The organism is Austwickia chelonae NBRC 105200 (assembly GCF_000298175.1).
GTDB classification, from domain to species: Bacteria; Actinomycetota; Actinomycetes; order Actinomycetales; family Dermatophilaceae; genus Austwickia; species Austwickia chelonae.
Map to the genome: position 1 here is coordinate 1 of NZ_BAGZ01000001.1, position 230,686 is coordinate 230,686.

A 230,686-nucleotide genomic window follows, 5' to 3' on the forward strand; every position below is an offset into this window, starting at 1 on the left:
AACAAACAATTGGCATCGATTTCGGCACGCTGTTGAGTTCTCAAGAATCGGTTACTTACTTGCGAGCTAGAACATCTTAGCAGATCCTCTAGCAGTGCTGCTATCGCCCTGAAGCTCAATTTCATCTTCCTCAGGAGCAGGCTCTCTACCTTACCAGAGACAATCTGGAACTTCAAACTCACCCTGAGTGAGATGAAGTTACACCTAGAACAGAAGGTGTTTGCTTCTAGTGAGAACCTGTCAGCCCGGGGATCTTTGGGGCTTTCGGCCCCGCTTCGCCCCCTGCGGGCTGACAGGAAATACACTAGCTAGTGAACCTTCAAGGGCACAAATCTGCAGGTCAGAGGCATTTAGCTTCAGAACGCAAGTCCGCTAGCCCTTCTCAGTTCACGCTCGACGGACCGCAGCCATGGCCTTGCGCCCACGTTTGAGGATGCAAACCTCATCCCCAAGAAAATCGCTCGCCCGAAGGGTCATCTCCGGATCACCTACCTTGACGTTGTTGACGGAGACGCCGCCTTCTGCCAGGACCCGCCGAGCGGCGTTCCTCGAATCGACCAACCCTGAGGAGACCAACGCATCCACCAACGAATCGCCAGGACAAGCCACTCCCCCCGGAAGCTCCGCCGTCGCGTCTCTCAAGGTAGCCGCATCCAACCCCTGGAGTTCACCCTTACCGAACAAAGCCGCTGAAGCTGCCTGCACCGCATCGGACGCGGTGGCACCGTGAACCAGCTCGGTCACATCTGCAGCCAACTGTTTCTGGGCAGCTCGAAGGAAAGGTTCTTCCTTTACCTGACGCTCGAGCTCAGCAATTTCTTCGCGCGTACGATCTGTGAAGACCTTGAGGAGCATGATGACCGAAGCGTCCTCCACATTGAGCCAGTACTGGTAGAAGGCGTAAGGGCTGGTCATCTCTCGATCAAGCCAGACCGCATTCCCTGCAGACTTGCCGAACTTCTCTCCTGAGCTGTCAGTAAGCAAGGGAGTGGTCAAGACATGGACCGACGCGCCTTCTGCGCGTCCGATAAGGTCTGCCCCAGCAGTGAGATTACCCCACTGGTCCTGGCCGCCAGTCTGCAGTGTGCATCCAAAATTTCGGTACAGATGCAAATAATCAAGGGCTTGCAAGATCTGATAGCTGAACTCGGTGTAGCTAATTCCCTGCTCAGAATTGAGACGAGCTGCCACCGCGTCCTTCTTGATCATCTGATTGACCCTGAAATATTTCCCGTAATCACGAAGGAAATCGATAGCAGAGATCGGAGCGGTCCAGTCCAGGTTATTAACAAAAACCGGAGGGTTATTACTGTCGGCAGACAGGATCTTGCGCACCTGGGCGGCAATCCGGTCCACATCCGCTGCAGTCTGCTCCTTCGATTTCAAAGTCCGCTCACTCGTCGGACGAGGATCTCCGATGAGACCGGTCGACCCCCCCACCAGTCCGATGACCCGATGACCGGCCCGCTGAAGGTGCCGAAGAAGGATCAACTGCACAAGGTTTCCGAAGTGCAAAGACGGAGCTGTGGGATCGAAACCGCAATAGACCGTAAGTGGTTTCTCGAGCGCTTCACGCAGCGAAGCCTCATCAGTGGTCTGCGCCACCAAGCCACGCCACATCAACTCGTCGAGCACATTGCTCACGATCCCACTACCTTTCCTCTGTCGAGGCGCCCCGCGGCACCTCACTGCTAGCCATCCTCCCCTACCCTCGACGTCGCCGGGAAACCGCCGGCCGATACACCGATACGGTTCGCTCCCCTCCGATCCACAGACGCCACGGAAACCTGTCAGGATCACCACCAGGACCTGACACCCCGACCCGCGGACCGACAGACACCCTCGTATCATCCACCGGATCACCTCGGACTACGCGCACCGGCGCCCCAGGGTCAGTAGTAAGGAGACCGTTCTGTTCTCGGCCCAAGGCAAGACAGGTCGCCAGACGGGCAGGACCACGCGCAAGATCCCGGGAAGCGATTACCCAATCCGCCCCCGTGTCAGCAGAGGACGCCAGCGTTTTCCGACGAAGCCTACGACGTGCGATCGCCACGTCCTCGCCCACCACCACTTCACCAGCGCGCAACAGAACTGCAGCAGCTCGCCCCTCAGAGCGACAAACTAGATTCGCGCAGAAGTGCATGCCATAAGTGAAGTAGACGTAAAGGCCACCCGGAGGCCCGAACATCACCTCCGTCCGCGGTGTACATCCGCGGAAGGCATGCGACCCAGGATCACGCTCACCGTCGTACGCCTCAACTTCCGTGAGCCGCACCGACACTCCTTCGTGAGACACCACGCACCCCAAAAGGTCACGCGCCACATCAAGGACCGGGCGGTCATAGAAACAACCCGACAGCGGATCGTCAGTCACGGATCACGACCGACGCTGACGCCCAGGAACGGGCCTGAGCAGACGCCCCACGAGCTCTCTCCAACTGTTCAACGACCCGGACCGGAGCCGTACCACCCTTAGCATCCCGAGAAGCCAACGAACCGGACACAGACAACACCGAACGCACCTCCGGAGCAAGATGCGCTGAGATCTCGAACAGATCGGAATCAGAAAGATCCCACAACTCGATACCACGCTTCTCGCACACCCGCACACAACCGCCGGCCACCTCATGCGCGACGCGGAAAGAAACCCCTTCACGGACCAACCACTCCGCGACATCAGTAGCTAAAGAAAAACCCTGAGGCGCCAAGTCAGCGAGTCTGTCGCCGTCGAAGACCAAGGTCGCCGTCATCCCCGCCACCGCAGGCAGCAACACCTCCAAGGTGTCCACCGCATCGAAGACTGGTTCCTTGTCCTCCTGAAGATCGCGGTTGTAAGCCAACGGCAAAGCCTTCAATGTCGCGAGAAGACCCGCCAGGTCCCCGATCAGACGGCCCGCTTTACCCCGCGCCAACTCCGCAACATCCGGATTCTTCTTCTGAGGCATGATGCTCGAACCAGTCGAATAGGCGTCATCCAAGGTGACGAAGCCGAACTCCTTCGTCGCCCATAGACAGATCTCCTCCGCGAAACGCGACACATCAACGGCCGCCATCGCCGACACAAAAGCGAACTCAGCGACAAAATCACGACTTGCCGTGCCATCGATCGAGTTCTCACACGCCGAGACAAACCCCAAGTCGGAAGCTACCGACTCCGGATCCAGCCCGAGAGAAGAACCTGCCAGCGCTCCCGACCCATACGGCGACACCGCTGCCCGGACATCCCAATCACGCCAACGCTCCACGTCACGGAGCAAAGCCCAGGCATGAGCCAACAGATGATGGGCCAACAACACCGGCTGTGCATGCTGCAGATGCGTCCGGCCAGGCATTGGCACACCTGGATGAGCAGCAGCCTGCTCCACCAAAGCGTCCACGACGTCCAAGAGCAGCCCCGAACAGACCCGGGCGTGATCCCTCAAATACATCCGGAAAAGCGTCGCCACCTGGTCGTTCCGAGATCTCCCAGCCCGTAGTCTGCCGCCCACCTCCGCGCCGACACGCTCAATGAGCCCCCGCTCCAGAGCGGTATGCACATCCTCGTCTGCCTGAACCGGCAGAAAAACTCCGCTAGCTACATCCGCACCGAGCGAACGTAATCCCTCGAGCATCACCGCGAAGGACTGTTCGTCGAGCAGGCCCGCAGCACGAAGGACCCGCGCATGCGCGCGGGACCCAGCCAGATCGTAGGGCGCAAGACGCCAATCAAAGTGAGTCGACCGACTCAACTCGGCCAAGGCATCAGCCGGCCCACCGGCGAACCGCCCTCCCCACAAAGACACAGGACCATTCGACTTCACAGGTTCCGACATCGATCATCCCTCACCGTGATACGTAATCTCATGACACGCCCGAAGCCAAAGACAACAGCCGATCCGCGACCTCCTGACCGCCCTGCGCAGACACCGTAACGATCAAGACGGTGTCATCCCCCGCTATCGTGCCGATGATGTCGTCCGGATCAGCACGGTCAATGGCAGAAGCCAAATAATTCGCCGCACCCGGAGGGGTACGGAGGACCACCAAGTTCGCCGAAGCGGTAGCCGTCACCAGCAGGTCCTCGCAAAGCCGCTTCAAACGGACATCGATCTCATCCGCCTCCACCGCGGGCCGAGGAGTACGGTCCCCTCCTTCGCCCGGAACCGCATAAACCAACGACTTACCGCGACGCACCTTCACCGCGCCGATCTCCACCAGATCCCGGGACAACGTCGCCTGAGTCACCTCATACCCGTCACGAGACAGAAGCTCCAGTAGTTCTCCTTGGCTCCGCACCGCATTTCGCATCAGGATCTCCACGATCCGTGCGTGTCGTGCCATACGGGACTGGGCGACGGTCAACAGAAATCTCTCCTCATCGAACGGTGAAAGCTACACAGGTGAAGTTCGCGGATACCTCCTACACAGACTCCCGACCAGGAGTCGAAAGGAATCCAGCAGATCAACGATCACACGAAAGCTCCGACACAGAACCATCGACTCCCCCGAACTCCCCGTCACAGCCCCAGCTCCCCTTCCGCCAAGAGACCCGGTACTCACCGGAACACGTCCTGCCGAAGAACTCGACCGAACACCTCGACGAAGAGATCTGCCTCATCGCGCTTCAAGAGAAGCGAAGGTACGATCCGCAAGGTGTAAGGGTTCGGCGCGTTGACGATGATCCCCTCCGCCAGCAACGCGTCCGCCAACTCACGTGCCTCGGGATCACGAAGACCTATGCCCAACAGCAACCCTTGCCCACGTACCTCGACCACCCGTGACGAGGCGACTGCGATCAACTGCTTCCTCAGCTCGTCGCCGAGAAGGCGAACCCGCTCCAATACGCCTTCCTGTTCCAAGAACTCGATCACAGCAGCGCCTGCGGCACAAGCCAGCGGGTTCCCCCCGAAAGTAGTGCCGTGCTGTCCCTGAGAAAGCAGATCGGTCACCGAACGACCGAAGGTCAACATCGCCCCGATCGGCACCCCACCGCCCAATCCCTTGGCCAGAGTCATGACATCCGGAACGACCTCGGCCCACTGGTGCGCGAACCAACGGCCGGTCCGGCCTATTCCTGACTGCACCTCGTCGAAAACGAGAAGAGCGCCGTGGCGGGTACACAACTCCCGTGCCAGACGGAGATAGCTGTGTGAGGCCGGTATCACACCGGCCTCACCCTGAATCGGCTCCAGGAACAACGCAGCGACCGGAGCCGAATCATCGGCGAAAACAGCCCGAAGAGCCTGAGCATCGTCGAAGGGAACATGACATACCTCGCCCAGCAGCGGCTCGAACGGTTCCCGGTAATCTCGTCGATGGGTCAAACTCAAAGCCCCTGTGGAACGACCATGAAAAGCGCCTTCCGCTGCCACCATCCGTATACGACCCGTGCGTCGGGAAAGCTTGATCGCAGCCTCCACCGACTCCGTCCCCGAATTGGTGAAGAAAACTGCAGAACCCTCCGGCGCTTCAGCGACCCGGAGGATTTTCTCAGCCAGTTCCACCTGCGCAGGAGACGTGAAGTAGTTACTGACATGAATCACCTTCGACGCTTGTTCAGAAAGTGCACGAACCAACGCAGGGTGGGAATGGCCCAGAGCATTAACCGCTATACCAGCCAAAAGATCCAGGTATTCCCTACCATCGACATCCCAGAGTCGGCTACCGATGCCATGGGAGACCACCAGCTGTGGTTGGCCGAACACCGGAAGCAACGACTGCCCGTACCGTCGGAGAAATTCCTCCCGGATTCCCTGCTCCATGGTCACATCCTCATGTCTCATCAGGAACGATCATCGTTCCGGCACCCTCACCTGTGAAAATCTCCACCAACAGCGAATGCGGCCGGCGACCGTCGATCACATGCGCCTTACCGACACCTCCACGTACTGCTCGCACACAAGCCTCCAGTTTGGGAAGCATCCCTGCCCCCACAGAGCTCATCAGTTCCTCCGCCGAACTGACATCCAGACGTGACAACAGCGAAGTCTTGTCCGGCCACCTGGCATAAACCCCTTCGACATCTGTCAACACCACCAGCTTGCGTGCGGACAGAGCCACAGCCAACGCCGCAGCAGCTGTGTCCGCGTTGACATTCAGAACACCGCCCCGTTCGACATCAGGAGCGATGCTCGAAACAACCGGCACCCGGCCTGCCTCGATGATGTCCAACACAGCCGAAGGATTCACCCTGACCACATCCCCCACCAGACCGATGTCCTCTTCCGACCCAGCCACCGTGATCGAACGCCGCCGACCTTCGAAAAGTCCCGCGTCCTCACCGGACAGCCCCACCGAGATCGGGCCGTGCTCGTTGAGGAGCCCCACCAGCTCACGTCCGACCTGCCCCATGAGAACCATGCGCACCACATCCATCACCTCAGGCGTGGTCACCCTCAGACCTGCTCTGAACTCACAAGGCAGGCTGAGGCGGTCAAGCATCACCCCGATCTGAGGTCCCCCTCCGTGGACCACGACCGGACGAAGACCTGCATAACGCAGGAAAGCAACATCCTGCGCGAAAGCCTCCTTCAACGAGTCCGAAGTCATGGCGTTCCCGCCGTACTTCACCACGACCAAAGCCCCATGAAAACGCTCCAGCCAGGGCAATGCGCCGACCAGAACCCGAGCGTTCTCAGAGGCTCGACTCAAGGACGCCTGATCACGCAGCGTCCGTAGATGATGGGAAGCAGCGTCCAAGCGCTCCTCCGCAGACCACCCTTTTCCTGTGTTCGCTCCGCCATTATCGTTCATGTGCTGTACGCCGAATTCTCGTGGATGTAATCGTGGGTGAGATCGTTGGTCCACACCGTCGCCTCCTCCGTACCGGCTCCCAAGCCGATGAGGACGCGGGTCTCCCGAGGAGACATGTCGACTTCTGAACGGTCTTCTCCCGGCGCACAGCCCCTGCACACCCGGACCCCGTTGACGGTCACATCCAGATCGGCCGGATCGAAGGAAGCTCGTGTCGTTCCCACCTCGGCGACGATTCGACCCCAATTGGGATCTCCTCCGAACACCGCGCACTTGAACAGGTTGCTACGAGCCACCGCCCTGGCTACCTCAACTGCGTCCTCTTCCGAAACCGCCCCCGCGACCGTGATCGCGATGTCATGTCGAGCCCCCTCCGCGTCTGCGATCAACTGGCGAGCTAGATCTGAGCAGACCTCGGACACCATCCCACGCAGTTCCGACTCTGAAGGCACAACCCCTGAGGCACCCGAAGCGAGCAAGACCACGGTGTCATTGGTCGACATGCATCCATCCGAGTCGATCCGCTCAAAAGTCCGGCGAGTCGCCTCGCGAAGCACCCGGGAGAGCTCCTCAGGGCCCACCACAGCGTCGGTGGTGAGAACCACCAGCATGGTAGCCAACCCAGGCGCCAACATCCCCGCGCCTTTGGCCATTCCCCCGACAGACCATCCGCCCCTTACTCGATAAGCCTGTTTGGGCACCGTATCTGTCGTCATGATGGCCTCTGCAGCAGAGTCTCCCCCCTCGACACCCAGCGATCTCACCGCGTTGTCGACGCCTCGCAACAGCGTCGGCATAGGGAGCTCCTCGCCGATCAGTCCTGTTGAGCAGACGATGACATCGTTCGTCGAACAGCCGAGCCGCTCAGACAGATGTTCAGCAGTCATCCGGGCATCACGAGCGCCTCGCGCTCCGGTACAGGCATTGGCACATCCGGAGTTCAGAACCACTGCGACCGCACGACCGTCACCTATCACCCCGCGGCTCCAGGTGACCGGGGCAGCTTCAACACGATTAGTGGTGAAGACTCCTGCCGCGGAATACAGCGGTCCGTCGTTGACGACGAGCGCCACATCAGCAGCCCCCGACAGCTTCAACCCGGCAGTGACTCCTGCTGCACGGAAGCCCGCGGGAAAGGTGACGCTCATATATCCTCCTCCACCTCGAGTGGGCCGCTCTCCCCCGCCTGCCGGAGCTGTGAAGTCCCATCGACCGTGTGACCGTTGTATCGCCAGACCGTGGCCGCCTGCTTCGACTGATCAACTGGGATCAAGATCCAGTCCGTCTCAAAGGTGGACAACGTGATGACAGCAACGCCTTCTCTGGCCAGAGGCGCCAGCAGACCTCCCAGAACACCGGTCAAGGTGAAATCGAGCGGTCCCTCGATCTCGAAGGCGTGGAATGGACCAGCTTGGACTACCCCGATCGGAACTTCGTCCGCTGCAGCGATGACCGAAGTCTCCTTGGCGTTCCAGGTGACCGATGTCAGTGGATGCCCCCCGCGGGCCCATTGTGGAACAGCGCTACCGGGTTCGAGTCGAGCGATCTTGACCGGACGTTCATGCATGGTCAGGTGCCAGAACTGGTGTGCAGTACTCACGGTGCTACTCCCGTCGTCGACAGACCGGTGGTCTCCGGAAGACCGAATGCCAGGTTGAGACATTGCACGACAGCACCTGCCGTCCCTTTGGTCAGGTTGTCCTCCACCGCCACCACCACGACCCGCTCGGCATGATCGTCATAGGCCAACTGCATCGCCACTATGTTGCTGCCCAGCACGCTTCCGGTGGAAGGCCAGATTCCTTCTGGGAGCAAACGAATGAAAGGCTCATTCTGGTAGCTGTCCTGCCATACGCTACGCAGCTCACATGATGAGACCCCTGACGACAGCCGTGCGGTACAGGTCGCGATGATCCCCCGTGGCATCGGCGCTAGAACGGGGGTGAACGAGACAGTCGCTGTTCTCCCTGCCGCCCGCGCCAAATTCTGCTCGATCTCCGGCACATGCCGGTGAGATCCTCCAACCCCGTAGGGTGACATCGATCCGATCACCGTCGAGGCCAGGAGATGGCTTCGGAGGGTTTTTCCTGCACCGGAAGTGCCAGAAGCAGCAACGACGACGATGTCAGAGGGTTCGAGGAGCCCTGCCGCCAGACCCGGCGCTAAAGCCAGACTCACGCCGGTCGGATAACACCCAGGAACTGCAATACGTCGTTGCCCGATCAATTCAGCGCGAAGGCGTCCACCATCAGCTGTCGGAAGTTCCGGAAGTCCGTAGCTCCAGGCGCCGGCATAAGGGGTGTCGTAGTACTGCGCCCAAGCCTGTTGATCGGTAAGTCGAAAATCTGCACCGCAGTCGATGACAACGAGATCCGCAGGTAGTTGAGCGGCAAGCGGCGCAGAGGCGCCGTGAGGCAGCGCCAGCACGACTGCGTCGTGCCCCTCGAAAGATTCTGGGGCGGTATCCGCGAGTACACGTTCTGCCAGCGGAAAGAGATGGGGATGGTGGTCCCGCAGTGTACTGCCGACGCTACGGGAAGCGGTGAGCGTTCCTATCTCGAATTCGGGGTGGCTCAGCAGAAGGCGGACTACTTCCCCTCCTGCATATCCGCTGGCACCGGCAACCGCTACTCTCATGCGGATGAATATACACAGTCACGCAAGTTTATGCAGCACGTCATTGCCTACATGTCATCTAACGGCCCCCTTCACCCGCGGATCGGGTCCCCCTCGCCGTAGGACGACAAAACCAGCTTGCGAGCTCCTTCGGGCACGCCGCCTGCTGCCGCCGAGAGCAACGAATCAACAGAATCCACACCCGCCCGGACAAAACACCCCGACCAGGCATCCAGACGCCCACTGGCCAGCCCCAAAGCCAGCTCACTCACCTGCTGCGGCGTCGTCCACTCACTGCGACCCTCATGAACCCTCATCGACAATGTCATATCCGTCCGGACCACCCCCGGCATCAGATCGAAAGCACACACACCCCGGCCGAGACCCGAAGCATGTGTTGACCCGGTAATCCGAGCCAATGCGGTCTTTCCCACGTTGTACGCCGAAGAAACATCGCCAGCACGCGTGCCAGCTCCAGAATTGAGATTGATGATCCGACCCGAGCCAGCCGCCAACATCCCCGGCAGGACCCTCCGAGTGAAGAGATAAGGCCCCCGGACGTTGACCTCCACCGTTCTCCACCACTGATCAGGGTCGGAATCTTCCAAGGGCAACTCATGGTCGATGACGCCAGCGTTGTTGATCAAGACATCGATTCGGCCATGCTTCCTTTCGACCGCGGACACGAAATCAGCAACTGACCGGGAATCAGTGACATCCACCGCAGCCAGCGAGAAAGACGAGCCCTCCCCTACCGGTCCGCCGCCATGCAAGGAGCAACCCTCGACCAGGTCACCCACCGCAGTGAAAGCAGCGGCCAGGTGGGCGCCGATGCCACGAGACGCACCGGTAACCACCACGACCCTAGGGGATTCACCCACGCTGGACAGCTCCTACCACCTGAGCAGCCGCCGCGATCGCCGCATCCCTGGCGCCACTCACCTCGTCGGTGGTCAACGTCCGATCCGCAGCCCTGAAGGTGAGCCGATAGGCCAAAGACTTCTGACCCCCGCCAACCTGCTCCCCCCGATAGACGTCAAACAAGTCCACCGACTCCAGATCGTGGCCAGCGCCAGCCCGCAAAGCAGACTCCACGGCAGCAGAAGGTGTGTCCTCATCGACCACGAGTGCCACATCTGTGTGAGCTACCGGATAGGTCGACAGCATTGAAGCCTGTACCGGGTCACCTCCACAGGACAACAACTCATCAAGATCCAGCTCAGCGGCACATGAACGAGGAGGAACACCCAATCGAGCGCACACCTTCGGATGCAACTCACCTGCGTACCCGATCACGCTGCCGTCGGCAGCCACCAAACGGGCACAGCGCCCAGGATGCCAAGGAGCCTGCCCCGTCTCGGATTCCGGCATCACCACGACACCGAACACCCTGGCCAGCGAGATCGCCAAACCGATCGTCTGCGGCGCCGTCCACGCCACAGCGGCTCCGTAAGGCCCCTGCGGCTCAGAAGACCCGGTCATCGCAAAAGCCACATGACGAGGTTGGGAAGGCACCGCCGACACGATGGCGTCGAGCACCTCCGGATCAGGCCGCACTCCGACGGCAGGAACAGGCGCAGAGCTCAGGTCGCCAACGCTCCGGAAGACCAATCCTGTCTCGAAGACAGCACAGTCTTTCGATCCGCGGTTGACGTTCAACCGCAAAGTGCCCAACAACGAATCGAGAATCGATGTCCGCAGAAGCGGAGCCTCATCCGACAGCGGGTTCGTGATCCGCACCGCCTGTCGGCGCGCATCGTCCGGCGTGTAGCCGAGATCGTCGAAGAGCCGTTCCGACACGAAGGGATAGGACCAGACCTCGCTCAACCCCAGCGCCGCCAATGTCGCATTGGTTGTACGAACTGCGATCTGAGCTCGAGTCAACCCCCGCCCGCCCGGCGCATCCGGCAAGATCGAAGGAATCCGGTCATAACCACGCAGCCGCGCAATCTCTTCCACCAGATCCGGGCCGTTGCGCAGGTCAGGACGCCAGGACGGAGGAGATACGCGAACGTGGCCGAAGGCATCTGCTGCAGGCTCGGTGATCTCCTCGACCTCACAGCCCAGCCCCCGCAGCTCAGCCACGACATCCTGGTGGCCCAGACCATCCGGAACGGGCGAAGTCAACGGGTTACCCGGCTCGATCAGACGCCATGCCTGAGCAGTGTCGAAAGTGATCTCGTAACGTCCCTCACGGCGGTCGATATCCGTGACCCCCGGATCGAGCTGCCCGCCCGCCAGTTCGAGCAGCATCCTCACCGTCATATCGGCGACCGCCGCCGTCACGGCAGGATCGACCCCCCGCTCGAAACGTCGGCTCGCTTCGGTGGACAGCTGATGGCGACGGGAGCTTCTTGCGATGCTGACCGGATCGAAGTGCGCAGCCTCCACCAGAATGTTGGTGGTCGAAAGAGTGACCTCACAGCTCTGCCCACCCATCACACCGGCAATCGCCAACGGAGTGTTCCCTCCGTCGGTGATCAATAGATCCTGGGGATGCAAGAGCCGCTTGACTCCGTCCAAGGTCACCAGCGACTCGCCCTCGCGAGCTCGCCGAACCTCAATAGCTCCGCCCAAAGTATCCAGGTCGAAAGCGTGCAACGGCTGCCCGGTCAACAGCATCACGTAGTTCGTGACATCGACCACCACGTTGACCGGACGCATTCCCATCTGGCGAAGGCGGCGCTTCATCCACGGCGGCGTAGGGGTAGCGACATCGATACCGCTGATCATCCTGGCGACATAACGGTCGCATCCTGCGACCCCGTGGATCCTGGTCTCATCGACAAGACGGACCTCGTAACCTTCGTCGTTGCTCCCGGGCACCCCATCGCCATCGACGACCGGATCCTGGAAAGCCACCCCCCGACCGGTCGACAAGGCGTATTCCCGTGCGATTCCCCGCATCGACAGACAGTAACCACGATCAGGGGTGACGTTGACCTCGACAACCTCCTCAGACAGACCCAGGAGGTCCAAGGCGTCCTGCCCCGGCGCCAGCGAAGAGATCAGCGACTCGTCACCGGCGAAGAACTCGGTCAGGACGATGATGCCGTCGTGGTCCTCGCCGAGACCTAGTTCCTTCTCCGAACAGATCATCCCCGCCGACATATGCCCGTAGGTCTTGCGTGCACCAATCTCGAAATCACCGAGTCGGCCACCGGGCAGAATGACGACAACCAGGTCACCCGCGTCGAAATTATGCGCACCACACACGATTTCCTGAGGAGTACCAGTGCCGATATCGACATGGCAGAAGTGGATGGTTTTACCGTTTTCCTGCGGTTCATCCGTCTTGTCCAGAACTCGTCCCACGACAAGAGGTCCCGTGACCTCGCCTACGTGGATCGCTTCCTCTTCCAAACCGACTCTCACCAGGTCAGCAGCCACCTCGATGCCAGCCGGCGCATGATCCAGACCGACCAACTCCGCAAGCCAGCTTGTAGGTGCGCGCATCAGATCTCCATCCCGAACTGCGCGGAGAACCGCACATCTCCTTCAACGAGGTCATGCATATCCCGTACGTCGTTACGCAACATGACCGTGCGGTCGATACCCATACCGAAAGCGAAGCCGGAATAGACGTCAGGGTCGACCCCGCAGGCTAAAAGCACATTACGGTTGACCATCCCGCAGCCACCCCATTCGATCCATCCCGCGCCACCGCGCTTCTGCGGAAACCACAGATCCATTTCTGCACTGGGCTCGGTAAAGGGGAAGAAGGACGGGCGAAGCCTAGTCCTGGCCTCAGCACCGAACAAAGCCTTGACAAGGTGGTCCAAGGTGCCCTGAAGGTGCGCCATCGTCAGACCTTTGTCCACGGCCAGACCTTCGACCTGATGGAACACCGGGGTATGAGTCGCGTCGAGTTCATCGGTGCGGTAAACCCGCCCCGGCACCGCGACATAGATAGGAAGATCTCGCTTCAACAGCGAGGAGTCCAAGTGCAACATCGTCCGCGCCTGCACCGGCGAAGTATGCGTACGCAGGACCAGACCGGACCCGGGCGGATCGATGAAGAAGGTGTCCTGCATCTGCCTCGCAGGATGGTCCGGAGCGAAGTTCAAGGCGTCGAAATTAAACCATTCGGCCTCGATCTCCGGACCGTCGGCAATCTCCCATCCCATGCCCACGAAGATGTCCTGGACACGCTCCGTAGCAAGGCTGATCGGGTGGCGGGCCCCCAACCGCCGATATGGCGACAACACCGAGACATCGATGCGTTCCTCCACGAGGATCCGCTCGTCCCGCTCGTCTTCGAGCTCCTGCTGGCGGGCCTTCAAAGCCGCACCCACCTTGCCACGCGCCTGACCGACCCGCTTGCCGGCCTCGGCCTTGGCGCTCGGAGGAAGAGCCGCTATCTCCCTGTTGGCCAACGCCAACGCACTTTTGTCGCTCGCGTGGGCCTGACGAGCGGCCTTGAGCTCGTCAAGATCCTGAGCGGCAGCTATCGCTTCCAAGGCGGCGGCTAGATCACTCTCGATCTGTGCGGGTGCGAGCGCGGCTACCTCGACGGGGTCATACTGCTTGTTCGGTCCTGACACGGAGTCGATCCTAGCCAGCACCGACCCCAGGACGCGACACCGAGGGCTGGAAGAGCACTCCGTGTGCATCCATCCCCTCGTCTGCAGAGGACAGCGGAATCAGGACATATGGGCTGGTTCGCGCAGAGGAAGCGTGAATCGGAAGAGTGCGCCCCCCGTCGGCGCCCGATCAACCTCAACCTGCCCGCCGTGCGCCTCGACCAGACCTTTCACCAGGTAAAGTCCCAATCCTGTGCTACCGCGTGCCGATCCGTGCCAAAACTTGTCGAAGATCAGGGGGTAGAGGCTGGGATCGATGCCCTCTCCCTCGTCGCTGACCGTCACCGCGACTGCAGAGGCCTCGCCTCCCGGATCGGGGATCACCTCGGTGGTGATCCAGACAGTCCCCGCCCCATGTCGCAAGGCGTTCTCGATGAGATTCGCCAATATCTGATCCAGACGGTCCGCATCGGCCCAGACCTCGAGCCGGCCCTGCCCTGATTCTTCCCACGAGAACCGGGTTCGATCATGTCCCCCCGCCACCATGCGCGTGATGTGTGCACCGATGACTTCTCGGACATCCAACGGGCGCAAGGAGACCCGCAGCCGACTCGCATCAAGACGTGACACGTCCAGCAGCTCGTTCAACAACCGCGACAGCCGCTGGCTGTCAGCAGCGATCGTGTCCACCATCAATCTTCGCTGGTCGTCACTAAATCTTTCCCACTGTCGGGACAACGTGCCGGAAAAGCCCTTGATACTGGACAGTGGCGATCTCAGTTCGTGTGCCACGATCGATACCAATTCCGCAGTGCCCGACTCATGTCGACGACGCTGGCTCGCGTCTCGGAGCATCACGACCACCCGATCGACCGGGCCTGCCCTCCGCGCACGGACGAAACTCATCGTGACCAGCATCTCGCCACGGCCTGGCAAGAGCAACATCCGCTCACGGTGACCTGTACGGGTCGCCAGTCCGGACCATGGGTCGAGGCAGGACCACCAGGAGCGTCCAGTCGGCTCGATGAGTGGGAGGACCTCGGTCACCGGGCGGCCGACGAGTTCCGCGCAGGTGCGACCGATCAGGCGCGCTGCCCGCGGGTTCACCACAATCACCGTTCGTTTCGCATCGGCAACGACGATGCCGTCTGGCATCTGCGCCAGGATCTCGTCCACGGGCGCGTCCGGCTGGATGACCACGTCCCGAGAATATCGTGCGGTTACGGTCGAGAGCTGCCTTCGTGTGTAGCTGCTGCAGAAGCGTACAAGCACATCGTTGCTGCCATAGCCAGGTTCAACGATTCTGCCCGACCGTAGATCGGAACCCGGACGACATCGTTGCACCTGTCTCGAATCTCGTCGGTCAGCCCCCATGCCTCATTGCCGAATATCCAGGCATGAGGCCGCTGAAGGTCCGCCTCGTGCAGCGAGGTACGCCCTCTGCCGTCAGCAGCCAGCAGAACCACTCCGGAAGCGGGCAACTTGTTGAAGAGTTCATCGGCGCGAACCCCTGTCACCACCGGGACATGGAATAGCGAACCGGCAGTTGAACGTACAACTTTTGGATTGTAAAGATCGACGCTTCCCTCAGTCAGGAGCACGGCGTCCACAGCCGTGGCATCGGCTCCTCGGAGCACCGTGCCCGCATTTCCAGGATCCCTGACATGGGTCAGAACGCAAAGAACCCGAGGAGCCCGGGCCAACACCGACTCCAAGGTCAGATCCAGCTGTCGACAAACTGCTAGCCCTCCTTGGGGCGACGGCGTATCAGCCATCGCGCCCAGGACGACGCGGTCGACCAGACGAATATCCACTCCTGCGGAACCAGCAGCTTCGACAATCGGGCACCACAACGGCCCGTCGGCCTCTTCGCGATCCACATACAGGTCGACGATCACATCCGGTCGGTGCAGCACCGCCTCCCGCACCGATTGAGGACCTTCCGCCAGGAAATATCCGGTACGCACACGCGCGGAGCGCCGGGACAACCCCCGAACCGCCTTCACCCGCTCACTGCGAGGATTGGACAGCACAGGAAGATCCCGGCGCTCCGACATCGAAGAGATCCACAAACCAGGGACGACTTCCCGTTGGATCAGGCCGCGTCAGAAGACGGGGCAGGAACGTTCTGCTTCGCGATCTGCACCAGCGCAGCGAATGCCGGCTCGTCATTCACCGCCATCTCGGCCAGCATGCGACGGTCCACCTCGATCTCAGCGGCTTTCAGCCCCTGGATGAAACGGTTGTACGTCATGCCGTGCGCACGTGCAGCAGCATTGATGCGCTGAATCCACAGACGGCGGAAGTCACCCTTGCGGGCCCGACGGTCACGGTAGGCGTAACCGAGGCTGTGCTGGACCTGCTCCTTCGCCTTGCGGTAGAGGCGAGACCGCTGCCCGCGGTATCCACTCGCTCGTTCCAGGACGACGCGACGCTTCTTCTGGGCGTTGACTGCCCGCTTCACGCGTGCCACGTGATTGCTCCTTGCATGTCGAACCGGCGATCTTCGGTGCGCAAGAACGCGCTGGCGAACACAGACCGCACAGTACAGTGGTCGGTTATGGCGGGTGGGCTTACTTGCCCAGCAGCTTCTTGATCTTCTTGGCGTCCGGCTTGGCGAGCTCGAGGTCGCCGGCGATGCTCCGCGTGTACTTGCTGGACTTGTGCTCCAGCAGGTGACGGCCGTTCGCCTGCTCGCGCATCACCTTTCCGGTTCCTGTGAGACGGAAACGCTTCTTGGCGCCGCTGTGCGTCTTGTTCTTCGGCATCGCGCCGACTCTCCTTCGTCGTACGTCCTGTCACACCGTTGCGTGACAGGGGTGAGTGGGCAGGAAAACCGTGACCTGCGTCAGTCTGGTCTCATGCCCCAGAGTTGGGGGATCCGCTGGCCGCTGCCACCGGTACGCCTTCTTCCGAGGCCTCGGCGGCCACCACAGGCTCCGGGGAACTGTGCTTCTCAGGACCACGAGCCGCATTTTTCGCAGCTTCGGCGTCGTCGCGACGTTTGCGCTGTTCCGCCTTGGCCTCGGCTTTCTTCTTCGTGGGCCCGAGCACCATGATCATGTTGCGACCGTCCTGTTTCGGAGAGCTCTCGACAAAGCCGAGCTCCGCGACATCCTGGGCCAGGCGCTGCAGCAGGCGGAAGCCCAGCTCCGGGCGGGACTGTTCACGGCCGCGGAACATGATCGTCACCTTGACCTTGTCACCGGCCGACAAGAAGCGGACGACATGCCCCTTCTTCGTCTCGTAGTCGTGAGGGTCGATCTTCGGACGAAGCTTGATCTCCTTGATGACCGTGTTGACCTGGTTCTTCCGGGCTTCACGGGCCTTCAGGGCCGCTTCGTACTTGTACTTCCCGAAGTCCATCAACTTTGCGACCGGGGGTTTGGCCATCGGTGCCACCTCGACCAGGTCCAGGTCCGCCTCTGCGGCGAGTCGCAGGGCGTCCTCCACGCGGACGATGCCGACCTGCTCCCCATTAGGCCCGACGAGCCGCACTTCCGGGACGCGGATGCGGTCGTTGATGCGCGGTTCGCTGATGGTGCGCTCCTTCTCTCAAACTGCTCAGTTGCCAAGGGCGACGCACGCAGAAAAGGCTTCTCGCGTCCGTCGTATGCGAGAAGCCATGCTCCCCTTCCGGAAAGTGCTCTCCCACTCGAATGCAGCAGAGCTGCAGAGGAGACACCCCTGCCACTCAGACAGGGAACTTCCAGATCGACCCGTCGACCCTTGAGTCGAACCGGGTGGAAGCGGCGGAGCCGGCTTCTCTTCTTCGCGTGCCGAACGCATTCAACGCGCGACACGAACTTCCGAAAAATGATATCAGCCAAAAAGGCTTTTCACCGAATCATCCCGGACGGACCGAGGTCACCGCACAAGTACGACGACGCACCCAGGCCAGTGCCAAGCCGAGCACCGCGATAGCCATACTCGTCATCGCGACCGCCATGAAACCCGCCCCGAAACCACCACCGTCGATCGCGGCACCAGCCAACGGAGCCCCTAGCGCGGAACCGACCTGCAAGAAAGAAGCATGCCACCCCATCGCTTCCCCTCGAAAACGCTCCGGAACCACCTGGCTCAACTCATCCACCATCGCCGTCGTCGTCGGCGCGCACAACAGACCCGCCACCGCGACCAACACCGTAAGCGTCACCACATCTCGAGCCCACGCCACCGGAAAAGTCACCGCGCCGAGCGCCAACAGAAGCCACAACGAGGGCACCGGCCGCGACAACAACCCGTAGGCCAGGCCACCCACCAGAGACCCCAGACACCACAGAGCCAGCACCCACCCCACCTGAGCAGTGCGATCCCATCCCCGCATCGCAGCCACCACCGCGATATCCGTCCCAGACAAGGTGATCGTCGTCGCCACACCCACCATGCAGATCACCGCCACCGTCGGCGTGAACCACGCCTTGAAGCCGCCCCCCTGCACATCCGAATCCGAGAGCGCACCACGCAGAGGGGGGTCCATCCACCACAACAGCGCCCCCGCACCCACCCCGGCCAAACCAACACCACCCAGAACCCAACCTGTATCCCAGATCGTGGCCGCCCAGACACCGACCAAGGGACCCACCATGAACGAGATCTCCACCGCCACGGAATCCATCGCCAAAGCTGTACGCCGATCACGACGTGGGACCGCAGCAATCACCGCCTGCCTGATGATGGAAAACGAAGGGATCGTGAATACCCCGGCCAACAAACACAGCGCCAGCAACGGCACATACCCCAGATAAGGAGCCGCCGACCAGCAAAACGTCAGCACCACGAGAGAAGGCCACACCGTCCTCCGCAATCCCACCCGGTCAAGCCGTCGACCACGCCACGGACCGGAAAGCGCCAATCCCACCGTCAGGATCATCATCGCCACCCCGGCCTCGGCATAAGAGCGACCCATCGCCACCACATGCAGCGTCAGGATCACCCCGCAGGCTGCCACCGGGGTCCGAACCATCAAACCCAACAACATGGTGATCCCGAGTCTGCTCTCTCGCAGAACACGAAAATACGGGGTCAGCGGCATGCCGACATCATCCCAGCCGATAGGCAGAAAAACCCGAACTCGCATCCGGCATCCGCGAACCGCCTCAGAACAAGAGTCAACCCGCCGCAGGGACAACCTTCACGGACAGATCATCGATCCGACGCCGGACATCAGGCTCCGCAGACAAGTTCTCCCCGACCGCCAACAAAGCCTCGTCGAGCGCTTCTCCCCCCAGCCCCGGAAGAACCTCCACCTCCACACGAAGAACGCCGGGTAATCCCACCCACCCCACGACCACCGACGCCGCACGCACACCCTGCACACCCTCGGCAGCTGCCCTCACCGCCTCACACACCACAGGATCACGGTCCGTCGGAACCCAGACCTCCCGCAGAGCCAATGCCCACAACTGCGACATCCGCACCACCGTCGCATGTTGATCGGCGACATCGACGACCGCAGCATGGCACCCCTCTTCTGCCAAGGCCGCCTGCGCCGCCTGGCCCGCCATCATCGGAACCGGTCTGGCCCGTGCGTCCCAACGGGCCAAGGCCTCCACACCGGTGAAGAAGGGCAAAGCCTTGGAGCCGTCAGGCGCCACCAGCAAAGCGGTTGCCATCTCTCCGAGATCCGTCCCATTCCCAGCATCCGGTAGCGCCAGCAGAGGCAGCACCACCCGAGAAGACGCCAGGATCCCCATCATCTCTGCCTCAGCCCGAGCACGCTGCGACGGATCAGCCGAGCCCACCTGCGCCAATGACCGCACCAAGCGGGGATCAGACCTCCCCTCGTCCGTAGAGAACGGAGAGGGCGACAAAGTCCGACCCGACCACGGGACACCACCCGTATCCGACAGTTGACCCGTCACGACACCTGCCTCCGGCCCACGAACCTCCGGCTGGTGAGTCACCGGGCAGTGCCCGCTGCGGACAAGGCCTCCGGCAGCGAGAAGGCACCCTTGTAGAGCGCAGAACCGACAATGGCGCCTTCCACTCCCGCCGGTACCAGCTCACGCAAGGACTCGATGTCGGACAAGGTCGACACACCCCCGGAAGCGATCACCGGGCGATCGGTCCTCTCACAGATCTCACGCAAAAGCTCCAGATTAGGACCGGCCAGCATCCCATCACGTTTCACATCGGTCACCACATACCGAGAGCATCCCTCCGCGTCCAGGCGGGCCAGCGTCTCCCACAGATCCCCGCCTTCTCTGGTCCACCCCCGTGCAGCCAGCGTTGCGCCCCTCACGTCCAGTCCGATGGCAACCCGGTCCCCATGCTCGGCAATGGCCCGAGCCGTCCATTCTGGATCTTCCAAAGCCGCGGTGCCGATATTCACCCGACGGCATCCCGTGGCCAAGGCCCGGACCAAAGTCGACTGATCCCGGATCCCACCGGAAAGCTCCACCTGGAGATCCAGCCGATCGATGATCGAAGCGATCAAGTCGTAATTACTGCCCCGCCCGAAAGCAGCATCGAGATCAACCAGATGCAACCACCTGGCGCCCTCACGCTGCCAGCGCATCGCTGCGTCATAGGGGTCGCCGAACTCGCCGCCGGTGCCTGCCACCCCCTGCACGAGTTGGACGGCCTGCCCACCGACGATGTCCACCGCAGGCAGCAGCTGGAGATCCGCGGGCGCAGGAGTGGCAGTCATCAGAGACCTTTCGTTCGACAAAGGATCAACAACTCGGACGAGCCGCTGAGGACATTTCTCGGTCTACAACATCCCCAACCAGTTACGAAGCAGATATGCACCCGCGTCCCCGGACTTCTCCGGATGGAATTGGGTAGCACACAACGGGCCGTTCTCCACCGCAGCGACAAAGGGAGCCCCATGCTCGGACCAGGTCACAGCGGGTGCGACGACGGCAAAAGGTCCCTCAGGTCGTAAGGACCACTCCAGAGCCGCATAGGAATGCACGAAATAGAACAATTCGTCCTCCACGCCGGCGAACAACCGACTGCCTTCCCCCGGACGCGTCCCGCTCCATCCCATATGGGGCACCACCGACGCAGGCAGACGCCGGACCTCGCCCGGCCACTGTCCCAAACCGGGAAGTCTCTCTTCCGATGGCTCGACCGACCCCTCGAACATCGCCTGCATCCCCACACAGATACCCAGGACCGGGCGTCCCCCGGCCAGACGCCGGTCGATCAACCCGGGTGCACCCACCCGGGAGAGCCCAGCCATACAGGCATGAAAATTCCCGACACCAGGCACCACCAGGCCATCGGCCTGAAGCACCTCGTCCGGATCGGCCGTCAAAGCAACATCGGCTCCGACACGCTCCAGCATGCGCACGGCGGAGCGGACGTTACCGCTGCCGTAGTCGAGGACCACCACCCGCCTCGTGGACGTCATCGGACAGCCTCGTCACCACGGTAGAGAGCATCCTGGCCAGGCAGAGCAACGGGATAACTCGGCCTGCCGACGAACAGAACGCGGCAACCCTTCCTCCGAACAAGACCCATCACAGAGCACCCTTGGCACTCGGAATACCTGACACCCGCGCATCCTTCGACAAGGCTGCACGCATCGCCCGAGCCACCGCCTTGAACTGCGCCTCCACGATGTGGTGCGGGTCCCGCCCTGCCAACACCCTGACGTGCAAGGCTATCTGCGCATGATGCGCCAGGGTCTCCCACACATGCCTCGTGAGCGAGCCCACGAAGTGCCCGCCGATCACGACGTACTCCTGGCCTTCGGGCTCACCCGAATGCACGCAGTAGGGCCTACCCGCCACATCGACGACAGCCTGGACCAAAGCCTCGTCGAGCGGCACCACGACATCACCGAACCTACTGATCCCACGTTTGTCCCCCGATGCCCGGCCGATGGCGTCCCCCAGACAGATCGCCACGTCCTCCACCGTGTGATGAGCATCGACATGGACGTCGCCCACCGCCTCGACCCGTAGGTCGATCAGGCTGTGCTTGGCGAAACTGATCAACATGTGGTCGTAGAAGGGAACGCCGGTAGAGACCTCCGCCGCACCCGTCCCGTCGAGGTTCACCTCAAGGACGATGCGGCTCTCGGAAGTCTCCCTGCTGATCCGCGCGACCCGCGCATCGGACACGGTCGATATGTCACTCATGGAGCCGTCCGTTCTTCATCGAGATCGCGGGGGGCCGATGCCTTCCTCGAGGACGAAAGATAGATCCGTAACGCCGTCAAGAATGCAGTGACCTCGGCTGGTGTGCCAGAGCTGACCCGAAGACAACCCGGCAGACCGACATCACGCACCAGAACCCCCTGGTCAAGGAGAGCCTGCCATGCCTGGGAGGCATCGACGAAACCGTCGATCAGAACGAAATTGGCGTCCGAGGGAACCGGGCATAGCCCCATATCGAGTGTTTCGGCCACGATCCGGTCCCGTTGTTCCTTCAACGCTTCCACCTCTGCCAGCAACAAATCGGAGTGGGCCAAAGCCGTGCGCGCTATCACCTGGGTAGGCGTCGACAGGTGGTACGGCATCCGCACCAACCGCAGAGCATCCACCAAGGAAGGATCCGCAGCGAGGTAACCAAGACGCCCCCCGGCCAGAGCGAAAGCTTTGCTCATCGTGCGACTGATCACCAACCGCGGACGCCCTGCGAGCAGTGACAACGCCGAAGGAGTCCCCTTCCTCGCGAACTCCGCATAGGCCTCGTCGACCACGACCACTGCGCGAGGCAAGGCGTCATGAACCGCTTCGACGACGCGTAGATCGACCGCAGTTCCGGTCGGATTGTTCGGGGAAGCAATCATCACGATGTCCGGGCGATGCTCCTCCACCTGCCGGACGACATCATCCACGCCAAGGTCATATCTGCCTGCGCCTGGCACGCCACGCGAGCCGTCAATCCACCTGGTGCCGGTGGCCAGAGCATAGTTGGGATACATCGAATAAGACGGCGTGAAGGCCATCAGCGACCGCCCCGGCCCTCCGAAGGCCTGAACGACGTGCAGCAGAACCTCGTTCGAACCATTACCTGCCCACACCTGCTCCGGAAGGAGCGGAATGCCACTCGTCCGGGTGAGATAGCCCGCCAGATCCTCCCGGAGAAGTGAGAACTCACGGTCCGGGTAGCGGTTCAGCCCCGAGGCGACCTGTCCGAGGTCATGGGCCATCGCCTGGGCCACCGTTTCAGGCACTGCAAAGGAATTCTCGTTGGTGTTCAACCGGACCGGGACATCGATCTGGGGCGCGCCATAAGCCGAACGACCACGCAGTTCGGCACGGAGTAGAAGTGAGATCTGTTCCTCGGAGGAGCCGCTCATTCCCCACCCCCGAACTCGATCCCCCGCAGCTCATCCACCAGGTCCGCGCCCCCGAACTCGACCCCCCGCAGCTTATCCATCGGGTCGCCGTCATCGACCGACGATGCCTGCCGCTGCCGGACCAATACCGCCTCTGCATGCCCGGGGAGGTCTTCGGCTTTCGCCAGACGGACCACGCTGTCGGTCACCTCGGCCAAGGCGTCCCTGGTGTATTCGATGAACTGCACCGACCTTAGGAAGGACTGCACAGACAGGCCCGAAGCGTAGGCGCTGGTCCCGCTCGTGGGAAGAACATGGTTGGAACCGGCCGCGTAGTCCCCGAGACTCACCGGTGTATAGGAACCGATGAAGACCGCCCCAGCGTTGGTCACGAAATGTGCGTCCTGGGCAGCATGCGCCGTCTGGATCTCCAGATGCTCAGCACCGTAGGCATTCACCACGCGCAGCCCCGCGTCCAGGTCATCGACCAGGACGATCGCCGACTGACGCCCGCTCAGCGCTTCGACGACCCGATCCCGGTGCCGCGTCAGTTCCGCCCTGCGCACCACCGCCGAGAGCACCGCGTCCGCCAAAGACTCGCTCGCCGTGACCAGGACCGAGGCAGCCAACACGTCATGCTCTGCCTGGCTGATCATGTCAGCAGCCACATGCTCGGCGTCAGCGGTGTCATCGGCGAGGATCGCGATCTCGGTCGGGCCCGCTTCGGCATCGATCCCCACCACCGACCGCAGTGCACGTTTCGCCGAAGCCACATAGACGTTCCCGGGACCGGTCACCAAGGACACCGGTGGGCAGACCTGGGATCCGTCCTCCTCACGAGCGCCATAGGCAAACATCGCCACGGCTTGGGCTCCGCCCACCGCGTAGACCTCGTCGACCCCCAGCAATGCGCAGGCTGCCAGGACCGTCGGATGAGGATATCCGGCGAACTCCCCGCTGTTCTGGCGTTGTGGAGGGCTGGCAACGGCCAAGGAACCGACTCCGGCCACCTGCGCCGGAACGACATTCATCACCACGCTGCTGGGGTAGACGGCCAGGCCACCGGGAACGTACAGACCCACACGTTCGACGGGTAACCAGCGTTGAGAGACCGTGCCACCGGGAACCACGTGTGTGGTGTGCGGGGCCCGCATCTGCTCCGCATGGACGATCCGCGCGCGCCGGATCGATTCCTGCAGGGCGGCACGGACATCGACGTCGAGTTGGTCAAGCGCAGCTGCCAGCACCTCGGGCGGCACACGAAGATGTGGTGGGGTGACGCCGTCGAATCGATGACCGTATTCCCGCACTGCCTCGGCTCCGCGGGTACGCACGGCCTCACAGATCGGAAGGACGACGTCAAGAGCGTCGTCCATGTCGTAGTCGGCGCGTGGAAGCGCCTCGCGCAGTGCGCGGGCATCAAGTTCCCGGCCGCGCAAATCAATTCGGGAGATCACGAGGGCATTCTAGGAAATGCTCCTGACAGGTCGGCTCGACGACCAGTGTCCGGAACGATCGTCCGGGCCTGGAGCATCCTCTCGAAGAGGAGAATGAGCAGATGCCCCTTTTTCCCGCTGAGGCCCTCATCCAGCTGCAGAACGGCCCGGACCATCTCCGCCTGGTCCTGGCCGTCTTCGCACTCGCTTTGTTCAGCGGACTGCTGCGCTTGTTCTGCGGGTTGGGCAACGGACGGGAGGAGATCCTGGCGATCGGTCGCGCGACGATGCAATTGGGGATCGTGGGCATCGTGGTGGCTGCGGTGCTCGGCTCGTGGCCGTTGACGGCCCTGTTCATCGTCGTGATGGTGTCGGTTGGGGCGTTCACCGCCGGGCGGCGACTCCGGATCTCCTCATGGTGGCCAGCGCTGTTGCCGGTGGCCTGCGGGGGCCTGCCGACCACCGGATTCCTCCTGGCTGTGGGGCTGCTCCCGGTGCAGACGATCTCGGTCATCCCCACGGCAGGAATCCTCATCGGGAACGCTATGACAGCGGTGACCTTGTCGGGGCAGCGGACCCTGGACGCCCTGGAAGAGCGCCGCGGGCAGGTCGAAGCTGCGCTTGCCCTGGGGTTCCTGCCTCGGGATGCCGCCCTTCTCGTGGCTCTTCGATCTGCGCGGTTGGCGCTCGTCCCGGCTTTGGACCAGACACGGACAGTGGGACTGGTGACTCTGCCCGGCGCTTTCGTCGGAACGTTGTTGGGTGGGGCTTCTCCTCAGCAGGCGGCTGCGCTGCAACTGGTCGTCCTGGCCGGAATCCTGGCCAGTCAGTCGATAGCGGTGTCCTTGACCGTGGAATTGGTGGCCCGGGGGGTGATGTCACGGTCAGAGGATGACCATCGCTCGGCCGGTCGGACCTCTCGGTCATTCCTCCGTTTTGCGGGGACGCCCTCGTCGGGGGAGCGGGGCGCTGTCCCTCGGTGACCGGCCGGCCGACTCGAGCGCTCTACGGAGCAGGGTCTCGATTTGTGCGTTGACGCTCCGCACGTCGTCTGCGGCCCATTTGGCGACAGCATCGTAAGTTTGTGGATCCAGACGCAGGAGAACCTGTTTACGCTCTGCGCGGGGGCTCACGGTCCTCCCTCGTCGACAGTAGGATTTCGTTCTCAACACTGTGTGCAGGGCCGGACGACCCTGCACACACAGCTCAGGAATACAAGCTGCCAGCATTCACGATGGGCGTGGCCTTCTGCTCGGCGCAGAGCACCACGAGCAGGTTGCTCACCATAGCGGCCTTACGCTCGTCGTCTAGTACCACGATGTCTTCTTCCTCCAGTTGCGCGAGGGCCAGTTCGACCATGCCCACAGCGCCTTCGACGATCTGGGCACGTGCGGCCACGATGGCTCCGGCCTGCTGACGCTGCAGCATGGCGCCGGCGATCTCCGGAGCATAGGCGAGGTGGCTGATACGAACCTCCACGATCTCCAGCCCGGCCACGGCGACTCGTTGAGCCACCTCGTGAGCCAGTTCTGCCGAGACCACGTCCGTACTTCCTCGCAACGAGGTACCGGCCCCTTTGGGGTCGTCGTAGGGGTGGGATGTGGCCACATGACGCAGGGCCGCTTCGGATTGCACGCGGATGAAGTTCCGGTAGTCCTCGACCGCGAAGACGGCTTTCGCCGTGTCAGCGACCTGCCAGACCACGATGGCTGCGATCTCGATCGGGTTGCCGTCGAAGTCGTTGACCTTCAGCTCTGAGGTCTCGAAGTTGTTGACTCTCACCGAGACCGTACGTCGCACGCACATCGGGATGAGCATGAACAGCCCCGCTCGGCGTTCGGTTCCGATGTACCGACCGAAGAACTGGATCACCGTGGTCTGTCCCGGTTGGATCACGGTCAGGGCGGTGATCATCATGAAGAGCGCGACACAGACCAGGAGAGCTCCGACACCGCCGAGCGCGTACTTCTCTTTCGGGAAGGACGTGGCGCTGAGAAAAGCGCCGGCAGCTGCGATGAGGAGGTTCACGAACAGCCCGAGGAAGCCGTTCAAGACCATTGCCTGGCGCTCGGCCACTTCGATACGGATGCCGGAGTGGCCTACTGGTGCGCTCGCAAGTGGCGCGGAATCCGGGCCGAGCGAGGTTGTGTCGGGCGACGCGGCAGAGGGGTTCTCGTCGGTTCGCTCTGCGTTCATGATGGCCTCCGGTAATAATTAGTGATAGCAAAGTGATATCACTTTTTTGGAGATGCCACCAGAGGTGTGGGTGACGCCGACAGCCGACATCGACATCACCCACACCTCACTCACAGAACCCGATCAGGCCGTGACCCCCACCCGACTCAACACGAAAGCAGCCTCGTAGGCATACTGCCGCCAGGCGTCATAACGCCCACTCCGACCTCCGTGACCAGCCGACATATCCGTCCGGAGCAACACCGGCGCCTGCCCCTCCACCGCCAAGGAGCGCAAACGCGCCACCCACTTCGCAGGCTCAGTACACAACACTCGGGTGTCATTCAAACTCGTCGTGGCCAACACCGCCGGATAGGAGACCTGCCGCAGGTTCTCGTACGGCGAATAGCCCTTCATGCAGGCATAGATCTCCTGATCTGCGACAGGATTGCCCCATTCCTCCCACTCCGCCACCGTCAACGGCAGAGACTCGTCCAACATCGAGGTCAGAGGATCCACGAAAGGGACATCCGCGTGGACGACGGCGAACAACTCCGGTGCAGCATTCATCGCCGCGCCCACCGTCAGCCCCCCGGCCGATCCACCCTGCAGGATGAGCCGGCCCGGCGCCACCCAACCCCGCTCTTGAAGATGCCTCGCGCAGGCCACCGTATCCGAGAAGGTCGTCGGCTTCGCAGTGAAACGACCCTGCTCATACCAGGACCTACCCATCTCACCGCCCCCGCGCACATGCGCGACAGCGAAGACCACACCACGATCGAGCATCGACAGACGCAACGCCGAGAACCACGGATCCACACTCAGCTCGTAGGCCCCGTACACCATCATGAAAGCCGGCGCGGTACCGTCCGCATCAACATCCGCTCGACGGACGATCGACAACGGCACCGCAGTACCGTCCTCCGCCGTCGCCCACTCACGAGACTGCACATAGCGTTCCGGCCGGTACCCGCCCAGAACCTCCTGCTGCTTCAGCACCGTCCAGGAGATGTCCGACACTCGGATCTCCGCCACGGTCTTCGGCGTGACAAAGGATTCGTACACGACGCGAAGCCGGTCGGTCCTCCATGACGGATTCTGCGCCAACGAGATCGAGAACAATTCCTCCTGCGGAGCCAACGGGAGCAGGTCATCCCAGGTCGCAAGACCTCCCTCCTCATGACGCGCAAGCCGTAACGAGGGAAGGCCTCCTTCCCTCAGCGAGACCACAACCTGGCCGGCGAAAGCATCCACCCCCAAGAAACGGACCCCGGCACGCGGTGCCAGCCAAGAGACCCATCGCTCCTCAGGAGCCGCCGGGTCATCAGATGAAAGCTGGCCCCCGCCCACTGCCACCCCCTGCCAGGACGTCCAGGACACCTCGAAATCCGGGCTCGTCGCATTGTGGGTGATGAACAGGCCCTCACGATCAGGTTCGATGTCGTACTCCAGCCCTTCCCTCCGCCCGGCCACCGAGACCAACTTCGGGCAGGCCAGCTCGAGATCACCCAGCCAGCATTCGCTCGTACTCTTCGACGCCGCCGAGACCACCAACCAACGTTCGTCCCTCGACTGGCCGATCCCCAGCCAGAAACGCTCGTCACGCTCGGTCAACAACAACTCGTCCTGCGTGGGATCGGTACCCACCCGGTGCAACCACACCTCGTGAGGCCGCCAAGCCTCGTCCACCCGCACATACACCAGGTAGGACGAATCAGCCGACCAGACCAGGCCGTAGCCCACTCCGGTGAGCGTCGCATCGACCACCGTGCCGTCCTCGATCCTTCGGACGACCACGTCGAAACGCTCATCACCCGCTCGGTCCACAGCGAAGGCCACCAACTCACTGTCCGGGCTGACCTCGCACGCCCCCAAAGCCAGATAATCCGACCCCGCAGCCTCCACCTCACCGTCGACCAAGACCTGTTCACCAGGCAAGGGACACCCCGGCTCCGGACGAGGCATCGGCTCACCCGGCACATCGGCCACCCTGCACTCGGCTCCGTACTGATGCCCCTCCTGAGTGCGGGAGTAGTACCACCACCCGCGGTGCGACACCGGCACCGACAGATCTGTTTCCTTCACCCTGCTCTTGATCTCACCGACAAGACGTTCGCGGAATTCCGCCAGTGGAGCGGTGATCTCATCGGCATAAGCATTCTCGGCCTCGAGATAAGCACGGAACTCGGGATCAGCGGTATCGGCAAACCATGCGAATTCGTCCTTCACCTGGTCACCGTGCTGTGTGCGGACATAGTCGCGGGTCGCGGCCCGGGGCGGCGTAAGCATGCTCCGACCCTACGTCCCGCCTCTGCGCCTCGACAGAGGATCCCCGTCTCAGACGTCCAAACAGGATGTGCCCAACAACGCCTTGAGATCCCCGAAAAGCTCCGGACTCGCGCTCACCCGCAAGGAATCGTCCAGCCGCATCAGTACCACACGACCCGGCTGGGTAAGTTTGACCTGGACCTCGGTCACCCCTGGATGTTCGCAGAGCACGTCCTTGAGCCCCTCGGCGAGACGCTGGGTCACCCGAGAAGCGGGCAAGGTGAGCACCACCGGCCCACGTGGACCTTCGGTGATATCAGGCAGTGTGAGTTCCTGGGCATAGAGACTGGTCGCATCATCCCGACGGTTCACCCGCCCCTTCACCGTGCACACCACATCGGTCGACAGCATCGTGGAGACCGTCATGTACGTCTTGGGGAAGAACAAGCACTCGACCGACCCCTGCAGGTCCTCCACCGTCACGATCGCCCACAACTCACCATTCTTCGTACGTTTCAGTTGAAGACCGGTGATCAGCCCAGCGATGGTCACGATCGCGCCGTCTCCCCGCCCACCGTCCTCGACCGGCAGGTTGAGGGAACTGATCGAGGTGTCCGCGTGCTGCGACAAGACGTGCTCGATCCCGAACAGCGGATGATCGGACACGTAGAGACCCAGCATCTCCCGTTCGAACGCCAGTTCAGTGGCCTTGTCCCATTCCAGGTCAGGAATCGAGGGAAGCCCGGACATGGCATCCATCGGGCTCTGACCTGAGTCTTCATCCGCAAACCCGAAGGAGGCGAACAGACTGTCCTGCCCGATGGCCTCCTTGCGCTTGACATCGACCAGAGCATCGACGTACTGCTCGTGGATCCGCACCAGGCCATAGCGTGGATGCCCCAACGAGTCGAAGGCCCCCGCTTTGACCAAGGACTCGATCGTCCTCTTGTTGCAGACCACAGCAGGCACCTTGTTGAGGAAGTCGGCGAAAGAAGTGAACTCCCCTTTCTCCTCCCGGGAGTGCACGATCGCCTCCACCACGTTCGCCCCGACGTTACGCACTGCTTGAAGTCCGAACCGGATGTCCTCCCCCACAGCGGCGAAGAAACCGATGGAGGAGTTCACATCTGGCGGGAGGACCTTGATCCCCATATGCCGACACTCGTTCAGATAGAGCGCCGATTTGTCCTTGTCATCACCGACCGAGGTCAACAGAGCAGCCATGTACTCGGCCGGATAGTTCGCCTTGAGATAGGCCGTCCAGTAGGACACCAGACCGTAGGCCGCAGTGTGCGCTTTGTTGAAGGCGTAGTCCGAGAAAGGAACCAGGATGTCCCACAGTGTCTTGATCGCGGTCTTCGAGTACCCGTTGTCGATCATGCCTGCTTCGAAGGGGACGAACTCCGCTTCCAGGACCTCCTTCTTCTTCTTACCCATGGCACGACGCAGCATGTCCGCCTTGCCCAGGGTGTACCCGGCAAGTTTCTGCGCGATCTGCTGGACCTGTTCCTGGTAGATGATCAGACCTTGGGTCATCGAGAGGATCTCGTCCAGTGGCTCGGCCAGCTCCGGATGGATGGGGACGATCTCCTGCCGACCGGTCTTGCGCAGCGCATAGTTGGTATGGCTGTCCGCACCCATCGGCCCAGGACGGTAAAGGGCGAGCGCTGCAGAGATGTCCTCGAAATTGTCGGGCTGCATCAGACGAAGCAAAGAGCGCATGCCGCCGCCATCGAGCTGGAAGACACCCAGGGTGTCCCCACGTTGCAGCAGCTTGTAGGCGTTGATGTCGGTGGGGTCCTTGGACAGCTGATCGAGGTCGATGTCCTCGCCCCGGTTCAGTTTCACGTTCGCCAGGGCGTCGTCGAGAATCGTCAGGTTGCGCAGCCCCAGGAAGTCCATCTTCACCAGGCCGAGGTTCTCGCAGCTCGGGTAGTCGAACTGGGTGATGATCTGGCCGTCCTGTTCCCGTTTCATGATCGGGATGACGTCGAGCAGAGGTTCGCTGGACATGATGACGCCAGCGGCATGGACTCCCCACTGGCGTTTCAGACCTTCCAGGCCCAACGCCGTCGCGACGACCTCCTGCGCGACAGGGTCCGAACTGTGCAGATCCCGGAAATCCTGCGCTTCGGCATACCTCTTGTGACCGGAGTCGAAGATGCCTGACAGGGGGATGCCCTTGCCCATCACATCCGGGGGCATCGCCTTGGTCAGTTTCTCCCCGACGGCGAAAGGATGCCCCAGCACCCGGGCCGAGTCCTTGACCGCTTGCTTGGCCTTGATGGTTCCGTATGTGACGATCTGTGCGACCCGGTCCGAGCCGTACTTGTCCGTCACGTACTTGATGACCTCACCTCGCCGACGTTCGTCGAAGTCCACGTCGAAGTCAGGCATCGACGGGCGCTCGGGGTTGAGGAAACGTTCGAAGATCAGACCGTGCGGAACCGGATCGAGATCGGTGATCCGCATGGCATAGGCGCACATCGATCCGGCACCGGAGCCTCGTCCCGGCCCGACCCGGATACCGTTGTTCTTGGCCCAGTTGATGAAGTCCGCGACGACGAGGAAGTACCCGGGATAGCCCTTCCCGATGATGACCTCTTCTTCGTATTCGGCCTGTTTACGCGCGTAGTCAGGGATCCCTTCGGGATAACGGTCGTGTAGTCCCCGCTCGACTTCCTTGATGAACCAACTGGTCTCGTCTTCACCCTCCGGGCAGGGGAACCGCGGCATGTACTTGCCGGTTTCCTCGACGAAGTCGATCTCGCACCGTTCGGCGATGAGGAGGGTGTTGTCGCAGGCCTCTGGAATCTCCCGCCACAGATGCCTCATCTGCTCGGGCGACTTCAGGTAGAACTCGTCGGCATCGAACTTGAACCTGTTGGGGTCCATGATCGTGGAACCGGACTGCACGCAGAGCAGGGCCGCATGGGACTTGGCGTCTTCGGCATTCGTGTAGTGCAGATCGTTCGTCGCGACCAGTGGCAGATCGAGTTCCCTGGCCAGACGTAGCAAATCGCGTTGCACTCGACGTTCGATGTCGAGGCCGTGATCCATCAGCTCGCAGTAGAAATTCTCCGCTCCGAAGATGTCGCGGAAATCAGAGGCTGCCTGTTTGGCCTCGGCATACTGCCCCAGTCGGAGCCTGGTCTGGACCTCTCCGGAAGGGCATCCGGTCGTCGCGATGAGACCTTTCCCGTATGTCTGCAGGAGCTCCCGGTCCATCCGAGGTTTGAAGTAGTAGCCCTCGAGGCTGGCCAGGGAGCACAACCGGAACAGGTTGTGCATCCCGGCGTTGTTCTGGGCCCACATCGTCATGTGCGTATATGAGCCGGCGCCGGAGACGTCGTCCCTGCTGCCGTCGCCCCATTTCACCCGGGTCTTGTCCGTACGGTGGGTGCCCGGTGTCAGATACCCCTCGATACCGATGATGGGCTTGACCCCGTACTTACTGGATTTCTTCCAGAACTCGTAGGCGCCGAAGATGAACCCGTGGTCGGTGGTGGCGAGCGAGGGCATCCCCATCCGGGCCGAGGCCTCGAAGAGGTCGTCGATCCGCGCGGCACCGTCCAGCATGGAGTACTCGGTGTGGTTGTGCAGGTGAACGAATCCCGACCCGATCTGATCGGATGGGGTTGCGGAGGCTGGCTGGCTTGACATCGTTGTGCGAGTCTAAGCCCCTCTCCCGAGCCAGAGGGGTCAGCTCGGATACAGCGCTCAGGAGGCGATACGGTCGAGCGCAGCTTGGAGGTCCGAAGGGTAAGTGCTTTCGAAGGTGACCCAGTCCCCAGAACCTGGGTGAGTGAGACCCAGGCCTGTCGCATGAAGCCACTGACGTTCCAGGCCTAGTCTTCTGGCCAGCACAGGGTCGCTCCCGTACAAGGGGTCCCCGCAGCAGGGATGCCGGGTGGCAGCGAAATGGACCCGGATCTGGTGGGTTCGTCCGGTCTCCAGATGGACCTGGACCAGGCTGGCGGGACCGAAAGCTTCGACGACCTCGTAGTGGGTGATAGCCCGCTTACCTGATTTCATCACAGCGTACTTGTAGTCGTAAGCGGGATGGCGTCCGATCGGAGCGTCGATGGTACCGACCACAGGATCCGGTAGCCCCTGGACGAGCGCGTGATAAGTCTTCTCGACGGTTCGATCGCGGAAAGCCCGCTTGAGCACCGAGTAGGCGTATTCGCTCTTCGCTACCACCATCAGCCCAGAAGTACCTACGTCCAACCTGCTCACGATGCCCTGGCGCTCCGAGGCACCAGAGGTCGAGATCCGGTAACCAGCGGCAGCCAATCCACCCACCACTGTCGGGCCGGACCATCCCACACTCGGATGCGCCGCCACTCCCACCGGTTTGTCCACGACCACGATGTCGTCATCGTCGTGGACCACGGTCATCCCCGGCACCGGTTCAGCGATGACTTCCAGCCCCGGAGGAGGTGCGACCGCAGGAAGTGCGACCTCCAGCATCCCCCCAGCCCGAACTCTGTCCGATTTCCCGACGGTACGACCGTCGAGAGTGACCGCACCTTCACCTGCCAATTCGGCCGCCCGAGTGCGGGAAAGACCGAAGAGCCGCGCCAGCGCAGCGTCGACCCGTTCCGCGTCGAGTCCGTCCGGCACCAGGAGGGTGCGCATGTCAACCACGATTCTTATCCCCAAATGTTCCCGAGTTCCCCTCAGCGGGGTCCTTCTTGTCCGCGATGTCGTCACCCTGCCTGGTGGTGGGTGCGGCAGCGCCCGTCTCCTCGCCGAAAGCCTCTACCCCCATCGCGGTGGCGAGAGTCACGATCAAGGCTGCCCCCACGATGGCCGAGTCCGCCACGTTGAAGATCGGCCAGTTGGGCAGTTCGAGAAAGTCGACCACGTGACCGATCCCAAAACCGGGCGAACGGAGCAACCTGTCGGTGAGATTTCCCAGCGCACCGCCCAGAGCGAGACCGGCTCCCGTTGCCCACTGCCACGTCTTCAGCCGAGGAGTAAAAAACAGGATCACGGCCGGGACGACCGCCTGAATGATGGTGAAAACCCAGGTGATATTCGACCCCAGCGAAAAAGCAGCACCGGAGTTGAAGATCAGATGGAGCTGCACCAACTCGCCGAGCCATTCCCTCCGGTTACCCGGCTCGAGATGCGTCAAAGCCCACATCTTCGTCAACTGATCTGCTGCATAGACCAGGACCGCGAGCCCCAGAACCAGAGGAGTCCACCCAGCAGCCGAGTTACCTCGTCCCGCAGACCGACCGCCCGGCACCTCAGGGAGCGGGGGTTTCGCCCCCCCACTATCAGCGCCAGCCACTGTCAGCGTCGTTCCTGTTTCTGCTTGCAGGAGACACACAAAGTGGCCCGGGGAAAAGCCTGCAGTCGGAGCTTCCCGATCGGCTGAGCGCAGTTCTCACAGACCCCGTAGGTGTGCGCGGCGAGACGGTCCAAGGCACGCTCGGTCTGCGCCAGCAGGCCTCGCGAGTTATTGGTCAGCGTCATCTCCTGCTCACGTTCCAGGACCTTCCCACCGGTATCGGCAGAATCGTCTCCTGACCCACCGCCGTAGTCCCGCATAAGGTCTTGCAGGTCCATCTCCGACTCTGCCAGGTCTGCGGTAAGACGCTCGCGCTCGCTCAGAAGCTCTGAGCGCACCTCCTCCAGATCGTCGATCGTCCAAGGTTCCTCCCCTTCACGGGTCGGAAGCCACGTCAGATCGGAATCATCGTGTCTCGCGCTCATGCTCGCCTCTGTGACACCGGCCATGGCGTACCTCGCTCGTCGTTCTCGCACCGACCGGAATGATCAGTGGTGGAAAGGATAGACCGTCGAAGGCCTAACTCGATGACAACACCCCTGGTCTACCGTCCAAAGTCACCGGATCACGGATGACTCTCTCAGGTGGGCCCGGCCTAGGTCGATCCTCGACGAACAGTGCGAATCGCCGCACGATCTTTCCCAGGTAACCAGGCCCGCACAACTCTCCCGCTCGGAAGGTCCTCCCGAGACGGTGAACCTTCACGCCCTGACCGACAGAACCTGCTCAGGTTCGTCCGACCAGACCGCGGGCATCATGTCGTCCACATGTCGAACACAAATCCAGGCACAAGAAGCTGCCCCGACGTCGCTGAACGACATCAGAGCCTCCCGGCGGTACCGTCCTGACTCCAGGATCAGCCGATAGCGCTACGAGGAGCCACTGTCTCGGCATTGGCCAGAGTGTGAAGCTGACCCTCGATGAAGGAACGCAGCCGGTTGCGGTAGTCCTGCTCGTACTGGCGGAGTTCGGCGATGCGCTGGTTCAGCTGGGACTGAGTCCGCTCCATCTCCTCCAACACGGACTGCCGCTTCTGCTGGGCCTCTGCCACCATACCGGTCGAACGCTGACGCGCCTCGGTGATCAAGCGCTCGTGGGTCTCATTCGCCTCTGCGAGAAGACGATCGTGTTCGGTCTGCGCGGTGCTCAAGAGCTCACGGTGCCGGGACTCGGCGGTGCCGATCAACTCGTTGTGGCGCGCCTGTGCCTCACCCAGCAGCTGGTCACGGCGAGTGTTCGCTTCAGCCAGCATCTGGTCGCGCTGAGTCGTGGCAGCAGCGAGCATCTGGTCACGCTGCCGAGTGGCTTCGCCCAGCAGACGATCGTGCTCCGCCTTGCCCTGGGTGACATATTCATCGTGAAGCTTCTGAGCAAGCGCGATCACACCGGCTGCGTCGCCTGCGCCACCGGTCGCGGCCGCCACCATCGGATGTGGAGCGGGCGGAGCACCTGTGGGAGGCATATCGCGACGCGCCTGATCAGCAGCCCGGGCCGCCGCTGCTGCCTGCTTCTCCGCGTTCTCGGCATCCGCACGAGCCTTGGAGATACGAGCTGCGGCATCCTTCTCAGCCTGCTCGGCGCCCGCACGGGCACGCGCGATACGGTCTTCGGACTCCCGCTGGATACGTTCAATCTCAGCCTTAGTGGAAGCCTCGCTCTGGCGAACTGCGTAGGGATCCATTCCCACACCGACAGCAGGCGAGTCCTGAAGGCCCTTGCCCTGCTGGGCGGCCTCCAGTTTCCGCCGCAACTCGGCATTCTCACCAAGCAATCGGCGCAGTTCAACAACCACTTCGTCGAGGAAGTCGTCGACTTCCTGTTCGTCGTACCCACGTCGGAACTGGGTAGCAGTGAAGTTCTTATTAAGGACATCTTCGGGCGTAAGAGCCATGTCGTCCCCTCGATCGGACCTGTAGTGGACAGGCGTCAGCCTACCCAAGTGCGTAACGTCGCTCGGGCAAACACTGGTGCGACTCGCCGTGTCGACAACTGCGCTTTAGGTCTCTGACCTGGACGATCGTTCATCCTAAAATCATCACAGCCGAGGGCACTTCATCGAAGCACGAGCACACGCAGAAGCCAGATGATGAGGACGACCACCATAAAAGATAGGTCAAGAGCGACTCCCCCGAGATTCAACGGCGGAACGACCTTGCGTACAGCCCGCAAGGGCGGGTCCGTGACCGTGTAAAGGCCCTCAGCTATCACGAGGAGCACCCCGCGCGGTCGCCAGTCTCGCGCGAACATCTGGATCCAATCCAATGCCAGCCTGGCCAAGAGTAGCAGCAGGAAGACATCCAGGATCAATATGAGCAGGAGCCGCACGGCGTTCATGATCCCAGTATCAACGACGAAGCGCGCAGATCCGGACAACACCGGACCCACGCGCTTCGACGACGGGTGTACAGCGACTCAGCTCTGGTTGAACAGACCGCGCCCATCCTTGGCGCCGTCTCCCCCCTCGGTCGTGATCTCCACGGTGGACGGAGACAACAGGAAGACCTTGTTCGTCACCCGTTCGATCGCGCCTTGCAGACCGAAGACCAGCCCGGCAGCGAAATCGACCAGACGCTTGGCATCCGCGTCGTCCAGATCCGTGAGATTCATGATCACCGGCGTGCCCTCGCGAAAGGCTTCGCCGATGTTGCGCGCGTCATTGTAGGTTTTCGGGTGAATGGTGGTGATGCGGTTCACGGCGGCGACCTCCACATCGTCGACGACCTGCGCCACCGGCGTCGTCCGCAACGGCGTTACCTCCGCGTGGTGCATCGGCTCTGGGTCGTAATCGTCATGCAGCGACACAGCATTCGCGCCATGCATGACCGGTGCCGCGCGACTCAATCTGTCCGCATGCCCTCCTCCGTTGTGTCGCGGATTGTCGTACGCCAGTTCACGCTCGTCATCACGCAAACCCAGGTAGACACTCGCATCCTTCAAGAATCCCATGGTCGTCGCTCCTTAGCTCACCCGTCGCCTGCCATGACGCCCCGGAGACGGAGACGCCAGTGCTCATTAGCGAAACTAGCCGGTCGGCGTTCTGGTTCCGAGGATTGCGCTACCGACACGCAGAAGTGTGGACCCGTGTCGTATAGCTGCTTCCAGGTCTGATGACATCCCCGCCGAGATCACTCTCGCAGAATCCTCATAAGACCGAAGAACCGTTGCCGCAGCAGCCAGTTCCGAAAATGCGCTGTCAGCATCCGCAGCTGGAGGCGCCACCGCCATCACACCGCGCAGATGCAACCGTGTGGACTGCGCCACCCGCTCGGCAATCCGCGGAAGCCCAGCCACATCGATACCGCCTCGTCCCTGCTGCCCGTCGAGAGAAACCTGGACCAACACGTCCATCGAGCGTCCAGTGCGCTCAGCCCCTCGTTCCAGCGCCTCGACCAGACGGATCCGGTCCACCGAGTGGACCACATCGGCATAACGAGCAACCGATACCGCTTTATTCGTCTGCAGCTGGCCGATGAAGTGAACGGTCAGGGCGGCACGCGCCTCAGGCGCGAGAACCTTCAGCCTGTCGAGCTTGTCCTCAGCTTCCTGACTCCGGTTCTCACCGATGTGTCGTACACCCAAAGAGGCCAGATGGACCAGGTCGTCCACCGGAAAGTATTTCGTCACGACGACCAGGGTGATCTCAGCTGGGTCACGTCCACAGGAATCACAGGCAATACCGATCCTGCTCTGCACCTTCCCCAGGGCAGCCGCCAACTCCTCACGACGGCCCATCATTCTCCCCCTTGCACTATCACTCCGGCGAATCTGCCTGTCACAGCATCGCGACGGTACGAATACAGATTCGTGGATTCACGGGTGCACCCCGGTCGCCAGGACACATCCACCCCCAATGAATTCAGTTGCTCCACCACACCAGCTGCTATATCCACCGCGGGGCTTCCGGCCCAGCTGACGGTGGCGCTGACCGGAGACACTGCAGCTACAGCCGCCTGCATCGCAGCAGGAACCTCATAACAGCGGCCGCAGACCGAAGGTCCGACTACCGCCTCAATCCGCCGCGCGCCGAGGCCACGCATCGTCCGCACTGTCTGCGGAACAACACCTGCCACGAGTCCCAGCCGCCCAGCATGTGCCACACCAATCACACCAATAGTGCGGTCGGCCAAGAGAACAGGAACGCAATCCGCCACCAGGACAGCCAAAGCCACGCCTGTGGAGTGGGTCACCATAGCATCCGCCACTGGCGTTAAACCTGAAGTTCCCTCAACAACGGCGACCTGTGCCCCATGCACCTGTTCCATGAAGTACAACCGATCCGGTTCCAGACCCAGATCAATCGCCAACGCCGCCCGGTTAGCGGCCACAGAAACCGGATCGTCGCCGACATGATCCCCAAGGTTCAGCGACCGATAAGGCAGGGAGCTGACTCCTCCCGTTGCATCGGTGAAGCCCCACCGAAGCCATCGTCCCCCGGGCAGTCCCTCACATGTTTGAGTCCATTCCCACACGTCGTAACCCTACGCTGCACAAGCTATTTCCGGAGCAAGCACTCATCTCCCGGAACAAAAGTTCCAGCAGACACCTGACAACAGGCGCCTGCTGGAACAGAACCGTGCTTCAGCAAGGAGAACCCCGGCGTGAAATCCGATTCGGACGACTGCCGCCGACCGAGATCTCGCCGACACTCACTTCAGAAAATCAGGGACGTCCAGGTCGTCGGCTTCGTCAAAAGTGACCGTCCGCGGAGGACGAGCAGGTTCCGAGGGTCGGTTCGGCCCTGGGGAAGCAGGCTCTGCAGGACGCTCCAGCTTTCGTTCCGGACGCGTCTCCCGTCCCGGCTCTGGCTGAAGTCGAGCAGGTTCCATCGGACGTCCTGGCGGAGGAGGCATGACCTGACCCAGACGGGGGTGTGCCGTCGGGGGCTGCATCGCGGGAGGAGCCGATTGCCGCGGAGCCTGCGGCGGCACCGCCGGCCGCTGCTGAGCCGAAGAAGCAGGACGCTGCTGCGAGGAACCGGCGGCCTGCCCGAGACCGCGTTCGCTGGTCCGCTGCGGGCCGCCCGAATCAAAACCCGCGGCGATCACGGTCACACGGACCTCGTCCCCCAAAGCATCGTCGATGACCGCACCGAAGATGATGTTCGCTTCCGGGTGGGCAGCTTCCTGAACCAGGCGCGCAGCCTCGTTGATCTCGAAGAGACCCAGGTCGCTCCCTCCCTGGATCGACAGAAGCACACCGTGAGCCCCATCGATACTGGCCTCCAGAAGAGGTGATGAGATCGCCAGCTCGGCCGCCTGGACCGCACGCTCATCCCCCCGCGCCGAACCGATCCCCATCAGGGCCGAACCTGCGCCCTGCATCACCGACTTCACATCGGCGAAGTCCAGGTTGATCAGGCCCGGAGTCGTGATCAGATCGGTGATGCCCTGAACACCGGAGAGCAACACCTGATCAGCGCTACGGAAAGCGTCCAACATGCTCACCGCCCGATCACTGATCGACAGCAATCTGTCGTTCGGGATCACGATCAGCGTGTCGACCTCCTCACGCAAGGTACCGATACCCGACTCGGCCTGGTTCGCCCGACGTCGCCCCTCGAAGGTGAACGGGCGGGTCACCACCCCGATAGTCAAGGCACCTAGCCCCTTGGCGATCTTGGCCACCACCGGAGCTCCGCCGGTACCTGTACCGCCGCCCTCTCCTGCCGTGACGAAAACCATATCCGCGCCCTTGAGCGCTTCCTCGATCTCTTCGGCGTGGTCCTCAGCCGCGCGTCGGCCCACCTCGGGGTCTGCGCCTGCGCCCAACCCACGGGTCAGCTCACGACCCACGTCCAGCTTCAGATCGGCATCGCTCATCAAGAGCGCTTGGGCATCGGTGTTAATCGCGATGAACTCGACACCTTTGAGGCCGACCTCAATCATGCGGTTGATCGCGTTGACACCGCCGCCACCGATGCCGACGACCTTGATCACGGCCAAGTAGTTCTGTGGTGCTGCCACGACGGGGGCCTCATTCCTGGATCGATGGTGGTGCGTGAGGGGCGCTGCCTAGGGGGACCGCGTCCAAAAAGTGCGACGGTGCGCTCCAGCTCGGCCCCATCGTACGGCACGTCGCCCGGGACTCAAGTCGCCGACATGCGGGAATCCGACTGCGCTCAATACAGCCTGACCGACGGTAGTCCGCTGGTCACGAGGCGACCGGAGAATCCGGTGCGCTGACGTTGATCGATCGGACGCCCTTCTGCTGGAGCAAGGCGGTCAGGATCAGAGCTTTTTGCCGCCCCTGTCCAGACCCGCCCCAGATCACCGCCACCCCGTCGACAACGAAACGAACATTGTCAGGAGAAGAAACCTCCAGACCCGAGACCTTAGCTCTCTGCCCCGCGTCCAAAGACTTCATCGCCGAAGCCGCAGCCACGATCTCCCGCTTGTCATCGTCATGGGCGACAGCCACCGTAGGAACGCCTTGAGGAGTAAGCGACACTGACATGTACGCAGCACCGTCCCCGTCGATGAGATCAAGGGATTGCCCCCGATCGACAGCCATCACAGGCTTACGCGGCACCACAGTGACCTTCAGACGATTCGGCCAATCACGCATGACATCGGCCCGCGCCAGCTTAGGCAGACGAGCCACATCACGTTGGAGACCAACTGTATCAACCTGGATCAACGACTCGCCTTTGTGGGGGTCCATGATGCCGTGGACCTGCTCCTGAATATCAGGATCTCCTCCGACCACCTCCACCGAAGCAACCCGCAACCAAGGGCTTCCCAGAACCACCCACAACACGGCCAGAGCCACTGCCGGCCCCAGGAGCAGCCAGGCACGAGGGCGGCCACGACGACGTTCTCGTTTTCGACCTGCCTCGCCCCTAGGACGACGTACTTTCAGACGCGGACGTCCGGAGCCCACCCCCCGATCATCCACACCGGACGTAGGTGAAGATGCTGTACCACCTACACCTTTCGTTCCGGACTGCGCCCGCGGACGTCTGACCCGTGGAGTCTTCCCTCGCGGAGAGCCGGCTCCGGAGGGCCGGTCACCGCGCGGAATGTTCATCACTTTTCTGCCCGGCCAAGAGTTGCAGAATCCGAGGACCTGCCGTCGTGACATCACCTGCACCCACTGTCACGACCAGATCCCCTGGGCGAACCACCGAGACGACATATCCCGGGACCTGTGCCAGCTGTTCGATGTACTCGACCCGAACCGCACTGCCGCGATCGATCTCAGCGACGATCGTCCTCCCGTCCACGCCCGGAATCGGATCCTCGCGAGCTCCATAGACATCAGTGACGACGACCAGATCCGCACCGGACAGCGCTCGCCCGAACTCCCGAGCGAAGTCCCGAGTCCTGCTGTACAGATGAGGCTGGAAGACCACCACCAGACGGCCGGGCCGGGCTATCCTGGCCGCTGTCTCCACGACCGCAGCGACCTTTCCCGGATTATGCGCATAGTCGTCCACAACGCGCACGCCAGCGGACTCGCCCTTGACCTCGAAACGACGCCGCGCCCCTCGGAAAGCAGACAATCCTCGAAGAACCGCCTCCGCAGGCACCCCCATCCCAATGTGCGCAGCGGCGAAAGCCGCAGCAGCATTAGCGACATTGTGTCGGCCAGGAACCGACAGGTGCAACGCATGACGACGCCCCTCGTGGACCAATGTCGCGGAGGACTCCAGACCGTCGAAGGAGACGCCCTCGATGCGGACCTCGGCGCCCTCGGCCTCACCGTAGGTCACCATGCGCGCCCTGCCATCGGTCATCCGCACCGCGAACTCCGCCGACCCGGGGTCATCCGCGCAGGCTACCAACGTGCCACCGTGCGGAACCGTCCTGCCGAAGGCTAGGTAAGCTTCCTTGACCTGCGAGAAGGTCCCGTAGAAATCCAGATGGTCCGGCTGGATGTTCGTCACCACCGCCACCTCCGGGTGGTAGACGAGGAAGGAGCCGTCGCTCTCATCGGCCTCGGCCACAAACAAGTCGCCTCCGCCCAGAGCGGCATTGGTCCCCGTAGCGACCAATTCCCCCCCGATGGCATAGGACGGATCGACGCCAGCATGCGACAAGGCTGTCGCCAACATCGAACTCGTCGTCGTTTTGCCATTCGCGCCAGCCACCGCCACCGAACGATGTCCGGACATCACCGACGCCAGCGCCTGCGAACGGTGCAGGACACGCACACCCCGGGCCCTCGCTTCGACCAACTCGACGTTGTCCTCCCTGATCGCCGAGGAGATCACCACAGTGTCAGCATCGGCGACATGAGCCGGGTCGTGACCGACGAAAGTGCGGACACCCTCACCGGACAGGCCCCGAAGAACCTCGGAATCCCTCGCATCCGACCCGGACACCTGGACGCCCGAAGCCAACAGCAAACGAGCGACGGCGGACATTCCTGCGCCGCCCACGGCCAACACATGCACCCGCCCCAACTCCTCAGGAGACGGAACCGGTGCATCCACATCGAACCTCAACCTCACCGCGTGCTCTCCCGCCATGCTTCATACACCAAATCGGCCAGCCCCTCGTCCCCGTCACGACGCCCCGAACGCGCCATCGCCTCAGCCATCCGCAGACAACGTGCTTCATCCCGAAGCAACGGGATCACCGCAGCCCGCACCCAGAAAGCATTCACATCGGCGTCGTCGAACAACAAACAGCCACCGGCCGCCTGCACGTCAGCGGCGTTGAACCGCTGTTCCCCGTTCCCGATCGGCAGAGGAACGAAGATGGCGGGAAGCCCCACCGCAGCCAACTCGCAGACCGTATTGGCGCCTGAGCGGCAGACCACCAGATCAGCTGCCGCATAGGCCAAATCCATCCGATCCACATAAGGAAGCACCACATACGGGGCGCCGTTCGCTCCCTCCGGGGTGAACTCCTTGCCCAGACCGGTGACATGAAGGACCTGCACACCGCTCTGCGAAAGATCCCCGGCCGCTTCAGCAAAAGCCGAATTCAGTTTGGCCGCCCCCAAGGACCCCCCGGTGACCAGCAGAACCGGCCCGTCCGGCTCCAGACCGAAATGCGCCCGTGCACGGACACGCTCAGCTGCCCGGTCCAGACCGGTGATCTCACCCCGCAGAGGCATCCCCACCACGCGAGCGTGCGCCAGATCCGTCCCGACGAAGGTCGTCGCCACATACGGGGTCAGACGAGCTCCCAGGCGGTTGGCCAACCCCGGGCGGGCATTCTGCTCATGGATCACGATCGGGATGCCGCGTTTCTTCGCAGCCAGATAAGCCGGGCTCGACACATAACCACCGAAACCCACCACAACCTCGGCCGCGACCTCGTCCAGGATGTCACCGGACAGATCGACGGCATCCTTCAACATGGCCGGCAGACGCAAAGCATCGACATGAGCCTTCCGCGGAAAAACCACCTTCGGAATCGACCGCAACGGATACCCTCGCTCCGGCACCAGCCGTTGTTCCAGACCGGTGCTGGTGCCCAGTGCGGTGACCGTCATCGAGGGATCACGACGACGCAGACTGTCTGCCAAGGCCAACAGTGGGGACACGTGCCCAGCCGAGCCACCCCCCGCCAACACCACCGAACGTGGGCCTCGGGGAACCCTTAACGACCCTTCACGTGAGCTCTCGGGGACATCGGGGCGAGCGGAGGTCATCGGCGCCTCTTCCTCAACGGTGACAAGATGGACAACGAACGGGCAAGAACATGCGGCCGCTCCGTCAACGCACGTTGACAGGCCGGCTCGTTACGCGCGAAGGACACGACCATACCCAGGCCGAATAATGTGGTCACCATCGCCGACCCCCCCGCGGAGACCAGGGGAAGAGGAACGCCGATCACCGGTAACAACCCGATCACCGCGCCGATATTCACCACCGACTGGACCACGAACCAGCCCATCACCCCTGCCGTCGCCAACCGGACGAACATGTCCTCGGACTGGAGGATCACCCGGTAACAAGCCACCATGATCATGCAGATCAGCAGGAGGATGGAGAAAGTCCCGAAAATGCCCAATTCCTCGCCGATGATCGCGAAGATAAAATCGTTATGTCGCTCGGGGAGCCACCCCCATTTCTCGCGACTCGCCCCCGGACCCAGCCCCCACAGACCACCGTCGGCCAAGGCGAACTGGCCGTTGATCGCCTGCCAACAAGCCCCGTCGTGATCAGTGGCCTTCTCGCAGGAGAGCCACCCTGCGATCCGACGCATCCTGTTGGCGCTGAGCAGCGCCAACAGAAGAACCAACACGGTGCAGCCCGCCACGCCCACGCCCAGGATCCGCGAGGGTATACCTGACGTCCACAGAACAGCGAACAGGATCCCGAACAGAACGATCGCCGTCCCCAGGTCTCCCCCACCCAGGACCAGCCCGAACAACAAAGTCGCCGCGGGAAAAATTACCGGGATCACCACATGTTTCCAGTCCGCGAGCCGGTGACGTTTCACCGTCAGGATCCAGGCCGCGTACAGGATCAACCCCAATTTCCCGAACTCGCTCGGTTGGAACTGCAAGCCTCCCAAACGCAACCAGTTGGTATTACCGTTCGCGGAGACCCCCAGCCCCGGGACAAAGACCAACAGCTGGAGAAGAAGCGCACCCACCAGGACCGGCGCCCCCAGCGAACGCCACACCGAGATCGGAACCCTGCTCGTCACCATCGCCAGGACGACGCCGATCAGCGCGAACTTCGCCTGGTTCAATCCGATCGTGAAGACATTGCCGTTCTCGTGCAAGGACATCACGCTCGAAGCAGAGAGAACCATGAACAGCCCGATACCCAACAGCGTCCCGATCGAAGTGATCAGGAGATAGTAGGTGGACAGCGGACTGTGCAAACCGGACAACGTCGAACGAGGGTCAGGGGATCCCCCCGGGGCATCCGCACGCGAGGCCGGGCGGATACGACGCCTCACACCCATACGTCGGCTCGTCGTGCTCACGTCGTCCCAGCCTTTCGTCCCGGCGGCAGATGATCAAGCCTCCCCGAGTCGTTCACCCCGTCATCCCTCGTCGACGGACAACAGCGACCGCACCGCTGCAGCGAAAGCATCCCCCCGGGCACCGTAATCCGTGAACATATCCATCGAAGCCGCCGCCGGTGCTAGAAGAACCACATCACCCGATGCAGCCAGCTCCGCAGCACGAGCGACCACCCGGCCCATCACACCAGTGTCCGTCTCGCTGAACTCAACCACCGGAATGTGTGGGGCGTGTCGGTCCAGGGCCTGCCTGATCCGGTCACGGTCGCGACCGATGAGCAGAACAGCCTTGAGATGATCACGAGAACGCTCAACGAGCTCGTCGACATCGGCCCCCTTCAGAAGGCCCCCAGCGATCCAGACCACCGACGGATAAGCCGACAACGAAGCAGCTGCGGCATGCGGATTGGTGGCTTTGCTGTCGTCGATCCAGCCCACGCCTCGCGCCGTCGCCACCTCAGCGATGCGATGTGCTTCGGGACGGAAAGACGCCAATCCCTCACGAACCGCCAGAGGAGAAGCCCCACAGGCTCTCGCCAACGCGGCTGCGGCCAGTGCATTGGCCACGACATGCGGGGCCGGTGCTTGAAGACCGGAACGCAGGACGTCCAGCGTTCCCAGCTCTGCAGCCGAGGTCTGCCTCTGCGCGACAAAGGCCCTATCCGCCAGCACGTCGTCGACCAGACCGAGCATCGACAATCCGGGCACGCCCAAGGTGAATCCCACCGCGCGACAACCCTCCTGCACATCTGCGTCGCGCACCATTTGCTCGGTCAACGGATCATCGACGTTGTAGACACAAGCGACTTGGGTTCTCTCGTAGACCCGCGACTTGTCCCGCGCATAGTCCTCGAAAGAGCCGTGCCAATCGACGTGATCTGCTGCCACGTTGAGACAGGCCGAAGCCAAAGGAACCAACGAACGCTGCCAGTGCAGCTGGAAACTCGACAGCTCGACCACGATCACGTCGTAGGGGGTCGGATCGAGGACCGCTTCCATGATCGGCGTACCCACATTCCCCGCGGCCACAACCCGCTTCCCCGCCGCCTCCAGTATCGACGTCACCATCTTCACGGTGGTCGTCTTACCGTTCGTCCCAGTGAGCGTCACCCAGGGCGCAGCCCCCTCCCGGGGACGCATCCGCCACGCGAGTTCGACCTCCCCCCAGATCGGGACTCCCCGAGAAGCGGCCTCGGACAGAAGCGGCTGGTTCGGGCTCCACCCCGGTGAAGTCACCACCAGGTCTACACCCTGCGGCAAAGTCTGGACGTGCTCAGACCCCAGGCGCACATCGACATCGAGCACGCGCAGAATCTGAGCACGCTCCATCAGACGATCACCGGAGTCGGACGCGTCGACCACTACGACCTGTGCGCCCTGCTCGGACAAAGCGTCAGCTGCAGCGAACCCTGAGATCCCCAGTCCGGTGACCACCACCCGTAACCCGGACCAGTCGGCCTCTCGGCAGGTCAATCCAGGCCGAGGCTCATAAGGATCGGAAAACGAGCTCGTCGTCTGCGAGGTCATACCAGGCCTCCGGTGAACCACTCGGCGTAGAAGATGCCCAGAGCCAGGGCCGCACATACTCCGGCGATGATCCAGAACCGGATCACAATGGTGATCTCGGCCCATCCCAGCAGCTCAAAATGATGCTGGAGCGGAGCCATCCGGAATACCCGACGACCGGTCAGTTTGAAGGAAGCGACCTGGATCATCACCGACAGGGTGATGATGACGAAAAGTCCGCCCAGGAGAACCACGAGCAGCTGGGTCCGAGTCATGATCGCGAAGCCGGCCAGTGCACCACCCAACGCCAACGAACCGGTGTCACCCATGAAGATCTTGGCTGGGGCAGCGTTCCACCAGAGGAAGCCGAAACAGGAACCAGCCAGAGCGGCCGCCGTGATCGCCAGATCATAGGGCGCGGCGACCTCATAGCAGTTCGGGGACATCGCGACCGGATGACAGTTCTGGTTCATCTGCCAGATCCCGATGAGCACATAGCTTCCGAACACCATGGTGGAGGCCCCGGTGGCCAAGCCGTCCAAACCGTCGGTCAGATTCACCCCGTTGCTAGTGCCTGCCACGATCAGGTTCACCCACAGAATGAAGAGACCCAAGCCGATCACCGGCCCGAAAACAGCCAGGTCGAGCCAGGAAAGGTCTCGAACAAAACTGATCTTCATCGAAGCCAGGGGATTGCCGCGCATATCTGTCATCATCACGGCGACCACGGCGAAGACGCTCCCCACCAGGATCTGCCCGAACAGTTTCTGTGCCGAGCGCAGACCCAGGCTGCGTTGCTTGCTGATCTTGATGTAGTCGTCCAGCCAACCTACGAAGCCCAGCCCCGTCATCAACCCCAAGATGAGCAGAGCGCTGGGGGTCACACCGAAGGCGATCCCGTCCGATCTGCGCATCGTCAGCAGATGAGCCACGAAATAACCGATGAGCGTGGCAGCGATGATCACGAAGCCGCCCATGGTGGGAGTGCCGCGTTTCGTCTTGTGCGTGGTCGGTCCGTCGTCCCGGACGAACTGACCGTAACCTCGACTCACCAGGAACTTGATGTAGAGAGGGGTTCCCAGCAAAGAGATGAAGAGCGCCAACGCAGCAGCGGCAAGGACAGTTTTCATGCCTGCGACTCCTCCGCAAGCCGCTCGCCGAGATGGCGAAGCCCGCTGTTCCTGCTCGACTTCAACAAGACGATGTCTCCCTGTACAAGTTCTGCTGTGAGTAATTCGTACGCTTCGTCGATATCGGCCACCGTACGACCGTATGCGCCGGCGCCCTCGGCGACGGGAAAGGCTCCCTCGCCCACGGCGATCACCCGGTCCACGCCCAAGGAAGCTGCCAAGGCGCCACTGGCGCGATGTGCGCTCTCGGATTCCTCACCCAGTTCGAGCATCTCGCCGATGACAGCCCAGGTTCTCCGACCGGAGCCCATGGCGGCCAAGGTACGCAGTGCAGCGGCCAACGAGTCCGGATTGGCGTTGTAGGCATCGTTGAGGACGGTTACCCCGTCCTGGCGGTCGTGCCGTTCCAAGCGCCATCTACTGCTCAACCGAGCCCGACCGAGAGCTCCAGCGATCTGCCGGACGTCCATTCCCACTTCTCGTGCGACCGCCGCCACCGACAGACAGTTGTCGACCATATGCTCGCCCAGGACCTTCAGGTCCACGCGCGCTTCACCTTCCGGAAAGATCAGGAGGAAGGAGGCCGTTCCTTGGTCGGACATCGAGATGTCAGCTGCCCGGACATCGGCCGACGCACAGCGACCGGTGAGCACAACTCTCGCCGATGTATGCGCCGCCATCGACGCCACCCGCGGGTCATCCGCGTTCAGGACAGCTAGACCGTCCTTGGGCAGGGACTCCACCAGTTCGCGCTTAGCCTCGGTGATGGCTCCGATTCCACCGAACTCCCCGACGTGCGCGCTACCGACGTTGAGCACGACACCGACCCGGGGCCTGGTCATGTCGGTCAGATATTTCACATGGCCGAGTCCACGCGCACCCATCTCCAGAATCAGGTGTCTGGTCTCCGGTACGGCCCGGCAGACGGTCAGCGGCACACCCACCTCGCTGTTGAGCGAGCCTATGTTGGCCACTGTCGATGCGGACTCGCCCAGGACCGCAGCGAGCAGGTCCTTCGTCGAGGTCTTCCCCGAGGATCCGGTGACACCGATGACGGTGAGTTCCGCGATGTCGTCAATGACCGCTGATGCCAACGAGGAGAAGGCTTCCTGGACATCGGGGACCAGGACGAAGGGCAGCTCGTCGACCGGCGCGGTGACCAGCGCAGCCAGAGCACCGTTCAGTGCCGCCTGGCCGACATAACGATGCCCGTCCGTCTGCTCACCGACGCGGGCGATGTAGAGGGAACCAGGACCTGCTTCCCTGCTGTCGGTCACGACCGGACCGTCGATCACGATCGAGCCGACGGCGCCCTCGGACAGGCGGCCTCCCGTGATCTCGGCGATCCGAGAAAGTGTCAACGGGATCACGGATGAGCCACCTCGCTCCAAGCCGATTCCACGGCGACACGATCGTCGAAAGGCACAAACTCACCCATGATTTCCTGTTTCTTCTCATGGCCTCGCCCCAGCACCGCGACCACGTCCTGGGGTCCGGCACATCGCAGGGCCTCGGCGATACCCTCGGCGCGCTCGGCCACATTGCGGATCGGCGCGCTGTCCTCGGCTGCGCCAGGTCTGTTCTCGACCCAGCAAGCACGCGCGCCGACGGCGATGGCCTCACGGATCACCGCAGGGTCCTCGTCGCGAGGGTTGTCATCGGTGACCACCACCAGGTCCGCGTACTCCATCGCCGCGCCTCCCATCAGAGGCCGTTTGCTGCTGTCCCGATGGCCGCCGGCCCCGATGACGGCGATCAGCCTGCCCCGGGTGTTCTTCTTCAGAGTGGCCAAGGTCGCCCGAACCGCCTCGGGAGTATGTGCGAAATCGACGTAGACCGAAGGGGCCTCCGCACCGAGGTCGACCGGCTCCATCCGGCCGGGCACACGCGCCCCGTCGGCGAGCGCAGTTTCGACCTGGGTTCTCGACAATCCGGTCGAGGAGAGCGCCACTGCCACGAAGGCCGTGTTCGACTGGTTGTAGTCCCCAGGCAGCGCACCCTTCAGGTGGAAGGTCTCGTCCGGACCGACCAGGGAGAAGGCGTCGACACCACGTTCGGGTTCAGGAACCAGGGTCCAATGCGCGTCGCCGACAGCATCAGCTCGGGTCGCGACAGTCACCACCGGGATGGATGCTTCCCGGGCCAGTCTTGCTCCCCACGCGTCGTCGACACAGACCACTCCTAGGCGGGCGCGCTCCGGAGTGAACAAAGAGGCTTTCGCCTTGAAATAGGTCTCCATGGAGCCGTGGAAGTCCAGGTGGTCCTGGGACATGTTCGTGAAGATGGCGACATCGAAGACCGCGCCGTCGACCCGATGGAGCTCCAGAGCGTGGCTGCTCACTTCCATCACGCAGGAATCGACGTCCTCCTCACGCATGAGCGCGAAGAGAGCATGGAGATCGCAGGATTCCGGCGTCGTGCGCACCGATGACACGCTGCGTTCTCCCACTCGAGTCTCGATAGTGCCGATCAAGCCGGTGCGTCGACCCATCGCGCGCAGCGCACTGTCGACGATGTACGCGGTGGTCGTCTTGCCGTTGGTGCCGGTGACCCCGACGAGTGTCAGCGCGTCGGCTGGCCGATCGTACATCAGCGCCGACAAAGCCCCTAAAAGGTCTCTCGGAGAGGGCACCACGATACGAGGGAGCTCGACGCCAGCCGCGTCCATCAGAGCCTGTCCCTCGGGATCGGTCAAGACGGCGACAGCTCCGCTCGCCGCGGCCTGACCTGCGAAAGAAGCCCCGTGCACATGCTCCCCGGGCAAGCCTGCGTAGATGTCCCCGACGGTTACCCGCCTGCTGTCCAGGACGATGCCGCAGGCTCCCACGTCCGGGGACGGAAGGCCACCCGCGAGTGTGAGCTCTGCGCCCACTTCCCTCGCGAGTCGTCGAACTGAAACCTGGGGAACCTTGGTCGGGCGGAGGGTGCTGCTCACCGGTCGAACCTATCGCGTCTTGTTCCTGGAAGCCTGTTCCCCCCAGTAGTTCGGGAAGGGTTCCAGAGCGCTTCCGGTGGGTGGGATCTTGAGTTTCTGCAGGGCGTAAGTCATCACGGACTTGAAGACCGGCGCGGTGTGGTCACTACCCAGACCCTCGTTTTTCGGATTCTGGACAATGACGGCGGTGATCAACTCAGGATCGTCCGCGGGCGCGATTCCGATGAACGAAGCGGTGGTTCCGGAATATCCTTTCTTGGCGTCGTCGTAACGATCCGACGTGCCAGTTTTCCCGGCTACCCGATATCCCGGAAGCTCGGCGGTCACTGCCGTACCTCCGACATTGGTGACATTCTCCATCATCTTCAGCAAGGTCTTGCTGACGTCCTCCGAGAGAACCCGTTCGCCTTCCGGCTCCGCAGCGGGGACATAGCGTCCCTCGGCATCGGTGGTCCCTTCCACCAGGGTGGCCGGAATACGGACCCCGCCGTTGGCCACCGTCTGGAAAACACCGATGTCCTGCATCGCAGTCAACGAGAACCCCTGGCCGAACATCATGGTGTAGCGCTGGGAAGCGCTGAGCTTGTCAGTGCGTGGCATGAGTCCGTCCGACTCTCCTGGGAAACCCACCGCCGAGGTCTTCCCCATACCGAACGCACGGTAATAGGACTCGAGTTTCTCCGCCGGCATCTTCTCCGCGATCTGGATCGTGCCGATATTGCTGGAGACCGCGAGGATCCCCGTCGAGGTCAGATTGAGAGTCGCATGATCATGGGCGTCCCGGAATTGTTGGTCCGCACGGGGAAGGCGGTTCTCCACCACGAATTGCGAGGTGGGGTTGATCAGCCCCTCGTTGAGCGCCGCGCCGATGGACATGACCTTGGCCGTCGAACCCGGCTCGAAGACATCGGTGAAGGGCAGCGCATCGAAACGAGAGCCCTTGGCCCGGGTCACCGGGTCGAAGGCCGGGTACTGCGCCGCAGCCCGGACCCGCCCCTTCTTGTCCATCACGACGGCATAGCCGGAGTCACCTTTGCTGGCCTGCACCTGGGCAGCGATCGCGTTGTAGGTGTACCACTGCAGATCGTTGTCGATCGTGAGCCGCACATTCCGTCCGGGGATTGCCGGGCGCAGCTCACGTTCTCCCATGGGGATCACCCGACCGTTGACGGAGTACTCGGCAGTCATCTGACCGGGCTTCCCGGTGAGTTTCTCATTCATCAACAGTTCGAGGCCGCCGCCGTTGCCTTTCTTGGCCTCGCCCTCGTTACCCACCCAGCCGACGAGTGGAGCTGCTGCTGAACCGCCCGGGTAGAGCCGTTCCTGGACCATCTGTGCGCTGATCCCCGGGATGGCGCGCTCGGCGATCTTCCGCCACTGCAGCGGCTCCACTCCCTTCTTGACGACCTTGTAGCACTCGTTCTCGCCACCGGACAACAAAGGTAGGAGCTGATCAGCCGACATCCCCAACAGGGGGGACAACTCCTGGGCCGCACCTTCTGGGCCGGACATCTGACGCTTCTTCGGGTCCTTGCTCTGCCCGTAGAAACGCACATCTCGGGGACAGGACGCCACGGTGTACCGTTCGATGCTCTGTGCCAGCACGACACCGTGCGCATCGGTGACCTGACCACGCACCGCTGGGAGCTTCGTCGTTCCCTGGCGTTGATCACGTCCCCCCTGGGCGATGGTCGCCGCTTCGAACCATTGCAACCGCAGGAGCTGCACCGCGAAGATGCTGAAGACGAAGAGCGTCGCGATGAACAAGGCCCGTGCCCGACGACGGTTGTTCCCCATCCTGGGCCGGTAATCAGGGACCCGGCCCGGCGCTAGCGGGGGCTCGGTGGGCCGCATCGCCCCCACCGCCCTCGCCTGAGCAGCGGAGATCGTCCGGCGGCCTGCAGCTGCGTGCGCGCGGAAAGAGGCCGAACTGCGCGGAGTCCCTTGCCCGCGCTTGGGTTCACGTCGCGTCGCCATCAGTCATCGGCCCTGTTCGGTGCCCCGCAGGGAATTCCCCTCCGGGCGGTTCTGCGCCTCGGACGCAGTTCCGGCCTGCGGCGATATCCCTCCACCGGAGGACGTCCTGCTCGGAGTCGGTCGAGGTGGGTTGTCCTCTCCCTGAGCCGGGACCGGCCGATCTCCTGCGATCCGCAGCGGATCCTTGGCCGGCTGTTTCGGCGCAACCCCCAGCACTTTCCCGTCGGGCAGGCTGAGGAAGACCGCGGACCCCGCCGGAACCATCCCCATCTTCCCCGCACGTTCGGCCAGTTTCCCGCTCGCCGACTCCGCGGCCAGATGTTCCCTCAGCGCTCCTTCCTGGTCGGAGGCCAACGAAGAACGTGACTGCAGTTCGTGCATCTCGTAAGCACCCTGGGAGAGGGAAAGGTTGAACAACAGCACGGCCAACAACCCTCCTGCCAGGATGCATGTGCACAGGAGCGCAAAAGGCAGATTGCTGCGCCGACGAGGAACCGGCTTGACCACCTGGAGCCGGGGTCGGTTCGGGGCCGGTCGCCTGGTCGGTCTCGCCGTCGTGCGGGCGGTCGCGGCAGTCTGGCTCATCGGGGTTGTCCCTTCCGTCGATTCTGGTGCCGCGACCGCGGCGAGAGGTCGGCGTAGGAGTCATCGCTCAGGCGCCCTGGAGGGGTCGGCGCGATACGTCGAACCACACGGAGTTTGGCCGACGCCGATCGGGGGTTACGGGCGACCTCGTCGTCGTCCGCCGTCTCGGCGCCGCGGGTGAGTGGCGCCAGGAAAGGAGCATGCTGAGGAAGCTGCACCGGCATATCCGGTGGAGAGGTGTCCGCCAGCCCTGCGGCGAAAGTCTTCTTCACCATCCGGTCTTCCAAGGAGTGATAGGACAACACGGCGAAACGCCCGTCCACCGCGCAGGACTCGACCGCGCGCGGAAGCACCCGGGACAAGGACTCCAGTTCCTCGTTGACCTCTATACGCAGAGCTTGGAAAGTACGCTTCGCCGGGTGGCCCCCGGTCTTCCGGGAGCCGGCGGGAATCACCCGGTAGAGCAGCTCGACGAGCCGCCCTGAGGATTCGAAGGGTTCGTGCTCACGCTCGGTGACCACGGCTCTGGCGATCCGTGAGGCGAACCTTTCCTCGCCGTAATCCCGCAGGATCCTGGTGAGTTCATCTACGGCGTAACTGTTGAGCACGTCCGCAGCTGTGCGCGGCAATCCCCTGTCCATCCGCATGTCGAGGGGCGCGTCCATGCGGTAGGCAAAACCTCTTCCGGCCTCGTCGAGTTGGAGGGAGGAGACGCCGAGGTCCAACAGGATTGCCTGGACCGGACCCACGGTCAGGTCGGACAGCACCTCATCGATCTGGTCGTAACGCGCGTGCACCCCGACGAAACGCTCGCCGAAGGGGGCCAGTCGCTCCCGAGCCTGTTCCAAGGCCTGTTCGTCCCGATCGATACCGATCGCACGGGCGCCGGGGCAGGCTGACAGAACAGCTTCGGTGTGTCCCCCCATTCCCAGGGTGCCGTCCACGTAGACGCTGCCCGGAGCATTGAGCGCCGGGGCGAGCAGCTCGGTGATGCGCGCACACATCACCGGCACATGGCGTTCGGATGCCGACAAGCTCACTGTGCTCCTTTCGATCGCGCGACCCGCGGGGGAGTCATGGTGCGGCCGGTTCTTCTGACCGGGTAGTCACTGGTGGCGACGCTGTGACGCGCCCCCGGCGTATACGACAGGCCCTGTCATCCGGTCTCCCACCGCTCGGGCCCGAGATCGGGGAAGTATCCCGGGAACATCTCGGAGCGGGGAGAGACCACAAGACAGGGCCCGCATCACTGCGGTCCGACCATCCAGACGACCGCGCAGTCACAGCAGCCCGGGGACCACCTCCTCGGCCTGGTTCGCGAAGACCTGTTCGGTGTCGGACAGATAGGACTGCCAGGCGGCGCTGTCCCAGATCTCGACACGGCTTCCCGCACCGATGACCGTGACGTCTCGGTCCAGCCCTGCGTATTCCCGCAGAGCAACCGGGATGGTGACCCTGCCCTGTTTGTCGGGGATCTCGTCGGAGGCTCCGGAGAGCAGCACGCGCAGGTAGTCCCGGACGGATTTGCTGGTGACCGGTGCCGTTCTCAAGTCCCCGGCGATGCGGCTGAACTCGTCCATGGGGAAGACGTAGAGGCAGCGTTCCTGTCCTCGTGTCATCACCAACCCGGACGCCAGTCGTTCACGGAATTTGGCCGGAAGGATCAGTCGTCCTTTGTCGTCGATCCGGGGCGTGTGCGTACCGAGGAACATCGCGACACACACCTCCCGTCCGGACGATCAGAGCAGGCCCCCCAAGAAATACTTCCGCCCACCCTGTTCCTCCACGATACTCCACTTCGCTCCACCGTCAACGCACCTGCGAGGGGAGTTCCCCCACCTATCGGATGAACTCGCAGATCAAAGCCAGTGGGGTGGACCAGGACGTAAGGCGTGAAATTCTTATTTCGGATTTTTCTTCCACCGCTCCCACCAGCGGACATCCGAGATCGCGGGCCCTCATCTCACCTTCGGACCGATCCGGTGGAGGAAAGTGGTGGGTGCGGTGGTGCCGCATTCCGTCCGCCGAGCGCAGGCTGCCTCCGGTGAGCACAATGGTCGTGAAGACCGCCGAGGAGGATCCCGTGCCCCATCAGTCACCCGATCATCCGTCAGCGCGTCCGTTGGGGGCGCCGCTTCCGCCGCTGGCCGACGAAGCCCTGGTAGCGGTGACCGCCAGGGCTCTCCATCAAGCGGTCACCACCGTGGTCACCGGCAAGGACCATGCGGTGGACATCGCGTTGACCGTCCTGTTCGCAGGAGGACATCTGCTCATCGAAGACGTTCCCGGAATGGCGAAGACCACCCTGGCGACCACGTTGGGCGCTGCGATGGGCGCATCCCCCAGTCGGATCCAGTTCACCCCGGATCTGCTGCCCTCGGACATCACCGGCATCAGCGTCCTGGCCTCCGACGAACGTCGCTTCGAGTTCAGGCCCGGCCCGATCTTCTCCCATGTGGTGATTTGCGACGAGATCAACAGGGCCTCGCCGAAGACCCAGTCCGCAGTGCTGGAATGCATGCAGGAAGGCCAGGTCAGCGTCGACGGCCACACCTATCCGCTGGATCTGCCCTTCCTCGTCGTGGCCACTCAGAATCCCGTCGAGATGGAAGGCACCTACCCCCTGCCCGAAGCACAACGGGACAGGTTCATGGCCCGGCTCTCGATGGGTTACCCCTCGAAGGAGTCCGAACGCCTCATGTTGGAGGCGCATGGCGGCACTTCTCCCATGTCCACGCTCCGAGCCGTCACCGACCCACCGACGATCCGCCGGGCTATCGAGGCGACCGGAAGGGTCCATGCCGGACACGAGATCCAGCGGTACATCGTGGAACTCGTCTCCGTCACCAGGGTCGACGAGCGACTGAGGCTAGGAGCCTCCCCCCGGGCCAGTCTCCATCTGCTCCGGGCCGCCCGCTCCCGCGCCGCGATCTGCGGACGTCACTATGTCCTGCCCGATGACGTCCAGGACATGTTCCTCCCCGTGATCGCCCATCGGGTTCTGCTCTCCGGGCAAGCACAACGCCAGCGCATCGACGCCCGGCACGTCCTGATGGACCTGCTGGAACGCACCCCGGTCGACAGCGCATGATCGCCTGGAGAGGCGCGAGGGCCTCCCCCGGATCTGCGGCACGACTCCTCTGCACGCCGCGTGGGATCGCGCTCCTCTCCGCAGGCCTTGTCATCACGTTGTGCGGCATGGCCCTCGGCCTTCGCCCGCTCACCCAGATCGGGGTCTCCTGCCTGGCACTACCGCCGCTCAGCGCTCTCGCAGTCGTCCTGCTGCGGCCTCGGGTGGCCTTGGAACGTCGGATCTGCGAAGAAAGCCCGACGGTGGGTGGACGCGGCGTGATACAGCTGCGTCTCACCACAGCCAATCTCAGCGGACGCACCCGTTTCACCGTCGTCGAACGAACCCCTTGGGTGGTCGGTGGCACGATGCGATGGTCGGCCGTCGACCTCTCCTTCAGATCCTCCACCACTCTGAGCTATGCCTTCTCCCCCACCTGCCGAGGACTGCTCGACATCGGGCCTTCGTACGTCTACCAGCACGACCCCTGCGGTCTGGTTCGTTACCGGGTACAGACGGCGGCCGCTATGCAGCTCGTCGTTCTTCCTGCTATCCATCCGTTGTCGGACGTTACCGGCCTGGAGTCGGGCCTGAGCAGGGAGGGCGATGCACCCGGAACCGTCCTCACCGGATCGGAATACGACCTTTCCCTGCGGGACTACCGCGAGGGAGACGAACTACGTCGGATCCATTGGAAGGCCAGTGCACACCGTGGACGGTTGATGGTCCGGCACGAATCGCGCCCCCATCGTCGACGCGCGCTGCTCGTTCTGGATTGTGCACCCCAACGGTGGGGTGCCTCCGCTGCCGGTAGCTCCGCTGCTTTCGAGTGGGCTGTCTCCTGGGTGGCGTCGGTGGCGGCGCATCTGGACGGTGACGGTTTCGGTCTGCATCTTCTGCTGTTCGATGCCGACAGTTCGGCGGACACCGAGGACGCGGCCCGCCCCCTACCGTTGTCCGAACTCCTCCTCACCTTGGCGACGGTGCAGCTCGATCAGGAATCCGCAGACCGGACGCAGAACCCCGCCCCGATCACTCTCTCGGCCGTTTCGGACGTCCATATGCCCGACAGCGGCGGGGTGATCGTTCTCGTCACCGGGCATCAGGGACCACCGAGCAGCCGATCTGCTTTAGAGCTTCTCCGACCTGGCCTGATCGGGTCGGCGGTCTTCCTCGATGTCGCGGCCTTCGCAGGGAATGCGGCTCCCGGGGGGCTCGGGGCGGTCGAGTCGTGGTGTGACCACGCCGCGGCAGGTGGCTGGCACACGGTGGCGGTGAGGCCGGGGATGACAGCAGCCGAGGTGTGGTCGGGTCTACGCCGCGAGCGCGGTGCGCCAGCCGCGGCCTGGGAAGGTCGCTGGTGAGAACCGTCACCTCCGGACTGTCACCGTCGACGGGCACCGCTGTGCTTGGCGCTGTGACCGTAGTGGTCGCTTCGGGGCCCTTGCGTGTTCTTTTCGTCGATACCCCGTGGAGCGTCCCGGTTCTGGTGGTGGTCACTGTGGTCGCCCTGGCCGGAGTCCTTCTCCGAAGTTTCCTGCATCGCTTGTCCGTGGTCGCTGCTGCGCAGCTCGCCGTCATGGTCGTGGCCGTCTCGGCCTTCTTCCCCGCCCCTGATGCGATGGCCGGCGGTCTCCTCCCTTCGGTTTCGACCTGGCTCACGTGGCGTGACCATCTGGTCGAGGCCTCCAGGGTGCTGGCTGATCATCCGATTCCGGCGCCTGCCCCGGTCTCGGTCTCTTTCCTTGTCGCTGCTGCGGTATGTCTCGTCGCGTGGTGGGTGGACGTCTTGGCCGCGGGGGCCCGGATGCCGGTACTCGCTGGTGTTCCCTTGCTCCTGCCGCTGCTCGCCCCTGCGATCAATGCGGTGGGCGCGGTCTCTGCATTCGACATCCTGTGGCCGTTCCTCCTGTGGACGATGATGCTCTGGGAGAGCCAGCGGAAGAGCCGTGCAGGCCGTCCCCGGTTCAGGCGGCCAGGTCCCGCGGCTTTCCCGAGGGCTGCACTCGCCGTGGTCTGTGTGTCGACGGCTGCTGCGGTGGGGATGTGCGCCTCTTCGGGTTTCCCCCACCTGCCGCCGCTGCATCTGGCGGACCGGCTTCCGGTGCCTGGTAGTTCGGGGAAGAACACGGTGGGTTTCTCCCCCTATTCGGATATGTCGAAAAGCCTGCGCAGTAGCGACCCTTCGCCTGTGCTCCGTTACCGGTCGGATGAACCGGAGCAGTCCCCGTTGCGGGTGGACGTAGCTCACGTCTATCGGGACGGGCGGTGGACCTCGGCCGTGCAGGATGTCCTGCCTTCGCGCCGACCGGTGCTCCCCGATCCGGCTGCCGACTGGACGGGTGTGGCCGTCCAGGAGTTCCGTATGAAAGTCGAGCAGACGTCCTTGCCTGCTCCTCATCTGGCTGCTCAGTCCGCATTGGTCTCGGGCACCGTCGTGGGAGCACGTTGGGCCCTGCACGGGCCGACGGAGGTCCCCGTCGTCGACGTCATCCCACGGTCGTACGAATTGCGCTATCTGAAAGCGCTGCCCAGCGATGCGCGGTTGCAGGAGTCGGCGGCGGCCCAGGATGCACCTCCTGAGACTCTGGAGCTCCCTCCGGAGGTGGACACCCTGTCGTTACGTCAGGCCCTGATCGAAGCGACCGTGTCGGCGTCCGGCGCGTACGACAAGGCAAGGCGCATCCAGGAGTGGCTGCGCAGCACCGGGGGCTTCACCTATTCCCTCGAGCTGGCCGCGCCACCGGAGGGCATGGACGAGTCTGCTGTCAGGCATACGGCGCTCGACCGCTTCCTCACCTCCCGACGAGGTTATTGCGTGCAGTTCGCTACCGCGATGGTGATGTTGGCGCGAGCCGCTGGTATCCCGGCCAGGTTGGTCTCGGGTTTCCGCCCGGGGCGAGTCGAGGGCGAGGTCCGTACGGTGCTCTCTTCGGACGCCCATGCTTGGCCCGAGCTACGGTTCGAGGGGCTTGGCTGGCTGCGTTTCGAGCCCACACCGGCCGCCCGGGATGTCTTTCCTCCCTCGTATGCCTGGGACCGGGTCGAAGAAGTCGATCCTCCGGTCTCATCGGCTGCTCCTTCACCGCCGGACCTCCAGCCCAGTTCACCGTTGCCGTCGGTTTCACCGTCTCCGGTGGAGTCCGCCAAGGCAGAAGGGGGCAGGGATGGCGAGAAGAGTTGGCGGTTGATGTGGATCGCGGGCCTGGCGGTGAGCATGGCCGGCATCGGGGCCCGACCTGTCTGGGCGGCTTGGTCGCATTGGCTCCGCCGTCGCCGGGCCGCGCCGGGAGGTGAAGTGGACGTGGAGTGGCAGATCATGTCCGAACGGCTGCAGGATCTGGGGGTTTCGGTCCCGGTATCGGCGTCCCCTCGAGTTCTCCACCGCGAGGTGATGAAGCAGGTGTCCTTGTCTGTTGCCGGGCAGGATGCGCTGGCGCGACTGGTTTCGGCGGTCGAACTCTTCAGGTATGCGCCCGCAGGTGAGAGGAACAGGCAGGACGCGACTGCGCTGCGATTCGCGCAGATGTACCGGTCCGATGCACGTCGGGTCGTGGAGGAAGCTGCGAGATGCCGCACGCCGGGCGGGCGGGTGCGGGCTGTGATGTGGCCGTCGGCCGGAGCGTCTTTTCCTGTGGGTGGGCGCGGTCGTCGGCTTTCGTGAGCCTTCAGCTGGTCTGGTGATGTCGGAGCCTGCTTGTAAATACCCCCAGGGGTATTTACAGTGGGCGCACGTTCGTCTGTCCGACTCAGACTCTCTCCCGCCGAGGTCACCTCGACGATGACCGTCTCCGGACGACGCCTCGAACGTCATCCCGTCTCTCCCCGACCTCATCGGGGCTGTCAGAAAGGGCCACATGACCGTCGCCACCGAACATCACCCTCAGATCCACCCGGTCACCGACCCGAACGCCCATGTCGACCTGCCCGCTCGGGTCGATGTCGGCACCTTGCGTTCCTGGCTCGCCGGCACCGATCGTCCCCTGCTGGTCGATGTCCGGTCAGCTGCTGAGTTCAGGGCCCTTCACATCCCGACGGCGGTCAACATCCCGTTGCCTCTCCTCAAAGAGCACAAGGAAGACCTCGCCCGAGCATTGGGGCGGCAGATCGTGTTGATCTGCCGCACGGATCGACGGGCAGGACAGGCCGAGGAGATCCTGGCTGCGTCTGGGCTGTCCCGCCTCCATGTGCTCACCGGCGGTATGACCAGTTGGTCGGCCGATAGCGCGCCGGTGGCCCAGGGGGAGGGACGGTGGGACCTGGAGCGTCAGGTCCGTCTGGTCGCAGGTGGACTCGTCGTCAGTGGCGTGCTGGTCAGCACACTGGCTCCTCGGGCCAAATGGCTCTCCGGGGCGATCGGCTGCGGATTGATGACGGCCGCGCTGACCGATTCCTGCCTGATGGGCAGCATGCTGTCCAAGCTGCCCTACAACCGCGAGTTGGAACCCGATCTGAGCGCGGTGCTCGTCCAGCTGGCGCGCTGAGCTTCGTTGCGGTCGGGGAGATCCGTCCCGACCGCAACGGTATCGAAGGTTTACGCAGAAAAAGGTCGGGTCCTCCACGATTTCCGTGGAGGACCCGACCTTTATTGGTGGAGCTGAGGGGATTCGAACCCCTGACCCCCTCCATGCCATGGAGGTACGCTACCAACTGCGCCACAGCCCCTTCATCCTCATCGCGAGGACTGCATGAGTTTATCCAGAGCCGAGCCACATGCCAAATCGAGAGGTCTGAGGACAGCGATCAGTATCCGTGACCTTCACGCAAGGGGCCGTTCGGAGCCGAGTCCTCGACATTCCAGCGCACCAGCCGCCAACGATCCGTACTCTCCACGAGCTCAGCCCAGGCACAGTTCGCCAACCCACCGAAGGACATCCAAGCGGTGCATTGGTCGACGCCGCACAGATCAGCCACCAAAGCTCGCGCGCACACCCCGTGGGTGACCACGAGTGCACATTCGCCGCCCCGGAGTACCGCGAGCAGATCGTCCACCGCCTCCCGCGCCCGCAGAACGACGTCGGAGACCCGCTCCCCGTCACCCCCGCGGGCCAGATCCTCTCCGGCGGCGAGCCTCGCCTGAACACCGGGGAAGGCCTTCTCGACAGCGACCGAGTCCATTCCCTGCCAGGAACCCACATGGATCTCCCGCAGCCTGGGGTCCTGCTCGACCTCCAGCCCGCAGACCTGGGCAACGACCTGAGCTGTTCGCAAGGCACGAGTCAGGTCACTCGAGAGGATGCGATCGAGATCATGCCGGGCCAGTGTCGAAGCCGCCAGATCGGCCTGAGCCAGCCCGGTCTCGTTCAACTCGGTATCGAGATGTCCCTGCCAGATGCCTCGTTCGTTGAAATCGGTCAGCCCGTGCCGGAGGACGACGAGGCGGCGCGGAGGCAGATCCGTCACCACGCCCAGGCTCATCGGGTCACATCGACCGATTCGGTTCCTGCAGTTTCGGCTCCCAGCACCAGGGGCACCGCCGGACAGTCCTTCCACAACCGCTCCAGCTGGTAGAAAGCCCGTTCTTCCTGGTGCATGACGTGGACGATGATGTCTCCGAAGTCGATCAGGATCCAGCGGGCTTCGCGCTCGCCCTCACGACGGACCCGCTTGATGCCCCGAGCATGCATCTTCTCTTCGATCGCATCGACGACGGCGCCGACCTGCCTTTCGTTCGGCGCCGAGGCCACCAGGAAGATGTCGGTGAGCGCCAGGTGTTCGCTGACATCCAGAGCGACGATGTCGACGGCCAGCTTGTCTTCGGCAGCGGCTGCTGCGTCCTGGGCCAGCAGTCGGGAATGCTCAGTAGCGGACACGGGCAGTTTTCCTCCTGGTATCACCGCGGTGGTCGCGGCGGCGTTCTGGGATCCCGGAGATCACCGAGAAAGATCGGACAGGTGGGTCACCGCAGGTTCCGGCGACAGATCCGTCCGATACAGACGGTACTTGCCGATGTACTGAACCACACCATCAGGCACCAAATACCAAATAGGTTCACCCTTGGCCACTCGGTCACGACAGTCCGTCGAACTGATCGCCATCGCCGGGATCTCAGTGAGGGTCAACCCCTCCTGAGGCAAACCGGATACCGACAACGGATGCCCGGGCCTGGTCACACCCACGAAATGGGAAAGATCCCAGAGCTCCTCCGCATCCTTCCAGGACAGGATCTGAGCCAAGGCGTCCGCACCGGTGATGAAGAAGAGCTCGGCGTCAGGGCGTTCCCGTCGCAGATCACGCAAGGTGTCGATGGTGTAGGTCGGACCCTCTCGATCGATATCGACCCGACTGACCGAGAAACGCGGATTGGACGCCGTCGCGATCACTGTCATGAGATACCTGTGCTCAGGAGAAGCGAGAAGATGCTTCTCCTTCTGCCAGGGCTGCCCTGTCGGGACGAAGACCACTTCGTCGAGCCCCAACAGATGCTGGACCTCGCTGGCTGCCACCAGATGTCCATGATGGATCGGGTTGAAGGTACCCCCCATCACTCCCACTCGCATGATCTGCCTCAGTGAGCGGAACCGTGACCGCCCCGCATCGACCCACCCGATGGGCCCTGCCCGTGTGGAGCGACATCCGAAGCCTCCATCAGGGTGTGACCCGTATTGCGGAAGCACCAGGTAACGAAGAGCAGGAGCATGAAAACAGCCAACGCGATCGCACCATAAGCCCAGGCCGGGATGGGGAGTACCCATACCGGCTCGTGTCCGTGGCCACCGGAGCTGGACACCATCATCGCAACGGACGTGATCGACATGGCGGACAGACTACCCGTCGAAGCAGACTCGTCGGGTCCGTCGCACGACCCGGATGACTGCCTGTCCGATCAAGGGACGCCACCTGCGCTCAACGGCGGATAGCCTGACAACATGCCTGCCCCGCCCCTCTCCCAGGAGTGCCCGGACGATCTCGTCCTCACGGTGGTCGTGCCCGTGTACAACGAGGAATCCGTCCTCCCGCTGCTGGTCGAGCGGCTACGCCCGGTCCTCGACGGCCTGGACTCCCCTTACGAAGTGGTTGCCGTCGACGACGGCTCCTCGGACTCCTCCCCCGTCCTTCTGCAACGTTTCCGTCGCGAATGGCCGGAGCTGAGGATCCTCCGGCTACGGGCCAATGCCGGCCATCAAGCCGCGATATCCGCCGGTCTGATGCGCTCCCGAGGGGACTACGTGGTCACCATCGACGCCGACTTGCAGGACCCTCCCGAAAGCATCCCGATCATGCTCGACCTCGCCCGAGAAGGGCAGGTCGACGTCGTCTACGGAGTACGCACCGATCGCAGCAGCGACACCGCGTTCAAACGTCGAACCGCTCAGGCCTACTACCGGATCATGCGTGCAGCCGCCGGTGGCGACGTCCCCGACCAAGCAGGCGACTACCGGCTCATGAGCAGAGCCACCGTGGATGCCGTCAACGCCTTGCCCGAGCAACACCGCGTCCTACGGCTGGTGGTACCTACTCTCGGATTCCCCAGCACATCCGTCCCTTACCAACGGGCAGCCCGGGCCGCCGGAACGTCCAAGTACCCCCTGGCCAAGATGCTCGCGCTCACGGTCGACAGCCTCACCGGCCACTCCATGGCCCCGCTGCGACTCGCGACGTGGTGCGGGCTCCTCGGCGGACTGGCCGCATTGGGTGTCCTCGTCTACGCCCTGGTGGCCCGGGCCCTGGGACATGTCATCGCCGGGTGGACGTCCACCGTGGTCGCCGTCTCGGCAGTAGGTGCCGTCCAACTGTTGTGTCTGGGAGTTCTCGGCGAATATGTCGGACGCATGTACACGATGTTGCAGGGGCGGCCCACCTACTACATCGCCTACGACTCCCGGGAGGAGGAACAGAGAGCCCCGCTCCGTTCCGGCAGCCACCCGAGCCAGGACCCGGTCTGACCCCGACGGAGGTGTCCGCCCCGAACCCTGCGGGGCGGACACCTCCGGTCAGTCGCGGATCTGCCCGTCACCCTCGACAATCCACTTGGTGCTGGTCAGCTCCCGCAAACCCATCGGCCCGCGAGCATGCATCTTCTGAGTACTGATGCCGATCTCGGCCCCGAAGCCAAATTCACCACCGTCGGTGAAACGGGTCGAGGCGTTCACCATCACCACAGCGGCATCGACCCCCTGAGTCCACCTACGTGCGGCGCCGCGATCCTCGGTGACGATCGCCTCGGTATGACCGGTGGAATAACGAGCCACATGCTTCATCGCGGTGTCGAGCGAATCGACAACTCCCACCGCTATCTCCAAACCGTGATATTCGCAGGCCCAGTCCTCGTGCGTGACTTCCTCGACGGGAGCACCCACCCGGGAAGCGAGTTCACGGACGACCCGATCACCGTGGACTACCACTCCGGCTGCGTGCAAGGCCGGCAATGCTGCATCCAGCAGCGCTTCGGCGACCTTTTCGTGGACGAGCAGGGTCTCCACGGCATTGCACACGCTCGGACGCTGGGTCTTAGCATTCATCAGGATGTCGAGAGCCTTGGTCAGATCGGCAGCCGCATCAACGTACAGATGGACATTTCCGCTCCCGGTTTCGATGACCGGAACACTCGATTCCTCGACCACAGTGCGGATGAGTTCAGCCCCACCCCGAGGAACGATCACATCGACCAGTCCCCGCGCCTTCATCAAAAAGGCTGCTTCGTCACGATCCCCGTCGAGCAGCCGAACGGCATCGGCAGGGATGTCGGTCCGCTCGAGAGCTGCTCGCATGACACCCACCAGCGCCCGGTTGCTCTCCACCGCGTGAGAACTACCGCGAAGAACGACAGCATTTCCGCTCTTGAGACAGAGCGCAGCCGCATCGACGGTGACATTCGGGCGAGCCTCGAAGATCATCCCGACGACCCCGAAAGGAACTCGCTGCTCACGGACCTGCAATCCATTGGGTCGGATCGATCCACGCACGACCTCTCCCACAGGGTCCGCCAGCTCTGCGACCTGACGCACAGCCTCTGCGATCCCCCGCAATCGGCCCTGGTCGAGCCTCAGCCGGTCGACCAGGCTCTCCGGCCGACCTGCCTCCTCTGCCCGACGGACATCTTTCGCGTTCGCTGCCAGCAGCGACTCGGACTCCGTCTCCAATGCATCGGCGATCAGACGCAACGCCCGGTTCTTCTGCGCAGTCGTCGCCACCGCCATCTCCCGAGCGGCTGCTCTGGCCCGCACCCCCGCTTCCTGAACGGACAAGGAGACCACCGAGGTCGCACTGTCCCCCACCACCGGATCGGTTTCGGGGCTCCGCTCGGAACGCCAGGACGCGGCAGCGCCACGATCACCGGCCGAGTCCGGCACCCCGACCTGATCGGTCGGCATGACCAGCGGAGCCGTCGGAGGATCAGAGACTGCAGGGACACCGTCCGTGTCCGCGACCAATCGGATCATCCGCAGCATGAACGGTTCGAAACCTGCGCGTTCGTACATCCGCCGGGCGTTCTCGTTCGCCGCCAAGGTGTCCAACGACCAGTAGCGGATCTCCCTGCGCTGCAACTCCAGGCGGCAGGCCTCCAGAAGCCGGCTCCCCAGCCCCTGGCCCCGTACGTCCTCACTGACTGCGAGGGATTCCAGCTCCCCGAAACGCTCCCCCATGTCGAAGGCCGATCCGGAGACCCGGAAATGCAGTGCGGCATAACCCACGACCCGGTCCGAGTCCTCGCTATCAGTAGCCAGGTAGACCACACCGGCGCCATCGTTCAGCCAGTTCAGGTACTCCTCGTGCCGCCGGGCCCAGGCCTCGCCGGGGTTCCGAACCGGGCAGGTCGGCCCGATAACATCGACATAGCGGCTCAGCATCGCCTTCCACAAAGGCTTGACGCGGGACAAATCGCGGAGGTGAGCGCGCGTGATCTGATAGCGCATGAGGCCGACGCTACAGAGCCCGACCTAGCTGAGCGAATCCACCCCGCCAGGAGGGACCCGATCTGCTGACTCACGGGTGGCCGACCACTGTCCGGGAGACGGAGGCCAAGGATCCTCTCCGCCAAAGGGTTCGGGTCGGAACCGGCCAGGATCAGAGCAGTACCAGGTAGTCGCGGTTCACGACGTCTCGAGCATATTGAGGACCAAGGACCTCGCCCAACCACCGGGTGCTCCTTCCCAGCAGCCGGGGCAGTTCATCGCTGGAGAAAGCGACCAACCCCCGAGCCACGGGCACACGGTTCCGGTCCACCAGTTCCACCGGAGCACCCTGTGCGAAGGCGCCCTCCACCGCGACCACCCCGGCAGGCAGGAGCGAGGCCCGTCCAGTGCACAAAGCTTCCACCGCGCCCTCGTCCAGCACGAGTCTTCCCTCAGGTTCGCTGGCGTGGGCCAGCCACAAGCGTTTGGAGGTCGGCCTCGCGCCTCGCGGCAGGAAAAGAGTTCCCAGATCATCGCCGCGCAAAGCCTCGGTCACCTGCACTGCTCCGGCCAGCAACGTCGGGATCCCCGCGCCCGTGGCGATCCTCGCAGCCTCGATCTTCGTCACCATCCCGCCGGTCCCCACCGCGCTGCCGCTTCCACCGATCCGCACACCCACCAGGTCCTCGTCATCGGCAATCGAGCGGATCCGTCGGCTCCCTGCCTCCTGCGGTGGGCCGTCGTAGAGCGCATCGGTATCGGTCAGCAGCACCAGGGCTTCCGCTCCGATGAGGTGAGCCACCAATGCCGCCAGTCGGTCGTTGTCCCCGAATCGGATCTCGTCGGTGGCCACGGCGTCGTTCTCGTTGACCACCGGCAGCACTCCCAGACGTAGCAGGCGGACGATCGCCCGCCGCGCGTTGACATAATGGTCGCTACGGTTCAGATCGCCGGCAGCGAGCAGGATCTGCCCGACCGTCAGCCCGTGCTCACCGAAGGCGGCGGTGTACGCGGCGACCAGAGCACCCTGCCCGACGCTCGCAGCGGCCTGCTGAGTAGCCAGGTCACGAGGCCGTTGAGCCAAGCCCAAGGGAACGATCCCCGCAGCGATGGCTCCGGAGGAAACCAGAACGACCTGATGCCCGGAGAGCCGCCGTTCAGCGAGGGCATCGGCCAGGGTGCGCAGACGCTCTGCGTCCAAGATCCCCTGAGGAGTCGTCAGGGATGACGAACCGACCTTGACCACGAGCCTCGACGCCCTCGAGATCTGCCGCCGGACAGCTCCGGATTCTTTCACCTGCGCAGACATGGACGCAGCGTAACCGCGGGAGTCCTGGCGAGAGAAAGATGCTGTGCTTTCAACTCGGGCTGCGACCTTCGGCCCGTGACGACAGATAGGCCTGGGCCTTACGCAAGTTGCTCCCTTGGAAGGGATTGGCCGGAACACCCAATGCCGCCAGTCTGTCGCACGTGCGTTGAAGGTAGGAAACGGAGATCTCTTCCCCCTCGGCCAGGTCACGAGTCCGGCGGTCGACGGCGATCTGCATGGCAAAGGCGCTCAGCGGGCGTTCGTGCGGTTCCTGCCCCTGCCAGATCACCTCGCCGGTCACTGCATGGATGAGTTGCCGATCAGCGTCGGTCAGGTAATCGAGATCACTGCCGAAGATCTTTCGGGCCCGCCCCACCCGGTCCTCATGGAGAACGCTCCGCCAGTTGGCCGACGCAGTGGATCTCGTGGCCTCAACCTCGCGATCTGTGGCAGAGCTCCTGCCATCGGCACCTCGTTGGTTCTCCTCCTCGCTCCGGGCCGAGGACGGCATCGCTTCCATCGCAGGCATGCATCCTCCTGACCGAGAGAAGAGGCGACCGTACTCCCGACCGACTCATCGTCAGAAGAAACCGGGAGATGAGCGCATGTCGTCGAGCAACTGACCGGGTCGCTCCGAGAGGGTTTCCGCCAGAACTTTCCACCACCGTAGGCAGACTCTGGATCAGTTGACAAGGGACGTCGCCGAACCCATGTCAAGTCCGGAAGAACTCGGGCCCGCGTACCGGTAACCCGTTCTTCAGCGGCCCACTCGCGTGTCGACGATCCGATCAGCGATCCTCAGAGGAGGAAGTCCACCAGCCTGCGGCACGCTCGGCTTCGAGCTCTTCCCTGGCTGCCCGTTTGGCGGCCCGACGGGAGTCGTAGTCCTCACGTTTCTGGCCTCGGGTCGGGCGATGATGGTCCTCGAGACGCAGGTCTGTACCACGACGCCCTAGCAACTCGGCTCCCGCAGACATCGTCGGCTCCCAGTCGAAGACCACGGCGTTGTCCTCCGGGCCGATCAACACTGTCGATCCGGTGACTGCTCCCGCTGCGAACAAGGCTTCCTCGACGCCTGCGCGAGCCAGACGGTCAGCCAGATATCCGACGGCTTCGTCGTTCGTGAAATCAGTCTGACGCACCCAACGGGACGGGCGCTCTCCCAGTACCTGGAAAGCAGGTCCGTCGTCGGTCTCGATCTGGCGCACGGTGAAGCCTTCGTCGTCGACGGCCACCGGACGCACGACGATCCGTTGGCGGGAGACTGTTTCGGCGTGTGCGGCCTGATCGGCCCGCGCCTGAGCGACATGACGGGCCAGAGCGAACTTGAGTTCTTTCAACCCGGTGCGGGCGACCGCGGACACGATATGCACTTCGAGGCCCTGCGCTTCGAGATCCGGACGGACCATCTCGGCCAGTTCGCGGGCCTCGGGAACATCAGCCTTGTTGAGCACGACGATTCGGGTGCGTTCGGACAGCGGGCGCCCGCCGAGTGCTTCGTCGGCGACGTACTGGCGTAGTTCGTGTTCGATCACGTCCAGGTCGGTCAGCGGGTCGCGTCCTGGTTCCAAGGTGGCGCAGTCCACGACGTGCACCAGCACTGAGCAGCGCTCGACATGGCGGAGGAATTCCAGCCCCAGTCCTTTGCCCTGGTGCGCGCCGGGGATCAGTCCGGGAACATCTGCCACCGTGTAGCGGGCGTCACCGGCCGTCACCACGCCCAGGTTGGGAACCAGGGTTGTGAAGGGGTAGTCCGCGATCTTGGGCCGGGCTGCCGAGATCACGGAGACCAGCGAGGACTTCCCCGCGCTGGGGAATCCGATCAGAGCGACGTCTGCCAACGTCTTGAGCTCCAGAACGATGTCACGTTCTTCACCCGGTTCACCGAGCAGAGCGAATCCCGGTGCCTTACGACGGGGGCTCGCAAGAGCCTTGTTTCCCAGGCCTCCGCGGCCTCCCCTGGCTACCACGTACTCGGTGCCCAGACCGACCAGGTCGGCCAACACCTGGCCTTGGCTGTCCTTGACCACTGTGCCGTCCGGGACAGGGAGAACTAGATCGCTGCCCTGTCCCCCGTTGCGTTCTTCGCCCTCACCCGGTTTGCCGTGGGATGCCTGACGATGGGGGCTGTGGTGGTAGTCCAGCAGGGTGGTCACCTGGGCATCGACCCGAATTACGACGTCACCGCCGTGACCACCGTTCCCACCGTCCGGTCCGCCCAGAGGTTTGAACTTCTCGCGGTGAACAGAGGCGCATCCGTGTCCGCCTTTCCCCGCCGTCACGTTCAGAGCTACTCGATCGACGAAGGTTGCAGCCATGAGGTGCCTCTCAGTATCTGATGTTCATTAGTCCGCCGAGCGGTGTGATCTGTCACCCGCCGGTTCTCCTGGACGATCGGTCCTGATGGATGCACGTGAGGGGCGGGCCGAAGCCCACCCCTCACGTATACGTCGTGCGATGTGCAGGTGAAGAACGCGTGCTCGTCAGGCCTGGGTCGCCGGAACGATGTTCACCGTCTTGCGTCCACGCTTGGTGCCGAATTTCACGGCACCTGCAGCGAGGGCGAAGAGGGTGTCGTCGCCGCCGCGTCCGACGTTCTCACCGGGGTGGAAGTGCGTGCCACGCTGACGAACCAGGATCTCGCCCGCATTGACGACCTGGCCGCCGAAGCGCTTCACGCCGAGGTACTGGGGGTTGGAGTCGCGGCCGTTCCTCGACGACGACGCACCCTTCTTGTGTGCCATGTCAGTGTCTACCTTTGCTGCTCGTAGAGGCTCGAACTGGTACGAAAGGGCCCTCAGGCCTCAATCGCAGTGACCTTGATCTGGGTCGTCGGCTGACGGTGACCCTGACGCTTGCGGTATCCGGTCTTGTTCTTGTACTTCAGGATCGTGATCTTGGGACCCTTGGTCGCCTTGACGACCTCAGCCTTGACCTTCACCTTCGCAAGCTTCTCTGCCTCGGTGGTGACATCGGCGCCGTCCACCAGCATCAGCGGAGTGAGGTCCACGGACGTGCCGGGCTCCGCGTTGACCTTGTCGACGATGAGGACGTCGCCTACGGACACCTTCTCCTGGCGGCCTCCGGCGCGAACAATCGCGTACACGTTGAACCCACTCTCCTTGCTTCTGCAGTGATTCGGCGACCTCTTCGAACCGGCCCGTCAACACGGATCACGGTGGGCGCACCGACTGAACAGTCTACGTGAAGGCAGCAAGACTGCCCAAATTACATGGCTCTTACTTTGTCGCAGCGTCGGCCTCGTCCGAACGAGAAGCCCTCGGCGGCCCCGCCGGCGCCACTGCCCGTGCCCTACGGCGACGAGGTTTACGGGTCGGTGCCCCTTCCTCAGAGGCCGAGCCGCTCTCGGGTTCCCGATCGGGCGACACTGCCCGAGTATCGACCGCAGAAGTCGACCTCGAAATGTCTTCAGACGTGGCAGGCAGAAGCACGACATTCGCGGTGGTCGGCTCCGGCGTCGCCACCGGTCGGCTGGCACCCCGCCGCCCCCGAGCGCTCTTCACCGGAGGATCGCCAGCCGGGGCCTCGACTACGGTCGCTACAGGCGCCTCCGCCACCGGCCGCTCATTCTTCCTCTTCACCGCGCCGGTCTTCACCTGCCTCGGGCCCGAGTCCTCAGGTTCTTCGCCGGGTTGTGTTTCCTGATGAAGAGCGGCATAGGCCACCGCGGCGATCTGAGCCGGAGTAGGACCCGACGCCGATGACCGCTCCTCAGCAGCCGGAGCCTCGGAACTCTCCTCCCGGTCGGCCGTCGGCTGGTCCACCCCGGCCGAGGTGGACGCCGAGGACCCCACCGAGGAATTTCCGCGACCACGGCGACGACGGCCGCCCTCGCCACCGTTGCCCCCACTTCCGTTGTTGGACGTGGACGGCTTGTCCACAGGAGTGCTCGAGACGATGATCCCGCGTCCGTTGCAGTGTTCACAGGGCTCGGAGAAAACCTCGATGAGTCCCGCACCCACTCGCTTACGGGTCATCTGGACCAATCCCAGCGAAGTCACCTCGGCAACCTGGTGCTTCGTACGATCGCGCCCCAGACATTCCAGCAGTCGGCGGACCACCAGATCCCGGTTGGACTCCAGGACCATGTCGATGAAGTCGATGACGATGATCCCACCGATGTCCCTCAGCCGTAGCTGACGCACGATCTCCTCGGCGGCCTCGATGTTGTTCTTCGTGACCGTTTCTTCCAGGTTGCCGCCCGCGCCCACGAATTTTCCGGTGTTGACATCGATGACCGTCATCGCCTCGGTACGGTCGATGACCAATGATCCGCCGCTGGGCAACCAAACCTTGCGGTCCATCGCCTTCGCCAGCTGCTCATCGATCCGGAATTCGGCGAAGACGTCCTTGTCGCCGGTCCATCGGCGCAGCTTGCCCGCCAGATCCGGGGCGACCGATCCGATGTAGTCGTTCACCGTCGACCAGGCACCTTCCCCGGAAACCACCATCGAGGAGAAATCCTCGTTGAAGACATCCCGGATGACCCGCACGGTCAGGTCGACCTCACCATGCAGCAAGGCCGGCGCATGTCCCGAGGCGGCCTTCTTCTGGATGGATTCCCAAATATTCGCCAACCGTTCCACATCCGCACGCAGTTCGGACTCCGAAGCCCCTTCTGCCGCGGTACGCACGATGACCCCTGCGTCCGGCGGGACGATCTCCTTGAGAATCTTCTTCAAACGGGTCCGCTCGGTGTCAGGAAGTTTCCGGCTGATACCGGTCATCTTGCCCTGAGGAACGTAGACCAGATAACGCCCAGGCAGACTGATCTGGCTGGTCAGCCTGGCGCCCTTGTGTCCGATCGGATCCTTCGTGACCTGCACGAGGACACCCTGCCCCGAGGACAGGGCATTCTCGATCCGGCGCGACCTGTGCGCTTCCAGCCCGGCCGCATCCCAGTTGACTTCACCGGCATAGAGCACTGCATTGCGTCCCCGCCCGATGTCAACGAAAGCTGCTTCCATGCTGGGCAGCACATTCTGCACCCGCCCCAGGTAGACATTGCCCGCCATCGACCCGGGCTGGGCGGAGTCGGCCTTGCTGACGTAGTGCTCGACCAGCACCCCGTCCTCGAGAACCCCGATCTGGGTGCGCTCTCCTTGCTGCCGGACCACCATCACCCGCTCGACGCTCTCCCGGCGGGCCAAGAACTCCGCCTCGGTGATGATGGTGCGTCGGCGCCCGGCCTCCCGGCCTTCCCTGCGGCGCTGCTTCTTCGCCTCCAGGCGGGTGCTTCCCTTGATGCCCATGGCCTCGTCGCGGTCACGCCGCGGCTCACGAACCTTCGTCACGGTGCCGGGCGGGTCCTCACCCTCGGTGGGGCTGCCGCTACGACGACGGCGCCTAGTCCGGCGGCGACCACTCGCCGCAGGCTCATCCCCATCCGAGTCGGAGGCCTCGCCTGGACGTTCTTCCGGATCCCGCTCCTCAGACTGGGCGTTGCCCTCTCCCTCGGGGACCGTACCGTCCTCAGCCGTACCGCTCCCCCGTCGGCGTCCTTTGCCCCCACGGCGACGGCGGCGACGACCGCCTTCCGATTCCTCGCTGTCCCCTTGTTCCTCGAGGTCGACATCAGAGTCGGACTCCGGGATGGTCTCGTCGCCCGTAGTGGAGAGGTCATCGCCGAAGCCCTCGGACGCGACAGCACCTCGACGACGAGAAGGCACAACGACCGTGCTCGGCTCGGGGGCCTGGAAGAGCACACCGAACGTGGGCGACAATGAATTCGTCGAGTTCGCCTGGCCATCCACTGACTCCGCCTCGGCCAAGGCCAGAATTTCCTCCACCAGGGCATTCGCCTCGTCCTCAGAGATCTGAGCCACCATCAGATCGGAGACCGGTGTCTCTTCCGGGACCGGGAGCGGCACGTCCGGAGTCTTCTTCGGACGTTTCCGTCCCTTGGCTGGCGCTTTGGCCGCAACTTTCACCTGCGGCTCGGCTGCCTCAAGACCGGACTCACCCTCCACCGGCTGCGCCACGGCCTTCTTCCGAGGGCGGCGGGCACGAGGGGCCGGAGCGCCCACACCCGATTCCTCCCCAGGGGCAACCGCGCTCTGGGGATCGGCAGAGGCCGATTCCTCCGTCGTCTTCTTCCGTCGGACTGCCCTCTTGCGAGGTGTGCTCGCCACCACTTCCGAACTAGCGGGATCCGTGGTGGACGGAGCTTCTACAGCAGATGATTCCTTCTCCTGCTGCGACGAGCTCTTCCTCGAGACCGCGCGTTTACGCGGCTTCGGTGCCGGTTTTTCACCAGCAACCGTTTTGGCTGCGGTGCTCTTACGAGCCGCTCGCTTACGGGGCGCAGGTTCCGGGGTGTCGGTGTCCTGCTCGGGTGCGCTTTTCTCGGAAGCCATCTGAGGCGTCCTTCCTGCACCGTGCGACGACGTCCACGCCTGGGATCTCGTTCTCCCTCGTCATCGCACCGATGCATGATCGAAGATCGTCGGCAGTGCGGTTCACCGCTATCGACGGAAGTCGTATCGCTACGTCCGTTCGGGCTCGCGCTAGCGCGTCACCTGGGCGGACGCCGATAACGTCACTGTGGTGCGGCCAGCGGGTCGGCCACTTCCCCCTCGATCAGCGGGCCCTGAGCGAGTCGGATCACCAAGGGGGTCGATATGGGCGACAAGGAGGCATAAGTGCGCAACGCAGTGAGGATGTCATCGGGGCGTACAGCGGGCGTGGTGTGCCGTACGACCATTCGCAGTATGGCATACCCTCCGTCAAGCCCGCTGATCGTGCTGTCCACAGCGCATCCATCATCCGGCCCGAAGACCGCCATGGATACGACGGCCGACCGAGGATCCAAAGTCTTCTCACCCGACTTGAACATCCGAGTCACCGGAGCCTCGTCCAATCCCAAGAACTCGGCACGGACCGCACCCAGCTCCGCCGGATCCAATTCCGGGAAACACATCATCCAGTCACTGGCCTGCAGCAGATCCGCCAGTGAAGACGAGGTCGACTCGGCGATCGCCAACACGTCCAACCCCGGAGGAAGCGCATCGTCCAGAGCCGTACGCACCGCGCCCAGATCCACCTTCTCCGCCAGTGCGATCTCCACGTACTCTGCCTCGCTCGCGGTACCGGTCGGAGCGGCATTGGCGTACGAGATCCGTGGATGCGGGTGGAAACCCGACGAGAAGGCCATCGGGACGGCAGCCCGACGCAAGGCCCGCTCCAGCGCACGCTGGAAATCCCGGGTGCTGGAGAAACGCAGTCGACCACGCTTCGCATAGCGAAGTCGAAGACGCTGCACCGGAGGAGCAGCCGGAGGACCGGAAGGAACACGCTGACGAGCCATAAACACCAACGTTAAGGCGCGGCACACCGACACCGGCAATCCGCACGTTCCGAACAGGCTCTCCGCGACGACGCCGTCCTCGCGTCCTGCCTCGGACAAGTTCCCTCGGCGACGATCACGACGCCGGGCTATATCACTCTCAGCCGGCCAGATCGACCTGCACACGAGCTGTGTTCGCACTCGGATCAGCTGCTGGCATCAGCGCAGCCTTACCCGATGTCAACACGGTCACCGGCAACAAGGACCTGCCCGTGGGCCCGATCTGGATGTCGGTGTCCATCTGCGGACACACCCCACAGTCAGAACACGGTGTCCACCTGCAGTCCGGCTGCTCGGCTTCCTCCAATGCCGCTTGCCAGTCGTCCCAGAGCCATTCCTTGTCCAGCCCGGAATCGATGTGATCCCAGGGGAGAACCTCCAGCTCACCGCGCTCCCGCGTGGTGAACCAGTCGATGTCAATGCCCCATCCATGCTCCTCGCGCTGAGCGGCGAACACCTCTTCGGCGCACCGCATCCACCGCTCGAAGGAGAAGTGTTCGCTCCACCCGTCGAATCGTCCACCGTCCCGCCAGACCGCTTCGACAACCTTGCCCACCCGTCGGTCGCCACGGGAGAGCAGCCCCTCCACAATTCCCGGTTCACCGTCGTGATAGCGCAGACCGATCGACGACCCGTATCTCCGATCGGCTCTGATCCTCTCCCGCAGCCCACGCAACCTAGCGTCAGTGTCCGCAGCGGACAGTTGCCCGGCCCACTGGAACGGGGTGTGCGCCTTCGGCACGAACCCGCCGATCGACACCGTGCACCGGATGTCTTTACGCCCGCTGACCTTCCGGCCGGTATCGATCACCCGAGCCGCCAGATCCGCGATACCGAGGACGTCCTCGTCGGTCTCCGTCGGCAGACCGCACATGAAGTACAGCTTGACCTGGCGCCACCCAGCCGCATAAGCCGCAGCAACAGTATCGATGAGGTCTTGCTCACTGACCTGCTTGTTGATCACCCTGCGGAGCCGCTCACTCCCCCCCTCGGGGGCAAAGGTCAACCCACTGCGTCGGCCGTTACGGGACAACTCGTCCGCAAGGTCGATATTGAAAGCATCCACCCGGGTACTCGGCAGAGACAACCCGGTATGCGTCCCCTCGTAACGGTCCGCCAGCCCCTTCGTGATCTCCGCGATCTCGGAGTGGTCAGCGCTGCTGAGGGAGAGGAGCCCGACCTCCTCGTAACCGGTGGCGCCCAAACCCTGCTCCACCATCTCCCCGATACCGGTGATCGAGCGTTCCCGCACCGGACGAGTGATCATCCCCGCCTGGCAGAAACGGCACCCCCGGGTGCACCCTCGGAAGATCTCCACACTCATCCGTTCGTGCACCGTCTCGGCCAAAGGCACCAGCGGAGTCTTCGGATAGGGCCACTCGTCGAGATCCATCACCGTGTGCTTGGCCACCCGCCACGGAATCCCCGACTCAGTGGGCGCGACCCGTTTGATCCGTCCGTCCGGCAGGTAGTCGACCTGATAGAAGCCGGGAACATAGGCCACGCCGTCCCGAGCGAGCCTGAGCAACAGCTCATGACGCCCACCGGGACGGCCCTGGGCCTTCCACTCTCCGATGAGGTCCGTGACCCTCAGGACCGCTTCTTCTCCGTCGCCGACGATCACCGCATCGACGAAGTCCGACACCGGCTCCGGGTTGAAACTCGCATGGCCCCCGACGAGAACGATCGGATCGGAATCCGAGCGGTCCACAGCGTGCAACGGGATACCGGCCAGATCAAGGGCCTCCAACATGTTCGTGTAATTGAGCTCCGTGGGAAAGCTCAAACCGAAGACATCGAAATCACGGACCGCCCGATGGCCGTCCACGGTCACCTGGGGCACCCCCTCGGCCCGCATCATCCCCGCCAGATCGGGCCAGACCGCGTAAGTCCGTTCCGCCAAGGCATCAGACCGCTCGTTGAGCACCTCGTAGAGGATCATGAGCCCCTGATTGGGCAGACCTACCTCGTAAGCATCCGGGTACATCAGCGCCCAACGCACGGTCCTCTCCCGCGCTGCCTCCCCTGGGCAATCGACGAATCCGCCGCAGTTCCAGTCTTTGACCTGAGAGTTCAGCTCACCCCCCACATATTGAATGGGCTTCGAGACTCGCGTCAGCAGCGGCTCCAGACGCGCGAAAAAGGACTCTCCAGGCATACTCTCCAGGGTAGGTGAGCCGACCCCAGCTGCCCAAAGTCCGCTGGACTCAGACCTGCGGACCCTGAACGCCCAGGAGTTCCCTGGTGCGACGGACGTCCTCACCCATCACCGTCAGCAATTCCTCGATGTCACCGAAGCGATACATCGGCCGCAGCCGCTGGACGAACTCCAACCCCACCCGTTCCCCGTAGAGATCGAGATCCGTACGGTCCAGGACATAGGCCTCCACCCGCCGCTGCGTACCGTCGAAGGTCGGATTGGTTCCGACCGAGATGGCAGCAGGCAGGCGTTCCCCCTCGCCTCCACCACGCACCAACCACCCGGCATACACTCCGTCCGCCGGGATCAAACCGTCCGGGTCCTGGCACAGGTTCGCCGTGGGATACCCCAGTTCACGTCCGCGATGATCGCCGTGCACGACGGTTCCAGCCACCTCATGGCGTCGGCCCAGGACATCCGCTGCAGCTTCCACGTCTCCGTCGACCACCAGGCTGCGCGCCTGAGATGACGACCAACGGGTCACTTCCGTGGCATGGGTCTGACCACCCTGGTCGGAGACCACCGCCACCTCGAAACCGAACTTCTCCCCCAAGCCCCGCAAGGTCTCCACGTCCCCGGAGTTGCGCACCCCGAAACGGGTGTCCTGCCCCACGACCACCAGCCGAGCGTGCAAAGCCTCGACAAAAACCCGCCGGACGAACTCCTCAGGCGTCCAGGTAGCCAAATCCCTGGTGAACTCCATGACCAGCACCGCATCGAGCCCCAACTCGCCGAGCAGCTCCAACCGCTGGTCGAGCGTCCCCAGCAAGGGCGGCGCCTGCTCGGGCCGCAACACCGACACCGGATGCGGGTCGAAGGTCACCGCCACCGCTGTCGCGTTCACAGCTCGGGCCTGCGCCACCAGCTGTTCGAGAACAGCACGATGTCCGCGATGGACCCCGTCGAAATTGCCCAGCGTCACCGCGCAGGCCGAGAGATCGTCAGGGAGGTCACTGAGGGCATTCCAACGGCGCACGTGGTCACTCTAGCGACCCGTACTGAGAAGCGACTCCTTCATCGGTTTCCCAGATCACACAGAAACCGTCATCCGGTCCTCTCCCGGAGACCATCGCACCGAGCAGGAACACCCCGGCAGATCACCAGGAGGACTCTGGCACCGATCTCTGTCCCGGCGTGGGATAGATCACGGTGAATCGTTCCAGAACCACCGGCATATCGGAACGAAAACCCTGCGGATTGGAGAGGTTCTCCCGGAAGAACCACTCATGAACCTCACGCCAGTGCTCCACGGAGAGATCCCCCTCGGCCTCTGCCGCAACATGTTCCGGGCCCACCTCGTCGAAAGGGACGATATCGACAGCGGTCGTCTGGATGAGAGCCCGAGGCTGCTGATCGCCGTCCAGGATGATCGCCAACCGACCTACCTCCGGCAAAGACTCACCTTCGAACTCGTAATCCCACAGAGCCGAGGCCGTAGCCGTCTTCAAGCCCCGAAGCACCAGGTCGAGAAGTTCATCGGCCTGCTCAGGAGCTCCCCGAGCTCCGAAGGCCCAGGCAACCGGAGGCACCGGCCCGAGTGCCATCTCGCCCGATGACCCAGCAGGCCGCGACAGACGCGTACGCAATCGAGCGTGTGCCCAGAATGCGTCGATATCCGCTTGGACCATGAATGGACGATAACAGGCATAAGCCTCGAAAAAGGTCGCCCCCAGCAGGCGGGACGGACTCCTTTACCCCGGGCTGACAAAGACCGCCCGAACCTTGACCTTCGCTTCACCTTCATCGACGACCGCTATCAGCTCCCCGGCCGGACCCCGAACAGCGACGAGGTCACGCCCCGGCGACTCCGCATCGATCCGCACACCGTTGGACAACAGCTTCGCCGATCTCTCGTCCAGGTCGCGATACGGCATAGCGCCCTCCAACGCTGCAGCCATACCGATCATGGGCAACCCGGACCGACCTGGACTTGCCTGCACACGAGCCTCCTCCAGAGCCTGCGGGCTGCTAGAGCGCTCGACGTCGAAGGAACCGACCCTGGTCCGACGCAAAGACGTGAGATGTCCGCCCACACCAAGCTCGGCGCCCAGATCACGAGCCAGAGCACGCACATAGGTTCCGGAAGAGACCTCCACCCGTACCTCCACGTCGACATACGGTCGCAGATCGACCTTCCCGTCAGGCAGCACACACATCGCCTCGCCGCGTCTGGTCCCCAGCCGTTCGAAACGGTAGACCTGCACAGCCCGCGCCGGGAGATCGACCTGTTCGCCGCCACGCACCCGCGCATACGATCGGACTCCGTCGACCTTGATCGCACTGACCGCACTGGGCACCTGTTCGATCGAACCGGTGAGTCGTGCGATCGCTGCGTCGATCTCCTTCTCCTCGAGAGCAGGCAGCACATCGACCGCGCCGGTCAGCTCGCCCTCCGCGTCATCGGTCACCGTCGACTGCCCCAGACGGATCGTCGCCAGATAGGTCTTGTCGCAGCCCACCAGGAAGGTGAGCAACCGGGTGGCCTTGTTGACCCCGATCAGAAGGAGACCAGTGGCCATCGGGTCGAGGGTGCCGGCGTGACCGACCCGGCGGGTACCACAGATACGCCGGCAACGTCCGACCACATCATGGCTCGTCATTCCCGATGGCTTGTCCACGAGCAGCAGGCCGTCGCCGACCAAAGGATCTGGCGGACGCGCCATGCTCAACCCCGCTCGGAAGAAGAGGGACCGACCTGGTCTGGCCTTGACTCCAGCGCGTCCTCGTCGGCAGCAGGCTTCCGGTAAGGGTCGGCCTCACCGGCGTAGGAGGCGCCTGCTGCGGCCTTGGCGATCTCGGCGTCATGCTGCTTCGCGATCACCAGGAGCTCGTCGAGGTGGGCAGCGCCCTCGGGGATCGCGTCGGCCACGAATTCCAGGCTCGGTGTCAGCCTGATTCCCAGCCCCTTGCCGACCGCCGAGCGGATCCGCCCTTTGTTCGCCTCCAAAGCGGCTGCGGTCTCCTCACGCTCGTTCTCACTGCCGAAAACCGTGTAGAAGATCGACGCCTGCTGCAGGTCGCCGGTGACCCGCACATCGGTCACCGTGATGAAGCCCAGACGTTCGTCCTTGATGCGATGTTCCAAGGTCTCCGCGACGATCACCTTGATACGGTCGGCGATCTTGCGGGCCCGTGCCGGATCGGCCATGAGAGGGCTCCTTTCGTTCGGGCCGTGGCACGACATCGACAGCCCATGGGCCGCCATGACGTTCACCTCGGCAGAAAACGGGTATCCCGGCCTGCTACGACCAGCATCGCAGACCGGGAACGTTCCATATTGGTTCATGCTGAAAGACCCGGGCCGCTCCAACCCACCGCACGTTCTCGGAGGTAGAGCTTCGGACCGCTGTTGGCGGTCGTCCGGCGTACATCGAGAATTCGATGTACGCCGGACGGTCCTGAGGTAGATGTGCGGGTCAGCTCCTCGGCTTCTCGCGCATCTCGTAGGTGGAGATGAGGTCGTCGAGCTGCAGGTCGTTGAAGGAGCCCAAGTTGATACCACACTCGTAGCCCTCACGGACCTCGGTGACATCATCCTTGAAGCGCCGCAGACCGGCCACCTCGATGTTCTCGGCCACGACGACACCATTCCGGGTAATCCGGGCCTTTGCGCCACGTTTGATCTCGCCCGAGCGGACCAAGGATCCGGCGATATTGCCGAACTTGCTGGAGCGGAAGATCTCCCGGATCTCAGCGGTTCCGGTCTCGTGCTCCTCGAACTCCGGCTTGAGCATGCCCTTGAGCGCAGCCTCGATCTCCTCGATGGCCTGGTAGATCACCGAGTAGTACCGGATCTCCACACCTTCTCGCTCGGCATACTCGGCGTTCTGACCCTCGGCCCTGACGTTGAAGCCGATGATCACAGCGTTGGACGCCATGGCCAGGTTGATGTTGTTCATCGTGATCGCGCCGACGCCTCGATCGATGATCCGCAGATCGACCTCTTCGCCGACATCAATCTGGAGGAGCGCATCTTCCAACGCTTCCACGGAACCGGAGACATCGCCCTTGAGGATCAGGTTGAGCGTCTCCACCTTGCCAGCGGCCAGGGCCTGGTTCAGGTCCTCGAGGCTGATCCGCTTGCGTGCCTTCGCCAGGGAGGCCTGACGATCAGCGGCTTCCCGCTTCTCCGCAATCTGACGTGCAGTCCGATCGTCGGGCGCCACGATGAAGGTGTCACCCGCTCGCGGCACGCTCGACAGGCCCAGGACCTGGACCGGACGCGACGGCAAGGCCACGTCCAGGTGATTGCCGTGCTCGTCGAGCATCGCACGCACTCGACCGTGCGCACTGCCCGCCACGATCGAGTCACCGACGCACAACGTTCCGGACTGCACCAGGACGGTGGCCGTGGCACCCCGGCCACGGTCGAGATTGGCCTCGATCGCGACCCCTCGGGCGTCCTTGTCCGGGTTGGCCCGCAGGTCCAGAGCAGCGTCCGCGGTCAGCAGCACGGCTTCCAGCAGTTCGTCGATATTGAGACGCTGCTTCGCGGAGACATCCACGAACATCGTGTCACCGCCGTATTCCTCGGCGATGAGGTTGTACTCGGTGAGCTGCTGACGGATCTTCGCCGGGTTAGCCCCTTCGACGTCGATCTTGTTCACCGCCACCACGATCGGCACATCGGCGGCCTGAGCGTGGTTCAAGGCCTCGATGGTCTGCGGCATGACACCGTCATCCGCCGCTACCACGAGGATCGCGATATCCGTGACCTTGGCCCCACGCGCACGCATCGCGGTGAAGGCCTCGTGACCCGGGGTGTCGATGAAGGTGATCGGCCGACGGACGTCCTCGTGCTCACGGATGATCTGGTAGGCGCCAATATGCTGGGTGATCCCGCCGGCCTCGGTGGCGATGACGTTCGCATGCCGGATCGCATCCAGCAGCCTGGTCTTACCGTGGTCGACGTGACCCATGACCGTCACTACCGGAGGCCGTGGCTCGAGCAACGAGTCGTCCTCCCCACCGGTCTCCGCATCGAGGTCGATCCCGAAGGACCCGAAGAGCTCGCGCTCCTCGTCCTCGGGCGAAACGACCTGGATGTCGTAGCCGAGCTCCTCACCGAGGATCTTGAAGGTCTCCTCGTCGAGGGACTGTGTAGCTGTCGCCATCTCTCCGAGGTGGAAGAGCACCGTGACCAAGCTCGCCGGGTTGGCGTTGATCTTGTCGGCGAAGTCGGTCAGCGAGGCGCCACGGCGCACCCTGATGACCGTGGAACCGTCACCGCGAGGAACGCTGACCCCACCGATCGTGGGCGCCTGCATCTGCTCGAACTCTTGACGCTTCGCACGCTTGCTCTTGCGCTGCTTGTTACGACCGCCGCCACGACCGAAAGCACCCTGCGTGCCCCCGCGGCCACCGGGCCCGCCGGGACGACCGCCGCCGCCACCGGGACGACCACCGAAGCCGCCGCCGCCACCGGGACGACCACCGCCGCCGCCGGGACGACCACCACCTGGACGCGCAGGACGTTCACCCGGACGCGGAACCGCAGCACGGTCCGGCATCATCCCCGGGTTGGGCCGCACCCCGCCGGGACGCGGAGCCCCAGGACGAGGACCGCCCGACGCCGGAGCGCCCGGACGAGGGCCGCCAGGACGAGGACCACCGGTGCCGGCATTGCCCTGACGAGGCTGCCCCGGCTGGGGCATGCCCTGACGAGAGGCGAAGGGGTTGTTCCCCGGACGAGGGTTCGACTCCCGGCCGGAGCGCATGCCCTGGCTCGAGGCGAAGGGGTTGTTACCGGGGCGAGGTGCACCCGGACGAGGACCAGGACGGGCACCGCCCTGCTGACGTCCGCCTCCCGGGCGGGGACCCGGGGTCGCACCTGAGGTGCGCTGTCCACCACTCTGCTTGGGCGCGGGCGCCTTCGGAACAGGCTTCGGCCCCGGCTTGGGCACCGCAGGGCCTGGTTTGGGTCCAGGTGCGGCAGATTTGGCCGGTGCAGCGGGCGCAGGCGCCGCAGCCGCTTCGGGGGCAGCTACGAAGGGAGCTGCCGGAACTGCCGGGGCAGCAGGCGGAGGCGGAGCCGGCACAGAGGGCTTCACCGGCGCGGGCGGCGCGCTCGGCTTGGCCACGGGACCGGGCTTGGCCATCGGGCCAGGCTTCGCCATCGGACGAGGCGGACCGGGGACCGGGCGGGGCGCCGCAGCGCCGCCCCCCTTGCCAGCCAGCTCGGCAGGGAAATTCTCACGCAATTTACGTACTACGGGAGGCTCGATGGTCGAGCTCGCCGAACGGACGAACTCACCATTTGACTTCAGGTGCTCGAGCAGCACCTTGCTCTCGACTCCGAGCTCTTTCGCGAGCTCGTAGACCCGGACCTTAGCCACTTCTCTCCTGTCTATGGTCCGAGCCCGTCGAGGCGCGAACCATGTTCAAAGCTGGGCAGTGCTCATTGCTGAGTACTCATCGCGTGCTCATCAGCGTCAAACCCGCTTCCGGTTCTCATCGGCCGACGCCCTCGGCGCCGGTGTCCAGCTGCTCCTGTACGGCCAACTTCACGATCTGTTCCCGGACTTCGGCTGGGTCGAGACCGATCGTGGCTCGCAAAGCCCGACCGAACGCCTTGCGGCGAACGGCAAGATCGACGCACTCGACCCGCGCGTGAACCCACGCGCCACGGCCAGGAAGGCATCGCGCACGGTCAATGACCAGCGAAGGGGAGCCTTCGCGTGCTATCACGACAACCCTCAGAAGCGTCGACCGGGCATCCCGCCCGCGGCAACCAACACACATGCGCACCGGACCGGCGGGAGCGGCCTCACTCATCGTACCCGTTCCCCCGTCTCAGACCCCACTCGGCCCATCGGCCTCAGCCGCAGGTTCAGCGACGCCTTCCTTGGCCACCGCGGTGTCGGGACGGATATCAATCCGCCAACCGGTGAGCTTAGCCGCAAGGCGTGCGTTCTGCCCTTCTTTGCCGATCGCCAGCGACAACTGGTAATCGGGAACGATCACGCGCGCTGCCCTCAGCTTCGGATCGACGACCTCCACCGAGGAAACTCGAGCCGGAGACAATGCTGCTGCCACGAAATAGGCCGGATCCGTCGAATAATCGACGATATCGATCTTCTCCCCGCGCAGCTCAGCCATCACTGCCCGGACCCGGGCGCCCATCGGGCCGATGCAGGCGCCCTTCGCGTTCACTCCCGGGACGGTCGCATGCACCGCGATCTTGGTGCGATGGCCGGCCTCACGGGCCAAGGCCGCAATCTCCACCGTCCCGTCGGCGATCTCCGGAACCTCCAATGCGAACAGCTTGCGGACCAGATTCGGATGCGTACGGGAGAGTCCGATCTGTGGTCCGCTCGGCCCACGTTTGACACTGACCACATAACAGCGGATTCGCTCACCGTGCTTGTACACCTCACCTGGCACCTGCTCAGCCAGGGGAAGGGCACCTTCGACCGTGCCCAGGTCGACCAGGACCGTACGCCCCTGGCTCTGCTGGATCACGCCGGTGATGATGTCGCCCTCACGACCACGGAAATCCCCCAGGACCGCGTCGTCCTCGAGCTCTCGCATGCGCTGGACGATCACCTGACGGGCGGTGGAGGCAGCGACACGGCCGAACCCCTCGGGAGTGTCGTCGAACTCGGGACCCGCCTCGCCACGTGACCCGTCCTCGAGGACAGGCGCGTCTTCCCTGGCCCAGACGATCACATGCCCCGTCTTACGGTCCAGATCGACCCGGGCCATCCGATAGGCGCCCTCCGTGCGGTGATAGGCCAGCAGAAGGGCCTGCTCGATCGCGGGCACGATCACATCGAGCGAGATGTCACGCTCCCGTTCCAGAGCCCGCAGTGCGGCAAGGTCGATATCCATCATGACTCCTCGTCGTCGGTTGGGGCATGCCCGAATTCCACCTGCACGCGGGCGCGGACGACCTCGGACAGCTCGATCTCACGCTGCTCACCGGACTCCGGAACGACCGTCAGGACCTGTGGGCCCACCGCAACCATCCGAGCAGTCAGCCGACCGCCCTCCCCCAGGTCGAAGTCCACCAACCGCCCGACATTACGACGGTAGTGCCGTCGTTCACGCAAAGCGCGATCGACACCTGGAGAGGTCACCTCCAGCGAATACGGCGCAGCACCCAACGGCTCGTACTCGTCCAGAGCAGCATCCACCGCCCGAGTGGCTTCAGCGATCTCGTCCAAGGTCAACGGAGGGACGGCGCTCGTGTCGTCCCCCGGGTCCAAATAACCCAGATCGCGATCGATGGTGATACGCACCGTACGTCGTTTCCCGGCAGGTGTGAGGGAGACATCCTCCACGAGCAGTCCCAGCGCAGCCACCGCCGGAGCGGTCACGCTCACGACCTGTGCGGCCTGATCGCTGATCGTCATGCGTGCTCCCGCTCTTTTCTCATCCGGAGAGGCCCGCGATCTGCGGACCTCCTACTCGGCCACTCTATCCGTGCGCGGGACCTGATTCGATACACACGCCGACGGTCCCCGCGTCGCAGTACACAAAGGATGGGAGGATACAAGGCGATGAAGCCCGATCACGAACCCGACTCGCGCCCCGTCCGGAAACAGACGGACCGCCGTACCGCAGAGGTCCCCTCGAATGCGCAGGCCGACACGGCCGGAGAAAAGGCACCCGAGAAAGCCACGCCCACCCCCAACGAGGCAGAGTCCGCCACTGTTCCGGTGCCCCTGAAGAAGCACGCCGAAAAGGCTCGTGAGACCTCCCCGCCGAAAAAAAAGACGACGCCGGCCGACGAACGTAACGGGAACCAGGACACCCCCTGCGAGGCAGACACACCGACGACCAGCACCGCTCCGAAGAAACCTGCCGAACCAAGCCGGGCGAACCAGGACGGTCCAGAGTCCACCCCGGCCAAGGAAGAATCCACAGCTCCGCTCAATCGCATCAAGCCCCCTGCCCCCGCTGCGCCAACGGAGCCCCTCGCACCGCCGCAGCTCCCCGAGATCCCGCCGGCGCCGATCATCACCAGCAGGCCACCGACCTTGCTGGACAAGCTGACCCGCTTTCCCGTACCTAGCAAGGCAATCCTGCCCCGACGCCGGATGCTGGTGCTCGGCGGAGGCGGCCTGCTAGCAATTCTCGCCAGCCAGGTCCTGCGGGTCGAGCCCACGGCTCCTGACCTCCCCCTGGTCGCCCACCGCAGCCTCGACCCGCGCGCGGCAGCCGTCCATCGAGAACTCGTCCGCGTCCGCAGAGCCCTGGAAACAGCCAGGAAAACCACCGCAGGATCACACCAAATCCCGGCACAGCTCCTCCAGAAATTGCACCAAGAACAAGAGAAGGTACTCGTCGCACGCCTTCGCGAATTCGAGGAGAACCCCGAAGACAAAAACCGGTTCCCGGCCGTACCCAAACCCGGAGACGGACTCCTCCTCGCAGAAGCCGCCGGCCTGTCCCCCGAAGAACTGACCGAGCTCGGAACACTCGCGCCCGAAGAGCTCGGGCTCATCCTCTCCCTACGGGTCCAACGCTCCGTCGCACTCCCCACCCTCGGTGGAACACCAGACCCTCAACGGCCCCAGGCCGTCGCCGACGCACGCCAAGCAGCACGGATCTCCGCAACCCTACGCTCGGCAGAATACGGTCTGAGCACCGCAGCCGCGCGCGCCACCGAACCGTTACGACGACGGATCCTCTCAGTTCTGGGATGGATCCACACGACAAGACTCTGGGTGCAACCCTCCGTCGGAAACGAGAGCCTGCCCGAACCCAGCGGCTATCCCCTGCCCGCTCCCCTCACCGACGAGGAGAGTGTGACCGCCCTGTGCCGGAGAGCGCTGGCAGCCTTGACCGACGGGTTCCTCGCCGAAGCACCCTCCGCAGCGGGAAACACCCCAGTACTCGTCTCGTTGCTCACCTGGGCCACTTCAGCGGAGACCCATGCCATGGCCTTCGGCTCCCCGCCCAGGGCTTTTCCCGGACTGACCCGCCGCTAGCTGAAAAAGCCCAAGAAGCCCAGGTCGCTCCGCCCCTATCCGCCCCCTCGGACACTAGCCTGTCCGCATGGTCCACCCTGCCCGCGGACAGCTGCGACTGACACGCCTCGGCGTCTTCGTCACGTCCAGCCTCCTGCTGGGCGCCCTCGGACACGCCTACGGCGGGGGGCACATGCCCTCTCCGGCAGCGCTGACCCTGGCGGTCATCCCGCTCACCATCACCGGGCTGTGGTTCACCAAGGTCGAACGCGGGATCACCTCCCTGTTCACCGCATTGGCCCTCATCCAAGGTGCGCTCCACCTGCTCTTCCACCTGTCACACGCCCATCCGACAGCCTCCACCCTCCCCCCGACCAACCAGCACGGGCACCCCACCCCACACGGTTCGCACCCACACGTCCTCCTCCAGGGCGTCGAAGCAGCGACCCCGGCCACGGACCTCCCGCATCTGCTCCCCACGACACAGATGTTCTGCACCCACCTGCTCGTCGTCGCGCTCACCGCGCTCCTCCTCGGCTGGGGAGAACGCTCCCTGTGGGCAGCAGCCAGGAAACTCCTGCTCCGGCTACCCCGCCTCGTCACCCCGAACATCCCCTCCCCCGTCCTCATCCCGCACGCCCACGTCCTCGTCCGTCACGGCCGGGACGTCCTCGCCATGGCACCGGTTCGAGGGCCCCCGGAAAAGCCCCGGACCACCACTTCCCGGTGCGGGCCCGTCCTCGACCAGGACCACGCCCGCCCACGCTGCCCGCGGACGACCTGAGGCCCCTCCCTCCGGGTATTCCGTCGGAGCGAGGTGGGCACCCCCGGAGAAGAGCCGTGTCCGGTTCCCCTCCCATCCACGGACCACCACAGAGGACGAACAACCCATGACAGCACGTACCCGAATCCTCGCCCTGGCCTGCTGTGCAGCGCTTGCCCTGGCCGGCTGCGGACAACCGCAGGAGGACAAGAAGAACGCAGCGACGACGCAGAGCAACGCCAGCAGTTCCACATCCCAGAACCCGTCCGGCCTCACCGTCAGCGATGCCTGGGTCAAAGCCGCCCCCGAACTGTCCCCGGACGCCATGACCGGGGCCTTCGGCCGGATCAAGAACACCACCGACCGGGACATCACGATCACCAAGGCCGAACAGGATGCCTCGATGATGACCGAGCTGCACGAAACCGTCACGATCGACGGCAAGAAAGCGATGCGGGAGATCAAGGACGGCTTCGTCATCAAAGCCGGGCAGACCCTGGAACTCAAGCCCTACGACAACCACATCATGCTGATGAAGATGACCCGGGCCCTGCCCATCGGAGCAGAGGTGAAATTCACCCTGCACACCAAGGACGGTAAAACGCTGCAGTTCTCCGCCCCCGCGAAGCAATTCACCGCGCCTCCGGAGAACTACCATCCCTCCACCCCGACAGCGACCACGAAGTGACACCCACCCCTGCCGTCACACCCCCCGCCGGGGACCACGCCGGGATCTCCCGGCGTCGGCTCCTCGGCGGGGGCGCCGTCGCCGCCGGAAGCGCCCTCGCCGGCGGGGTCCTCGGCCACGCCTGGGGCGCCACAAGCACACCCGCGACGGTCTCCGCCGATGCCATCCCCTTGCACGGGCCCCGACGAGAACCCTTCCACGGTGCGCACCAGTCCGGCATCCTCACCGGCCAACAAGCGCACGGCAGCTTCATCGGTCTTAATCTGCGTCCAGGGTCCACCCGTGAGGACGTGGTCTCCCTCCTACGAATGCTCACCGACGACGCCGCCCGTCTCACCCAGGGCCGGGCGCCGCTCGGCGCTCTGGAGGCCGACATCGCTCAACTCCCGGCCAGGCTCACCGTGACCTTCGGTTTCGGGAAAGGACTCCTGGACGCCGTCGGCAAACCGCAGGCGATCCCACCCGCGCTGGCTTCCCTCCCCGCGTTCGCCACCGACCGGCTCCGCCCCGAGTGGGGGCAGACCGACCTCGTCCTTCAGATCTGCTCAGAAGAGCCGGTCACCCTGTCCTATGCCCGTCGTCGTCTCGTCCGCGATGCCGCGGCCTTCACCACCGTCGCCTGGGTCCAGACCGGTTTCGGGAATGCGCCAGGAACGGAACCGGCCGGAAGCACCCCACGCAACCTGATGGGAATGCGGGACGGCACCGCCAACGAGTCCGACCCCGCCCGCACCGCCTCCGTCGTCTGGAGCACCGACCCGGCCTACCCATGGCTCGTCGGCGGTTCCCACCTGGTCATCCGCCGAATGGCCATCGAGATGGAGGCCTGGGACGACATCGAGGTCGCCGCGAAGGAAGAAGCCTTCGGACGACGACTCTCCGACGGCTCACCCCTCACCGGAAAAACCGAAAAAGACCCCGTCGACCGCCTCGCCAAGAATTCCGACGGATTCCCTGTCGTCAATCCGGCAGCCCATGCCGCCCGCGCCCAGCCTCGCAACGAGGGTGAACGGATGATGCGGAGGGCTTACAACTACGACGTCGGACTCACCCCCGAAGGAAAGCCAGACGTCGGCCTGATCTTCGTCTGCTACCAGAAAGACGTCACCGCGGCCTTCGTCCCTGTCCAGCAGCGTCTGGCGGAGAGCGACCTGCTCAACCTGTGGGCCCACCACATCGGTTCCGCCTCCTACGCCGTCCCCCCCGGCGCAGAACCCGGCGAGTACATCGGGCAACGACTGATCGAGGGTTGAGCAGAGTCCACCCCAGGTCGAGGAACCGAATCGACCCACGCCCCGAGTCCGTCCGTCGACAGAGCAGAACGACCGTCGAACGCGGTAGGAAGCATGGCTCTGCCCCCGCCGGACCTCGCCGGGGGCAGAGCCCAGTTCCGTCTGCTAGACAGGCTCCATGGCTACCACCGCATTCAAAGGGACCCCTGTCCGGACCGTCGGCGACCTTCCCGCCCAGGGCGTCACCGCCCCCTCCTTCACCCTGGCCGGGGCTGACCTCTCCGAGGTGACCTCCGAATCCCTGCAGGGTCGACGCATCGTCCTGAACATCTTCCCCAGCATCGACACCGGCGTCTGTGCCACTTCCGTGCGCAAGTTCAACGAGATGGCTTCGTCTCTGGAGAACACCGTCGTCGTCTGCGTCTCCGCCGACCTGCCCTTCGCTCTGGGACGCTTCTGCGGAGCGGAAGGCATCACCGATGTCGTCACCACGAGCTCCTTCCGGAGCGATTTCGGCCAGGACTACGGTGTGACGATGGCCGACGGCCCTCTCCACGGGCTCCTCGCCCGCTCCGTGGTCGTCGTCGACACCGACGGCAGCGTGCTGCACACCCAGCTCGTCCCGGAGATCGCCCAGGAACCCGACTACGACGCCGCACTCGCCGGCCTGCGCTGAGGGGACCCTTCATGAGCGACCGCGACGAACTCGTCGTCATCGTGGTCTTCGCCCCGGTGGAGGCTGCGGACGCCGTCCGTGACGCAGCAGCCTCCGCCGGCGCCGGTGCCATCGGCGATTATCGGGCCTGCAGTTTCACCGCCCACGGGTTGGGACGTTTCATGCCCGAGGACGGCGCGGACCCGGCCATCGGTTCGGTCGGGACCTTCGAGACGGTCGAGGAACAACGGATCGAAGTGGTCTGCCCTCGCCGCTCGGCCCGCGCCGCACTGGAAGCGATGATCGCCGCCCACCCGTACGAAGAAGTGGCCCATCACGTGTACGCGACCATCCCCCGGGACGCGCTCTGAATCCGTCGCGCTCCTGTCCTCACAGGTCGGCTCCACCCAGACCGCATTCCATGACGAGGAACGGGCCGCCCGACTCGAAACCTTCCGAGCTGTACAGGCGCCGTCCTTGTTCAGTGGCATACAGGTGGACACGCCCTGCGCCTTGGTGACCTGCCCATCGGGTGGCCGCGCGGAGCAGAGCACGCCCCAGGCCCTGTCCTCTGAACTCCGGGACGGTGCACATATCCGCGACATAGGCCACGCGTCCGGTGCTCCCCGGGATCGGCAGCCGCTGGTCGACGGCCACGGTCACACACCCCAGGAGAGCACCCGGCCGGTTCGGGTCGTCGACGACGAACGAGGCGAAACCGGGTCCGGCGAGCAGGTCCCGGTAGACCTGTGCGCACCGTCGGGGCCATTCCGGCTCGATATCGAGGTCCACGGGGAAGGGCCAGGCACGGAAGATCAACGTCTTGAGCCGGACGAACTCGTCGGCATCGGTCGCGAGCGCGCGACGTACCGGGAATTCCGTCGGTTTTGTCGGGCTCGGCACAGCGGCAGGATAACGGTCCCGGAAGCGTGCCGGAGGCTTTCTGAGTGCCGAAGAATTTTTGGATGCGAAATGTTGGATCTCTTTGCGTCCGTGGCTGATCGGTTTTACCCGCTGTTGTCCGGCACTATGGATCCATGTCCGCGCAGAGGCCTGACGACGACGCTCTCTACCAGGCTCGACGACGACGTTGGTGGCCCGATGTGGTCGCCGGACTGCGCGATGTCTACGGCGACCGGGCCGAAAGTGTCGCAGAGAGGTTGGCCGTCCTGGCTGCGGAGGCCCACGCCTCCCGGAGCGAGGAACTACGTCTCCTCGACTACGAGCGTCTGCTGCGCCCCGATCATGTCGCCCACCAGCGGATGGTCGGTTATGCCGCGTACACCGAGCGTTTTGCCGGCGACCTGCGCGGGGTCGCCGACCGCATCGGGTACCTCGAGGAACTGGGCGTGACCTATCTCCACCTGATGCCGCTCTTCCTGCCGCGGCGAGGGGAGCACGACGGCGGTTATGCCGTAGCCGACCATCGCACCGTCCGACCGGACCTGGGCACCGTGGACGATCTGCGCGCGCTCACCGACCGGTTGCGTCGTCATCGGATCGGGCTGGTGCTCGACCTCGTCCTGAACCATGTGGCCGACCAGCACGACTGGGCGATGCGAGCCAAGGCCGGCGAGGAGAAGTACCGTCGCTATTTCCATATCTTTCCCGACCGGGAACTTCCCGACGCCTACGAGCAGGATCTGCCAGAGGTCTTCCCCGAGTTCTCCCCGGGGAATTTCACCTGGGACGAGCAGGTCGACGGGTGGGTGTGGACGACCTTCAACTCCTTCCAATGGGATGTGAACTGGGCGAATCCCGACGTCTTGTGCGAGTACGCCGATCTCGTCTTCTTCCTGGCCAATCTCGGGGTGGAGGTCCTGCGACTGGATGCTCTCGCCTTCCTGTGGAAACGGCAGGGCACCGACTGTCAGGGGCAACCCGAGGTGCATTCGATCACGCAGGTCTTGCGTGCTCTGGCCAGGATCGTCTGCCCTGCCGTGTCCTTCCAGGCCGAGGCGATCGTCAGCCCGGAGAAGCTCCCCGCCTACCTGGGACAGGGCCGGTGGACCGGCAAGGTCAGCAATCTGGCTTATCACAACAGCCTCATGGTGCAGATCTGGTCTGCGCTGGCCACGAAGGATGCACGTCTGGCGGCCCGGGCGCTCGCCGCGACGCCGCCGATGCCCGAAGGCGCGGTGTGGGTGACCTATCTACGTTGCCATGACGACATCGGCTGGGCCATCGACGACGCCGATGCCGTTCGAGTGGGTTGGCACGGTCCGACCCACCGGACTTTCCTGTCCGACTGGTTCTCCGGGGAGTTCCCCGGTTCGCGGGCAAGAGGGGTCGTCTTCCAGCATCATCCGCAGAGCGGGGATCGGAGGATCTGCGGGACAGCGGCCTCGTTGATCGGTTTGCAAGCGGCCGAGGAAGACGGTGACGTGCAAGCGGCCGTGCAGGATCTGGCGGCGCTGCGGTTGGCGCACGCCGTGATCTACGGGTGGGGCGGGGTGCCGGTCATCTGGAGTGGCGACGAGCTGGCGTTGCTCAACGACCCGCACTGGGCGCAGGAGGACGGTCACGACGGCGACCGGAGGTGGATTCACCGTCCTCGGGTGACCGGAGCGAAGATCGCCTATCGGCACGATCGCACCACGTCGGAGGGGATCGCCTTCACCGACCTGGCGGCTCTGGCCAGGGTCCGTCGCAGCCTCCCCCAGCTGCATGCCGGAGTGCCGGCGGCGGTGGACGAACTGTACGACCCCGGAGTGCTCCCGGTGCGTCGATCGCACCCGGTCGGCACCATGTTGCAGTTGTACAACGTGACTCCGGACTGGCGTTTCCATCCGGGTTCCCGGTTGTCCGCGCTCGGGTTGACCCGATGTGTGGATGCTCTCACCGGGCAGGAGGTGCGCCCGGGTTCGGACGGCCGGGTCTGGTTGCCGCCTTTCGCCGTGTGGTGGTTGGTCCCGCAGGGAGACACGTAGGCGGAAGTTCCCGGCGCCGAGGAGTCCTGCACCAGTAGGTTGATCGTCATGACCGGCGACATAACGACGAATACCACTGACGGACGACGTGTTTCCTGGCCCCGACCGGTACCCACGGTCGGCGACCGCTCCAGCGCCCGGGAGCGCGCCGAGGATCTACGTGGGTGGGCCTTCTCCGAGGACGAGATCGACGCTCTGGCCCGGGTCGTCATGGCGCGTAGGGACATCCGCCGGTTCCGCCCAGATCCGGTTCCCGATGCGCTGGTACGGGAGGTGCTTTCCTCGGGTCATCTGGGACCGTCGGTCGGTCACTGTCAGCCCTGGCGGTTCATCGTCGTGTCCGATCCGCACACCCGGGAACGGGCTGCAGCCATGGCGGACTCCTTACGTCTGCAGCAAGCGGCAGGTCTGCAGGCAGATCGGGGACAGCGGCTGCTCGATCTGAAACTGGAGGGCCTCCGGGAGGCACCGTTGGGCGTGGTGGTGGCCTGCGATCGCAGGGCTCCTGCCGAAGGGGTGCTGGGCAGGGCGTCCTTCCCCGATGCCGACCTGTGGAGCTGTGCCTGTGCCATCGAGAACATGTGGTTGACCGCTCGGGCGCACGGCCTGGGGATGGGCTGGGTGACGCTCTTCCGTCCCGAGGAGCTCGCCGATCTGCTCCATCTGCCCGAGGGCGTCCAGACTCTGGGGTGGTTGTGCCTGGGGTGGCCTGACGAACGTCCCCCGGAGCCGGGTTTGCAACGGGCTGCGTGGAGTCGCCGTCTTCCTCTGGACGAGGTGGTCGTGTACGAACGGTGGCCTCAGGAGGACGGTCGACTCCCGCAGCCGCCGCTGCACTATCTGCACTCGCCCGACCAGTCCCGGGTCGTCTCGGCGACCGACGAGGCCGACGCCCTGTTGTCCCCGCCCGGGTCCTTGGGGGTCCTGGACCGCGCGCTGGACCGATTGGTCGCGGCCGGCGCAGGTCGGGCTGAAGGAGGCACCTTGGTCCTGGTCGGGGCTGATCATCCGGTGGCCGATCTGGGGGTCTCGGCCTATGCTCCGTCGGTCACCCGGGATGTGATGTCCGCTGCTGTAGCCGGAGAGTCGATGGGGGTGGTCGCGGCGGCCGGGGCCGGCCTCGAGGTGATCGTCGTCGACGCGGGGGTCCGGGGTGGGCCGGTAGCCGGGGCCAGGGATCTGCGGCCGGTCGATGGTGCACGAGGCGGGGACCTGATGCACGAGGACCCGTTATCCCGTGCCCAGGTCGAGTCGTTGATCTCGGCTGGACGCGTGCTGGGTGCCGAGGCCGCCGGCGCCGGATTGGTGGTCCTGGGCGAGGTCGGGGTCGGTAATACGACGGTCGCTGCGGCGCTGAGCTGTGCCGTGACCGGGCTGAAGGCCCAGGAGGCCGTCGGCCTGGGCGCCGGGTCGGACGCGGCGATCATGGCCCGCAAGGTCGAGGTCGTCTCGGCGGCTCTGTCCCGGATGGCGCAGCATGACCGGCTCGGCCGCGACGCGGACCCGGTCGATCTGCTCGCCGGGGTCGGCGGAGCGGAGTTCGCCGTGTTGACCGGGGTGGTCCTCGGCGCAGCCGGAGCCGGCACCGGTGTCGTACTGGACGGCCTGGCCACCTGCGTTCCCGCGTTGCTGGCCAGGCAGATGGAACCTGCGGTGCACGCCTACCTGGTGGCGGGACAGCAGAGCCGCGAACGCGCCCACGGCGTGGTCCTGCGTGAGCTGGGCGCGGAGCCTCTGCTGAGTCTGCGTCTGCGGGCCGGGGAAGGAATCGGTGCGTCCATGGCGGCCTCCTTGCTGGCGCAGGGATTGCGGCTGCGTCGAGTCGCCGGGCGCACGTCCTGACATCCGGCGTGTTCCCGGCCGGGCTCAGGGAGTTCTGGGCGGTCCGGCCGGGAGCAAGGTCAGGGCGTATCCCGTGCGGTGTTCCTCGCCCGGCGTCAGACGGAGGAGGCGGTGGCCGGTCTGCATGGCGTTCGCGGTGCAGGTCATCGGTTCGGCGGCCAGGCCTCTCCGGGAGCGCCCGCCCGGCATGCCGTCCCCGGTGCAGACCTGCCAGCAGCGCACTCCATCGCGGGCGGAGCACACGGCTTGGCTTCCGTCCGGCCGGATGAGCCGGACAGAGGAGTCCTCGCTGGTGAGGTCGACGAAACCGTCATCGATGACGGTCGGACCCAGTCTGCGGGGGCGACGGAAGTCGAGATGTGCCGGGATCTGCGTCTCGCGGACAGGCAGCAGACGGTCGTCCGTCTCGACCCAGGTGTCTGCGTCGATCTGCAGCCCGCACTCGTCGATCGAGGCATCGCCCGGTGAGAGCCAGGGGTGGAAGCCGACCCCGTAGGGTGCCGTGCGTTCACCCTGGTTCCGAGTACGCAGGCGGACTTCCAGGCCGTGTTCGTCCAGTCGGTAATCGATGCGACTGCTGAGCAGGAAGGGGTATCCCTGACGTGGGACCAGGTCCACTTGCAGGCTTACCGCATCGGACCGGATGTCGACGGCCTGCCAGCGGGTGTGCAGGACCAGCCCGTGGTTGGCGTTGTCTCGTTCCGGTTCGGTCAGTGGCAGCCGGTAGCTGGCCCCGTCGAAGTCGTAGCTGCCGTTGCCCAGCCGGTTGGGCCAGGGCAGGAGGACTGCGCCGTGGACGGCCGGTGGGAGTTCGTGTCGGCCGAAGGGCATGATCACGTCGTCGCCGTCGACCTGGTAACGGCGCAGGGCTGCACCGACTTCGGTGACGACGGCGCGTTGTCGGCCTCGTCGGATCCGGAACTGGCGGCCGGTGGGTGCGGCGCCAACGGAGCGGGCAGTCATGCGATCCGGGTGGCGGCGTCTGCGGCCAGGACACGGTGGAACCGTGGTTCGGGAAGGCCTCGGGAGCGGGTGGCGTCCTGGATCGCGGTGGCGATGTCCTCGACGGCGTGCTCTTCGGCCAGGACGATCGCGCTCCCGCCGAATCCCCCGCCGGTCATGCGTGCGCCGAGCGCGCCGGCCTGTTGCGCGGTGTCGACCACTACGTCGAGTTCACGGCAACTCACCTCGTAGTCCTCGCGCAACGATCGATGTGAGTCGTTCATCAGCTGACCGGCCTGCGCCCATTCCCTGGCGGTCAGATGGTCGACCGTCCGGCGGACCCGGTCGATCTCGGTGACGACGTGGGCGACCCGGCGGCGGGCCAGGTCGTCCGTCAGACGTCGTACCGCTGCGGGTAGGTCGTCGACCTCGCGCAGGCTCGCCACGCCCAGCTGTCGGGCTGCGTTCTCGCACGTGCGGCGACGTTCGGCGTAGTGTCCGTCGACGAGAGCGTGTGGCGCCCGGGTGTCGACGACCAGCAGGGTGAGCCCTGCTCCTGCCAGATCGAAGGGGATGTGACGGGTTTCTCCGGAGCGGCAGTCCAGGAGGAGCGCGTGACCGGCTCGGGCCTGCAAGGACGCGGCCTGGTCCATTCCCCCGGTCGGGGCGCCGGCGATCTCGTTCTCCGCCTGAACGCACAATGTCGCGAGTGCGGCCCGTTCTTCGTCGCTGTCGGCGCTCCGCCCGGCGGTCTCGGCGAGAGCCAGGACCATAGAGCAGGCGATGGCCGCCGAGGAAGAGAGCCCGGCCCCCACGGGGACACAGGAGACGGCTGCCACGTCGAAGCCGCCGATGTCGGTGCCGTCCTGGTTCAGCGCCCAGACCGGCCCCGAGCAGTAGGCCGGCCATCCGGTGATGGCACCGGGTCGGACGAGATCTGTCGTACCGGTCCAGATGCGGGTTCCGGGTAGGTCGGTGACCATCCGGATGACGTCGTCCGTGCGGGGTCTCAAAGCGACATAGGTGCGATGGGGCAGGGCGATCGGCAAGCAGAGTCCGCCGTTGTAATCGGTGTGTTCCCCGATGAGATTGACCCGTCCGGGGGCTGCCCAGGTCCCTGCAGGTTCGCTGTCGAAGTGTCCCCGGAACAGTTGGCGTGCCCGAGAGCATCCGACGGCGGCTTCCCAGGCGTTGCCTTCCCCGTTCATCGATGCCTCTTCTCTCGACGGCTGGGCCGGGCGTCCGATGCACCTCGTCGCCGGCGGCGGCTCGCCCCTACCGTCTCAGGAGACTGGACGATCGTCAATCAACCAGCAGCGACGGTTCACCCGAAGAACTGGGCCCAGACGTCCCCGCCGATCTTGAGGATGAACGCTGCCAGGACCGAGATGAGAACCACTCTGACGAAACCATGTCCTCTGGCGACGGCCGTGCGCGCCCCGAGATACCCGCCGACGACATTGGCGACACCCATCGGGACCGCCACCTGCCAGAGCACTGCACCCTGGGGGACGAAGACGGCCAGCGCAGCGAGATTGGTGGCCAGATTGGCCAACTTGGCCAGAGCCGTGGCCTGGAGGAAGGCATATCCGAGGACGCCGGCCAGGAGGAAGACGAAGAAGGAACCGGTTCCTGGGCCGAGTGCGCCGTCCCAGGTCCCGACTGCGAGCCCGATCGCCCCTGCACCTGAGGCATGTCTCATTCCGCGATGCCGCAAGCTCTGCACCGTACCGAGCGATGGCTTCCACAGGGTGTAGGCCCCGACGAGCACCAGAACCGCCAGCACCAGCGGGGAGAAGGCCGACTTCGGGATCGACGAGGCCAGCAGAGCACCGGCCGTCGACCCGGTGAGCGCGCCTACGACCAGGGGGATCGCGGTGGCCGGGTCCGGACGAACCCTTCGGACGTAGGTGGCTGCGCTGGCGAGGGTTCCGCAGGCGGAGGCGAACTTGTTGGTGGCCAGCAGGTGGACGGGTGCCGCGTGTGGGAGGACGACCATGAGCGCGGGGAGCTGGACGAGCCCGCCGCCACCGACCACTGCGTCGATCCAGCCGGCGAAGAAGGCGGCCGCGGTCAAGGTCAACAGCGCGGTCAGGGAGATCTCGTCCACGCCGGTCACCTTAACGGCACTGGCGGCGCTCGCCGTGCTGGTCATGACATGCCGGACATGGGACATTCCGGCATTATGGGTCTATCGGTGATACCCTTCGGCGCGGCGTTCCCAGGTGAGAACCGCCTCCTCAGGCACAGTGTTCTCGCAAGCACTTGTCAAGGCGGGAACGCTCGTCGCTGAGCCCACGTCGGTGACAGTCCGTTCCCGTCTCCATGCGTGTTCGGGCAAAGGAGCCCCTGTGGAATCCAGCGCGCCCCAGACGCTGACTCGGCGGAAGCGGCCGTGCCGCGCACATCTGGAGGTGCACCATGACCGATACCGTCCGACCTGATCAGAGCGCCAAGGTCCATCCTGTCGACGAGGTCCTCCCCGTCCCCAAGCTGGCGATCTACGGGCTCCAACACGTTCTCGCGTTCTACGCCGGGGCTGTCATCGTCCCGATCCTGTTGGCCAGTGCGATCGGGTTGAACCAGCAACAGTTGATCCATCTGATCGATGCCGATCTACTGACCTGCGGCATCGCATCCATCATCCAATCGGCCGGTTTCTGGAAGGTCGGTGTGCGTCTCCCGCTCGTCCAGGGAGTCACTTTCACCGCCGTCTCACCGATGATCGCGATCGGTCTCGCTGCCGGGGGCGGTGAACAAGGTCTCGTCACCATCTACGGCTCGGTGATCGTCGCCGGGCTGTTCACCTTCTTCATCGCGCCGTACTTCAGCAGGCTGATCCGGTTCTTCCCTCCGGTGGTCACCGGGTCGGTCATCCTCATCATCGGTATCGCCCTGCTCCCGGTAGCGGCTCTCGATGCCACCAACCGGGTGGGACCTTCGGGTGATGTCTCGGCGAAGGACCTGGGCTACGCGATCGGCACCCTGGCTCTGATCGTACTCATCCAACGTTTCTTCAGGGGGTTCCTGGGGACGATCGCCGTGCTGATCGGGCTGGTCGCGGGAACACTGGTGGCCTATCTGCTGGGCGATGCCCGTTTCGACGCACTCGGGGAGTCGGCCTGGTTCGGGGTCACCACGCCCTTCCACTTCGGTTGGCCGGTCTTCTCGGCCGCCGCGATCATCTCCATGATCGTGGTCATGCTGATCACTGCGGTGGAGACGACCGGAGACGTCTTCGCGACCGGTGAGATCGTCGGTAAGGAGATCGAGTCGGAGGACATCGCCCGTGCACTACGGGCGGACGGTGCGGCAACCTTCCTCGGCGGCGTCCTGAACTCCTTCCCCTACACCTGCTTCGCAGAGAATGTAGGCCTCGTCCGGCTGACCCGGATCCAGAGCCGCTGGGTGGTCACCTCTGCCGGGGCGATCATGGTCCTGCTGGGGATGCTGCCCAAGGCCGGGGCCGTCGTGGCCGGGATCCCCGCGCCGGTTCTCGGCGGCGCAGCACTGGCCATGTTCGCCACGGTCGCGGTGGTGGGCATCCAGACCCTGTCGAGGGTCGATTTCACCAGTGACCGCAATATCGTGATCGTCGCGACGAGTATCGGTCTGGCCATGTTGGTCACCGCTCAACCGAATGTGAAGACCGCCGTCCCGGAGTGGGCACAGATCATCTTCGGCTCCGGGATCACCCTGGGCAGTCTGACTGCGATCCTGTTGAATCTGCTGTTCAACCACGTCGGACGGGTTCCTGAGGACACTGAGGGTTCTGACGAGGTCCGGACCAGCGCGACCGGCCTGGGCGAAGCCGATATCCGTCAGGCACCGACGAAGCCCAACGAATCTGCCTGACCCTGAAAGAGGAACGCCGAGTCCACCGCCTTCTCGTGCCACACGCAAGGGGTGGGATCCGCCCTTCTCGAAGCGAATCCCACCCCCTGCGGTGCCGAACCGGGCCGGCCAGGTCTTCACCAGACCGGCCCGGTCACGATCAGGCGCCTCGGACGTCGACGAGGACTTCCTCGACCAGGCGCTCCACGCCGACCTCTCTGCGTTCACCGGACCGACGGTCCTTAATCTCCGCAACGCCCTTCTCCAGGCCTCGACCCACCACCACGATGGTGGGCACACCGACCAGTTCTGCGTCCTTGAACTTCACACCGGGACTGACCTTGCGACGGTCGTCGAAGATCACGTCGAGGCCGGCCTGGGACATCTCGGCGACCAACTCAGCGGCCCGGGCGAAGACGGCGTCGTCCTTGCCGGTAGCGACGACATGCACCTCTGCAGGCGCCAGGGCACGCGGCCAGCACAGCCCTGCGTCGTCGACGCTGTTCTCCGCGACCGCAGCGACTGCACGGGAGACTCCGACCCCGTAAGACCCCATCGTGACAGTGACGAGTTTGCCGTTCTCGTCGAGGACCTTCAGCCCCAAGGCCTCGGCGTACTTGCGTCCGAGCTGGAAGATATGGCCCATCTCGATACCGCGGGCCGTGCGGAGCACGCCCTTTCCGTCCGGGCTGGGGTCGCCGTCCCGGACCTCAGCGGCCTGGACGATGCCGTCCGCATGGAAGTCACGGCCGAGGACCACATTGATCGCGTGGTAGTCGGCTTTGTCGCCACCGGTGACCCAGGACGAGCCTTCGGCGACCGAGGGGTCCAGCAGGTATCGGATCCGCTGCGGGTCCTCGTCGGCCAGCCCAGGGTTGGGACCGAGCGGGTCCGGGCCGATGTACCCCTTGATCAGCGACGGGTAGGACGCGAAGTCAGCCTCGGTGAAGTCGTCGATCTCGTAGGGTGCGACCTGGGCTTCCAGGCGCTTCGGGTCGATCTGACGGTCCCCGGGCAGCCCGACGACCAACGGTGTCCTGGACCCGTCGCCGGACCTGAGCATCACCACGACGTGCTTGAGGGTGTCCGCCGCCGTCCAGGCGCGACCGTCCGTACGCGGACGGTCGGCGTTGAGTCGTTCGACCAGGGCGTCGATCGTCGGGGATTCCGGGGTGTGCACCAGCTCCCTGGCCGGGGTCGCAGCCACGGCCTCGGCAGGCATCGCCGGCGCCTGTGGGATCACGACAGCCTCGACATTCGCCGCATACTCCGAGCCGTCGCAGCGTACGAAAGTGTCCTCGCCGTTCGGGTCGACGGCCAGGAACTCCTCGCTGGCCGAGCCGCCCATCGCTCCCGACATCGCCTGCACGATCACGTAGTCGAAGCCGAGCCGATCGAAGATGCGGATATAAGCGGCGCGGTGGGCGTCGTAGCTGGCCTGCAGGCCGGCGTCGTCGACATCGAAACTGTAGGAGTCCTTCATGACGAACTCGCGTCCACGCAACAGCCCGGCGCGCGGGCGTGCCTCATCACGGTACTTGGTCTGGATCTGGTACAGGGAGAGCGGAAGGTCCTTGTAGGAGCTGTACAGATCCTTCACGGCGAGGGTGAACATCTCCTCGTGCGTGGGACCGAGCAGCATGTCCGCGTCCTTGCGGTCCTTGACCCGGAAAAGGTTCTCCCCGTATTCGGTCCACCGGTTGGTGGCCTCATAGGGTTCCCGAGGAAGCAGCGCGGGGAAGAGGAGCTCCTGAGCTCCCATGGCGTCCATCTCCTCGCGGACGACCGTCTCGACCTTACGCAGCACCCGCAGTCCGAGAGGCAACCAGGTGTATACGCCCGGGGCCACCCTGCGGATATATCCGGCGCGGACGAGGAGGCGATGGCCAGGCAGTTCGGCGTCGGCCGGGTCTTCGCGCAAGGTCCGCAGGAACAAGGTGGACATGCGCAGGACGGTCATCGGTCTCTCCTCGGCTGATGGTGCGGCCCGGCCGGTGCGCGGGCACCCGGGCAGGGCTCGGCTGGTGACCGTCAGGATATCCCCCTGCCACGATGTCCCCGGCGCCTCGGTACGTTCGATGTCCTCGCGAGGAAACCCCGAGGACGAGCCCGGCACCGTCGTCAGAAAAGGATGGTGGCGAACTCGCCGACCTGGCGGAAACCCACTCTCGCGTAGGCGCGCAAGGCCGCTTTGTTGAAGTCGTTGACGTACAGGCTCACCCAGGGCGCCTCGGCCCGCGTCAGTTGCACGACCCTGGCCATCGCCGGCGCGGCCAGACCTTCTCCCCGCCGGTCCGGAGCCACCCACACCCCTTGGATCTGAGCCACCCCCAACCCGACCGAGCCGATATCCGCCTTGAAGACCACCCGGCCGTCCTCGACGAGGACGAAGCAATGCTTCCGGACCACCAACCCCTGGACCGCGTACCGGTAGGCGGCTTCCCCGGCACGGTCCTGATAGGGCGGATAGCCGATCTCCTCGGTGAACATGGCCGCGGCGGCAGGGACCACCTCGGTCAGTTCTTCCAACCGAGCCGGCCGGACCCTCGTATCAGGTGCCATGCCGAGAGGGTCCTCAGGGCCGATCGCCAGCAAAGGTTGGTGCGGCCGGACGTCCAAGGGCTCCTGCCAACTGTGGGAAAGCCCTTCCCACAGCAAGGAGACCTGCGCGGACGGGCCGAAGACCGAGGAATACCGGTGCTGATGCCGCCGCAACCGGTCACCGAATGCTGCAGCATCCTGCGGGCCGCACTCCACAGGGATGACATTCGCCGTGGCCCAGCACAGGGCTTCCAAACGTCCCCGGGGGTAATGCCCCAGCAGCGCGCCTCGGGCCCGATCCAGATTGACCTCGTCCATCCGCGCCGTGACATAACAATTCGCCAGAGGGTCTCGTCCACAGAGTTCCAGCGCAGCGGCCCGGTCGGACTCCCCGACCGGGCGCACACTACGGACAGCGAACGGCCTCACTGGGCGTCCCGATCGCGGACTGTCACCGTCAACCTGCGACCGTGACCACAGGACCGTCGCCCTCGCCGTCACCGGCCGTCTCACCCATCTCCTCGGCGATGATCATGGCCTGCTCGATCAAGGTCTCCACGATCGCCGACTCGGGCACGGTCTTGATGACCTCGCCACGCACGAAGATCTGACCCTTCCCATTGCCCGAGGCCACTCCCAGGTCGGCTTCCCGCGCCTCACCTGGGCCATTGACGACACAGCCCATCACAGCGACCCGCAACGGAACGGTCATACCCTCCAGTCCCGCGGTGACCTGCTCGGCCAGGGTGTAGACGTCGACCTGCGCCCGTCCACAGCTCGGACAGGAGACGATCTCGAGCTTGCGCGGCTTCAGCCCCAACGACTGGAGGATCTGGTTGCCGACCTTGACCTCCTCGACCGGCGGGGCCGACAGGGAGACACGGATGGTGTCCCCGATGCCCTGGGCGAGCAGATGCCCGAAGGCCACGGAGGACTTGATCGTGCCCTGGAAGGCCGGGCCGGCCTCGGTGACACCCAGGTGGAGCGGCCAGTCGCCCTTACTCGCCAGGAGCTCGTAGGCGCGGACCATCGTCACCACGTCGTGATGTTTCACGGAGATCTTGAAGTCGTGGAAACCGTGTTCCTCGAAAAGACTGGCTTCCCAGACCGCCGATTCGACCAGGGCCTCCGGTGTGGGCCCGCCGTACTTCGCATAGAGCCGCTTGTCGAGACTGCCCGCGTTGACGCCGATACGGATCGAGGTGCCGTGGTCCTTCGCAGCCTGCGCGATCTCCTTGACCTTGTCGTCGAACTGACGGATGTTCCCGGGATTCACCCGGACAGCTGCGCAGCCGGCCTCGATGGCAGCGAAGACGTACTTCGGTTGGAAGTGGATGTCCGCGATGACCGGGATCTGGCTCTTCTGGGCGATGGCCGGCAGAGCAGCGGCGTCGTCCTGGCTGGGACAGGCCACCCGGATGATGTCGCATCCCGACGCCGTCAATTCGGCGATCTGTTGAAGAGTGGCGTTGATGTCCGCGGTCACCGTGGTGGTCATCGACTGCACCGACACCGGGGCATCCCCACCGACGGCCGTCGAGCCGACCCGGATCTTGCGGGACTGACGACGCGGGTTCAACGTGGGCGCAGGCAAGGACGGAAAGCCCAGATCAACGGTCATGCGTCCAGTATTCCAGGCAGTAGACAGTGGTCGCGCCCCTGCGACGATCCGCAGGACATCTCAGAGTTTCACCGGCTTGACCAGATCCGCGTAGATCAACAACACCGACATGCCGATGAGCAGGATCGATACCGCATACGCGATAGGTAGTCCCTTCGCGACATCGACATAACCGGGGTCCGGGGCCCCCCGCAGACGAGCGATCTGCCGCCGCAAGCCCTCCCAGAGCGCACCGATGACATGCCCACCGTCCAGCGGCATCAACGGAATCAGATTGAACACGAAAAGAGCGATATTCAACCCGGCCAGAAGCATCGCGAGGATGACCACCAGATCACCGATCCCGGCGAGCTTGACCCCCATGAACTCCATGGTGCTCGCCACATCCCCGGCGACCCGGCCCACCCCGACCACCGACATCGGACTGTCGGTCGAACGTTCCGCCGAACCGAAAGCCGCATCCCAGATACCGACGAGCTTCTCCGGAAGACGCAGGATCACCCCGCCGGTCTGCACCACGCCCTGGGCGACCAGGCCGGGCACCACCGTCGGCGACTGCTGTTCCAACCGGGTGTTCTGCCCGGTCGAGGTCCCGATATATCCGGCCTCGGTCAGCACGAAGGAACCGTCGGCCTTACGCCGCGGCTCTCCCTTCTCGTCGTACTCGGGCAGGGAATTACGGATGGGGGTGACATTCAGGGTGACCCGCTGATCGCCACGCTGCACGACCACCGGGGTCGGTTGGTCGATCCGGGGGCGTACCAGCTTGCTGACATCGGAGGAGGAGCGGACCGGTGCACCGTCGATCTCGACGATGACGTCCTCGGCCCTCATCCCGGCGGCTGCGGCCGGTGACTTACGGTCGCTGTCCTGGCAGGTTCCCCGGTCCTTGCTCTGTGTGACCGGTTTGACACAAGCCACGACACCTTTGACCTTCGCCCCGTCGACCGGCACGTGCTGTCCGTGCAGGGTGACGATCCCGCCCATGAGCACGGTGGCGATGAGCAGGTTCATGAACGGCCCGCCGAGCATGACGGCGAGTTTGCGTGAGGTACGCAGCTTGTAGAAGACCCGGTCCTCATCACCGGGACGCACCTCCTGGGCCGACTGGGCACGCGCGTCCTCGACCAAAGCCGACCAACGTCCGGTGCTGGATCCACGGAGTGTGCCCTCCGGGTCGCCCGGCTTGGGCGGGAACATCCCGATCATGCGGACATATCCGCCCAGGGGGATCGCCTTGATCCCGTACTGGGTCTCCCCGATCTGTCGGCTCCACAAGGTCGGCCCGAACCCGATCATGTACTGCGGGCACTTCACTCCGGAGAGTTTCGCCGGCACCAGATGTCCGATTTCGTGCAGCGCGATGGACACACCGATCCCGAGAGCGATCAGCGCGACACCGAGGAGATACATCAGCACGTGGGAGAACCTTTCCGTCAGCGGGTCCCGAGCACCTGGTGGGCACGGTGTCGGGCCCACCGTTCAGCCGACAACACCTGCTCAACGTCGAATGTCGGGCTTTCACTCCCGTTGCCTGTTCCGGAACTCCCCGCCAGCGGGTTCTCCGGGTGCCCGGCCCACTCCTCGACGACCTGATCGACCGTGTCGACGATGGCGGTGAACCGGATGCGTCCTTCGTGGAAGGCGTCGACACATTCCTCGTTGGCCGCGTTGTAGACAGCGGGGAAGGTTCCGCCGGCCTCACCGCACCGCCGAGCCAGTCGCACGGCCGGGAAGGCCTCGTCGTCCAGCGGGAAGAACTCCCACTGCTGAGCTCTGGTCCAGTCGCAGGCCGGGCCGGCGTCGACGACCCGGTCCGGCCACCCCAAGCCCAGGGCGATCGGGATGAGCATCGACGGAGGACCGGCCTGGGCCAGGGTCGACCCGTCGGTGAACTCCACCATGGAATGCACCACGGACTGAGGGTGCACGACCACGTCGATGGCCGAGAAGGGGATGTCGAAGAGCAGATGGGCTTCGATGACCTCGAGACCTTTGTTGACCAGGGTCGCCGAGTTGGTAGTGACGACGCGGCCCATGTCCCAGGTCGGATGGGCCAGCGCCTGGCCGGGCGTCACCTCGCGGAGCTGGTCCCTGGTCAGGCCACGGAAAGGCCCCCCACTGGCGGTGACGACGAGACGCCGGACCTCCCGGGACGCCCCGCCGCGCAGACACTGGGCGATCGCAGAGTGTTCGGAGTCGACCGGGACGATCTGGCCGGGGCGCGCCGCGGCCTTGACGATCGGGCCGCCGACGATCAAGGACTCCTTGTTCGCCAGAGCCAGCGTCGAACCGGCACGCAGGGCCGCCAGCGTCGGCATCAGGCCGATCGAACCGGTGATCCCGTTCAGGACGACATCGGCAGGTGTTCCCGCGATCTCGGTGGACGCTCTGTCGCCGACGATCAGCTCAGGCCGATAGTCCGACACCCCTCGGGCTTGTGCTTCGGTCTCCACTGCCGCCCGGAGTTCTTCCGCGGTCCCTCGCGACACACCGACGGCTGCTGCCCGGAAGGCCACCGCCTGCCGGGCCAGCAGCCCGAGGTCGCGGCCTCCTGCGCTGAGCGCGACGACCCGGAAACGATCCGGGTTGCGTCCGATGACGTCCAAGGCCTGGGTGCCGATAGAACCGGTCGAGCCCAGGATGACGACGTCCCGGGGGTTGCTCTGCATGCTCACCGGGCAATTCTCCCCCACCGGGCAGGACACCGGTCATCGGCCCACGCCCGGGAGGGGCGATGCCTTCCGCACCGGCGTGTCCGGCCGAAGACCGGCCAGTGCTCTCAGCGGGGGATGCCCAGGTAGGTCGTCTCCAGGAATTCCTCGATCCCCTCCGCCCCGCCTTCTCGGCCCAGCCCGGACTGTTTCACCCCGCCGAAGGGCGCCGCCGGGTTGGAGACCACGCCCGAGTTCACACCGACCATGCCGTATTCCAAGGCTTCTCCCATCCTGAGGGCCCGGGCCAGGTCGGTGGTGAAGACATAGCTCATCAGGCCGTAGTCGGAGTCATTCGCCAACCGGACGGCTTCTGCCTCGGTCTCGAAGGGCACCAGGGGCGCGACCGGGCCGAAGATCTCCTCCCGGCATACCCTGGCCTGCGGGGAGACCTCGGCGAGGACTGTCGGCGGGTAGAAATGTCCGGGGCCGGGCAGCGGTTCTCCTCCGCAGAGCAAGCGGGCGCCGTCGGCGAGCGCGTCCTGGACGAGACGGTGCACCCGGTCCCGGGCGGCTGCGTCGATGAGCGGTCCGACCTGGTTGTCCTCCACCGTGCCTGGCCCCACGGTCATCGCGGACATCTTGCAGCTCAGCCGGTCCGCGAACTCGTCCATCACCGCCCGGTGCACGTAGAGGCGGTTGGCTGCGGTGCAGGCTTCGCCGATGTTGCGCATCTTCGCCAGGACGGTCTGTTCGACGGCCTGGTCCAGGTCGGCGTCCTCGAAGACGATCAGGGGCGCATTGCCGCCCAGCTCCATGGAGACGCGCAGGACGTTCTGTCCGCTCTGCTCGATCAGGCGCCGTCCGACTTCGGTGGATCCGGTGAAGGTGATCTTGCGTAGGCGTGGGTCGGCCATCAGCTCCGGGACGATCTGCGCGGTCGACGAACTGGGGATCACGTTGACCACCCCGGCCGGGACCCCCACGTCGTGCAGGATCTGTGCGAGGGCCAGCATGGTCAGCGGAGTCTGTGATGCGGGTTTGACGATGCAGGTGCAGCCTGCGGCGAGCGCAGGTCCGATCTTGCGGGTGCCCATGGCCAGGGGGAAGTTCCACGGGGTGATCATGAGGGTGGGGCCGACGGCTTTCTTCATGGTCAGCAGGTGGGAGCCGCCTGCGGGTGCGGTGGTGTAGCTTCCGCGAATGCGTACGGCCTCTTCGGCGAACCAGCGGAAGAACTCGGCCCCGTAGGCGACCTCGCCGCGCGACTCGGCCAACGGTTTTCCCATTTCCAAGGTCATCAGCGTGGCGAGAAGCTCGGCGCGGTCGTGGATGAGTTCGTAGGCCGAGCGGAGGAGTTCACCTCGTTCCCGGGGAGGGGTGGATGCCCATCGGGGCTGGGCTGCACAGGCGGCGTCCAGAGCCGATTTCGCGTCGTCGGTGGTGGCGTCGGCGACCTGTGCGAGGATCCGGCCGTCGGCGGGGTCGTCGACGTCGATGGTGCCCCGGGAGGATCCGGGCCGGAAGTGTCCTCCGATGTAGAGCTCGGTCGGGCAGGGGGGCAGGGGAACCGTGTGCTGGGCGGCATCTGTCATAGCCCCATATTGGTCTTCCGGAGAGCCCTTCGCTCGCCCCCTGCCGGGGTACGGTGGGCGTTGTGGGGCCTTGGGAAACGGAGGTTTCCGATGTTCATGAATTTTCGGGCATGGACGACGTCCCGCGTATCGAGGCGTTGTCCAGGGCGGTCGCCTCTTCCCTCGGAGCAGAAGGACACGGCATGAGCAGGGACGGACTGAGCATCGGTTACCGCGTCGGGTGGCGGCTGAGGAAACTGGCGATGACCTTCTTCGGACCGGCGCAGCTCAACAGCGATCAGGATCCGATGGCCAAGTTGCAGGCCGAGCGGGAGGCCAAGATCGCTGAGGCGAGGGCGAAACGGGCCTCCTCCGGTTCCTGATCCGTCGGGTCCGAGTCGGGGCTTGCACGGCTCGTGGGGTGTGGCCGGGAGGGTGTTTCCCGGTTGGTCGGGAGCGAGCCTGGGTCAGCGGACTGTTCTGCGCCGTCGGCGTAGCCAGCTCGCTGCGGTGAAGGCCAGCGCTGCTGACAGTCCCAGGAGAGCGAGTCCGACACCGATCACGTTGGCTTGTGCCGGTATTCCACGCAGTGCGGTGACATAGACATAACGGGGGAAGGTCATGGCGTCACCGCCGACGAAGGTGGCCAGGACGACATCGTCCATGCTGATCGCGAAGGCCAGCAGTGCAGCTCCGACGATCCCGGGAGCGGCCAGGGGCAAGGTCACGTGACGGAAGGTCGCGAAGGTACCCGCGTAGAGGTCCGCGGCGGCTTCGGCCAGACGCGGATCCAGGCTTTCCAGCCGGGATCTGACCGCCACCACCACGAAGGACAAGGCCAGCATGACGTGCGCGGCGATGATCGCGGTCTCCCCGAGTCGGAGGCCCACGGCGGAGAGGCCCTGGACGAACAGGGTCAGCAGCCCCGCGCCCAGGACGACGTCGGGAGTGTCCATCGGCAGCAGCAGCAGGACCTCCAGTGCTCCGCGACCGCGGAGCCTGGTGCGGACCAGGGCGACCGCCATGAGGGTGCCCAGGACAGTGGCGATGACGGTGGAGATCAGTCCGACGCGCAGGCTCGTGGCGAGGGCGTCACAGATCCCCGCTGCTCCGCAGGGATCGGCCCAGTGCGCGAGGGTGGGTGACCCCTCGGGGTTCCAGACCAGGTTGCTGCGATGGTAGGCGTTGAAGGAGAAGACGGCGGTGTAGACGACGGGGATGCACAACAGGAGCATCACCGTCCCGGCGGCGAACCACACGGCGTGGTCACCGAACCAGCCGACGGTCTTCCTCAGGGATTTCATGTCAGCTCCCGGGTGCCGAACCGTCGCAGATAGGCGGTGATCAGGACGAGGACCCCGACCAGCAGGATCATCGATGTCGCGGCAGCGACCGGGTAGCCCCCGACGACCCTGAGCATCTGTGATTCGACGGCGTTCCCAGCCATCTTCGTGCTCTCCGCACCGAGCAGTTCGGCGTTGACGTAGTCCCCCAGCGCGGGGATGAAGGTGAGCAGGACACCTGCGGTGATGCCCGGCGTGGCCAAGGGCAGAGTGACTCGGACCAGGGTGGAAAGATGTCCGCCGTACAGGTCGTGCGAGGCCTCCAGGAGCCGCGGGTCGAGACGTTCGAGTGCGGCGTAGAGAGGGACGACCATGAAGGGCAGGTAGTTGTAGGCCAGCCCGGCGACGACCGCGACCGAGGTCTCGGTGAGATGGCCTTCCGGAAGCAGCCCCAGCGCACCCACGGCCTTGGCCACCGGCGCTTCGTCGGACAGAATCTGTCGCCAGGCCAGTGTCCTGAGCAGGAAAGCCACCAGGAAAGGCGCGAAGGTCACCACCAGGAGGAGTGGACGCCACCGGCCGGCCCGAAAGGCCAGGACGTAGGCGATGGGCAGGGCGAGCAGAAAGGCCAGGACGGTCGCTGCTCCGGCGTAGAACGTCGAGCGCCCCAGATGTCCGGCGAACTGGCCCCAGGCCTCGACGTAGTTCCCGACATTGACATCTCGGTAGTAATAGCCGGGATGTCCGGGATAGGCCGACTGCAGGCTCACCGAGCCGAGCTGCACCAGGGGGAAGACGAAGAAGACCGCCAGCCACAGCAGCCCGGGCAGGAGCAGGATCCACCCCGGCCAGAGCGACCGTAACGCCCTCACGAGGGTGGCTCCACGGCTGAGACGGCGAAGGCATGTCCTGCGTCGAAGGCCAGATGCACGATGTCACCGGGGGCGAACCGGGGAGTGACTCCGTCGTTGGCGGCGAGGACCTGCCAGTCGGGCAGTCCGTCGACGGCGACCTGGTAGGCGGTGCCCGGCCCGGTGAAGGTCGCGGAGATCACGGTTCCCGGGCCGACGAGATCCAGGCCGTAGGGAGAGGTGTGCTGTTTCGGACCCGGCGTCTGCGGTGACCGATCCGCAGGGTCGACGGGCGGGCCCGGACGCAGCCGTACCCGTTCCGGCCGGATCCCGATGAGCAGATCGGTGTCGGCAGCGGCTCGAGCGGCGATACGGTCGGCGGGCACTCGGACGATCCCGGCCGAGCCGACCGCGAACTCGACGGCTTCCCCGCCTCCGGTGCCGATGCTGCCCACTCGTCGTGCCGGAGCCAGGAGTGCTCGTCCGAGGAAGGTGGCTACGAAGGCAGTCTGCGGGAGCTCGTAGACCTGTTGCGGGCTTCCGTACTGTTCGACCCGTCCGCCGCGCATCACCGCCACCTCGTCGGCCAGCGTCAACGCTTCTTCTTGGTCGTGGGTGACGTGCAGGAAGGTGGTGCCGAGTCGGTTCTGCAGTTCTTTCAGTCCGTCCTGCATGGCGCGGCGCAGACGTAGGTCGAGCGCCCCCAGCGGCTCGTCCAGCAGGAGCACGGCGGGGTCGTTCACCAGGGCTCGGGCCAGGGCGACCCGTTGTTGTTCTCCACCGGAGAGTTCTGCGGGTCGGCGACGGGCGAGCGCGCCGAGTTGGACCAGGTCGAGTGCTTGGCGTGCCCGGGCCTCGGCGTCTTTGACCCTGCGGCGGCGTGGGCCGAAGGCGACATTCCCCAGGACGTCGAGGTGAGGGAAGAGTGCGTAGCTCTGGAAGACGGTGTTGATCGGCCGTTCGTGGGGGCGGGAGCGGGTCAGGTCGTCCGCGCCGAGCAGGATGCGCCCGCCGCTGGGTTTCTCGAAGCCGGCGATCATCCGCAACGTGGTGGTCTTCCCGCAGCCGGACGGTCCGAGCAGGGCGACATAGCGTCCGGCTGGGACGTCGAGGTCGATGCCGTCGACGGCGAGGGTCCGTTCGTAGGTCTTGGTCAGTTGCTCCAGGTGGAGGTCGCCGGCGCGCGCGGTGTGCGATGGGATCGACATCAGTTGCCTACTACTTTCGCCCACAGTGCACTGTATTCGGCGTCCTCTGCGGGGGTCAGTGCCCGGAATTCACGGGCGTGGGCCTCGATGAAGGATTGTTCGGGGAAGATCAGGGGGTTGGCGGCGAGTTCGGGGTCGATCTTCTCCGCCGCGTTCTGCGCTCCTTGGACGGGACAGACATAGCCGACGGCTGCGGCGACCTGGGCGGCTACGGCGGGGGTGTAGTAGTAGTTCAGCAGTTGTGCCGCGGCTTTGCGGTGCGGCGAGGTGATGGGGACGACCGCATTGTCGCTCCAGATCAGTCCGCCGGAATCGGGGAGGATGAATTCCCAGTCGTCGCTGCCGGTTTCCTCTCGAAGGGTGGCGATGTCACCGCTCCAGACCATGCCGGCGAGGGCGTTGCCGCTCTTGAGGTCTTCGAGATAGGAGTTGCCGCGGATCCGGCGGACCTGGCCGTCGGCGATCTCCTTGCGCACGACGTCGGCGGCTCGTTCGATGGCGGTGCGGTCGAAGTGTCCGGCGGGGTCGACGCCTTGGGCGAGCATGATCATGCCGAGGGTGTCGCGCATCTCCGAGAGCAGGACGACCTTCCCGGCGAGGTCTTTGGCCCACAGGTCGTCGACCGATTTCAGGGAGCGTCCGATGCGGCCTTTGTGATAGCCGATGCCGGCGAATCCGGACTGCCAGACGAGGCTGTGGCGTCGCCCGGGGTCGAAGCTGACGTCCTTGAGCTTTTCGAGGAGGTTGACGGCATGGGGGATACGGATGAGGTCCAGGGGTGCGAGAAGTCCGTTGCGGATGAGACGGTTGACCATCCAGTCGCTGAAGACGACGAGATCACGTCCGACGTCCTGGCCCGCGCGCATCCGCGGTGAGATCGTGTTGACGTAGGTGTCGTTGTCGTCGATCTCCTCGGCGTAGTCGACTTTGATGCCGGTCTGGGCGGTGAAGGCGGACATGGTGGGCGAGGCTCCGCCGGGCGTCCGGTCGAGATACTGGGTCCAGTTGGCGAAGCGGACGATTTTGTCGGCGGCCGAGGTGTCGGCGGGCAGGCTGCGGGTGGTGGTTCCGGCCGAGGGAGGGACCGGAGGCGCACATCCTGCGAGAGCTCCGGCTGCGGCAGCGCCGATCGTCGTCGTGGCACCGGCGAGGAATCGACGGCGGGTCATCGTCGAGCGGGAGAACGCGATGAGGGCCCGCACGACCTTCGGGTCGGCGGGCCCGGAGGGAGCCCAGTCGGGGACCGTCCCGTCAGGCGGGTGGATCTCGGAGTTCAAAGGCACGAAGAACATTGTGCCGTGCCATGCAGGTCCGCGAGACCGCAGATGCCGGCCTGGTCAATGGGAGATGTGCCAGCTCGCCAGTGTGATCGTGGGGATCAGCAGCGGAGCCGCCCAGATCCCTCCGAGCACGATCCACTTCGCCTCTCTCGCATCTGCCGGTGACAAGGACTCACCGGGGTTGACGATCGGGTCGGCTGAGCTCCCGCTCTGGAGGAAGGTCTGGACCGACGCGAACACCACCAGCAGGAGTGATCCGCCGACCGTGAGCGGGAGCGCCGGTGCGGTGAAGACGACTGGTCCGCCCCAGAGCAGGAGTGCGACCACGGCGCAGAAGAAGGCCATGAAAGCAGTCATCCATCGCCAGAGACTTCTCAACAGCATGTTGAGGTAGTGCACTGCTGCCAGGAGATAACCCACCGACATCAGAACGGCGACCAGCGCTCCTGTGCGCATCTCGACGGGTTGGCCGTCGAGGGCGCCTGTCAACCCGGCGGAGACGGCGAATCCGCACAGGAGCGCCAGCACGGCCGGGGTGAGGTTGTTCGGACTCCGCTCCACGGGTGTGCGCTGTTGCCCTTCGAAATCGAGACACATGGCGTACTCCTGTGGGTCGCCGAAGGCCTCGGTTGCCTTCTGTCCGGAGGCGGCGCAGTGCGACTCGACCTCGGTGAGGATGTCTCCGATGCGAGCCCCGGAGATATCCCGCAGGCGCAGTTCCAGCAGGAGGTCGGCTGCCCAGTCCTTGTCCACGTGCGGATAGTTCTGAACGAGGGTTTTCTTGCTCCCGATCATCGGGTCGGTCCTTCCTCGAGGAGACGCCTCGTGACGTCGGTGAACTGCTGCCAGCGCGCGCGTCGACGGGCCAGGTGGTCGCGTCCCGCAGTGTTGAGGGTGTAGTACTTCCGCCCTGGGCCCGAAGCGCCTGATCGCCATTCGATGTCGACGAGACCGGCTGATTCCAGGCGCCCGAGCAGGGGATACAGCGTTCCCCCCTTGATCTCGCCCAAGCCGGCCCGCTCGAGGTCGGCGGCGATGGCATAGCCGTACGTCGGACCGGACTCGAGCACAGCGAGTACGCCTACCTCGAGTACCCCGCGCAACCATTCGGCAGGCCAGGGGTTGGCGGCGGGATCGGCCTGCGCCAAAGCATCGGACATGACTAGATCGTATGGCGATCTAATAAGCCTGTCTATCTAGCTGCCCGGGCCCGGTGGACGCACCGGGGAGCAGATCGGAAGGCCGCGTCTCGTCGCGACACGCACCTCGCCCGTGGACATGATCTTGACGCGGATGCCGTCCAGGCAGTGATATATCAGGCAGCAAGTCGAATTTCGGCAGGAATTCTTCCGCGATAGATGACATCGAACGGGTGACGTCTGCTGAAAATGGCCGCGCCGACGCGGGACCCCTACAATCCCGCGTCGGCGCTCCCCTGTGCACGCCGAGGCCCTTCGCGCTCGGCGCCTCACGGTGCTGCTCACCTGCCCCCTACAAGCCGGTGGGCGGCGCCGTGGCCTCCGGTCGCCGTGACGATCCCGCCACAACGATTGAGCGATCGGGAAACTCGAGGTGGGGCGGGCGAAACTTGGCCCTGCTCGCCCTGCGCCGTTCCATGGCCCGGAATCGGCTGCCGGATTGCCGCACCACCACGTGGATCCTCCGATGCCGTTCCAGTCTGACAAATCGCAACCCTCAATCCGGTTACGAAATTGACACAGGACGGATACGACTTCGCACGGACAGCTCATTTTTCGAACACCGGAGGCTCCGGGCCCCCACCTTCCGCCACTCTCCCCCGTTGCGGCCACGACCTGGACAGATGTCCTGTTCTCAGCATCACATCCTTCTGTCGTCGACAGTAATTGATGAGTCACTTAACCTCGAGACGGTCACTCTCCGACAACCCGGACTCCATCCGGGCCGCTGCGACCGTCCACCCAGGAGGCACTCATGTCCCGCTCGTCCTTCAACCGTTTCCTCGCCGCCACCGGCGCGGGGATCGCCGTCCTCCTGCTCGTCGCCGGCGGCCTTCTCGCCTGGGCCGCCCATTTCGCCAACTCCCAGGTGAGCAGTCAACTCTCGGCGCAGCGGATCACGATGCCCTCGGGCAAAGCCATCGAAGACCCGAAGATCAAACCGCACCTGGAGCAGTACGCGGGCAGCACGATGGACAACGGGGACAAGGCCAAGGCCTTCGCCGACCACTACATCCAGGTCCACATGGACACAGCAGCCAAGGGGCGGACCTATAACGAGGTCAGCAGCGAATTCATGGCCGCATCCAAGGACCCGGCCCGAGCCGACAGCGAAGAGACCAAGAAGCTCGGCGAACTGCGCCAGACCCTCTTCATGGGCGACACCCTCCGCAGCATGCTGCTCACCGCCTACGCCTTCGGGACGATGGGTAAAATCGCCCAGATCGCCTCGTACATCTGCTTCGGAGGAGCCGCCACGATGCTCCTGCTGAGTACGCTGGGACTTCGGCGCGCGCGGGCCGCCGGGGACGCCGCTGCCTGAGCAGGACACAGCAGATTCCGCGCGCCACCAGGACGCAGTCGCTCCGGATCGCCATGCTGGAGGCCTGCATGTGACGACTCGGAGGATGAACGGCCATGACATTGGGCAGCCGGGACGCGCAGTCCATCGACGCGGTACGCCTGTACTACGAGCGAGGCATGAGCCAGGGAGAGGTCGCTCAGACCCTCGGGGTCTCCCGCCCCACGGTGTCCAAACTCATCCAGTTCGCCAAGGATCAGGGCTATGTCGAGATCGTCATCAACGATCCCCGGGAAAGCGCCAACGACCTGGGGGACGCCCTCCGCGCGGAATACGGGCTACGTGCCGTCCACGTGGCCTCCCCTCCGACCGAGCAGGCCGATATGGTGCGCGAAGCCCTCGGACGTACAGGGGCCAGGGTCCTCGGCGACCTGGTGCAGGACGGCGACCTGCTCGGAGTGACCTGGGGTCGCACCCTGTACTCGGTCGCCCGCCATCTCCAGCACAAGGATGTGCGTGGCGTAGAGGTGATCCAGCTGAAGGGCGGAATGAGTCAGAGCTCCCCCGGTTCGCAGGACGTGGAGACCATTCAGCTCTTCGCCAAGGCTTTCGATGCGTTCATGCGTTTCCTCCCGCTACCGGCGATCTTCGACAGCCTGGAGGTCAAGCAGCTGGTGGAGCAGGAAAGGCATATCCGTCGGGTGATCGAGTTGGGCCGCGAGGCGAATATCGCGGTCTTCACCGTCGGCGCGGTCTCCGCCGACTCCCTGATCTTCGAGCTGGGTTATCTCTCGGCCGCGGAGCAGCGCAGGGTGATGAAGCACGCCGTGGGTGACATCTGCTCACGTTTCCTGGACGCCCAGGGATCGGTGTGCGATCCGGAGTTGGACGCCCGCACGGTGGGCATCGGCTTGGCGGAGCTTCGTACGAAACAGCACCGGGTCCTGGTTGCCGGCGGTCGTGACCGGGTGGAGGGTGTCCGGGTGGCCCTCCGCGCGGGCTATGCGACCGAACTGGTGACGGACCGGTTCACCGCGACCAAGCTCCTCCCGGGCTGACTTTCCTTTTGCCTTCTCGGGCATGTGAACTGCTGATTGGAAGAGAATGGAACAGATGTAAAAAGATAATCTTTACAAGGGTTCTCCTCCGTCGTAGGGTCAGACCGATCCCAACGGAGGTTGAACGCCATGACCATGTCATCGCTCCTCGACCGCACCCTCATGGCACCCGACGCCACCAGGCCGCGGTTCGATCCCACGAACCACCTCGTCTCGCCCGTCCGTCCATCTCAGGACGACGCACGATGACCACGGCCCTTCTCCGCGACCGCTCGGTGCAACAGGACGACGGATACCTCGACAAGACCCCCGTCTACCAGTACATCCTGCTCTCGGTCTGTTTCCCCCTCTGGGGCGTCGCCGCCAGCCTCAACGACATCCTCATCACCCAGTTCAAAACCGTCTTCACCCTGAGCGACCTCGCATCCGCGTTCGTCCAGAGCGCCTTCTACGGCGGCTACTTCGTCATCGCCATCCCGGCATCCCGGGTGATCAAGAAGACCTCCTACAAGACCGCCATCCTCATCGGACTGACCTGCTACATCATCGGCTGCACGCTCTTCTTCCCTGCCAGCCACGTCGCCACCTACAGCGTCTTCCTGGTCGCGCTCTTCGCCATCGCCGTCGGCCTGAGCTTCCTGGAGACGAGCTGCAACACATACAGCTCGATGATCGGCCCCCGCAAGTACGCCACTCTCCGGCTGAACATCAGCCAGACCTTCTACCCGCTCGGCTCGATCTTCGGCATCCTCCTGGGCAAATACCTGATCTTCACCGACGGCGACCGACTCGGTGACCAGATGGGAGCCCTCACCGGCGAGGCCAAGCGTCAGTTCGCCGCCGACCTCCTCCAACGCACCCTGCTGCCGTACAAATACATCATCATGGTGCTGGTCGTGATGCTCCTCCTGGTCGCCCTCACCCAGTTCCCGGCCTGCAAACCCAAGTCGGACCCGAACCTGCAGACCCAGGCCGGAATCGGCGAGACCCTGCGTTACCTGGCCGGAAACCAGACCTTCCTCAAAGGCATCGCCGCCCAGTTCCTCTACGTCGGCATGCAGACCGCCGTCTGGTCGTTCACCATCCGTCTCGCGCTGACCCTGGACAGCTCCATCAACGAACGCGCCGCCTCGACCTACATGATCTGGGCTTTCGTCGCCTTCTTCGTCGGCAAATTCCTCGCCAACCTCTGCATGACCCGGTTCAGCGCCGACGACGTCCTGATCGGATACTCGGTCCTGGGCTGCGCCGCTCTGCTCTACGTCGTGCTAGTCCCGAATATGACCGCCGTCTATGCCTGCATCCTGACCAGCGGGCTCTTCGGCCCCTGCTGGGCCACCATCTACGCCCGCACCCTCGACACCATCACCGACAAACGGCATACCGAAACCGGCGGTGCCGTCATCGTCATGTCGATCATCGGCGGCGCAGTCGTCCCCATCGTCCAGGGCGGAATCTCCGACTCCGTCGGATCCCTGCAACTCTCCTTCGCCGTGTGCCTGGCCTGCTTCGCCGCCGTAGGCCTCTACTTCATCGACCAGAAACGCGCCGCACGAACGGAGCCGCCGGCATGAGCTCATCCTTCGCCACCACAGTCCACCTACGTCCCCAGGACTTCTGCGAGACACCCCGCGCGCTCCTCCACGCCGGGCCGTTCACCGTGACCACCTTCCGATATCCCACCGGGATCGCCGGGCTGAAGGTCACCAGCGACCGGGTCGAGCTGGACATCCTGCCCTACCTGGGTCAGATGATCTGGGAAGCCCATGTCGACGGGATCGACCTGGGAATGACCGACATGTTCGACGCTCCTCGGCCGGCCGAGGTCATCGTCGACACCTACGGTTGTTTCTCCTTCCACTCCGGCCTCCTCGCCGGTGGATGCCCCTCGCCCGAGGACGAACACCCCCTCCACGGGGAGATGGCCTGCGCGCCGATGGACACTTGCTGGGTGACCCTCGAGGGAGACACCCTCGCCATCGGTGGAGAACGTGAATACGTCCAAGGGTTCGGGCACCACTACAGAGCCCGGCCCGGGATCGTCCTCACCGCAGGCAGAACAGTCTTCGACATCACGATGGAAGTGACCAATCTCTCCGCCTACCAAGCCATGCCACTGCAGTACATGTGCCATATGAACCATGCCTACCTGCCCGGCGCGGCCTTCGCCCAATCCATCCCCGACGAAGCCTGGCACCTGCGGGAGAGCATCCCCGCCCACGTGAACCCCACCCCCGCCTGGGAAGCCTTCACCTCCGACATCCTGGCCGGGCACCAACAGCTGGACATCCTCGACAAACCCGAACTGTGCGACCCCGAGATCGTCTACTTCGCCGACGACCTGACCAGGTTCGGGCCCGAAGCACAGTTCGAGCTGCGCTCCCCCGACGGGCACACCTTCGTCACCTCCTTCGCCACCGAGGACTTCCCGGTGGCCACCAGATGGATCCTGCACAACGCCGACCAACGAGTCGCTGCCTTCGTCCTTCCCGGCACCAGCCGTCCGGAAGGGCGTATAGCAGCCCGACGAGCAGGAACACTCATCGAACTCGGCGCCGGAAAGACCCGCTCGTTCACCGTGACCACCGGCCTGTCCTGACCTCGGACACCAGCGAACACCGGACACGACTTAAGGAACCAGGATGGATATCGCCGTCATCGGATCGAACATGGTCGACCTGATCTCCTATGTGGACCGTATGCCCCAAACCGGTGAGACCCTGCGCGCGCCGGACTTCCAGGTGGGCTGCGGTGGCAAAGGAGCCAACCAAGCCGTCGCCGCAGCCCGGCTCGGGGCCCGCGTCATGATGGTGACCCGGGTCGGGGACGACCAGTTCGGCCCGAACACCGTGGCCAATCTCACCGAGAACGGGGTGGACACCACCTTCGTCATGACCAGTGCAGGCACCAGCGGTGTCGCTCCGATCTTCGTCGAACCGGACGGCACGAACAGGATCCTGATCATTCCAGGAGCGAACGACCTGCTCACCCCGCAGGACGTGGAAGCGGCAGCCGAAGCAGTCTCCGGCTGCCGACTGATCGTCCTGCAACTCGAGGTGCCATTACCCACCGTCTACGCTGCGATCGACCTGGGCAACAGGCTCGGCATTCCCGTGCTGCTGAACCCGGCACCGGCCACGGCGGACCTGGACGACCGAGCCGTCGCCAGGTGCGAGTTCTTCATGCCCAACGAGAGCGAACTCCACCTCTTGACCGGGATGCCGGTCGAAACGATCGAAGAGATCACGGCAGCGGCCCGCATCCTGTCCGGCCGGGGTTGCCCGCACGTGATCGTCACTCTCGGCGAGCGAGGTGCTTTGTGGGTGGCCTCGGAATCGACGGAGCTCATCGCCCCCTGCCCGGTCGAGTCCGTGGATTCGACCGGCGCCGGAGACGCCTTCATCGGATGCTTCGCCGAAGCCTTCGTCCGTACCGGTGACATCGGTGGTGCACTCCGGGAAGCCACCGCCTACGCAGCGGACAGTGTGACCCGTCGAGGCACCCAATCGTCCTATGCAACCCGGGAAGAATTCGACCGCACCCGATGAACCGCCCAGGCCGGGAGCAGCTGGTCGCCCAGCTCGTTCCCGGCCCGCTGGTCCACGGATCAGGCTGTCGCGGCAGCAAGCTGCCCGCAAGCGCCGTCGATGTCGCTGCCGCGGGTATCCCGTACCGTCGTGGGGATCCCGTGGGCGCGGAGCCGCTCGACGAACTGCTGTTCCACCCCCGGACGCGAAGCAGTCCACTTAGAACCCGGAGTCGGGTTCAACGGGATGGGATTGACATGCACCCACCCCTTGCCCCGTGCCGCGAGCTTCTCCCCGAGCAGATCCGCCCGCCAGGCATGATCGTTGATATCTCTGATCAAGGCGTACTCGATGGAGACCCGCCGTCCGGTCACCTCGAAATACCGGTAGGCGGCGTCCAACGCCTCGTCGACCTTGTACCGCAGGTTGATCGGTACCAGTTCGTCACGCAGTTCGTCGTCGGGCGCGTGCAGGGACAGGGCCAATGTCACAGGGATGCCTTCGCCAGCCAACCGATCGATGCCCGGCACCAGACCGACGGTGGACATGGTGATCCCACGCGCCGACATCCCCAGCCCGTCGGGCGCCGGATCGGTGAGCCTACGGATCGCCGCGACCGCCCGACGGTAATTGACCAGGGCCTCCCCCATTCCCATGAAGACCACGTTGCTGACCCGCAACGCACTCGCGGTATCGTCCTCGCCCGATGTCCCCCCGGCCAACTGGCCCGAGCGCAGCATCCTGGCTCCGGCGACGACCTGCTCCACCATCTCCGCAGTAGACAGGTTACGGGTGAAACCTTCCTGACCGGTCGCACAGAACGGACAGTTCATACCGCACCCGGCCTGACTGGAGATACACATCGTGACCCGTTGGGGGTATCTCATCAGTACCGATTCGACCAGAGCACCATCGTGCAGTCGCCAGACCAGTTTCAAAGTAGCGCCGTTGTCGGCGGACAGGGTCCGCACCGGGGTCATCAAGGATGGCAGCATGGCCGAGAGCAGCTCCTCCCGGCCCTTCTTGGGCAGGTCGGTCATCTCGTCCGGATCGGTGACCAGATGACCGAAGTAGTGCGTAGACAACTGTTTCGCGCGAAAACCTTGTTGTCCCAAAGCTTTCACGGCGGCGACCCGTCCGGGCATATCGAGATCCGCCAGATGTGTCGGCGGCATCGGATTACCGGGCTCGGAGAAGGTCACCTGCCCGGGGCCGGGCCGACGCCTCTGCAACTCGACACGCACCCGCTCGGGAGCCGTCGATGAGCGTGTGTCAGCCTTGGACATGGCGGAGGCATCACGGCGTCCTCGGGGGACGACATCCGTGCGCGCTGGAGGATGAGCTGGCGATGGCATGATGCCCCCAGTCTCTCAGGACACTGGTCAGACATCTATTCTGGCGGCACTGCGGAGAGGGGTACATCGATGGCGTGGCGAAATGCCTTGCGACGGCTACTGAGCGGAGACTCTCACCCTGTTCCGGAGTCTGTCCCTGGAGCTTCCGCCCGCCCAGCCGGGGCTCTCGACAGCCAGCAGGAGAAGCCCGCCGTCGAGACGACGATCACCGAACCACCCCCGATGTCTCCGCCGCCCCCGCTCGAGGAGGAACATGCCCACCGTTTCGTCGCACACACCCTCGACGTGAGCATCGAGCAGATCCGGGAGTCCCTGCGGTTACGTGTGGTCGGCCTGGACAGCCTGCTCACCATCTCGGGGCTCCCGCACCTGCGGGCAGTGATGCCTGCCGTCGTCGAAGTCCTCGCCGTGGAGCTCGACGGACGGGTCATCATCCCCACCAGCCACGAGCTGGCCGGCGTGGGAAGCACTGCGGAAATGGTCGCGCTGGGCAAGGAGAACCTTCGTGCCGCGCTGGGCCGCAGCCTGGCCGAAGAGCAGATCACGTTCTCCGAAGAGGCCTCTTTCGTCGTGATCCGCAGGCCAGATGAGGAATCAGCCGCGAGTCTTGCGCTGGTCCTCCCCTCTGTCGTGTCGCGGCTCTCCCCCGGCCACGACCCTGCCCGCGGTGTCGCCGTCGCCATTCCGGACCAGGGGCGGCTGGTCTACCGCGCCTTCGACGGGCCCTCTTCCCTGACAGTCCTGGCCGACATGAGCAGATATGCGATCCAGTGGCACGAGAACGGTGAAGGGCCGGTCAGCCCCAAGGTCTACTGGGTGCACGGCCCTCAGTACGATCAGTGGGAACAGCTTTCCGGCCGTGAAGAGGACAAGGCGCAGATCTTCATTCCGCCTTCGTTGAGTCTCCTGGTGGGAGAGGACTGAAAGTCCTCCGAACGGGGTTCAGGGAGGCTCCCGGTTAGACCGAGGGAACGATCCAGGACATCATCAGCCACGACGCCGGAGCGACGACCAGCAAGCTGTCGATCCGATCCATGATTCCACCGTGGCCGGGCAGGATGCGCCCCAAGTCCTTGATACCTAGGTCTCGTTTGATCATGGACTCCACCAGATCGCCCAAGGTGGCCAGCCAGACGACCACGAAGCCCATCAAGGCTCCGGCCCACCAGGCTCCTCCCAGGAAGAGAGGGACGGCCAAGGCCCCGGTCAGCACGCAGGCCGAAGCCGACCCTGCGAAGCCCTCCCAGGACTTCTTCGGGCTGACCGAGGGCGCCATCGGATGCTTCCCTGCTATCACACCGACCGCATAACCACCGATATCGCTGGCAATGGTGACCAGGACGAAGACCACGATCCGGCGTACCCCGTCCGGCTCGGTCAGCATGAGCGCGGTGAACGCCGCCTGGAAAGGCGCATAACCCACGACGAAGGCACCTGCGCTCACGTCACGTGCGGCGCCATCCAGCCCTCTGGCCGCACGCCAGAGCACGATCACCAGCAGGGTAGCCGCCATCGTGAGCAACAACGCGCCGGCCCCGCCCAGGTAAGCCGCGGGCCCCATCGACACTGTCGCCACCAGACAGGGTGCCACCGGAAGATGGACCTTGCTGGCAGCGAATCCCCTGCGGAGCTCGAAGATCCCGATCGTCAACGCAACAGTGTAGAGCAGCACCCATCCCCAGGGGACGAGCACCAGGCTGGCGACGATGAGCGCGCCCAGACCCACTCCGACCCCGATGGCCACCGGGAGATTCCGCCCGGCTTTAGGAGCCTTGGCCTGCGAAGCATCAGTCATGGCAGGTGGTGGAGATGTAGACATTCGTTCGTCGTGGACCCTCCGGGAACTGTCGAGGTCAGACCTCGAGCAGTTCGGCTTCCTTGCCCTTCAGCAAGGTGTCGACCAACTCGGTGTGCTTCTTCGTGGTCGCGTCCAGTTCTTTCTCGGCGCGCATCCCCTCGTCCTCACCGATCTCGCCGTCCTTGATCAGCTTGTCGATCGCGTCCTTCGCGTGACGGCGGACATTGCGCATCGAGACCTTGGCGTCCTCACCCTTACGGTGGGCCATCTTGATGTATTCCTTGCGCCGTTCCTGGGTGAGTTCGGGGAAGACACAGCGGATCGCATTGCCGTCGTTGCTCGGGTTCACCCCCAGCTCCGAATCGCGGATGGTCTTCTCGATCGCGGCCATCGCGCCCTTGTCGAACGGGGTGATCAACATCGTCCTGGCTTCCGGGGTCTGGAAGCTGGCGAGCTGCTGCATCGGAGTCGGCGCCCCGTAGTAGTCCACCAGGAGTTTCGTGAACATCCCTGCGTTGGCCCGGCCTGTCCGGATCCCGGAGAAGTCCTCCTTGGCGACCTCGATCGCCTTCTCCATCTTCTCCTCGGCCTCGAACATGATCTCGTCCAGCATGACTGCTCCTGTCCTGGTGTGCCGGCTGCTGAGGCTCGGCGGTACGCATCCGGTGCGGTGGTGTCGTGGGGCCCATCGTGTCAGACTCCGCTGCGCACCGTGGCCCGTACGGTGTGTCGGAGGGTCGGCCGACTGAGCAGGAGCGTCAAGAACACTTTTCTCTGCCCACGGCATGGGTTCAGGCCGAGTACACCTCCGTGCCGATGCGCTCCCCGGTCAGTGCACGCCGGATGGTCTCTTCACCCTGCATACCGAACACGATCATGGGAAGCCGGTTCTCCATGCACAGGCTGAAGGCCGCAGCGTCCACGACCTTGAGTCCTTCGCTGAGGGCCTGTCCGTAACTGACCCGTTCGAGCTTGCGTGCTTCCGGGTTGGTCCGGGGATCTGCGTCGTAAACGCCGTCGACGCCGTTCTTGCTCATCAACACCGCATCACAACGGCATTCCAGGGCCCGCTGGGCAGAGACGGTGTCGGTGGAGAAATAGGGCATCCCTGCGCCAGCGCCGAAGATGACCACACGCCCCTTCTCCAGGTGCCTCATCGCACGACGAGGAATGTACGGCTCTGCTACCTGGCCCATCGTGATCGCGGTCTGCACCCGGGTGTCGATGCCCTGTTTCTCCAGGAAATCCTGGAGCGCCAGGCAGTTCATCACCGTACCCAGCATGCCGATGTAGTCGGCCCGAGCCCGGTCCATGCCCCGCTGCTGCAGTTCGGCACCCCGGAAGAAATTGCCCCCTCCGACGACGATCGCGACCTGGATCCCGGTGCGCGCAGCATCAGCGATCTGCTTGGCGATCCCCCGCACGATATCCGGGTCCACTCCGATCTGTCCGCCCCCGAAGGCTTCTCCCGAGAGCTTCAGCAGCACCCGCTGGTAGTCACGCTGGTCGTTCTGCGGAGCAGGTGCCGTGGTCAAAGTCGTCTCCCTCGTGGGGGCGGATGCGGTCACCCGATCCTCCCACAGGCTGGCCCCGGGGCGCCAAGTCGTCCGTCCTCGGCGGCGCAGAAGAGCCAGACGGTTCCGTGCCGCAGGATTCGGCCCCCGTTCCGTTCTGCTGGAGGCAGTCCGAGGACGGAGCTCACCTGCCCTTACGGTGGTGACAGACCGCTATTCCTAACTGGAGGAGAACGCGTGAACCGCGAGCCGAGCAACTGGGAACGTATCGTCGCCGAGAACCCTGACCATTCACATTGGTATATCGAACGATTCCGCAATATGGCCCGACGAGGAGACGACCTCGCGGGTGAAGCGCGCCTCGTCGACACCTTGATTCCTCGTAACGCCCGGGTACTCGACGCCGGGTGCGGACCGGGTCGTGTAGGCAGCGTTCTCCACGGGCTGGGCCATGACGTCGTGGGTGTGGACGTCGATCCGGTGCTGATCGAAGCTGCTCAGCAGGACCATCCCGGAGCTACCTGGCTCGTCGGCGACCTCGCGCTCCTCGATCTCCCCGCGCAGGGGGTCAACGAAGGGTTCGACGCCATCGTGTGCGCAGGAAATGTGATGACCTTCCTCGCCCCCAGTACACGTGGAGAGGTGCTCCGGCGTTTCGGTCTGCATCTGCGCGAAGGAGGACGGATCGCGGTGGGCTTCGGAGCAGGCCGTGGCTACTCCTTCGAGGAGTTCCGCGCTGATGTCGCTGCGGCAGGGCTGGCTGAAGATCTTTTGTTGTCCACCTGGGATCTGCGCCCGTTCTCCTCGGAGAGCGGTTTCCTCGTCGCAGTCCTCCGACAGGCCTGAGAGGAACCGACGACGGAGCCCGTACCTCCCCAAGGAGGTACGGGCTCCGTCGAAACGGGGTCAGATCACTGACCGACGCGGATGCGTGCGAAGCCCTTGGCCTCGGTGCCCGCCTCTTTCAGGACCTGCTGGACCGTCTTCTTCTGATCCTTCGCGAACTTCTGCTCGAGGAGCACGTTCTCGGCGAAGAAGCCGTTCACCCGGCCTTCCACGATCCGGGGAAGAGCAGCCTCAGGCTTGCCCTCCTCCTTGGCCGTGGCCTCGGCGATCCGGCGCTCGTTCTCCACCGTCTCCGCCGGGATCTCCTCACGGGTGAAGACCGTCGGGGAGAAAGCAGCGATGTGCATCGCCACGTCCTTCGCCGCGACGTCGTCACCGTCGTAGGCGAACAGCACACCGATCTGCGCGGGCAGGTCGGGGCTGGTCTTGTGCAGGTAAGAGACGACCTTGGCGCCTTCGATGCGCGCCATGTGACGCACCTCGATCTTCTCGCCGATAGTGGCATTCGCCTCGTCGAGCACGACCTTGACCGACTTGCCGTCGATCTCGCTAGCCAGGAGCTCTTCAGGAGAGGCTGCCCCGGACTTGACCGCCTGCTCGAGAACGGTCTGGGCCAGTGCGATGAACTTCTCGCCCTTGGCCACGAAGTCGGTCTCGCAGTTGACCTCGACCATAACGCCGAGGCCCCCGTCGACATGAGCGGTGACCAGGCCGTTGCTCGCGGAGCGGCCTTCACGCTTGGTCACACCTTTGAGACCCTTGACGCGCAGCAGCTCGGTAGCCTTCGCCGCGTCGCCGTCAGCCTCGTCGAGGGCTTTCTTGACGTCCATCATGCCGGCACCGGTGGCCTCGCGGAGGGCCTTGATGTCAGCGGCGGTGTAATTCGCCATGCGATATCCCTATCTGTTCGATGCGGAAGTCTGGAACGACAGGCTGTGCACTCAGGCCTGAGGGGCTTCCTCGGTGGCGGGAGCAGCTTCGGCAGCAGCTTCAGCAGCCGGGGCCTCCACAGCGGGAGCGGCCTCGCCAGACAGGAGCTCGCGTTCCCATTCGGCCATCGGCTCCTCGGCAGCAGCGCCTGCGCCCTCTCCACGACCCTGGCTGCGTGCGATCAGACCCTCCGCCACGGCGTCGGCGATCACGCGGGTCAGCAAGGTGACCGAACGGATGGCGTCGTCGTTACCCGGGATCTTGTAGTCGACCTCGTCGGGGTCGCAGTTGGTGTCGAGGATCGCAATGACCGGAAGGCGGAGCTTACGCGCCTCGGTGACGGCGAGGTGCTCCTTCTTGGTGTCGACGATCCACACCGCCGAAGGAACCTTCTGCATGTCACGGATGCCGCCGAGGGTGCGCTCCAGCTTCTCCTTCTCCCGACGCAGGACGAGGAGTTCCTTCTTGGTGCGGCCGCTGCCCGCCACGTCGTCGAAGTCGATCTCCTCGAGCTCCTTCAGACGCGCGAGGCGCTTGTGGACAGTGTTGAAGTTGGTGAGCATCCCACCGAGCCAGCGGTGGTTCACATAGGGCATCCCGACCCGGGTCGCCTGCTCGGCGATCGGCTCCTGAGCCTGCTTCTTCGTCCCGACGAACAGGATCGTGCCGCCGTGGGAGACCGTCTGCTTGACGAACTCGAAGGCGTCGTTGATGTAGGTCAACGACTGCTGCAGGTCGATGATGTAGATCCCGTTGCGCTCGGCCATGATGAAGCGCTTCATCTTCGGGTTCCAGCGACGCGTCTGGTGTCCGAAGTGGACGCCGCTCTCCAGGAGCTGGCGCATGGTGACGACGGCCATGCCGAGGTCTCCCCTCATGAGTTCCAGTTGTCCACGACGATCACGGGTTTGCGACCGTCATGCCTGGCGTACGCGACATCCAGCCACCGGACCCAGAACCCCAAAGTGCGGAGAAACAGGACCCGGACTGCGACAGGACATCCCCTTCGTGAGGTCGACGACCTTCACAACCGGGACGGCGTACGCGCGAATTCCATCCCGGTCAGCCGAGACGGTGCTTCCATCTTACGTCCGTCTACGGGCGCACGACGAATCCACCACAGGACCTCCCCAGGCTTCCTCCTGAGGCATCGTCCCCTCCGTGGATACTCAGCGCCACATCACGAAACCCCTGGCTAAATTGTCAGCATGACTGCCCCCCTGACATCCCGCATGCGCGAGTTCGGCACGACGATCTTCACCGTCATGAGCGATCTGGCAGCCCGACACGGGGCCGTCAACCTGGGGCAGGGCTTTCCCGACACCGATGGTCCGGAACACCTCATGCGAGCCGCAGCGCAGGCCATCCAGGACGGACACAACCAGTACCCCCCGCTGCGAGGAAACGCCGTCCTGCGTGAAGCAGTCGCCGAGCACCAACATCGTTTCTACGACCTGTCGGTCGATCCCCACAACGAGATCCTCATCACCGCCGGTGCCACCGAAGGCCTGTCCGTATGCCTGAACGCGCTCTGTGAACCCGGGGACGAAGTCGTCCTCATCGAGCCTTTCTACGACGCCTACGCCGCAGCTGTAGCCCTGGCCGGAGGTCGACGCCGCACCGTGCCATTACGCGGCCCCGACCTCCGCCTGCAGGAGTCCGATCTCCGCGCAGCCGTCGGGCCCCGCACGCGCGCCATCGTCGTGAACACACCGCACAATCCGACCGGGAAGGTCTTCGACACGGAAGAACTCACCCTCATCGGCAAGATCGCGGTCGAAGCAGGGTGCTGGGTGATCACCGACGAGGTCTACGAACATCTGGTCTACGACGACGTCCGCCACGTCCCCCTGGCCGTGCTGGCACGCACCGTCCCGGAGCTGGCTCCTCTGGACGACCGGCTCCTGACGATCTCCTCGGCAGGAAAGACCTTCTCGGTCACCGGTTGGAAAATCGGCTGGATCACCGGACGCGCAGCAGGCATCGCAGCAACGGCCACCGTCAAGCAGTACCTGTCCTTCTCCGGCGGCGCACCTTTCCAGCCCGCGGTGGCCGCCGGGCTCCGGCAGGAGGACCGGCTCTTCGACGAACTCACCACCAGCATGCGCGTCCGGCGTGACATCCTCGCCGACGGCCTCCGCGAAGCAGGGTTCACCGTTCGCGGCGGCCAGGGCACCTACTTCCTACTGGCCGATGCGAGCCCCTTGGGAGTCACCGACGCCTCCGCCTTCTGCCAAGAGCTGCCTGCTCGCTGCGGCGTCGTGGGAATCCCCGTCACCGCTTTCTGTGACGAACCCGACCCTTACTCCACCCTGGTCCGTTTCGCCTACTGCAAACGTGAGGACGTTCTCGTCGAAGCCGCACGTCGGCTCCGCACACTGCATCACTGACAGCCGTTGTCCACAACCGTCCCGGGCCGGAGGACCCGCCCACATCTCGAAGTCGGAGAAGACAACACCGGCCCGGTACCAGGCACCCTCGTCGGATGATCCCCGCTGTCTCCTCTTCCCTGTCTGCGCTGGCCCTGAGCGGGCTCTTCCCACTACTCGTCCTCCCGGCCGGCCCCCCTCCGGAGAACGTCGCCGGGCTCGATCCACTCCCTGCGCAGACCTCTCTCACCGTGCGCCAGGACGCGGAGCCTGCAGAGGCGAACACCCCCGGCACACGTCGAGCACGATGGCAATGGCCGCTGTCCCCCAAACCACCAGTCGTCCGCCCCTTCGACGCGCCTCCTCAACCATGGCTCGCCGGGCACCGTGGCGTCGACCTCCTCTCCACCAGAGGTTCCGCAGTCCGTGCTCCCGCAACCGGGATCGTGGCCTTCCGAGGCTCTGTCGCCGGGCGACCGGTGCTGTCGATCGATCATCCCGGCGGGCTCAGATCCACTTACGAGCCGGTTTCCTCGTCGCTCACCCCCGGCACCCCGGTCGCTGCCGGTCAGGTGATCGGACAGATCGACGTCGATGCCTCGCACTGCGCCCCGCAGACCTGTCTGCACTGGGGGCTGCGTCGAGGTGAAACCTATCTCGACCCGCTCCGTATGATCCGGCTCGCACCCATCGTGCTACGCCCCACCACCGGTTGAGACCCCGACCTGAGCCGGCAGAATCCTCTCTCACGGATCCTGACCGGTCACCGGCCACGGATAACGTACGCAACCGTCCAGACCCAAGGTCTGCTGCAACATCACCGGAGCCGGCGATCCCGGGGCGGAACAAGGCTCGTGCCCGTGCCCCAGAGCGTGACCGACCTCGTGGTTGATCAGATAGATGCGGTAGTGGAGCAGGTCGTCCGGATAGCTGGGGGCACCTTGCCTCCACCGACGGGCGTTCAAGGCGACCCGGTCGCCGTTTCGGCAACTGACCTGCCCCTCGGTCCGCAGAGGAGCACACATCCGATCCACGGTGGACGGACTCGCCAGGGTGATCCTTACCTGCGGACGTTCCCCGGAGCGCAACTGCTCAGGTCCCAGGCTCACGAAGTGGACACTGTCCTGTGGTTCCCACCCCCGATGGTCGGTCAACACCTCCCGAACCAGTGTGCTGAACCCGTCGGCGTCCGCATCGGCGCCTTCCTCGACCTCCACCGAATAGCTCACCCTGCGCCCGACGCGGGGGCTGTCCTCTCCCGGCACGGACAACACCCGCAGATTACCGCTACCCGTGCTGGGCACCGGAGACGGACCCGAAGTCGTCGACGATGTCAGAGAACCCGCCTGGGTACCTTCCCGATCAGAAAGTCCTTCGGGGAAGAAGATCGGCCCGATCACGGCGGACAGAGTCAGCCCGACCGCGGCCCAGGACAGTCCCCGAGCAGGCGAGAGATGCCGGAGCTCTGCTCTCGATGCTATCGACGGGTCCTCCCTCGACCGTTCACGCTCGCGGATGGGCTTGCTCATACGAGCTCCTCAACCGTTCAGCGGAGACATGGGTGTAGATCTGGGTGGTGCCGAGGCTCGCGTGTCCCAGCAGTTCCTGAACCGTTCGGAGATCTGCGCCCCCCTCCAAGAGGTGGGTCGCTGCGCTGTGCCGCAAACCGTGCGGGCTCATATCAGGGGCTTCCGGCACGTGTGCGATCACCTCGTGCACCACCCGACGCACTTCGCGTGGGTTGACCCGCCTACCTCGACGTCCGAGGAAGAGCGCCGGCCCCGATCCTGCGGTGACCAGCGGAGTTCGCCCCCGGTCCACCCACAGACGGAGAGCACGGGCTGCCGGGATACCGAAGGGCACGATCCGTTCTCGGTTCCCCTTGCCGATGACCCTGGCGACACACTGATCGATGTCGATGTCGTCCACGTCGAGCAGGACGAGTTCCCCCACCCGGATGCCTGAGGCGTACAGGAGCTCCAGCATCGCCCGGTCCCGTATATGGACGGGATCCTCGTCGTCGGCGACCACCTCGGCCACGTTCATGACATCTGTGGCCTCCTGGACCTTGAGCACCCCCGGGAGGATCCGCCGCCGTGGAGGTGAGGCGAGCCTCTCGGAGGGGTCACCGGGGATCAGTTCCTGTTTGGCGGCCCAGTTGAAGAAAGCCCTCGCCGCGGCGGCACGCCGGGCGAGGGTTCCTCGAGCTGCCCCGGAGCCTGCCTGATCTGCCAACCAGGACCGCAGGTCGACCAGCTGGAACTGTCCCGGCCCGGTCAGTCCGTGTCTCCGACCGTAGTCCGCCAGATGCCGAAGGTCACCGAGATAAGCCCGCACTGTGTGTGGTGAAGCATTGCGCGCATGGCGTAGATATCTGCGGTACTCCTCGGTCGGGTGTTCCCAGGCATCTGTCGTCACAGGTCTCAAAATTCCTGAAGGACGGTCTCTCAAGCAAGTTCCCCCGCCGAGAGCCCTCCGACGGGCCCCGAGTAGACAGTGCGGATTCATGCCTGCAGGGCCAGTCAAAAAGCTTCTGCCGATCGACCTCGTCAGGTCCGCCGCCATCCCCAGGGGTCCTGGGTAGCCAGTCCCTCCAAAGAGAGCCGCCCCAATGCCGAACGCACCTCGCTCGGTGAGAGACCACCTTCCCCGGTCAAAGCGGCCAGGCCGAGACTCCGACGTGGAGAAAGCGCATCGAGCACTCGCCTGGACAATTCGTCCAGGCCGTCTCCCGGACGGTCCGGTGCTCTGCGTTCCGGAGCCAGATCGACACCGATCTGGCCGACTTCCTCGGCCACCTCGGCGGCGTCAGTGACCAAGGTCGCCATCCCCGAACGCACCATCTCATGACAACCGGCCGAGGCCATCGAGGTGACCGGTCCTGGAACAGCCATCACCGGACGATGCAGGGAGGAAGCCGTCCCTGCGGTGTTCCGTGACCCCGACCGCAGACCTGCTTCCACGACCACGGTGCCCGCTGCCATGGCTGCGATAATCCTGTTCCGCAACAGAAAACGCTGCCTCATCGGAGCAGCGCCCGGTGGCGTCTCGCTGATCACCGCACCGGACCGTGCGATCTCACCGATCAATCCGGTGTGCATCGCCGGATAGGGTCGGTCCACGCCCCCTGCCAGCACCGCGATGGTCGACCCGCCCACGGCGAGTGTGCCCCGATGGGCCGCGGCGTCGATCCCGCAGGCCGCTCCACTGACGATGGCGAAACCCCGCTCGGCCAGCCCTGCCGACAGCTCCGCAGCGTGGTTCTCCCCATAGGATGTGGAGGCCCGGGCCCCGACGACGGCCACACTGCGTCGACAGACCTCTCGAAGGTGAAGAGGGCCTCTGACCCACAGGATGTACGGTGGCCGTTCCAGGTCGTTCAAACCCTGAGGCCATTCGGGGTCGTCCGGGATGACGACGCGCCCGCCGAGTTGACCGATGCGCCCCAGGTCGGCGTCGAGATCGAGAGTGGACAGCCGCGCGGAGAAACGACCGTCCTCAGCTCCCTCCGGTAGCGAGGGCAACATGCGCAGCGCGGCGAAGGCACCATAGCTGGAGATCAGGCGATGGGCTTTGGCATCACCGGGCTCGGCGATCCGCGCCCACGCCGCCCGCGCTTCCCTCTCGTCGCCTGGTCTGCGTCCCCAGTTCTGCGGCCAGGCCGGCCAGGGGTCGCCATCCGGGCCGGCCGGGGGCAGGCCGGGCAGCGCCTCGGCGGGAAGGTCCAGAGGCAGGGAGATGCCGTTCATCCGTGTGCTCCTGCGTGTGCGCGTAAGGTCAGGGCGATACCGATGTCGGTCCGGGTCGGGGTGCCACCGCCGGCGAGGTCGCGGACAGTCTGGGCCAGCCGAAGCACCCGGTCGTAACCTCGCAGGGTGAGTTGGCCCCGTTCCAGGGCCCGGTCGAGATCGAGGCGAACTGTGGTTGGAACGGCGTGCACTCCTTGCCGGAGTTCGTGTCCGGGGACCTGGGCGTTGAGCGACCAGGGGCGTCCTGCGTAGCGTTCCTGTTGGATCGTCCTGGCCGCACTGACTCGCTCGGCGACAGCCGCGCTGTCCTCCCCTCCTGCGCCGCTGAGCATGGCCCTGTTGACCGCGGGAACCTGCACCTGGAGGTCGACTCTGTCCAACAGCGGTCCGACCAGACGTCCCAGGTAGTCGCGACGGGCGCGTGGGGTGCACGTGCACTCGTGACCTTTGCCGTGCCCGCGGCCGCAGGGGCAGGGATTCGCGGCAAGGACGAGCTGAAAACGTGCAGGATAGCGAACTGAGGCCCGGGAGCGCGCCACGACGACGGTCCCCGACTCCAACGGTTGGCGCAGAGATTGAAGAACGTGAGGACGGAATTCAGGCGCTTCGTCGAGGAAGAGCACCCCGTGGTGCGCCTGGGAGATCAATCCGGGTCTGGCCGCGCCGCTTCCTCCGCCGATCATCGCGGCCATCGAGGCACCGTGGTGAGGTGCGACGAAAGGAGCATGTCGGACGAGTACTCCTGCGGGGAGTGTCCCGAGAACGGAATGGATCGCTGTGCTCTCCAGCCCTTGTTCCTGAGTCAACGGCGGAAGGATAGAGGGAAGCCGTTCGGCAAGCATGGTCTTACCCGACCCCGGCGGTCCGAGCATGAACATGTGATGTCCGCCCGCCGCCGCGATCTCCAGCGCGAATCTCGCTTCGTCCTGACCGAGCACCTCTGCCAGGTCCGGCCTTTCACGCTCCAACGAGGGGTGCGCAGGAGAGGCCGCGCCGAGAAGTTCGGCCGGGTCCGGGTGTTCCGGCACCGGAAGTCCTCGCTCACGGGCCCCGTGCAGAGCTGACAGTTGGGAGAGGGTGTGAACCGGCCAGATGGTGATGCCCGGGACCAGCTCGGCCTCGGCGGCATTGGCTGCAGGGACGACAGCTGCTTCGACCCCGGCCTGTGCTGCGGCGAGCACCAGGGGAAGCACACCGTGTACCGGGCGGATGGTTCCGTCCAGGCCTAACTCACCCAGGTGCATCACATCCGCCACTTGGGAGACGGGGAGACTACCGGTAGCGCTCAACGCCGCCACGGCAATGGCTAGGTCGAGACCGGACCCGTTCTTCGGCAAGGACGCCGGTGACAGGTTCACCACGATCTTGCGCGCCGGAAGGTCGAGACCGGAGTTGGCGGCTGCCGCTCTGATCCGGTCAGCTGCCTGCCGGCAGGCAGCGTCGGGTAGCCCCACGATCAGGAAGGTGGGAAGGCCGTTGCCCACATCGGCTTCGGCCTGTACCAATGCCCCGTCGACACCGTCCAGCACGGCACCCCGAGTGCGTCCCAGCGTCATGAGACCACACCGATGAGGTGGTCGATAGCTGGACGACCGCCCTGCGGTATCAGGATCCCGATCACGTCGATCCGCAGGCTCCTGGTCCCGCTGCTCTCCTCGGGGTGCGCCAGCAACCACCATCCGGCAAGTTTCCGCAGGCGCGCGACCTTCTTCCAGGTGACAGCTTCTGCTGGCGCGCCGTAAGCGAGGCTCCGACGGGTCTTCACCTCACAGATCACCAGGTCGTGTCCGTCCTGGGCGATGATGTCGATCTCGCCGTCAGGACAGCGCCAATTACGACCGAGGATCTTCAGGCCTTTGTCCTGCAAGTAGCGGACAGCTAGTTTTTCACCGTAGGCACCCAAGGCCACTCGTCGCCGGTCGGCAGACCTACGGGCTCCGGTCCCGGTACGGCCCAGGACCGGGGTACTTCCTCGACGGCATTCCTCGCCGTGCACACTCGTCATAGAGCCCAGGCTGAGGCTCCGGTCGTTCCGGAACTCACCTGTCGGCGGTCAGCTGTGGAAGAAGGGGGTCGAAGGCCAGGGTTGTGGATCGTGCCGCCGCAGCAGCGCTGTGCCTGCGTTGCGGTCAACGTCCGAAGGTGTCGCCCTCAGGAACCTCGAGATCTGACTTGGCCAGCTCTTCGATGTTGATGTCCTTGAAGGTCACCACGCGTACGTTCTTGACGAAACGCGCCGGACGATAGACGTCCCATACCCACGCATCGGACATCTGGACGTCGAAGAACACTTCCCCGCCCTCGCTGCGTACTTTCACATCCACCGAATTACACAGGTAGAACCGCCGCTCCGTCTCTACGACATGGCTGAACAACCCGACGACATCGCGGTATTCGCGATAGAGCTGGAGCTCCATCTCGGTCTCGTACTTTTCGAGATCTTCAGCGCCCATCAACTGCCACCTCCACGTTCCCATCATGTCCCATACCGGACGGCAGGTCGGTCATCGCCTCCCCGGCGACGCCGTGTCTCGTCGTGGGAGAGACGAATTCCCTGGAAACAACCTGAGATTCCATAGCCCCGTCGAGATTCCACGACCTGCGGTGCCATTCAGACGGGCCTTTCCCCCGCAAAGCCTCCAGATGAGCTGCGGAGCCGTATCCCTTGTTGCCCTCCCAGCCGTACCCGGGATACCTCTCGGCCTCGACGACCATCATCGCGTCACGTTCCACCTTGGCGAGCACACTTGCCGCTGCCACCGACGAGCAGGTCATGTCAGCCTTGACCCTCGTCTGCACCGGCGGCTGGGGCCCCGCCTCGTCGGTCATTCCCAGCAGCCCTACCGTAGCCGGGTCCGTAAACCAGTCATATTTTCCGTCCAAGATGATCAGGTCGGGTCGGATCCCGCAGTTTTCGACAGCCCGTCGCCCGGCCAGCCGGAGAGCGCCGGTGATCCCCAGCGCATCGATCTCCTCCGGGAAGGCGTGACCAACCCCCCATCCCGCGGCCCATCGCCTGATCGGATCGACCAAGGATTCCCGGGCGGCGGCGGTGAGCAGCTTCGAATCCCGTACGCCGGAAGGCGCGGATCCTTCCGAAGGTCCGAGACACACCACGCCGACGGATACCGGACCGGCCAAGGCGCCCCGCCCGACCTCGTCCATCCCGGCGATCATCCGGTAACCCTGACGTTGCAGTGCCCGCTCCAGACGCAGATTCGGCGCAGCGCGCGAAGCGCTGTGTCTCCGTCGTGTCCGCGGGCGGACTGGTAATGCCTCACCGGGCTCTCCTGCGTCGACCGGATCCGACATCGCTACTTCTTCCCCTTCGGTTCAGGCACTTTGGCAAAGGTCTGTGGATCCGCTCCCAGCCCGGTGACCCTCCCCAACGGCCAGACCACGGCGAAGGCCCTCCCCACCACCTTGTCCATGGGAACGCTGCCATACAGCCCCGTGTGATTCTTCGCCTGGCCCCCGGACGGAGCGGTCCGTGGGAGACCCGGCGCACCGGAAGTGCCAGGCTCGATGTCGTTGTACCGACTGTCCCGCGAATTCGAACGATGGTCGCCCAGCACCCAGATCTTCCCTTCAGGAACCGTGATGTCGAAGGGGATCTCACTGGCCTTGTCACCGGGGAACAGATAGGGCTCGTCGATCTCAACCCCGTTGATCTCGAGTTTCCCATTGGCCGAACAGCATTTCACCCGGTCTCCGGGCAAACCCACCACTCTTTTGATGAGATGGTTGTCTTCCTGGCTCGGCAGGATTCCTACCCAGGCCAGAGCGTCCTTGACCGTCTGGGAGGGACCTTCCTTCCGGGGTAACGTCGGCATCCCACTCAGCCACTGCCCCGGATCCTCGAAGACCACGACGTCTCCCCTGGCCAGGGAGAACGGGCCAGGCGCCAATTTACTGACCACGACGCGGTCGTCCCGGATAAGTGTGTCGTTCATCGAGTCGGAGGGAATCCAGAAGGGTTGCACCAAGAAGGTCTTGATCAGCGAGGAGATGACCACCGCCAGAACGACCACGATGAAGACCTCACGGAGAAGAGCCAGGATGCGTCCTGCGATGGTGCGTGGAACTTCACCGTCTTTTTCGTCCCCGCTGTTCGATACACCACCCGCTTGTTCGCGCATGTCTCTCCTGTCATAGCGTGACCGGTACCGAGGCACCGGACAGAATCGTGTCCTGCCCGGTGCCCCTGCAACCTTCGACGCTAGGAACCGACCGCCCCGATCCGGTTAAGCGGCCAGTATCGGAACATGACGGGACCGATCACGTCGTCCACGGCGACAGTACCCCCGCCGGGAGATCCGAGGTGTGCCCTCGAATCAGCCGACTGTGACCGGTGATCTCCCATGAGCCACAAACGACCTGGTGGCACGGTGATATCGAATTTCTGCTCGCTCGGCGGGTTGCCGGCATAAACGTACGGCTCGTTGATCGCTTTGCCGTTGACCGTGATCTTTCCGCCCGCATCACAGCAGACGATCCGGTCACCACCTACGCCGATGACCCGTTTGACGTAGACGCTACGCGGCTCATGCCCTTCGAGTTTGCCCAACAGCTTCTCGACAGGGCCGGACTCAGCTCCAGGTACCGGGCCGAATGTCGACTCACCGTCGAAGACCACGATGTCGCCGCGGGCGATCCCGCTTCCGCCACTCCATTTGCTGACGATGACCCGGTCACCGGGGTTCAAGGTCGACTCCATCGAGGAGGACGGGATGCCGTAGACCCCCAGGACGTAGACCCTGACCAGCAAAGTCAGCAGAAAGACGACAGCCACCACAAGCCAGAACGGGGGCTGCCACGTGAAAGTGGCTGGCCGTTCTGCTCGGGTGGCTGTCGTCTGTGTGTCGTTGTTCACAGCACCCCAGCGCTTCCGCGACGAGGGCGCCGGATCGTCTTCACGCACAAAGGGAAGATCTCCGCCGCTCAGCGGGCCGTGTTGTCGCGCTTCTCGCGGATCTTGGCGGCCTTGCCGCGCAGGTTCCGCAGGTAGTAGAGCTTGGCGCGACGGACGTCACCGCGGGTGACGACCTCGATCTTCTCCACGACCGGGGTGTGCACGGGGAAGGTACGTTCGACACCGACACCGAAGCTCACCTTACGGACGGTGTAGGTCTCGCCGATGCCTCCACCGTGGCGACGGATGACGACGCCCTGGAAGACCTGGACACGACTGCGCGTGCCTTCGATGACTCGTACGTGCACCTTGACGGTGTCACCCGCGCGGAAGGCCGGGATGTCATCGCGGAGGCTTGCTGCGTCGACTGCGTCGAGCTTGTGCATGGCGCATTCACTTTCTCGGTCGTGCCACGGGTCAGGCCGGGTCAATCATCGATGAACCGCGCTGGCCAGGGCCGCATGTGCCACACCGTTGACGGCGAGGGCTACACATCCCCCCGTGGTAGGGGCCGAGCATAATTCCAGACGCGACTTACCATTGTGCCAGAGCCGACAGCTCGTACCGAAATCCTTAGCCAGACAGATCCTCTGAGTCACCATCGGGCCGAAGACCATGACCGGAGTCACGGTAGTCGGCGTTCCATCTCCAAGGTCCCCGGGATGCGCGGCGTCCCAGGACACAGCCGGAACCCGGCTTTCTTGTACATCCGCTGGTTACGTCCGCTCAACGAACCTGTTGTCAGCCAGGCGCGGACAGCTCGTCCATCTGCCTGCTCGAGACAGTGTCGGAGGAGAGCCCGCCCCAGACCACGCCCGGTCAGATCAGGCGCGACCATCAGACGACCTATCTCCCAGGTCCTCAACTCGCCCGCTGCATCACGGGGCCCCTGGACGAGTCGCCCCCGGACGGAGCCCACGAGGCGGCCGGAAATCGGCTCGCGCAGAGTCCACGTCCGCCAATCCGACTCCGGCATGAGCGATTCCCGGATCGTATCCAGAGTCTCCGTCAGAGGCGGGATGGACAGGTTGCCGTTGATCTGAGCCTCGGTCACCCAGCAGGACCTGGTGAGAGTGAACAGCTCGCCTGCGTCCCCGGGGGTGGTCACGGACAGCGGAAGATCCTGTTCTCCACACAGGACCGCCGCACCCGGCAGCAGGTCTGGACGCCGCTGGGCTGTACGGACGAGACGCTGCTCGTGTCTCCATCGGGCGATCCGTCCGTGGTCACCGGAGAGCAACACCTGCGGGACCTCACGATCGCGCCAGATCGCAGGTTTGGTATAGACCGGATATTCGAGCAAACCCCCGGTATGCGACTCCTCCGCCAAGGACTCCTCGTTACCGATCACGCCGGGAAGCAACCTGGCCACCGCCTCGATGACCGCGAGGGCGGCCACTTCACCCCCGTTGAGGACGTAGTCACCCAAAGAAACGATGCGCACCCGGCTCTCGCCCAGACGTTCCTGCGCATAGGAGTAGACCCGTTCGTCGATGCCCTCGTAGCGGCCGCAGGCGAACATCAGCCACGGTTCGCGAGCTAGTTCGTAGGCCGAGGCCTGGGTCAGGGGAAGACCTCCCGGGCCGGGCACCACGAGGAGCGGACCTGCTGACGGACGATCTTGCTCAGAGCCGTCGAGCAGGCGGTCCAGCAGTTCACCCCAGGGCTCAGGTTTCATCACCATGCCTGCACCCCCGCCGTAGGGGCTGTCGTCGACAGTCCGGTGTCGATCATGGGTGTAAGCCCGCAGGTCGTGTACCCGAACATCGAGCAACCCGTCGGCCCGAGCCTTGCCGATGAGAGAGAGATCCAGCGGGCTCAGATAAGCGGGGAAGATGGTGGCGATATCGATACGCATACTTTCGATCACCTCGCCCCGTCGAGGTCGAACAGTCCGTCCGGTGCATCGATCACGACACGCTCGTTTGCCAGATCGACGATCGGCACCAATGCCTCGACGAAGGGGACGGACCCGGTGCGGCCGTCGTCCAGACGCACGGACAACCGATCCTGTGCCGCGCCGATGGACAGCCCGGTGACCTGCCCGAGGCGTTCCCCGGAAAGGGAGAACACGCTCAGACCGATGAGCTCGCTCTCGTACCAACCTTCGCCGTCGCTCTCCTCCGCCGGGAGGACAAGGCGCCCACCGCGCAAAGCTTCCGCGGCGGTACGGTCGGGATGGCCCTCGAAACCCAACAGCCATATCCCGTTGTGCACCCTGGCCGTCGACAAGACGAGCTCTTCTGTGTCAGGAAGACCTTCCACAACGAAGACTGCCCCTGGGGAGAATCTGTTCTCCGGATCGTCGGTATGGATCTGAACGGTGACCTCGCCACGCAGGCCATGTGCTTTACCGATCCGGGCCACCACGGTGTCCACGATTTACTCCTCGTGCGAGATAGAGATGTCTGTGTGTACTTCACACGGGCATCGGCTTTGTCGACAGCTCGATGAAGCGGGCAGACCACAGGGGCACGACGCCCATGGCATCGTGCCCCTGCGATAGAGACAGTTGACCGGGATGCTCAGCGCATCCGATCGGTGTCGACGATGTCCACCCGGACAGGGCGCCCTCCGGCCAGTGCCGTCATCACCGTGCGCAAGGCGCTGGCGGTGCGACCGGAACGGCCGATGACACGACCCAGGTCGTCGGGGTGCACCCGCACCTCGAGGACCTCGCCACGTCGCAGCTCACGATGCCTGACGACGACGTCCTCGTCGTGCTCGACGATGCCTTTGACGAGATGCTCGAGGGCTTCCTCGAGCACGATCAGGCCTCGCTCTTCTCGTCGGCCTCCGCCGCAGCTTCCTCGGTGGGAGCCTCAGCAGCGGCCTCCTCGGACTTCTCCGCCTTGGCGGCCTTCTTCTTGGCCGTCGTGGGGCCGTTCTTCTCGTACTCCTCGTCGGCCTTGCCCGCCGCAGCCATGGCTGCTTCGTACAGGTCCTTCTTGGAGGGCTTGACCGGCTGAGGCTTGAGAGTGCCCTCGGCACCTTCCTCACCCTTGAACTTCTGCCAGTCGCCGGTGATCTTCAACAGGGCCTGCACCTGCTCGGTGGGCTGGGCGCCCACTCCCAGCCAGTACTGCACACGATCGGAGTTGATCTCGATGACCGACGGCTCGGCGGTGGGGTGGTACTTGCCGATCTCCTCAATCGCACGTCCGTCCCGCTTGGTGCGGGAGTCCATGACGACGACGCGGTAGAACGGTGCACGGATCTTGCCCATGCGCTTCAAACGAATTTTGACGGCCACGAGTGTGGTCTCTCCTTGTTCTGTGAGTGAGCACGGCGAGACCGGCGAGGGAATAGGCCGGGGTACCGGTACTCGGTGTGTAGGCGTCCAGCCCGCGCGAGTCTGGCTCGGACAGACGGGTACGGATGCCATTCTGCCAGATCTGTGGGCCTGCATCGGTGAAGATCCACCGCCCAACCCCTACCCACCTGTGTCGAACACTCACATCTGCACCCTCCGAGTCGACTTGCACAACACGGGATTCACCCACCGCCCCACCGCCCCACCCGGAGAAGAACCGTGTCAGCTGCCGCACCCGTCCCTGTTCCCCGCGACCACGAGATCACCTTCGGGGACGACGAACTCATCGTCAGCAAAACCGACTTGAAAGGCATCATCACCTACGCCAACGACGTCTTCGTCCGGATCAGCGGATACCGCGAGGAGGAGTTGATCGGCGCACCCCACAACATCGTGCGACATCCGGACTGTCCTGCAGGGGTGTTCAAGCTGCTCTGGGACACCATCTCGCAAGGAAAAGAGATCTTCGCCTATGTGAAGAACCGATCCAGGGACGGGGGGCACTACTGGGTGCTCGCCCACGTCACCCCGACCCACGACCGTGCAGGCACGACCGTCGGATACCACTCCAGCCGACGATGCCCGGAACGAGCCGCGATCGACGAAGTCGAAGAGCTCTACGCCCTGATGCGCGCTGAAGAGAACCGACACACCAATCGCCGAGAGGCCGCCACGGCAGGGTTGGGTCTAGTCGCTCGAGCGCTGGCCGACAGAGGTGTCACCTACGACGAATACGTATGGGATCTGATCCACCGGACCACTCCTGCGCACCGCAGGGCCGCATGATGAAGCGGACGGACGGGGCCGCCCCTGAGAACACGACGCTGACCCTCACCGAAGCGGTGGAAAGCATCGGCCGAGTGATGTACCGAATCGCCGAAGGAGACCTCGACGCCCGGGTCGTCCTCCTGGACGCCCCCGAACCGGCAGTCCGCCTCGGGCACCATGTCAACACAGCGCTCGACCTCCTGGAGGCCTACACCCGCGAGACCCAGGCCTGCCTACGTGCCTCCGCGGAAGGCCGCTTCTACCGGGTGGTGCTGCTACGAGGTATGCCCGGGCAGTTCAGGGAGGGCGCCAAGGCCATCAACGCGGCCCGGGAGTCCATGCTCGCCCACGACACACAGCTGACCCGGCGCGACCACGAACGCACCGAGGTCGCCGAGGAGGTCGCTGCCGTCTCAGGCCGTCTGAGCGGTGCGGCTCTGGAACTGGGGGAAGCTGCAGAGGCGCTGTCCCACACGACCAAAGGTGCTGTTGACGCCGCGGAACAGGCCAGGTCCACCGTCGAGGAACTCGAACGTGCGAGCACCGAGATCGAAACCGCGGTACGACTCATCTCCTCCGTCGCCTCCCAGACCCGGCTCCTGGCGTTGAATGCCACCATCGAAGCCGCCCGGGCCGGTGACTCAGGGCGCGGTTTCGCGGTAGTAGCCGGAGAAGTGAAGAATCTCGCGAACGAGACCACCCAGTCCTCCGACGGGATCAGCGCTCAGGTCCGGGCCGCTCAGGAAGCCGCGGAAGAAGCCGCCTCCGCCATCGCGGCCATCGGATCCGCCATCGACGAGATCGATCGCCAGATCCAGGGGATCACCAACCGTATCGGTGGCTCGCAAGGGCTGATGCCGATGTCGACGGCATTGTCCGACCAGGTGCACCGGCTCACCGGACCAGCCCACCGAACTGACTGAAGCGCCAGGAGCTGTTCGAGACCGCAACGAACTGCCAGTTCGGGCATATCGCCCCTTCGACTTGGTCTTCCCTCCTGCCGCCCCCAGCTGACGCCGAGCACGGATATCCGTGATCCCCTCGTCTCAGGCAAGCCGAGAGTCCGGCCCATTCCGGTCGGAAGCGAAGCAGCGTACTGCCTGCGACCCGCAGGCTCTCGCACGCAGAGCCACCGAGACCGTCCCGATCGGCCCACCCCGAACGAGCAGGTCGGCCCATTCCGTTGCGGAGAGCACGAACGGGGAGCAGCAGGTGGACAAGTCCTCCACCATCTGCCGGGTCACAACGCAATCCTCCAGAATGACGGCATCTGCCGCCCGCAGCATCTGGACAGCGGCCTGCGAACCGAGTGTCTCAGCCTGCGCCGCGGAGAGCACCACGGCGCTCAGCTCGTCCGCCAACTGCGCGGCCGTTGTCACTCCGGTCGGCTTGTCGAGAGCCCCGGCAGGAAGCACAACGGTCGTCCTCCGTCGCGTCACAGGCGCATAGGGACGGGCAGGCCATTCCGACGAGACGACCCCGTAGTTCAGATGGTCCCGCCATGCGTGACGCCCGGTCTCGTCCGGAAGCCACAGATATTCCGGCCATTCCCCCCGCAAACGGAACCCCAGGGAGCGGAGAAGACCTGCCGAACGCACATTTCCTGGCTGCACTGAGGCCTCCACCCGGTGTAGGCCCATGCCGATCGGTTCCGGCGCGAAAGCCAGGTCGACCACGAGTCGCAGACCTTCGGCGAACAGCCCACGGCCAGCGTAAGGATCGTACGCGTCATAACCCATCGCCGCAGCGAGTGCGCGTCCTCGCACCACATTGGTCACGTTGATCCGGCCGACGATGTCATGGTCACCTTCGGGCTCGGAAGCATGGACGATGAAGGTGCGATGGGAAGCGGACTGCCAACGCAGATGCCGTGACAGGTCGTGCGGGTCGACGGGATTCCACCGGGACAGCCTGGCTCGGGAGCCTTCGACGGCGATGCGATAGGGCACGATGTCCGCTGCGGTCACAGTGGCGACGTGGACCCGTTCCCCTTGGGCGCTCATCGCCCGGCCGAGGACATTCTCCTCAGTGGCCGGTTGCGGAATTCGGCTCTCGGGATTCTTTTCACGAAAGGCACGATCCATGGGAAAAGTCACCGGACGAGTCGGCCACGTAGCACGGTCCGATGAGGACGGCCGAGGATGCGTAGGTCGGTACGTGGGTCGTCGAGAAAGACGAGGAAATCGGCTTCGGCGCCCTCTTCGAGTCCGGGTCGGCCGAGCCACTCCCGGGCGTGCCATGTCGCCGCTGCCAGGGCTCCGTCGACACCCATCCGGGTTCGAGACAGTTCGAGGACCTCGTGGGCGACCAGTCCATGAGGGATCTGTCCGCCGGCATCGGTGCCGCAGTATATGGGGACACCTGCTTCGTGAGCAGCGCTGACCGTCTCGTAGCGGCGACGGTGGAGATCGAGCATATGTGCCGCGTAACTGGGGAAACGACGGCGCCCGGCAGCGGCGAAGTCAGGGAAGTTAAGGATATTCACCAGGGTCGGAACGATGGCGATCCGCTGTGCGGCGAAGGTGTCGATCGTCTCGGGAACCAGCCCGGTGGCATGTTCGATGCAGTCGACGCCGGCGACGGCGAAATCGACGAGCGATTGTTCACCGAAGCAGTGCGCGGTGACACGAGCACCTTCTTCGTGAGCTGCTGCGACAGCTTGGGAGAGCACCTCGACCGGCCAGCAGATCCCTAGGTCGCCGCGTTCGCGGTCGATCCAGTCCCCGATCAATTTCACCCATCCGTCACCGGATCGAGCTTCCTGGCGCACATAGTCGACGAGCAGATCCGGTTCGATCTCATGGGCGAAGTTCGGGATGTACCGCCGGGTCCGGGCGATATGGCGCCCGGCGCGGATGATCCGGGGAAGATCTTCACGTTCTTGAAGCCATCGGGTGTCAGCCGGCGATCCGGCGTCCCGGACAAGGAGCACCCCGGCGTCGCGTTCGGCCAGCGCATGAGCTTCGGCACGATGCGGATCGACTGCACCGTGTTGCTCCAGACCGATGTGGCAGTGGGCGTCGACCATTCCGGGATAGACATGCCCACGAACGGTCTCGACGTCGACCGTCGAGCTCGGGGGGGCATAGCTGACCCGGCCGTCGACGACCCAGATGTCATCGCGGATCTCGTCGGCGCTGACATGGATCTGACCTGAGACGTGCAGCACGGGAGCGCTCATAGGCCTGAACCTATCGCGGCTCCCGTGCCGTGACGTGGACGACTCTTCGTCGATCAGCCTTTGAGGAACTTGTCGAAGCCTTTGGGCAAGGACGCCGGATCGAGGCCAGCAGTATTCCCAGCCTGCGGGGCCACTCCCTGTGATGGCCCCACGCCGAGAGCTTTCCCCTGATCGGCAAGGTCTTCGGGAAGTGCTCCGGGCCCGCCGAAGGCATTCTGCAGAGCGGTTTCCCGTGCTTGAGCCTGGCGCTCGGCCATGGCTTTCTCCTGCGCGGCACGCTTGGCCGGGTTCCCGGACTTGCCTTTCTTCTTGGGCTGTTTCTTCCGGGCGGATCCTCCCCCGATGCCGGGCATGCCTGGCATCCCGGGGATCCCACCCCCTCGGCGGAGTTGACGCATCATCTTCTGCGCTTCACCGAAGCGCTCCAGCAGCTGGTTGACCTCGGTCACCGACACGCCAGAGCCTTTGGCGATACGAGCCCGACGCGATCCGTTGATCTGTTTGGGGTGTGTGCGTTCGAAGGGGGTCATGGAACGCACCATGGCCTCGACCCGGTCGAATTCACGCTCATCGAGCGCATTGAGCTGGTCGCGCATCTGGTTCATCCCGGGCATCATGCCCAAGAGCTGCTTCAACGAGCCCATTTTCTTGATCGCCGACATCTGCTGCAGGAAGTCGTCGAAGGTGAAGTCCTCGTCCGTGAGGAACTTCCTGGCCATCTCGTCCTGCTGACGCTGGTCGAAAGCCCGCTGAGCTTGTTCGATCAGGGTCAGTACGTCACCCATGTCGAGGATGCGACTGGCCATCCGGTCAGGGTGGAAGACCTCGAAGTCCTTGGTCTGCTCCCCGACGGAGGCGAACATGATGGGCCGGCCGGTGACCCCGGCAACAGAGAGTGCGGCGCCGCCTCGGGCGTCACCGTCCAGTTTGGACAGCACGACACCGGTGAAGTCGAGAGTGTCGAGGAAGGCTGTGGCCGTGTCGACCGCAGCCTGGCCGATCATCGCGTCGATGACGAAGAGGATCTCATCGGGGCGGACCGCGTTCTTGATGTCGGCGGCCTGGGCCATCAGCTCTTCGTCGATGGCCAGACGTCCGGCGGTGTCCACGATGACCACGTCGTGCTGATCTCGCCGAGCCTGCTCGACACCATCGCGCGCGACCTGCACCGGGTCGCCAAATCCGCGTGTCCCCGATCCTGTTTCGATGGCAGCGTCATTGCCTGCGACATTGCCCTTCTCCGGCGCGTAGACCGGCACGCCGGCCCGTTCTCCGACGACCTGGAGCTGGGTGACCGCATTCGGACGCTGCAGGTCGGCGGCCACCAGCAGCGGTGTGTGCCCCTGGCTCTTCAACCAGTATCCGAGTTTCCCGGCCAGGGTGGTCTTACCCGCTCCTTGAAGACCGACCAACATGATCACCGTGGGCGGGTTCTTCGCGAGGTTGAGATTGCGGGTCTGTCCACCCAGGACAGAGACCAGCTCCTCATGGACGATCTTGACGACCTGCTGACCCGGGTTGAGCGCTTCGTGCACCTCACTGCCCAGCGCACGTTCACGCACCTGCCCCGTGAACTGCCGCACGACAGGTAGGGCGACATCGGCGTCCAGGAGGGCGACCCGGATGTCACGGATGGTCGCATTCAGGTCGCGCTCGGTGACACGGCCCTTGCTGCGCAGGTTCTTGAAGGTCGCGGCGAGGCGATCTGACAGGCTGTTGAACACCTGCCAAGGCTAACGAATCGGGGGGCTCTCGTGTGCGTCCGCCCGGATCGCGTCGACAGGGCGGCGTCCAGGCCCGCGAAGGAGTACATCCGCATGGTTCCGACATGATCGGATCCGACGACATGGCAGCGGTGCCCACCTGGTCATCATCGGTGGGCACCGCTGATCGGACGCATTTCGAGAAGCCGGAGCCACTTGAAGGGCCCCACCCGTGGTCCTATTTGGTCAACGACGACAGGTTGGGATCATTGGCGTATTCCTCGGCAGCATTGGCCTTGGTGACGATGTGCGGGTCGAGCAGCTGCGCAGGCACGACCTTGGCCTTGTTGTCGTAGTCCTTCTCGTTGTTGATCGCCGGTTTCTGGCCCTTCTGCAACGCCTTGGCCATGTCGATGGCTGCCTTGACCAAGTTTCGGGTGTCCTTGTTGATCGTCGAGTACTGCTCGCCCTTCATGATCGACTGGACCGAGGCGACCTCTGAGTCCTGACCGGTGACCACCGGGATCGGCTTACCTGCAGAACGGGCCGAGGTGATGATGGCTCGCGCCAAGGTGTCATTCGGGGAGAGCACGCCGTCAAGTGTCTTGCCAGCGGCATAGGTACTGGTCAGGATGGTATCCATCCGACGCTGGGCGTTCTCGGCCTTCCACCCTTCGGTGGTGGCCTGCTTGAAGTCCTTCTGCCCGGAGCCGACGACCACGGAGCCTTTCTCGATCTCCGGTTTCAGGACGTCCATGGCCCCGTCGAAAAAGACCTGGCTGTTGGCGTCGTCGGGAGACCCGGCGAAGAGCTCGATCGTGTAGGGGCCCTCCGCCTTCTTGCTCTTCATCCCCTCCAGTAGCGCTTTGCCCTGCAACTGCCCGACCTTGCGGTTGTCGTAGGCCAGGTAGTAATCGACGTTGGGGGTCTCCTTCAGCAAACGGTCGTAGGCGACGACGACTGCTCCGGCATCCTTCGCTGCTTTGGCCTGGGTGCCGAGTTGGCTGCCGTCCTTCGCTCCGACAAAAATCACCTTTGCGCCGCGGGTCACCATTGCTTGGATCTGGTTCTGCTGATCAGCAACGGTGTTGGTGGCAGCCGCATATTGCACGTCAGCCTTGAACCCGGCTTCTTTCAACCCGTCCTCGAAGAGTTTTCCGGCGAGGACCCAGTTCTCACTGGTCTTGTCGGGCAGGGCGACGCCCACCATGGCGTCGGCCGGGAAGCCCTTGGCGGTTCCGCCACCGGCGGAGGACCCGGTCTCGCGGCTGGAGTTACCGCAGGCTGTCAGGGCCAGCAGCGCGGCGGCGCTCACAGCTGCGGCCTTGATCGCGATGGAACGCATGACTTCTCTTTTCTCGTGGTGAGTGTGGAGGAAGAGGCCCCGGTTAGGGCTGGGTCGCGTCGGCTCCGGTGGTGGGGGATACCCGTGGGACACCGTTGTCGTTGCGGGATTTCAGAAAATGTCCGATGATGCTGGGCTTGCCTTGTTTCTTGTTCCAGACGTCGATCGCTACGGCGAAGAGGAGAACCAGGCCCTTGATGATCTGGACCCGGTCGGATCCGATGCCCTCGAGCGCGAGCCCGGTGTTCAGGAAGGCCATGACGAGTCCGCCGACGATGGAACCGATGACGGTGCCGACGCCTCCGGTGACTGCGGCCCCACCGATGAAGACCGCAGCGATGGCGTCAAGTTCCCAGCTGTTCCCGTCCTGGGGCCCGGATGCCGTCGAGCGTGCGACGAAGATCATCCCGGCCAGTGCGGCGAGGACCGACATGTTCATCATGACGAAAAAGTTCGTCCGCTGTGTCTTCACCCCGGCCAGGGTCGCTGCGCGCAGGTTGCCACCGACGGCGTAGACATGGCGGCCGAAGACGGTGCGTCCGGTGACGAAGGAGTAGAGCAGGACGAGTGCGACGAGGACCAATCCGGAGACGGGGAAGGAGGTCCCAGGCCGACCGGAGGCGAAGAGCAGTGTCGCCGAGACGAGCACAGCAGACAGGAGCACGATCCGCAGCATGGTCACGATCATCGGCACCACAGTCGCCTTCATCTTGACCCGGATACGCCGGTCATGGAGTTCGTGCCAGACGACATAGGCCGTGGCCAGCAGACCGATGATCAACGTCGGTTCGTTGTAGGGGAGCCCGGTGTGCAGTTCGGGGAGGAACCCGGCACCGATGTATTGGAAATCCTCCGGGACGGGAACCGACTGGCTGTTCCCCACCCATTGATTGGCGCCTCGGAAGATCATCATTCCTGCGAGGGTCACGATGAATGCGGGGACGCCCCAGTAGGCAACCCAGTATCCCTGCCAGGCTCCCACGGCGGCGCCGATCAACAACCCGATGAGAAAGGCGACCCAGGAAGGCGTGCCGTTCTGCATGAGCTTGGCGACGATGATGCCGACGAAGGCTGCTACCGATCCGACCGACAGGTCGATATGCCCAGCGATGATGACCATCACCATACCGATGGCCAGGATGAGGATGTAGGAGTATTGACTGACCACGGATATGAGATTGTCCGGGGTCAACATCAACCCACCGGTCCGGAACTGGAAGAACACCAGGATCACGGCCAGCGCGAAGATCATACCGAATTGCCGCAGGTCTCCGCCTACGACCTTCCTGATCAATTCCATTGTCGTCTTTCTCCTCACGCCTTCACGGCCTGGGTCATGTGCTTCATCAGACGTTCCTGATCTGCTTCGGCCGCAGGCAGGCATGCCGTGATCGATCCTTCGAAGATGGTGTATATCCGATCGCAGAGACCAAGAAGTTCAGGAAGCTCGGAGGAGACCACGATGATTCCCTTTCCCTCCTGAGCCAGCTTGTTGATGATCGTGTAGATCTCATACTTGGCTCCGACGTCGATGCCCCGGGTGGGTTCGTCGAGGATCAACAGATCAGGGTCCGTGAACATCCATTTTCCGAGCACCACTTTTTGCTGGTTACCACCGGAGAGTTTGTCCACCCCCTCATCGACGGTAGGCGCTTTGATACGCAAGTCCTGACGAAATGTCTCGGCGGCACCTCGTTCGGCGAAGGCATCGACGACATTGATCGGTGCGATTTTGCGGAGTTTCGCCGCAACAGTCGATTTCTTGATGTCGTCGAGGAGATTCAGACCGAGGTTCTTACGGTCCTCACTCACGTAGGCAACGCCATGTTTGATCGCCTGACTGACGTTCTTCATCTCGATGGGCAGGCCTTCCTTGTAGACCTGGCCTCCCAACCAGACCCCGTAGGAACGCCCGAACAAGCTCATCACCAGTTCGGTCCGCCCCGACCCCATGAGCCCGGCGAATCCCACGATCTCTCCCCTGCGGACCGTGAAGTCGGAGTGCTTGCACACCAGACGTTCGGAGACGACCGGATGCTGCACCGTCCAGTCACGGACTTCGAAAAAGACGTCGCCGATCTGCGGGATCCGCTCGGGGAACCGACTCTCCAGGGATCGTCCCACCATTCCTCGGATGATCCGATCCTCGTTGACACCGCCAGCGTCGACATCCAAGGTCTCGATGCTGCGGCCGTCACGGATGATGGTGATGGAGTTCGAGATTTCTTCGATCTCGTTGAGTTTGTGGCTGATCATGATCGCGGTGATCCCCTTGGACCTCAGGTCGGAGATCAGTTCGAGCAGATGTTCGGAGTCGGTCTCGTTCAAAGCCGCGGTGGGCTCGTCGAGGATCAGTAGCCGGACATCCTTCGCCAAGGCTTTAGCGATCTCGACCAGCTGCTGTTTACCTACGCCGAGATCTTTGATCTTCGTGTCCGGATCCTCACGCAGACCGACACGGTCCATCAGGGCTTGTGCGCGCAAGTTCGCAGCGCGCCAGTCGATCGCGCCATAGGACGTGACTTCGTTACCCAGGAAAAGATTCTCAGTGATGGAGAGTTCTGGGATAAGGGCGAGTTCCTGGTGGATGATGACGATTCCGGCCGACTCCGAAGCCTTGATGTCCTTGAACCGGACCTCCTGGCCGTCGAGCAGAATCTGTCCTTCGTAGCTCCCATAGGGGTAGACACCGGAGAGCACTTTCATCAGGGTCGATTTCCCGGCACCATTTTCGCCGCAGATGGCATGGACTTCACCGCGGCGCACGATCAGCGACACTTCGTCCAGCGCCTTCACGCCTGGGAAGCGTTTGGTGATCTGCCGCATCTCGAGAATGTTCTCGTGCGCGCTTTCGCCCGTCATACCTCGTCGTACTCCCTCCGGGTTCTCCGGGCGGGAGACGCCGAGCGACCCTGCCCGTTGAAGAAGTGAACCCTGGCCAGCCCGTTGCGGTCAAGTCATGAACACATAACGGTTCTGCGGGCCAGTGCCCCCACTCCAGGGTCCCTCTTTGACAGCGCTTCGGAAAGCTTTCTTTGGAGCGACGGAAAAGACCGAGGGAGAAGTCGACTGAGCTCTACCAGATCCTCGGTTAAGGCCCTGGTCCGACCTTCGCCGATGTCGACAACAGCTGTCTGAAATATGAGAAAGTTCCTCCGCGAGGGTGCGCCCCCGTCAGTGACGACCGGTCAGCACCTCGAAGGGAGCAGCCATGTATTTTCCGATTCCTGCTGGAAAACCAGCGAGCACGCCCCCAAAACCTCTGCCCGCTCCCCCAACGACGAGAGCACCACCTCGGTACGAGCACTCACCGTCGGAGAAGCGAAACGCCGGATGCCCCGTCTGACCGGACCAAGCAGATCGCCTCCCAGCCCCACCAGAGAGCCCCCGATCACCACCACAGCCGGGTTCAGCACATTGACCATCATTCCCAGGACCTGCCCCAGCGCCATCCCTGCGTCCTCCGCGACCCGACCGGCTGCGGGATCTCCGGCCCGCACCGTCTCCACCAGCCGTGCGATCCCCGCGTCATGTTCCAGCACTCCGGCCTTGACCAGCGCCTCGACCATCACCGAGGTGGAAGCCACCGTCTCCAGACAGCCCCTATTCCCACACCTGCAGACCAGCCCGTGCTCGGCGACAGGAATGTGCCCGATCTCGCCGGTGATCCCCATCGCTCCCCGATACACCTGCCCGGAGAGCACAAGTCCAGCACCGATTCCCGTCCCCACTTTGACGTACAGCAGATGGCCGGCCTCGGCATAAGGACCCCACGTGATCTCCGCCAGGCCTCCCAAGTTGGCGTCATTATCCAGATACACGGGCCGCCGTAACACTTCCCGAAGCCGGTCGATCGGACGAAAATCCACCCAGGCGGGGAGGATCACCCCGTGTGCGATCTTCCCCGAACCGGCATCGATCGGCCCCGGGATCCCGACGCCGCAACCAACGACCTGCGACCGCTCGAGTCCTGCGCGTTCGAGCAGGATGGTGAGCACTCGATCGGCCAAGCCGATGCTGTCCTCCGCATGATGGTCCGCAGGAAGCCCCACGGCTTTCTCGGCTACGACCTCGCGATTCAGTGTGCAGAGCGCGATGCGCAGATGCCGACGGCCCATGTCGATACCGACAGCCACCTTGCACTGCGGGACACCCCCCAGCTCGACGAGCACTGCCCGCCGCCCCGACGATGTGGTCGGAGAGGTGGCGACCACGCCTTCGGAACGCAGCTTGGCCACCAGATTGGAGATCGTCGCCGGTGACAGTCCCGTGGATTTGCTCAAGGCCACCTGGGTCATCGGACCGCTCTCGGTCAGGCAGGCCAGCACCCGCCTGGTGTTCGCAGACCGCAGAGCACTCTGCGAACCCGCACCAGGAGTGCTGTCGGCGGAGCCGAGAAGACTGTCGGCCATGCCGACATAATCGTTGCCGAGGATATTGTAGTCAAGAAGTGAACACAGAAGTGCGTCGAGCAGACACTCTGAAAAGGGGGCTGAATCACGGACCCCTCAGGACTCCCCAGACATGAGAGTGGCCCCGGCCACCTCACCCGCGGCCGGGGCCTTACCCCTGTCTCCCACAGCTGAAACAGTATTCGCTGACCCTGGGAAACTCCTGTACTCGGCCTACCAATCCCCTGGCACCTAGGACCAACGTTTGGAAGAGGGAGCGTCCGGAGGCGCGGCATCATGCTCCAAGGGGCCCGACAATCTCCGACGCCGGCCCATCACCCGCCAGGCCAAAGCACCCGCCGCGATCACACCCGGGATCAGAGCGCATAGGACCCAGGCCTTCCAAGCCACCGGATCGCGGTCGTCGACCCCCGGGAGCTCACGAGACACCGGGACCGCCCTGCTGGCAACGATCACGGCGTCGCTGAGTGGCCAAGAGTCCGAGTTGTAGTGCTTCTTCTCGCCTTTCTCCGAGGACAAAACCTCGAAGAGTGCCGTCTCCCTAGAAATCTGGACAGCCAGTTCTTCATTTCCGTGAGCTCGAGCAGCAGCCATCGTCATCACCGTCGCGAGAGGAGAGACCCCCACGATCAACGGCCCGGAGTCAGCATCGCTGACTCCCCACCAACCACCTGGGAACTCGCATACCGCGACCAGGCCCAGCCGAGGACACAGAAACGTGTTCTCGAAAGCCACCCAGTCACGGCTCGAAGTAGCGGGGTCGATCGACGGCCAGAAGATCTGGATGATCGCCTGCGATGTCGCCCGAGGACCTTCGATGCTCCGCCCGGTGGCGTCGGTCACGTGCGGCAACAGTTTCGTCGAGGGGTCACGCAACGGTTCCAACCGAGGCACCCAAGTCGCCAATGCCTCCGTCACCCCGGGCACGCCCACAATCTCGTCCGCACGACGCAAAGCGCCGGCCACCACCACGCTGTCCACCGGCCGATAGACATTGGGATAGGAGGCCAGGAGCCCCGAGGGAGACATTGTCAAAGCGTTGACCAGCGGTGACGCCTTCTCCCGAACGACCTTGGCGTCGGCTTCCTCACCGGACAACCGAGCCACTTGGGTCGCCAGGAGCAGAGTCCACCCCTGGTAGAAAGCTCCGTTCTCCGGAAGAGCAGCCGCAACGTACCGCTGTTTGATCTCTTCATGCTCCACCCGGTAGAGATAAGCCCTCAGCAGCGGTAAACGCACCGCAGCCGGTCGACTCTCGTCATGCGCCGCAGCCATTCCGGTCAGGACCAGCTGGAGGAAAGCTCCGTCACGGTGCTTCTTCTGCATCCTGTCCGGTGCATCCGAGGACGTCTGGCCTTCCAGCCACGTCAGCTGCTGTCCCACGGCTGCAGAAACGTCGTGCCGGCCGAAGGCGACATGGGCGAGTCTCGCCGAGACGGCGAAGCTGCCGGTGAGCACCACGACAAGAATCAGTGTGACGAAGAGCGAGCCGACCTTCCTGGCGATTCTCGCCACCCCCGCCGGCGCCCCGATACGCGGAACCGCGCTGGCATCAGCCGTGACGACACCCCCGCTCTGGGGTGACTCTTTCATGTCCTGCACCACTTACCCACTGGCCGCGGACTCACCCGAGAATGGCATCGACGAAGGTCTCGGGATCGAACGGTGCGAGATCGTCCGGGCCTTCTCCCAGGCCGACGAGTTTCACCGGAACTCCGAGCTTGCGTTGGACACCGACGACGATCCCGCCCTTGGCTGTCCCGTCCAATTTCGTCAATACGATCCCGGTGACATCGACAGCTTCTCCGAAGACTTCGGCCTGCACCAACCCGTTCTGACCGGTAGTGGCATCCAGGACGAGCAAGACCTCGTCGATGGGGGAGATCTTCTCCACCACGCGTTTCACTTTGGCCAGCTCCGCCATCAGGTTCGCTTTGTTGTGCAGCCGACCGGCGGTATCCAGGAGGACCACATCTGCGTCGGTCTCGTTCGCCGACTTCACCGCGTCGAAAGCCACCGATGCCGGATCCGCCCCTTCACGGTCCGAACGCACCGTGCGGACACCGACCCGTTCCCCCCACGTCTGCAGCTGGTCGGCGGCCGCCGCGCGGAAGGTGTCAGCAGCACCCAGGACGACTTCGTGGTCCTGGGCCACCATGACTCTGGCCAGTTTCCCCACAGTGGTCGTCTTCCCGGTCCCGTTGACTCCGACGACGAGCACCACTGCGCTCCGGTCACCTTGTCTGGTGGAAGTCACCTCGCGGTCCATCGTCGGATCGACGATCCGGATCAGCTCCTCGCGGAGCCATCCACGAACAGTGGTCTCGTCGCGGACCCCCTCCACGAGCACCCGCTGTTTCAACGAGGAGATCAGTTCCTGGGTCGCTTCGACTCCCAGGTCCGACGCCAGAAGTGTGTCCTCGACGTCTTCCCAAGTGGTCTCGTCGATATGACCTCGCGACAGCAGGTTGAGAAGCCCTTGCCCGATACCGGAGTTGCTCCGGGACAGGCGGTCGCGCAGACGGTGCATCCGCCCGACCACGGCATCAGGGTGTTCCGCGGACGAGGGCGCGCCCGGCCCCGGGACGAGCGTCCCGGACGGCGATCTGGAACCCGCTTGATCTGCAAGGTCTTTCTCGGATGCGCGAGGCGACGCCTGCCGGTCCTCTTCCGGCCCGGGACGTCGCTGCCCTCGGAGCAGCGAGACCATGCCCACCAGAAGCGCGAGGACAAGCAGCGTTCCGGTGACGAGCAGAGCCCAGAAATCGGCAAGAAACTGTTCCACAGGCACATCCTGTCATCGTGACGACAACTAGGGCCGGTCGAACCACTGACTGGTCACGACGAGTTCTCGGTCGAGCCACCACTCAGAAGGTTGCTGATTCGTCAGAACGGGTGTCGACTCGGTCGGCCGGGTCAAGTTCTCCTCAGGCCCAGACCTGATGAGGTCAAGGACGACGAGAACCGACCCGGCCGAACCGAATCTGCGAAGCTCTCAGACCCGAGCGGCTTCGCCTTCCCGGTCCGTGACGCTCGCGGCCACGGCAGCCGACTGCCGACGAGCCAGGCGGCCCATCGCCTCCGAACGCTCTCGCGCCAGCGCGACCCGAGAACGGTTGCGCTCGGTAAGGATGTATCGCCCTTCCCGTCGTGCCTCCACGGTGACCGCCCCTACTACTAGACAGCCGATGACGAAAGTGACAAGAACGAAAAGAATCAGCGCGACCATGACTCAATTGTCTTAGGTCTCCCTGAACGGTTTGCATCCGGGGGGGCACCTGGCGGTCACTCCTTCATAACGATTGCCGAAGGACTCCCCTTCACCAGCAGATCTGATCGAATAACGGCACGAATAGGCATTATTCGTATTTTGTCAGCTCTGCGCCGTACGAACGTCGTCCACAGCCGTGTTCGAACCGGAAAGGCCTGGGACCTGAGCAAGGCCTCGGATCCGTTGTGAGACCACGGTGGTCACTCCATCACCCCGCATCGTCACACCGTACAGCGCATCGGCGACTTCCATCGTGCGTTTCTGATGGGTGATGACGATGAGCTGGCTGGAGTCCCGGAGCTCCTCGAAAAGCCCGATGAGCCGCCCCAGGTTGGTGTCGTCCAAGGCGGCCTCGACCTCATCCATGATGTAGAAGGGACTAGGCCTGGCCTTGAAGATCGACACCAGCAGCGCCACCGCCGTCAACGAGCGCTCTCCGCCGGAGAGCAGGGAGAGACGTTTGATCCTTTTTCCCGGCGGCCGTGCTTCCACCTCGATACCCGTCGTCAGTAGATCGTTCGGATCGGTAAGCACCAATTTTCCTTCTCCGCCGGGAAAGAGACGGGAAAAAACGCCTTCGAACTCCCTGGCCGTGTCGGCGAAAGCCTCGGCGAAAACCTTTTCCACCCGATCGTCCACCTCTTTCACGATCGCCAGCAGATCGCGCTTACCGCTCTTGAGATCCTCCAGCTGTTCGACCAGGAAACGGTGCCTTTCCTCGAGCGCCGCATACTCCTCCAGCGCGAGGGGGTTGATCTTCCCCAGCCGGGAGAGGCCTCGCTCCGCAGAACGCAGCCGCCGTTCCTGCTCGACCCGCACGTACGGATGGAAGGACAGTGACTCGGAGCCGCCCGCGCCCGGAACACGGCCCACGTCGGTGAGCACAGGAACCGGACGATGAGGCCCGAACTCCTCGACAAGCGAATCCGGTTCGATGCCCAGTTCCTCCACCGCCCGGTTCTGCACCTGCTCGATACGTAACCGCAGCTGGGTACGAGCGACTTCGTCCCGATGCATCGAATCCGTCAATTCACGCAAGGAGTCGGTGAGCTCCCCCACTTTCAAGCGCATATCACGCAGACCGCGTTCCTCCGCCTCCCGGCGGGAGACCGCTTCGTCCCGCGCTTTCTCTGCTTTCTCCGAGATGTCCCGTAACCGTGCCGCTCCCTGTCGTGCCTGTACACGGATACCGGCCGCCACCAGCCTCTGGTGCTCCCTCCGGCGACGACGCCTTTCCGCCTGTTCCCGAGCGGCACACTCAGCTCGCGCCCTGGCCTCCAGGGCTTCCGCACGCCCTTTGGCCGAGCGGACTCTTTCCTCACATCCGCGAAGACGCAGATGTACCTCGGTCTCTTCTGCTCGGGCCTTGGCCAGCGCGCGCTCCAGACGATCCCTCTCCTCGACCGACGACTCAGCGGCAGAAATCGGCTCTTCCTCAGCTGCCGCCAATCTTCCCTGCAGGGCAGCGAGTTCTCGTTCGCCGTCCTCCAGCTGCTGTGCAACCCGCGCTATCGCTCGTTCACCCCTCGCGCACTCCGCCTTTGCTGACCTCACCTGCGCGCCCAGGCCCCCGAGCCGTTCGGCAAGAGCATTGATCCGTGCGTCCGAAGCATGAAGATCGGTCAACGCCGCTTCGGCCTCCGCCTCGTATGCGCTGACCTCTGCCAGCAGTTCACGCATCCGGAAACGGGAACGATCCCGTCGGGCACCCGCCGCAGCGGCCCGTTCCTCGGCTTCAGACCGCGCTGCCTGGAGTTCCAGCTGGCTGGGCACCGAAGCGCTCCCGCCTCGGACGAAATCCGCCGCGTAGACATCCCCCTGTCTGGTCACTGCGCTCGCCTCCGGAAAGGCACGAAGAACATCTCTGGCGGCGACTGCGTCCTCCACGAGGAACACCCCGGACAGCAGCCTGTCCACCACCGCTCGGATCTGCGGAGGCACCTCGACCACGTCCTGTGCCCGCACCCAGTCCGCCCCGGCTTCCTCCTCCGTCGATATCACGGCCTGTTCTCCGAGCTCTCCCGGAAGCAGGAGGACCGCGCGACCGGCGTCCTGATCACGAAGTCTGGTGATCGCGGTATCGACGGTATCGACGGTATCGACCACCACCGCGTCCACCGCACGGTCCAATGCCGCTGCGATCGCAGCCTCGTGACCGGCGTGCACCGTCATGAGCTGAGCTAATGACCCCTTCACTCCGGGGTGGGCGGGGTTCTCACCGTCACCGAGAAGGACCGCAGCACCATCCTTGCGACGCAGCGCCAGCGCCAAGGCCTCAAGTCTTCCCTGGGCCGCGCTGCGATCGCCTTCGGCAGCACGTTCTTGCTCGCGGATCGCGTCGACCTCAGCGCGGAGTGCAGCCAACGCATCGAGTGCTTTCTCGTAAGCCTCGTCGAGCAGGGTCTCTCCGTCCTCGTCGGCGACGATGCTCGATTCAAGTCGGGCGAACTCTGCGGCAGCGGCCCCTGCACGTTCCTCGGACTGCGCCACGGTCTGTCGCAGGCGGCCGATCTCCTCGCGGAGTGAGTCCACGCGGCTCCTCCGGGCAGCCACCTGACCGGCCAGTTGCGCTAACCCTTCCCTCCGGTCGGCTGCGGCTCGTTCGGCGCGATCGAGTCGCGCACGCTCGGCGTTCCAGGCTTTCTCCAGCTGCTCCCGTTGATCGCTCGAGGTCTCGAGCTCCTCCCGGAGCACATGCAGCTCGGCTGCCAGCTTGGCTTCCTGCTCGCGTGCCGCTACCGACTGGGTCTGCAGATGTGCCGGGTCCGGTCCCGAGGTGCGGCTCTCTTCAGCCGGGGAGCTCAGGAGCCGTTCACGCTCGCCGGCCTGATCCGCGACCGCTTCGAGTCGTTCCGTCAGAAGGCTCAGAGCGTGGCAACATTCCTCAGCCCGTTTGACTTGCGGAGCGTCGGACCGGATCCGTTCTTCTACGGTCTTCAGACGCTCGAGCCCCTGCCGAGTCTCCTCGGCGAGGAGATCTCGCCTCCTGGTCGTCTCCAGCTCTCCGGCGATCTCCTTGTCCAGGGTCGTGGTCAGCTGGACCAGATCATCGGCAAGAAGCCTCAGACGGGAATCCCGGGCCTCAGCCTGGATCAATGCTGCCCGTCGTGCTGTCTCAGCTTGCCGACCGAGCGGGCCCAGCTGTCGTCGGATCTCCGCAGTGAGGTCCTTCACCCTGACGAGTTTGCTTTCCATCGTCGCCAGCTTCCGCAGCGCTTTCTCCTTGCGCTTGCGGTGTTTGAGGACCCCCGCGGCTTCCTCCACGAAGCCTCGCCGTTCTTCCGGTGTCGCGCGCAGAACGGCGTCCAGTTGCCCTTGACCGACGATCACATGCATTTCCCGGCCGATCCCGGCGTCGGAGAGCAGTTCCTGGATATCGATGAGGCGGCAGGTCGTTCCGTTGATGGCGTAGTCGCTGCCGCCCCCTCGGAACATGATCCGACTGATGGTGACCTCTGCGTAATCGATCGGCAGTGCGCCGTCACTGTTGTCGATCGTCATCGTGACCTCGGCCCGGCCCAACGCCGGGCGGCCGGCCGTCCCGGCGAAGATGACGTCCTCCATTTTGCCCCCGCGCAGGGATTTCGCGCCCTGCTCCCCCATCACCCAGGAGAGGGCGTCGACCACATTGGATTTACCCGAACCGTTCGGACCGACGATGCAGGTGATGCCAGGTTCCAGACGGAGATGAGTCGCCGAGGCGAAAGATTTGAAGCCTTTGAGGGTAAGACTTTTGACGTACACGGCGTTCGTCTCTCCTGGCTCCGTAAATGGACGCAGCCACTCTACCCGCGACGCCGCAGCCTGCGATGATGCCGCACACCGTCCTCAACGATCGGCGGTATCGGCTGGACTCGATTCACGGTTCGGCGAGGCTCCCCCTAGGCTGACAGGCACTGTTCGTGGACACCTACACCATGCATTGAGGGGAACTCCATCCCATGAGTCTTCGTCGCGGCCTAGCCGCTTTTGCCCTGCTTCCGTTCGTCCTCACCGCATGCGGCGGGTCCGACAGCAACGATTCGGGTGCGAAGAAGAACGCTGCTCCAGCAGCTTCCGGAAAGAGCCTGATGCAGCTCTGCGAGCCGGGCAAAACTGTGGAGAAAGCCGCCTTCCTGGAGGCAACGAAGAGCGATGCCGACAAGAAAAAGGCATTCCATTTCGCAGGGACACTTCCGCCGAGCCCGGAAGGGAAGAGCACTCTTGTGGCAGACATCGACAGAACCGATAGCAATTCGCCCAAGATGTCGATGCGAATCACGTCACCCAAGAAGACCGAGACCCACATCATCCTCATCGGCAAAGACACCTACATCATGTCCCCGGAAAGCAACAAGAAGTATCAGAAGTCGACAGCACAAGACACTGATCTCATGGCTTTCGCAAAAATGAGTTTCGCGAACGGAGAGATCGACGAGAGCACCGAGAGCATCACTTGTGTCGGCCAGGAGGATCTCGACGGCAAGAAGACCAGCCGCTTCTCGATGAAAATGCCCGGCCAACCGGCTCGGGGAGGCAATGCCGCAGGATCCCCCGGCGGCGCCACGGACAAGTTCGACTTCTGGTTCGACGAGAAAGGTTTCCGGGTGAAGGGCTCCATGCCCTCCGGTGAATTCACCTTTTCCAAGTGGGGGGAGAAGCCAGCCATCACCGAACCCCCGGCCAACCAGGTCACCCAAGCTCCTGCTGCCAAGCCCTGATCTCGAGCGGTTGTGGTTGCCCGTTCTTCGAGTGGCAACCACAACCCGGTCGTTCATCCCCTCGATCCGGCACCTTGACCTGTCGAGGCCCCGGCCGGTACCCCTCCCCCTGCCTTGACGTCCCGGCAGGAGCAGCCGAAAAGGCACAGGGGGCCGCCTCCCCGGTACCCTGGAGTGGTTCCGCCCATCAGACACGGCTCGTCCTTCGGCTTCACGACCACCTCGCCGCGAGCCCCGGAGAAGGAGACCTATGAATTCCGCCCTGGCCCGACGGCTGACCATGTTGGTGCTCGCAGCACCCCTGGCGCTCACGGCGTGCTCGGGTGGTTCCTCCCCGCAGCCCACCGGCGCGGCGAGTTCCTCCGCCCCGAACCTGGGCGAGCTCCAGCCCGGACAGCAGGTCGACAAGAACAAATTCTTCGAGACCGCGCGTTTCGGCGTGAAGCAGCTGAAGAGCCACAGCTTCACGAGCGAATACGGAAAATCCGGATCGGTCATGACGTCTTCGGGAGTGATCGATAATTCTGACCCCGGCAACGTAAAACGCCAGGTCACCATGAAGAGCCCCACGGGGAAGTCGCAAGACTTCGTCGTGGCCGACAAGTTCTTGTACTCGCGCACGAGCAATAGCAGCGATAAATGGATCAAGGCTCCGGTCGGGCAACGTGCCGACCAGATCCTGGCCTCGGTCAGCGCCGTACCCGACGACAGCAAGAATCTCGTTCAGCTGATCACCTATGTGGGCGAGGAAGATGTCAACGGCAAGAAGACGAAACATTTCTCGTTGACCTTGAATGCACCCACAGGGAGCACAGCCGCAGCCACAGGTGATGCAGGCACTTCCAAAGTCGAGTACTGGCTGGACGATAAATATCTACCCCGCAAGATGGTCAATGTCGTCAACGGTCTCCCGAGCACCACGCTCTACGACAAGTGGGGAGAGCCAGTGACCATCACTGTCCCCCCAGAGGACCAAGTGACCTTGGCTCCTTCCACCACGCCACCGGGTTCGCCTGCGCCGACGGCCAGCAGCCCTGCTAAATAGCCCTCAGCAGGGTGGCTGCGCTCGTCCTGCGCCGAGGGTCGTCACCACTCTCATCGTTCAGCGAAGCCGACAAGATCAGGACGTATATTTCCTCGCTGCACCACCACTGACTCGACACGGCCAGGGCGACCTGCGCTGCTGGGCTTCTCCGCCAGCAGAAGATGCAGTTGTTCGAGGGCTGCAGGATCACCCTGGGCACACACTTCCACGCGACCATCTGCCATATTTCTCGCGAAACCCACGAGTCCGAGTTCAAGGGCCCGCGATCTGGTCCACCAGCGGAAACCGACCCCTTGGACCCGGCCTCGGACGAAAATGGTCACCTTCTCCATGTCTGAGATCGTAGGGCCTCGCTGTACGGTCATCTGCAGCGCAGGGATGATCTCAAGGGCGCTCGTTCAACGCGGTAGAGGCTGGCAACGAGGGCAGAAGTGCGAAGAACGGTTCATAAAGGACTCTCGATATATCGCACTCCCGCACCGGGAGCAGGGTTTCCCGGCTCGGCCGTACACCTGAAGTGAACGTTCGAAGTAGCCACTGGCACCATTGACATTGACGTAGAGCGCATCGAAGCTCGTCCCACCGGCGTCCAGCGCTTCGGTCATGACTTCGCGGGCGTACCCGATCAATCCGATGATGCGGTCGGCGCTGAGCGCAGAAGCCGGGTGTTCACCATGAACCCCGGCACGCCATAGAGCTTCGTCAGCATAGATATTCCCGATTCCACTCACGAGACGCTGATCGAGCAAAGCCCGCTTGACCGCTGTTCTCCGTTTTCGAAGTGCCATCGCCAGATCTTCCGGAACGAATCCGGCTTCCAACGGATCCGGCGCAATATGCGCGATCGAAGCAGGAACACCGTGAGCTAATTCAGAATACGTGAGTTTACTGTCAGGGATAAGGTCCGACCAGGCCAGCCCGCCGAAAGTACGTTGATCGACAAAGCGGAGCTGAAATCCATCGTCGTCGAAGTCAAAGGTGGCATGTTGATGTTTATGCCGAGGACATTCCTTCGACGAGACCAGCATCTGACCGCTCATCCCCAGGTGGATGATCAAGGCCTCATAGGAAGGGGCCAGAACCATCCATAGATATTTCCCCCTCCGTTCGACCGCGATGCAGCGTTGGCCAGCAGCTCTTGCGGACAGGTCCGAGGCGCCGGACAGATGTCGACGAGCAACCCTGGATCCGGACAGATGCAATGCGCCGATGGTACGGCCGAGGACATGTTCTTCCAGCCCTCGCCGTACCACCTCCACTTCGGGAAGCTCAGGCATGTGTCCCTTGCACATCGGCGGGACCTTCAGCCGCTTCCACGATATCGGCGGCTTCCCTGGTGGCGACCTGGGCACGGCGGTCCAGTTCGGTCCAGGCCACCTCGGCAGCGCGTTGTTCGGCTTCCTTCTTGGAATGGCCCACGCCTTCGCCGAGAACTTCTTCGCCGATCACCGCGCGAGCAGTGAAAACCTTCTCGTGGTCGGGTCCGTTCTCGGAGACCTTGTACTCGGGAACCCCGTAAGCACCGGATGCCGCGAGTTCCTGCAGACTGGTCTTCCAGTCAAGGCCTGCCCCGAGCCTGGTGGACGCTTTCATCAGCGGATCAACGAGATGGTGCACGAAAACACGAGAAGTCTCGATCCCCTCGGCCAGATACACCGTCCCGATCACCGCCTCGACAGTGTCGGCGAGGATAGAGGCTTTGTCCCGGCCCCCAGTCGCTTCTTCTCCTCTCCCGAGGAGAAGAAAGTCTCCCAATCCGAGAGTCCGACCGACTGCCGCCAAAGCGCGCATGTTGACGCAAGCCGCGCGCAGCTTGGCCAGCTGCCCCTCGGCAAGGTCAGGATGATCGCTGTACAGCGATTCAGTGACGACGAGCCCCAACACCGAATCGCCCAGGAACTCTAAGCGCTCGTTGTTGGGGATTCCGCCGTTCTCATAGGCATAGCTGCGGTGTGTCAGAGCATGACGAAGAGCGCCCTCATCGAGCCGTACACCCAAGATCTCGTGGATCCGGTCGACGAGCTCAACGACAGGGCGTTCTTCACCACGTCCGCTCTTGTGGCTGGAAGCCATGCGCCGCGGGTCAGGCCTGGTGCTCGCTGCGCTCGGCGACGGCGTAGTGACGCCCGTTGTAGGAGCCACAGGACGAGCAGGCAATATGCGGCATCTTCGGCGACGAGCAGCTCGGGCACGTAGCCAGAGCTGTAGGCATCGCCTTCCAGTTGGCGCGACGGGAGCGGGTGTTGGAGCGCGACATCTTCCGCTTGGGGACGGCCACGTCAGTTCCTCTTCTCTTCAACGTGGACGCCGTCGGTCAATAGACCGGTAAGAGACGCCCAGCGGGGGTCGATGATCTCGTGGGAATGCTCCAAGTCATCGGCAAGAGATTGACCGCACTCGGAGCACAGACCGGGACAATCCGTCCGGCAAACCGGCTGGAACGGAAGTTGCAACACCACCGCGTCCCGGAGTACGGGCTGGAGATCGAGCAGGTCTTTCTCCAACACGTACTGGTCTTCGTCGTCGTCTCCCACCTCATGATGGTGGGTCGCGCGGTCGGCGTAGGCGAACAATTCCTGGAAGCGAGCCTGCACAGGCAGGCTCATCGTCTCCAGGCACCGCACGCAGGCGCCCCGTGCAACCGACTCGACCGTTCCGGAGACGAGCACACCTTCCAGGACGGACTCGAGCCGAGCATCGATCTCGAGTTCCTCCCCGGCGGGGATGGCAATGACATCCGTGCCCATCTCACTGTCCAGCCGGACGATGCGCTGGAACTCGCTCATGGAACCGGCACGCCTTCCCAGAACTCGGGTGTCGAACACCAGAGGGCTGCGAGGATCTACGCTGTTCATGGCTTCCACATCGTCGGCGGGACTTCATTTCAGAACGGTCTTGTCACATCGACACAGACCGACTTCCCACTGTAGCGTCCGGCGCGGCAGTGCCCCAAATGGCTCCCGAACAAGCCGGAGAACTGTCGATACTCAGCGTGAACTCGCCAGTCGGTCCTGCAAAGCTTGCCGTACTCGGACGGAGACCAAGCCGGAGATATCTCCCCCCAAACGAGCAACTTCCTTCATCAAGGATGAAGAGACCTGACTGTAAGTAGGTTCTCCGGGCAGGAAAAGAGTCTCGACCCCCGTCAGATGACGATTCATCACCGCCATCGGCAACTCGTAGCTGTAGTCGGTCTCCCCCCGCAACCCCTTGATGATGGCTTGCACCCCCAGGTCCCTGCAGACATCGACCAGAAGTCGATCGGCGAAGGTCACGACCCGCACCGTGGTCAGGCCCGCGTCTGAGAGCTCCTTCTCGACCATCTCGAGCCGCTCCTGCGGAGTGAAGAGGCCTTGTTTGGCCGGATTGTGCAGGATGGCGACCACGACCTCGTCGTACAGACCACAAGCCCTGGTGATCACATCCAGGTGGCCGAGGGTGACCGGGTCGTACGACCCGGGACAGACGCAACGACGGACAACGCTCACATCGAAAAACCTAACAGTGAAGGCTCTGCTCAGGCGGTGCGGGCACTCAGATCCGCCCGTAGCGCCTCCGGAGTGGGATGACTGACGGCGTCGCCATTCCTCAAGATGGCGGTCGGAACCACCTCCGCACCTCCGTTCACATCACGTACGAAGGCAGCTGCCTCGTCATCGGCCCACACATTGACCCACAGGATCTGACCGGACACAGAACGAAGTGCCGAACGTAGGCGGAGACATCCCCAGGACCCAGGACGCCAGTAGACCACGACGAACCCGTCACGTACATGACGTTGCTGCGCATCCCAATGGGTCAACGAACGGTCCTGCCGCAAAGGAGAGGACACCCAGGCTGCCGCCAGGCACACGGACATGACGACTAAGCCCCATAACGCTGAGTCGGCACCGATGAGCATGGCGCACAAGGCCACTCCTGTCACGACCCATACAGCGGCATGCCGCCAACGAGCTCGCTGCGATCTGCTCACCTGTCGGACTCTATCCGCGGCTCATGTGTGCACATGACCACTCGCCGCACAGATGGCCTGTTCGTAATCGAGACGCAACCAAGCAGAGACCCAGATGTCACCGTCGCCACCGGATGCGAAAAGAAGCACCAGAGACAACCTCGATGAGAGCAGACCGGCTGCTGCCTGAGAAGAAGCCTCAGTTTCGTCTCCATCCGCTCAGCACGACAAAGAAAGAAGAACACAGCATGGCACTCCAGCCCCGAACACGTCGTCTTTACCCCGAACGTTCTTCTTGGTTATGGACTAAGGATGTTCGACATCGGTAAATGCCCCTGGGTTCAGGTCTGTCTCCGCGAACCACAATTGCGTTTCGCCATATCGCTTCTCCGAAAACCTCCGCAGTCCCTGAGGCCAGGCGGGCTCCAAGGAACGGGTGGAGCGTTCCACCACCACTACTGCCGAGTCGGTCAACCAGCCGCGGTGGACAAGAAGATCCAAATCCTCCGACAGACGCTCGTCCCCCAAGTCGTAAGGGGGGTCGGACAGTACCAGGTCATACGGATTCGTCATCGCGCCGCCCCCTAGGAATCGCTGGACCGAATCGCTCCGGACCGCTCCCGCCGGAACAGGAGAACGGCCCCGGCAAGACTCCGTCACCAAGGCGAGATTCCGCCGAGCCACACCAGCCGCAGCCCGGGCCTGCTCCACGAGAACGACCTCGATCGCTCCCCGGCTCATGGCTTCCAGGCCCAAAGCTCCCGAACCTGCGTAAAGATCCAACACCCGAGCGCCCTCCACCGCGCCCAGGTGTTCCAGACGGGAGAAGAGCGCCTCCCTCACCCGGTCACTCGTCGGCCTCGTTCCCGATCCTGGGGGGGTCGACAGCCGCAGGCCACCAGCCGCCCCGGCCACGATACGTGTCATCTCGTCATCCTCGTTCCAGGAAAGCTGCCCGTTCTGCATCCATCATGTGGTCAACCGCAGCAGCCAGAACCGGGTACCTGGTCAACGAAGCATCCTCGCCCACGATAGCGAGTGCGTCCTCCCTGGCCTGGACGATGATCTGTTCATCGGTGCGGACCCTCAGAACTTTCAGGGAGGAAGCTCCCCCGGCCTGTTTGGCGCCCAGGACATCGCCCTCTCTGCGTTGACGCAGGTCGAGCCGGGACAGCTCGAACCCGTCCGTCGTCGATGCCACCGCCCCCAGTCGCTCGCGAGCCGCCGAGGACCGGGAACCGGTCACCAGGAGACACAGTCCGGCTGCCGTTCCCCGGCCGACCCGCCCCCGCAGCTGATGGAGCTGGCTGACTCCGAAACGATCGGCGTCCAACACGACCATGGTCGTCGCATTGGGAACGTCGACCCCGACCTCGACGATGGTGGTGGCGACAAGAACGTCGATCTCGCCCCCGGAGAAGGCATTCATCACGGATTCTTTCTCCTCCGCAGGGAGCCGCCCGTGCAGGAGTCCGATCCGCAACCCTTGCAGAGCCGGGTGTTCTCGAAGCTCCTCCAATGTGGACAAAACCCCTCGAGGTGGGCGGGTTCCTCTCCGCCCGGACTCTCCACTGCTCAGATCCGGATCCGGGAGTGGGTCGCCCCACTCGTCGTATTCCTCGTCCCCGTAGAAGTTGTCCACTTCGTGTTCCCCCTGCATCGCCTCCTCTGCGGAGAGAGCGAAGAGGTCGGTGTCCTCGTCCGACTCGCCGATCCGAGGGCAGACGACATAGGCCTGATGCCCGCCGCGCACCTCTTCGGCAAGTCGTTCCCAGGTTCTGTCGTACCAGCGGGGGTTGTCCACCACATGGGAGACGATCGGTGAACGGCCGGCGGGAACCTGGTCCAGGACAGAGGTGTCCATGTCGCCGAAGACTGTCATCGCTACCGTACGTGGGATCGGCGTCGCGGTCATCACCAAGACGTGCGGAGTGCCTGCGCGAGCCTTCTTCCGCAGACTGTCACGCTGCTCCACCCCGAATCGATGCTGCTCGTCGACTACGACCAGTCCCAGGTCGGCGAAATCGACCCCGTCTTGAAGAAGCGCGTGAGTGCCCACGACGATCCCGGCCTGACCAGACGCCGCTTCCAGGAGAGCTCTACGACGCTCGGTCGTGTTCTGGTGCCCGGTGAGCAAGGTGACCGTCGTCCCACGCGTCGATCCACCGAGCAGTCCGCCCTCGGCCAGGTCACCGAGCAGCCCTCGGATGGAGCGGAAATGTTGAGCTGCCAGAACCTCAGTCGGCGCCAGGAGCACAGCCTGCCCGCCGGCGTCGACCACAGCGAGCATCGCCCGGAGGGCCACCACGGTCTTGCCCGAGCCCACCTCACCCTGGAGCAGGCGGTTCATCGGACGTTTCCGGGCCAGGTCGGCGAGAATCTCGTCACAGACCCTGGTCTGCCCATCGGTCAGCGTGAAGGGCATGCGGCGGTCGAATTCGGTCAACAAACCTGCGCCGTGCTGATCACGAGGAACGGCCATCGCCTGGGCCTGCTCATTCCGACGCTTGGCTAGGACGACTTGCAGGACGAGGGCCTCTTCGTACTTCAGGGCCTTCATCCCCCGGTGGTGGTCAGCGTGCTTCTTGGGCCGATGGACCATTTCCATGGCCTGGACGAAAGTCGGTAGTTCACGTCTGCACCGAACCTCCTCCGGCACCAGGGCAGGAGGTTCCTCCATCATCAGAAGGGTCTGAGCAGCCAGACGACTGATCGTGAACGAAGGCAATTTGGGCACGTCCAGATAGATGGGGAAGAGCTCGACTCCGTCCAGACTTGTCCGGTCGCCGGAGTCCTCCTCGCCGAATACTTCGTAGGCCGGATGCGCCAACTGCCATCGAGCACCGTAACGGCCGACCTGGCCTGCGAAGATGCCACGAACTCCCGACTTCAGCGCGAGTTCGTGGCCATAGGCGGAGAAGAAGGTCAGATCGATCTCCTGCCCTCCTGTCGTACGGACGGTGGCATTGAGCATCCGTCCCCGTCGGTGGAGCATCCGCCGGGTGCTGGCCGTGACGACCTGCCCGACGAAGGCGATCGGATCCCCCTCTCGGAGAGATCCCAGGTCGGTCTGTCGGTCCAGGTATCGCCGGGGCAGGAACCACAGAAGATCTTCGACGGTCTCCAGGCCACGATGAGAGTTCAGTTGCTTGGCTGCATGGGCGGGGAGTGCATTCTTCAACGGTGTGCGGAGAGTGACCATTGCTCGTCCTTTCCCTGCGACATCCCCCGGCAGACGGGGGTCGGCGCCGTCGTTCCGCCCCGGCCTCGACGGGCATGGACCATTTCTCCGCCGTATCGGGGTTCGTCGGCGGGTAGCACTGCGCGGACGCACGGCGTCTGACAGAGAACTGTCCCGGAGCTACCGTCGGTGCTCGCAGCGGCACATCCCGCTGCCATCTGCCGTCGGGCCTTCTCCGGAATCAGCACTTCGATCACCTCAGCCACAAGTTCTCCTTCGATGAGGCGATCACTCTCTGCGAACTTTCCCAGGCTTTCGACACAGAAGGCTAACTGCCCTCTCCGACAAGGAACACACCTCCGATTTCGGCCGATGTCCCCGCCGGTTGTCGACTGCATTTGGGCTTGCGCCCTGCCCTCGGCTACGCTTGACCGGTTCCCTGAGTACGAATGTAGTTTTTTGTACCTGGGGAGTCCCACGATCATCATCACGTCCCCGTAGGAGATTCCCGTGGCTGCCAACTGCGATGTCTGCGGCAAGGGGCCGACCTTCGGTCACAGCATCTCGCACTCACACCGCCGCACGAACCGCCGTTGGACCCCGAACATCCAGCGGGTCAAGGCGTTCGTCGGCGAAGCAGGTGTCACCCCGAAGCGGCTCAATGTCTGCACTTCCTGCCTCAAAGCAGGAAAGGTCAAGCGCTGATTCCTTAGCGTTCGTCGACGACAACCGTTCCCGTTAGCGGGAACGGTTTTTGTCGTTCCCTGGACCATTTCTCAACCGCCGAAATGATCCCATCCTCCGCCCTGCCTCCGCTCGCCGTCCACCGTCACTCCTGTACCGACGGTCACTTCACCGATCCGGCGAAAGCCGTCGGGAAGAGAAATATTCGGTGGGAAGAAGGCGAGCAGAGCGTGTTCCTCGCCGCCTGTGAGAACCATCTCGAGAGCCTTCGTCCTCCCCCAGACTGCCGAGATGGCGTCGACATCCGCAGCCAGTTGCTCTGAAAAGAGAGACACGCGAACGCCGCTGGCTGAAGCGACCCGTCCTGCATCGCGAATCAACCCGTCGCTGATATCGATCAGCGCATGCGCACCAGCTTCGGCCGCTCGAGGTCCTGCGGCCAAGGGCGGCCGAGGAACCCGATGCAGGTCGATCAACTCCTGCGCGGCCTTCTTCGCCGACAGATCTGAGGGCGCATTGTGGAGAAGAGCCAGGCCTGCACCCGATCTGCCCAGAGACCCAGCCACCGCGACGACATCTCCCCTCTGCGCCCCGGATCGGAGCACCGGGGCTCTGCCCTGCAGATCTCCGAAAGAAGTCACCGACAGGACCACCACCCCAGCGGGAGCACCTCCCAGGTCGCCGCCGAGGACAGGACAGCCAGCCTCCAGACAGGACTCACCGATCCCCCGGGCCAGGTCCTCGACCCACGCGATCTCGGTGTCCGCACCCGCCAAAAGTGTCACCAGCAAACCTGCCGGAACCGCGCCCATGGCTGCTACATCCGCAAGATTCTGCGCCACGATCTTCCGACCGACCTCGTCTCCGGACGACCAGTCGTCACGCCAATCGATATTTCTCATCGAGGCGTCGGTCGAGGTGACGAAGCGTCCGTCCCCTGCCGACATCACGGCAGCGTCGTCACCTGGCCCGACGAGAACCCGCTCGTCGGGGACAGCCATCAACGGCAGGATGATGCGGAGTACTTCCTCTTCGCTCAGATCACCGAGACGAGCTCGGCGCTCCGGCTGGTTCGACGGGGACGTGGACATTGTGCAGTGTTCCTCCGCTCGAAGTCGTCAGGGCAGGGTAGCGTGCTTCAGGTGGGAGGTTCCCGCTGAAGGCGTCTAGGAGGTTCACATGGTTCAGGCCTACATCCTCATCCAGACCGAGGTCGGCAAATCCTCAATCGTCGCCAACACCATCGGTGAGCTGGACGGTGTCGTCGAAACCGCAGAGGTCACCGGCCCTTATGACGTGATCGCACATCTCGAGGCCGAGTCGATCGAAGCTCTCGGCAAACTGGTCATCGCTCGTATCCAGGAAGTGCCGAGCATCACTCGAACGACCACCTGTACCGTCGTGCATGTCTGAGGATCCCCCGGATCTCGGTGGACCCCCGAGTGGAAGCACATCGCCCGACGAGAGCCCAGACCATTCTTTCCGCGTTCCTCATCTGCGTGTTCCTTCTCGCCGCAGGCTACTGGTTCAGCGCCGGACGTGGCCCGACTGTGTCACCGGCAGAACATGCCTCCGACGAATCATGTCTTCAGGTCGCCGAGCACTGGCCCCGCCAGGTCGCCGGTCAGGATCGCAGAGCTGTCCGTGGGAATCCGACGGCTGCTGCGGCATGGGGAGAACCCATGATCATCGCTCGTTGCGGCGTAAACTCCCCGGGGCCGACCACCGACGACTGTATTGCTGCCGACGGCGTCGACTGGGTCGGCCGACGGCTCACCGACGGGATGGCCTTCGTCACCTACGGGCGGACACCCGCCATCGAGATCCTGGTCCCTCACGAATACGCCCCGGAGCCTCTGCTCCTGGGCGCTTTCGCCGGGGCAGCCGCGAAGATTCCCCAAGGACCGCACACGTGCAGGTGAACGGCAGGGCGAGTCAGCGCAAGCCGATCCGACGCTCCCGCGCCAGCTCGACGAGTTCGCTGATCAGCTCTGGATAGCTCACCCCGGTCTCCGCCCACACCTGCGGATACATGGAAGTCGAAGTGAAGCCCGGCATCGTGTTGATCTCGTTGATCACGATCCGCCGGTCCGAGGTGTAGAAGAAATCAACTCTCGCCAACCCCTCACAGCCCGCAGCAGCAAAAGCGATCAGCGCTTCCGCCCGCATGCGATCGGCGTCCTCCACCGGAAGCTCAGCGGGGCAGGACAATCTCACGTCTTCGGCATGCAGATATTTCGCATCGAAGTCGTACAGGTCGTGTCCATGCTCCACAGCGATCTCGCCGAGCTCACTCGCACGATCAGGCCGGCCCGCCCGGCCTTCGAGGACGCCGCACTCGATCTCTCGGCCGAGGATGCCTTCCTCGATCATCACCTTCGGGTCGTGCTCGCGGGCGACCTCTACCGCAGCTCTCAGTTCCTCCGGTCCGGCGACCCGGACAACACCCATGCTCGACCCTCCCCGGCAAGGCTTGACGAACAGGGGATAGGCCAGTTTCTCGCAACGAGCGAGCGCACCGTCCGGGTCTCGGCGCCATTCTTTGTCGGTGATCACGACATAAGGACCGACGTCCAACCCGGCCTCGATGAAGGCCATTTTCATGAACTGTTTGTCCATCATGAGTGCGGAAGCGAGCACTCCCGAACCGACATAACGGATATCGACCAGTTCGAGCATCCCCTGGACAGTACCGTCCTCACCGAAAGGGCCGTGCAGGAGCGGGAAGACGACGTCGATCTCGCCCAACTCAACCGGGGCCTTGCCTGGCTCGAGGAGCATCCACGAACGATCGTCGCTGCTCCTGGGCGGCACGACTTCGACGGAGCGTTGCGACACCTTCGGTAGTTCCTGACCGGAGAAGGTCAGCTCGTGCAGGTCACCGTCCTGCAGCACCCAACGCCCCTCCTCGGTGATCCCGATCGGGACCACTTCGTAACGATCCTTGTCGATCGCGGCGAGGACACTGGCGGCAGTGACACAGGAGACCGAATGTTCGGAGGACCGCCCCCCGAAGACCAGGGCGATACGGGGCTTATGAGATTGCTGCGTGCTCATCGCCGAAGACTCTACGCGTTCTCCGGACGGACCAGGGCGAGTGTTCAATCTCAAGTTCAGAACAATCTCCGCGATCCGGCCGGAAGCCGCTGAACATGATTTCCGGCCGAGGCGCGAAGTCCCTTCAGCGGCAGCTCATCCCCTGCTCAAGTCGGCTGACTTGGCATCGACCGCTGGTGCACGGGTGATGAGTTTGTGCCCTCCCCACAGCACCAGGAAGAGCGGAAGACCGATGTATGAGGAGAGCAGGGCTTCCACCTTGATCTCACCGATGACAGCTTGGTAGTTCTGCCCCAGGATCACCACGGCGCACATCACCAAAGCGAGGATCGGCCCCAGGGGGAACCAACGCGCCCGGTACGGCAGCTCCGACGGATCATGCCCTTGGGCGACAAAGGCCTTACGGAAGCGGTAGTGACACCAGGCGATCCCCATCCAGGTGATGAAGCCGGCCAATCCGGACGCGCTGACCAGCCAGGTATAGGCGCCCCCGTCGCCGATCAGGCTGGTGAGGAAACACAGAGCGCCGATCGCGGTGGTCGCGACCAACGCTGCCATCGGTACGCCGCGTTTGTTGGTGGTCGCCAGGAAGCGCGGTGCTTTACCGTCCAGGGCGAGCGAATACAGCATCCGGGTCGAGGCGAACATCCCTGAGTTCCCTGCAGACAGGATCGAGGTCAGGATCACCGCGTTCAACAGCGCCGCGGCCCCTGCAATACCCGCACGTTCGAAGACCAGGGTGAACGGGGACACAGCCACCGCCTCGACGCCACTGTCCAGAAGCCGTTTGTCGGTGTACGGAATCAGGAAACCGATGATGCCGATGGCGCCGATGTAGAAAAGCATGATCCGGAAGAAGACCGCCTTGATCGCCTTGGGGATGGTCTTCTCCGGTTCTTTCGCCTCACCAGCGGCAACCCCGATGAGCTCGGTGCCCTGGAAGGAGAACCCGGCGATCATGAAGATGGCCAGCACCGCCGGCATCCCGCCCACGAAGGGCGCATCGCCCAACGTCCAGTTACTCGTCCCGGGGGAGCTCCCGCCCAGGACACCCATGATCATCAGAACTCCGATACCCAGGAAGACGATGATGGTGATCACCTTGATGCCAGCGAACCAGAACTCGCTCTCGCCGAAGGCCTTCACGCTGATCGCGTTGAGGAGGAAGAGCAGGGTGAGGAAGATCGCGGACCAGATCCAGGCCGGGACGTCAGGCAACCAGTACTTCATCACCAGGGAGGCAGCCACCAGCTCGGCGGCGACGGTGATAGCCCAGTTGAACCAGTAGTTCCATCCGGTGGCGAACCCGAAGGAGCGACTGACGAAACGTGTGCCGTAGGCCTCGAAGGACCCTGCGACCGGCAGGTAGGTGGACATCTCCCCCAGACTCTGCATCAGCAGGTAGACCATCAGACCGATCGCCGCGTAGGCCAGCAGCGCGCCGCCAGGTCCCGCCGTGCTGATACTTGCGCCGGAGGCGACGAAGAGACCGGTCCCGATCGCACCCCCGATGGCGATCATGTTGATGTGGCGAGCTTTCAAACCACGTCTTAGACCCTGTTCTTGGTTACTGTCCGACTTGTCGCTAGCGGTCATGGACGCCACTTTCTCATTCGCCCTCGAAGAGGTCGGTGCTGATCACCGAATTGACTGGTGAATGTTATCGGCTAAATTTTCTCCGCTTTCAGCTCCCGTGCCATGAGCGCACGGGCGACCAGGGCGGGGTGGTGCCCGTCGTGCACCACCGCAACCACGGCTTCCACCAGGGGCAGCTCGACGCCGTGGTCCTGGGCCAAAGCCAGAATCGATTCGCAGGACTTGACCCCCTCGGCGGTCTGCCGAGTCGCTGCCACGATCTCCTCGAGGCTGTGTCCCTGTCCCAAGGCCACTCCGACCGAATGATTCCGGGAGAGCGGCGACATACATGTGGCGATCAGGTCGCCCACACCTGCCAGCCCTTGGAAGGTCTGCGGCTCGGCGCCCAGTACTGTTCCCAGACGGACCGTCTCGGCCAGCCCGCGGGTGATCAGAGTGGCTCGGGTGTTATCACCGAAACCGAGGCCTGCAGCCGTCCCCACGGCCACCGCCACGACATTCTTGGTCGCTCCGCCAAGCTCGCACCCGATCACATCGGTATCGGTGTAGGGGCGGAAGGACGGGCTGGCGACACACTCGGCCACCTGGGCGGCAGCCGATCGGTTCACCGAGGCGACCACAGCCGCCGCAGGCTGTCTGGCTGCGATCTCGTGGGAGAGGTTCGGCCCGGTCACCACGACGATCCGATCCGGCGCGACCCCGGCCGACTCCTCGATCACCTGGGACATGCGCAGCTTGGTCCCCAGCTCGATCCCCTTGGCCAAGGAGACCACGACAGCCCTCGCCGGGATAGCCGCCCCCCACCGGGCCAGTGTCTCCCTCAGACGCTGGCTGGGAATCGCCAGGACGACGACCTCCGCCCCGTCAAGAGCGATCCCTGGATCGCTGGTCGCCCGGATCTCGTCGGGCAACCGAACGCCGGGGAGATAGTCCGGGTTGATCCGGTGCTCCTCGATGGACGCAGCGAGTTCAGGACGTCGCCCCCACAGCCTGACCTGGCACCCGGCATCGGCCAGAATCATCGCGAAGGCCGTTCCCCAGCTGCCGGAGCCCATGACGGCGACCTGCCTCACCGGAAGTCCTCCCGGGTCACCCGCTCGATCCGGCGTCCGGCGCGCAGGTCCCAACGCCCACGTGGTGCCTCGAGCCGACGGACCTTCTCCAGCTCAACGGTGATCGAAGACATGATGCGTTCGGTGGCCTCGCGCAACAAGGGTCCGTCAAGTTCCTGACCGTACAGGTCGTCCATCTTGACCGCGGGGCCGGCCAACATGTGGCTGACCACCCGGATACCTTTGTCCGCCTTGCGGTGGCGGATGAACTGTGTACCCCATTGCGCCAGAGGGATCACCGGGCGGCCCGTGGCCAGCGCGACCCGGGCCGCGCCGGTCTTGCCCGTCATCGGCCACCAGTCCGGGTCCTTGGTCAAAGTGCCCTCGGGCATGAGCACCACGCACTTGCCACCGGCGACCGCGTCGATGGCGCTCTGGAAGGCGTGCGAGGCATGGGAGGTCCCTCGATGGACGGGGATCTGACCCGAACGCGTCATGATCGGCCCGATCACCGGCGCCCGGAACAGGGACTCCTTAGCCAGGAAATAAGGGAAGTGCCCGCTGTCGTACAGGAAACGGGCCACTGCGAAGGGGTCGGCCTGCGAGATGTGGTTGGCGCAGACGAGAAAGCCCCCGCTCTTGGGGAGATGCTCTGCACCCGCCCATCGATCCCGAGTCAGCGCCCCGATGGAGGTCCGAGCGAAGAACATCCCTAATCGATAGGTGCCGTTCAATCCTTCGCTTCCGCTCCTGCTCGACGACACGTGCCCTCTCCTTCGTTGTCCGCCAGACCCGCCCTCGGGCCCTGCACCGGTTCCCCCGGTGCCAGGTTCACACGAGCATCATCAAACCAGGAGTGCCCGGCATCGCGGACAAGGTGTCTGCCCGCAGGGCCTGCAGGACCCAGGCCCAGTGGATGGAGAATGCCTCGCGCTCAGTCGCCGGTTAGGTTGAGATCTATGCAGGCAAGTGTGCACCGTTATGACGAAGCTTCGGGAAAAGCCCAGGTCGTGACCGATGCCGGAGAAGTGTTGACCGTCAGCGCGACCGTGGTGAGATCCTCCGGGTTCCACCGCCTCCGCATCGGGCAGCGGCTGTCGCTGGGCCTCGACGAATCGGCATCGGTCGTCCGCATCTCCGTACCGGGGATCGAACCACGTCAGTCTCCTGCCGGGACAACCCCTGATACTGCCTGAGTCCGCCCCGACATGACTCCGCGCCGGAAGAGAAAAGACGACTGCGGTGTGCGCCACGAAGAATGACACACACCGCAGTACGGTCTCGCCCGGCCCCGTGGAGGGACGCGGGGTTGGGCTGGAAATCCTCAGGCGGATTTCTTCTTGGCCCGGCTGTTCTTGCTCGCTGCGATGGTGGCTTCGTTCTTGGCCCGCACCTGAGCTGCGGTCCCGGCGGCTGCACGCGCAGCAGCCGGCCCAGCCTTGGGCAGGGTCGCCGGCTCGGCGACGTACATCTTGAAAGCCGTGCCGGGACGGAACTTCGGCACCGCAGTCGACTCGATACGGACCGACTGTCCGGTACGCGGGTTGCGTCCGGTGCGGGCCGCACGGTCTGCGCGCTCGAAAGTGCCGAAGCCGGTGATCCCGACCTTTCCACCGTGAGCAACTTCGCGGATGATCACATCGAAGACTGCCTCGATGGCATCCTGGGCTTGCTTCTTCCCCCCGAGTCGACTCTCAAGAGCGTCGACCAGATCAGCCTTGTTCACGTGTTTCCTCTCCCTCCAGAGATGGTGGCTCGACCGGCGGACCGGCCGCGCTGCTGTGGTGAGAGCACCGTGCCCCCCCACATCCATGTGCACGTCCACGCTCAGGCGATGAGGGACCTGTGCGGGAACGCTCCTCCACGGTTCTCCCCCGAGCGTTGGGCTCCGGCGCACCGGCGCCAGCCACGCTCATAGAGGACTTGTTATCCGAACTTCCAGGTGACTCGTCCAGATGAGGACGGTCGCACCCCTTATCGGCCGAGGTCTCGTGAACCACAGAGGAACCCAGCGAGTGTGCTCGCGACTGAGGCACAAGAGGACCACCAAGGCAGGACCCTTGAGGGATATCTGCGCAGCTCATCGACCATTTAAGTGAGCTCGGACCGAATTCGTCAACGTCTTTGCGCGAGCATCACTGAGAAGCCCGATATCTCGCCTCGCGGGATCCCTGAACCACTCCCTGGACCGTGTACGGACACCGTGGCGCCGCGAGGGCGCACGGAGGCAGGAGTCGAATCGAGGAACTGCCTGGGTCAGATGCCCCCGGCAGTGGGTTTGTATGCGGGGCGTCGAGCCTCGTAGCCAGCGATGTCCGGCTCGTGGCGCAATGTCAGACCGATGTCATCCAGGCCTTCCATGAGCCGCCATCGCACGTACTCGTCGACGTCAAAGGGAACGACCACGTCCTTACAGCTGATCGTACGTTCGGTGAGGTCCACCGCGACCTGCACACCAGGTTCATCCTCCAATAGCTTCAGCAGTAGCTCCGCGTCACTGGCGCTGACCTGCGCGGTGAGCAACCCGGATTTACCGGAGTTGCCCCTGAAGATGTCAGCGAACCGAGATGATACGACGACACGAAAGCCGTAATCCATTAGCGCCCAGACCGCGTGCTCGCGAGAACTGCCTGTTCCGAAGTCTGATCCGGCGACAAGGACTGAACCTGCTTGGTACACAGGGTTATTGAGAACGAAGCTCGGATCGGAGCGCCATTGCGCGAAAAGTCCGTCATCGAAGCCAGAGCGAGTCACCCGCTTCAGATACGAGGCCGGAATGATCTGATCCGTATCCACATTGGTGCGCCGCAGCGGGACCGCGACACCGGTGTGCGTGGTGAACTTCTCCATCAGACGTCCTCCTGACAAGTGAGCGACACGAAAGTTCGGGCAACACGGCCGAGAGGAACACAGGAACCCGGCTCAGCCGAACCGCTGCGGGGCGGGTTCAGCGGGGAAGCAGATCTGCCTCCGGCAGGTCGGCCGGAGAAGCCAGCCTTCCGACGACAGCCGTTGCTGCAGCCACCGCAGGACTCACCAGATGGGTCCGTCCCCCGTTTCCCTGACGTCCTTCGAAGTTGCGATTGGACGTGGAAGCACATCGCTCTCCGGGCGACAGCTGGTCCGGGTTCATCCCCAGACACATCGAGCAACCGGGCAGGCGCCACTGGCCACCCGCCTCGACGACGACCGCATCGATCCCCTCGGCCTCGGCCTGTGCCTTCACCTGAGCAGAGCCGGGAACCACGAGCAGACGCGTCCCCTCCGCGACCCTCCGACCCCGGAGGACCTCGGACACCACACGCAGGTCCTCGATCCGACCATTGGTGCAGGAGCCGACGAAGACGGCATCGACCGCGACCTCACGCAGCGGAGTGCCCGGCGCGAGCCCCATGTAGTCGAGAGCCCGGGCAGCGGTACGGGCGACATCGTCGTCCCCCAGGCTCGAGGGATCAGGTACGACGTCCGACAGCGGCGCGCCCTGCGCAGGATTGGTGCCCCAGGTCACGAAGTGGCTCAAGCTCGCCGCCTCGATGCGGACCTCGGTGTCGTAAACCGCATCCGGATCACTCGCCAAGGCCCGCCAGTCGGCCACCGCAGCCTCCCAGTCGGCGCCGACAGGGGCGTGCGGGCGACCCCGGAGATACGCGAAGGTCGTCTCGTCGGGAGCCACCATGCCTGCTCTCGCCCCGGCCTCGATGGACATATTGCACAAGGTCATCCGCGACTCCATCGAGAGGGATTCGATCGCGCTCCCCCGGTACTCGATGACATGCCCCTGTCCACCGCCGGTCCCGATCCGGGAGATGACCGCCAGGACGATGTCCTTGGCCCCGACGCCGGGAGGCAGCTCTCCGTCGACGTGGACCGCCATCGTCCGGAAAGGCACCAACGGCAGGGTCTGAGTGGCCATGACATGTTCGACCTCACTGGTGCCGATCCCGAAGGCCAAGGCGCCGAAGGCTCCGTGCGTACTGGTGTGGGAGTCACCGCAGACGATGGTCATCCCGGGCTGGGTGAGCCCGAGTTCCGGACTGATGATGTGCACGATCCCCTGGCGCTCGTGTCCCATCGGGTAGAGCCGGACACCGAATTCCTCGCAGTTACGGCGCAGCGTCTCCACCTGGGTACGACTCACCGGGTCCTCGATCGGACCGGGGAGGGTGGGTACGTTGTGGTCCTCGGTGGCGACGGTGAGCTCCGGCCTGCGCAGAGCACGTCCGGCCAGGCGCAGCCCGTCGAAGGCCTGGGGGCTGGTGACCTCATGGAGAAGATGCAGGTCGATGTACAGCAGATCGGGCTCGCCGGGAGCCGATCTGACGACATGCTGCGCCCACACTTTTTCGGCCAGCGTGAAGCCCATGGCGATCTCCATCTCCGAGACGACCGTCTCACAACAGGTCAATGGCGGCATCTGTCATAACTGTGAGGCCCATGGTTCACACGTTCAAGATGTGGCGAGCTTGCGTCTCATGACGTGGGACGTCACACTGAGTGCATGGAAAGTTCTAGTGGGGTCGGTGTCCTGGACAAGGCCGCAACCGTTCTCGGCGCCCTGGAAGCGGGACCGTCGACTCTCGCACAGCTCGTTGCCATCACCGGATTGGCTCGCCCCACCGCCCATCGCCTGGCGGTGGCTCTCGAACACCATCGGCTGGTATCCCGCGACATGCAAGGCAGATTCATCCTCGGCCCGCGCCTGGCAGAACTTGCCTCAGCCGCCGGCGAAGACCGGCTCCTGGCCGCTGCAGGCGCCGTTCTGGGAGCACTCCGGGACCACACTCACGAATCCGCGCAACTCTTCCGACGCCAAGGGGACATGCGCATCTGTGTCGCAGCCGCCGAACGCCCCATGGGACTACGCGACTCCATCCCGGTAGGAGCAACCTTGTCGATGCTCGCCGGATCCGCAGCGCAGGTCCTCCTCGCCTGGGAAGAACCGGACCGACTCCACCGCGGTCTCCAGGGCGCGGAATTCACCGCCACCACCCTCTCCGGCGTTCGACGCCGCGGATGGGCACAGAGCGTCGGTGAACGTGAGCCGGGAGTAGCCTCGGTGTCCGCACCCGTCCGCAATCCCGCCGGGCGGGTCATCGCCGCCGTCTCGATCTCCGGACCGATCGAACGCATCTCCCGACAGCCCGGGCGCCTCCACGCCGCGACCGTGGTCGCCGGAGCCAACAAGTTGACCGAGGTCCTCGCCCGGGCGCATGCCCAGCAGCAGGCCGCACAGGAGTCCGCACACAAGCACTGACCATCCGTGGGGGCCCCTCACCGAGAAGAGAAGATGGGCCCCCACGGATTCTTCCCGCACCCGGTTGGACCTCCCGCGTCCGAGAGGACCAAGCCCGCACCTGCTCCGCCCCAGGGACGTTCAGAGTCGCTCCAGAAGCACCCGCACGCTCCCTCCACAGATCATGTCCAGTTCGTTCCCACGCCGACCGGACAGGTCGTAATCAGCCACCGCGAGAGCATCGTCCCCCTCCGCAAGCAGAGCCTGCGCCCGACGGACCACCTCCAGTTCCACCGCTCCCCCGCCGACCGATCCGGCCACCGGCCCCTGAATGCCCACCACCATGCGCGCGCCGGTACCCCGCGGAGTCGACCCGGCGTCACCGATCACCGTGGCCAGAACGGCCGGCAATTCCGGTGTCCGCGCCAACCCACGGATCGTGTCCGCCACCTCGGCATCGACGACCTGCCCCTGGCATTCGGCGCGGACCTGCACCAGCTCCGCGCAGATCGAGACCGCAATCTCCCCCGGATCCGGTCCACCCAGATGGACACCGATCGGTGAACGCAGCTCACGGGTCAGTTCCGGAGACAACCCCGCCTCGACCAGTTCCCGACGGACCAATGCCGCCTTGCGTCGGGAACCGATCATGCCGACGTACTGATGCGGACGCGTCAGACAGAGCAGCGCACACTCACGGTCACTGCGATGCCCCGGCGTGACGACCACGAAATAGCTGTTGGCATGCTCCGACAGGGCACGCAAGGCCACACCGTAGTCATCAACGACGATCTGATCCGCCCCGGTCAACCGGTCGGACCTGGCCAGGCCGGGACGGTCGTCGATCACCACGGTATGAAAACCGATCACCGAAGAGATCTGCGCGACAGCGCGGCCGACATGGCCGGCACCCAGGATCACCAGCCGGGGCGTGCCCCACAGCTCCTCCGCGAAATAACCGCCCGAACCGGTCTCCCGACAGGTGGCGCCGAAAGGTCTTCGAGGAGTGCCGGTCAGGCTGTCCCGATCACCGTCCCACGGATCGCACCGCCCGGCTCGTGGCCCACTGGTCCAGTGCAAACGGGCGTAGACGCCCTGAGCATCGACCTGACCCAGCAGCTCGACATAATCCACTCGCCGCATCATCGATCTCCCTGCCACGCCGGCGGAATCGGAAGCCGGTCCTCCCGACCGGTGCCATTCTCCCCCCGGCAGCACGCCACCTGACGAGAAGGGTCCACTCCGACACAGATCACCTGGTGACCGTCCAACAGACCGATCAGTGCGCGAATGTCCTCGTCGAACACTCCACCGTCGACGTGGGTCAGCACGACCGAGACCTGGCCGGCCCAACCCCACCGACGGGCCGGATCCAGATAACCCTGCTGCAGCAGCATCGCGACTGCTCCGGCATCGAGATCGGCCCCGACCCCAGAACCGATGCCCAGGATCTCCCGGGCACGCTCCGAGCGAAAACACACCTGCTCCAACGGACGACACAATGCATCGACGCTCGCCACGACCAGGAGAAGATCCACCGCCGGAGGAACCACCGGCTCGTGCGCCGCCGGCACTTTGAACGGCAGGCCGCGGGCACCGTCCGCCTCGACCAAGACGACATCGAAGGCACTGCGCAATCGATCGATCCCGTCGCCGGGGAAGGCCGAGATCTTGCCGTCCCCGCACGGCTGCCCGGCAACCAACAAGCCCGGTTCATCCCTGCGGGCCAAGGCCTCCTCCACGTCCAGAGCCGCGCCCCGTTCCAGCCACAACCGGGTGGTCGTGGTCAGAACGGCGCTCAACCCGAGAACCGCGCATTCCTGCCCGACAGCCCGCAAAAGGGTGGTCTTACCGCCTGCGCCCACCGCAGCCAGAACCACCCTTCTCCGGCAGCCCAGGACACATGTTTCGAGCAGCTCCGTGACGCCCAAGGCCGAGAGCAGCCCCGGCCCCGCCCGTCCAGGGCCTTCCCAGACCACGGGCCAGACCGGGCGGTCGGTCATCGCCCCGGCTCCAGGACGTCGATCCCAGAACCCGCGCCCCTCCGACATCGGCCCGACAACCCTTGGAGCACCGCGTCCAGCGCGCCTCCCCCCACGGCTCTGGCCTTGTCGGAGATCGTGTCGCAACATGCGACCATCGCAGGCCGCGGGTCGACATCGGCGATCTTGAGACCCCGCGAGACCACCGTCTCCTCAGGAATCATGCCGCGAACGACCCCCGACAGCGGAGAGAGCACCTCGGAAGAGGTTTCCGCACCTTCCAGAACGCAGAGCGCCTCCCCTGCACGCACGACAGCGCCGATATCCCGCAGGACCCGGACCCGGCCGGCTTCAGGAGCCCTGACGACCCGGTCGGCACCGTGACCGGCGATCGTCCCGGGGACCCCGGTGTTGGCAAGAGCCGCCCCGAGGGAGATCACGCGCCCCAGATCGTGTCCACGCATCGTCTCCACGACGTAGTCGACGTCCTCTCCGGCAACGAAACCCGGACCGCACCCGACGGTGACATCCCCCATGCCACGGTGGGTACCGACATTCCGTTTCGCGAGCATCGCGTCGACCACCGCCACCGGACGAGCCCTGCGGACCAGTTCTGCCTCGGAGTCAACGACCACAGGGATCCGGTATTCACCCGGCCGGCCGGACCTTCGCTGCTCGGCCAGGATCTGCCGAGCCTGCTCGAGACCGAGGGCACGAACCCCGACGAGGTCCTCGACCCGCCAGCTGCCCTGACGGACCGCGGTGCACAAAGACGCCCGCCACCGGACTGCCATCGGTCGGGCGAGATCCAGGGCGATGACGTCGAAACCGGCGTGAGCACAGCGCTGGACGACCCCGGTGGCGATGTCCCCAGCCCCCCGGACGACGATCAGCGGAGTCGAACCCGGACACCTACCGAGGTGTTCCAGGGGGCCGGAGGGCTCCTGAAGGCCGGGAGCGCCCGGAGTCATCGGCGCCGCACCGGGCGATAGAAGGTGTCCTCCAACGGGAGCGCGAGCCGGAAGAGACCGTCCTTCTTGAAGTAGGCATTCTGCAGGGCTGGCGCACCCAGGCAGCAGGTGATCTCGCCGATGCCCTTGGCCCCGTAGGCATAGGTCGGATCAGCACGGTTCACGAAGATCGCGCGGACCGGAGGCATCTGATTGGCCTTGACCAATCCGAGCTGGGCCAGCTTGACCTGTGGGATCCCGTCCTCACACCGGAAATACTCAGTCACCCCGTACCCGATGGCCATGGCGACGCCACCGATCACCTGCCCCTCGCAGGCCACCGGGTTGATCACCCGGCCGGCGTCATGAGCCGCGACCACCTGGACGATCTCACCCTTGGTGTCGATCACGAAGATCTGCGTCGCGAAACCGTAGGAGATGTGGCTGACCGGGTTCGCCTTCGTCGAGCCGATCGGATCGGTCTCGAAGTCGAACTCTCCCTCGTAGAGCTTCCCTTCGAGGTCAGCCAGGGCCAGCCCGGAATCCAGATCCCGTTTGAGTGCCTGCGCCGCTTCACGTGCTGCCTGACCGGTGAAGACCGTCTGACGGGAAGCAGTCGTGGTGCCCGCGTCCGGCGAATAGCTGGTGTCCGGGGCGTCCACCACGATGTGGCGTCTCTCCAGCCCCGTGGTCTCCGCGACCATCTGAAGGATGACCGTGGTGATGCCCTGTCCGATCCCGGCCGCGGACGAACGGGCGTGGACCACTCCGTCGATGACCTCGAGGTTGCATCGCCCCGGGTCCTTCAACCCGACGCCGACTCCGGCATTCTTCATCGCGCAGGCGATACCCACGTGGAGCTCCGGATCGGCTTCATACCGTTCGAAGTCGTCCCGGACGGCCTCCAAGGTCTCGACGAGGGCGGTGTCCGCGCCGACGATCTGCCCGTTCGGCAGCGCCTGCCCCGGGCGGACGGCATTGCGATGACGGATCTCCCAACCGGAGAGACCGACCTGGCGGGCGAGGTCGTTGACGAGACATTCCACCGCCATCGCCGACTGGGTGACCCCGAAACCACGGAAGGCCCCTGCCGGTGGATTGTTGGTGTACACGGCATCACCGACCACGCTCACATTGGCGTAGTGATAGGGCCCGGAGGCATGGGTACATGCTCGCTGCAGCACCGGGCCACCCAAGGAGGCATAGGCTCCCGTGTCCGAGACGATCCGGGCCTGCATCGCCTGCAGAATGCCCTGGTCGTCGCAGCCGAGCTTCATCGTGATCTTCATGGCATGGCGTTTCGGGTGATAGTTCAAGCTGTCGGTCCGACTGAACTTCACCTTGACCGGCCGCCCGGTCAGATAGGCGCACAACGCTGCCTGGTGCTGGACCGACATGTCTTCCTTGCCGCCGAAACCGCCACCGACCAGGGCCGAACGGATCCTGACCTTCTCCAGGGGCAGGCCGAGGTACTCACTGACCTCGTGGTATTCGTCGTAGATTCCCTGACCTGCGGTGATCACCATGATCCCCTCGCCGTCGGGGATCCCGATGGCCGCCTCGGTCTCCATGAAAGCGTGTTCTTGCGGAGGCAGATCGAAGGTCGCCTCGGCGACATACGAGGAGGCTGCGAAACCGGCAGCGATGTCGCCCCGGGAGATCTCTTCGTGGGCACAGATATTGCCCTCGGGAACGACGAAGGAACCGAATCGGGTGAAACCTTCCCCGTGGATCTGCGGTGCACCCTCCGCCATGGCTGCTTCCGGACTGGTCAAGGGCTCGAGTACCTCGTACTCGACCTCGACCGCAGCGGCAGCGGATTCGGCCTGGGAGCGGGTCTGCGCCACGACCATCGCCAGGGTGTCCCCGATCGCCTTGGTCGTCTCGCCCACGGCGATCATGCCCGGCCAGTCCTTGTAGAGATGACCCAGGTAGCGTTCTCCGGGGATGTCCTCGGCGGTGAAGATCCCGAGAACTCCTGGCATAGCGCACGCCGCGCCGGTGTCGATGGACAGGATCCGCGCGCGCGGGTGGGCGGTGAAGACGTGTCGGCCGTGGACCATACCGGGGATCTCGATGTCGTCGACGTACTGCCCTTCGCCCAGCGCTTTCTCCACGGCGTCGATGCGCAGCACGTCTTCACCGACACCTGCGTTCTGCCCAGGGGCGGGGATCTCCCGTCCTTCCCGTAGCAGATCTGCGGCGAGGAGCACGCCGTCGACGATCTGCTGGTAGCCGGTGCACCGGCACATATTGGTGCGCAGGGCGTGGCGGACCTCGTCGGCGGTCGGGGCGGGGTTCGCATCGATCAGGGATTTCGCGGAGACGACCATCCCGGGTACGCAGAAGCCGCACTGGACCGAGCCCGCGGTACCGAAGGCGTGTCCGTAGACCGCTTTCTCCCGCTCGCTGAGCCCTTCGACCGTGGTGATCCGTTTGCCGGCGAGTCGTTTGACCCGTTGGGTGCAGGCTCGGACCGCCTTGCCTTCGACGAGGATCATGCAGGTACCGCAGGATCCCTGGTTGCATCCGTCCTTCACGGAGATCAGACGGAGATCGTCCCGGAGCAGGTCGAGCAGTTCGGTGTCCTCGGAGACCTGATGGGCTTCTCCGTTGATGAACAGGGTGTGGACCGCGGTAGCGCCGTCGTCGGGTGTGCGGGTCCGGGGGACTCGTCGCCGGGTGTTCTCCGTGGTCATGTCGCCTGCCCGTTCTGGATCGCGTCCGGCGACCAGCGCGCTTTCCCGGTGCAGCCGCTTGTGACGGCCCGATCACAGCCCACCGCTCACCAGAGTATGGTCAACTTTGTCCAACGTCAGAATAACTCGATCTGCTTCGTCGGACAGCAGGGTTGACGCAAGGGGCGCCCGTCGTGGTGAACCCACGACGGGCGCCCCGGAAGACAGACGCGGAACGGCCGATCAGACCAGTTCGCTCCGATCGTCGCCCGGCTCCCCGTACAGTTCCTGCTCGGCCAGCAGCCCCTGATAGGCGTCCCGGATCGCCAGATTGACCTCGTTCTCGGCCAGGACCGGGTCGAGGAAGGACTTCCGATAGGTCTCGTCGCTGTTCGACGAGGCCGCGAAGGACAATCCGCTGAAGCAGGCCAGGAGGAAGCTCACCTTGAAGTGCACCGAGCTGAACGGGAGCTTGAAACCAGCCACCATCATCGGCTCGGGCACCGAGGAGATCCAGGTCTTGGCCACGGCGTCGGTGATCGCCATCTGACCGAAGAAGGTGAAGAAGACCCCCATCAACATGGTGAAGAGGAACACCTGGATCACCTGCGCAGCGATCGCCACCAACTGAAGGTTGACCCGCTCACTGACCCGCAGCGGAGGACGCAGACGCGGCATGGAGACGGAGGCGAAGGGAGTACCCCGCAACAACGAACGCATCCGCTGCTCGTTCTCCACGGACTCCGCATAGGAGAACTCGGCCTCGTTCCGACTTTCGTGCTTGTGGAACATCGTGTGCATCTCGTCGAGCGCGGTCACCACGACGACCAGCAGGGCCAGGACCAGCAGAACCATCCCGACACCGAAGGTCCGCCCGTAGTCGATCCCCGCGGCGACCTGCCAGATCTCGGCATTGAAGAAGAAGAAGAGCACCACGACCAGGAAGACCGGGAGGACCCGGGCGATCATCGCGCCCAGAGCGGTGGCCTGGCTCACCGAACGCTTCAACGACCAGACCAGCACATTGCCCACCCCGATATAGGTCAGGAAGAGCAGGATCACCAGCAGGGAGAACTGCCACAGCAAGCTGATGAAGAAGCTGTCCCCGTCGATCTCCTTGCCCATCACGGGAGGCAGCAGAAGGTGGATCAATCCGATGATCACAGCGAGAAGTTTGCTGCCCGAGTTCGGCAGGGCCCGCAACAACCAGCCGATCCCCAGACCGACCGGGAGCGCGAGGATCGGGCCGCCCAAGACGAGGAATCCACTCAGGATGAAGGCCACCTCGTCTTCCTCACGAACGAGCCCGTCCTCCGTCTCCTGGACGCCGTCCACCACGGAGGCAGCGAGCAACCAGAGGACGTTGATCACCGTCATGGCGGAGAGCAGTGCGGAAACCCTGCGCAACAACGCCCGACTCCGTGAGCGGCGAGTGAGTACCTGAGGGAGCCCCCGCGCCCTGATCCAGGCTTCACAGGCATCCATCTGGGCATCTGCCATCGCGGCATTCCGTCCTTCCGTCATTCCTCGCATATCGCCGATACGTTCGGCGGCAGCCTCCCCCACGAGCCTCAGGACGGCCGAGACGGCGTAGTCATCAGGCCCCACACATCATGTCGAGAACAGAGACCTACGCGCCGGACCGGGCGTAAGACACCTGGACGATTCATAATGCTGCTGAACAAAGGGTAAAAGGATAGGACCCCAATGAGAAAGGCGGCCCCCTCTTTCGAGGGGGCCGCCTTTCTTCTTTGTAGCCCCGACCGGATTCGAACCGGCGCTACCGCCTTGAGAGGGCGGCGTGCTAGGCCACTACACAACGGGGCCATTTACTGCCTGAGCAGCGGATGAAACCTTACCTTTGAGCGGCAGTTTCTTCCAAATCGGCACTGGATAAATCACCACCCAGCGCCTCATCGCGTATTTACTCGATGAGCTGGGGTACCAGGACTCGAACCTAGACTAACTGAACCAGAATCAGTCGTGCTGCCAATTACACCATACCCCATGGGGCATCCCCCACTGGTGAAGCAGTTGCCCACCAGCTAGGCGATCCGAGAAAGCACTCTAGCCTCCGAGTGCCTTGTAACCCAAATCAGCCCGGCGCCATCCGCTCCCCTGGAAGAGGAACGACCACCGCCGGACGACCGGCCTCTGCTCACATCGGCGCCCAGCCAGCAGAACTGAGAACTACACCCGACCCGCCTCCCCCGGCCGGCCTCCCCCGCAGAGCCCGCCACAGCGGGAGACGGCACCGCTGCAGGCACTAGAGTGAAGTGTTATGAGCGAGCCCGATGCCACGTCGCCGGCAGGCGATTTCGTCCGTGAACAGATCCGCCGTGACAACGCCGCAGGCATCTTCTCAGGGCGCGTCCAGACCAGATTCCCACCTGAGCCCAACGGCTACCTACACATCGGACACGCCAAAGCCATCTGCGCCGACTTCGGCATCGCCCAGGAATTCGACGGGATCTGCCACCTCCGGTTCGACGACACCAATCCCGACACCGAGGACACCGAGTACGTCGACTCCATCATCGAGGACATCACCTGGCTCGGATTCCCCCCGCCGACACCGATCCTCTTCGCCTCCGACTACTTCGGACGACTCTACGAATGGGCCGAATACCTGATCGGACAGGGCAAGGCCTATGTCGACGAACAGGACGGCGAGACCATCTCGGCCCAGCGCGGCGGCTTCGGCAAACCCGGGATCGAATCCCCCTACCGGGACCGACCCGTCGCAGAGAACATCACCGAGTTCCGCAAGATGCGCGACGGCGACTACCCCGACGGATCCCGAGTGCTGCGCGCCAAGATCGACATGCAACACGAGAACATGCAGATGCGCGACCCCATCATGTACCGCATCCGGCACGCCAGCCATCACCGGACAGGCGACGACTGGTGCCTCTACCCGACCTACGACTGGGCCCACGGGCAGTCCGACGCCATCGAAGGCGTCACCCACTCCCTGTGCACCCTGGAGTTCGACAGCCACCGACCGCTCTACGACTGGTTCCTCGCACAGCTCCCCCTCCCCCACGAAGCACCGCGCCAGACCGAGTTCGCCCGGCTCGCGGTCACCTACCTGATCACCAGCAAGCGCAAAATGCTCCAGCTCGTGACCAGCGGCACCGTCGACGGATGGGACGACCCCCGGATGCCCACCGTCGCCGGGATGCGCCGCCGCGGCTACCCCGCCGCATCGATCCGCGACTTCTGCGCCTACGTCGGCCTGACGAAGACCAACAGCCGACACGACATCGAACTGCTCGAGTCCTTCGTCCGTCGTGAACTCAACCTGACCAGTCAACGCCGGATGGCCGTGCTCCGCCCGCTCAAGCTGGTCCTCGACGGATGGCCCACCGAACCCGACGGCACACCCGTCGTCGAATGGTTCGACGTGGCCAACAACCCCGAGAACGAGGCCGACGGCACCCGAAAGGTCCCCTTCACCGGAGAACTGTGGATCGAGCAGGACGACTTCGCAGAGACCCCTCCCCCGAAGTTCTTCCGACTCACCCCGGGACGCGAAGTCCGGCTCCGCGGCGCATACCTGGTGACCTGCACCGACGTCGTCAAGGACGATCAGGGGAAGATCATCGAGATCCGCGCCTCCTACGACCCGGCCTCCCGAGGCGGCACCGCACCCGACGGACGCAAGGTCAAATCGACCATGCACTGGGTCTCCGCCCCCCACGCGGCAGAAGCCACCGTCTCCCTCTACGAACGACTCTTCACCCACCCCGTTCCGGGCGAGACCACCGGTGAAGTCATGGACGACATCAACCCGGAGAGCAAAGAAACACTCCTCCACTGCCGCGTCGAACCGATACTCGCCGACACGCCGCCCGGCACCGTGGTCCAGTTCGAACGACTGGGCTACTTCGCGCACGACCCCCGGACAGCGATGCACTTCCACCGCACCGTAGGCCTGAAGGACGAATGGGCCGCGATCCAGAAACGGGCAGTGCGCAGCTGACCCAGGCCACCCAAGGCGCGTGTGGGGCCGGACCAGGAGATCCTCCCGGTCCGGCCCCACACCGATCCCAGCCCCGCGCGGTGTACCGGAGAGACGCCCGGCACACCGCCAGAACTCACAAGGACGCCCGCAAGGACCGCAGCCGCGACAAGGTCGAATGCCTCCCCAACACCTCGGCGGATTCGAAGAGCGGCGGGGAGACCCTACGCCCGGACAGAGCCACCCGGACCGGGCCGAAAGCGACCCGAGGCTTCAACCCCAGACCGTCGATCAAAGCGGCCCGCAAGGACTCCTCGATCCGCCCGGCCGTCCAGCTGCCCGCCACGTCAGCCAGATCCACTCCCGCATCGTCAGGAATCGCTTCCAAGGCGACGACCGCCGCATCGAGGACCGCAGCGACATCACCCTTGAGCGAAGCCCTGGCATCCTCCTCGACGACCAACTCTTCATCGGCAGTGAAGAAGGGACGCATCTGCTCCGCCGCCTCGGTGAGCCTCACCAACCGGGGCTGGACCAACTCGGCCAGGCTACGCACCCGGACGATCTCCCCCAGGCTCGGGTTCTCCCCCAGCAGCCCGTCCGACTGCAGATACGGGACCAGGCGAGAAGTCAGCTCCTCCACCGACAACTCACGGATATAGACACCGTTGAGCCAGTCCAACTTCGTCAGATCGAAGATCGGACCGACCGGGTTCACCTTCGCCCAGTCGAACTCCGCGGCGAAACGCTCCAGGGTGAAGACCTCCACGTCCTTGCCCTCGGCATCCTTCGCCGGCGGATAGGCCAACAGCGCCAGGAAATTCACCAAAGCCTCCGGCAGATAACCCTGCTCCCGGAACCAGGTCAGACGAGCTGCGGGATTCTTCCGCTTGGAGATCTTCGACTTATCGGTATTCCGCAGCAAAGGCATGTGCGCGAAAGTCGGCGGGGTCAACCCCAACCAGCGGTACAGGAGAAGATGCTTCGGCGTCGAACTGATCCATTCCTCCCCACGGACCACATGAGTGATCCCCATCTCGTGGTCGTCCACCACCACAGCCATGTGATAGGTCGGGAAACCGTCCGCCTTCAGGATCACCTGATCATCCGGATGCGGCGCGCGGACCCGGCCCCGGATCAGATCGTCGAACTCCGTCGGCGCATCCTCGGGAACCAGCATGCGCACCACCGGCGTCTCCTGGAAGCCCGGCAGCTCGGCCCGCTCCTCGCGGGTCATCCCCTGACAGAGCCGGTCGTACCCGGTGACCGAGGACTTGGACCTCTGCTGCTCCTCCCGCATCCGGGCCAGACGCTCAGGAGAGCACCAACACCGGTAGGCATGACCGTCCTCGATCAACCGCTCCACATAAGGCCGGTAGGTCTCCAACCGTTCACTCTGCCGGTACGGGGCGAACGGGCCGCCCTTGTCCGGGCCCTCGTCCCACCCCAGGCCGAGCCAGTCCAAGGTGTCGTACAACTGCTGCTCTGAATCAGCTCGGAAACGAGCGCGATCGGTGTCCTCCACCCGAAGGACGAAGCGTCCCCCTCGTTGGCGCGCATAGGCCAGATTGAACAAAGCCATGTATGCGGTGCCGACATGGGGATCACCCGTCGGAGAAGGAGCGACACGGAGCCTGGGTGCGCCGGGAAGGCCGGCCGGGGTGCTGGATGTGCTCATGATGTCCCCAGCCTACGACGCCCCTCCACGACGCACCCGGGCGTCCGAACACCTCAGCGGCGCACGAAAGGATTCGACAACGATCCGATCCCCTCGATCTCGACCTCCACACGCTGCCCCGGCTCCACCGGGCCCACACCGACCGGGGTGCCGGTCAGGATGACGTCCCCGGGCAGAAGAGTGAAGATCCTGGAGACATAGGACACCAGCTCCGCCACCGGGTAGACCATCAACGACGTCGACGCCTCCTGCACGGTGCGTCCGTCCAGCCTCGTCCGGACCTCCACATCGGTCGGGTCCAGCTCGGTCTCGATCCACGGCCCCAACGGGCAGAAGGTGTCCGCCCCCTTGGCCCTGGACCACTGGTCGTCGCTGCGTTGGATATCCCGAGCCGTGACATCGTTCGCGCAGGTGTACCCGAGCACGACGTCGGGAACCTGCTCGACCGGGACGTCCTTGCACATCCGACCGATGATCACGGCCAGCTCGCCCTCGTAATGCACCTCGGTGCTGAAGTCCGGCATCACCACCGGATCGTCCGGACCGCACACCGAGGTGTTGGGCTTGAGGAAGACGAGCGGTTCGGCAGGCACCTCGTGCCCCAGCTCGGCAGCATGAGCGGCATAGTTACGACCGATGCCGATGACCTTGCTCCGCGGGATGACCGGTGCGAGCAGGCGCACATCGCCCAATTCGTGCCGGACCCCGGTCGGGGCCACCCGCGAGTACAACGGGTCGCCGTTCACCTGGGCCAGCCAGGTGGGCACCCCGTCCTCACTCATGACGACGCCGTAGGTCGGCTCGTCGTCGACGACATAACGGGCGATTTTCATAGCTGCTCCTGACAGATGCGGGACACGACTCTGCGATCACGCTATCCGACCCGGAGGTGGCCGCGTCCTCAGCGCAGCACCGGCACCTCCTGCGCGCTGGGGCGCAGATCCTCGCCGACCTCCCCGCCCGTCGGGGCGACCTCGCTCGAACAGGAGATCCTGGCCGCCGCGACCTCCGCTGACCCGGCGGCGGCTGCCTCCTGCGCCGCCCAGAAGACAGCCTCCGGCGTCGCCGGCAGCGGCAATGTCTGCTCCCGACCGGACGGGCCGAAAGAAGCACAGGCCTGACGCAACGCCTCACGGACACTGATCGCCAGGGTCAACGGCGGTTCCCCGACAGCCTTGGACCCGTAGACCACGCCGGTCTCGGTGGCCCGTTCCAGGAAGTCGACACGGAAGATCTCAGGCAGCTCACCCATCGAAGGGATCTTGTAGGTACTCGCCCCCGAGGTGAGCAGACGACCGCGCCCCGCCCCGGGACTGCTGTCCCAGACGAGTTCCTCCATGGTCATCCACCCCATGCCCTGGACGAACCCGCCCTCGATCTGGCCGCGGTCGATCACCGGTGACAGGCTGTCGCCCACGTCGTGCAGGACATCGACCCGAAGAACCCGGTGCGCACCGGTGAAGGCGTCGACCTCGACCTCCGCGCAGGCCGCGGCATAACTGAAGTACTTGAAAGGCTCCCCCGTCATCGTCTGTTTGTCCCAGTGCAGCCCGGGAGTCCGGTAGAAACCGGCAGCCCACAACTTCGTCCGCCGTAGATAGGCGTCACCGGCCACCGTGGCGAAAGACACCGCCAGCTCCGGATGACCGGCGGGAAAGACCGCGCCGTTCTCGAAACAGACGTCCTGCGGTGAGACCCCCAGCGCCCCGGCCGGCACCGTGCGGGCCCGCAGACTCTCCACCGCGACCTCGGCCATCCTGATACGGATCTGATCACAGGCGTTCTTCACCGCGGCGCCGTTCAGGTCGGCGCCGCTGCTCGCCGCCGTCGCAGAGGTATTGGGCACCTTGTCGGTCCGGGTCGATGCCAGCCGGACCGCCGACGCGGGGACACCCAAGGCCGTCGCCGCGACCTGGATCATCTTCGTGTGCAGCCCCTGCCCCATCTCGGTGCCCCCGTGGGTCACCATCACCGAGCCGTCCCGGTAGACGTGGACGAGGGCTCCGGCCTGGTTGAAGGGGGTGAAGTTGAACGAGATCCCGAACTTCTGCGGAGTGACGGCAATGCCCCTTCTACGGTGCCGATGAGTCCGGTTGAACTCTGCGACCGCAGCCGAACGTGCCTCGAAATCAGCGCTCTGCAGAAGCTGTTCCCAGATGACATCCATGCGTTCGGGATGACGCACCGTCTGCCGATAAGGGGTCTGTTCGCCCTCCCGGTAGAAATTCCGCCTCCGCAGCTCGACGGCGGGCAGGCCCAGGCGTGGAGCACATCGACCGATGATGTCCTCGATCACCACCATGCCCTGCGGCCCGCCGAAACCACGGAAAGCAGTCTGCGAGGTCTTGTTGGTCCGGACGATACGACCACTGACCCGCACGTCCGGGATGAAATAGGCATTGTCGATATGACAGAGCGCCCTGGCCAGCACCGGTTCGGACAGATCCAGGCTCCACCCTCCGTCCGCGACGAGAGATGCCACCAAAGCGGTGATCCGACCCCCTTCGTCGAAACCGGCCTCCCACTCGGCCCGGAAAGGGTGCCTCTTCCCGGTCATCGACAGATCCTGACTGCGGTCGAGCCGGAGCTCGACCGGGCGCCCGGTGAGTGTCGCACCGAGGGCGGCCAGGGCCGCATAACCGTGGGGCTGGAATTCCTTTCCGCCGAACCCTCCTCCCATCCGCACACATTCGACGGTGACGGCATGGCTGGGGACGCCCAGGACGTGCGCAGTGATCTCCTGGGTCTCCGTAGGGTGCTGGGTGCTGGAGATCAGATGGAGCTGACCGCCCTCGTCGACCCGCGCGAAACTGACATGGGTCTCCAGGTAGAAGTGTTCCTGCCCGCCCAGGTCGGTGACCCCTCGGAAACGGTGCACGGATCGGGAGAGCGCACCCTCGGCATCTCCACGGGACATCACCAGCTCCCCGCCCTGGAAGCTCTCCTGCGCGAGGGCTTCCTCGAGGGTGACCACCGCCGGGAGCGGCTCGTAGTCGACCCGGACAGCCTGCGCACCACATCGGGCGATCTCCCGGGTCTCACCCAACACCCAGGCCACCGCCTGCCCGTGGAACATCACCTCGGTGGGGAACAGCGGCTCGTCGTGCCAGACCCCGGAGTCGTTGAGCCCGGGAACGTCCTGCCCGGTGAGCACCTTCCTGACCCCCCGGACGGCCAACGCAGATGCACAGTCCATGTCGACGATCCGAGCGTGGGCATAGGGCGAACGGACCGGGTAGGCGTGCAGGACCCCGGTGTACCGGCCGACCATGTCGTCGGTGAACAACGCGGAACCGGTGACATGGGCCCGGGCATCGGCATGGACGACGTCCTCACCGACGACAGCCTGCGGTGGACGTCGGAACAGCGAAGTCATGAGGCCATCTCCTGGGAGGTGAGCTCCGCGTGGAAACGTCGGAGCGACTGTTCGAGCATCGCGCTGCGATAGGCCGCGCTCGCCCGGGCATCGGTCAACGGGGTGCCTTCCTTCGCCAAGGCCGCGGCCGCGATATCGACGGTCTCTTCCGTCCAGGGCTGCCCGACGAGAAGTTCCTCGGTGGTTCGTGCCCGGATCGGAGTGGCCGCCACCCCGCCCAGCCCGATCCGAGCTGCGGCGACGGAGCCGCGGTCGAGGCGGAAGGCGAAGGCGACGGACACGCTGGAGATGTCGTCCACAGGACGTTTGGTGATCTTGTGGAAGGCCACCTGAGGTGCCAAGGGGCGGGGTATCCGCACCGAGGTGATGATCTCGTCGGGGCGACGGACGGTCTGGCGATATCCGAGGAAGTAGTCCCCCACCGGGACCTCCCGGCGTTCCTTCTGGGAGCTCAGGACGACCCGGGCGTCGAGGGCCAGCAGACAGGGCGCGCTGTCGCCGACCGGGGAAGCGGTACCGAGGTTGCCTCCGAGGGTGGCGGCATGACGGATGAGCGGGCTGGCGAAGCGGGGGAACATCTCGTCAAGGAGAGGTACTGCTCCCCCCAGTACCTCCTCGATCTCGCTCAGAGTCAGCCCGGCACCGATCTCGATGTGGTCGTCGTCGATGTGGATCCCGCGCAGCTCCGGTAGCGCGTCAACGGCGATGACCAGTCCGGGACGGCGGTGTCGGAGATTCTGATCCACGCCCAGATCGGTCCCGCCTGCACGGAGGGTGGCCTGCGGATACCGGGTGAGCAGGTAGAGCGCTTCTTCGAGGTTCGCCGGTCGGATGAAGGCTCCGTCGTGATCGGCGAGATGGACAGGCGCCGGGGGTGTCACCGGCTGTCGGAGGCGCTCGCGGACCGGGTCGTCCGGCGCGGGGAAACCGATCTGTCCGGCCGCATCGCGGATGGCCCGGTATCCGGTGCACCGGCAGAGATTCCCGCCCAGGGCGTGCAGGTCCACACCGTTCGCCTGCCCGTGTTGTCCCGGTAGCCGGCCGGCCCGGTAGTACTCACCGGCCAGGCTGGCCATGAATCCGGGGGTACAGAAACCGCATTGGCTGGCGCCGGCGTGAGCGAAGGTTTGCTGGACGGGGTGCTCCGTGTTGGCGCCGGCGAGCCCTTCGACGGTGATGACCTCGGATCCGTGGAGTGCGCCCAGGGTGACCAGACAGGAGTTGATGCTGTCCAGGCGGGCTTCCCCGGTAGGTGACTCACGGACCAGCAGTACGGCGCAGGCGCCGCACTCCCCTTCAGCGCATCCCTCTTTCGCCCCGGTGAGTCCGTGGGACCTCAGCCAGGAGAGCAGAGTGGTGTGGGGTCCGGCATCGGTCACCTCGTGGACGATGCCGTTGACCGTGATGCGCAGGTCTTCCATGGTTCCTCCGCTGTGGCGCGCGAATTCCTCGCGGCGGCCTCAGCAGCGAGGAGAAGGGTCGGGTCGGGTCTGTGGAGAGGAGACAGGGTCGCCCCTCCACGGACCGCCACGACGACTCTTAGGAGAGTAGATCTGACTAAGCCTATTGTTCAACCAATTTCGCGAGGTTGGATGAGCTGTTCCTCCCCACGAACGGTAAGGTCCTGCCCCGTGGAAGAGCTGCCCTACGCCCAGTGGCGCCATCGCGAGGAGACCCACACCCGACGAGTCGACACACTGGTCGACGGCCATCTGCACCGCCGCAGCCGCGGCCTCCGACACCCCGTCGAGGACTTCCTCTGGGTCTACTACCGACATCGCCCAGGAAAACTCCGACGGTGGCACCCCGGACCGAATGTTCTCCTGCACGACCCACAGGACTCCTCGGGACGTCACACCTGGCCCTACTACGCGCCCCATGCGGACGGATATCTCCTGGACGTCCCGGCCTTCCTCACCGCCCGCCGCGGCCTCGCCCAGGAGGTCCTCCGTCTTCTGCAGTCCACCGCATCCCGCCCGCCAGCCTTCTCCTGCTTCGGACTCCACGAGTGGGCCATGGTCTACGGCCTGTCCGACGGTGAACGACGTCACGAACAATTGCCTCTGCGGCTGGGCCAGGCCCGCACCGACCAGGTCGTCGAACAGTCGACGATCCGCTGCAGTCACTTCGACGCCTACCGCTTCTTCACCGACAGGGCACGCCCGCTCAACGAACTGCACCCCACCCGTGAAGGCCGTGACGACCAGGAACAACCCGGATGTCTGCACACCTCGATGGACCTCTACCACTGGGCCGCCCGACTCTCCCCCGCCGTACCCAGCGAACTGCTCCTGGACTGCCTGGAGATGGCGTTACGCGCCCGGCAGCTCGACATGCAGGCCAGCCCCTACGACGTGACCGGCTTCGGCCTGGAAGCCATTCCCGTCGAGACCCCTGCTGGACGAGCCGACTACGCCGCCCGGCAGCGAAGGATCACCGACGAAGCCGTTGCACTCAGATCCCGGCTGATCGCCGTCTGCGAACAGCTTCTCCACCCGCCCAGGACGTCCTGACCCGCGCCGGGTAAGCACCCCGGCTCCGGGCCAGGAAGCCACGGCTCAGACCAGACGGGTCATCCACCCACGAGAGTCCTCCACCCGCCCGTACTGGATGTCCAGCAGAGCCGTACGCAATTGCTGGGTCACCTCGCCGACCTGGCCGGGGTCGGCCGAACGTCGGTGGTCACAGGACCCGCCCTCCCAACGCAGCTCACCCACCGGGGTGATGACCGCCGCCGTCCCGCAGGCGAAGATCTCGGTGATCTCGCCGCTGGCGGCACCGTCCTTCCACTCCTGGATGGGGATGCGCCTCTCCTCGGGAGACATCCCCAACTCGCTCGCCAGCTGCAGGATCGATCGACGGGTGACTCCGGGCAGGATGCTGCCGGTCAGCTCCGGGGTGACGATACGACCATCCCGGTACACCAGGAAGAGGTTCATCCCCCCGAGCTCCTCGATATAGCTGTGGGTCCCCGAGTCGAGGAAGACAGCCTGGTCACAGCCGTGCTGGGCACCCTCCAACTGCCCGGCCAGCGAGCTGGCGTAGTTGCCGCCGCACTTCGCAGCCCCCGTGCCGCCCGCTCCGGCGCGGGCGTACTGGGTCGACACCCACAGGTTCACCGGCGCAAGACCTCCGGAGAAGTAGGCGCCCGCCGGGGAGGCGATACAGCAGTAGGTGACCTCCCGAGAAGGACGCACTCCCAGGAAGGCCTCGGAGGCGTACATGAAAGGACGCAGGTACAGGCTCGTCTCGCCGGTGCCCGCTGCCGGCACCCATTCGTGATCGGCGGCCACCAGTGCGCGCAGGGAGGTGATGAAGTCCTCGGTGGGCAGATGGGGCAGTGCCAGCCGGAGCGCGCTCTGTTGCATCCGCTCGGCGTTCGCCTCGGGGCGGAAGGTCCAGATGGATCCGTCGGCATGCCGGTAGGCCTTCAGGCCCTCGAAGATCTCCTGGGCGTAGTGCAGGACGGCGGCGGCCGGGTCGATGGCCAACGGTCCGTAGGGCACCACCGCGCCGTCGTGCCATCCTTCGGCGCTGGTCCAGCGGGCCAGGACCATGTGGTCGGTAAAGTTCTGTCCGAAGCCGGGATTGCCCAGGACGTAGGCACGCTGTTCGTCGGTGGCCCGTTGGGGATGTTCCTGGGTGGTGAAGGCGAGTGTCATGGCCGGGTCCTTGTCGTCATCGGGACGTGAGGGGCAGGGGTGCCGCCGCTGTTCGGGGTGTGCACCTTCGCTCCTGGGCAGGTTAACGCGCGAGGGTGCGTGATGTCCGGCATGATCCTGTGTGCCGGGGCGGGGAACCTTGTGGGTCGGGGGTGCTCTCCGGAGCGGTTCAGGTCAGGAGCCGGACGATCGCGTCCCCGATCTGTGCGGTGCTGCGCGGGCCGAGCCGGGGACGCTCGGCGAGGTCGGCTGCGACGGCGGATTCGACGGCGGCAGCGGCTTCCCTGTATCCGAGATGGGTCAGCATCATGGCGCTGGAGAGAATCGCTGCGGTCGGGTCGGCCTTTCCCTGGCCGGCGATGTCGGGGGCGGATCCGTGGACCGGTTCGAACATGCTGGGCGTGCTGCGTGTCGGGTTGATATTGCCGCTGGCGGCCAGTCCGATGCCGCCGGTGGTGGCGCCGGCGAGATCGGTGATGATGTCGCCGAAGAGGTTGTCGGTCACGATGACGTCGAAGCGTCCGGGGTCGGTGACCATGAAGATCGTGGTGGCGTCGACATGCTGGTAGGCCCATTGGACGTCGGGATATTCGGTGGCGACTTCTTCGACGGTGCGTCGCCACAGCTGTCCGGCGTGGGTGAGCACGTTGTGCTTGTGCACCAGGGTGAGATGTCGCCGTGGCCGTCCGTGGGCGGTGTCGAAGGCGTAGCGCACCACGCGTTCGACACCGTGTCGGGTGTTGATGCTGGTCTCGGTGGCGATTTCGGCGGGGGTGCCGACGCGGAGCGCGCCTCCGTTGCCGACGTAGGGGCCTTCGGTTCCTTCGCGGACGACGATGTAGTCGATCCCTGCGGGGGCGACACGCGGGATGTCGAGGGGGCTGTCCGCACCGGGGAGAAGTTTGGCCGGGCGGAGGTTGACGTAGTGGTCGAGGGCGAATCGCAGGGTCAGCAGGAGTTGTCGTTCGAGTAGTCCGCTGGGCACGGAGGGGTCGCCGATCGCGCCGAGAAGGATGGCGTCGTGGTCGCGTAGTTCCCGGAGGACCTCGGCGGGCAATGCTTCGCCGGTTTTCTGCCAACGGCGGGCTCCGAGGTCGTACTCGGTGGCATTGATGCGGGGACCCAGGCCGTTCTCCGCGAGTGCGTCGAGGACCGATCGCGCTTCGCGGACGACTTCGGGGCCGATGCCGTCGCCGGGGATGCAGGCCAGTTCGACGGCGTCCTGTGCGACATCCTTCATAGGTAAGGACGCTAGCGGCTCATCTTGCATAATAGGACCCTCATCTCATTCAATGAGAATTACAGGGAGGCGCACCCTCCCCGGACAACCCGGACCCCGACCATCTCATCGGCAGGCAGACGGCTGGACCGAGCCCACCGAAGACCTGGACCGACCAGCCCCAGCCGGCACCACCGCAGGAGAAGCCCCACCACAGAGAGCGATATCATCACCAGTGGAACAAGGGGAGCCCTCCGTGCCTACACCACGCAGCACCACACCTCAGGTGACGACCAATCGGCCCAGCGCCCTACTCTTCGCTGGCGCAGCACACCACCGGACGGACCACCACCGATCCGGCCACAGGTGTACAGCCACCTTCGCCCTCCCCCGCCTCGACGCCGGCATCCACCCCCCTACACCAGCCGACGACACCGGGCCAGCGACACTGCGCACCGCGACCGGCCCGGCACACCGCTCCCCCGATGAACGATGAACAGACCGAGGCCTCCCGGGCACCCTATGACCTCGCTCAACTCGACGAGCTCTACCTGCAGGGAGAGATCTCGCCCACCCAGTACTGGGCCTTGCAACGCAAGCTCCTCCACGATGTGACCCTGTCCCAACGGTTCACCACCCCACCGCCCTACCTGGACCCCTACCCGCCACCGGCAGAGGCCGAGTACCACGACCCCTACCCGGCCGCCTCCGCGGACCAGTACCCACCCGTCGAGGAACACCCCCCACCCCACGCCCTCCGGTATCCCGACGCACCCCCTCCGGACCCGTACCGAGATTCCTACCAGGACCCTTACCCGGAACCCTGGTACGACCCCTACCCTGACCACGCCTCCTACCAGGAGATCCCGCAACAGCCCCCCGCCGAACACCACCCGCAGACCTACCAGGACTCGTACCGGGACCCCTGGTACGACCCCTATCAGGACTACCCAGCGCACCCGGACCAGCCGGAGCCGGCCGACCCGTACCAGTGGGAATCTCAGGAAAACCCCTGGGAGCGACACCCCGGACCGGACGACAGCTACACCCCCCACCCGCCGGAGCACACCCCCTACCGGGACGACACCACCGGGTACCGCTCAGAGCACTACCCAGACACCTACCTCGACTACGAACAACACGGATTCCTCCCCCCGGCCCCCTTCTCCCGGCCAGAGGAATCCGTCCCCTACTCGCCACGTCTCCTCCCCGGCCTCGACCAGGAACCCCTGCACAGCCCGCCACCGATCGGCGAATCCCCAGCCACCAGAGCCGCACGCCGAGCCGCCCGCACCGGCGAGATCCCCTCCCGGACGACCCGACGAGAACGTCGGACCAGCGCCGCCGAAAGCGTCTACGCACCCACCAAAGGCGCCGTCGACCTCTTCGACACAGACGTTCCCGAAGGAGGCCTACGCCGTCGACGCCGACGGAAACGCCCCTGGTGGTGGTGGCTCTGGCCCTTCGGACGCCGCTAACCCTGGATCCGCAAGGAATACACCGAGGACGGGCGCAGCCCCTCCGCACCTTCCCGAGTACGCCACCCCGGCAACAGCGAGCGCAGACTGCCCGCGAGCAACAACCGCCGCCACCACGGCAGACCCACCGCCAACAGTCGATGCTGCTCCATGACCTCACGCCAGACCGCGGACACCTCCTCCTCCCCGACCGGGTGCGGACCGTAATGCATCGCATCGATCCGCGCAGCCAACCCCAGAAGAGACGGCTCGCCCGTCAAACGGGCCAACTCGCGACGACTCACCCCCAGCGGTGGAGACATCCCCCGGTCGACGAGGCGGTCGACCACCTCGTCCCAACCGGCGCAGACCGCAGCCGTCGGCGCACGCTTCTGCCGGGCCGAACGACGCCCGCCCTTCACCGCCATCACCGCACCGACGAAAGCCAACCACAACAGCGGCGGCCCCAGGATGATCGCGCCGGTCACCCTGGCCCACAGCGGGACATCGATCCACCACTCGCTCACCGGTGTCGAACGACGATCGTGACCGCCCAAAGACGCATCCGACGCGAACGGATCCTCCGAGCTCGGCCGACGAGCCGTATTCGGCGGCGGAACCACCGCAGCCGACGCCCCCTGGACGTCCTCCTCCGGGATGGGCTTGGGCTTCTTGTCCCGCGGCGGCACGATCTGGTCGGGCCCCAATTGCACCCAGGCATCCTCGACCGCCACCTCGATCCAGGCCCGGACCTCCCGTCCGCGCAAGACACCGGACGAATCCGGCACCCCACCCACGACGACCCGAGCCGGGAGACCCAGGCTGTTCGCCATCAAAGCCACCGCGCTGGCGTACTGCTCGTCGTCCCCAGCCGGTTCGGTAGCACTGAGGAGAGCCTCGATCCGACCCACACCGTGCCCGGGCAGCACCGGACGCTCCGCGCCCGTATCACCATCGGAATACGCACCGGTCGAACGCAGATGTTGCGCCGCCGAGCGCAACCGCTGCCACGGGTCCGAAGAAGGACCACCCCACCGGGCCACATAGGACGACACCGCCTGGAACCGGGAAGCATCGGTCAACGCGCCCTTGGTCGCCGGCAGAGTGTCCGGCATCGCATTCCCCGGCAGACGAGCAGACTGCACCGTCTCCTCGCCCCCTCGAATCCCCCCGGAGACCAGGACAGCGCCCGTGGACACATTGACCCGACTTGCCTCGCTCAACGCCTCACGCCGGTCGCCGGCATAGTCCAAAGAGGTCAGCGACCCCGCCGAAGGGATCCAGTCCCGCAGATAAGGATCCTGGGCGTAGGCGTCCTCCACCCGGATGCGGTATTCCGTCGACGGTCCCCCGATCTGCGCCGGAATCGCCGTACCGACCTTCCAGAAAGCACCCGCCCCCGGCCGGGCCACCCCGGGCAGGCCACAGGCGTCCCACACCGTGCCGGTGAAACAATCCAGCACCGCGAAACGGACCGGAGCGTCCTTGGGCAGCCCGGACACCTGCACCAACGCCTTGTCCGCCAAGGCCTCGCCCACCGGACGAAAACGCCGGAACCCGGCCAGGACGCTGGCTTTCGCATGGTCGGTCACCGGCGGCACCATCCGCTCCCGCAACGTCTCCCGGGGGCCGCCCGACGAGGTCATCGCCTGGGCAGCGGGAGCCGCCAGCATCCCGGTCACCATCAGAAGTGCCGCACCCGCAGCGAACTGCGCCGCGCCGACCGGGCGGTTCGAAGCCACCAGACGCGAAGCACGGATACCCGCCCACAACGCCGCGCCCAAGATCAGGATCAACCCGCGCAGCACCGCCCCGGACGAGGACGAGGTCCCCAACAAAGCCGCCAATGCGGCAGTCGTCCCGACCAGCCCCAGAACCGGACCCGAACGGAGCCAGGTCCGAGCCGCCGCAAAAGTCAACAGACCCGACACCAGACCCATCAGCCACGGCAGCGCCGCCATCGGCCCGTCCTGCGCCACCGGAGGCAAAGTGGTCAACAGGTCGTGCCACCCACCGAAAGCCACCTGAACGGCTCGCGTCCACGCCCCCGGCGACAACGGGCCGTCGTCCGCGCCGCGGGCACCGAGAAAAGGAGCGACCGCGAGATATACCAACACGACGCCCAGCGCCCGAGACGCAATACGCATCCACCGAGGCACGGGCAGGGACCGGCACAGAGTGTCCAGACTGACCCCGATCAGCACCCCGGCCCCACCTGCCAAGAGCGCCAACGGCCCGTCGAAGGTTCCGACGAAACCCCCCAAGGCACAACACAACAGCAGAACGGTCATCACCGCGTCCACCGTCGCCTCACGCTCGGCCAGACCCATCGCCAGACGATCCAGAGCAGACTTCACAAGGTTCCCTCCCGCACCAACATCGGCAGATCCTCAACCCGACCGATCACCATCGCCGAAGCCCCCGGGAAAGTCGACAGCCCCGGCTGGTGCCCGGGATGCACCCGCAGGATGACCGGACGCACCGACGCCGGCAACAAGGAAACCCCCAGACGCAGATCATCATGGTCGGTCTGCGGACCCACGACGAAGACCACCAGGCTCATCTGCGGTGCCGCGGTCATCAAACGCACCACCGACTCGGACAGCCGCTCCGACCCGACCTCGACCTGAGCGAATCCGTCCAACAGGATCGGCAGGGGCGCCGCATGGATCAGCCGGCCCCCCGCGGCCACGCTCACGTCCAATTCGTCCCGGCATGCACGCACGGCCAAGGAAGCCGCAGCCTCCAAGGACATCTCCACGTCCTCCGGATCCGGATAATGCTCGGCGTCGACGTCCACGACCAAACCCAGATGAGAACGCCTCGTGTCGTAATACTGCTTGACCAGCAAGGACTGAGTTTCCGACGGCCCCACCGAGCCCGACCGAGCCGTAGCCTTCCAATGGACGTGGCGGCGGTCGTCCGCCGGCACGTACGGCCGTACCGTGTGGAAATCCAGGTCGGACGGCGACGGATCCGTGGTCGACCGTCCCTCGAGGTCCCGGATCATCCCCGCGTCCAAGGCCGGCAGCGGAACCGTATGCGGATGCACGAAGAGCTCACAGACCTCCGTCCAGGTCCGTTCCCGACGGACCAGACCGAACGGATCACCCGAGATCGACTGGGCCGGACCCACCCTGACCACGCCACGTTTCTCCGTGGTCACCGAATACTGCTCCACCTGAACAGCACCCACCGCGCCACCGACATAGAACCGCCCGCGGCCCATACCCACCGGAAGCTCCACCACCGTCGGCAGCCGACGATGTCGACCGACCCTGCGCAGCAGCATCTCGCCTCCGGCGGTCTCCCCTGCCGTCACCCGTGTCGGGGACAAGGACAACGAGACCTCCATCCCCCCCTGCAGCAACGACCAGGCCACCGAGAGAGCCACCAGCACGAAACCGGCCACACACATCGCCCCCGCCTCGGCCCACCCGGTGGACAGCCACACCATCCAGGACAGGAAAGAAGCCGCAAGCACCGACCAGCCCAAAGAGGTCACCGGACGCAGGACCCGCACCATCGGAGCCGCCCACCGACGAGCCGTCCTACCGTACGGACCGTCCACAACCGCAGCACAGGCCGATACCACCTGCGTCCGGATCCGGCCGACCGTCGCAGGAACGCGGGGAAGAACCATGTCAGCTCCGATCGGACCCGCGGGACCCGCCGTCGGGAACCGGAACCATCTCGAAGACCTGATCGATGACGGCCTCCACCGACACCCCCTCGAACTGGGCCTCCGCATCCAACAGCAACCGATGGCTCAACACCGGTACAGCCAGTTCCTTGATGTCGTCCGGGATCACGAAGTTCCGCCCCTGCGAGGCGGCCCACGCCTTGGCACAGTGCACGTACGACAAGGCCCCACGCACCGACATCCCGACCCGGACGTGCGGAGTCACCCGCGACTGTTCGGCCAGCTCCGTGACATAGTCGATGATCTCGTCAGCGACATACACCCGCTGGGCGACGTCGACCAGCTGCCCGACCACGTCACCCGTGATCACCGGACGCACCGACTTGGCGCGATCCCGCTCGGCCCGGCCCCCCAACACCTGCCGCATCGCCGCCCTATCCGGATAACCGACCGACGTCTTCATCAGGAAACGGTCCAGCTGAGCCTCGGGCAACCGGTAGGTACCGGCCTGCTCGATGGGGTTCTGCGTAGCGATCACCATGAAAGGGGTCGCCATCTCGTGGGTGACACCGTCCACGGTGACCCGGCCCTCACCCATCGCCTCCAAGAGCGCGGACTGGGTCTTCGGGCTGGCCCGGTTGATCTCGTCGGCCAGCACGATGTTCGAGAACACCGGGCCCTGGTGGAACTCGAAGACCTGCTTGGCCGGATCGAAGATCGACACCCCCGTCACATCGCCGGGCAGCAGATCCGCGGTGAACTGGATGCGGTGGTGCTCGCCCTGGACGCTCTGCGCCAAAGCGCGGGCCAAACTGGTCTTGCCCGTCCCGGGGAGATCCTCCAGGAGAAGATGCCCACGAGCCGCCAGACAGGTCAGCGTCAGGTCGACCACATGGCGCTTGCCCAGAACCGCTTCGGCCACATTGGTCGCCAAGGCGTCGAAGGTCTTCTGGAACCAGCTGATCTCGTGGGACTGCGCCACCGTTCTGCCCTGATCGGCTGAGTTTTTCCTGTTCATCACGTGTTCCGTCTCCTCACGGCGGTGATCTGGCCCGTCAGGGCTTGGTGGGAAGGGTGGTCGGCGGGGAGCTGACTCCCCCGTCGTTACCGCCACGGTCACACGTAGCGATGACGACATCACGCGCCTGGGCCCTCAACCGGTCCGGCGGTATCGCTGCCGTCCCACGCCCTGACGTGTCCGTCGCCACATTCACATCGGCCGAGGCCGACCTGGTCCGATTGGTCACCGTGCAGACCACGGTGGCGCTGGGCGCCATCCCGGCCACGTCGATCGTCACCGGGATCGGCGATGTCGACCCCGCTCCGGTCAGCGCGACCTTCGCCTGGCTGGTCTCGACCGCAGCCTTGGCCGTCCGATTGCCCTTGGGCGTGGTCAGCACCGCCGTGACGGTGACCTTCTGCGCATAACCCACTCGGACGGTCTGCTTCGCCGCCCAGGCGTCGCCGGCTCCGGTGGTGAACTGCTGGCTGCTCACCGTACGGCCGCCGGCCACCACCGTCACCGTCAGAGAGCTCCCCGCCGGAGCGCCCGGCGTCGACACCTCGTAGCCGATCGACGGCCCGCTGGCACCGACCTTCACCTTGACGTCCGAGTTCTGCTCCCCCTTGATCGGCACCGTCAGAGGTGCAGAACATTGCGTCCTGGACCCCTGATTACAGGCCGTCAGGGTCACGGTGAGGGCGCCGGGCACCGGTTCCAAGGTCCGGGTGACCTTCTCCGGAGCGGAGAAATTCCACGGCGACCCGGAGCAGGACGCCGTTCCCAGCAGGCATTGCACCGTGACCGGTTTGGTGGCGCGGGGGGAGGTGAAGGTCAACAGGACCTTGCCCTGCGGGGTGCGCTCCGCGCTGACATCGGTCGGCTGACCGGGGCCACCCTCGGCGACGATCGACGCCGAAGGCCCCGGATCCGAGGAAAGACCTGCCCCGTTGGTCGCCGTCACCGAGTAGGCGTACTCGCCACCGTCCGACGGAACAGTGTCCTTGCAGGAGATCATCCCCGTCGAACAGACCGTGGTCGTTCCCGACGGGCCCGTCCGGGTCACTGTATAGGTGAGCGGCTGCGGCCCGTTCGGCAACACCGGGGTCCAGGAGATCGCCACCCGGGCGTTGCCCTTCCCGTCGGCGACCGCCGACAGCAGAGGGGCACCGGGGGTACGCGGTCTTCCGGCCGCCTGGCCGGTCACCGTCACCGGCTCACCCGGCCCGACCTGGTTGACCGCCACGATCGTCAACGAAACCGGCCCGGCGGCGTCCAAACCTCGCACCACCACCTGGGTCGCCGCAGTAACCATGCGTCCTCCCGGCCAGGTCACCACGTACGAGGTCACCGGCGACCCGACGGACTCCGGAGGCGACCAGGCCAGGACCAAAGATCCGGCCTCGCCCTGAGCGACCCGGGCATCACGCACCGGGCCGGGACGAGCGTCGACCAGCACCGGGGCAGAGACCGGACTCTCCGGCCCCCATCCCACCGAGTTGTGCGCCTTGACCCGGAAGGGGAAGGACGCCCCGTTACGGAGCCCCGAGATCGCACAGGGCACTGTCGCGCAGTCCTGTGTGCCCCCTGGCCATGACACCTGGTAACGATCGATCGGAGATCCGTTGTTATTCGGCACCGCCCAGGTCAACACCACCGCTCCGCTCTGCGGAGGCCCTGATGGAGCCGGTGTCCCCGGCGCGTCCGGCGTCCCGATCACCCGGACGGTGATGGTGCCTCGTCCCTGACGATCGGACCGCGACCGGTCCGACACATCGGAGACCACCACGGAGAAGGTCAGCACGCCCTTCGCGCCGGCGTCCGGTGTGATCGACACGTTCAGCCCGTTCACATCACGTCGTGCCCGCGATCCCCCGGCCTGTTCCAAGGAGACCACCGACAACCGAGGCGAGCTCAACGGCGACGAGATGTAGCCAGCCAAGTTCACCGATGCCGTCTGTCCTGCTGCGACACCGTCCAAGGTGATCGGAGCCAGGGTCGGCGGATGAGGGCTGCGCACAGTCACCGCCACCGTGGCGGGCTTCGCTTCCGTCCCGGGGACGCTGATCGACAGGGTCGCCCGCTGCCCTTCCCTGGCGTTCCCGTTCGCCGACAGAGCCACCGTGTGATTGTCCGGGTTGGACAGTTGCAGACCTGAGGTCTCTCCCGAGAGCTGTCCCCGGAAGCGCAGCTTCTCCGCGCCACCCGGTTTGGCTGTCCAGACGTGGCACAGAGCCATGACGTCGAACCGTTGTTCGGGGCCGCCGACGACCACGCCCAAGGTGGACGACGGGCACCTCAGCACCGGTGTCTCCGGCCCGACCTGGACCGGGATGGAGACCAGCGCAGCTTTGTTCTGGGCATCCGATCCGTCGGCATTCTCGCTGACCTGCAAGGAGATCGCAGCCGGTCCTACGTAGTCGGTCTTCGCGCTCACCTGGATCTGGGTGGCTTCCACCGCCTTCACGTCGAGCATCCCCTCCGGCGAGGAGGAGATCGCCGACCCCGGGACGACCGAGACCTTCTTACCTGCGGGATGCCGCACGTAGTCGGACAGGTCCACCTTGACGCTGCCGTTCTTGGGGACTTCGATCACCTTGTCAGGCGCAGGGTACGGCAGTCCCTGACCCGTCGCCGGAACCGTCAGCACCGCCATCGTCGAGGCACCTTCGCGGTCGGTCACCTCGTAGGCCACGAAACGCGGATGCGCGCCGAGCGGTACCGTCACCTGGCCGCCCTGCGCCGTGGCGTCCTGGGCGAAGACCTGGCTGACCCGCAGTCCAGACCCGTCGCCGTCCGGGTCACGGACCTTGTCGAGGACGTTGACGGTGACCGAGGTCTCGCCGTCCTTGACCGTAGCCTGGGTGTTCGCCGCCACCGGAGCCATCCGGTATCCCGCGCGCGCCCGCAGGGTGACGGTGGCCACGCTCGGCGTGCCCAGCCCGTTCGTCAGGGCGTATCGGAAGGTCACCGGTTGGGTCCCGGTGCCGATGGTCGCCTCGATGGGTCCGCGTGGCGAGTCGAGCTTGGCACCTTCGACGGCTGCGCCGTTGGTCTCCTTCAGGTCGTTGATCCGGACTTTGTCCCCGGTGGCGACCAGGTCGTTCGCCAGCGGGTCGAAGCGGACGGTAGCTCCGGGCTGGGCCACGATCGTGTCGTCCACGGCCATCGGCGGTTGCGGGTCTCCCGGAGGGACGACGGCCAGTCGTACGGTTCCGGTGCCGCGTTTCCCGTACTTGTCCTGTACGACATAGGAGAAGGAGTCGGTGCCGCCGGACATCGGGTAGGCCTGATAGGTCAAGGTTCCGGGGGTGAACCCCATGACGCGTCCCAGGGAGGGCGCGCTGGCGATGCCGATCAGGGCGACGGAGTCCCCGTCCGGGTCCACGCCGGTCGCGGAGATCTGGAGGGTGGTGGTGTCACCGGCGACGATCCGGCCCTCGATCTCCGGAGGCTCCGGTTCACGGTTCGGATTCCCCTGCCCTGGTTCGGGCTCGATCACCACGTGGGCCTGTCCTTTGGCTTCCAGCCCGGAGGAGTTCTGCACCAGGTAGGTGATCTGGACCGTCGTGCGGTTCTGGATCGTCTGAGGCGCTTGGAAGCGCACCACGCGGCCGGAGACATAGGCCGAACCGTGGTCGGTCGACTCCTTGCCGTCGACGGTCACGACCAGACGGCCGGGTGCCGGCGCGCCGGGCACGTCCTGCACGATCTCGAGTTGGGAGCCGCCCGGATCCTCGTCGTTGTCGAGCACCGGGATCGTGACATTGTCACCGACCCGTACCGTGGCGTGGTCCTCGGAGGTCACCGGCACGGACTGGGGCAGTGCCGGCAGCTGGGTGACGATGACCGACCCGGTGACTGCGCTGTTGGAGCCGTCCTCGACCGTGTACCGCACCACCTGTTGGGAGGGCGCGAGCTGAGGTTTCTTCGGCTGGATCCGCAGCCATCGTCCACGGACCACACCGACCTGCAACTGGCTCGGGTCGGCGGATTCGGCGCGGGAGACCGCGAGGATGCGCCCGGAGGGGCTGATGTCATTGGCCAGGGCGTCGACGGTGACCGCTCCTTGTCCGCGGACCACGGCCGTGTCCATGACGGCGATCGGCGGCGCGTCCTTCACGACCTGGGCGACGTCCACGCGGATGGTGGATTTGGCCATGGGTGCGCCACCGTAGATCACCCCGTAGGGAAGGAAGAAGGTTCCCGGGCGGGCAGCGGTGACGGTGACCGTGCCCTCGTTGCGGTTGGTCGTCACGGCCAGCCCTTCGGCCGAGGAGACGTCTCCGGCCAGTCGTAGGCGTGCCGAGGGGGTGGCCGGGTCCGCTCCGGGCAGGTCGTTGTCCAGCGGGCGGATCACGATCGGCCGACCCACTTGTCCGGAGACGAAGTCCGGCATCGCGGTGGGCGGGCTGGCGGTGGTCGCTCCCGGTGCCAGCACTTCGAGGTCGATACTGCCTTTGGCGGTGCTGTGCCCGTCGCTGACTTCGTAGGACACCTGTCGGTGGCCTTTGCCGGCCGCGGCCGAGATGTCGATATTGCCGTCTTTGGAGACGGAGACCTGCATGCCCTGGGCGGAGGCCGAGACCACCGATACCGGGTCGTTGTCCTTGTCGTCCCGCCAGTCGGCCAGCACGGGCACGGCGACGTGGCCGCCGCTGGGGACGGCGTAGGAACGAGGCTTGTGCCCGGCACGAAGATGAGGCGGCGCGTTGTCCTTGGGTGCACGTGCCTTGAGGGTGACCGGGGCCGAGGAGGAGAGCCCTCTCCCGTCGGTGATGGTGTAGGTGAAGTTCACGGTCCCGACGTTGTCGGGGACCACGACCTGCACACTCTGGCCGTCTGCCGAGATCGTGGTGCGGACGCGGGAGTCGCTCGGGGAGGACACCGAGGAGATCGCGATGACCGCCCCGCCGGGGTTGGAGTCGTTGTCGAGCAGGTGGAGCACGCTGGAGCGCCCCGGCCGGACCCCGTATTCGTCCGCGACGGCTTTGGGCGCCTTCGGCTGGTTGGAGGTCCGGTCCTTGTCGTCCTTGCCGGTCTTGCCTTCCTTGGTGGGTGGTTTGACCGTGGACCAGTTGTCGAGCCGTTTGCCGGTGGACAGGTCCCATACCGAGCCCCGGGCCACGTCGTTCAGCACCACGGAGGTTCCCCGTGCTCGTAGGTCGGGGGTCTGCAGCCCACCGTCGTCCTTGCTGAGTCGGACCTTCTTTGGCGCGTCTTCCCCGCATCCGCGGACGGCCACGGCCTGGGCCCCTGCCCATGCTGCGGCGACGCATTCGCCTTGACGCACCGGCCGTGCGGGATATCCGATGCCGTCGGAGGACAGTGTCCGGACCGCTCCGTCGGCCAGGGAGATCGCGAAGAGTTCCTTCGATCCGGCGACGAGCACCTCGTCGGCTTCGGGCCCGGGACGCTGGAGTACGGAGTCACCGGGGGTTCCCGGGAGAGGGACCCGTCGTTCGCCGGGGAGCACCACGACCCGTTGCTTGGGGTCGAGGACGACCGGACGGTCACCGACCGCGGTGACCCGGACGTCCTGGAGACGCCCGCCGAGGTCGATCTTCTTCACCTCGTCGTCGACCCCGGGGCGACGGGTCGAGACATGGCCCGATGTCGAGGCGACGTAGACCCGGCCGTCCAGTCCCACCGCCAGGTCCGACCGTCGTCCGGACTGGGAAGCACCCGCATCGGATCCGACGGAGAAGGAGGGTTTGGTCGCGGAGGTCAGACCGGAGACCGAAGCCTTGCCGTCGTGGTCGGCCTGGGCCAGCCGGACGTCCCCGGAGACGGGGTCGAGTGCGGCGACCGTCGTGCCTCCTGAGTCCATGGTCCAGGAGCTGGGAACTGCCACGCCTTCGTCCTCGAGCGCTTTGCCGCGGGTGAGGTCGACGGGGTAGGCGCGGCCGGAGGTGCGGTCGCGGGCGACGACGGCCGGCCCGGCCTGGAAGAGGTCGAGCTGGTAGGCGGCCTGGCGTTCTCCGGGTGGTGGGAAGGCTGCGTCGAGGGCTCCGTCGGGCAGGCTCACCCGACCGAACATGCCCAGGGAGTCGGCGGAGACCCAGACCGTGCCGTCGTCGGGGGTGACTCTGGTCTGGTCGTATCCTCTTGAGCGGACCACCAGCAGCACCGTCGCAGCCACGATCGTGACCACGCACACAGCTGCCAGGGCGCGCAGTCCCTTCGACCAGCGCGTCATTCTGTAAAACCCCCGATCAATACGGTGCAGACCAGAATATAAGGCCAGGCACCAGGCTCTGTTCGGGCAGGTGCTCCTCATGAGACCGGACTGGTGGCGGGCCGTGGAAGCATCGTCCGAAGGTGCAGATGCGGCAGAAGAATCCCCGCCGGATCAGGGGCGCAGGCCTGCACCCCGGAGGTTCTCGAAGTGTGGACACCCCTGAGCCTGTAGGTCATCGGCGAGCAAGCGTCCGGTGCCGGGATAAAACGGGGCACTCGTTGGGTCAGCTTTTCGAGAAACAGCGTGCGGGTTCTCGCACCACCAGGGAAATCCGGTTTTTCCTCGCCGGCTTATGGGCGTTCTCCTACCGCGGGCAGGAATGTGCCGCCCTCCTGCCTCGAACGAGGGGCACAAGTGCGCTCGGCCGGGTTTCGCGATATTTGCGAGGATGAACAGTGTTCCTCTCGGCGAAGGGGGAAAGTTGAGCAATGAATTAACTCCGTCGAAAGTAACGATTCAAGAACGGACCGGAACGCCCGGATGGAGATCCGCCGCCCTCTCCCGACCCGCTTCCGACGGCGAAGAAGGGATTGCCGAAGGCGCCCCTGTGGCGCTACCGGCAGTAACTGAAACTCACCCCACTCAGGGGACTCCCAGCCGGGAAGCTCTCGGAGCCGATTCACCCTTCCGCGAAGAGACCCACCGTCCACATGATGGACGGACCGCTCGGGCCTCCGACCCGTTCCGCCACCCCTCGAGGAAGCCTCGCATTCCCCCACCTGGAGAATCACCCCTCGGCCGGGTCGCATTCGCGCCACCCACACATACCGAGGGGCCGATATCACCAGAGTGATATCGGCCCCTTCAACTGCGGGATCAGCGTCAGGAATGACCTTGATCCCGCAGATCCATCGACTCCTGCATCGCGCGACGACATTCACGCACTTCTTCGCTCATGACCTTCATCTCCCTCGCTCTTATCCCCAGGGAAAGAGCACAGAACAATGGTTGTGAAAAATCGGCGGACCGGATGAAGTCCGCATCCACCCGTCCGTGGCGGAGGATGATCCGCGGCGACCAGGGCATGTCGCGAAGAGCATGGGTGAGCTCGTATCCGCGAGCAGGAATCAGACGTCCTGCACAAGGAGCATCGTAAGAAAACGGCTCCACCTGAGGAGTCCGTCCTCTCCCTGAGATACGACAATCGCACGAATCAGGAAGCTGCCATAGCTGGCCTCCGCATCAGAGACGAACAACATCTTCCCAGTTCAGAGGCTCAAAATGGGCTCGGCAGGCTCATCGATCGTTGTCGGAGAGCCGCACGATCGGCGGCTCCGCCGACCAGGGGAAGGTGATCCATCTCTCAGTCCGCTTCCACACGTAGTCCGATTTCACGAGCGACTGCGGCTTCTCGAAGAGCACGGCGACCCGCACCTCGGCGACATGGGGCCCACAGAAATCCCGGACCCGCTTGAGGGTTCGCCCGGTGTCCGCTACATCATCCACGATGAGGACCTTCTGCCCGGACAGATCCTGAGTCGCCGGCAGCGGCGGAAGAAACACCGGTTCCATCATTCGAGAATCGATTCCGGTATAAAATTCGACATTGATGATATGAAGCGCCTTGATATCCAAGGCATAACTAATGGCCCCCGTCGGAAGAAGACCCCCACGAGTGATCGACAGAATGATATCGGGAATGAATCCTGAATCCACCACGGTCTGGGCGAGTTCACGCGCCGCAACACCGAACGAATTCCAGGTCAAAATTTCACGTTCATGACTCACCCACCCATTCTGCCGCATTGGCGCCCCCTATCTCTTGACGAGATGACACCTATGGGTACAGGCTTCCCTCGCAACATATGTCGACATGCGGGTGTGACTCTGACCAGTCAGCAGTCAGGCCCGGCCCGCGGTGCCTCGGGGGAGGTACACCGATACCTGCGACTACGAAGGAGTCGACATCGTGAGACACGGTATTTCCGCAGATCACACCGTCGGCGTCGGTCTACGTGCCCAGGCACGTCCCGTCGTGTCCTCGTGTCCTCCCGTGGATCGTCCACACCGGCACGACCGGTGTCATTCGCCAATGACACGGAGATCCACCCCGGCCCAGGTCGTCCTCGCCAAGGAAGACCGGCCTCCCCGAGATATCGCCTCCCGCATGGATTCGGGCCCTCACGGCCCGGACGGGCTCGTCCCGACAGACCTGCTCGCGACGTTCATCTCGCATTAGAAAGGCAGGACCCATGCCTGCTCCCCTCCGCACCATCGCCGTCGTCGCGGTCGCCTCCACCACCATCGCCTTCGGTGGATCGGCTGCCTATGCCGCGCCCTTCGAGAACAAGCCGCAGGACTCCGCCGTCAAGGAGATGGAAGAACAGGGCGTCACCCCCGTCCACGACGAGTCCGGGAAACTCGTCGGATACTCCGTGAAGCAGGATGCCAGGGAGACCCTCGACAAGCTCTCCGAGGAGATCAAGCGCGAGGAGAAGCCGAAGGAGATCGTCAAGGATCTCGATGACGACTCCAAGAAGGCTCTGGAGAAGGTCGTCGAAGAGGTCAAGACCCAGGACGCCAAGAAGAACCCGGCCAAGGACATCCGCAACGAGAGCGCCGACCAGCGCAAGGAGCGCCTCGAGAAGGAGAAGGACGAACAGCAGAAGGCCCTCAAGGAGTTCGACGAGAAGGACAAGGACGCCGAGAGCAAGGACGTCAAGGAGGTCCTCAAGGCGGAGAGCGCCGGAGACATCTCCGAGGCGACCTTCGAGACCCAGGCCAGCAAGAAGGGCTCCAACTGGTGGCGGGTCGCCAAGTGCACCGCTGCCGTCGGGACCTTCCTGGCAGTGACGGTCTTCACCACGGCCAAAGCCGCCGGGATGGTCGCCAAGATCGCCTCCCTGGTCAAGACCCACGGGATCAAGGCTGTCGCCAAGCTGTTCACCGGCGGTGACGGAGCAGGCATGGGCAAGATCGGCGCCGAGATCCGCGACGCCGTCGCCAAGGAGAAGGCCGCCTTCCAGACCATGAAGAGCTGCTTCCAGAAGAAGTAGAAATACCCTGGAACGGACACGTCGGCGCCGGGAAAGTCGAAGCACTTCCCCGGCGCCGAACCGTGCAGGTCGCACACCGGTAGCCCACCCTCCCGACCGAAAACTTGGACCAACGTCCAATTTTCTTGATCAATCACGACGAATAGCTCTGTGATACTTGCTATTTCGGCGTACGATCAGGCCATTCGTAGCATCGTCCCGACGATGGGGCCACCGACTCCTCCTGCCCGGAGACCGGATCGCCCCCTGCGGCAGATGATTCCGGAGCCACCTCCACGAGGCACTCCGCGCACACGACGCGACATCCCGGGCCGGGCCACGACCCTGCAACGAGCCCACTTCACGTTCCCAGGAGCCTCCATGCCACGGCCCCGTCTGGCCACCGCACTGCTCGCCGTCGTCGGAATCGTCCCGGCTTCCTGCTTCACCGCACTACCCGCCCAGGCCCAGCCGAGCACCACCACCCAGGAAGCCCCCGCTGCGACAACCCCCTGTCCCTGGGTCGGTTCCTCCGCCGCCCCCGTCGACCGAGCCCGCTCGTTGCTGTCCCACATGACCCTGGACGACAAGATCGGCATGATCCACGGAACCGCCCGGCCCCTCCAGGCCTACGGACCCGTCCACGCAGGACAGGTGGCAGCCAACCCTCGTCTGTGCATTCCCGCACTGAGCCCCACCGACGGACCAGCAGGCGTCGGCAACAACAAAACCGGAGTCACCCAGCTCCCGGCGCCCGTCGCGCTGGGAGCCACCTTCGACCGCATGCTCGCCACCCGCTACGGCCAGGTCATCGGCGCCGAGACCCGCGGCAAAGGAGCTAACTACGCCCTCGGCCCCGGCGTCGACCTGACCCGCGACCCCCGAGCCGGACGAGCCTTCGAGAACTTCGGGGAAGACCCCGTCCATGTCGGTCAGATGGGAGCAGCCGAAGCCAGGGGGATCCAGAGCCAAGGCGTACTCGCCGTGGCCAAACACCTCGGGGCCTACACCCAGGAGACCGGACGCAACACCTCACACGCCAGCGCCATCGTCGACGAACGCACCCTCAACGAGCTCTACGTCGCACCCTTCGAAGCCCTGGTCGAGGCCAAGGTCGCCTCCGTGATGTGCAGTTACAACCAGGTCAACAATGTGCACGCCTGCAACCACGGCTACCTGATGAACCAGGTACTCAAGGGCCGCCTCGGATTCTCCGGCTTCGTGATCTCCGACTGGTTCGGCATGCACTCCTCCGTGGCCTCGGCCAACGCCGGCCTCGACCTGCAGATGCCCGACTCCTGTTACTACGACAAACGCCTACGCCAGGGGCTGGCCGAAGGCAAGGTCAGCGAGCAGCGCCTCGACGACATGGTGACCCGGATCCTCACCCCCATGTTCGCCCACGGACTCTTCGACAGAGCACCCACCGGCTCCCCCAAGGCGAAGGTCACCAACCCGGGCCATGCGGCCGTCGCCCACAAGGTCGCCACCGACAGCATGGTCCTGATGAAGAACGACGGCGTCCTCCCGTTGAAACCCTCCGCCAACGGGATCGCCGTCATCGGCTCAGCCGCCGGTCGGAACGTCCTCGCCTCCGGTGGGGGCAGCGCCCATGTCATCGCCGACAAGATCACCACTCCCCTGCAGGGGATCACCCGCCGAGCCGGCAAGGACAAGACCCCGGTCACCTACTACGGCGGGATCCTCCCGGCCCAGGCGGCCAAGTACGCCGCCGCCGCCGACGTGGCCGTCGTCGTGGTCAAGTCCTACTCCTCGGAGAACAAGGACCAGCGCTCCACCCAGCTCAGCCTGGTCGACCGGAATCTCATCGAAGCCACGCGGAAGGCCAATCCCCGCACCGTCGTCGTCCTGAACACCGGCAGCGCCGTCGACCTGCCCTTCGCCGACCGCGTCCCCGCGCTGGTCTCCGCCTGGTATCCCGGCCAGGAATACGGGACAGCACTGGCCTCGGTACTCTTCGGGGACACCAACCCCTCGGGTCGTCTCCCGGTGACCTTCGCGGCCTCCCCGAGCCATCTCCCGGCAGCGGCCAAAGAACGATTCCCCGGAGGGCGGCACGACGAGGGGCTGGCCATCGGATACCGCTGGTACGACAAGCAGAGGATCACCCCGGCGTTCCCCTTCGGACACGGCCTGTCCTACACGAAGTTCACCTACTCCGGGCTGACCGTAGGCGCTGAGTCCGCCGACGGTTCGATCCCGGTCAGCGTGGACGTGACCAATACCGGCAGTCGCCCCGGAGCCGTCGTCCCCCAGGTGTATGTCGGCCAACCGGCCCGGATCGCCGGCCCCCCGAAGGCCCTGGCCGATTTCACCAAGGTGACCTTGAACCCTGGAGAGCGGAAACGGGTCACGATGAAGCTCTCCGCACGCGTCCTGTCCGTCTTCGACACGGCGAAACACCAATTCGTGAATCTGGCCGGTGAACGGACCGTCCTCGTCGGTGATTCGGCTGCGAACCTGCCCCTCGTCGGCAAAGCCGTGGTCACCAGGACCACGCTCACCAGCCGCCCCACCTCGGCACCCTTCCCCGGCCAGTCCCAGTCCAACGAGAACCGCGCGGAAGCAGCCCGAGACCGTAGGGTGTGCGGTGCCGCCGGATTCATGGGGGGCGGCATCGGATTCATCTCCTACTTCGGTCTTCCCCCGTTCAGGCAGGCGGTAGAGAAGCCCACGGACGCCATGCTGTGACGTCCTGCCGACCTCTCGAACGACCCTGACCGCTCTTCCTCGCTCTCTCTTTCCGCGCACGAACTCTCCCAGGAGCTCCGTATGACTCACCGGACGACCTCGCCATGGACGCGACGTCTCCTCGCGGCGACGATCGGCCTGGTCATGGCCGCGTCCACCGTCCCCGCGCATGCCGCCCACGTCGGCGCACCCGTTCCGGCGGACGCCCCGGTGAACGCGGCCGGCGCCGCCGACCACAGCACGCTCCGCTCCACGCTCACCGAGATTCGACGGGAACGTCCTGAGCTGGACGTCGACGTGAGAACAACCGGAATGGTGGCGGTGCCGGCGACCACGGCCCTGCCCAACAAGCCGGTGGCGGCCGTCTCGTCCACCCGCGCCGCTCTCCGGGCCAACGGTCCGTCGGCGATCAAGACGCACTACGTCCCCTCGAAGCAGACCCCCAACGGGATGGGCGAGGCTCTTCTCGCCTACCCGGCGGACAAGGTTCCGGTGCCGCGACCGACGGTGTTGATGATCGCCGGATGGGGTAGTGAGTTCAAGACCCTTCAGTGGCTGGGCCAGCGGCTGGCGACCCACGGCTATGTCGCCGTGATGATCCACCCGCCGTTCAAGTTGGACTGGCCTCCGCGACGGGCGACGGCGCTGAAGGTCGCCGCCGAGTGGATGAGCACCTCGAGCCCGATCGCCCCGCGGATCGACCCCCAGCGGGTGGCCCTGTACGGCTATTCCATGGGTGGTGGCGCCGTTCTGCGGGCGTCGACGATGATCCCGGGGCTGAAGGCCGTGGTCTCCGCCTACCCCTGGGACACCAAGGTGAATTTCCCGGAGAACCGGGTTCCGACGGTCATCATGGCCTCGCAGGACGACCCGACGGCGCCTCCCCGCAAGTTCGCGGACTTCATGTTCGCCTCGATGGGCAAGGCCAAGAGAGCTTATGTCGAGGTGCCCGTCGGCGGACATCACGCGCCGTCCAGCACGAACCCGCACGTCAGCGAGACGACATTGATCTGGTTGGGTCGACACCTGCTCGGCGACAAACGGTATTCGTCGCTGTTGTGCCCGGGGCCTGGTAAGGCCGAGGGATATTCGACCTACGCTGCGACCTGCCCGATGTGATCACGGATCCAGGCTGAGCGGGCTACGGCCGAGGACGTCCGGGAAGTACCTGGACGCCTCGACCGTAGCCCGCCGGTCAGTTGACGCGCGCGGTCAACGTGCTGCGGACCCTTCGGTGTAATCGCTGTCGATGTCCCCGGTCCGGATCCAGGCCATCATGCTGCGCAGTTCCTTACCGGTCTTCTCGATGGGATGCTGCGCGCCTTTCTCCCGCAGCGCGGTGAACTCGGGCGCCCCGGCGTCCTGGTCGTCGATGAAACGTTTCGCGAAGGCCCCGTTGCGGATGTCCTCGAGTACGGCCTGCATGTTCTCCTTGACGCGGGGGTCGATGACCCGGGGACCGGAGACGTAGTCACCGAACTCGGCGGTGTCGGAGATCGACCACCGCTGTTTGGCGATTCCGCCTTCGATCATCAGGTCGACGATCAGTTTGAGTTCGTGCAGACACTCGAAATAGGCGACTTCGGGCTGGTAGCCGGCCTCCACGAGCGTCTCGAAGCCGTACTGCACCAGTTGTGATGCGCCGCCGCACAGGACGGCCTGCTCACCGAAGAGGTCGGTCTCGGTCTCTTCGGTGAAGGTCGTACGGATACCGCCGGCACGCAGTCCACCGATAGCTTTGGCATAGGCTTTGGCCAGTTCCCAGGCTTTTCCGCTCTCGTCCTTTTCCACGGCCAGCAGCACCGGGACGCCTCGTCCGTCGGTGTACTCACGGCGCACCAGGTGGCCGGGCCCCTTCGGGGCGACCATGAAGACGTCCACCCCGGCCGGCGGTTGGATGTATCCGAAACGGATGTTGAATCCGTGCGCGAACATCAGCGCGGCGCCTGCCGCGAGATGCGGTTCGATCTCCTCGGCGTACACCTTCCGTTGCACCTGGTCGGGGGTCAGGACGACGACGATGTCGGCCTCGGCGACAGCGTCGGCGACGGTGAGTACCCGGAGGCCTTCCGCCTCGGCCTTCGCCCGGGACGAGCTGCCCTCGGCGAGTCCGATGCGCACATCGACTCCGGAGTCACGCAGGTTGAGGGCGTGGGCATGCCCCTGACTGCCATAGCCGATGACCGCGACCTTACGGTCCTGGATCACGCTCAGGTCGGCGTCTTCGTCGTGGAACATTGTCGCCATGGTGGCTCCTTCGGGTATCTGACTTGGGTCGGGAAGTGGAGTGGGGGAAAGGGAGAGCCCGTTTCCCCGGGTCGTCGGATCAGTGGCGGCCGGTGCGATCGGTGATGGACCTGGAACCTCGGCCGATGGCCACCAGACCGGATTGCACCAGCTCCTTGACCCCGTAGGGCCGGAGCATCGTCAGCAGGGCTTCGAGTTTCTCCACCCGCCCGGTGGCCTCGATGGTCAGGGAGTCCTGGGCCACGTCGACGACATTGGCGCGGAACAGCTGGACGGTCTCGATCACGTGGCTGCGAGTGTTCGCGTCGACGCGGACCTTGACCAGCAGGATCCGACGTTCGACGGTCTGGGCCTGGTCGAGCTCGACCACTTTGATCACTTCGACGAGTTTGTTGAGTTGTTTGGTGACCTGTTCCAACGGCAGTTGTTCGGCGTCCACCAGGACGGTCATCCGGGAGATCTCCGGGTTCTCGGTCTCGCCGACGGCCAACGAGCTGATGTTGAAACCTCTGCGGCTGAAGAGCGCGGCGATCCGGGTCAGCACGCCGGGCTTGTTCTCCACCAGGACGGACAGGGTGTGCCTGCTCACCGTTCACTCCTCGCGATCCCACACGGGCGAGAGCCCGCGCGCGTACATGATCTCGTCGTTGCTGACGCCGACAGGGACCATCGGCCAGACCTGGGCGTCGCGGCAGACCACGAAGTCGACGACGACCGGCCGGTCGTCCACCTGCATGGCTGCGGTGATGGTGGCGTCGACGTCCTCGGCTCGTTCGCAGCGCAGCCCGACACATCCGTAGGCTTCGGCCAGTTTCACGAAGTCGGGCACCCGTCTGGTCTCGTGACCGGTGTGCAGGTCGGTGTTGCTGTAGCGCTGCTCGTAGAACAGGGTCTGCCACTGGCGCACCATGCCGAGGCTGGAGTTGTTGATGACGGCCACCTTGATGGGGATGTTCTCGATGACGCAGGTGGCGAGTTCCTGGTTGGTCATCTGGAAGCAGCCGTCCCCGTCGATGGCCCAGACGGTGCGCCCGGGTTCGGCGACCTTGGCACCCATCGCCGCAGGAACGCCGTACCCCATGGTGCCCAGCCCACCGGAGTTCAACCAGCTGCGAGGGCGGCTGTACCGGACGAACTGGGCCGCCCACATCTGGTGTTGTCCGACCCCGGAGACATAGGTGGCTTCCGGGCCGGCGATGGCACCGATCCGCTCGATGACATATTGCGGTGACATCAGCCCTGATTCAGGTGGGGTGTAGCCGAGTGAGTACGTCCGGCGGACGCCGTTCATCTCCTGGACCCAGGGGCCGTAGTCGGCGAGAGGCTCGCCGTGGTCGATCTCGTCCAGCAGAGCTCGGACGACTTCTCGACAGTCCCCGACGATCGGCACGTCGGCGGACCGGTTCTTGCCGATCTCCGCAGGGTCGATATCGGCGTGCACCACCTTGGCCAGTGGCGCGAAGGTGGAGAGTTTCCCGGTGACCCGGTCGTCGAAACGGGCGCCGAGGGCGATGATCAGGTCGGATCGTTGCAGTGCGGTGACCGCGGAGACCGACCCGTGCATTCCGGGCATCCCGTAGTGCAGTGGGTGGTCGTCGGGCAGTGCGCCTCGGGCCATCAGGGTGGTGACCAGTGGGATGCCGGTGCGGTCCACGAGCTGTCCGAGTTCTTCGGTGGCCCCGGCTTTGAGGATGCCTCCGCCGATGTAGAGCACGGGCCGTTGGGCCTCGCGGATGAGACGGACCGCTTCGCGGATCTGTTTGCCGTGCGGGCGGGTGGTCGGGCGGTATCCGGGCAGTTCCGTTCGGGGCGGCCAGGAGAAGGTGGTCTGGGCCTGGAGGGCGTCCTTCGTGATGTCGACCAGCACGGGTCCCGGTCGGCCGGTGGAGGCGATGTGGAAGGCTTCGGCGATGGCCTGGGGGATCTTCTCTGGGTCGGTGACCAGGTAGTTGTGTTTGGTGATGGGCATGGTGATGCCCCGGATGTCGGCTTCCTGGAAGGCATCGGTGCCGATGGACTGGCTGCCGACCTGGCCGGTGATGGCGACCAGGGGGACGGAGTCCATGTAGGCGTCGGCGATGGGGGTGACCAGGTTGGTGGCTCCGGGGCCGGAGGTCGCCATGCAGACTCCGGTCTTGCCGGTGGCGGTGGCATAGCCCTGGGCGGCGTGGCCTGCGCCTTGTTCGTGACGGACCAGGATGTGACGCACTTTGGTGCTGTCCATCAGGGGATCGTAGGCGGGGAGGATGGCTCCTCCGGGAAGCCCGAAGACGACCTCGCACCCGATTTCTTCGAGGGAGCGTACGAGGCTCTGTGCGCCGCTGACGTGTTCGACCGTCCGTTTTCCGGTGCGGTGGGCGATGTCCTGGGGTGTGGGGGTGCGGGCGCTTTCGGTGCCCTTCGGGCCTGGTGGGCTCGTGGGGCCGGTGGCTGGGGCCGGTGGCCTCGCCTGACGATCCTTCACTGTTGTCACCGCTTTCACGTGCGAGCTGTGTCCCGGGGTCGGGCCGGGGTGGGTTTGTCGGCCGTGGGTGTCTCCGGCCAACAAAAAACCCCTCGGCCCGGTCGGGGCTTGAGGGGCTGCGCAACGGGCCGTGGGTGCGGCCTGTCGCGCTCAGGTAATTACGAGGAGGGTGCTCACATCGTTCAGCTTCCCTGAAGGTCGCTGGACCGTCAACGAATCCCAGAGATCATTTCACATTTCGAGACGCTTAGCTCATCAAACGGACACGCGATGGGAGTGCCACGAGGCTCCCTGACGAGAGGCAGGCCCCGCCACCTCACTTACAGGAGGTGGCCAACCACTTCGTCGCCGCGGACAGCGCATCGGCCGCCTTCTCCTGCGGCTCGACCGGACCGCCGTAACGCACGCCGGAACGATCGGTATCGACCCCCACGGTCAGCTGGAGGATCCGCCCGTCGTACAGCGGAACCGACTGACGAACCGCAGAATTACCGGCCGTGGGCATCCCGAAGGAGCGGACGCCCGGCTGCCCCCGGAAGGCGATCGTCACCAACTCGGCCGAATGGGAGGTCCGCCCGTCCTGCAGGATCGCCACCTGGCCGCCGACCTTCCCCCCGTGGTCGGTCTCCAGGCTCCGCTTACCCACCTTGACCTTGCTCTCGGAGATCACCACCTCACCGGTCTTGCCGTTGCGCTTCTCCCAACCGGCCACCACACCATCGGTGAGCAACGGGCTCAGGCCGGAGAGCATCGCCAGCGCGTCCCCACCGGCATTCCCCCGGAGATCGACGATCCATCCGCAGGTACCCGACTTGGCCGAGTGGATGCCCTTAGACATGCTGCGGGCGTACTTCTCCAGGTAGTCGTCGTCGCGCGATTCGATCTTGGGCACAGTGATGGTGGTGATCCGGGCCTTGGTGCCCAGTCCCGGAAGCGGGAGCTGCCCCTTCCCCTTGCCCTTCTCCTTCTTCTCCACGAGCTGGGACGACGGCCCGCCGGCCACCGCGAGTGCGTCCTTCAACGCCGGCAGTGTGCCCTCGTAGGAGTTCGCCACCGAGGCCTTCCGCAACGCCTGGGCGCGGGCCTCGGTCCAGACATCCCCTTCGGCGAAATACCCCTGCCCCATCTTGGTGATGGCCTGCTCGGCGTAGGCGGCGGGCGACGGGGGGAAAAGGTATATGCCGTAGCGCGGACCCCACCGCCAGACCAGGACGCCCCCGGCCACGATCGCAGCCATCGCCATGACCCCGAAGATCCGCAGGAGACGACGGGCGGAGAACCGCGATTGCAGCGAACTGGCCATGACGCATGACCTTAGCCCTGAGGTCAGGCGCTTCTTCGCGCGCCCCCGCGCAGGAGGGGCGGCTTCGCCCGCAGGCCGGAAAGGTCCGTGAATCCTTTTCCACTTCAGGCGTTATCAGAGCGGCTTGTTCGGATGCGGAGAAAGGTGGGCATTCTTCTCGCGAAACCGCCCTTAATTAGGTTAGCCTTGCCTCATGATTATCTGTCACTGCGCCGTCGTCTCCGACGAAGAAATACGCGCAGCGGCACAGCGCGAATCACGCCTCGGCCGCATCTGCCAGGACACCGGAGCTGGTCAACGCTGTGGTGGATGCATTCCCTCTGTGCGAAAAATGCTTGAGGACCTACTATTTCATCGAGATAGTTTGTCCTTGACCTATGCCACGGAGGAAAAATATGAAGCCCCGGAGCCCGCGCGTCGTCGAGCTGCTTAACGAAGCACTCACCATCGAGCTGACCGTCGTCAACACGTACTTCCTCCACGCACGCATGCTCGACAACTGGGGCCTGACCAAACTCGGGCAGGTCTTCTACGAACTCTCCATCGGGGAGATGAAGGACGCGGACAAGCTCATGAACCGCATCCTGATGTACGACGGCCACCCCAACGTCCAGCGGCTCAACCCCATCACCATCGGCGAATCGGTCGAGGAGATGCTCCGCCTCGCACTCGCCAGCGAACTCGAAGCCGTCAGCGCCTTCAACTCGGCCGCCGACGAATGCCACGACCTGGGCGACCACGCCACCGCGTCCATCTTCCAGGAGATGGCCCGCGAGGAGGAGGAGCACGCCGACTGGTTCGAAGGACAACTGGACGCGGTACGCCGCGCCGGCATCGAGAACTACAGCGCCATGCAGCTCTCCCCGGGCGAAGGTCCCACCGACTGATCCCCCACCCCACCCCCGGCCGGGCCGGGGTCGTCCCACTCTGACGGGACGACCCCGGCTCAGTCTGCGGTCACCTCTGATCAGTCACAGACCGCCCCCAGGCTCGCCGAGCCGACCAGACGCCGATACTTGGCCAGCACCCCGCGGGCGTACCGCGGCTCGGGTTCCGCTGCTCCTCGCCGACGGCGATCGGCAAGCTCCTCCTCGTCGAGGAGGAGGTCAAGAGTCCCCTGCCCGACGTCCAACCTGATCCGGTCACCGTCCTGGACGTAGGCGATAGGTCCGCCGTCGACCGCTTCCGGGGCGACATGGCCCACGCACAACCCGGTGGTACCGCCGGAGAAACGCCCGTCGGTGAGCAGCAGGACGTCCTTGCCCAGGCCTGCTCCCTTGATGGCACCGGTCACCGCCAGCATCTCCCGCATCCCCGGCCCGCCCTTCGGACCCTCGTAGCGGATCACGACCACATCACCGGCCTGGAGGGTGCCGTCCTCGACCGCGTCCATCGCGCCCCGTTCCCCGTCGAACACACGGGCCGAGCCCTCGAAGACCTCCGAGTCGAAGCCTGCCGATTTCACGACGGCCCCCTCCGGAGCCAGCGAACCGGACAGGACGGTGATCCCACCGGTGGGGTGGATCGGCCGGGCCAGCGCCCTCAACACGCGCCCGTCCGGATCCGGCGGTGCGATGTCGGCGAGATTCTCGGCGACCGTGCGTCCGGTCACCGTCAGGCAGTCGCCGTGCAGCAGTCCTGCGTCCAGCAGGGCCTTCATCACCACGGGGACACCGCCGACCCGGTCGACATCGGTCATCACGTGGGAGCCGAAGGGCTTCACATCGGCCAGGTGAGGCACTCTCGCCCCGATGCCTCGGAAGTCGTCCAGGCTCAGATCGACCTGTGCCTCGTGGGCGATCGCCAACAGATGGAGCACCGCATTCGTCGATCCGCCGAACGCCATCACCACGCTGATGGCGTTCTCGAAGGCCTCCTTGGTCATGATGTCGCGAGCGCTGATGCCACGGCGGAGCAGTTCGACGACGGCTTCACCGGACTTACGTGCGGCGACATCCCGCCGACGGTCCACGCTGGGGGGAGCTGCGCTGCCCGGCAGGGACATGCCGATGGCTTCGGCCACCGAGGCCATCGTGTTTGCGGTGTACATGCCTCCGCAGGCGCCCTCACCGGGGCAGATGGCTCTTTCGATGGCGTCGACGTCCTCGGTCTTCATGAGCCCGCGGGCGCAGGCGCCCACGGCTTCGAAGGCGTCGATGATGGTGACCTGTTTCTCGGTGCCGTCGGACAGTTTGGCGACGCCGGGCAGGATCGACCCGGCATAGAGGAAGACGGCGGCCAGGTCGAGTCGAGCTGCGGCCATGAGCATGCCGGGCAGTGATTTGTCGCATCCGGCGAGGAGCACCGACCCGTCGAGTCGTTCGGCCATCATCACCGTCTCGACGGAATCAGCAATGATTTCTCTGCTGACCAGGGAGAAGTGCATGCCTTCGTGCCCCATGGAGATGCCGTCGGAGACCGAGATGGTGCCGAACTCGAGCGGATAGCCGCCGGCGGCGTGGACACCTTCCTTGACGGCTCGGGCGAGTCTCTGCAGGGAGAGGTTGCAGGGGGTGATTTCGTTCCAGCTGCTGGCGACACCGATCTGCGGTTTGGCGAAATCCTCGTCGCTCAGGCCCACAGCTCGGAGCATGCCTCTGCTGGCTGCGGACTCGATGCCGTCGGTGACTTCACGGCTACGGGGTTTGACGTCGGGTCCACTGGCGGAAGAGGTGGCGGTCATACCATCGCATGGTAGACCTGGACATCCACGGAGCGGGACGGTTGTCTTGAGGGGTGACATCTTCTTGTGTGCATCGGTGTCGCGGAAGGCGCCCCGCGCGCGTTCCGCGACACCGAATCAGTGCACCTCACCCCGGAGGGTGACGCCTCGCCCGACGCGCCGGTCGGCGCATACCCCGGTGGGCGAGGAGCTGAAGGTGACGCCGGCTCCGTCCCACGTGGAGCCGCCGAGACCGGCCAGCTCCACCATTCTAATGAAATTCATTCTCACTTTGCACATCGGGCACACACCACCCAGTCCACCAGCGAAAATACAGCGGAGGGCCGGGACTCGACAGTCCCGGCCCTCCGACCTCCCACTCACCGCAGGCGATAGGCATCCAGAGCCAAAGTGCCCCGACCCGCCGAAGGCAAAGCCACGATCGTCACCGTGTGCCGCCCCGCAGGGATATTCACCGTCCGCAACACCTGCTGGTAAGGAGCAGAGGAAGACGTCCGATAGCTGTCGAAGTCAGCCCAGGCCACCCCGTCCACCAACACGCGACCGCGCGCACCACCCGGGAAAGCCGTCCCGATGATGTCCATCGACCGCCCACCGTCCACCGTCGTCGACCACGACGCACCGGACGTATAGGTCACCAAAGCACTGTTGAACATATAAGCCGACGAAGGCACCGCAAACCATCCACCGGCCCCCAGACGGGAAACCCGTCCCGTACTCGGCGTCAGGTCGAAAGTCTCCGCAGGCTTGGTCACCGACACCGGTGACGGCGCCGGACTCTGCACCGGCGACGGGTTCACCGCACCCGCCGTCACCTTCACCTGCGCCGAAGAAGCACCCTGAGAAATCACCTGCACCGTCACACCTCCGCCGTAGGAGGTGAACGATCCGCCCACCGGGATTCCCCAGTTCACGTCGCCCGAAGAACCCGACGGCGAAGCGTCCAGAGCCAAGGACGGCTTGGCCTGCCCCGACTTCGAGGAGTCCTCCCGCACGACCCGCACCCCACCGACCATGTTCGAGTACAACAGGTAATCCCGACCGGTCCGCGTCCGGTACTCCACGAAGTACACCGCGCCCGACTTCGGATCGACCACCCGCACCGCTCGCGTCCCGCTGAAAGAAGACACCGGGTTCAAAGACACCGAGGTCGTCCCCGAGGACAACTCCGTCACCGCCGACGACGGCCACAACCCCAGACGATGCGCTTGCGGCGCCGACAACGACCCGGCATTGTTCGGCGCCGACGCCGCCATGACATCCCACGGGTCGCCGTACTCGTCGATCCGGCACCCCTTCGCCGAAACCTCCGCCAGCGCGACATCCGCCGCACCCGGACAGGTCAACCGCTGAGCATGCGCCAGCCCCAGGTTGTGCCCCAGCTCATGGGACATCACCGGCCACGCCGTGTCGGACACATAGGCATAGCCTCCTGCGCTCACCCCCGAACCCACACTGGCCAGACCGTAACCACACCCTGCATTGGACGCCTCCTTCGGCAGGACCAACACCAGATGCTTGTTGGGCCCCGGGGTGAACCCCGACCGAGAAGCCGCCTCCTCCCACATCGACCACACGTCACTGCACGACGACGACAGCGCGAGCGGACCGTTCACCGAAGCTGCGGAGAAGGTCAACGCCCCACCCGTCTGCTCAGACCAGTACTGGGAGACCGAAGCGATCTGGGCCTGCACCGCAGCAGCCGTCGGCGCGCTGCCGGAAACCCCACGAGGAACCGCAGACACCGCGGTCACCTGGTGCACGGCGGGAGACATCTGCGCGGACGACACCGGCGGCTGCACCGCCTTCACCGGAGCCACCGCGTCAGGCACCGGGGTGAACGAGGTGCCGGAACGCTCAATCGTCCGACGCGGCACCGTCACCGAGACCTTCGCGCCGGGCTCCACATCCTTCACCACCGCCGCAGACACGGGGACGAATGCGCCTCCGGGGACCCTGACCCTGCTCTGCGTGGACGGTCCGTCGACGACAGTGACCAGCTCGCCCTGAACGGTGACCGTCGAACCGTCTGCCGCCGAAGCCAGTTGAACCCCGGAGCCCGACGCGACCAGAGCCGCCATCGTGCAGGCCACTGCCACCGATCGCCCTCGTCCGACCTTCATCCCGATGTCCTCCCCATCCGTGGGTGACAGGCCTCAGATCCTGAGCGCCTGCGCGTCCGACTTGGACGCGTTCCCGAACCGCTGGAGACATCGGCGCAAAGGCCGCCTGCTTGAACGAACGGTCGCCCCGGTGGAGCCCCACACCGGCGGACGACAGAACGCGCGCCCAGTGAATCCGCTTGTAAGGAAAAGCGATATCCACACTCAAGGACGGACGTCTGTGGGAAAGGTCACAGCCGGTCAGGTGGCCGCTGCAACATCACCACGGCCGAGGAACTGTCAGGGAAGGCCGCCCAGGACCCCTCATGGACGACGACCCCGACCCCGGCCGGCGGCCACACCTCGATCCTCCGGTGTAACGGTTCCCCGCCCTGGTCACAGTGGTCCTCCACCCCGGCGACGACCCCCGGCACCCCCGGGGCATGCCCCAGAACCACCAGAGTGCGCACGTCATCGGGAACCTCGCGGATCGCGTCCACCACATCCTCGACATCGGCGTCGTAGAGCGACTGCTCCCCCCAGAGGTCCTGCACCTGGAGTCCACCACGACGCAGCTCCTCGCAGGTCTGCACCGTGCGCACCGCGGGAGAACAGATCATCAGGTCAGCGCGCACACCTTCCCGGGAGAGCCGTTCGCCCAGAGCTCGGGCCACCGCACGACCAGACTCGGTCAAAGCACGCTGAGCGTCCCCCTCCCGGGAGAAAGGCACCGCCTCGGCATGTCGTATCAGCACCAACACGCGTGGGATATCCGTCATCGCCCCATCATCCCAAGCCGCTCAGGACAGGCCAGACGGATCAGCCCTCGACACCCAAGGACTCCAGGATCAAGGCACGCACCTTAGCGGCATCGGCCTGCCCCTTCATCTCCTTCATGACCTGACCGATCAAGGCGCCCACGGCCTGGACCCGACCGTCCCGGATCTTCTGCACGACCGCCTCGTTCCGAGCGATCACCGCCTCGACCGCCGACTGCAAGGCGCCCGAATCGGAAACCATCTGGAGACCTCGAGCATCGGCGACCTCGGTGGGACCGCCCTCCCCCGCGAGCACCCCGTCCAGAACCTGCTTGGCCATCGTGTCGTTCAACCGGCCACCGGTGACCAATGAGTCCAGCTCGACCACCTGCTCCGCGGAGATCGCCATCCGAGCCAGGTCCTGTCCCTCGGCATTCGCCCGACGGGAGATCTCCCCCACCCACCATTTCTTGGCGGCCGATGCCGTACCCCCCGCTCGAACGGTGGCCTCGACCAGATCCAAGGCTCCTGACCCCAGGATGTCCCGCATCTCCAGGTCGGTGAAGGCCCACTCCTCCTGGAGCCGCTTGAGCCGCCGTCCGGGAGGTTCGGGAAGGGTCGCCCGCAACGCTTCGACGTGCTCCACCGGAGGCGCCACCGGAACCAGGTCCGGTTCAGGGAAATACCGGTAGTCGTCGGCATCCGACTTCGGGCGGCCAGCTGTGGTCTCCCCGGTGTCCTCGTGCCAATGCCGGGTCTCCTGGACGATCACACCTCCCGAAGCGAGCACCGCGGCATGACGACGGATCTCGAATCGACAGGCAGCTTCGACGCTGCGCAGGGAATTGACATTCTTCGTCTCGGTACGGGTGCCGAAAGGCGTCTCGAGCTGCGCAGGCCCACGCCGGTCCACGCCGATCCGCGGACGCAACGACAGGTTGACATCACACCGCATCGACCCCTGCTCCATCCGCGCATCCGAGACCTTCAAGGCCCGCATCAACTCACGCAGAGCACTCACATAGGCCCGGGCGACCTCCGGAGCCCGCTCCCCCGCACCGACCAGAGGACGGGTGACGATCTCGATCAGCGGGATACCGGCCCGGTTGTAGTCGATCAACGAGTAGTCGGCGCCATGGATACGGCCGGTCGAACCACCCACGTGGACGAGTTTCCCGGCGTCCTCCTCCATATGGGCCCGTTCGATCTCCACCCGGTAGATCTCCCCGTCGTCCAGTTCGACGTCCAGGTACCCGTCGAAAGCGATGGGTTCGTCGTACTGACTCGTCTGGAAGTTCTTCGTCATGTCCGGGTAGAAGTAGTTCTTCCGGGCGAAACGGCAGGTCGCCGCGATGGAACAGTTCAAGGCCAGCCCGATCCGGATCGCCGAGTCGACGGCGGCCCGGTTGACCACCGGCAGGGCTCCGGGCAGCCCCAGGCAGACCGGACACACCTGCGAGTTCGGCACTGCACCGAATTCCGTCGGACAGGCACAGAACATCTTGGTCCGAGTGTTCAGCTCGACGTGGACCTCCAGACCCATCACCGGATCGAAGGAGTCCAGAGCCTCGTCGATGTCGAGCAATGTCACCAGC

The 230,686-nt window shown here is 64.6% G+C and carries 198 protein-coding genes, 3 tRNA genes and 2 pseudogenes (1 of these 203 cut by a window edge); 42 read left to right on the forward strand and 161 right to left on the reverse strand.

Going from position 1 to position 230,686, the window contains the following annotated elements:
• Positions 1–387: 387 nt before the first annotated feature.
• The 24 genes from tyrS to hisD form a co-directional block, all read right to left on the reverse strand.
• Positions 388–1,644: a tyrosine--tRNA ligase gene (tyrS, locus tag AUCHE_RS00005; protein ID WP_006501187.1), complete on the reverse strand. Its 1,257-nt coding sequence runs from the start codon at positions 1,642–1,644 to the stop codon at positions 388–390.
• Positions 1,645–1,705: 61 nt separating this feature from the next.
• On the reverse strand, positions 1,706–2,374 hold the full coding sequence (locus tag AUCHE_RS15980) for a DNA-3-methyladenine glycosylase (RefSeq protein ID WP_006501188.1): 669 nt from the start codon (positions 2,372–2,374) through the stop codon (positions 1,706–1,708).
• Positions 2,367–3,812, reverse strand: coding sequence for an argininosuccinate lyase (gene argH, locus AUCHE_RS00010; RefSeq protein ID WP_006501190.1), 1,446 nt, complete (start codon positions 3,810–3,812; stop codon positions 2,367–2,369). The genes AUCHE_RS15980 and argH overlap by 8 nt, the downstream gene beginning before the upstream one ends.
• Positions 3,813–3,840: 28 nt before the next feature.
• Positions 3,841–4,341, reverse strand: a complete 501-nt coding sequence (locus AUCHE_RS00015; protein ID WP_006501191.1) for an arginine repressor — start codon at positions 4,339–4,341, stop codon at positions 3,841–3,843.
• A gap of 194 nt (positions 4,342–4,535) precedes the next feature.
• Complete coding sequence (locus AUCHE_RS00020; RefSeq protein ID WP_306301872.1) at positions 4,536–5,762, reverse strand: acetylornithine transaminase; 1,227 nt, start codon at positions 5,760–5,762, stop codon at positions 4,536–4,538.
• A complete protein-coding gene (argB, locus tag AUCHE_RS00025) occupies positions 5,752–6,678 on the reverse strand; it encodes an acetylglutamate kinase (protein ID WP_006501193.1) in 927 nt (308 codons plus the stop codon). The genes AUCHE_RS00020 and argB overlap by 11 nt, the downstream gene beginning before the upstream one ends.
• Positions 6,679–6,728: 50 nt before the next feature.
• Positions 6,729–7,880: a bifunctional glutamate N-acetyltransferase/amino-acid acetyltransferase ArgJ gene (argJ, locus tag AUCHE_RS00030; RefSeq protein ID WP_006501194.1), complete on the reverse strand. Its 1,152-nt coding sequence runs from the start codon at positions 7,878–7,880 to the stop codon at positions 6,729–6,731.
• Positions 7,877–8,332, reverse strand: a complete 456-nt coding sequence (locus AUCHE_RS00035; protein WP_006501195.1) for an ACT domain-containing protein — start codon at positions 8,330–8,332, stop codon at positions 7,877–7,879. The genes argJ and AUCHE_RS00035 overlap by 4 nt, the downstream gene beginning before the upstream one ends.
• Positions 8,329–9,369: an N-acetyl-gamma-glutamyl-phosphate reductase gene (gene argC / locus AUCHE_RS00040; protein WP_006501196.1), complete on the reverse strand. Its 1,041-nt coding sequence runs from the start codon at positions 9,367–9,369 to the stop codon at positions 8,329–8,331. Before argC ends, AUCHE_RS00035 begins: the two co-directional genes overlap by 4 nt.
• 71 nt (positions 9,370–9,440) lie before the next feature.
• On the reverse strand, positions 9,441–10,229 hold the full coding sequence (locus AUCHE_RS00045; protein WP_006501197.1) for an SDR family oxidoreductase: 789 nt from the start codon (positions 10,227–10,229) through the stop codon (positions 9,441–9,443).
• Entirely contained in the window at positions 10,222–12,804 is a 2,583-nt protein-coding gene (gene pheT, locus AUCHE_RS00050) for a phenylalanine--tRNA ligase subunit beta (RefSeq protein WP_006501198.1), read from the reverse strand. Before pheT ends, AUCHE_RS00045 begins: the two co-directional genes overlap by 8 nt.
• Entirely contained in the window at positions 12,804–13,892 is a 1,089-nt protein-coding gene (gene pheS / locus AUCHE_RS00055) for a phenylalanine--tRNA ligase subunit alpha (RefSeq protein WP_006501199.1), read from the reverse strand. The genes pheT and pheS overlap by 1 nt, the downstream gene beginning before the upstream one ends.
• Positions 13,893–13,991: 99 nt before the next feature.
• Complete coding sequence (locus AUCHE_RS00060; protein ID WP_006501200.1) at positions 13,992–15,071, reverse strand: sensor histidine kinase; 1,080 nt, start codon at positions 15,069–15,071, stop codon at positions 13,992–13,994.
• 20 nt (positions 15,072–15,091) lie between these two features.
• On the reverse strand, positions 15,092–15,928 hold the full coding sequence (locus tag AUCHE_RS15985; protein WP_006501201.1) for a TrmH family RNA methyltransferase: 837 nt from the start codon (positions 15,926–15,928) through the stop codon (positions 15,092–15,094).
• 38 nt (positions 15,929–15,966) lie between these two features.
• Positions 15,967–16,344, reverse strand: a complete 378-nt coding sequence (gene rplT / locus AUCHE_RS00065) for a 50S ribosomal protein L20 (protein WP_006501202.1) — start codon at positions 16,342–16,344, stop codon at positions 15,967–15,969.
• Positions 16,345–16,444: 100 nt separating this feature from the next.
• Positions 16,445–16,639 (reverse strand): 50S ribosomal protein L35, encoded by a 195-nt coding sequence (rpmI, locus tag AUCHE_RS00070; protein WP_006501203.1) that lies wholly within the window; start codon positions 16,637–16,639, stop codon positions 16,445–16,447.
• Between the two features lie 91 nt (positions 16,640–16,730).
• On the reverse strand, positions 16,731–17,369 hold the full coding sequence (gene infC, locus AUCHE_RS00075) for a translation initiation factor IF-3 (protein ID WP_006501204.1): 639 nt from the start codon (positions 17,367–17,369) through the stop codon (positions 16,731–16,733).
• A gap of 349 nt (positions 17,370–17,718) precedes the next feature.
• Entirely contained in the window at positions 17,719–18,906 is a 1,188-nt protein-coding gene (locus tag AUCHE_RS00080) for an MFS transporter (RefSeq protein WP_006501205.1), read from the reverse strand.
• A gap of 76 nt (positions 18,907–18,982) precedes the next feature.
• Positions 18,983–19,777: an SseB family protein gene (locus tag AUCHE_RS00085; protein ID WP_006501206.1), complete on the reverse strand. Its 795-nt coding sequence runs from the start codon at positions 19,775–19,777 to the stop codon at positions 18,983–18,985.
• Positions 19,774–20,523: a bifunctional 1-(5-phosphoribosyl)-5-((5-phosphoribosylamino)methylideneamino)imidazole-4-carboxamide isomerase/phosphoribosylanthranilate isomerase PriA gene (gene priA, locus AUCHE_RS00090; RefSeq protein ID WP_006501207.1), complete on the reverse strand. Its 750-nt coding sequence runs from the start codon at positions 20,521–20,523 to the stop codon at positions 19,774–19,776. Before priA ends, AUCHE_RS00085 begins: the two co-directional genes overlap by 4 nt.
• Positions 20,524–20,586: 63 nt before the next feature.
• The gene (gene hisH, locus AUCHE_RS00095) at positions 20,587–21,231 is read right to left on the reverse strand and encodes an imidazole glycerol phosphate synthase subunit HisH (protein WP_006501208.1); all 645 of its coding nucleotides are present in this window, start codon (positions 21,229–21,231) and stop codon (positions 20,587–20,589) included.
• A gap of 109 nt (positions 21,232–21,340) precedes the next feature.
• The gene (gene hisB, locus AUCHE_RS00100) at positions 21,341–21,964 is read right to left on the reverse strand and encodes an imidazoleglycerol-phosphate dehydratase HisB (RefSeq protein ID WP_006501209.1); all 624 of its coding nucleotides are present in this window, start codon (positions 21,962–21,964) and stop codon (positions 21,341–21,343) included.
• Positions 21,961–23,130, reverse strand: coding sequence for a histidinol-phosphate transaminase (locus tag AUCHE_RS00105; RefSeq protein ID WP_006501210.1), 1,170 nt, complete (start codon positions 23,128–23,130; stop codon positions 21,961–21,963). Before AUCHE_RS00105 ends, hisB begins: the two co-directional genes overlap by 4 nt.
• The gene (gene hisD, locus AUCHE_RS00110) at positions 23,127–24,566 is read right to left on the reverse strand and encodes a histidinol dehydrogenase (protein ID WP_006501211.1); all 1,440 of its coding nucleotides are present in this window, start codon (positions 24,564–24,566) and stop codon (positions 23,127–23,129) included. The genes AUCHE_RS00105 and hisD overlap by 4 nt, the downstream gene beginning before the upstream one ends.
• A 101-nt stretch (positions 24,567–24,667) precedes the next feature.
• Here hisD and AUCHE_RS00115 point away from each other — a divergent pair, with 101 nt between their 5' ends.
• The gene (locus AUCHE_RS00115; protein WP_006501212.1) at positions 24,668–25,528 is read left to right on the forward strand and encodes an ABC transporter permease; all 861 of its coding nucleotides are present in this window, start codon (positions 24,668–24,670) and stop codon (positions 25,526–25,528) included.
• Positions 25,529–25,751: 223 nt separating this feature from the next.
• Here AUCHE_RS00115 and AUCHE_RS00120 read toward each other — a convergent pair whose 3' ends face one another.
• The 24 genes from AUCHE_RS00120 to mraZ form a co-directional block, all read right to left on the reverse strand.
• Positions 25,752–26,741 (reverse strand): SPFH domain-containing protein, encoded by a 990-nt coding sequence (locus AUCHE_RS00120; RefSeq protein WP_006501214.1) that lies wholly within the window; start codon positions 26,739–26,741, stop codon positions 25,752–25,754.
• 123 nt (positions 26,742–26,864) lie between these two features.
• A complete protein-coding gene (locus AUCHE_RS00125) occupies positions 26,865–29,009 on the reverse strand; it encodes a S9 family peptidase (protein WP_006501215.1) in 2,145 nt (714 codons plus the stop codon).
• A 48-nt stretch (positions 29,010–29,057) separates the two neighbouring features.
• Positions 29,058–32,651 (reverse strand): DNA polymerase III subunit alpha, encoded by a 3,594-nt coding sequence (dnaE, locus tag AUCHE_RS00130; RefSeq protein WP_040321020.1) that lies wholly within the window; start codon positions 32,649–32,651, stop codon positions 29,058–29,060.
• Positions 32,652–32,708: 57 nt separating this feature from the next.
• On the reverse strand, positions 32,709–33,629 hold the full coding sequence (locus AUCHE_RS00135; RefSeq protein ID WP_006501217.1) for an RluA family pseudouridine synthase: 921 nt from the start codon (positions 33,627–33,629) through the stop codon (positions 32,709–32,711).
• 1 nt (position 33,630) lies between these two features.
• On the reverse strand, positions 33,631–34,140 hold the full coding sequence (locus tag AUCHE_RS00140) for a signal peptidase II (RefSeq protein WP_052024713.1): 510 nt from the start codon (positions 34,138–34,140) through the stop codon (positions 33,631–33,633).
• Positions 34,141–34,292: 152 nt separating this feature from the next.
• Positions 34,293–34,715: a TraR/DksA family transcriptional regulator gene (locus tag AUCHE_RS00145; RefSeq protein ID WP_040321054.1), complete on the reverse strand. Its 423-nt coding sequence runs from the start codon at positions 34,713–34,715 to the stop codon at positions 34,293–34,295.
• A gap of 431 nt (positions 34,716–35,146) precedes the next feature.
• Positions 35,147–36,181 carry a DivIVA domain-containing protein gene (locus tag AUCHE_RS00150; RefSeq protein WP_006501220.1) on the reverse strand — a complete coding sequence of 345 codons (1,035 nt, stop codon included), beginning with the start codon at positions 36,179–36,181 and terminating at the stop codon, positions 35,147–35,149.
• Positions 36,182–36,342: 161 nt separating this feature from the next.
• Positions 36,343–36,624: a YggT family protein gene (locus AUCHE_RS00155; RefSeq protein ID WP_006501221.1), complete on the reverse strand. Its 282-nt coding sequence runs from the start codon at positions 36,622–36,624 to the stop codon at positions 36,343–36,345.
• A gap of 78 nt (positions 36,625–36,702) precedes the next feature.
• Positions 36,703–37,236: a cell division protein SepF gene (locus AUCHE_RS00160; RefSeq protein WP_006501222.1), complete on the reverse strand. Its 534-nt coding sequence runs from the start codon at positions 37,234–37,236 to the stop codon at positions 36,703–36,705.
• A gap of 75 nt (positions 37,237–37,311) precedes the next feature.
• Positions 37,312–37,983 carry a YggS family pyridoxal phosphate-dependent enzyme gene (locus AUCHE_RS00165; RefSeq protein ID WP_245706837.1) on the reverse strand — a complete coding sequence of 224 codons (672 nt, stop codon included), beginning with the start codon at positions 37,981–37,983 and terminating at the stop codon, positions 37,312–37,314.
• Positions 37,984–38,021: 38 nt separating this feature from the next.
• Positions 38,022–38,759, reverse strand: coding sequence for a peptidoglycan editing factor PgeF (pgeF, locus tag AUCHE_RS15995; RefSeq protein WP_006501224.1), 738 nt, complete (start codon positions 38,757–38,759; stop codon positions 38,022–38,024).
• 177 nt (positions 38,760–38,936) lie between these two features.
• Complete coding sequence (ftsZ, locus tag AUCHE_RS00170) at positions 38,937–40,253, reverse strand: cell division protein FtsZ (protein ID WP_006501225.1); 1,317 nt, start codon at positions 40,251–40,253, stop codon at positions 38,937–38,939.
• Between the two features lie 187 nt (positions 40,254–40,440).
• On the reverse strand, positions 40,441–41,058 hold the full coding sequence (locus AUCHE_RS16860; RefSeq protein ID WP_177175343.1) for a cell division protein FtsQ/DivIB: 618 nt from the start codon (positions 41,056–41,058) through the stop codon (positions 40,441–40,443).
• A 238-nt stretch (positions 41,059–41,296) separates the two neighbouring features.
• Entirely contained in the window at positions 41,297–42,724 is a 1,428-nt protein-coding gene (gene murC / locus AUCHE_RS00180; protein ID WP_006501227.1) for a UDP-N-acetylmuramate--L-alanine ligase, read from the reverse strand.
• Between the two features lie 14 nt (positions 42,725–42,738).
• Positions 42,739–43,893, reverse strand: coding sequence for an undecaprenyldiphospho-muramoylpentapeptide beta-N-acetylglucosaminyltransferase (murG, locus tag AUCHE_RS00185; RefSeq protein WP_006501228.1), 1,155 nt, complete (start codon positions 43,891–43,893; stop codon positions 42,739–42,741).
• On the reverse strand, positions 43,890–45,086 hold the full coding sequence (gene ftsW / locus AUCHE_RS00190) for a putative lipid II flippase FtsW (RefSeq protein WP_245706838.1): 1,197 nt from the start codon (positions 45,084–45,086) through the stop codon (positions 43,890–43,892). Before ftsW ends, murG begins: the two co-directional genes overlap by 4 nt.
• A gap of 156 nt (positions 45,087–45,242) precedes the next feature.
• Positions 45,243–46,748 carry a UDP-N-acetylmuramoyl-L-alanine--D-glutamate ligase gene (gene murD / locus AUCHE_RS00195; protein WP_006501230.1) on the reverse strand — a complete coding sequence of 502 codons (1,506 nt, stop codon included), beginning with the start codon at positions 46,746–46,748 and terminating at the stop codon, positions 45,243–45,245.
• The gene (mraY, locus tag AUCHE_RS00200; protein ID WP_006501231.1) at positions 46,745–47,857 is read right to left on the reverse strand and encodes a phospho-N-acetylmuramoyl-pentapeptide-transferase; all 1,113 of its coding nucleotides are present in this window, start codon (positions 47,855–47,857) and stop codon (positions 46,745–46,747) included. The genes murD and mraY overlap by 4 nt, the downstream gene beginning before the upstream one ends.
• The gene (locus tag AUCHE_RS00205; RefSeq protein WP_006501232.1) at positions 47,854–49,227 is read right to left on the reverse strand and encodes a UDP-N-acetylmuramoyl-tripeptide--D-alanyl-D-alanine ligase; all 1,374 of its coding nucleotides are present in this window, start codon (positions 49,225–49,227) and stop codon (positions 47,854–47,856) included. Before AUCHE_RS00205 ends, mraY begins: the two co-directional genes overlap by 4 nt.
• Entirely contained in the window at positions 49,224–50,792 is a 1,569-nt protein-coding gene (locus tag AUCHE_RS00210; protein ID WP_006501233.1) for a UDP-N-acetylmuramoyl-L-alanyl-D-glutamate--2,6-diaminopimelate ligase, read from the reverse strand. Before AUCHE_RS00210 ends, AUCHE_RS00205 begins: the two co-directional genes overlap by 4 nt.
• A gap of 9 nt (positions 50,793–50,801) precedes the next feature.
• Positions 50,802–52,589, reverse strand: coding sequence for a peptidoglycan D,D-transpeptidase FtsI family protein (locus AUCHE_RS00215; protein ID WP_217994323.1), 1,788 nt, complete (start codon positions 52,587–52,589; stop codon positions 50,802–50,804).
• A 183-nt stretch (positions 52,590–52,772) separates the two neighbouring features.
• Complete coding sequence (locus AUCHE_RS15340; RefSeq protein ID WP_006501235.1) at positions 52,773–53,354, reverse strand: hypothetical protein; 582 nt, start codon at positions 53,352–53,354, stop codon at positions 52,773–52,775.
• The gene (gene rsmH / locus AUCHE_RS00225) at positions 53,351–54,394 is read right to left on the reverse strand and encodes a 16S rRNA (cytosine(1402)-N(4))-methyltransferase RsmH (protein ID WP_006501236.1); all 1,044 of its coding nucleotides are present in this window, start codon (positions 54,392–54,394) and stop codon (positions 53,351–53,353) included. The genes AUCHE_RS15340 and rsmH overlap by 4 nt, the downstream gene beginning before the upstream one ends.
• A gap of 240 nt (positions 54,395–54,634) precedes the next feature.
• On the reverse strand, positions 54,635–55,066 hold the full coding sequence (gene mraZ, locus AUCHE_RS00230; RefSeq protein ID WP_006501237.1) for a division/cell wall cluster transcriptional repressor MraZ: 432 nt from the start codon (positions 55,064–55,066) through the stop codon (positions 54,635–54,637).
• A 341-nt stretch (positions 55,067–55,407) separates the two neighbouring features.
• On the opposite strand from mraZ, the gene AUCHE_RS00235 reads away from it, so the two are divergent.
• The 4 genes from AUCHE_RS00235 to AUCHE_RS00250 all read left to right on the forward strand — a co-directional run bounded on the left by AUCHE_RS00235 (position 55,408) and on the right by AUCHE_RS00250 (position 60,908).
• The gene (locus AUCHE_RS00235) at positions 55,408–56,445 is read left to right on the forward strand and encodes an AAA family ATPase (RefSeq protein WP_143115168.1); all 1,038 of its coding nucleotides are present in this window, start codon (positions 55,408–55,410) and stop codon (positions 56,443–56,445) included.
• 107 nt (positions 56,446–56,552) lie between these two features.
• Complete coding sequence (locus tag AUCHE_RS00240) at positions 56,553–57,788, forward strand: DUF58 domain-containing protein (protein ID WP_040321023.1); 1,236 nt, start codon at positions 56,553–56,555, stop codon at positions 57,786–57,788.
• Positions 57,789–57,841: 53 nt separating this feature from the next.
• Positions 57,842–60,088 carry a transglutaminase family protein gene (locus AUCHE_RS00245; RefSeq protein ID WP_162137207.1) on the forward strand — a complete coding sequence of 749 codons (2,247 nt, stop codon included), beginning with the start codon at positions 57,842–57,844 and terminating at the stop codon, positions 60,086–60,088.
• 193 nt (positions 60,089–60,281) lie between these two features.
• Positions 60,282–60,908, forward strand: coding sequence for a rhodanese-like domain-containing protein (locus tag AUCHE_RS00250; protein ID WP_006501241.1), 627 nt, complete (start codon positions 60,282–60,284; stop codon positions 60,906–60,908).
• 105 nt (positions 60,909–61,013) lie between these two features.
• On the opposite strand, the gene AUCHE_RS00255 is transcribed toward AUCHE_RS00250, so the two are convergent.
• From AUCHE_RS00255 to AUCHE_RS16865, 5 genes are all read right to left on the reverse strand, one after another.
• Positions 61,014–61,089: transfer RNA gene (locus AUCHE_RS00255), tRNA-Ala, on the reverse strand.
• 78 nt (positions 61,090–61,167) lie between these two features.
• Positions 61,168–61,842: a histidine phosphatase family protein gene (locus tag AUCHE_RS00260; protein ID WP_006501242.1), complete on the reverse strand. Its 675-nt coding sequence runs from the start codon at positions 61,840–61,842 to the stop codon at positions 61,168–61,170.
• Complete coding sequence (gene rsfS / locus AUCHE_RS00265; RefSeq protein ID WP_006501243.1) at positions 61,839–62,237, reverse strand: ribosome silencing factor; 399 nt, start codon at positions 62,235–62,237, stop codon at positions 61,839–61,841. Before rsfS ends, AUCHE_RS00260 begins: the two co-directional genes overlap by 4 nt.
• A gap of 60 nt (positions 62,238–62,297) precedes the next feature.
• Complete coding sequence (nadD, locus tag AUCHE_RS00270; RefSeq protein ID WP_040321024.1) at positions 62,298–62,924, reverse strand: nicotinate-nucleotide adenylyltransferase; 627 nt, start codon at positions 62,922–62,924, stop codon at positions 62,298–62,300.
• Between the two features lie 8 nt (positions 62,925–62,932).
• Positions 62,933–63,181 (reverse strand): hypothetical protein, encoded by a 249-nt coding sequence (locus AUCHE_RS16865; protein WP_040321025.1) that lies wholly within the window; start codon positions 63,179–63,181, stop codon positions 62,933–62,935.
• A gap of 112 nt (positions 63,182–63,293) precedes the next feature.
• Between AUCHE_RS16865 and AUCHE_RS00280 the strand changes: the two genes are divergently transcribed.
• Positions 63,294–64,310, forward strand: a complete 1,017-nt coding sequence (locus AUCHE_RS00280; RefSeq protein ID WP_006501246.1) for a glycosyltransferase family 2 protein — start codon at positions 63,294–63,296, stop codon at positions 64,308–64,310.
• Between the two features lie 48 nt (positions 64,311–64,358).
• On the opposite strand, the gene AUCHE_RS00285 is transcribed toward AUCHE_RS00280, so the two are convergent.
• The 18 genes and pseudogenes from AUCHE_RS00285 to AUCHE_RS00365 form a co-directional block, all read right to left on the reverse strand.
• A complete protein-coding gene (locus AUCHE_RS00285; RefSeq protein ID WP_169315957.1) occupies positions 64,359–65,738 on the reverse strand; it encodes a glutamate-5-semialdehyde dehydrogenase in 1,380 nt (459 codons plus the stop codon).
• A gap of 93 nt (positions 65,739–65,831) precedes the next feature.
• Positions 65,832–66,281 (reverse strand): annotated as a pseudogene (locus tag AUCHE_RS17850) (GNAT family N-acetyltransferase); the annotation flags it as partial.
• A 151-nt stretch (positions 66,282–66,432) separates the two neighbouring features.
• A complete protein-coding gene (gene proB / locus AUCHE_RS00290; protein ID WP_006501248.1) occupies positions 66,433–67,569 on the reverse strand; it encodes a glutamate 5-kinase in 1,137 nt (378 codons plus the stop codon).
• Positions 67,570–67,618: 49 nt separating this feature from the next.
• A complete protein-coding gene (locus AUCHE_RS15345) occupies positions 67,619–68,098 on the reverse strand; it encodes a hypothetical protein (RefSeq protein WP_052024719.1) in 480 nt (159 codons plus the stop codon).
• 259 nt (positions 68,099–68,357) lie between these two features.
• Positions 68,358–69,887, reverse strand: coding sequence for a GTPase ObgE (gene obgE, locus AUCHE_RS00300; RefSeq protein ID WP_006501250.1), 1,530 nt, complete (start codon positions 69,885–69,887; stop codon positions 68,358–68,360).
• A 165-nt stretch (positions 69,888–70,052) separates the two neighbouring features.
• On the reverse strand, positions 70,053–70,313 hold the full coding sequence (gene rpmA / locus AUCHE_RS00305) for a 50S ribosomal protein L27 (protein WP_006501251.1): 261 nt from the start codon (positions 70,311–70,313) through the stop codon (positions 70,053–70,055).
• Between the two features lie 53 nt (positions 70,314–70,366).
• On the reverse strand, positions 70,367–70,675 hold the full coding sequence (gene rplU, locus AUCHE_RS00310; protein WP_006501252.1) for a 50S ribosomal protein L21: 309 nt from the start codon (positions 70,673–70,675) through the stop codon (positions 70,367–70,369).
• A 133-nt stretch (positions 70,676–70,808) separates the two neighbouring features.
• Positions 70,809–73,946, reverse strand: a complete 3,138-nt coding sequence (locus AUCHE_RS00315) for an Rne/Rng family ribonuclease (RefSeq protein ID WP_006501253.1) — start codon at positions 73,944–73,946, stop codon at positions 70,809–70,811.
• A 182-nt stretch (positions 73,947–74,128) separates the two neighbouring features.
• On the reverse strand, positions 74,129–74,896 hold the full coding sequence (locus tag AUCHE_RS00320) for a TIGR03936 family radical SAM-associated protein (protein WP_006501254.1): 768 nt from the start codon (positions 74,894–74,896) through the stop codon (positions 74,129–74,131).
• A 139-nt stretch (positions 74,897–75,035) separates the two neighbouring features.
• Positions 75,036–77,093, reverse strand: a complete 2,058-nt coding sequence (locus AUCHE_RS00325) for a TIGR03960 family B12-binding radical SAM protein (protein ID WP_006501255.1) — start codon at positions 77,091–77,093, stop codon at positions 75,036–75,038.
• Positions 77,094–77,142: 49 nt separating this feature from the next.
• On the reverse strand, positions 77,143–78,111 hold the full coding sequence (locus AUCHE_RS00330) for a bifunctional riboflavin kinase/FAD synthetase (RefSeq protein WP_006501256.1): 969 nt from the start codon (positions 78,109–78,111) through the stop codon (positions 77,143–77,145).
• A gap of 121 nt (positions 78,112–78,232) precedes the next feature.
• Complete coding sequence (locus AUCHE_RS00335) at positions 78,233–78,763, reverse strand: ASCH domain-containing protein (protein ID WP_074788479.1); 531 nt, start codon at positions 78,761–78,763, stop codon at positions 78,233–78,235.
• A 63-nt stretch (positions 78,764–78,826) separates the two neighbouring features.
• Entirely contained in the window at positions 78,827–79,798 is a 972-nt protein-coding gene (gene truB / locus AUCHE_RS00340; RefSeq protein WP_006501258.1) for a tRNA pseudouridine(55) synthase TruB, read from the reverse strand.
• Positions 79,799–79,800: 2 nt separating this feature from the next.
• Positions 79,801–80,283: a 30S ribosome-binding factor RbfA gene (rbfA, locus tag AUCHE_RS00345; protein WP_006501259.1), complete on the reverse strand. Its 483-nt coding sequence runs from the start codon at positions 80,281–80,283 to the stop codon at positions 79,801–79,803.
• A 268-nt stretch (positions 80,284–80,551) separates the two neighbouring features.
• Entirely contained in the window at positions 80,552–83,470 is a 2,919-nt protein-coding gene (gene infB / locus AUCHE_RS16005; RefSeq protein WP_006501260.1) for a translation initiation factor IF-2, read from the reverse strand.
• A gap of 232 nt (positions 83,471–83,702) precedes the next feature.
• A pseudogene (locus AUCHE_RS17855) lies at positions 83,703–83,909 on the reverse strand (YlxR family protein); the annotation flags it as partial.
• A gap of 18 nt (positions 83,910–83,927) precedes the next feature.
• Positions 83,928–84,965 carry a transcription termination factor NusA gene (gene nusA / locus AUCHE_RS00360; protein WP_006501262.1) on the reverse strand — a complete coding sequence of 346 codons (1,038 nt, stop codon included), beginning with the start codon at positions 84,963–84,965 and terminating at the stop codon, positions 83,928–83,930.
• Positions 84,965–85,489, reverse strand: a complete 525-nt coding sequence (locus AUCHE_RS00365) for a ribosome maturation factor RimP (RefSeq protein WP_006501263.1) — start codon at positions 85,487–85,489, stop codon at positions 84,965–84,967. Before AUCHE_RS00365 ends, nusA begins: the two co-directional genes overlap by 1 nt.
• Before the next feature lie 147 nt (positions 85,490–85,636).
• Here AUCHE_RS00365 and AUCHE_RS00370 point away from each other — a divergent pair, with 147 nt between their 5' ends.
• The 6 genes from AUCHE_RS00370 (at position 85,637) to AUCHE_RS00395 (ending at position 90,758) form a co-directional block, all read left to right on the forward strand.
• Entirely contained in the window at positions 85,637–87,070 is a 1,434-nt protein-coding gene (locus AUCHE_RS00370; RefSeq protein ID WP_006501264.1) for a hypothetical protein, read from the forward strand.
• Positions 87,071–87,137: 67 nt separating this feature from the next.
• Positions 87,138–87,833, forward strand: coding sequence for a hypothetical protein (locus tag AUCHE_RS00375; RefSeq protein ID WP_006501265.1), 696 nt, complete (start codon positions 87,138–87,140; stop codon positions 87,831–87,833).
• A 106-nt stretch (positions 87,834–87,939) separates the two neighbouring features.
• Positions 87,940–88,500 (forward strand): copper chaperone PCu(A)C, encoded by a 561-nt coding sequence (locus AUCHE_RS00380; RefSeq protein ID WP_006501266.1) that lies wholly within the window; start codon positions 87,940–87,942, stop codon positions 88,498–88,500.
• Entirely contained in the window at positions 88,497–89,753 is a 1,257-nt protein-coding gene (locus AUCHE_RS00385; protein ID WP_006501267.1) for a Dyp-type peroxidase, read from the forward strand. The genes AUCHE_RS00380 and AUCHE_RS00385 overlap by 4 nt, the downstream gene beginning before the upstream one ends.
• A gap of 157 nt (positions 89,754–89,910) precedes the next feature.
• Complete coding sequence (tpx, locus tag AUCHE_RS00390) at positions 89,911–90,408, forward strand: thiol peroxidase (protein ID WP_006501268.1); 498 nt, start codon at positions 89,911–89,913, stop codon at positions 90,406–90,408.
• Positions 90,409–90,419: 11 nt separating this feature from the next.
• Positions 90,420–90,758: a hypothetical protein gene (locus AUCHE_RS00395; RefSeq protein ID WP_006501269.1), complete on the forward strand. Its 339-nt coding sequence runs from the start codon at positions 90,420–90,422 to the stop codon at positions 90,756–90,758.
• Positions 90,759–90,777: 19 nt separating this feature from the next.
• Here the strand turns inward: AUCHE_RS00395 and AUCHE_RS00400 are convergent, their stop codons facing one another.
• Positions 90,778–91,290, reverse strand: a complete 513-nt coding sequence (locus tag AUCHE_RS00400) for a GNAT family N-acetyltransferase (protein ID WP_006501270.1) — start codon at positions 91,288–91,290, stop codon at positions 90,778–90,780.
• 134 nt (positions 91,291–91,424) lie between these two features.
• Here AUCHE_RS00400 and AUCHE_RS00405 point away from each other — a divergent pair, with 134 nt between their 5' ends.
• Entirely contained in the window at positions 91,425–93,317 is a 1,893-nt protein-coding gene (locus AUCHE_RS00405) for an alpha-amylase family protein (protein WP_006501271.1), read from the forward strand.
• A 48-nt stretch (positions 93,318–93,365) separates the two neighbouring features.
• Positions 93,366–95,159, forward strand: coding sequence for a 5,6-dimethylbenzimidazole synthase (gene bluB / locus AUCHE_RS00410; RefSeq protein ID WP_006501272.1), 1,794 nt, complete (start codon positions 93,366–93,368; stop codon positions 95,157–95,159).
• A 24-nt stretch (positions 95,160–95,183) separates the two neighbouring features.
• Here the strand turns inward: bluB and AUCHE_RS00415 are convergent, their stop codons facing one another.
• The 3 genes from AUCHE_RS00415 to AUCHE_RS00425 all read right to left on the reverse strand — a co-directional run bounded on the left by AUCHE_RS00415 (position 95,184) and on the right by AUCHE_RS00425 (position 98,211).
• On the reverse strand, positions 95,184–96,122 hold the full coding sequence (locus tag AUCHE_RS00415) for an aldose 1-epimerase family protein (RefSeq protein ID WP_006501273.1): 939 nt from the start codon (positions 96,120–96,122) through the stop codon (positions 95,184–95,186).
• Complete coding sequence (gene galK, locus AUCHE_RS00420; protein WP_006501274.1) at positions 96,119–97,309, reverse strand: galactokinase; 1,191 nt, start codon at positions 97,307–97,309, stop codon at positions 96,119–96,121. Before galK ends, AUCHE_RS00415 begins: the two co-directional genes overlap by 4 nt.
• Before the next feature lie 116 nt (positions 97,310–97,425).
• On the reverse strand, positions 97,426–98,211 hold the full coding sequence (locus AUCHE_RS00425) for a sulfite exporter TauE/SafE family protein (protein WP_006501275.1): 786 nt from the start codon (positions 98,209–98,211) through the stop codon (positions 97,426–97,428).
• Between the two features lie 311 nt (positions 98,212–98,522).
• Between AUCHE_RS00425 and AUCHE_RS00430 the strand changes: the two genes are divergently transcribed.
• Positions 98,523–99,956, forward strand: a complete 1,434-nt coding sequence (locus AUCHE_RS00430; protein ID WP_006501276.1) for a nucleobase:cation symporter-2 family protein — start codon at positions 98,523–98,525, stop codon at positions 99,954–99,956.
• Between the two features lie 139 nt (positions 99,957–100,095).
• On the opposite strand, the gene AUCHE_RS00435 is transcribed toward AUCHE_RS00430, so the two are convergent.
• From AUCHE_RS00435 to AUCHE_RS00460, 6 genes are all read right to left on the reverse strand, one after another.
• Positions 100,096–101,895 (reverse strand): proline--tRNA ligase, encoded by a 1,800-nt coding sequence (locus AUCHE_RS00435; RefSeq protein WP_006501277.1) that lies wholly within the window; start codon positions 101,893–101,895, stop codon positions 100,096–100,098.
• A 161-nt stretch (positions 101,896–102,056) separates the two neighbouring features.
• Positions 102,057–102,905 (reverse strand): GNAT family N-acetyltransferase, encoded by an 849-nt coding sequence (locus AUCHE_RS00440; RefSeq protein ID WP_245706841.1) that lies wholly within the window; start codon positions 102,903–102,905, stop codon positions 102,057–102,059.
• Between the two features lie 28 nt (positions 102,906–102,933).
• Positions 102,934–104,097, reverse strand: coding sequence for a flavodoxin-dependent (E)-4-hydroxy-3-methylbut-2-enyl-diphosphate synthase (gene ispG, locus AUCHE_RS00445; protein ID WP_006501279.1), 1,164 nt, complete (start codon positions 104,095–104,097; stop codon positions 102,934–102,936).
• 60 nt (positions 104,098–104,157) lie between these two features.
• Positions 104,158–105,510 carry a M50 family metallopeptidase gene (locus AUCHE_RS00450; protein WP_040321069.1) on the reverse strand — a complete coding sequence of 451 codons (1,353 nt, stop codon included), beginning with the start codon at positions 105,508–105,510 and terminating at the stop codon, positions 104,158–104,160.
• Between the two features lie 23 nt (positions 105,511–105,533).
• A complete protein-coding gene (gene dxr / locus AUCHE_RS00455; RefSeq protein ID WP_040321027.1) occupies positions 105,534–106,769 on the reverse strand; it encodes a 1-deoxy-D-xylulose-5-phosphate reductoisomerase in 1,236 nt (411 codons plus the stop codon).
• Between the two features lie 110 nt (positions 106,770–106,879).
• Positions 106,880–108,346 carry an NAD-dependent succinate-semialdehyde dehydrogenase gene (locus AUCHE_RS00460; protein WP_006501282.1) on the reverse strand — a complete coding sequence of 489 codons (1,467 nt, stop codon included), beginning with the start codon at positions 108,344–108,346 and terminating at the stop codon, positions 106,880–106,882.
• A gap of 110 nt (positions 108,347–108,456) precedes the next feature.
• On the opposite strand from AUCHE_RS00460, the gene AUCHE_RS00465 reads away from it, so the two are divergent.
• Entirely contained in the window at positions 108,457–108,708 is a 252-nt protein-coding gene (locus AUCHE_RS00465; RefSeq protein ID WP_006501283.1) for a hypothetical protein, read from the forward strand.
• A gap of 84 nt (positions 108,709–108,792) precedes the next feature.
• Here the strand turns inward: AUCHE_RS00465 and AUCHE_RS00470 are convergent, their stop codons facing one another.
• From AUCHE_RS00470 to AUCHE_RS00495, 6 genes are read right to left on the reverse strand one after another with little or no spacing between them, the layout of a single operon-like run.
• Positions 108,793–109,629 carry an ABC transporter permease gene (locus tag AUCHE_RS00470; protein ID WP_006501284.1) on the reverse strand — a complete coding sequence of 279 codons (837 nt, stop codon included), beginning with the start codon at positions 109,627–109,629 and terminating at the stop codon, positions 108,793–108,795.
• Positions 109,626–110,480, reverse strand: coding sequence for an ABC transporter permease (locus AUCHE_RS00475; RefSeq protein ID WP_006501285.1), 855 nt, complete (start codon positions 110,478–110,480; stop codon positions 109,626–109,628). Before AUCHE_RS00475 ends, AUCHE_RS00470 begins: the two co-directional genes overlap by 4 nt.
• On the reverse strand, positions 110,477–111,667 hold the full coding sequence (locus AUCHE_RS00480; RefSeq protein ID WP_006501286.1) for an ABC transporter ATP-binding protein: 1,191 nt from the start codon (positions 111,665–111,667) through the stop codon (positions 110,477–110,479). Before AUCHE_RS00480 ends, AUCHE_RS00475 begins: the two co-directional genes overlap by 4 nt.
• Positions 111,667–112,959 carry a polyamine ABC transporter substrate-binding protein gene (locus AUCHE_RS00485; protein ID WP_006501287.1) on the reverse strand — a complete coding sequence of 431 codons (1,293 nt, stop codon included), beginning with the start codon at positions 112,957–112,959 and terminating at the stop codon, positions 111,667–111,669. Before AUCHE_RS00485 ends, AUCHE_RS00480 begins: the two co-directional genes overlap by 1 nt.
• Before the next feature lie 45 nt (positions 112,960–113,004).
• Complete coding sequence (locus AUCHE_RS00490; RefSeq protein ID WP_006501288.1) at positions 113,005–113,742, reverse strand: hypothetical protein; 738 nt, start codon at positions 113,740–113,742, stop codon at positions 113,005–113,007.
• Positions 113,739–114,107 (reverse strand): PadR family transcriptional regulator, encoded by a 369-nt coding sequence (locus AUCHE_RS00495; RefSeq protein ID WP_006501289.1) that lies wholly within the window; start codon positions 114,105–114,107, stop codon positions 113,739–113,741. The genes AUCHE_RS00490 and AUCHE_RS00495 overlap by 4 nt, the downstream gene beginning before the upstream one ends.
• A gap of 793 nt (positions 114,108–114,900) precedes the next feature.
• On the opposite strand from AUCHE_RS00495, the gene AUCHE_RS00500 reads away from it, so the two are divergent.
• The 5 genes from AUCHE_RS00500 to rbsK all read left to right on the forward strand — a co-directional run bounded on the left by AUCHE_RS00500 (position 114,901) and on the right by rbsK (position 120,052).
• Positions 114,901–115,467, forward strand: a complete 567-nt coding sequence (locus tag AUCHE_RS00500; protein ID WP_006501290.1) for a hypothetical protein — start codon at positions 114,901–114,903, stop codon at positions 115,465–115,467.
• Positions 115,468–115,562: 95 nt separating this feature from the next.
• The gene (locus AUCHE_RS00505; protein WP_006501291.1) at positions 115,563–116,504 is read left to right on the forward strand and encodes a sugar-binding transcriptional regulator; all 942 of its coding nucleotides are present in this window, start codon (positions 115,563–115,565) and stop codon (positions 116,502–116,504) included.
• 245 nt (positions 116,505–116,749) lie between these two features.
• Positions 116,750–118,078, forward strand: a complete 1,329-nt coding sequence (gene fucP, locus AUCHE_RS00510) for an L-fucose:H+ symporter permease (protein WP_006501292.1) — start codon at positions 116,750–116,752, stop codon at positions 118,076–118,078.
• Positions 118,075–119,103, forward strand: coding sequence for an aldose 1-epimerase family protein (locus tag AUCHE_RS00515; protein ID WP_006501293.1), 1,029 nt, complete (start codon positions 118,075–118,077; stop codon positions 119,101–119,103). The genes fucP and AUCHE_RS00515 overlap by 4 nt, the downstream gene beginning before the upstream one ends.
• A 43-nt stretch (positions 119,104–119,146) precedes the next feature.
• A complete protein-coding gene (rbsK, locus tag AUCHE_RS00520) occupies positions 119,147–120,052 on the forward strand; it encodes a ribokinase (protein WP_006501294.1) in 906 nt (301 codons plus the stop codon).
• Positions 120,053–120,111: 59 nt separating this feature from the next.
• Here the strand turns inward: rbsK and rlmN are convergent, their stop codons facing one another.
• The gene (gene rlmN / locus AUCHE_RS00525) at positions 120,112–121,317 is read right to left on the reverse strand and encodes a 23S rRNA (adenine(2503)-C(2))-methyltransferase RlmN (protein WP_006501295.1); all 1,206 of its coding nucleotides are present in this window, start codon (positions 121,315–121,317) and stop codon (positions 120,112–120,114) included.
• 291 nt (positions 121,318–121,608) lie between these two features.
• Between rlmN and AUCHE_RS00530 the strand changes: the two genes are divergently transcribed.
• A complete protein-coding gene (locus AUCHE_RS00530; RefSeq protein WP_006501296.1) occupies positions 121,609–122,310 on the forward strand; it encodes a hypothetical protein in 702 nt (233 codons plus the stop codon).
• A gap of 34 nt (positions 122,311–122,344) precedes the next feature.
• On the opposite strand, the gene AUCHE_RS00535 is transcribed toward AUCHE_RS00530, so the two are convergent.
• The 3 genes from AUCHE_RS00535 to pyrH all read right to left on the reverse strand — a co-directional run bounded on the left by AUCHE_RS00535 (position 122,345) and on the right by pyrH (position 124,719).
• Entirely contained in the window at positions 122,345–123,181 is an 837-nt protein-coding gene (locus AUCHE_RS00535) for a phosphatidate cytidylyltransferase (RefSeq protein ID WP_006501297.1), read from the reverse strand.
• A gap of 58 nt (positions 123,182–123,239) precedes the next feature.
• On the reverse strand, positions 123,240–123,797 hold the full coding sequence (gene frr / locus AUCHE_RS00540; RefSeq protein WP_006501298.1) for a ribosome recycling factor: 558 nt from the start codon (positions 123,795–123,797) through the stop codon (positions 123,240–123,242).
• Between the two features lie 178 nt (positions 123,798–123,975).
• Positions 123,976–124,719, reverse strand: a complete 744-nt coding sequence (gene pyrH / locus AUCHE_RS00545) for a UMP kinase (protein ID WP_052024739.1) — start codon at positions 124,717–124,719, stop codon at positions 123,976–123,978.
• A gap of 216 nt (positions 124,720–124,935) precedes the next feature.
• Here pyrH and AUCHE_RS00550 point away from each other — a divergent pair, with 216 nt between their 5' ends.
• On the forward strand, positions 124,936–125,544 hold the full coding sequence (locus AUCHE_RS00550; RefSeq protein WP_006501300.1) for a class I SAM-dependent methyltransferase: 609 nt from the start codon (positions 124,936–124,938) through the stop codon (positions 125,542–125,544).
• Positions 125,545–125,609: 65 nt separating this feature from the next.
• Here the strand turns inward: AUCHE_RS00550 and tsf are convergent, their stop codons facing one another.
• Together tsf and rpsB are read right to left on the reverse strand one after the other, a co-directional pair.
• Entirely contained in the window at positions 125,610–126,434 is an 825-nt protein-coding gene (gene tsf / locus AUCHE_RS00555; RefSeq protein WP_006501301.1) for a translation elongation factor Ts, read from the reverse strand.
• Between the two features lie 51 nt (positions 126,435–126,485).
• The gene (gene rpsB / locus AUCHE_RS00560) at positions 126,486–127,334 is read right to left on the reverse strand and encodes a 30S ribosomal protein S2 (RefSeq protein ID WP_006501302.1); all 849 of its coding nucleotides are present in this window, start codon (positions 127,332–127,334) and stop codon (positions 126,486–126,488) included.
• Between the two features lie 348 nt (positions 127,335–127,682).
• Here rpsB and AUCHE_RS00565 point away from each other — a divergent pair, with 348 nt between their 5' ends.
• Positions 127,683–128,864: an aminotransferase class I/II-fold pyridoxal phosphate-dependent enzyme gene (locus AUCHE_RS00565; protein WP_006501303.1), complete on the forward strand. Its 1,182-nt coding sequence runs from the start codon at positions 127,683–127,685 to the stop codon at positions 128,862–128,864.
• Positions 128,865–128,959: 95 nt separating this feature from the next.
• Positions 128,960–129,559, forward strand: a complete 600-nt coding sequence (locus AUCHE_RS00570) for a murein hydrolase activator EnvC family protein (protein WP_006501304.1) — start codon at positions 128,960–128,962, stop codon at positions 129,557–129,559.
• Positions 129,560–129,589: 30 nt separating this feature from the next.
• Here the strand turns inward: AUCHE_RS00570 and AUCHE_RS00575 are convergent, their stop codons facing one another.
• The 14 genes from AUCHE_RS00575 to rpsP form a co-directional block, all read right to left on the reverse strand.
• Positions 129,590–130,372 (reverse strand): DUF3152 domain-containing protein, encoded by a 783-nt coding sequence (locus tag AUCHE_RS00575; RefSeq protein WP_006501305.1) that lies wholly within the window; start codon positions 130,370–130,372, stop codon positions 129,590–129,592.
• The gene (locus tag AUCHE_RS00580; RefSeq protein WP_006501306.1) at positions 130,347–131,261 is read right to left on the reverse strand and encodes a tyrosine-type recombinase/integrase; all 915 of its coding nucleotides are present in this window, start codon (positions 131,259–131,261) and stop codon (positions 130,347–130,349) included. Before AUCHE_RS00580 ends, AUCHE_RS00575 begins: the two co-directional genes overlap by 26 nt.
• 131 nt (positions 131,262–131,392) lie before the next feature.
• Positions 131,393–132,592, reverse strand: a complete 1,200-nt coding sequence (dprA, locus tag AUCHE_RS00585) for a DNA-processing protein DprA (protein ID WP_006501307.1) — start codon at positions 132,590–132,592, stop codon at positions 131,393–131,395.
• Positions 132,589–134,148 (reverse strand): YifB family Mg chelatase-like AAA ATPase, encoded by a 1,560-nt coding sequence (locus tag AUCHE_RS00590; RefSeq protein WP_006501308.1) that lies wholly within the window; start codon positions 134,146–134,148, stop codon positions 132,589–132,591. The genes dprA and AUCHE_RS00590 overlap by 4 nt, the downstream gene beginning before the upstream one ends.
• The gene (locus AUCHE_RS00595; protein WP_081578072.1) at positions 134,145–134,597 is read right to left on the reverse strand and encodes a YraN family protein; all 453 of its coding nucleotides are present in this window, start codon (positions 134,595–134,597) and stop codon (positions 134,145–134,147) included. Before AUCHE_RS00595 ends, AUCHE_RS00590 begins: the two co-directional genes overlap by 4 nt.
• 124 nt (positions 134,598–134,721) lie before the next feature.
• A complete protein-coding gene (locus tag AUCHE_RS00600) occupies positions 134,722–135,045 on the reverse strand; it encodes a DUF2469 domain-containing protein (protein ID WP_006501310.1) in 324 nt (107 codons plus the stop codon).
• A complete protein-coding gene (locus AUCHE_RS00605) occupies positions 135,035–135,904 on the reverse strand; it encodes a ribonuclease HII (RefSeq protein ID WP_006501311.1) in 870 nt (289 codons plus the stop codon). The genes AUCHE_RS00600 and AUCHE_RS00605 overlap by 11 nt, the downstream gene beginning before the upstream one ends.
• A 2-nt stretch (positions 135,905–135,906) precedes the next feature.
• Positions 135,907–136,731: a signal peptidase I gene (lepB, locus tag AUCHE_RS00610; RefSeq protein WP_006501312.1), complete on the reverse strand. Its 825-nt coding sequence runs from the start codon at positions 136,729–136,731 to the stop codon at positions 135,907–135,909.
• Between the two features lie 80 nt (positions 136,732–136,811).
• On the reverse strand, positions 136,812–137,384 hold the full coding sequence (gene lepB / locus AUCHE_RS00615) for a signal peptidase I (protein ID WP_246785317.1): 573 nt from the start codon (positions 137,382–137,384) through the stop codon (positions 136,812–136,814).
• A 149-nt stretch (positions 137,385–137,533) separates the two neighbouring features.
• Positions 137,534–137,890 (reverse strand): 50S ribosomal protein L19, encoded by a 357-nt coding sequence (rplS, locus tag AUCHE_RS00620; RefSeq protein WP_006501314.1) that lies wholly within the window; start codon positions 137,888–137,890, stop codon positions 137,534–137,536.
• 239 nt (positions 137,891–138,129) lie between these two features.
• Positions 138,130–139,362, reverse strand: a complete 1,233-nt coding sequence (gene trmD, locus AUCHE_RS00625) for a tRNA (guanosine(37)-N1)-methyltransferase TrmD (RefSeq protein ID WP_006501315.1) — start codon at positions 139,360–139,362, stop codon at positions 138,130–138,132.
• Positions 139,363–139,370: 8 nt separating this feature from the next.
• Positions 139,371–139,883, reverse strand: a complete 513-nt coding sequence (gene rimM, locus AUCHE_RS00630; protein WP_006501316.1) for a ribosome maturation factor RimM — start codon at positions 139,881–139,883, stop codon at positions 139,371–139,373.
• A gap of 146 nt (positions 139,884–140,029) precedes the next feature.
• Positions 140,030–140,272 carry an RNA-binding protein gene (locus tag AUCHE_RS00635; RefSeq protein WP_006501317.1) on the reverse strand — a complete coding sequence of 81 codons (243 nt, stop codon included), beginning with the start codon at positions 140,270–140,272 and terminating at the stop codon, positions 140,030–140,032.
• Between the two features lie 2 nt (positions 140,273–140,274).
• A complete protein-coding gene (gene rpsP, locus AUCHE_RS00640; protein WP_006501318.1) occupies positions 140,275–140,757 on the reverse strand; it encodes a 30S ribosomal protein S16 in 483 nt (160 codons plus the stop codon).
• A gap of 279 nt (positions 140,758–141,036) precedes the next feature.
• Between rpsP and AUCHE_RS00645 the strand changes: the two genes are divergently transcribed.
• Together AUCHE_RS00645 and AUCHE_RS17660 are read left to right on the forward strand one after the other, a co-directional pair.
• On the forward strand, positions 141,037–141,603 hold the full coding sequence (locus tag AUCHE_RS00645; protein WP_006501319.1) for a PAS domain-containing protein: 567 nt from the start codon (positions 141,037–141,039) through the stop codon (positions 141,601–141,603).
• Positions 141,600–142,508 carry a methyl-accepting chemotaxis protein gene (locus AUCHE_RS17660; protein WP_052024724.1) on the forward strand — a complete coding sequence of 303 codons (909 nt, stop codon included), beginning with the start codon at positions 141,600–141,602 and terminating at the stop codon, positions 142,506–142,508. The genes AUCHE_RS00645 and AUCHE_RS17660 overlap by 4 nt, the downstream gene beginning before the upstream one ends.
• Positions 142,509–142,631: 123 nt before the next feature.
• On the opposite strand, the gene AUCHE_RS15350 is transcribed toward AUCHE_RS17660, so the two are convergent.
• The 11 genes from AUCHE_RS15350 to smc all read right to left on the reverse strand — a co-directional run bounded on the left by AUCHE_RS15350 (position 142,632) and on the right by smc (position 159,241).
• Positions 142,632–143,669 carry a GNAT family N-acetyltransferase gene (locus AUCHE_RS15350; protein ID WP_006501321.1) on the reverse strand — a complete coding sequence of 346 codons (1,038 nt, stop codon included), beginning with the start codon at positions 143,667–143,669 and terminating at the stop codon, positions 142,632–142,634.
• Between the two features lie 8 nt (positions 143,670–143,677).
• Complete coding sequence (locus AUCHE_RS00660) at positions 143,678–144,766, reverse strand: amidohydrolase family protein (protein ID WP_006501322.1); 1,089 nt, start codon at positions 144,764–144,766, stop codon at positions 143,678–143,680.
• A 53-nt stretch (positions 144,767–144,819) separates the two neighbouring features.
• Positions 144,820–146,490: a signal recognition particle protein gene (ffh, locus tag AUCHE_RS00665; RefSeq protein ID WP_006501323.1), complete on the reverse strand. Its 1,671-nt coding sequence runs from the start codon at positions 146,488–146,490 to the stop codon at positions 144,820–144,822.
• A gap of 217 nt (positions 146,491–146,707) precedes the next feature.
• Complete coding sequence (locus AUCHE_RS00670; protein ID WP_006501324.1) at positions 146,708–147,814, reverse strand: substrate-binding domain-containing protein; 1,107 nt, start codon at positions 147,812–147,814, stop codon at positions 146,708–146,710.
• A 43-nt stretch (positions 147,815–147,857) separates the two neighbouring features.
• On the reverse strand, positions 147,858–149,114 hold the full coding sequence (mmsB, locus tag AUCHE_RS00675; RefSeq protein WP_006501325.1) for a multiple monosaccharide ABC transporter permease: 1,257 nt from the start codon (positions 149,112–149,114) through the stop codon (positions 147,858–147,860).
• A 14-nt stretch (positions 149,115–149,128) separates the two neighbouring features.
• Positions 149,129–150,676: a multiple monosaccharide ABC transporter ATP-binding protein gene (mmsA, locus tag AUCHE_RS00680; protein WP_006501326.1), complete on the reverse strand. Its 1,548-nt coding sequence runs from the start codon at positions 150,674–150,676 to the stop codon at positions 149,129–149,131.
• Positions 150,677–151,002: 326 nt separating this feature from the next.
• Positions 151,003–152,226, reverse strand: a complete 1,224-nt coding sequence (locus AUCHE_RS00685; RefSeq protein ID WP_006501327.1) for an ROK family transcriptional regulator — start codon at positions 152,224–152,226, stop codon at positions 151,003–151,005.
• Positions 152,227–152,457: 231 nt separating this feature from the next.
• The gene (locus tag AUCHE_RS15355) at positions 152,458–153,819 is read right to left on the reverse strand and encodes a hypothetical protein (RefSeq protein WP_074788481.1); all 1,362 of its coding nucleotides are present in this window, start codon (positions 153,817–153,819) and stop codon (positions 152,458–152,460) included.
• A gap of 31 nt (positions 153,820–153,850) precedes the next feature.
• A complete protein-coding gene (gene ftsY, locus AUCHE_RS00695; protein WP_006501329.1) occupies positions 153,851–155,011 on the reverse strand; it encodes a signal recognition particle-docking protein FtsY in 1,161 nt (386 codons plus the stop codon).
• Positions 155,012–155,221: 210 nt separating this feature from the next.
• Positions 155,222–155,455 (reverse strand): hypothetical protein, encoded by a 234-nt coding sequence (locus AUCHE_RS00700; RefSeq protein ID WP_006501330.1) that lies wholly within the window; start codon positions 155,453–155,455, stop codon positions 155,222–155,224.
• 144 nt (positions 155,456–155,599) lie between these two features.
• Entirely contained in the window at positions 155,600–159,241 is a 3,642-nt protein-coding gene (smc, locus tag AUCHE_RS00705) for a chromosome segregation protein SMC (protein WP_006501331.1), read from the reverse strand.
• Between the two features lie 197 nt (positions 159,242–159,438).
• On the opposite strand from smc, the gene AUCHE_RS00710 reads away from it, so the two are divergent.
• Together AUCHE_RS00710 and AUCHE_RS00715 are read left to right on the forward strand one after the other, a co-directional pair.
• Positions 159,439–160,197, forward strand: a complete 759-nt coding sequence (locus tag AUCHE_RS00710; protein WP_006501332.1) for a hypothetical protein — start codon at positions 159,439–159,441, stop codon at positions 160,195–160,197.
• 250 nt (positions 160,198–160,447) lie between these two features.
• Positions 160,448–161,242, forward strand: coding sequence for a LolA-like protein (locus tag AUCHE_RS00715; protein WP_006501333.1), 795 nt, complete (start codon positions 160,448–160,450; stop codon positions 161,240–161,242).
• A gap of 50 nt (positions 161,243–161,292) precedes the next feature.
• Here the strand turns inward: AUCHE_RS00715 and AUCHE_RS00720 are convergent, their stop codons facing one another.
• From AUCHE_RS00720 to AUCHE_RS00755, 9 genes are all read right to left on the reverse strand, one after another.
• A complete protein-coding gene (locus AUCHE_RS00720) occupies positions 161,293–161,607 on the reverse strand; it encodes an acylphosphatase (protein ID WP_052024727.1) in 315 nt (104 codons plus the stop codon).
• Positions 161,608–161,640: 33 nt separating this feature from the next.
• Positions 161,641–162,534, reverse strand: coding sequence for a bifunctional DNA-formamidopyrimidine glycosylase/DNA-(apurinic or apyrimidinic site) lyase (mutM, locus tag AUCHE_RS00725; RefSeq protein WP_306301873.1), 894 nt, complete (start codon positions 162,532–162,534; stop codon positions 161,641–161,643).
• Entirely contained in the window at positions 162,512–163,315 is an 804-nt protein-coding gene (rnc, locus tag AUCHE_RS00730) for a ribonuclease III (protein WP_006501335.1), read from the reverse strand. Before rnc ends, mutM begins: the two co-directional genes overlap by 23 nt.
• 10 nt (positions 163,316–163,325) lie before the next feature.
• Entirely contained in the window at positions 163,326–163,520 is a 195-nt protein-coding gene (gene rpmF, locus AUCHE_RS16010; protein WP_006501336.1) for a 50S ribosomal protein L32, read from the reverse strand.
• A 1-nt stretch (position 163,521) separates the two neighbouring features.
• Positions 163,522–164,097, reverse strand: coding sequence for a YceD family protein (locus tag AUCHE_RS00735; RefSeq protein ID WP_006501337.1), 576 nt, complete (start codon positions 164,095–164,097; stop codon positions 163,522–163,524).
• Positions 164,098–164,229: 132 nt separating this feature from the next.
• Complete coding sequence (gene coaD / locus AUCHE_RS00740; protein WP_006501338.1) at positions 164,230–164,730, reverse strand: pantetheine-phosphate adenylyltransferase; 501 nt, start codon at positions 164,728–164,730, stop codon at positions 164,230–164,232.
• A gap of 29 nt (positions 164,731–164,759) precedes the next feature.
• Positions 164,760–165,215: a thioredoxin domain-containing protein gene (locus tag AUCHE_RS00745; protein ID WP_143115110.1), complete on the reverse strand. Its 456-nt coding sequence runs from the start codon at positions 165,213–165,215 to the stop codon at positions 164,760–164,762.
• A gap of 285 nt (positions 165,216–165,500) precedes the next feature.
• Entirely contained in the window at positions 165,501–166,121 is a 621-nt protein-coding gene (gene rsmD / locus AUCHE_RS00750; protein ID WP_006501340.1) for a 16S rRNA (guanine(966)-N(2))-methyltransferase RsmD, read from the reverse strand.
• A gap of 4 nt (positions 166,122–166,125) precedes the next feature.
• On the reverse strand, positions 166,126–168,396 hold the full coding sequence (locus tag AUCHE_RS00755) for an ATP-dependent DNA helicase RecG (RefSeq protein ID WP_006501341.1): 2,271 nt from the start codon (positions 168,394–168,396) through the stop codon (positions 166,126–166,128).
• 489 nt (positions 168,397–168,885) lie between these two features.
• Between AUCHE_RS00755 and rpmB the strand changes: the two genes are divergently transcribed.
• Positions 168,886–169,080 (forward strand): 50S ribosomal protein L28, encoded by a 195-nt coding sequence (rpmB, locus tag AUCHE_RS00760; protein WP_006501343.1) that lies wholly within the window; start codon positions 168,886–168,888, stop codon positions 169,078–169,080.
• A 71-nt stretch (positions 169,081–169,151) separates the two neighbouring features.
• On the opposite strand, the gene AUCHE_RS00765 is transcribed toward rpmB, so the two are convergent.
• Entirely contained in the window at positions 169,152–170,150 is a 999-nt protein-coding gene (locus AUCHE_RS00765) for a thiamine-phosphate kinase (protein WP_006501344.1), read from the reverse strand.
• 88 nt (positions 170,151–170,238) lie between these two features.
• Here AUCHE_RS00765 and AUCHE_RS00770 point away from each other — a divergent pair, with 88 nt between their 5' ends.
• On the forward strand, positions 170,239–170,472 hold the full coding sequence (locus tag AUCHE_RS00770; protein ID WP_006501345.1) for an Lrp/AsnC family transcriptional regulator: 234 nt from the start codon (positions 170,239–170,241) through the stop codon (positions 170,470–170,472).
• 86 nt (positions 170,473–170,558) lie between these two features.
• Complete coding sequence (locus AUCHE_RS00775; protein WP_246785318.1) at positions 170,559–170,981, forward strand: DUF3515 family protein; 423 nt, start codon at positions 170,559–170,561, stop codon at positions 170,979–170,981.
• A 13-nt stretch (positions 170,982–170,994) separates the two neighbouring features.
• Here AUCHE_RS00775 and AUCHE_RS00780 read toward each other — a convergent pair whose 3' ends face one another.
• The 4 genes from AUCHE_RS00780 to AUCHE_RS00795 all read right to left on the reverse strand — a co-directional run bounded on the left by AUCHE_RS00780 (position 170,995) and on the right by AUCHE_RS00795 (position 175,474).
• The gene (locus AUCHE_RS00780) at positions 170,995–172,116 is read right to left on the reverse strand and encodes a D-alanine--D-alanine ligase family protein (protein ID WP_006501347.1); all 1,122 of its coding nucleotides are present in this window, start codon (positions 172,114–172,116) and stop codon (positions 170,995–170,997) included.
• A 135-nt stretch (positions 172,117–172,251) separates the two neighbouring features.
• Positions 172,252–173,712, reverse strand: a complete 1,461-nt coding sequence (locus AUCHE_RS00785) for an amino acid permease (protein WP_006501348.1) — start codon at positions 173,710–173,712, stop codon at positions 172,252–172,254.
• Between the two features lie 71 nt (positions 173,713–173,783).
• Positions 173,784–174,785 (reverse strand): NAD(P)H-dependent glycerol-3-phosphate dehydrogenase, encoded by a 1,002-nt coding sequence (locus tag AUCHE_RS00790; protein ID WP_006501349.1) that lies wholly within the window; start codon positions 174,783–174,785, stop codon positions 173,784–173,786.
• Positions 174,782–175,474, reverse strand: a complete 693-nt coding sequence (locus tag AUCHE_RS00795; protein ID WP_143115173.1) for a lysophospholipid acyltransferase family protein — start codon at positions 175,472–175,474, stop codon at positions 174,782–174,784. The genes AUCHE_RS00790 and AUCHE_RS00795 overlap by 4 nt, the downstream gene beginning before the upstream one ends.
• 249 nt (positions 175,475–175,723) lie before the next feature.
• Here AUCHE_RS00795 and AUCHE_RS00800 point away from each other — a divergent pair, with 249 nt between their 5' ends.
• Complete coding sequence (locus AUCHE_RS00800) at positions 175,724–175,960, forward strand: hypothetical protein (protein WP_006501351.1); 237 nt, start codon at positions 175,724–175,726, stop codon at positions 175,958–175,960.
• Between the two features lie 128 nt (positions 175,961–176,088).
• Here AUCHE_RS00800 and AUCHE_RS00805 read toward each other — a convergent pair whose 3' ends face one another.
• The 3 genes from AUCHE_RS00805 to leuC form a co-directional block, all read right to left on the reverse strand.
• Positions 176,089–176,490, reverse strand: coding sequence for an HU family DNA-binding protein (locus AUCHE_RS00805; RefSeq protein ID WP_006501352.1), 402 nt, complete (start codon positions 176,488–176,490; stop codon positions 176,089–176,091).
• A 530-nt stretch (positions 176,491–177,020) separates the two neighbouring features.
• The gene (gene leuD / locus AUCHE_RS00810; protein WP_006501353.1) at positions 177,021–177,614 is read right to left on the reverse strand and encodes a 3-isopropylmalate dehydratase small subunit; all 594 of its coding nucleotides are present in this window, start codon (positions 177,612–177,614) and stop codon (positions 177,021–177,023) included.
• Between the two features lie 97 nt (positions 177,615–177,711).
• Positions 177,712–179,127: a 3-isopropylmalate dehydratase large subunit gene (leuC, locus tag AUCHE_RS00815; RefSeq protein WP_052024742.1), complete on the reverse strand. Its 1,416-nt coding sequence runs from the start codon at positions 179,125–179,127 to the stop codon at positions 177,712–177,714.
• Positions 179,128–179,262: 135 nt separating this feature from the next.
• Here leuC and AUCHE_RS00820 point away from each other — a divergent pair, with 135 nt between their 5' ends.
• Positions 179,263–180,018, forward strand: a complete 756-nt coding sequence (locus AUCHE_RS00820; RefSeq protein ID WP_006501355.1) for an IclR family transcriptional regulator — start codon at positions 179,263–179,265, stop codon at positions 180,016–180,018.
• 120 nt (positions 180,019–180,138) lie between these two features.
• Here the strand turns inward: AUCHE_RS00820 and AUCHE_RS00825 are convergent, their stop codons facing one another.
• The 7 genes from AUCHE_RS00825 to AUCHE_RS00855 form a co-directional block, all read right to left on the reverse strand.
• Complete coding sequence (locus AUCHE_RS00825) at positions 180,139–181,143, reverse strand: XdhC family protein (protein WP_081578074.1); 1,005 nt, start codon at positions 181,141–181,143, stop codon at positions 180,139–180,141.
• The gene (gene yqeC, locus AUCHE_RS15360) at positions 181,140–182,000 is read right to left on the reverse strand and encodes a selenium cofactor biosynthesis protein YqeC (protein WP_006501357.1); all 861 of its coding nucleotides are present in this window, start codon (positions 181,998–182,000) and stop codon (positions 181,140–181,142) included. The genes AUCHE_RS00825 and yqeC overlap by 4 nt, the downstream gene beginning before the upstream one ends.
• Positions 181,997–182,950, reverse strand: coding sequence for a selenium-dependent molybdenum cofactor biosynthesis protein YqeB (yqeB, locus tag AUCHE_RS00835; RefSeq protein WP_006501358.1), 954 nt, complete (start codon positions 182,948–182,950; stop codon positions 181,997–181,999). Before yqeB ends, yqeC begins: the two co-directional genes overlap by 4 nt.
• On the reverse strand, positions 182,947–185,628 hold the full coding sequence (gene xdh, locus AUCHE_RS00840; RefSeq protein WP_006501359.1) for a selenium-dependent xanthine dehydrogenase: 2,682 nt from the start codon (positions 185,626–185,628) through the stop codon (positions 182,947–182,949). Before xdh ends, yqeB begins: the two co-directional genes overlap by 4 nt.
• Positions 185,629–185,850: 222 nt before the next feature.
• Positions 185,851–187,215: a hypothetical protein gene (locus tag AUCHE_RS00845; protein ID WP_006501360.1), complete on the reverse strand. Its 1,365-nt coding sequence runs from the start codon at positions 187,213–187,215 to the stop codon at positions 185,851–185,853.
• Positions 187,216–187,361: 146 nt separating this feature from the next.
• A tRNA-Glu gene (locus AUCHE_RS00850) sits at positions 187,362–187,434 on the reverse strand.
• A 109-nt stretch (positions 187,435–187,543) separates the two neighbouring features.
• A tRNA-Gln gene (locus tag AUCHE_RS00855) sits at positions 187,544–187,615 on the reverse strand.
• A 273-nt stretch (positions 187,616–187,888) separates the two neighbouring features.
• On the opposite strand from AUCHE_RS00855, the gene AUCHE_RS00860 reads away from it, so the two are divergent.
• Complete coding sequence (locus AUCHE_RS00860; RefSeq protein ID WP_006501361.1) at positions 187,889–189,592, forward strand: glutamine--tRNA ligase/YqeY domain fusion protein; 1,704 nt, start codon at positions 187,889–187,891, stop codon at positions 189,590–189,592.
• Positions 189,593–189,707: 115 nt separating this feature from the next.
• Here AUCHE_RS00860 and gltX read toward each other — a convergent pair whose 3' ends face one another.
• The 4 genes from gltX to AUCHE_RS00880 all read right to left on the reverse strand — a co-directional run bounded on the left by gltX (position 189,708) and on the right by AUCHE_RS00880 (position 196,046).
• The gene (gltX, locus tag AUCHE_RS00865) at positions 189,708–191,249 is read right to left on the reverse strand and encodes a glutamate--tRNA ligase (protein WP_040321037.1); all 1,542 of its coding nucleotides are present in this window, start codon (positions 191,247–191,249) and stop codon (positions 189,708–189,710) included.
• Positions 191,250–191,302: 53 nt separating this feature from the next.
• Entirely contained in the window at positions 191,303–192,082 is a 780-nt protein-coding gene (locus AUCHE_RS00870; protein ID WP_006501363.1) for a fumarylacetoacetate hydrolase family protein, read from the reverse strand.
• Between the two features lie 68 nt (positions 192,083–192,150).
• Positions 192,151–194,625 carry a xanthine dehydrogenase molybdopterin binding subunit gene (gene xdhB / locus AUCHE_RS00875; RefSeq protein ID WP_006501364.1) on the reverse strand — a complete coding sequence of 825 codons (2,475 nt, stop codon included), beginning with the start codon at positions 194,623–194,625 and terminating at the stop codon, positions 192,151–192,153.
• The gene (locus AUCHE_RS00880) at positions 194,622–196,046 is read right to left on the reverse strand and encodes a xanthine dehydrogenase small subunit (protein ID WP_006501365.1); all 1,425 of its coding nucleotides are present in this window, start codon (positions 196,044–196,046) and stop codon (positions 194,622–194,624) included. The genes xdhB and AUCHE_RS00880 overlap by 4 nt, the downstream gene beginning before the upstream one ends.
• A 210-nt stretch (positions 196,047–196,256) precedes the next feature.
• On the opposite strand from AUCHE_RS00880, the gene AUCHE_RS00885 reads away from it, so the two are divergent.
• Positions 196,257–197,138, forward strand: coding sequence for a hypothetical protein (locus tag AUCHE_RS00885; protein WP_006501366.1), 882 nt, complete (start codon positions 196,257–196,259; stop codon positions 197,136–197,138).
• A 45-nt stretch (positions 197,139–197,183) separates the two neighbouring features.
• Here the strand turns inward: AUCHE_RS00885 and AUCHE_RS00890 are convergent, their stop codons facing one another.
• Both AUCHE_RS00890 and AUCHE_RS00895 read right to left on the reverse strand, forming a co-directional pair.
• Positions 197,184–198,287 (reverse strand): branched-chain amino acid aminotransferase, encoded by a 1,104-nt coding sequence (locus AUCHE_RS00890; protein WP_006501367.1) that lies wholly within the window; start codon positions 198,285–198,287, stop codon positions 197,184–197,186.
• A 169-nt stretch (positions 198,288–198,456) separates the two neighbouring features.
• The gene (locus AUCHE_RS00895; RefSeq protein WP_006501368.1) at positions 198,457–199,527 is read right to left on the reverse strand and encodes a 3-isopropylmalate dehydrogenase; all 1,071 of its coding nucleotides are present in this window, start codon (positions 199,525–199,527) and stop codon (positions 198,457–198,459) included.
• A 464-nt stretch (positions 199,528–199,991) separates the two neighbouring features.
• Here AUCHE_RS00895 and AUCHE_RS00900 point away from each other — a divergent pair, with 464 nt between their 5' ends.
• Positions 199,992–200,984 (forward strand): hypothetical protein, encoded by a 993-nt coding sequence (locus tag AUCHE_RS00900; RefSeq protein ID WP_006501369.1) that lies wholly within the window; start codon positions 199,992–199,994, stop codon positions 200,982–200,984.
• Here AUCHE_RS00900 and AUCHE_RS15365 read toward each other — a convergent pair.
• The 5 genes from AUCHE_RS15365 to AUCHE_RS00935 all read right to left on the reverse strand — a co-directional run bounded on the left by AUCHE_RS15365 (position 200,981) and on the right by AUCHE_RS00935 (position 213,593).
• Complete coding sequence (locus AUCHE_RS15365) at positions 200,981–203,320, reverse strand: transglutaminase-like domain-containing protein (RefSeq protein ID WP_006501370.1); 2,340 nt, start codon at positions 203,318–203,320, stop codon at positions 200,981–200,983. The two genes, AUCHE_RS00900 and AUCHE_RS15365, sit on opposite strands and share 4 nt — an antisense overlap.
• Positions 203,317–204,606: a DUF58 domain-containing protein gene (locus tag AUCHE_RS00915; RefSeq protein WP_006501371.1), complete on the reverse strand. Its 1,290-nt coding sequence runs from the start codon at positions 204,604–204,606 to the stop codon at positions 203,317–203,319. The genes AUCHE_RS15365 and AUCHE_RS00915 overlap by 4 nt, the downstream gene beginning before the upstream one ends.
• Position 204,607: 1 nt before the next feature.
• The gene (locus tag AUCHE_RS00920) at positions 204,608–205,624 is read right to left on the reverse strand and encodes an AAA family ATPase (RefSeq protein ID WP_052024733.1); all 1,017 of its coding nucleotides are present in this window, start codon (positions 205,622–205,624) and stop codon (positions 204,608–204,610) included.
• A 37-nt stretch (positions 205,625–205,661) separates the two neighbouring features.
• Complete coding sequence (locus AUCHE_RS00925) at positions 205,662–211,805, reverse strand: Ig-like domain-containing protein (RefSeq protein WP_006501374.1); 6,144 nt, start codon at positions 211,803–211,805, stop codon at positions 205,662–205,664.
• Positions 211,806–213,083: 1,278 nt separating this feature from the next.
• Positions 213,084–213,593, reverse strand: coding sequence for a phosphoribosyltransferase (locus AUCHE_RS00935; protein ID WP_006501375.1), 510 nt, complete (start codon positions 213,591–213,593; stop codon positions 213,084–213,086).
• 446 nt (positions 213,594–214,039) lie between these two features.
• Here AUCHE_RS00935 and AUCHE_RS00940 point away from each other — a divergent pair, with 446 nt between their 5' ends.
• From AUCHE_RS00940 to AUCHE_RS00950, 3 genes are all read left to right on the forward strand, one after another.
• Positions 214,040–214,843, forward strand: a complete 804-nt coding sequence (locus tag AUCHE_RS00940; protein ID WP_006501376.1) for a hypothetical protein — start codon at positions 214,040–214,042, stop codon at positions 214,841–214,843.
• 360 nt (positions 214,844–215,203) lie between these two features.
• Positions 215,204–217,534, forward strand: a complete 2,331-nt coding sequence (locus AUCHE_RS00945) for a beta-glucosidase family protein (protein ID WP_006501377.1) — start codon at positions 215,204–215,206, stop codon at positions 217,532–217,534.
• A gap of 81 nt (positions 217,535–217,615) precedes the next feature.
• Positions 217,616–218,653, forward strand: coding sequence for a dienelactone hydrolase family protein (locus AUCHE_RS00950; protein ID WP_006501378.1), 1,038 nt, complete (start codon positions 217,616–217,618; stop codon positions 218,651–218,653).
• Positions 218,654–218,746: 93 nt separating this feature from the next.
• On the opposite strand, the gene ilvC is transcribed toward AUCHE_RS00950, so the two are convergent.
• The 4 genes from ilvC to AUCHE_RS00970 all read right to left on the reverse strand — a co-directional run bounded on the left by ilvC (position 218,747) and on the right by AUCHE_RS00970 (position 223,548).
• Positions 218,747–219,781, reverse strand: coding sequence for a ketol-acid reductoisomerase (gene ilvC / locus AUCHE_RS00955; RefSeq protein ID WP_006501379.1), 1,035 nt, complete (start codon positions 219,779–219,781; stop codon positions 218,747–218,749).
• A 79-nt stretch (positions 219,782–219,860) separates the two neighbouring features.
• Positions 219,861–220,370, reverse strand: a complete 510-nt coding sequence (ilvN, locus tag AUCHE_RS00960; RefSeq protein WP_006501380.1) for an acetolactate synthase small subunit — start codon at positions 220,368–220,370, stop codon at positions 219,861–219,863.
• A 3-nt stretch (positions 220,371–220,373) separates the two neighbouring features.
• On the reverse strand, positions 220,374–222,143 hold the full coding sequence (locus AUCHE_RS00965; protein WP_052024744.1) for an acetolactate synthase large subunit: 1,770 nt from the start codon (positions 222,141–222,143) through the stop codon (positions 220,374–220,376).
• Between the two features lie 418 nt (positions 222,144–222,561).
• Positions 222,562–223,548, reverse strand: coding sequence for a S41 family peptidase (locus AUCHE_RS00970; protein ID WP_040321042.1), 987 nt, complete (start codon positions 223,546–223,548; stop codon positions 222,562–222,564).
• Between the two features lie 193 nt (positions 223,549–223,741).
• Between AUCHE_RS00970 and AUCHE_RS17860 the strand changes: the two genes are divergently transcribed.
• Together AUCHE_RS17860 and bfr are read left to right on the forward strand one after the other, a co-directional pair.
• Positions 223,742–223,981, forward strand: coding sequence for a (2Fe-2S)-binding protein (locus tag AUCHE_RS17860; protein ID WP_074788483.1), 240 nt, complete (start codon positions 223,742–223,744; stop codon positions 223,979–223,981).
• Complete coding sequence (gene bfr, locus AUCHE_RS00975) at positions 223,944–224,435, forward strand: bacterioferritin (protein WP_006501383.1); 492 nt, start codon at positions 223,944–223,946, stop codon at positions 224,433–224,435. The genes AUCHE_RS17860 and bfr overlap by 38 nt, the downstream gene beginning before the upstream one ends.
• Before the next feature lie 80 nt (positions 224,436–224,515).
• On the opposite strand, the gene ilvD is transcribed toward bfr, so the two are convergent.
• From ilvD to gatB, 4 genes are all read right to left on the reverse strand, one after another.
• Complete coding sequence (gene ilvD / locus AUCHE_RS00980; protein ID WP_006501384.1) at positions 224,516–226,231, reverse strand: dihydroxy-acid dehydratase; 1,716 nt, start codon at positions 226,229–226,231, stop codon at positions 224,516–224,518.
• Positions 226,232–226,590: 359 nt separating this feature from the next.
• Entirely contained in the window at positions 226,591–228,354 is a 1,764-nt protein-coding gene (locus AUCHE_RS00985; protein ID WP_006501385.1) for a reprolysin-like metallopeptidase, read from the reverse strand.
• Between the two features lie 230 nt (positions 228,355–228,584).
• Positions 228,585–229,112: a SixA phosphatase family protein gene (locus tag AUCHE_RS00990; protein WP_006501386.1), complete on the reverse strand. Its 528-nt coding sequence runs from the start codon at positions 229,110–229,112 to the stop codon at positions 228,585–228,587.
• 40 nt (positions 229,113–229,152) lie between these two features.
• Positions 229,153–230,686: the 3' portion of an Asp-tRNA(Asn)/Glu-tRNA(Gln) amidotransferase subunit GatB gene (gene gatB / locus AUCHE_RS00995; RefSeq protein ID WP_006501387.1), read on the reverse strand. 14 nt of this gene lie beyond the right edge of the window; 1,534 of the gene's 1,548 nt are visible here — the last part of the coding sequence; the start codon falls outside the window, past its right edge — the gene reads right to left on this strand; it ends in the stop codon at positions 229,153–229,155.

Bases quoted from the DNA above. Each gene is read 5' to 3' on its own strand.
- argH (WP_006501190.1), bottom strand. From the start codon at position 3,812: ATGTCGGAACCTGTGAAGTCGAATGGTCCTGTGTCTTTGTGGGGAGGG.
- AUCHE_RS00020 (WP_306301872.1), bottom strand. From the start codon at position 5,762: ATGAGACATGAGGATGTGACCATGGAGCAGGGAATCCGGGAGGAATTT.
- argJ (WP_006501194.1), bottom strand. From the start codon at position 7,880: ATGAGCGTCACCTTTCCCGCGGGCTTCCGTGCAGCAGGAGTCACTGCC.
- argC (WP_006501196.1), bottom strand. From the start codon at position 9,369: ATGAGAGTAGCGGTTGCCGGTGCCAGCGGATATGCAGGAGGGGAAGTA.
- pheT (WP_006501198.1), bottom strand. From the start codon at position 12,804: ATGCGCGCACCTACAAGCTGGCTTGCGGAGTTGGTCGGTCTGGATCAT.
- AUCHE_RS15985 (WP_006501201.1), bottom strand. From the start codon at position 15,928: ATGTCGGAGCGCCGGGATCTTCCTGTGCTGTCCAATCCTCGCAGTGAG.
- rpmI (WP_006501203.1), bottom strand. From the start codon at position 16,639: ATGCCGAAGAACAAGACGCACAGCGGCGCCAAGAAGCGTTTCCGTCTC.
- AUCHE_RS00080 (WP_006501205.1), bottom strand. From the start codon at position 18,906: ATGCCGCTGACCCCGTATTTTCGTGTTCTGCGAGAGAGCAGACTCGGG.
- priA (WP_006501207.1), bottom strand. From the start codon at position 20,523: ATGACTGCCACTCCTGCGCCCGCGGATCTCCAGCTGCTGCCTGCGGTG.
- hisH (WP_006501208.1), bottom strand. From the start codon at position 21,231: ATGACGTCCACGAGGCGGGTGGTGGTCCTCGACTACGGCAGCGGTAAC.
- hisB (WP_006501209.1), bottom strand. From the start codon at position 21,964: ATGAGTGACATATCGACCGTGTCCGATGCGCGGGTCGCGCGGATCAGC.
- AUCHE_RS00105 (WP_006501210.1), bottom strand. From the start codon at position 23,130: ATGAGCGGCTCCTCCGAGGAACAGATCTCACTTCTACTCCGTGCCGAA.
- AUCHE_RS00115 (WP_006501212.1), top strand. From the start codon at position 24,668: ATGCCCCTTTTTCCCGCTGAGGCCCTCATCCAGCTGCAGAACGGCCCG.
- AUCHE_RS00120 (WP_006501214.1), bottom strand. From the start codon at position 26,741: ATGAACGCAGAGCGAACCGACGAGAACCCCTCTGCCGCGTCGCCCGAC.
- AUCHE_RS00125 (WP_006501215.1), bottom strand. From the start codon at position 29,009: ATGCTTACGCCGCCCCGGGCCGCGACCCGCGACTATGTCCGCACACAG.
- dnaE (WP_040321020.1), bottom strand. From the start codon at position 32,651: ATGTCAAGCCAGCCAGCCTCCGCAACCCCATCCGATCAGATCGGGTCG.
- AUCHE_RS00135 (WP_006501217.1), bottom strand. From the start codon at position 33,629: ATGCGCACCCTCCTGGTGCCGGACGGACTCGACGCGGAACGGGTCGAC.
- AUCHE_RS00140 (WP_052024713.1), bottom strand. From the start codon at position 34,140: ATGTGGGCTTTGACGCATCTCGAGCCGGGTAACCGGAGGGAATGGCTC.
- AUCHE_RS00145 (WP_040321054.1), bottom strand. From the start codon at position 34,715: ATGAGCGCGAGACACGATGATTCCGATCTGACGTGGCTTCCGACCCGT.
- AUCHE_RS00150 (WP_006501220.1), bottom strand. From the start codon at position 36,181: ATGGCTCTTACGCCCGAAGATGTCCTTAATAAGAACTTCACTGCTACC.
- AUCHE_RS00155 (WP_006501221.1), bottom strand. From the start codon at position 36,624: ATGAACGCCGTGCGGCTCCTGCTCATATTGATCCTGGATGTCTTCCTG.
- AUCHE_RS00160 (WP_006501222.1), bottom strand. From the start codon at position 37,236: ATGGGATTCTTGAAGGATGCGAGTGTCTACCTGGGTTTGCGTGATGAC.
- murG (WP_006501228.1), bottom strand. From the start codon at position 43,893: ATGACCTCCGCTCGCCCCGATGTCCCCGAGAGCTCACGTGAAGGGTCG.
- murD (WP_006501230.1), bottom strand. From the start codon at position 46,748: ATGACCTCGCAGACGACGAGCTCGTTTTCCGATCCTTATGAGCCTCGG.
- mraY (WP_006501231.1), bottom strand. From the start codon at position 47,857: ATGAAAACTGTCCTTGCCGCTGCTGCGTTGGCGCTCTTCATCTCTTTG.
- AUCHE_RS00215 (WP_217994323.1), bottom strand. From the start codon at position 52,589: ATGGGGAACAACCGTCGTCGGGCACGGGCCTTGTTCATCGCGACGCTC.
- AUCHE_RS15340 (WP_006501235.1), bottom strand. From the start codon at position 53,354: ATGAGCCAGACTGCCGCGACCGCCCGCACGACGGCGAGACCGACCAGG.
- mraZ (WP_006501237.1), bottom strand. From the start codon at position 55,066: ATGTTCCTCGGTACGCACACGCCCCGGATCGACGACAAAGGACGACTG.
- AUCHE_RS00235 (WP_143115168.1), top strand. From the start codon at position 55,408: ATGGTCGTGAAGACCGCCGAGGAGGATCCCGTGCCCCATCAGTCACCC.
- AUCHE_RS00240 (WP_040321023.1), top strand. From the start codon at position 56,553: ATGGCCCTCGGCCTTCGCCCGCTCACCCAGATCGGGGTCTCCTGCCTG.
- AUCHE_RS00250 (WP_006501241.1), top strand. From the start codon at position 60,282: ATGACCGTCGCCACCGAACATCACCCTCAGATCCACCCGGTCACCGAC.
- AUCHE_RS00260 (WP_006501242.1), bottom strand. From the start codon at position 61,842: ATGAGCCTGGGCGTGGTGACGGATCTGCCTCCGCGCCGCCTCGTCGTC.
- nadD (WP_040321024.1), bottom strand. From the start codon at position 62,924: ATGCGAGTGGGAGTGATGGGGGGTACCTTCAACCCGATCCATCATGGA.
- AUCHE_RS16865 (WP_040321025.1), bottom strand. From the start codon at position 63,181: ATGTCGATCACGTCCGTTGCGATGATGGTGTCCAGCTCCGGTGGCCAC.
- AUCHE_RS00280 (WP_006501246.1), top strand. From the start codon at position 63,294: ATGCCTGCCCCGCCCCTCTCCCAGGAGTGCCCGGACGATCTCGTCCTC.
- AUCHE_RS00285 (WP_169315957.1), bottom strand. From the start codon at position 65,738: ATGCCGACCGATCAGGTCGGGGTGCCGGACTCGGCCGGTGATCGTGGC.
- proB (WP_006501248.1), bottom strand. From the start codon at position 67,569: ATGTCTGCGCAGGTGAAAGAATCCGGAGCTGTCCGGCGGCAGATCTCG.
- AUCHE_RS15345 (WP_052024719.1), bottom strand. From the start codon at position 68,098: ATGCCTGCGATGGAAGCGATGCCGTCCTCGGCCCGGAGCGAGGAGGAG.
- obgE (WP_006501250.1), bottom strand. From the start codon at position 69,887: ATGGCTGCAACCTTCGTCGATCGAGTAGCTCTGAACGTGACGGCGGGG.
- rpmA (WP_006501251.1), bottom strand. From the start codon at position 70,313: ATGGCACACAAGAAGGGTGCGTCGTCGTCGAGGAACGGCCGCGACTCC.
- AUCHE_RS00315 (WP_006501253.1), bottom strand. From the start codon at position 73,946: ATGGCTTCCGAGAAAAGCGCACCCGAGCAGGACACCGACACCCCGGAA.
- AUCHE_RS00320 (WP_006501254.1), bottom strand. From the start codon at position 74,896: ATGGCTCGTCAGCGTGTTCCTTCCGGTCCTCCGGCTGCTCCTCCGGTG.
- AUCHE_RS00325 (WP_006501255.1), bottom strand. From the start codon at position 77,093: ATGCCTGGAGAGTCCTTTTTCGCGCGTCTGGAGCCGCTGCTGACGCGA.
- AUCHE_RS00335 (WP_074788479.1), bottom strand. From the start codon at position 78,763: ATGGTCCAAGCGGATATCGACGCATTCTGGGCACACGCTCGATTGCGT.
- truB (WP_006501258.1), bottom strand. From the start codon at position 79,798: ATGGCGCGTCCGCCAGATCCTTTGGTCGGCGACGGCCTGCTGCTCGTG.
- rbfA (WP_006501259.1), bottom strand. From the start codon at position 80,283: ATGGCCGATCCGGCACGGGCCCGCAAGATCGCCGACCGTATCAAGGTG.
- nusA (WP_006501262.1), bottom strand. From the start codon at position 84,965: ATGGATATCGACCTTGCCGCACTGCGGGCTCTGGAACGGGAGCGTGAC.
- AUCHE_RS00365 (WP_006501263.1), bottom strand. From the start codon at position 85,489: ATGACGATCAGCGATCAGGCCGCACAGGTCGTGAGCGTGACCGCTCCG.
- AUCHE_RS00370 (WP_006501264.1), top strand. From the start codon at position 85,637: ATGAAGCCCGATCACGAACCCGACTCGCGCCCCGTCCGGAAACAGACG.
- AUCHE_RS00375 (WP_006501265.1), top strand. From the start codon at position 87,138: ATGGTCCACCCTGCCCGCGGACAGCTGCGACTGACACGCCTCGGCGTC.
- AUCHE_RS00380 (WP_006501266.1), top strand. From the start codon at position 87,940: ATGACAGCACGTACCCGAATCCTCGCCCTGGCCTGCTGTGCAGCGCTT.
- tpx (WP_006501268.1), top strand. From the start codon at position 89,911: ATGGCTACCACCGCATTCAAAGGGACCCCTGTCCGGACCGTCGGCGAC.
- AUCHE_RS00395 (WP_006501269.1), top strand. From the start codon at position 90,420: ATGAGCGACCGCGACGAACTCGTCGTCATCGTGGTCTTCGCCCCGGTG.
- AUCHE_RS00405 (WP_006501271.1), top strand. From the start codon at position 91,425: ATGTCCGCGCAGAGGCCTGACGACGACGCTCTCTACCAGGCTCGACGA.
- bluB (WP_006501272.1), top strand. From the start codon at position 93,366: ATGACCGGCGACATAACGACGAATACCACTGACGGACGACGTGTTTCC.
- AUCHE_RS00415 (WP_006501273.1), bottom strand. From the start codon at position 96,122: ATGACTGCCCGCTCCGTTGGCGCCGCACCCACCGGCCGCCAGTTCCGG.
- galK (WP_006501274.1), bottom strand. From the start codon at position 97,309: ATGAACGGGGAAGGCAACGCCTGGGAAGCCGCCGTCGGATGCTCTCGG.
- AUCHE_RS00430 (WP_006501276.1), top strand. From the start codon at position 98,523: ATGACCGATACCGTCCGACCTGATCAGAGCGCCAAGGTCCATCCTGTC.
- AUCHE_RS00435 (WP_006501277.1), bottom strand. From the start codon at position 101,895: ATGACCGTCCTGCGCATGTCCACCTTGTTCCTGCGGACCTTGCGCGAA.
- ispG (WP_006501279.1), bottom strand. From the start codon at position 104,097: ATGACCGTTGATCTGGGCTTTCCGTCCTTGCCTGCGCCCACGTTGAAC.
- AUCHE_RS00450 (WP_040321069.1), bottom strand. From the start codon at position 105,510: ATGTATCTCCTCGGTGTCGCGCTGATCGCTCTCGGGATCGGTGTGTCC.
- dxr (WP_040321027.1), bottom strand. From the start codon at position 106,769: ATGCAGAGCAACCCCCGGGACGTCGTCATCCTGGGCTCGACCGGTTCT.
- AUCHE_RS00460 (WP_006501282.1), bottom strand. From the start codon at position 108,346: ATGACAGATGCCGCCCAGCACACGGTTCCCCTGCCCCCCTGCCCGACC.
- AUCHE_RS00465 (WP_006501283.1), top strand. From the start codon at position 108,457: ATGGACGACGTCCCGCGTATCGAGGCGTTGTCCAGGGCGGTCGCCTCT.
- AUCHE_RS00470 (WP_006501284.1), bottom strand. From the start codon at position 109,629: ATGAAATCCCTGAGGAAGACCGTCGGCTGGTTCGGTGACCACGCCGTG.
- AUCHE_RS00480 (WP_006501286.1), bottom strand. From the start codon at position 111,667: ATGTCGATCCCATCGCACACCGCGCGCGCCGGCGACCTCCACCTGGAG.
- AUCHE_RS00485 (WP_006501287.1), bottom strand. From the start codon at position 112,959: ATGTTCTTCGTGCCTTTGAACTCCGAGATCCACCCGCCTGACGGGACG.
- AUCHE_RS00490 (WP_006501288.1), bottom strand. From the start codon at position 113,742: ATGATCGGGAGCAAGAAAACCCTCGTTCAGAACTATCCGCACGTGGAC.
- AUCHE_RS00495 (WP_006501289.1), bottom strand. From the start codon at position 114,107: ATGTCCGATGCTTTGGCGCAGGCCGATCCCGCCGCCAACCCCTGGCCT.
- AUCHE_RS00500 (WP_006501290.1), top strand. From the start codon at position 114,901: ATGTCCCGCTCGTCCTTCAACCGTTTCCTCGCCGCCACCGGCGCGGGG.
- AUCHE_RS00505 (WP_006501291.1), top strand. From the start codon at position 115,563: ATGACATTGGGCAGCCGGGACGCGCAGTCCATCGACGCGGTACGCCTG.
- fucP (WP_006501292.1), top strand. From the start codon at position 116,750: ATGACCACGGCCCTTCTCCGCGACCGCTCGGTGCAACAGGACGACGGA.
- AUCHE_RS00515 (WP_006501293.1), top strand. From the start codon at position 118,075: ATGAGCTCATCCTTCGCCACCACAGTCCACCTACGTCCCCAGGACTTC.
- rbsK (WP_006501294.1), top strand. From the start codon at position 119,147: ATGGATATCGCCGTCATCGGATCGAACATGGTCGACCTGATCTCCTAT.
- rlmN (WP_006501295.1), bottom strand. From the start codon at position 121,317: ATGTCCAAGGCTGACACACGCTCATCGACGGCTCCCGAGCGGGTGCGT.
- AUCHE_RS00530 (WP_006501296.1), top strand. From the start codon at position 121,609: ATGTCTCCGCCGCCCCCGCTCGAGGAGGAACATGCCCACCGTTTCGTC.
- AUCHE_RS00535 (WP_006501297.1), bottom strand. From the start codon at position 123,181: ATGACTGATGCTTCGCAGGCCAAGGCTCCTAAAGCCGGGCGGAATCTC.
- frr (WP_006501298.1), bottom strand. From the start codon at position 123,797: ATGCTGGACGAGATCATGTTCGAGGCCGAGGAGAAGATGGAGAAGGCG.
- tsf (WP_006501301.1), bottom strand. From the start codon at position 126,434: ATGGCGAATTACACCGCCGCTGACATCAAGGCCCTCCGCGAGGCCACC.
- rpsB (WP_006501302.1), bottom strand. From the start codon at position 127,334: ATGGCCGTCGTCACCATGCGCCAGCTCCTGGAGAGCGGCGTCCACTTC.
- AUCHE_RS00565 (WP_006501303.1), top strand. From the start codon at position 127,683: ATGACTGCCCCCCTGACATCCCGCATGCGCGAGTTCGGCACGACGATC.
- AUCHE_RS00570 (WP_006501304.1), top strand. From the start codon at position 128,960: ATGATCCCCGCTGTCTCCTCTTCCCTGTCTGCGCTGGCCCTGAGCGGG.
- AUCHE_RS00575 (WP_006501305.1), bottom strand. From the start codon at position 130,372: ATGAGCAAGCCCATCCGCGAGCGTGAACGGTCGAGGGAGGACCCGTCG.
- dprA (WP_006501307.1), bottom strand. From the start codon at position 132,592: ATGAACGGCATCTCCCTGCCTCTGGACCTTCCCGCCGAGGCGCTGCCC.
- AUCHE_RS00590 (WP_006501308.1), bottom strand. From the start codon at position 134,148: ATGACGCTGGGACGCACTCGGGGTGCCGTGCTGGACGGTGTCGACGGG.
- AUCHE_RS00595 (WP_081578072.1), bottom strand. From the start codon at position 134,597: ATGACGAGTGTGCACGGCGAGGAATGCCGTCGAGGAAGTACCCCGGTC.
- AUCHE_RS00600 (WP_006501310.1), bottom strand. From the start codon at position 135,045: ATGGGCGCTGAAGATCTCGAAAAGTACGAGACCGAGATGGAGCTCCAG.
- AUCHE_RS00605 (WP_006501311.1), bottom strand. From the start codon at position 135,904: ATGTCGGATCCGGTCGACGCAGGAGAGCCCGGTGAGGCATTACCAGTC.
- lepB (WP_006501312.1), bottom strand. From the start codon at position 136,731: ATGCGCGAACAAGCGGGTGGTGTATCGAACAGCGGGGACGAAAAAGAC.
- rplS (WP_006501314.1), bottom strand. From the start codon at position 137,890: ATGCACAAGCTCGACGCAGTCGACGCAGCAAGCCTCCGCGATGACATC.
- trmD (WP_006501315.1), bottom strand. From the start codon at position 139,362: ATGCGTATCGATATCGCCACCATCTTCCCCGCTTATCTGAGCCCGCTG.
- AUCHE_RS17660 (WP_052024724.1), top strand. From the start codon at position 141,600: ATGATGAAGCGGACGGACGGGGCCGCCCCTGAGAACACGACGCTGACC.
- AUCHE_RS15350 (WP_006501321.1), bottom strand. From the start codon at position 143,669: ATGGATCGTGCCTTTCGTGAAAAGAATCCCGAGAGCCGAATTCCGCAA.
- AUCHE_RS00660 (WP_006501322.1), bottom strand. From the start codon at position 144,766: ATGAGCGCTCCCGTGCTGCACGTCTCAGGTCAGATCCATGTCAGCGCC.
- AUCHE_RS00670 (WP_006501324.1), bottom strand. From the start codon at position 147,814: ATGCGTTCCATCGCGATCAAGGCCGCAGCTGTGAGCGCCGCCGCGCTG.
- mmsB (WP_006501325.1), bottom strand. From the start codon at position 149,114: ATGGAATTGATCAGGAAGGTCGTAGGCGGAGACCTGCGGCAATTCGGT.
- mmsA (WP_006501326.1), bottom strand. From the start codon at position 150,676: ATGACGGGCGAAAGCGCGCACGAGAACATTCTCGAGATGCGGCAGATC.
- AUCHE_RS00685 (WP_006501327.1), bottom strand. From the start codon at position 152,226: ATGGCCGACAGTCTTCTCGGCTCCGCCGACAGCACTCCTGGTGCGGGT.
- AUCHE_RS15355 (WP_074788481.1), bottom strand. From the start codon at position 153,819: ATGAAAGAGTCACCCCAGAGCGGGGGTGTCGTCACGGCTGATGCCAGC.
- AUCHE_RS00700 (WP_006501330.1), bottom strand. From the start codon at position 155,455: ATGGTCGCGCTGATTCTTTTCGTTCTTGTCACTTTCGTCATCGGCTGT.
- AUCHE_RS00710 (WP_006501332.1), top strand. From the start codon at position 159,439: ATGAGTCTTCGTCGCGGCCTAGCCGCTTTTGCCCTGCTTCCGTTCGTC.
- AUCHE_RS00715 (WP_006501333.1), top strand. From the start codon at position 160,448: ATGAATTCCGCCCTGGCCCGACGGCTGACCATGTTGGTGCTCGCAGCA.
- AUCHE_RS00720 (WP_052024727.1), bottom strand. From the start codon at position 161,607: ATGACCGTACAGCGAGGCCCTACGATCTCAGACATGGAGAAGGTGACC.
- mutM (WP_306301873.1), bottom strand. From the start codon at position 162,534: ATGTGCAAGGGACACATGCCTGAGCTTCCCGAAGTGGAGGTGGTACGG.
- rnc (WP_006501335.1), bottom strand. From the start codon at position 163,315: ATGGCTTCCAGCCACAAGAGCGGACGTGGTGAAGAACGCCCTGTCGTT.
- AUCHE_RS00735 (WP_006501337.1), bottom strand. From the start codon at position 164,097: ATGAACAGCGTAGATCCTCGCAGCCCTCTGGTGTTCGACACCCGAGTT.
- rsmD (WP_006501340.1), bottom strand. From the start codon at position 166,121: ATGACACGTATCGTGGCCGGGGCGGCTGGTGGCCTGCGGCTGTCGACC.
- AUCHE_RS00755 (WP_006501341.1), bottom strand. From the start codon at position 168,396: ATGGTCACTCTCCGCACACCGTTGAAGAATGCACTCCCCGCCCATGCA.
- AUCHE_RS00765 (WP_006501344.1), bottom strand. From the start codon at position 170,150: ATGTCCACGTCCCCGTCGAACCAGCCGGAGCGCCGAGCTCGTCTCGGT.
- AUCHE_RS00770 (WP_006501345.1), top strand. From the start codon at position 170,239: ATGGTTCAGGCCTACATCCTCATCCAGACCGAGGTCGGCAAATCCTCA.
- AUCHE_RS00780 (WP_006501347.1), bottom strand. From the start codon at position 172,116: ATGAGCACGCAGCAATCTCATAAGCCCCGTATCGCCCTGGTCTTCGGG.
- AUCHE_RS00785 (WP_006501348.1), bottom strand. From the start codon at position 173,712: ATGACCGCTAGCGACAAGTCGGACAGTAACCAAGAACAGGGTCTAAGA.
- AUCHE_RS00795 (WP_143115173.1), bottom strand. From the start codon at position 175,474: ATGTTCTTCGCTCGGACCTCCATCGGGGCGCTGACTCGGGATCGATGG.
- AUCHE_RS00800 (WP_006501351.1), top strand. From the start codon at position 175,724: ATGCAGGCAAGTGTGCACCGTTATGACGAAGCTTCGGGAAAAGCCCAG.
- leuD (WP_006501353.1), bottom strand. From the start codon at position 177,614: ATGGAGAAGTTCACCACGCACACCGGTGTCGCGGTCCCGCTGCGGCGC.
- leuC (WP_052024742.1), bottom strand. From the start codon at position 179,127: ATGGGCTTCACGCTGGCCGAAAAAGTGTGGGCGCAGCATGTCGTCAGA.
- AUCHE_RS00820 (WP_006501355.1), top strand. From the start codon at position 179,263: ATGGAAAGTTCTAGTGGGGTCGGTGTCCTGGACAAGGCCGCAACCGTT.
- AUCHE_RS00825 (WP_081578074.1), bottom strand. From the start codon at position 181,143: ATGATGCGGCGAGTGGATTATGTCGAGCTGCTGGGTCAGGTCGATGCT.
- yqeC (WP_006501357.1), bottom strand. From the start codon at position 182,000: ATGACCGACCGCCCGGTCTGGCCCGTGGTCTGGGAAGGCCCTGGACGG.
- yqeB (WP_006501358.1), bottom strand. From the start codon at position 182,950: ATGACTCCGGGCGCTCCCGGCCTTCAGGAGCCCTCCGGCCCCCTGGAA.
- xdh (WP_006501359.1), bottom strand. From the start codon at position 185,628: ATGACCACGGAGAACACCCGGCGACGAGTCCCCCGGACCCGCACACCC.
- AUCHE_RS00860 (WP_006501361.1), top strand. From the start codon at position 187,889: ATGAGCGAGCCCGATGCCACGTCGCCGGCAGGCGATTTCGTCCGTGAA.
- gltX (WP_040321037.1), bottom strand. From the start codon at position 191,249: ATGAGCACATCCAGCACCCCGGCCGGCCTTCCCGGCGCACCCAGGCTC.
- AUCHE_RS00870 (WP_006501363.1), bottom strand. From the start codon at position 192,082: ATGAAAATCGCCCGTTATGTCGTCGACGACGAGCCGACCTACGGCGTC.
- xdhB (WP_006501364.1), bottom strand. From the start codon at position 194,625: ATGACTTCGCTGTTCCGACGTCCACCGCAGGCTGTCGTCGGTGAGGAC.
- AUCHE_RS00880 (WP_006501365.1), bottom strand. From the start codon at position 196,046: ATGGAAGACCTGCGCATCACGGTCAACGGCATCGTCCACGAGGTGACC.
- AUCHE_RS00890 (WP_006501367.1), bottom strand. From the start codon at position 198,287: ATGACACTCGCCTTCACCACCCAGGAACATCCCCAACGGGCCACCGAC.
- AUCHE_RS00895 (WP_006501368.1), bottom strand. From the start codon at position 199,527: ATGAAGGATGTCGCACAGGACGCCGTCGAACTGGCCTGCATCCCCGGC.
- AUCHE_RS00900 (WP_006501369.1), top strand. From the start codon at position 199,992: ATGAACGATGAACAGACCGAGGCCTCCCGGGCACCCTATGACCTCGCT.
- AUCHE_RS00915 (WP_006501371.1), bottom strand. From the start codon at position 204,606: ATGGTTCTTCCCCGCGTTCCTGCGACGGTCGGCCGGATCCGGACGCAG.
- AUCHE_RS00920 (WP_052024733.1), bottom strand. From the start codon at position 205,624: ATGAACAGGAAAAACTCAGCCGATCAGGGCAGAACGGTGGCGCAGTCC.
- AUCHE_RS00925 (WP_006501374.1), bottom strand. From the start codon at position 211,805: ATGACGCGCTGGTCGAAGGGACTGCGCGCCCTGGCAGCTGTGTGCGTG.
- AUCHE_RS00935 (WP_006501375.1), bottom strand. From the start codon at position 213,593: ATGCGGCAGAATGGGTGGGTGAGTCATGAACGTGAAATTTTGACCTGG.
- AUCHE_RS00940 (WP_006501376.1), top strand. From the start codon at position 214,040: ATGCCTGCTCCCCTCCGCACCATCGCCGTCGTCGCGGTCGCCTCCACC.
- AUCHE_RS00945 (WP_006501377.1), top strand. From the start codon at position 215,204: ATGCCACGGCCCCGTCTGGCCACCGCACTGCTCGCCGTCGTCGGAATC.
- AUCHE_RS00950 (WP_006501378.1), top strand. From the start codon at position 217,616: ATGACTCACCGGACGACCTCGCCATGGACGCGACGTCTCCTCGCGGCG.
- ilvC (WP_006501379.1), bottom strand. From the start codon at position 219,781: ATGGCGACAATGTTCCACGACGAAGACGCCGACCTGAGCGTGATCCAG.
- AUCHE_RS00970 (WP_040321042.1), bottom strand. From the start codon at position 223,548: ATGGCCAGTTCGCTGCAATCGCGGTTCTCCGCCCGTCGTCTCCTGCGG.
- AUCHE_RS17860 (WP_074788483.1), top strand. From the start codon at position 223,742: ATGATTATCTGTCACTGCGCCGTCGTCTCCGACGAAGAAATACGCGCA.
- bfr (WP_006501383.1), top strand. From the start codon at position 223,944: ATGAAGCCCCGGAGCCCGCGCGTCGTCGAGCTGCTTAACGAAGCACTC.
- ilvD (WP_006501384.1), bottom strand. From the start codon at position 226,231: ATGACCGCCACCTCTTCCGCCAGTGGACCCGACGTCAAACCCCGTAGC.
- AUCHE_RS00985 (WP_006501385.1), bottom strand. From the start codon at position 228,354: ATGAAGGTCGGACGAGGGCGATCGGTGGCAGTGGCCTGCACGATGGCG.
- AUCHE_RS00990 (WP_006501386.1), bottom strand. From the start codon at position 229,112: ATGACGGATATCCCACGCGTGTTGGTGCTGATACGACATGCCGAGGCG.